General features: G+C 50.7%; 218 protein-coding genes, 6 tRNA genes and 15 pseudogenes (2 of these 239 cut by a window edge). 116 read left to right on the top strand and 123 right to left on the bottom strand.

All coding sequences use genetic code 11. From position 1 onward, the window contains the following. Together clpA and clpS are read right to left on the bottom strand one after the other, a co-directional pair. Positions 1 to 164: the beginning of an ATP-dependent Clp protease ATP-binding subunit ClpA gene (gene clpA / locus DAQ1742_RS09355; RefSeq protein ID WP_035342286.1), read on the bottom strand. Its footprint begins 2113 nt before the window's first position; only the first 164 of its 2277 coding nucleotides appear in the window; it begins with the start codon at positions 162 to 164; the stop codon falls past the left edge of the window. A gap of 30 nt (positions 165 to 194) precedes the next feature. Continuing rightward, complete coding sequence (gene clpS / locus DAQ1742_RS09350; protein WP_035342289.1) at positions 195 to 515, bottom strand: ATP-dependent Clp protease adapter ClpS; 321 nt, start codon at positions 513 to 515, stop codon at positions 195 to 197. 356 nt (positions 516 to 871) lie between these two features. Between clpS and cspD the strand changes: the two genes are divergently transcribed. Next, positions 872 to 1093 (top strand): cold shock-like protein CspD, encoded by a 222-nt coding sequence (cspD, locus tag DAQ1742_RS09345; RefSeq protein WP_035342293.1) that lies wholly within the window; start codon positions 872 to 874, stop codon positions 1091 to 1093. Positions 1094 to 1261: 168 nt separating this feature from the next. Here the strand turns inward: cspD and DAQ1742_RS09340 are convergent, their stop codons facing one another. Continuing rightward, positions 1262 to 2923, bottom strand: a complete 1662-nt coding sequence (locus DAQ1742_RS09340) for an ATP-dependent endonuclease (protein ID WP_035342295.1) — start codon at positions 2921 to 2923, stop codon at positions 1262 to 1264. 264 nt (positions 2924 to 3187) lie between these two features. Between DAQ1742_RS09340 and hcp the strand changes: the two genes are divergently transcribed. From hcp to DAQ1742_RS09325, 3 genes are all read left to right on the top strand, one after another. Beyond that, complete coding sequence (gene hcp / locus DAQ1742_RS09335; RefSeq protein WP_035342297.1) at positions 3188 to 4840, top strand: hydroxylamine reductase; 1653 nt, start codon at positions 3188 to 3190, stop codon at positions 4838 to 4840. Positions 4841 to 4903: 63 nt separating this feature from the next. Next, positions 4904 to 5926 (top strand): NADH oxidoreductase, encoded by a 1023-nt coding sequence (gene hcr / locus DAQ1742_RS09330; RefSeq protein ID WP_035342299.1) that lies wholly within the window; start codon positions 4904 to 4906, stop codon positions 5924 to 5926. 306 nt (positions 5927 to 6232) lie between these two features. Continuing rightward, positions 6233 to 7702, top strand: a complete 1470-nt coding sequence (locus DAQ1742_RS09325; RefSeq protein ID WP_083961045.1) for a DUF2867 domain-containing protein — start codon at positions 6233 to 6235, stop codon at positions 7700 to 7702. A 20-nt stretch (positions 7703 to 7722) separates the two neighbouring features. Here DAQ1742_RS09325 and DAQ1742_RS09320 read toward each other — a convergent pair whose 3' ends face one another. After that, complete coding sequence (locus tag DAQ1742_RS09320) at positions 7723 to 8571, bottom strand: N-acetylmuramoyl-L-alanine amidase (protein WP_035342302.1); 849 nt, start codon at positions 8569 to 8571, stop codon at positions 7723 to 7725. A 338-nt stretch (positions 8572 to 8909) separates the two neighbouring features. Here DAQ1742_RS09320 and artP point away from each other — a divergent pair, with 338 nt between their 5' ends. The 5 genes from artP (at position 8910) to DAQ1742_RS09295 (ending at position 12636) form a co-directional block, all read left to right on the top strand. Further along, a complete protein-coding gene (gene artP, locus DAQ1742_RS09315; RefSeq protein WP_180706325.1) occupies positions 8910 to 9638 on the top strand; it encodes an arginine ABC transporter ATP-binding protein ArtP in 729 nt (242 codons plus the stop codon). A 33-nt stretch (positions 9639 to 9671) separates the two neighbouring features. After that, positions 9672 to 10403: an arginine ABC transporter substrate-binding protein gene (gene artJ / locus DAQ1742_RS09310; RefSeq protein ID WP_035342308.1), complete on the top strand. Its 732-nt coding sequence runs from the start codon at positions 9672 to 9674 to the stop codon at positions 10401 to 10403. 15 nt (positions 10404 to 10418) lie between these two features. After that, on the top strand, positions 10419 to 11135 hold the full coding sequence (artQ, locus tag DAQ1742_RS09305; RefSeq protein ID WP_035342309.1) for an arginine ABC transporter permease ArtQ: 717 nt from the start codon (positions 10419 to 10421) through the stop codon (positions 11133 to 11135). Then, a complete protein-coding gene (gene artM / locus DAQ1742_RS09300) occupies positions 11135 to 11806 on the top strand; it encodes an arginine ABC transporter permease ArtM (RefSeq protein WP_035342312.1) in 672 nt (223 codons plus the stop codon). The genes artQ and artM overlap by 1 nt, the downstream gene beginning before the upstream one ends. Positions 11807 to 11901: 95 nt before the next feature. Continuing rightward, positions 11902 to 12636, top strand: coding sequence for an arginine ABC transporter substrate-binding protein (locus DAQ1742_RS09295; protein WP_035342315.1), 735 nt, complete (start codon positions 11902 to 11904; stop codon positions 12634 to 12636). Positions 12637 to 12692: 56 nt separating this feature from the next. On the opposite strand, the gene rlmC is transcribed toward DAQ1742_RS09295, so the two are convergent. The 9 genes from rlmC to nfsA all read right to left on the bottom strand — a co-directional run bounded on the left by rlmC (position 12693) and on the right by nfsA (position 21233). Then, a complete protein-coding gene (gene rlmC, locus DAQ1742_RS09290) occupies positions 12693 to 13829 on the bottom strand; it encodes a 23S rRNA (uracil(747)-C(5))-methyltransferase RlmC (RefSeq protein WP_035346041.1) in 1137 nt (378 codons plus the stop codon). A 66-nt stretch (positions 13830 to 13895) separates the two neighbouring features. Further along, on the bottom strand, positions 13896 to 14369 hold the full coding sequence (locus tag DAQ1742_RS09285; RefSeq protein WP_035342323.1) for a YbjO family protein: 474 nt from the start codon (positions 14367 to 14369) through the stop codon (positions 13896 to 13898). A 96-nt stretch (positions 14370 to 14465) separates the two neighbouring features. Then, positions 14466 to 15311, bottom strand: a complete 846-nt coding sequence (gene potI, locus DAQ1742_RS09280) for a putrescine ABC transporter permease PotI (RefSeq protein ID WP_035342326.1) — start codon at positions 15309 to 15311, stop codon at positions 14466 to 14468. Beyond that, complete coding sequence (gene potH / locus DAQ1742_RS09275) at positions 15308 to 16267, bottom strand: putrescine ABC transporter permease PotH (RefSeq protein ID WP_035342329.1); 960 nt, start codon at positions 16265 to 16267, stop codon at positions 15308 to 15310. The genes potI and potH overlap by 4 nt, the downstream gene beginning before the upstream one ends. Before the next feature lie 14 nt (positions 16268 to 16281). After that, positions 16282 to 17421: a putrescine ABC transporter ATP-binding subunit PotG gene (potG, locus tag DAQ1742_RS09270; RefSeq protein ID WP_180706324.1), complete on the bottom strand. Its 1140-nt coding sequence runs from the start codon at positions 17419 to 17421 to the stop codon at positions 16282 to 16284. A gap of 111 nt (positions 17422 to 17532) precedes the next feature. Further along, positions 17533 to 18642: a spermidine/putrescine ABC transporter substrate-binding protein PotF gene (gene potF / locus DAQ1742_RS09265; protein ID WP_035342334.1), complete on the bottom strand. Its 1110-nt coding sequence runs from the start codon at positions 18640 to 18642 to the stop codon at positions 17533 to 17535. A 380-nt stretch (positions 18643 to 19022) separates the two neighbouring features. Continuing rightward, on the bottom strand, positions 19023 to 19502 hold the full coding sequence (locus tag DAQ1742_RS09260; protein WP_180706294.1) for a YbjN domain-containing protein: 480 nt from the start codon (positions 19500 to 19502) through the stop codon (positions 19023 to 19025). Between the two features lie 93 nt (positions 19503 to 19595). After that, positions 19596 to 20498 (bottom strand): 30S ribosomal protein S6--L-glutamate ligase, encoded by a 903-nt coding sequence (gene rimK / locus DAQ1742_RS09255; protein ID WP_035342336.1) that lies wholly within the window; start codon positions 20496 to 20498, stop codon positions 19596 to 19598. A gap of 12 nt (positions 20499 to 20510) precedes the next feature. Beyond that, positions 20511 to 21233, bottom strand: coding sequence for an oxygen-insensitive NADPH nitroreductase (gene nfsA / locus DAQ1742_RS09250; protein ID WP_035342339.1), 723 nt, complete (start codon positions 21231 to 21233; stop codon positions 20511 to 20513). 325 nt (positions 21234 to 21558) lie between these two features. On the opposite strand from nfsA, the gene DAQ1742_RS09245 reads away from it, so the two are divergent. Beyond that, positions 21559 to 21816 carry a GrxA family glutaredoxin gene (locus DAQ1742_RS09245; protein ID WP_035342341.1) on the top strand — a complete coding sequence of 86 codons (258 nt, stop codon included), beginning with the start codon at positions 21559 to 21561 and terminating at the stop codon, positions 21814 to 21816. Between the two features lie 85 nt (positions 21817 to 21901). On the opposite strand, the gene DAQ1742_RS09240 is transcribed toward DAQ1742_RS09245, so the two are convergent. Beyond that, positions 21902 to 22273, bottom strand: coding sequence for an inner membrane protein YbjM (locus DAQ1742_RS09240; protein ID WP_035342342.1), 372 nt, complete (start codon positions 22271 to 22273; stop codon positions 21902 to 21904). A 371-nt stretch (positions 22274 to 22644) separates the two neighbouring features. Between DAQ1742_RS09240 and DAQ1742_RS09235 the strand changes: the two genes are divergently transcribed. Both DAQ1742_RS09235 and deoR read left to right on the top strand, forming a co-directional pair. Next, a complete protein-coding gene (locus tag DAQ1742_RS09235) occupies positions 22645 to 24333 on the top strand; it encodes an aspartate:alanine antiporter (protein WP_035342344.1) in 1689 nt (562 codons plus the stop codon). Between the two features lie 460 nt (positions 24334 to 24793). Next, entirely contained in the window at positions 24794 to 25567 is a 774-nt protein-coding gene (gene deoR / locus DAQ1742_RS09230; protein WP_035342346.1) for a DNA-binding transcriptional repressor DeoR, read from the top strand. Positions 25568 to 25636: 69 nt separating this feature from the next. Here deoR and DAQ1742_RS09225 read toward each other — a convergent pair whose 3' ends face one another. Further along, entirely contained in the window at positions 25637 to 26845 is a 1209-nt protein-coding gene (locus DAQ1742_RS09225; RefSeq protein WP_067487485.1) for a serine hydrolase, read from the bottom strand. Between the two features lie 569 nt (positions 26846 to 27414). On the opposite strand from DAQ1742_RS09225, the gene DAQ1742_RS09220 reads away from it, so the two are divergent. Beyond that, the gene (locus DAQ1742_RS09220) at positions 27415 to 28233 is read left to right on the top strand and encodes an alpha/beta fold hydrolase (protein ID WP_035342348.1); all 819 of its coding nucleotides are present in this window, start codon (positions 27415 to 27417) and stop codon (positions 28231 to 28233) included. Between the two features lie 79 nt (positions 28234 to 28312). Here DAQ1742_RS09220 and DAQ1742_RS09215 read toward each other — a convergent pair whose 3' ends face one another. From DAQ1742_RS09215 to DAQ1742_RS09205, 3 genes are all read right to left on the bottom strand, one after another. Further along, positions 28313 to 28975, bottom strand: a complete 663-nt coding sequence (locus tag DAQ1742_RS09215) for a methionine ABC transporter permease (RefSeq protein ID WP_035342350.1) — start codon at positions 28973 to 28975, stop codon at positions 28313 to 28315. Continuing rightward, entirely contained in the window at positions 28968 to 29984 is a 1017-nt protein-coding gene (locus DAQ1742_RS09210) for a methionine ABC transporter ATP-binding protein (protein ID WP_035342351.1), read from the bottom strand. The genes DAQ1742_RS09215 and DAQ1742_RS09210 overlap by 8 nt, the downstream gene beginning before the upstream one ends. A gap of 141 nt (positions 29985 to 30125) precedes the next feature. Beyond that, positions 30126 to 30971, bottom strand: coding sequence for a MetQ/NlpA family ABC transporter substrate-binding protein (locus tag DAQ1742_RS09205; RefSeq protein WP_035342353.1), 846 nt, complete (start codon positions 30969 to 30971; stop codon positions 30126 to 30128). A 272-nt stretch (positions 30972 to 31243) separates the two neighbouring features. Between DAQ1742_RS09205 and DAQ1742_RS09200 the strand changes: the two genes are divergently transcribed. The 3 genes from DAQ1742_RS09200 to sanA all read left to right on the top strand — a co-directional run bounded on the left by DAQ1742_RS09200 (position 31244) and on the right by sanA (position 34366). Next, positions 31244 to 31861, top strand: coding sequence for a glutathione S-transferase family protein (locus DAQ1742_RS09200; RefSeq protein WP_035342355.1), 618 nt, complete (start codon positions 31244 to 31246; stop codon positions 31859 to 31861). A 133-nt stretch (positions 31862 to 31994) separates the two neighbouring features. Continuing rightward, entirely contained in the window at positions 31995 to 33401 is a 1407-nt protein-coding gene (rimO, locus tag DAQ1742_RS09195) for a 30S ribosomal protein S12 methylthiotransferase RimO (protein WP_180706293.1), read from the top strand. Between the two features lie 197 nt (positions 33402 to 33598). Next, on the top strand, positions 33599 to 34366 hold the full coding sequence (gene sanA / locus DAQ1742_RS09190) for an outer membrane permeability protein SanA (protein WP_035342358.1): 768 nt from the start codon (positions 33599 to 33601) through the stop codon (positions 34364 to 34366). Here sanA and yeiB read toward each other — a convergent pair. The 4 genes from yeiB to DAQ1742_RS09170 all read right to left on the bottom strand — a co-directional run bounded on the left by yeiB (position 34355) and on the right by DAQ1742_RS09170 (position 40423). Then, complete coding sequence (yeiB, locus tag DAQ1742_RS09185) at positions 34355 to 35500, bottom strand: DUF418 domain-containing protein YeiB (protein WP_083961152.1); 1146 nt, start codon at positions 35498 to 35500, stop codon at positions 34355 to 34357. The two genes, sanA and yeiB, sit on opposite strands and share 12 nt — an antisense overlap. Positions 35501 to 35658: 158 nt before the next feature. After that, on the bottom strand, positions 35659 to 36330 hold the full coding sequence (gene folE / locus DAQ1742_RS09180; RefSeq protein WP_035342360.1) for a GTP cyclohydrolase I FolE: 672 nt from the start codon (positions 36328 to 36330) through the stop codon (positions 35659 to 35661). Positions 36331 to 36572: 242 nt separating this feature from the next. Further along, positions 36573 to 38261 (bottom strand): methyl-accepting chemotaxis protein, encoded by a 1689-nt coding sequence (locus tag DAQ1742_RS09175; protein ID WP_035342362.1) that lies wholly within the window; start codon positions 38259 to 38261, stop codon positions 36573 to 36575. Between the two features lie 491 nt (positions 38262 to 38752). Then, positions 38753 to 40423 (bottom strand): methyl-accepting chemotaxis protein, encoded by a 1671-nt coding sequence (locus DAQ1742_RS09170; protein ID WP_067486994.1) that lies wholly within the window; start codon positions 40421 to 40423, stop codon positions 38753 to 38755. A gap of 944 nt (positions 40424 to 41367) precedes the next feature. Between DAQ1742_RS09170 and DAQ1742_RS09165 the strand changes: the two genes are divergently transcribed. From DAQ1742_RS09165 to DAQ1742_RS09150, 4 genes are all read left to right on the top strand, one after another. After that, positions 41368 to 42231, top strand: coding sequence for a LysR substrate-binding domain-containing protein (locus DAQ1742_RS09165; protein ID WP_035342364.1), 864 nt, complete (start codon positions 41368 to 41370; stop codon positions 42229 to 42231). A gap of 139 nt (positions 42232 to 42370) precedes the next feature. Further along, the gene (locus tag DAQ1742_RS09160) at positions 42371 to 43495 is read left to right on the top strand and encodes an S-(hydroxymethyl)glutathione dehydrogenase/class III alcohol dehydrogenase (protein ID WP_035342365.1); all 1125 of its coding nucleotides are present in this window, start codon (positions 42371 to 42373) and stop codon (positions 43493 to 43495) included. A gap of 17 nt (positions 43496 to 43512) precedes the next feature. Then, positions 43513 to 44358: an S-formylglutathione hydrolase gene (gene fghA / locus DAQ1742_RS09155; protein WP_035342367.1), complete on the top strand. Its 846-nt coding sequence runs from the start codon at positions 43513 to 43515 to the stop codon at positions 44356 to 44358. A gap of 353 nt (positions 44359 to 44711) precedes the next feature. Continuing rightward, positions 44712 to 44924, top strand: a complete 213-nt coding sequence (locus DAQ1742_RS09150) for a KTSC domain-containing protein (protein ID WP_035342369.1) — start codon at positions 44712 to 44714, stop codon at positions 44922 to 44924. A gap of 118 nt (positions 44925 to 45042) precedes the next feature. Here DAQ1742_RS09150 and DAQ1742_RS09145 read toward each other — a convergent pair whose 3' ends face one another. Further along, the gene (locus DAQ1742_RS09145) at positions 45043 to 46134 is read right to left on the bottom strand and encodes an oxidoreductase (protein ID WP_035342372.1); all 1092 of its coding nucleotides are present in this window, start codon (positions 46132 to 46134) and stop codon (positions 45043 to 45045) included. A gap of 251 nt (positions 46135 to 46385) precedes the next feature. Here DAQ1742_RS09145 and DAQ1742_RS09140 point away from each other — a divergent pair, with 251 nt between their 5' ends. The 3 genes from DAQ1742_RS09140 (at position 46386) to DAQ1742_RS09130 (ending at position 50320) form a co-directional block, all read left to right on the top strand. Next, on the top strand, positions 46386 to 47897 hold the full coding sequence (locus DAQ1742_RS09140; RefSeq protein ID WP_035346049.1) for a sugar ABC transporter ATP-binding protein: 1512 nt from the start codon (positions 46386 to 46388) through the stop codon (positions 47895 to 47897). A gap of 83 nt (positions 47898 to 47980) precedes the next feature. Then, a complete protein-coding gene (locus tag DAQ1742_RS09135) occupies positions 47981 to 48904 on the top strand; it encodes an ABC transporter permease (protein WP_232046665.1) in 924 nt (307 codons plus the stop codon). A gap of 228 nt (positions 48905 to 49132) precedes the next feature. Further along, on the top strand, positions 49133 to 50320 hold the full coding sequence (locus DAQ1742_RS09130; protein WP_035342376.1) for a sugar transporter: 1188 nt from the start codon (positions 49133 to 49135) through the stop codon (positions 50318 to 50320). A 69-nt stretch (positions 50321 to 50389) separates the two neighbouring features. On the opposite strand, the gene DAQ1742_RS09125 is transcribed toward DAQ1742_RS09130, so the two are convergent. Together DAQ1742_RS09125 and yieE are read right to left on the bottom strand one after the other, a co-directional pair. Beyond that, a complete protein-coding gene (locus DAQ1742_RS09125) occupies positions 50390 to 51862 on the bottom strand; it encodes an amino acid permease (RefSeq protein WP_035342378.1) in 1473 nt (490 codons plus the stop codon). 219 nt (positions 51863 to 52081) lie between these two features. Then, entirely contained in the window at positions 52082 to 52966 is an 885-nt protein-coding gene (yieE, locus tag DAQ1742_RS09120; RefSeq protein ID WP_035342382.1) for a DNA-binding transcriptional regulator YeiE, read from the bottom strand. 114 nt (positions 52967 to 53080) lie between these two features. Here yieE and DAQ1742_RS09115 point away from each other — a divergent pair, with 114 nt between their 5' ends. After that, entirely contained in the window at positions 53081 to 54160 is a 1080-nt protein-coding gene (locus DAQ1742_RS09115; protein ID WP_145916189.1) for a YeiH family protein, read from the top strand. 117 nt (positions 54161 to 54277) lie between these two features. Further along, the gene (gene nfo, locus DAQ1742_RS09110) at positions 54278 to 55120 is read left to right on the top strand and encodes a deoxyribonuclease IV (RefSeq protein WP_035342386.1); all 843 of its coding nucleotides are present in this window, start codon (positions 54278 to 54280) and stop codon (positions 55118 to 55120) included. 16 nt (positions 55121 to 55136) lie between these two features. Here the strand turns inward: nfo and DAQ1742_RS09105 are convergent, their stop codons facing one another. The 4 genes from DAQ1742_RS09105 to fruB all read right to left on the bottom strand — a co-directional run bounded on the left by DAQ1742_RS09105 (position 55137) and on the right by fruB (position 59851). Next, positions 55137 to 55847: a hypothetical protein gene (locus tag DAQ1742_RS09105; protein ID WP_035342388.1), complete on the bottom strand. Its 711-nt coding sequence runs from the start codon at positions 55845 to 55847 to the stop codon at positions 55137 to 55139. A gap of 203 nt (positions 55848 to 56050) precedes the next feature. Continuing rightward, on the bottom strand, positions 56051 to 57757 hold the full coding sequence (gene fruA, locus DAQ1742_RS09100; protein WP_035342389.1) for a PTS fructose transporter subunit IIBC: 1707 nt from the start codon (positions 57755 to 57757) through the stop codon (positions 56051 to 56053). A gap of 19 nt (positions 57758 to 57776) precedes the next feature. Beyond that, on the bottom strand, positions 57777 to 58715 hold the full coding sequence (fruK, locus tag DAQ1742_RS09095; RefSeq protein WP_035342391.1) for a 1-phosphofructokinase: 939 nt from the start codon (positions 58713 to 58715) through the stop codon (positions 57777 to 57779). Beyond that, positions 58712 to 59851 (bottom strand): fused PTS fructose transporter subunit IIA/HPr protein, encoded by a 1140-nt coding sequence (fruB, locus tag DAQ1742_RS09090; RefSeq protein WP_035342393.1) that lies wholly within the window; start codon positions 59849 to 59851, stop codon positions 58712 to 58714. The genes fruK and fruB overlap by 4 nt, the downstream gene beginning before the upstream one ends. Before the next feature lie 333 nt (positions 59852 to 60184). Between fruB and DAQ1742_RS09085 the strand changes: the two genes are divergently transcribed. Beyond that, entirely contained in the window at positions 60185 to 61366 is a 1182-nt protein-coding gene (locus DAQ1742_RS09085) for a sugar efflux transporter (protein WP_035346051.1), read from the top strand. Between the two features lie 5 nt (positions 61367 to 61371). Here the strand turns inward: DAQ1742_RS09085 and DAQ1742_RS09080 are convergent, their stop codons facing one another. Beyond that, complete coding sequence (locus DAQ1742_RS09080) at positions 61372 to 61626, bottom strand: YkgJ family cysteine cluster protein (protein ID WP_067486998.1); 255 nt, start codon at positions 61624 to 61626, stop codon at positions 61372 to 61374. Between the two features lie 225 nt (positions 61627 to 61851). Here DAQ1742_RS09080 and yeiP point away from each other — a divergent pair, with 225 nt between their 5' ends. The 7 genes from yeiP to yejF all read left to right on the top strand — a co-directional run bounded on the left by yeiP (position 61852) and on the right by yejF (position 70315). After that, entirely contained in the window at positions 61852 to 62424 is a 573-nt protein-coding gene (gene yeiP, locus DAQ1742_RS09075) for an elongation factor P-like protein YeiP (RefSeq protein WP_035342395.1), read from the top strand. 78 nt (positions 62425 to 62502) lie between these two features. Next, positions 62503 to 63480 carry a CobW family GTP-binding protein gene (locus DAQ1742_RS09070; protein WP_035342399.1) on the top strand — a complete coding sequence of 326 codons (978 nt, stop codon included), beginning with the start codon at positions 62503 to 62505 and terminating at the stop codon, positions 63478 to 63480. Between the two features lie 405 nt (positions 63481 to 63885). Continuing rightward, on the top strand, positions 63886 to 64461 hold the full coding sequence (gene mepS / locus DAQ1742_RS09065; protein WP_035342402.1) for a bifunctional murein DD-endopeptidase/murein LD-carboxypeptidase: 576 nt from the start codon (positions 63886 to 63888) through the stop codon (positions 64459 to 64461). Positions 64462 to 64739: 278 nt separating this feature from the next. Then, the gene (locus DAQ1742_RS09060; protein ID WP_035342405.1) at positions 64740 to 66551 is read left to right on the top strand and encodes an extracellular solute-binding protein; all 1812 of its coding nucleotides are present in this window, start codon (positions 64740 to 64742) and stop codon (positions 66549 to 66551) included. Between the two features lie 9 nt (positions 66552 to 66560). Beyond that, positions 66561 to 67655, top strand: a complete 1095-nt coding sequence (locus tag DAQ1742_RS09055; protein ID WP_180706291.1) for a microcin C ABC transporter permease YejB — start codon at positions 66561 to 66563, stop codon at positions 67653 to 67655. Then, positions 67652 to 68677, top strand: coding sequence for an ABC transporter permease (locus tag DAQ1742_RS09050; RefSeq protein ID WP_035342411.1), 1026 nt, complete (start codon positions 67652 to 67654; stop codon positions 68675 to 68677). Before DAQ1742_RS09055 ends, DAQ1742_RS09050 begins: the two co-directional genes overlap by 4 nt. Before the next feature lie 12 nt (positions 68678 to 68689). Beyond that, on the top strand, positions 68690 to 70315 hold the full coding sequence (gene yejF, locus DAQ1742_RS09045) for a microcin C ABC transporter ATP-binding protein YejF (RefSeq protein WP_035346052.1): 1626 nt from the start codon (positions 68690 to 68692) through the stop codon (positions 70313 to 70315). Between the two features lie 120 nt (positions 70316 to 70435). Here yejF and DAQ1742_RS09040 read toward each other — a convergent pair whose 3' ends face one another. From DAQ1742_RS09040 to rsuA, 3 genes are all read right to left on the bottom strand, one after another. Next, positions 70436 to 70780: a YejG family protein gene (locus DAQ1742_RS09040; RefSeq protein ID WP_035342414.1), complete on the bottom strand. Its 345-nt coding sequence runs from the start codon at positions 70778 to 70780 to the stop codon at positions 70436 to 70438. 323 nt (positions 70781 to 71103) lie between these two features. Then, positions 71104 to 72303: a Bcr/CflA family multidrug efflux MFS transporter gene (locus tag DAQ1742_RS09035; RefSeq protein ID WP_180706290.1), complete on the bottom strand. Its 1200-nt coding sequence runs from the start codon at positions 72301 to 72303 to the stop codon at positions 71104 to 71106. 105 nt (positions 72304 to 72408) lie between these two features. Next, positions 72409 to 73107, bottom strand: a complete 699-nt coding sequence (rsuA, locus tag DAQ1742_RS09030) for a 16S rRNA pseudouridine(516) synthase RsuA (RefSeq protein ID WP_035342417.1) — start codon at positions 73105 to 73107, stop codon at positions 72409 to 72411. 210 nt (positions 73108 to 73317) lie between these two features. Here rsuA and DAQ1742_RS09025 point away from each other — a divergent pair, with 210 nt between their 5' ends. The 3 genes from DAQ1742_RS09025 to rplY all read left to right on the top strand — a co-directional run bounded on the left by DAQ1742_RS09025 (position 73318) and on the right by rplY (position 75798). Next, positions 73318 to 73557 (top strand): YecH family metal-binding protein, encoded by a 240-nt coding sequence (locus DAQ1742_RS09025; RefSeq protein ID WP_035342420.1) that lies wholly within the window; start codon positions 73318 to 73320, stop codon positions 73555 to 73557. Next, on the top strand, positions 73557 to 75317 hold the full coding sequence (locus DAQ1742_RS09020; RefSeq protein WP_035342422.1) for a DEAD/DEAH box helicase: 1761 nt from the start codon (positions 73557 to 73559) through the stop codon (positions 75315 to 75317). The genes DAQ1742_RS09025 and DAQ1742_RS09020 overlap by 1 nt, the downstream gene beginning before the upstream one ends. A gap of 193 nt (positions 75318 to 75510) precedes the next feature. Continuing rightward, positions 75511 to 75798 carry a 50S ribosomal protein L25 gene (rplY, locus tag DAQ1742_RS09015; RefSeq protein WP_035342424.1) on the top strand — a complete coding sequence of 96 codons (288 nt, stop codon included), beginning with the start codon at positions 75511 to 75513 and terminating at the stop codon, positions 75796 to 75798. Between the two features lie 190 nt (positions 75799 to 75988). Here rplY and DAQ1742_RS09010 read toward each other — a convergent pair whose 3' ends face one another. The 4 genes from DAQ1742_RS09010 to yejK form a co-directional block, all read right to left on the bottom strand. Continuing rightward, entirely contained in the window at positions 75989 to 77206 is a 1218-nt protein-coding gene (locus DAQ1742_RS09010) for an L-lactate MFS transporter (RefSeq protein WP_035342427.1), read from the bottom strand. A gap of 242 nt (positions 77207 to 77448) precedes the next feature. Then, on the bottom strand, positions 77449 to 78177 hold the full coding sequence (locus DAQ1742_RS09005; protein WP_035342430.1) for a LytR/AlgR family response regulator transcription factor: 729 nt from the start codon (positions 78175 to 78177) through the stop codon (positions 77449 to 77451). Between the two features lie 36 nt (positions 78178 to 78213). Continuing rightward, positions 78214 to 79914 carry a sensor histidine kinase gene (locus DAQ1742_RS09000; protein WP_035342432.1) on the bottom strand — a complete coding sequence of 567 codons (1701 nt, stop codon included), beginning with the start codon at positions 79912 to 79914 and terminating at the stop codon, positions 78214 to 78216. A 138-nt stretch (positions 79915 to 80052) separates the two neighbouring features. After that, positions 80053 to 81063, bottom strand: coding sequence for a nucleoid-associated protein YejK (gene yejK / locus DAQ1742_RS08995; RefSeq protein ID WP_067487002.1), 1011 nt, complete (start codon positions 81061 to 81063; stop codon positions 80053 to 80055). Positions 81064 to 81218: 155 nt separating this feature from the next. Between yejK and DAQ1742_RS08990 the strand changes: the two genes are divergently transcribed. The 6 genes from DAQ1742_RS08990 to DAQ1742_RS08965 all read left to right on the top strand — a co-directional run bounded on the left by DAQ1742_RS08990 (position 81219) and on the right by DAQ1742_RS08965 (position 86009). Continuing rightward, positions 81219 to 81449 (top strand): DUF1414 domain-containing protein, encoded by a 231-nt coding sequence (locus tag DAQ1742_RS08990; RefSeq protein WP_035342438.1) that lies wholly within the window; start codon positions 81219 to 81221, stop codon positions 81447 to 81449. Positions 81450 to 81462: 13 nt separating this feature from the next. Next, positions 81463 to 83211, top strand: a complete 1749-nt coding sequence (gene yejM / locus DAQ1742_RS08985; RefSeq protein WP_035342440.1) for an LPS biosynthesis-modulating metalloenzyme YejM — start codon at positions 81463 to 81465, stop codon at positions 83209 to 83211. Positions 83212 to 83289: 78 nt separating this feature from the next. After that, positions 83290 to 83366 (top strand) — tRNA-Pro (locus DAQ1742_RS08980). Positions 83367 to 83544: 178 nt separating this feature from the next. Then, positions 83545 to 84795, top strand: coding sequence for an integrase domain-containing protein (locus tag DAQ1742_RS08975; protein WP_035342443.1), 1251 nt, complete (start codon positions 83545 to 83547; stop codon positions 84793 to 84795). A gap of 145 nt (positions 84796 to 84940) precedes the next feature. Continuing rightward, positions 84941 to 85609 (top strand): hypothetical protein, encoded by a 669-nt coding sequence (locus DAQ1742_RS08970; protein ID WP_035342444.1) that lies wholly within the window; start codon positions 84941 to 84943, stop codon positions 85607 to 85609. Positions 85610 to 85796: 187 nt separating this feature from the next. After that, positions 85797 to 86009 carry a helix-turn-helix transcriptional regulator gene (locus DAQ1742_RS08965; protein WP_015854054.1) on the top strand — a complete coding sequence of 71 codons (213 nt, stop codon included), beginning with the start codon at positions 85797 to 85799 and terminating at the stop codon, positions 86007 to 86009. 190 nt (positions 86010 to 86199) lie between these two features. Here the strand turns inward: DAQ1742_RS08965 and DAQ1742_RS08960 are convergent, their stop codons facing one another. Then, a complete protein-coding gene (locus DAQ1742_RS08960; protein ID WP_024105604.1) occupies positions 86200 to 86391 on the bottom strand; it encodes a YlcI/YnfO family protein in 192 nt (63 codons plus the stop codon). 213 nt (positions 86392 to 86604) lie between these two features. Here DAQ1742_RS08960 and DAQ1742_RS08955 point away from each other — a divergent pair, with 213 nt between their 5' ends. The 4 genes from DAQ1742_RS08955 to DAQ1742_RS08940 all read left to right on the top strand — a co-directional run bounded on the left by DAQ1742_RS08955 (position 86605) and on the right by DAQ1742_RS08940 (position 90369). Further along, the gene (locus tag DAQ1742_RS08955; RefSeq protein WP_035342446.1) at positions 86605 to 86805 is read left to right on the top strand and encodes a host cell division inhibitor Icd-like protein; all 201 of its coding nucleotides are present in this window, start codon (positions 86605 to 86607) and stop codon (positions 86803 to 86805) included. Continuing rightward, the gene (locus DAQ1742_RS08950) at positions 86798 to 86998 is read left to right on the top strand and encodes a hypothetical protein (RefSeq protein WP_024109874.1); all 201 of its coding nucleotides are present in this window, start codon (positions 86798 to 86800) and stop codon (positions 86996 to 86998) included. Before DAQ1742_RS08955 ends, DAQ1742_RS08950 begins: the two co-directional genes overlap by 8 nt. Next, positions 86991 to 89627, top strand: coding sequence for a TOPRIM and DUF927 domain-containing protein (locus DAQ1742_RS08945; protein ID WP_180706289.1), 2637 nt, complete (start codon positions 86991 to 86993; stop codon positions 89625 to 89627). Before DAQ1742_RS08950 ends, DAQ1742_RS08945 begins: the two co-directional genes overlap by 8 nt. Positions 89628 to 90039: 412 nt before the next feature. Next, positions 90040 to 90369 (top strand): HGGxSTG domain-containing protein, encoded by a 330-nt coding sequence (locus tag DAQ1742_RS08940; protein WP_035342454.1) that lies wholly within the window; start codon positions 90040 to 90042, stop codon positions 90367 to 90369. 1053 nt (positions 90370 to 91422) lie between these two features. On the opposite strand, the gene DAQ1742_RS08935 is transcribed toward DAQ1742_RS08940, so the two are convergent. Beyond that, positions 91423 to 91923 (bottom strand): DUF4411 family protein, encoded by a 501-nt coding sequence (locus DAQ1742_RS08935; RefSeq protein WP_051124052.1) that lies wholly within the window; start codon positions 91921 to 91923, stop codon positions 91423 to 91425. Beyond that, positions 91923 to 93062 (bottom strand): ImmA/IrrE family metallo-endopeptidase, encoded by a 1140-nt coding sequence (locus tag DAQ1742_RS08930; RefSeq protein ID WP_035342458.1) that lies wholly within the window; start codon positions 93060 to 93062, stop codon positions 91923 to 91925. The genes DAQ1742_RS08935 and DAQ1742_RS08930 overlap by 1 nt, the downstream gene beginning before the upstream one ends. A 593-nt stretch (positions 93063 to 93655) precedes the next feature. Here DAQ1742_RS08930 and DAQ1742_RS08925 point away from each other — a divergent pair. Both DAQ1742_RS08925 and DAQ1742_RS20550 read left to right on the top strand, forming a co-directional pair. Further along, a pseudogene (locus DAQ1742_RS08925) lies at positions 93656 to 94588 on the top strand (phage integrase central domain-containing protein); the annotation flags it as partial. Positions 94589 to 94687: 99 nt separating this feature from the next. Beyond that, positions 94688 to 94764, top strand: a pseudogene (locus tag DAQ1742_RS20550) (hypothetical protein); the annotation flags it as partial. Positions 94765 to 95120: 356 nt separating this feature from the next. On the opposite strand, the gene DAQ1742_RS08920 reads toward DAQ1742_RS20550, so the two are convergent. The 4 genes from DAQ1742_RS08920 to recC form a co-directional block, all read right to left on the bottom strand. Beyond that, positions 95121 to 95459, bottom strand: a complete 339-nt coding sequence (locus tag DAQ1742_RS08920) for a YebY family protein (protein ID WP_035342460.1) — start codon at positions 95457 to 95459, stop codon at positions 95121 to 95123. Between the two features lie 179 nt (positions 95460 to 95638). Further along, complete coding sequence (recD, locus tag DAQ1742_RS08915; RefSeq protein ID WP_035342463.1) at positions 95639 to 97693, bottom strand: exodeoxyribonuclease V subunit alpha; 2055 nt, start codon at positions 97691 to 97693, stop codon at positions 95639 to 95641. After that, a complete protein-coding gene (gene recB, locus DAQ1742_RS08910) occupies positions 97690 to 101367 on the bottom strand; it encodes an exodeoxyribonuclease V subunit beta (protein ID WP_180706288.1) in 3678 nt (1225 codons plus the stop codon). Before recB ends, recD begins: the two co-directional genes overlap by 4 nt. Continuing rightward, on the bottom strand, positions 101364 to 104852 hold the full coding sequence (gene recC, locus DAQ1742_RS08905) for an exodeoxyribonuclease V subunit gamma (protein WP_035346055.1): 3489 nt from the start codon (positions 104850 to 104852) through the stop codon (positions 101364 to 101366). Before recC ends, recB begins: the two co-directional genes overlap by 4 nt. A 170-nt stretch (positions 104853 to 105022) precedes the next feature. On the opposite strand from recC, the gene DAQ1742_RS08900 reads away from it, so the two are divergent. Then, positions 105023 to 105574, top strand: a complete 552-nt coding sequence (locus DAQ1742_RS08900; RefSeq protein ID WP_035342470.1) for an isochorismatase family protein — start codon at positions 105023 to 105025, stop codon at positions 105572 to 105574. A gap of 11 nt (positions 105575 to 105585) precedes the next feature. Here the strand turns inward: DAQ1742_RS08900 and DAQ1742_RS08895 are convergent, their stop codons facing one another. Together DAQ1742_RS08895 and DAQ1742_RS08890 are read right to left on the bottom strand one after the other, a co-directional pair. After that, positions 105586 to 106008 carry a type III secretion system chaperone gene (locus DAQ1742_RS08895; protein ID WP_035342473.1) on the bottom strand — a complete coding sequence of 141 codons (423 nt, stop codon included), beginning with the start codon at positions 106006 to 106008 and terminating at the stop codon, positions 105586 to 105588. A gap of 26 nt (positions 106009 to 106034) precedes the next feature. Further along, complete coding sequence (locus tag DAQ1742_RS08890; protein WP_067487007.1) at positions 106035 to 111029, bottom strand: AvrE-family type 3 secretion system effector; 4995 nt, start codon at positions 111027 to 111029, stop codon at positions 106035 to 106037. A 237-nt stretch (positions 111030 to 111266) separates the two neighbouring features. On the opposite strand from DAQ1742_RS08890, the gene DAQ1742_RS08885 reads away from it, so the two are divergent. The 6 genes from DAQ1742_RS08885 (at position 111267) to DAQ1742_RS08860 (ending at position 117951) form a co-directional block, all read left to right on the top strand. Then, on the top strand, positions 111267 to 112313 hold the full coding sequence (locus DAQ1742_RS08885; RefSeq protein WP_035342479.1) for a hypothetical protein: 1047 nt from the start codon (positions 111267 to 111269) through the stop codon (positions 112311 to 112313). Between the two features lie 153 nt (positions 112314 to 112466). Further along, positions 112467 to 114047 (top strand): pectate lyase, encoded by a 1581-nt coding sequence (locus DAQ1742_RS08880; protein WP_180706287.1) that lies wholly within the window; start codon positions 112467 to 112469, stop codon positions 114045 to 114047. 12 nt (positions 114048 to 114059) lie between these two features. After that, positions 114060 to 114386: a hypothetical protein gene (locus DAQ1742_RS08875; protein WP_035342485.1), complete on the top strand. Its 327-nt coding sequence runs from the start codon at positions 114060 to 114062 to the stop codon at positions 114384 to 114386. Between the two features lie 218 nt (positions 114387 to 114604). Beyond that, entirely contained in the window at positions 114605 to 115279 is a 675-nt protein-coding gene (locus tag DAQ1742_RS08870; RefSeq protein ID WP_035342490.1) for an SDR family oxidoreductase, read from the top strand. A 535-nt stretch (positions 115280 to 115814) separates the two neighbouring features. Further along, positions 115815 to 116420, top strand: coding sequence for a hemagglutinin (locus DAQ1742_RS08865; RefSeq protein WP_071604082.1), 606 nt, complete (start codon positions 115815 to 115817; stop codon positions 116418 to 116420). A 409-nt stretch (positions 116421 to 116829) separates the two neighbouring features. Beyond that, entirely contained in the window at positions 116830 to 117951 is a 1122-nt protein-coding gene (locus tag DAQ1742_RS08860) for an ABC transporter substrate-binding protein (protein WP_035342496.1), read from the top strand. A gap of 144 nt (positions 117952 to 118095) precedes the next feature. On the opposite strand, the pseudogene DAQ1742_RS08855 reads toward DAQ1742_RS08860, so the two are convergent. Further along, a pseudogene (locus DAQ1742_RS08855) lies at positions 118096 to 118506 on the bottom strand (integrase core domain-containing protein); the annotation flags it as partial. An 89-nt stretch (positions 118507 to 118595) separates the two neighbouring features. On the opposite strand from DAQ1742_RS08855, the pseudogene DAQ1742_RS20950 reads away from it, so the two are divergent. Continuing rightward, positions 118596 to 119528: pseudogene (locus DAQ1742_RS20950) on the top strand (IS110 family RNA-guided transposase); the annotation flags it as partial. Positions 119529 to 119913: 385 nt separating this feature from the next. Continuing rightward, complete coding sequence (locus DAQ1742_RS08845) at positions 119914 to 121020, top strand: acyltransferase family protein (protein WP_035342502.1); 1107 nt, start codon at positions 119914 to 119916, stop codon at positions 121018 to 121020. A 60-nt stretch (positions 121021 to 121080) separates the two neighbouring features. Here the strand turns inward: DAQ1742_RS08845 and DAQ1742_RS08840 are convergent. Both DAQ1742_RS08840 and DAQ1742_RS20540 read right to left on the bottom strand, forming a co-directional pair. Further along, a pseudogene (locus DAQ1742_RS08840) lies at positions 121081 to 121380 on the bottom strand (integrase core domain-containing protein); the annotation flags it as partial. Then, a pseudogene (locus DAQ1742_RS20540) lies at positions 121379 to 122018 on the bottom strand (transposase); the annotation flags it as partial. The pseudogenes DAQ1742_RS08840 and DAQ1742_RS20540, both read right to left, overlap by 2 nt. 74 nt (positions 122019 to 122092) lie before the next feature. Here DAQ1742_RS20540 and DAQ1742_RS08820 point away from each other — a divergent pair. The 4 genes and pseudogenes from DAQ1742_RS08820 to DAQ1742_RS08805 all read left to right on the top strand — a co-directional run. Then, positions 122093 to 122754, top strand: a pseudogene (locus DAQ1742_RS08820) (phosphoadenosine phosphosulfate reductase domain-containing protein); the annotation flags it as partial. Beyond that, positions 122754 to 125291: a replication endonuclease gene (locus DAQ1742_RS08815; protein WP_035342508.1), complete on the top strand. Its 2538-nt coding sequence runs from the start codon at positions 122754 to 122756 to the stop codon at positions 125289 to 125291. The pseudogene DAQ1742_RS08820 and the gene DAQ1742_RS08815, both read left to right, overlap by 1 nt. An 88-nt stretch (positions 125292 to 125379) precedes the next feature. Further along, a complete protein-coding gene (locus DAQ1742_RS08810; protein ID WP_035342511.1) occupies positions 125380 to 125640 on the top strand; it encodes a type II toxin-antitoxin system RelE family toxin in 261 nt (86 codons plus the stop codon). Positions 125641 to 125713: 73 nt separating this feature from the next. Next, positions 125714 to 126082 (top strand): helix-turn-helix domain-containing protein, encoded by a 369-nt coding sequence (locus DAQ1742_RS08805; RefSeq protein ID WP_019843868.1) that lies wholly within the window; start codon positions 125714 to 125716, stop codon positions 126080 to 126082. 453 nt (positions 126083 to 126535) lie between these two features. Here the strand turns inward: DAQ1742_RS08805 and DAQ1742_RS08800 are convergent, their stop codons facing one another. From DAQ1742_RS08800 to DAQ1742_RS08785, 4 genes and pseudogenes are all read right to left on the bottom strand, one after another. Further along, positions 126536 to 127588, bottom strand: coding sequence for a phage portal protein (locus DAQ1742_RS08800; protein WP_035342514.1), 1053 nt, complete (start codon positions 127586 to 127588; stop codon positions 126536 to 126538). After that, a pseudogene (locus DAQ1742_RS08795) lies at positions 127588 to 128538 on the bottom strand (phage terminase large subunit family protein); the annotation flags it as partial. The gene DAQ1742_RS08800 and the pseudogene DAQ1742_RS08795, both read right to left, overlap by 1 nt. Further along, positions 128447 to 128980: a phage major tail tube protein gene (locus DAQ1742_RS08790; RefSeq protein ID WP_035342518.1), complete on the bottom strand. Its 534-nt coding sequence runs from the start codon at positions 128978 to 128980 to the stop codon at positions 128447 to 128449. The gene DAQ1742_RS08790 and the pseudogene DAQ1742_RS08795, both read right to left, overlap by 92 nt. Beyond that, positions 128981 to 130159 (bottom strand): phage tail sheath subtilisin-like domain-containing protein, encoded by a 1179-nt coding sequence (locus DAQ1742_RS08785; RefSeq protein WP_035342521.1) that lies wholly within the window; start codon positions 130157 to 130159, stop codon positions 128981 to 128983. It abuts the gene before it with no gap. 153 nt (positions 130160 to 130312) lie between these two features. Here DAQ1742_RS08785 and DAQ1742_RS08780 point away from each other — a divergent pair, with 153 nt between their 5' ends. Beyond that, complete coding sequence (locus tag DAQ1742_RS08780; RefSeq protein WP_035342525.1) at positions 130313 to 131452, top strand: phage late control D family protein; 1140 nt, start codon at positions 130313 to 130315, stop codon at positions 131450 to 131452. A 37-nt stretch (positions 131453 to 131489) separates the two neighbouring features. After that, the gene (locus DAQ1742_RS08775) at positions 131490 to 131738 is read left to right on the top strand and encodes an ogr/Delta-like zinc finger family protein (RefSeq protein WP_035342528.1); all 249 of its coding nucleotides are present in this window, start codon (positions 131490 to 131492) and stop codon (positions 131736 to 131738) included. 408 nt (positions 131739 to 132146) lie between these two features. On the opposite strand, the gene DAQ1742_RS08770 is transcribed toward DAQ1742_RS08775, so the two are convergent. The 5 genes from DAQ1742_RS08770 to DAQ1742_RS08750 all read right to left on the bottom strand — a co-directional run bounded on the left by DAQ1742_RS08770 (position 132147) and on the right by DAQ1742_RS08750 (position 136494). Beyond that, on the bottom strand, positions 132147 to 133154 hold the full coding sequence (locus DAQ1742_RS08770; protein WP_067487012.1) for a phage integrase: 1008 nt from the start codon (positions 133152 to 133154) through the stop codon (positions 132147 to 132149). A 6-nt stretch (positions 133155 to 133160) separates the two neighbouring features. After that, entirely contained in the window at positions 133161 to 134045 is an 885-nt protein-coding gene (locus DAQ1742_RS08765; protein WP_067487015.1) for a BRCT domain-containing protein, read from the bottom strand. Between the two features lie 98 nt (positions 134046 to 134143). Next, positions 134144 to 135322 (bottom strand): BRCT domain-containing protein, encoded by a 1179-nt coding sequence (locus DAQ1742_RS08760; RefSeq protein WP_067487018.1) that lies wholly within the window; start codon positions 135320 to 135322, stop codon positions 134144 to 134146. 79 nt (positions 135323 to 135401) lie between these two features. Further along, positions 135402 to 136013: a hypothetical protein gene (locus DAQ1742_RS08755; protein ID WP_067487021.1), complete on the bottom strand. Its 612-nt coding sequence runs from the start codon at positions 136011 to 136013 to the stop codon at positions 135402 to 135404. 19 nt (positions 136014 to 136032) lie between these two features. Beyond that, the gene (locus tag DAQ1742_RS08750; RefSeq protein WP_331889694.1) at positions 136033 to 136494 is read right to left on the bottom strand and encodes a helix-turn-helix domain-containing protein; all 462 of its coding nucleotides are present in this window, start codon (positions 136492 to 136494) and stop codon (positions 136033 to 136035) included. A 211-nt stretch (positions 136495 to 136705) separates the two neighbouring features. Here DAQ1742_RS08750 and DAQ1742_RS08745 point away from each other — a divergent pair, with 211 nt between their 5' ends. The 16 genes and pseudogenes from DAQ1742_RS08745 (at position 136706) to DAQ1742_RS08675 (ending at position 145378) form a co-directional block, all read left to right on the top strand. After that, positions 136706 to 136918 (top strand): hypothetical protein, encoded by a 213-nt coding sequence (locus DAQ1742_RS08745; protein ID WP_016940947.1) that lies wholly within the window; start codon positions 136706 to 136708, stop codon positions 136916 to 136918. A gap of 9 nt (positions 136919 to 136927) precedes the next feature. After that, positions 136928 to 137143, top strand: a complete 216-nt coding sequence (locus tag DAQ1742_RS08740) for a hypothetical protein (protein WP_067487024.1) — start codon at positions 136928 to 136930, stop codon at positions 137141 to 137143. 2 nt (positions 137144 to 137145) lie between these two features. Then, positions 137146 to 137487 (top strand): hypothetical protein, encoded by a 342-nt coding sequence (locus tag DAQ1742_RS08735; RefSeq protein WP_067487026.1) that lies wholly within the window; start codon positions 137146 to 137148, stop codon positions 137485 to 137487. Between the two features lie 100 nt (positions 137488 to 137587). After that, positions 137588 to 137872, top strand: coding sequence for a hypothetical protein (locus DAQ1742_RS08730; protein WP_145916190.1), 285 nt, complete (start codon positions 137588 to 137590; stop codon positions 137870 to 137872). A 2-nt stretch (positions 137873 to 137874) separates the two neighbouring features. Next, positions 137875 to 138216: a DUF5347 family protein gene (locus DAQ1742_RS08725; RefSeq protein WP_067487032.1), complete on the top strand. Its 342-nt coding sequence runs from the start codon at positions 137875 to 137877 to the stop codon at positions 138214 to 138216. A 64-nt stretch (positions 138217 to 138280) separates the two neighbouring features. Next, a complete protein-coding gene (locus tag DAQ1742_RS08720; RefSeq protein ID WP_067487035.1) occupies positions 138281 to 138511 on the top strand; it encodes a DUF2732 family protein in 231 nt (76 codons plus the stop codon). After that, the gene (locus DAQ1742_RS08715; protein ID WP_067487038.1) at positions 138511 to 138744 is read left to right on the top strand and encodes a hypothetical protein; all 234 of its coding nucleotides are present in this window, start codon (positions 138511 to 138513) and stop codon (positions 138742 to 138744) included. Before DAQ1742_RS08720 ends, DAQ1742_RS08715 begins: the two co-directional genes overlap by 1 nt. Beyond that, positions 138731 to 138955 (top strand): TraR/DksA C4-type zinc finger protein, encoded by a 225-nt coding sequence (locus DAQ1742_RS08710; RefSeq protein ID WP_067487042.1) that lies wholly within the window; start codon positions 138731 to 138733, stop codon positions 138953 to 138955. The genes DAQ1742_RS08715 and DAQ1742_RS08710 overlap by 14 nt, the downstream gene beginning before the upstream one ends. Next, positions 138952 to 139518 (top strand): annotated as a pseudogene (locus DAQ1742_RS08705) (3'-5' exonuclease); the annotation flags it as partial. The gene DAQ1742_RS08710 and the pseudogene DAQ1742_RS08705, both read left to right, overlap by 4 nt. Next, positions 139492 to 139653: a DUF7415 domain-containing protein gene (locus tag DAQ1742_RS20945; RefSeq protein WP_456298325.1), complete on the top strand. Its 162-nt coding sequence runs from the start codon at positions 139492 to 139494 to the stop codon at positions 139651 to 139653. The pseudogene DAQ1742_RS08705 and the gene DAQ1742_RS20945, both read left to right, overlap by 27 nt. Before the next feature lie 31 nt (positions 139654 to 139684). Further along, complete coding sequence (locus DAQ1742_RS08700) at positions 139685 to 140620, top strand: DNA adenine methylase (protein ID WP_067487045.1); 936 nt, start codon at positions 139685 to 139687, stop codon at positions 140618 to 140620. Then, positions 140620 to 141644 (top strand): annotated as a pseudogene (locus DAQ1742_RS08695) (DNA cytosine methyltransferase). The gene DAQ1742_RS08700 and the pseudogene DAQ1742_RS08695 overlap by 1 nt, the downstream one beginning before the upstream one ends. Beyond that, positions 141637 to 144171 (top strand): replication endonuclease, encoded by a 2535-nt coding sequence (locus tag DAQ1742_RS08690; RefSeq protein ID WP_067487051.1) that lies wholly within the window; start codon positions 141637 to 141639, stop codon positions 144169 to 144171. Before DAQ1742_RS08695 ends, DAQ1742_RS08690 begins: the two are co-directional and overlap by 8 nt. A gap of 168 nt (positions 144172 to 144339) precedes the next feature. Then, entirely contained in the window at positions 144340 to 144510 is a 171-nt protein-coding gene (locus tag DAQ1742_RS08685) for a hypothetical protein (protein ID WP_180706284.1), read from the top strand. A gap of 174 nt (positions 144511 to 144684) precedes the next feature. Next, entirely contained in the window at positions 144685 to 144945 is a 261-nt protein-coding gene (locus DAQ1742_RS08680; RefSeq protein WP_067487054.1) for a type II toxin-antitoxin system RelE family toxin, read from the top strand. 64 nt (positions 144946 to 145009) lie between these two features. Further along, positions 145010 to 145378 carry a helix-turn-helix domain-containing protein gene (locus tag DAQ1742_RS08675; protein ID WP_067487057.1) on the top strand — a complete coding sequence of 123 codons (369 nt, stop codon included), beginning with the start codon at positions 145010 to 145012 and terminating at the stop codon, positions 145376 to 145378. Positions 145379 to 145809: 431 nt separating this feature from the next. Here the strand turns inward: DAQ1742_RS08675 and DAQ1742_RS08670 are convergent, their stop codons facing one another. Together DAQ1742_RS08670 and DAQ1742_RS08665 are read right to left on the bottom strand one after the other, a co-directional pair. Then, entirely contained in the window at positions 145810 to 146865 is a 1056-nt protein-coding gene (locus tag DAQ1742_RS08670) for a phage portal protein (RefSeq protein ID WP_083961061.1), read from the bottom strand. Further along, positions 146865 to 148571, bottom strand: a complete 1707-nt coding sequence (locus tag DAQ1742_RS08665; RefSeq protein ID WP_067487060.1) for a terminase large subunit domain-containing protein — start codon at positions 148569 to 148571, stop codon at positions 146865 to 146867. The genes DAQ1742_RS08670 and DAQ1742_RS08665 overlap by 1 nt, the downstream gene beginning before the upstream one ends. 143 nt (positions 148572 to 148714) lie before the next feature. Between DAQ1742_RS08665 and DAQ1742_RS08660 the strand changes: the two genes are divergently transcribed. The 16 genes and pseudogenes from DAQ1742_RS08660 to DAQ1742_RS08585 all read left to right on the top strand — a co-directional run bounded on the left by DAQ1742_RS08660 (position 148715) and on the right by DAQ1742_RS08585 (position 158701). After that, positions 148715 to 149566 (top strand): GPO family capsid scaffolding protein, encoded by an 852-nt coding sequence (locus DAQ1742_RS08660; protein ID WP_067487063.1) that lies wholly within the window; start codon positions 148715 to 148717, stop codon positions 149564 to 149566. Positions 149567 to 149594: 28 nt separating this feature from the next. After that, positions 149595 to 150638 carry a phage major capsid protein, P2 family gene (locus tag DAQ1742_RS08655; RefSeq protein ID WP_067487066.1) on the top strand — a complete coding sequence of 348 codons (1044 nt, stop codon included), beginning with the start codon at positions 149595 to 149597 and terminating at the stop codon, positions 150636 to 150638. A gap of 44 nt (positions 150639 to 150682) precedes the next feature. After that, positions 150683 to 151501: a phage terminase small subunit gene (gpM, locus tag DAQ1742_RS08650; RefSeq protein WP_067487068.1), complete on the top strand. Its 819-nt coding sequence runs from the start codon at positions 150683 to 150685 to the stop codon at positions 151499 to 151501. 100 nt (positions 151502 to 151601) lie between these two features. Next, a complete protein-coding gene (locus DAQ1742_RS08645) occupies positions 151602 to 152090 on the top strand; it encodes a head completion/stabilization protein (RefSeq protein WP_067487071.1) in 489 nt (162 codons plus the stop codon). Beyond that, complete coding sequence (locus tag DAQ1742_RS08640; RefSeq protein ID WP_067487074.1) at positions 152090 to 152293, top strand: tail protein X; 204 nt, start codon at positions 152090 to 152092, stop codon at positions 152291 to 152293. The genes DAQ1742_RS08645 and DAQ1742_RS08640 overlap by 1 nt, the downstream gene beginning before the upstream one ends. An 8-nt stretch (positions 152294 to 152301) precedes the next feature. Then, positions 152302 to 152592, top strand: a complete 291-nt coding sequence (locus DAQ1742_RS08635) for a phage holin family protein (RefSeq protein ID WP_067487077.1) — start codon at positions 152302 to 152304, stop codon at positions 152590 to 152592. Continuing rightward, complete coding sequence (locus DAQ1742_RS08630; RefSeq protein WP_067487080.1) at positions 152589 to 153083, top strand: glycoside hydrolase family 24 protein; 495 nt, start codon at positions 152589 to 152591, stop codon at positions 153081 to 153083. The genes DAQ1742_RS08635 and DAQ1742_RS08630 overlap by 4 nt, the downstream gene beginning before the upstream one ends. Positions 153084 to 153121: 38 nt before the next feature. After that, positions 153122 to 153295 carry a hypothetical protein gene (locus tag DAQ1742_RS08625; protein ID WP_180706283.1) on the top strand — a complete coding sequence of 58 codons (174 nt, stop codon included), beginning with the start codon at positions 153122 to 153124 and terminating at the stop codon, positions 153293 to 153295. A 40-nt stretch (positions 153296 to 153335) separates the two neighbouring features. After that, on the top strand, positions 153336 to 153821 hold the full coding sequence (locus tag DAQ1742_RS08620) for a phage tail protein (RefSeq protein WP_067487082.1): 486 nt from the start codon (positions 153336 to 153338) through the stop codon (positions 153819 to 153821). After that, positions 153818 to 154450 carry a phage virion morphogenesis protein gene (locus DAQ1742_RS08615; protein ID WP_067487083.1) on the top strand — a complete coding sequence of 211 codons (633 nt, stop codon included), beginning with the start codon at positions 153818 to 153820 and terminating at the stop codon, positions 154448 to 154450. The genes DAQ1742_RS08620 and DAQ1742_RS08615 overlap by 4 nt, the downstream gene beginning before the upstream one ends. 88 nt (positions 154451 to 154538) lie before the next feature. After that, a pseudogene (locus tag DAQ1742_RS08610) lies at positions 154539 to 155051 on the top strand (phage baseplate assembly protein V); the annotation flags it as partial. A 22-nt stretch (positions 155052 to 155073) separates the two neighbouring features. Further along, positions 155074 to 155397: a GPW/gp25 family protein gene (locus DAQ1742_RS08605; RefSeq protein ID WP_067487506.1), complete on the top strand. Its 324-nt coding sequence runs from the start codon at positions 155074 to 155076 to the stop codon at positions 155395 to 155397. Further along, positions 155394 to 156302, top strand: coding sequence for a baseplate J/gp47 family protein (locus DAQ1742_RS08600; protein ID WP_067487085.1), 909 nt, complete (start codon positions 155394 to 155396; stop codon positions 156300 to 156302). The genes DAQ1742_RS08605 and DAQ1742_RS08600 overlap by 4 nt, the downstream gene beginning before the upstream one ends. Continuing rightward, a complete protein-coding gene (locus tag DAQ1742_RS08595; protein WP_067487088.1) occupies positions 156295 to 156906 on the top strand; it encodes a phage tail protein I in 612 nt (203 codons plus the stop codon). Before DAQ1742_RS08600 ends, DAQ1742_RS08595 begins: the two co-directional genes overlap by 8 nt. Continuing rightward, the gene (locus DAQ1742_RS08590) at positions 156903 to 158093 is read left to right on the top strand and encodes a phage tail-collar fiber domain-containing protein (RefSeq protein ID WP_067487091.1); all 1191 of its coding nucleotides are present in this window, start codon (positions 156903 to 156905) and stop codon (positions 158091 to 158093) included. The genes DAQ1742_RS08595 and DAQ1742_RS08590 overlap by 4 nt, the downstream gene beginning before the upstream one ends. Further along, a complete protein-coding gene (locus tag DAQ1742_RS08585) occupies positions 158093 to 158701 on the top strand; it encodes a tail fiber assembly protein (protein WP_067487094.1) in 609 nt (202 codons plus the stop codon). The genes DAQ1742_RS08590 and DAQ1742_RS08585 overlap by 1 nt, the downstream gene beginning before the upstream one ends. Before the next feature lie 59 nt (positions 158702 to 158760). On the opposite strand, the gene DAQ1742_RS08580 is transcribed toward DAQ1742_RS08585, so the two are convergent. From DAQ1742_RS08580 to DAQ1742_RS08555, 6 genes are read right to left on the bottom strand one after another with little or no spacing between them, the layout of a single operon-like run. After that, positions 158761 to 159276, bottom strand: coding sequence for a phage tail protein (locus tag DAQ1742_RS08580; protein ID WP_067487097.1), 516 nt, complete (start codon positions 159274 to 159276; stop codon positions 158761 to 158763). A 10-nt stretch (positions 159277 to 159286) separates the two neighbouring features. Beyond that, entirely contained in the window at positions 159287 to 162922 is a 3636-nt protein-coding gene (locus DAQ1742_RS08575; protein WP_067487100.1) for a phage tail tape measure protein, read from the bottom strand. A gap of 4 nt (positions 162923 to 162926) precedes the next feature. Further along, positions 162927 to 163043, bottom strand: coding sequence for a GpE family phage tail protein (locus DAQ1742_RS08570; RefSeq protein WP_074384646.1), 117 nt, complete (start codon positions 163041 to 163043; stop codon positions 162927 to 162929). A 32-nt stretch (positions 163044 to 163075) separates the two neighbouring features. Continuing rightward, complete coding sequence (locus DAQ1742_RS08565; protein ID WP_067487103.1) at positions 163076 to 163378, bottom strand: phage tail assembly protein; 303 nt, start codon at positions 163376 to 163378, stop codon at positions 163076 to 163078. Between the two features lie 49 nt (positions 163379 to 163427). After that, positions 163428 to 163943 (bottom strand): phage major tail tube protein, encoded by a 516-nt coding sequence (locus DAQ1742_RS08560; RefSeq protein ID WP_067487107.1) that lies wholly within the window; start codon positions 163941 to 163943, stop codon positions 163428 to 163430. 2 nt (positions 163944 to 163945) lie between these two features. Beyond that, positions 163946 to 165139, bottom strand: coding sequence for a phage tail sheath subtilisin-like domain-containing protein (locus DAQ1742_RS08555; RefSeq protein WP_067487110.1), 1194 nt, complete (start codon positions 165137 to 165139; stop codon positions 163946 to 163948). A 191-nt stretch (positions 165140 to 165330) separates the two neighbouring features. Between DAQ1742_RS08555 and DAQ1742_RS08550 the strand changes: the two genes are divergently transcribed. Beyond that, positions 165331 to 166485, top strand: a complete 1155-nt coding sequence (locus tag DAQ1742_RS08550) for a phage late control D family protein (RefSeq protein WP_067487508.1) — start codon at positions 165331 to 165333, stop codon at positions 166483 to 166485. Positions 166486 to 166536: 51 nt separating this feature from the next. Continuing rightward, the gene (locus DAQ1742_RS08545) at positions 166537 to 166779 is read left to right on the top strand and encodes an ogr/Delta-like zinc finger family protein (RefSeq protein ID WP_074384647.1); all 243 of its coding nucleotides are present in this window, start codon (positions 166537 to 166539) and stop codon (positions 166777 to 166779) included. Positions 166780 to 166959: 180 nt separating this feature from the next. On the opposite strand, the gene DAQ1742_RS08540 is transcribed toward DAQ1742_RS08545, so the two are convergent. From DAQ1742_RS08540 to uvrY, 6 genes are all read right to left on the bottom strand, one after another. Next, positions 166960 to 167046: transfer RNA gene (locus DAQ1742_RS08540), tRNA-Leu, on the bottom strand. An 8-nt stretch (positions 167047 to 167054) separates the two neighbouring features. Then, positions 167055 to 167128: transfer RNA gene (locus DAQ1742_RS08535), tRNA-Cys, on the bottom strand. A gap of 23 nt (positions 167129 to 167151) precedes the next feature. Beyond that, positions 167152 to 167227: transfer RNA gene (locus DAQ1742_RS08530), tRNA-Gly, on the bottom strand. A gap of 141 nt (positions 167228 to 167368) precedes the next feature. Continuing rightward, a complete protein-coding gene (gene pgsA, locus DAQ1742_RS08525) occupies positions 167369 to 167917 on the bottom strand; it encodes a CDP-diacylglycerol--glycerol-3-phosphate 3-phosphatidyltransferase (protein WP_035342531.1) in 549 nt (182 codons plus the stop codon). Positions 167918 to 167974: 57 nt separating this feature from the next. Next, a complete protein-coding gene (gene uvrC / locus DAQ1742_RS08520; protein WP_035342534.1) occupies positions 167975 to 169807 on the bottom strand; it encodes an excinuclease ABC subunit UvrC in 1833 nt (610 codons plus the stop codon). Then, on the bottom strand, positions 169800 to 170456 hold the full coding sequence (gene uvrY / locus DAQ1742_RS08515) for a UvrY/SirA/GacA family response regulator transcription factor (protein ID WP_035342536.1): 657 nt from the start codon (positions 170454 to 170456) through the stop codon (positions 169800 to 169802). The genes uvrC and uvrY overlap by 8 nt, the downstream gene beginning before the upstream one ends. A gap of 640 nt (positions 170457 to 171096) precedes the next feature. On the opposite strand from uvrY, the gene DAQ1742_RS08510 reads away from it, so the two are divergent. Beyond that, the gene (locus DAQ1742_RS08510) at positions 171097 to 171321 is read left to right on the top strand and encodes a DUF2594 family protein (RefSeq protein ID WP_035342538.1); all 225 of its coding nucleotides are present in this window, start codon (positions 171097 to 171099) and stop codon (positions 171319 to 171321) included. A 280-nt stretch (positions 171322 to 171601) separates the two neighbouring features. On the opposite strand, the gene DAQ1742_RS08505 is transcribed toward DAQ1742_RS08510, so the two are convergent. After that, positions 171602 to 171677 (bottom strand) — tRNA-Lys (locus DAQ1742_RS08505). Positions 171678 to 172095: 418 nt separating this feature from the next. On the opposite strand from DAQ1742_RS08505, the gene cycA reads away from it, so the two are divergent. Continuing rightward, entirely contained in the window at positions 172096 to 173496 is a 1401-nt protein-coding gene (gene cycA / locus DAQ1742_RS08500; RefSeq protein ID WP_067487113.1) for a D-serine/D-alanine/glycine transporter, read from the top strand. Between the two features lie 99 nt (positions 173497 to 173595). Here cycA and DAQ1742_RS08495 read toward each other — a convergent pair. Next, positions 173596 to 173862, bottom strand: a pseudogene (locus tag DAQ1742_RS08495) (LysR family transcriptional regulator); the annotation flags it as partial. Between the two features lie 383 nt (positions 173863 to 174245). Here DAQ1742_RS08495 and DAQ1742_RS08490 point away from each other — a divergent pair. Both DAQ1742_RS08490 and DAQ1742_RS08485 read left to right on the top strand, forming a co-directional pair. Continuing rightward, a tRNA-Asn gene (locus DAQ1742_RS08490) sits at positions 174246 to 174321 on the top strand. Between the two features lie 179 nt (positions 174322 to 174500). Continuing rightward, the gene (locus tag DAQ1742_RS08485) at positions 174501 to 175751 is read left to right on the top strand and encodes a tyrosine-type recombinase/integrase (protein ID WP_067487116.1); all 1251 of its coding nucleotides are present in this window, start codon (positions 174501 to 174503) and stop codon (positions 175749 to 175751) included. A 278-nt stretch (positions 175752 to 176029) separates the two neighbouring features. On the opposite strand, the gene DAQ1742_RS08480 is transcribed toward DAQ1742_RS08485, so the two are convergent. Further along, the gene (locus DAQ1742_RS08480; protein WP_035342912.1) at positions 176030 to 176458 is read right to left on the bottom strand and encodes a hypothetical protein; all 429 of its coding nucleotides are present in this window, start codon (positions 176456 to 176458) and stop codon (positions 176030 to 176032) included. Positions 176459 to 176722: 264 nt separating this feature from the next. Between DAQ1742_RS08480 and DAQ1742_RS08475 the strand changes: the two genes are divergently transcribed. Further along, complete coding sequence (locus DAQ1742_RS08475; protein WP_180706282.1) at positions 176723 to 177073, top strand: hypothetical protein; 351 nt, start codon at positions 176723 to 176725, stop codon at positions 177071 to 177073. A gap of 111 nt (positions 177074 to 177184) precedes the next feature. Here DAQ1742_RS08475 and DAQ1742_RS08470 read toward each other — a convergent pair whose 3' ends face one another. The 4 genes from DAQ1742_RS08470 to DAQ1742_RS08455 form a co-directional block, all read right to left on the bottom strand. Continuing rightward, positions 177185 to 177397, bottom strand: coding sequence for a hypothetical protein (locus DAQ1742_RS08470; RefSeq protein ID WP_145916191.1), 213 nt, complete (start codon positions 177395 to 177397; stop codon positions 177185 to 177187). 254 nt (positions 177398 to 177651) lie between these two features. Further along, entirely contained in the window at positions 177652 to 177948 is a 297-nt protein-coding gene (locus DAQ1742_RS08465) for a hypothetical protein (protein WP_071604091.1), read from the bottom strand. A gap of 260 nt (positions 177949 to 178208) precedes the next feature. Next, positions 178209 to 179063, bottom strand: coding sequence for an NAD(P)-dependent oxidoreductase (locus tag DAQ1742_RS08460; RefSeq protein ID WP_067487121.1), 855 nt, complete (start codon positions 179061 to 179063; stop codon positions 178209 to 178211). A gap of 30 nt (positions 179064 to 179093) precedes the next feature. Further along, positions 179094 to 179648 carry a TetR/AcrR family transcriptional regulator gene (locus tag DAQ1742_RS08455; protein ID WP_035342918.1) on the bottom strand — a complete coding sequence of 185 codons (555 nt, stop codon included), beginning with the start codon at positions 179646 to 179648 and terminating at the stop codon, positions 179094 to 179096. Positions 179649 to 179976: 328 nt separating this feature from the next. On the opposite strand from DAQ1742_RS08455, the pseudogene DAQ1742_RS08445 reads away from it, so the two are divergent. Beyond that, a pseudogene (locus DAQ1742_RS08445) lies at positions 179977 to 180189 on the top strand (tyrosine-type recombinase/integrase); the annotation flags it as partial. 846 nt (positions 180190 to 181035) lie between these two features. Continuing rightward, on the top strand, positions 181036 to 181650 hold the full coding sequence (locus DAQ1742_RS08440; protein ID WP_035342922.1) for a hypothetical protein: 615 nt from the start codon (positions 181036 to 181038) through the stop codon (positions 181648 to 181650). On the opposite strand, the gene DAQ1742_RS08435 is transcribed toward DAQ1742_RS08440, so the two are convergent. Then, the gene (locus DAQ1742_RS08435) at positions 181645 to 181899 is read right to left on the bottom strand and encodes a hypothetical protein (protein ID WP_035342924.1); all 255 of its coding nucleotides are present in this window, start codon (positions 181897 to 181899) and stop codon (positions 181645 to 181647) included. The genes DAQ1742_RS08440 and DAQ1742_RS08435 overlap by 6 nt on opposite strands. Positions 181900 to 182360: 461 nt before the next feature. Here DAQ1742_RS08435 and DAQ1742_RS08430 point away from each other — a divergent pair, with 461 nt between their 5' ends. Further along, on the top strand, positions 182361 to 182555 hold the full coding sequence (locus tag DAQ1742_RS08430) for a hypothetical protein (RefSeq protein ID WP_035342926.1): 195 nt from the start codon (positions 182361 to 182363) through the stop codon (positions 182553 to 182555). 87 nt (positions 182556 to 182642) lie between these two features. Here DAQ1742_RS08430 and DAQ1742_RS08425 read toward each other — a convergent pair whose 3' ends face one another. From DAQ1742_RS08425 to DAQ1742_RS08405, 5 genes are all read right to left on the bottom strand, one after another. Next, entirely contained in the window at positions 182643 to 184256 is a 1614-nt protein-coding gene (locus DAQ1742_RS08425; protein WP_051124077.1) for a prepilin-type N-terminal cleavage/methylation domain-containing protein, read from the bottom strand. A 313-nt stretch (positions 184257 to 184569) separates the two neighbouring features. Beyond that, on the bottom strand, positions 184570 to 184959 hold the full coding sequence (locus tag DAQ1742_RS08420; RefSeq protein ID WP_035342928.1) for a hypothetical protein: 390 nt from the start codon (positions 184957 to 184959) through the stop codon (positions 184570 to 184572). Positions 184960 to 185467: 508 nt separating this feature from the next. After that, positions 185468 to 186010, bottom strand: coding sequence for a hypothetical protein (locus tag DAQ1742_RS08415; protein ID WP_035342930.1), 543 nt, complete (start codon positions 186008 to 186010; stop codon positions 185468 to 185470). A 185-nt stretch (positions 186011 to 186195) separates the two neighbouring features. Further along, on the bottom strand, positions 186196 to 186546 hold the full coding sequence (locus tag DAQ1742_RS08410) for a hypothetical protein (protein ID WP_035342932.1): 351 nt from the start codon (positions 186544 to 186546) through the stop codon (positions 186196 to 186198). A gap of 55 nt (positions 186547 to 186601) precedes the next feature. Then, positions 186602 to 186934, bottom strand: coding sequence for an STIV orfB116 family protein (locus tag DAQ1742_RS08405; protein ID WP_051124078.1), 333 nt, complete (start codon positions 186932 to 186934; stop codon positions 186602 to 186604). A gap of 325 nt (positions 186935 to 187259) precedes the next feature. Here DAQ1742_RS08405 and DAQ1742_RS08400 point away from each other — a divergent pair, with 325 nt between their 5' ends. Beyond that, the gene (locus DAQ1742_RS08400) at positions 187260 to 187661 is read left to right on the top strand and encodes an H-NS family histone-like protein (protein ID WP_035342934.1); all 402 of its coding nucleotides are present in this window, start codon (positions 187260 to 187262) and stop codon (positions 187659 to 187661) included. Between the two features lie 49 nt (positions 187662 to 187710). Here DAQ1742_RS08400 and DAQ1742_RS08395 read toward each other — a convergent pair whose 3' ends face one another. From DAQ1742_RS08395 to DAQ1742_RS08370, 6 genes are all read right to left on the bottom strand, one after another. Beyond that, a complete protein-coding gene (locus DAQ1742_RS08395) occupies positions 187711 to 188697 on the bottom strand; it encodes a hypothetical protein (protein WP_051124079.1) in 987 nt (328 codons plus the stop codon). Positions 188698 to 188728: 31 nt separating this feature from the next. After that, positions 188729 to 189091 carry a hypothetical protein gene (locus DAQ1742_RS08390; protein WP_232046618.1) on the bottom strand — a complete coding sequence of 121 codons (363 nt, stop codon included), beginning with the start codon at positions 189089 to 189091 and terminating at the stop codon, positions 188729 to 188731. Between the two features lie 147 nt (positions 189092 to 189238). Continuing rightward, positions 189239 to 189580, bottom strand: a complete 342-nt coding sequence (locus DAQ1742_RS08385) for a hypothetical protein (protein WP_067487124.1) — start codon at positions 189578 to 189580, stop codon at positions 189239 to 189241. Continuing rightward, on the bottom strand, positions 189573 to 190031 hold the full coding sequence (locus DAQ1742_RS08380; protein ID WP_067487127.1) for a conjugal transfer protein TraD: 459 nt from the start codon (positions 190029 to 190031) through the stop codon (positions 189573 to 189575). The genes DAQ1742_RS08385 and DAQ1742_RS08380 overlap by 8 nt, the downstream gene beginning before the upstream one ends. 57 nt (positions 190032 to 190088) lie before the next feature. Further along, positions 190089 to 190652, bottom strand: a complete 564-nt coding sequence (locus DAQ1742_RS08375; protein WP_067487129.1) for a hypothetical protein — start codon at positions 190650 to 190652, stop codon at positions 190089 to 190091. A 559-nt stretch (positions 190653 to 191211) separates the two neighbouring features. Further along, positions 191212 to 191757 carry a hypothetical protein gene (locus DAQ1742_RS08370; protein WP_035342940.1) on the bottom strand — a complete coding sequence of 182 codons (546 nt, stop codon included), beginning with the start codon at positions 191755 to 191757 and terminating at the stop codon, positions 191212 to 191214. 504 nt (positions 191758 to 192261) lie between these two features. Between DAQ1742_RS08370 and mobQ the strand changes: the two genes are divergently transcribed. Continuing rightward, positions 192262 to 193743 carry a MobQ family relaxase gene (gene mobQ, locus DAQ1742_RS08365; protein ID WP_067487132.1) on the top strand — a complete coding sequence of 494 codons (1482 nt, stop codon included), beginning with the start codon at positions 192262 to 192264 and terminating at the stop codon, positions 193741 to 193743. A gap of 10 nt (positions 193744 to 193753) precedes the next feature. Here mobQ and DAQ1742_RS08360 read toward each other — a convergent pair. Continuing rightward, positions 193754 to 194598 (bottom strand): IS5 family transposase gene (locus DAQ1742_RS08360; protein ID WP_145916141.1). Its coding sequence is split into 2 segments (ribosomal slippage): positions 193754 to 194253 and positions 194253 to 194598, totalling 846 coding nucleotides; the frame shifts between segments, so codons are not numbered across the junction. Between the two features lie 301 nt (positions 194599 to 194899). Here DAQ1742_RS08360 and DAQ1742_RS08355 point away from each other — a divergent pair. From DAQ1742_RS08355 to DAQ1742_RS08345, 3 genes are read left to right on the top strand one after another with little or no spacing between them, the layout of a single operon-like run. Then, positions 194900 to 196069, top strand: coding sequence for a TIR domain-containing protein (locus DAQ1742_RS08355; protein WP_067486406.1), 1170 nt, complete (start codon positions 194900 to 194902; stop codon positions 196067 to 196069). A 37-nt stretch (positions 196070 to 196106) separates the two neighbouring features. Continuing rightward, positions 196107 to 197555 carry an SIR2 family protein gene (locus DAQ1742_RS08350; protein WP_067486403.1) on the top strand — a complete coding sequence of 483 codons (1449 nt, stop codon included), beginning with the start codon at positions 196107 to 196109 and terminating at the stop codon, positions 197553 to 197555. Further along, positions 197548 to 198045, top strand: a complete 498-nt coding sequence (locus DAQ1742_RS08345) for a TIR domain-containing protein (RefSeq protein ID WP_035342946.1) — start codon at positions 197548 to 197550, stop codon at positions 198043 to 198045. Before DAQ1742_RS08350 ends, DAQ1742_RS08345 begins: the two co-directional genes overlap by 8 nt. Positions 198046 to 198233: 188 nt before the next feature. On the opposite strand, the gene DAQ1742_RS08340 is transcribed toward DAQ1742_RS08345, so the two are convergent. The 4 genes from DAQ1742_RS08340 to DAQ1742_RS08325 form a co-directional block, all read right to left on the bottom strand. Further along, on the bottom strand, positions 198234 to 198809 hold the full coding sequence (locus tag DAQ1742_RS08340; RefSeq protein WP_035342948.1) for a hypothetical protein: 576 nt from the start codon (positions 198807 to 198809) through the stop codon (positions 198234 to 198236). A gap of 155 nt (positions 198810 to 198964) precedes the next feature. Then, entirely contained in the window at positions 198965 to 199249 is a 285-nt protein-coding gene (locus tag DAQ1742_RS08335; RefSeq protein ID WP_145916136.1) for a hypothetical protein, read from the bottom strand. A 382-nt stretch (positions 199250 to 199631) separates the two neighbouring features. Then, the gene (locus DAQ1742_RS08330) at positions 199632 to 199808 is read right to left on the bottom strand and encodes a hypothetical protein (protein WP_158513795.1); all 177 of its coding nucleotides are present in this window, start codon (positions 199806 to 199808) and stop codon (positions 199632 to 199634) included. A 141-nt stretch (positions 199809 to 199949) separates the two neighbouring features. Further along, positions 199950 to 200561 (bottom strand): replication/maintenance protein RepL, encoded by a 612-nt coding sequence (locus DAQ1742_RS08325; protein ID WP_051124227.1) that lies wholly within the window; start codon positions 200559 to 200561, stop codon positions 199950 to 199952. A 1642-nt stretch (positions 200562 to 202203) separates the two neighbouring features. Between DAQ1742_RS08325 and DAQ1742_RS20535 the strand changes: the two genes are divergently transcribed. After that, positions 202204 to 202938 carry a DNA-binding protein gene (locus DAQ1742_RS20535; protein ID WP_232046616.1) on the top strand — a complete coding sequence of 245 codons (735 nt, stop codon included), beginning with the start codon at positions 202204 to 202206 and terminating at the stop codon, positions 202936 to 202938. Positions 202939 to 202955: 17 nt separating this feature from the next. Continuing rightward, on the top strand, positions 202956 to 203330 hold the full coding sequence (locus tag DAQ1742_RS08315; protein ID WP_035342950.1) for a hypothetical protein: 375 nt from the start codon (positions 202956 to 202958) through the stop codon (positions 203328 to 203330). A gap of 88 nt (positions 203331 to 203418) precedes the next feature. On the opposite strand, the gene DAQ1742_RS08310 is transcribed toward DAQ1742_RS08315, so the two are convergent. From DAQ1742_RS08310 to DAQ1742_RS08275, 8 genes are all read right to left on the bottom strand, one after another. After that, a complete protein-coding gene (locus tag DAQ1742_RS08310; protein ID WP_035342952.1) occupies positions 203419 to 203715 on the bottom strand; it encodes a 4-fold beta flower protein in 297 nt (98 codons plus the stop codon). Between the two features lie 218 nt (positions 203716 to 203933). Beyond that, positions 203934 to 204176 (bottom strand): H-NS family histone-like protein, encoded by a 243-nt coding sequence (locus DAQ1742_RS08305; protein WP_067486400.1) that lies wholly within the window; start codon positions 204174 to 204176, stop codon positions 203934 to 203936. Between the two features lie 150 nt (positions 204177 to 204326). Further along, positions 204327 to 204647, bottom strand: a complete 321-nt coding sequence (locus DAQ1742_RS08300; RefSeq protein WP_067486397.1) for a hypothetical protein — start codon at positions 204645 to 204647, stop codon at positions 204327 to 204329. A 142-nt stretch (positions 204648 to 204789) separates the two neighbouring features. Next, positions 204790 to 205053: a hypothetical protein gene (locus DAQ1742_RS08295; protein WP_035342956.1), complete on the bottom strand. Its 264-nt coding sequence runs from the start codon at positions 205051 to 205053 to the stop codon at positions 204790 to 204792. Positions 205054 to 205113: 60 nt separating this feature from the next. After that, a complete protein-coding gene (locus DAQ1742_RS08290) occupies positions 205114 to 205329 on the bottom strand; it encodes a hypothetical protein (protein ID WP_035342957.1) in 216 nt (71 codons plus the stop codon). An 18-nt stretch (positions 205330 to 205347) separates the two neighbouring features. Next, complete coding sequence (locus DAQ1742_RS08285; RefSeq protein WP_035342958.1) at positions 205348 to 205638, bottom strand: hypothetical protein; 291 nt, start codon at positions 205636 to 205638, stop codon at positions 205348 to 205350. A 27-nt stretch (positions 205639 to 205665) separates the two neighbouring features. Continuing rightward, positions 205666 to 205854, bottom strand: coding sequence for a helix-turn-helix transcriptional regulator (locus tag DAQ1742_RS08280; protein WP_035342960.1), 189 nt, complete (start codon positions 205852 to 205854; stop codon positions 205666 to 205668). Between the two features lie 149 nt (positions 205855 to 206003). Continuing rightward, positions 206004 to 206939, bottom strand: coding sequence for a DUF6387 family protein (locus DAQ1742_RS08275; RefSeq protein WP_051124083.1), 936 nt, complete (start codon positions 206937 to 206939; stop codon positions 206004 to 206006). A 434-nt stretch (positions 206940 to 207373) separates the two neighbouring features. Between DAQ1742_RS08275 and DAQ1742_RS08270 the strand changes: the two genes are divergently transcribed. Beyond that, positions 207374 to 208702 carry a tyrosine-type recombinase/integrase gene (locus DAQ1742_RS08270; protein WP_051124211.1) on the top strand — a complete coding sequence of 443 codons (1329 nt, stop codon included), beginning with the start codon at positions 207374 to 207376 and terminating at the stop codon, positions 208700 to 208702. A 63-nt stretch (positions 208703 to 208765) separates the two neighbouring features. Here the strand turns inward: DAQ1742_RS08270 and DAQ1742_RS08265 are convergent, their stop codons facing one another. The 13 genes from DAQ1742_RS08265 to DAQ1742_RS08205 all read right to left on the bottom strand — a co-directional run bounded on the left by DAQ1742_RS08265 (position 208766) and on the right by DAQ1742_RS08205 (position 221829). Next, positions 208766 to 209620: an NAD(P)-dependent oxidoreductase gene (locus tag DAQ1742_RS08265; RefSeq protein WP_035342544.1), complete on the bottom strand. Its 855-nt coding sequence runs from the start codon at positions 209618 to 209620 to the stop codon at positions 208766 to 208768. 24 nt (positions 209621 to 209644) lie between these two features. Next, entirely contained in the window at positions 209645 to 210202 is a 558-nt protein-coding gene (locus DAQ1742_RS08260; protein WP_158513794.1) for a TetR/AcrR family transcriptional regulator, read from the bottom strand. Positions 210203 to 211388: 1186 nt separating this feature from the next. After that, positions 211389 to 211556, bottom strand: a complete 168-nt coding sequence (locus DAQ1742_RS08255) for a GrpB family protein (protein ID WP_331889620.1) — start codon at positions 211554 to 211556, stop codon at positions 211389 to 211391. Positions 211557 to 211608: 52 nt separating this feature from the next. After that, complete coding sequence (locus DAQ1742_RS08250) at positions 211609 to 212259, bottom strand: energy-coupling factor ABC transporter ATP-binding protein (RefSeq protein WP_035342550.1); 651 nt, start codon at positions 212257 to 212259, stop codon at positions 211609 to 211611. Further along, positions 212256 to 212987 (bottom strand): cobalt ECF transporter T component CbiQ, encoded by a 732-nt coding sequence (cbiQ, locus tag DAQ1742_RS08245; protein WP_035342553.1) that lies wholly within the window; start codon positions 212985 to 212987, stop codon positions 212256 to 212258. Before cbiQ ends, DAQ1742_RS08250 begins: the two co-directional genes overlap by 4 nt. Further along, the gene (locus tag DAQ1742_RS08240) at positions 212963 to 213514 is read right to left on the bottom strand and encodes a hypothetical protein (RefSeq protein ID WP_035342556.1); all 552 of its coding nucleotides are present in this window, start codon (positions 213512 to 213514) and stop codon (positions 212963 to 212965) included. Before DAQ1742_RS08240 ends, cbiQ begins: the two co-directional genes overlap by 25 nt. 4 nt (positions 213515 to 213518) lie before the next feature. Further along, the gene (gene cbiM, locus DAQ1742_RS08235) at positions 213519 to 214142 is read right to left on the bottom strand and encodes a cobalt transporter CbiM (protein ID WP_035342559.1); all 624 of its coding nucleotides are present in this window, start codon (positions 214140 to 214142) and stop codon (positions 213519 to 213521) included. A 1-nt stretch (position 214143) separates the two neighbouring features. Continuing rightward, entirely contained in the window at positions 214144 to 214920 is a 777-nt protein-coding gene (locus tag DAQ1742_RS08230; RefSeq protein ID WP_051124056.1) for a DUF4198 domain-containing protein, read from the bottom strand. Between the two features lie 657 nt (positions 214921 to 215577). After that, entirely contained in the window at positions 215578 to 217362 is a 1785-nt protein-coding gene (locus tag DAQ1742_RS08225; RefSeq protein ID WP_035342562.1) for an ABC transporter permease subunit, read from the bottom strand. Positions 217363 to 217381: 19 nt separating this feature from the next. After that, positions 217382 to 218908, bottom strand: coding sequence for an ABC transporter substrate-binding protein (locus DAQ1742_RS08220; RefSeq protein WP_035342565.1), 1527 nt, complete (start codon positions 218906 to 218908; stop codon positions 217382 to 217384). Between the two features lie 39 nt (positions 218909 to 218947). Beyond that, positions 218948 to 220162: an MDR family MFS transporter gene (locus DAQ1742_RS08215; RefSeq protein WP_035342567.1), complete on the bottom strand. Its 1215-nt coding sequence runs from the start codon at positions 220160 to 220162 to the stop codon at positions 218948 to 218950. Between the two features lie 27 nt (positions 220163 to 220189). After that, positions 220190 to 221023: an ABC transporter ATP-binding protein gene (locus DAQ1742_RS08210; RefSeq protein WP_035342570.1), complete on the bottom strand. Its 834-nt coding sequence runs from the start codon at positions 221021 to 221023 to the stop codon at positions 220190 to 220192. Beyond that, a complete protein-coding gene (locus DAQ1742_RS08205; RefSeq protein WP_035342573.1) occupies positions 221020 to 221829 on the bottom strand; it encodes an ATP-binding cassette domain-containing protein in 810 nt (269 codons plus the stop codon). The genes DAQ1742_RS08210 and DAQ1742_RS08205 overlap by 4 nt, the downstream gene beginning before the upstream one ends. 369 nt (positions 221830 to 222198) lie before the next feature. Between DAQ1742_RS08205 and copC the strand changes: the two genes are divergently transcribed. Next, complete coding sequence (copC, locus tag DAQ1742_RS08200) at positions 222199 to 222567, top strand: copper homeostasis periplasmic binding protein CopC (protein ID WP_035342576.1); 369 nt, start codon at positions 222199 to 222201, stop codon at positions 222565 to 222567. Positions 222568 to 222697: 130 nt separating this feature from the next. Here the strand turns inward: copC and DAQ1742_RS08195 are convergent. Both DAQ1742_RS08195 and DAQ1742_RS08190 read right to left on the bottom strand, forming a co-directional pair. Further along, positions 222698 to 224190, bottom strand: a pseudogene (locus DAQ1742_RS08195) (PepSY-associated TM helix domain-containing protein). Positions 224191 to 224265: 75 nt separating this feature from the next. Continuing rightward, positions 224266 to 224733, bottom strand: coding sequence for a DUF2946 domain-containing protein (locus DAQ1742_RS08190; RefSeq protein WP_067486393.1), 468 nt, complete (start codon positions 224731 to 224733; stop codon positions 224266 to 224268). Positions 224734 to 225074: 341 nt separating this feature from the next. Between DAQ1742_RS08190 and DAQ1742_RS08185 the strand changes: the two are divergent. Together DAQ1742_RS08185 and DAQ1742_RS08180 are read left to right on the top strand one after the other, a co-directional pair. Further along, positions 225075 to 225482, top strand: a pseudogene (locus tag DAQ1742_RS08185) (transposase); the annotation flags it as partial. 66 nt (positions 225483 to 225548) lie between these two features. Beyond that, positions 225549 to 226393, top strand: a protein-coding gene (locus DAQ1742_RS08180) for an IS5 family transposase (protein ID WP_145916141.1) whose coding sequence is annotated in 2 segments (ribosomal slippage) — positions 225549 to 225894 and positions 225894 to 226393 — 846 coding nt in all. Because the reading frame shifts where the segments join, the coding sequence is not laid out codon by codon here. Positions 226394 to 226445: 52 nt separating this feature from the next. Here DAQ1742_RS08180 and DAQ1742_RS08175 read toward each other — a convergent pair. From DAQ1742_RS08175 to DAQ1742_RS08160, 4 genes are all read right to left on the bottom strand, one after another. Continuing rightward, positions 226446 to 228440, bottom strand: a complete 1995-nt coding sequence (locus DAQ1742_RS08175; RefSeq protein ID WP_035342584.1) for a formyltransferase family protein — start codon at positions 228438 to 228440, stop codon at positions 226446 to 226448. Positions 228441 to 228473: 33 nt separating this feature from the next. After that, positions 228474 to 229640 (bottom strand): 3-deoxy-7-phosphoheptulonate synthase, encoded by a 1167-nt coding sequence (locus DAQ1742_RS08170; RefSeq protein ID WP_083960945.1) that lies wholly within the window; start codon positions 229638 to 229640, stop codon positions 228474 to 228476. Positions 229641 to 229736: 96 nt separating this feature from the next. Further along, entirely contained in the window at positions 229737 to 230465 is a 729-nt protein-coding gene (locus tag DAQ1742_RS08165; RefSeq protein ID WP_035342586.1) for an SDR family NAD(P)-dependent oxidoreductase, read from the bottom strand. 18 nt (positions 230466 to 230483) lie between these two features. Further along, positions 230484 to 230686: the 3' end of an MATE family efflux transporter gene (locus DAQ1742_RS08160; RefSeq protein WP_051124060.1), read on the bottom strand. 1171 nt of this gene lie beyond the right edge of the window; only the last 203 of its 1374 coding nucleotides appear in the window; its start codon lies off the right edge, out of view — the gene reads right to left on this strand; the stop codon is at positions 230484 to 230486.

Below are 230686 nucleotides of genomic sequence, written 5' to 3'. Positions count from 1 at the left end.
CGCAACGCGGTCAGATCGACCGTACAGGCTTCAAGAGCCTCGCGTGCGGAAGGGTTGCTAAGTAGAGCCAGTAACAAATGCTCCACGGTCATAAACTCGTGTCGGTGCTCACGCGCTCTGGCGAAAGCCATGTTGAGACTGAGTTCCAGTTCTTGATTGAGCATAGCCACCTCCCCCAATAAATTGCCCTAATTTCAGGCTTTTTCCAGCGTACAGAGCAACGGATGCTCATTCTCCCTGGCATACCGGTTCACCTGTGCCACCTTGGTTTCCGCCACTTCGGCACTGTAAACACCGCAGATAGCCTTACCCTGATAGTGAACCGTCAGCATCAGTTGCGTTGCACGTTCAATATCATAAGAAAAGAACTTTTGCAGAACGTCAATAACAAATTCCATCGGTGTGTAATCATCGTTGTTCAATACGACGCTATACATCGAAGGTGGCCGCAAGGTTTCGATATGCTGCGCTGTCGTCTGCCCGTCGGTCTGCGTCCCGGTGCTATGATTTACCATCTTCAATCCAAATCCGTGCTGATACTTATTGTGATACATAATGCGCCAACTGCATTACGCAGCGGCTGTCTGTTTTTATTGTATCACCGCGCGGTCAAAATCGCGCTGCCCTCCCCTTGCTGTTACGCCCCAAATCCGCCCTATCTCCTTTTGATATTAACGGCAATAAAAACCATCAATAGCGTTATCTGTATCAAATTTTCACAAACCTGATACAAAGTGTCAGATTGCGATGCTTGACGCTTAAAACGATTTCAATAGAGTGTAGAAGTGAATTGATGGTGTTTTAATCAATTCATTCAGCCTTAAACCAATAACCTCACCTTAGAGCACACTCTAGCGAAGGATGAAGATGTATGGAGACAGGTACTGTTAAATGGTTCAATAACGCCAAGGGCTTTGGCTTTATTTGTCCCGAAAGCGGAGGGGAAGATATTTTCGCTCACTATTCCACCATCCAGATGGACGGTTACCGAACGCTAAAGGCGGGTCAGGTTGTGAAATTCACCGTGCATCAGGGGCCGAAAGGAAATCACGCCAGCCTGATAGTGCCGGTTATTGGCGAAGCGATCGCCTGAACGTCAGCCTCGTATTTTCCGGCCTCTCACCTGTCAATGCCTTGACCAGGGCACTCAATAAATTTAATGCCAACCGCGCCGCGGGCGGCATTTTTTAGTCATGGGTTAATCACTCTCGGCTCGGTTCAACTGCCACCGGCTGGCACACGCTGCCACGCCCTTCGCCAATCAGTCAGCACGCCCGCGCGCCAGCCATAACACCCGGGAAAACATGCTGCGAATCAGCGGTGGAATGGCCGATTCCCCATAAGACGCGGCCGCCAGAGCAACCTCAATGGCCAGGTCGGGTTTGGACGTGCGGTGAATCGCTTTTGCTATCACTTTCGCCGCCGATAAGGGCACCGGGTCGGGCAATTGAGCCACCCGATGGTAAACCTGACTAAATCCGTTGCGGTACATAAAATGTTCCATATCTGGCGCGGTCAGTACCGTCAGATGGTCGCGCTCCGCTTCCCCCTGTGATTGCAGCAAGCTACGCGCTGTTGCGGCATATTTCTTTCCGGCGTCATCGCCATCCACCAGTACATGCCATTCAATGCCCATACGATAAGCAAACCTCAGTAACGGCTTTAACCCGGCTTGTGCAAATTCAATCACGCGCACCCCTTCTGCCTCAAAATGGTGACCACACTGGCGGGCCAATTCATTGAGCATCCACACTTCCGTTTCACCCTCGACCAGCAACCAGCAACGGGCAAACAGTGACGATGGCCGATTAAAGCGAATATGAAACGTAATACGACGGCTGTCTTCCGCTGACAACCCCTGACGGCCAATGCGGTAGGTGGCAACCTTGGCCGACTCACGCACCAACCGGCACACCTGTTCAACAGGTACCAGCGACAGCAGCTCGCCGGAATTGGTAGTCGTCACTTTTTGTAACGGTAATTGGGTCAGCAAGCCCCAGGCCACCGACAGCATGATCGGGTGTAACCGGGTTTCTGGATCTTCAATCAACAGCAGGGGCCGCGCATGCGGGTCTAGCGCGACAGAGCCTTTCGCCTGTAGTAATGTCGAGAACAGTTCCAGCAAAATGATCCGGCGACTGCGGCTATTGGGCCCGGAAATCATTCGGTTAATCGAATCAAGCGACCGCCAGGCGCGCCCGTTACCGGTACGGGCATGGCGGTGATGCCGTTTCTCATTCGGCTCTGCGCTTTGTTCCGAGAAATAGTGTTCTACCAGTTGGCGCATCGCCACCAGGCCCTGACGCAGTTCCTGATTCGTTAATCGATTAGGGTTTTGCGCCAGCTCTCGCATCAGTGTTTCAAACTGATGCGAGAGCCGTTCATTGTTATCGATTTGCGGCATCAGGGTGCCGGGGCGAAAACGCCGAATAAACCGGGCATCACGCAAGCGTAACACCGGATGCAGCCGCACCACTTCACTGGCCAGCCAGTCGATATTCTCCAGCGCTAATGCGTGGCCGTTCGCATCCAGAAAACTGCGCCAGGTGAAAATTGCCTGACTGTCATCCACCTCGCCCTCCAGGCGGTAGAAGAGGCGGTGTAATCGCCCTTCCCCTTTTACCCAAACCGGTGACAGCGAACGATAGCGCGGTGCCAGATGATGGCCGGGTTCAGACTCGCAAAAGGTAAAAATGACCTGTAAATGCCGTTCACGACTGGATTCATCGCCGGGTGTAAAGTGAAAATCTTGTAAATCAAAATGATAGAGTGGCAGTGACGGAGCCAGCAGCAATGAGAGCGCATCCAGCAGGCTGGATTTTCCCCAGGCATTTTCACCAATCAGCACCGTATTGTCGTCAAGCGTCAGCGATAGGCGGTTAATCCCACGGAATCCAAGAATTTCGACTCTTTCCAGATACATCCGTGCCTCCCGTTCTGTGGTCTGAGTGCGAGCATGACGACAAACGCGCAGCAGGGTCAAGCCCTTGCCCCTGAATCTGCCTCGCAACGCATAAAAATGTGTAACAGCGGGGAAACGAAGCAATGCGAATGATTGCTATCCATGCACGAAAATTGCGCCAAATCAATCTTGCCTTAAGTTGCATTTAAAAAACCTTTTTCGTTTTTGTCTGGCGTTCTATCCTCATAACAGGCATTAAAAATGCAACTTTAAAAGGAAGCCATCATGTATTGTGTGCAATGTGAACAAACCATCCGAACTCCTGCCGGCAACGGTTGCGCCTACGCACAGGGCATGTGCGGCAAAACGGCTGAAACCTCTGACCTGCAAGACCTGCTGGTTGCGGTGCTTCAGGGGCTGTCAGCCTGGGCCCTACAGGCCCGCGCACTGGGGATTATCGACCATGACATCGACCAATTTGGTCCGCGCGCATTCTTCTCCACACTGACCAATGTCAACTTTGACTCACCGCGTATTATTGGCTATGCCCAAGAGGCTATTGCCATGCGCCAGACGCTGGCTGCGCGCTGCCGCCTGTTGGATGCCAGTGTCGTGGTTGACCACCCGATGGCTGAATTGCAACTGGCTGGTGACGACCTGCCTGCCCTGTTACAACAGGCCGCTGAATTTGCGCTAAATAAAGATAAAGCAGCGATTGGTGAAGATCTCCACGGCCTGCGCATGCTGTGCCTGTATGGCCTGAAAGGGGCAGCGGCGTATATGGAGCACGCCCATGTTTTAGGCCAGTATGACAACGCGTTGTATGCCGAATTTCACGCGTTCATGGCCTGGCTTGGTACTGCACCGACCGATGTGGATACCCTGCTCGGTAATGCGCTGGCAATAGGCAAGATGAATTTCGGCGTTATGGCGATTCTGGATAACGGTGAAACCACCGCCTATGGCCACCCGCAACCGACGCAAGTCAATGTTCGCGCGGTTGCCGGGAAAGCGATTCTTATCTCCGGTCATGACTTGAAAGACCTGCGTATGTTGCTTGAGCAGACAGAAGGCACTGGCATCAATATCTATACGCACGGCGAGATGTTGCCCGCTCACGGCTACCCGGAACTGAAGAAGTTTGCACATCTGGTCGGTAACTACGGCAGTGGCTGGCAGAATCAGCAAAGCGAGTTCGCCACATTCCCCGGCCCCATCGTGATGACATCAAACTGTATTATTGACCCTAACGTCGGGCAGTATACCGATAGAATCTGGACTCGCAGCATCGTCGGCTGGCCGGGTGCACAACATCTGGAAGGGGACGATTTCAGTGCCATCATCGCGCAGGCACAGCAGTTGCCGGGCTTCCCGTATAGCGAAATCGAGCACATGATTACCGTCGGTTTCGGCCGCCAGACATTACTTAACGCAGCAGATACCGTCATCGACCTGGTCGCCAGCAAAAAATTACGCCATGTGTTCCTGGTTGGCGGTTGCGATGGCAGCCGGGACGAGCGCAGTTATTACACCGACTTTGCGCGTAGCATCCCTCAGGATTGCCTGATAATGACGCTGGCCTGCGGCAAGTATCGCTTCAATAAGCTGGATTTCGGCACGCTGGAAGGTTTGCCGCGCCTGCTGGACGTCGGCCAGTGTAACGATGCTTATGCCGCCATCATGCTGGCGGTCAATCTGTCAGAGAAACTGGGATGCGGCGTTAACGATCTGCCGTTGAGCCTGATCCTCTCCTGGTTCGAACAAAAAGCTATCGTCATTTTGCTGACGTTACTGGCGCTGGGTGTGAAAAACATTTACACCGGCCCGACGGCACCGGCTTTCCTGACGCCGTCATTGCTGGCCATCCTGAATGAAAAATTTGGTATGCGTGCCATTACGACGGTCGAGCAAGATTTAAAAGACATTCTTGTTGCCTGATTGACATCTGTTAGTTTCGCCTTCCGCCTGCCCTCGGGTGGAAGGCTGTTATGGAGATCCCCGATGGCCATGCCTACCGCACAATGCCCTCATCGCATGCAAGTCCATTCTCTGCATCAGGAAACCCCGGATGTCTGGACTTTATCTCTGATTAGCCATGATTTTTATCCCTGGCAACCCGGTCAGTACGCGCTGGTGAGTATCGCTAACAGCGAGGAAACGCTGCGCGCCTATACCCTGTCATCCACACCGGGCATCAGCCGCTTTATTACGTTAACGGTGCGTCGGCTGGAGAACGGCATAGGTTCTCGCTGGCTGACAGAACACGTCAAACCCGGCACCGAGTTGTGGCTTTCTGATGCACAAGGTGAATTTACCTGTACCCATCTGGCAAGCGATCGCTACCTGATGCTGGCGGCGGGCTGTGGCGTGACGCCGATTATGTCGATGACGCGCTGGTTGCTAGCCAACCGGCCCGAGGTAGATATTCAGGTCATCTTCAATGTGCGCGACCCACAACACGTCATTTTTGCCGATGAGTGGCGTTCACTCTGCCAGCGCCATCCTGAACAATTGCACCTGACCCTGATGGCCGAGCAACAGGTGGAACCGCATCACCTCGACGCCGGTTTTCTCTGCGGTCGTCTGACTGAAGAGGTCCTGCACCAGCGTGTGCCGGATATTGCCAGCAGAACCGTGATGACATGTGGCCCGCACCCCTATATGCAGCAGGCAGAAACATTCTGCTTGCAGGCGGGTGTGGCGCGTGAACATTTCTTCAAAGAGCAATTTGGCGCGCCGCCTTCTGAACCGACAGAGGATGGCAATAGCCTGACCATGCGCATTCGCCACTCACTGCAAGCGGTGTCGGTGCCGGTGGGCACCAGCCTGCTGGCTGCACTCGAAAGCCATCATCTGCCGGTCAATGCCGCCTGCCGGGCAGGTGTCTGTGGCAGTTGTAAAACCCAAATACTCCGTGGCCACTACACCACATCGAGTACCATGACGTTAACGCAGGCTGAAATAGAGCAAGGCTATGTGCTGGCATGCAGTTGTCAATTACATGGCGACGTCGAATTAGCCTGAGCGGATGTCGGCTGCCCTGCCACAGGCTCCTGTCATTGGAATCTACCCCGCACTTTCGTTAAGATAACGTTAAGCCGGGGTTTTTCCTGTCACCGCTTATGGTTATAGTGTCTTCTGTAACTTACCCGGTTTATTGCCATACGGGGTAAACCCGGAATCAGCGCCGTTTCCCCAAAATAGCGTCACTCCGGACTATGCATGGCCTATGCGGTGTAGCCCGATATGGCTGGTTACACGTTCAGGTCGTATGAATTCGACAGGGACACCGGCGACCCGTCTCGCGCCGTTGTGGCAGGAGCAAATACCATGATGACCGTCAAACCCGCCCCGATACTGATTCTTGGTGCCAGTGGTTACATTGGTCGTCACCTCGTTACCCGCCTTAGCCGACAAGGGCAGCAAGTTATTGCTGCTTCACGTCATATTGACTCACTGGCCGCGCGCCACCTTCCCGATGTACGCTGCGAATATGTCGATTTGATGAAATCACATACCTTGCCCGAAGGGTTATGGCAGGCAGAAACGCTTTACTATCTGGTACATAGTATGGGAGACGGTGCCGACTTCCTTGAGCGGGAATATCAGTCGGCACAGAATTTGCGCCAGATCCTGCGCACCAGCAATGTCCGGCAGATTATCTATCTGGGATCAGCTCAAACATCCCATACCCGCTCAGTCCACATGCAGGCACGCAAACTCACCGGCGATGTGTTGCGCAGCAGTGGCATTCCCGTCACCGAGCTACGCGCCGGTATTATTATTGGTGCAGGCTCTGCCGCCTTCGAAATCATGCGCGACATGGTAAACAACCTGCCGGTACTGACTCCTCCTCGCTGGGTGCGCTCAAAGTCCTCTCCGGTTGCGCTGGAGAATTTGCTGACCTACCTGACAGACATTCGTCATCACCCGGACTCACAGCACCGGATTTTTGATGTGGCAGGCCCGGAGTACCTCAGTTATCAGGACTTGTTTGCACGCTTTATCCGCCTGACCGGCAAACGACGCCTGCTGGTCCCGCTGCCGCTGCCAACCGGTTTGGTATCAGCCTGGTTCCTTCATCTTGTCACCTCGGTATGCAGTTCAACGGCTCGGGCGCTGGTGCAAGGCCTCAGGCATGACCTGCCGATGGATGACCGCGCTCTGCGCCGCTTAATCCCACAACGGTTGATAGGGTTTGACGAGGCGGTACGCGCAACACTTGCTGATGAAAATGCCGCATCACACCACCCAGACTGGGGGCTTGACCCCGATGTTCAGGCTCGCTGGCAGCCCGAATATTCGTTTTATCCCAAGCAGGCGGGGTGCAGTTATAAAACCCAGGCCAGCAGCCAGACACTCTGGCAAGTCGTACAGCAGGTCGGGGGGCAAGAGGGGTATTTTTACGCCAACTGGCTTTGGCAGTTGCGTGCCAGAATCGATGACTGGTGCGGTAATCAGGTTATTTACTCTCGCCCGATGCGGGCTGAATTATTTGAAGGTGACGTGGTCAACGGCTGGAAAGTAATCCGGGCAAAGCCTTGTCAGCAGTTGGTGTTACTGTTCGGCATGAAAGCGCCTGGCCTTGGGCGTCTTGCCTTCACGATTGACGATCGCGGCACTTACCGGATGCTTGATGTGCGAGCGTGGTGGCACCCGGCGGGTGCCGCAGGCCTCGGCTACTGGTTTGCCATGATGCCCGCCCATCTGTTTATTTTTCGCGGTATGGCGCGCCGAATTGCAACACTGGCGCAGGATGCAGAACAGCGGGATGTCACTCGCATCTCATCGAGTGATTAACCGGCCTGAATTCACAAGGGTTAAGGGGCACTGGGGTATTTCTCCAGTAATGCCTCCGCAATAGCCTCTGTTTGCGCATCCGCTTCACCCTCATAGCGCTGGGGCCGAAAATGCATTTGGAACGCGGCCACCACCCGGCGCTGCTGAATGTCGCTCATATCCGGCCTGACCTCGTAGCCGTAGCGAGCCAGTTTTTCCAGCAACGCCGCCCTTTCAACCGGCGCATACTCATAGCGGTGACGCAGGTAAAAGCGAACGCGCTCGGCATCAGGCCAGGCTCCCACGCCCGCCTGCGCCAGTTGTTGCCAGGGAAAGTGCGGGCCGGGGTCAATTTTACGCTGTGGAGCAACATCGCTATGGCCCACCACGTTCTGCGCATCAATGTGATAACGTTGAATAATCTGCCGGGCCAGCGCTATCACCAGGGCAATTTGCTCAGAGGTATAAGGCTGCCAGTAGCGAGTGCCGGCAGCGGTATGCCGCCAGCCGGGGTTTTCCTGCTCAATGCCTATCGAGGACGTATTCAACTGTCTGACGCCACGCCAGTAGCTGCTGCCAGCATGCCAGGCAGCCAGCGTCTCTGGAAGGAGCTGCCACAGCACGGGTTTCCCCTCACGGTAAGGCGGAGCCGCAGGAACAAGATAATGCGCACTGACATTCCCGGCACTCAGCGTGTCCAGAGCACGATCAAAGTCCTCAGCCGTATAGTGCAACACTAAAAAACGCACCCTCGGGCTGTGACTCTGGGCAATGGCAGGTTGCGCCTGCCAATATTCACCGTTATCCACATAGCGATCCCGGTCACGACTCTGACACCCACCCAGCACCATGATCAGCAGCCATAACACGGCATATCGTCCACTTTTCATCGTTAATATCCGTCTTCATCTCACGACGCGACATGCACCGCATTCTCTGTTTTTTTCAGCCATTTTTACCATTAAATGACGCACCAGCAACATCATCGTCACCCACGACATATTTTTGCAACTTAACGCACTGACAGCCTGGCCTGCGGCAGGTGATGATTGTCCACCAGAGCAAGGTTATCCCCCTGACAAATCTACCTGTCTGGGTCGCAAGGCGCGATTTTGTGCTAAAAAATCGCCAATAAATCGTGTAATTGCAAATTTTAACCCATGACGATTGCATAACTATTCTGCCGAGGCTACCATTTGCGGCATCAATGTCTATTCAATTCTTGCGCATGAGTATTCAACTAAACAGCATTAACTGTTTCTATGGCGCACATCAGGCGCTGTTCGATGTCACCCTTGATTGCCCATCTGGAGAAACGTTGGTACTGCTTGGCCCAAGCGGTGCTGGCAAGAGCTCGTTATTACGGGTGCTTAATTTATTGGAAACACCCCGCTCAGGGACGCTCAGTATTGGCGGCAACACGTTTGACTTTAACCAGCCGCCATCGGAAACCGCCATTCGTGACCTGCGTCGCAATGTCGGCATGGTGTTTCAGCAATACAATTTATGGCCGCACCTGACCGTACAGCAAAATCTGGTCGAAGCGCCCTGTCGCGTACTGGGTCTCAACCGTCAGGATGCGCATAAGCGTGCAGAAAAATTGCTTACGCGCTTACGCCTGAATGATTTCGCCGATCGCTATCCGCTGCATCTCTCAGGCGGTCAGCAACAGCGCGTTGCCATTGCCCGCGCCCTGATGATGGAGCCACAGGTTCTGCTGTTTGATGAGCCGACTGCGGCCCTTGACCCGGAAATCACCGCTCAGGTGGTCAGTATCATTCAGGAACTGAGTGAAACCGGTATCACGCAGGTGATAGTCACCCATGAAGTGGATTTCGCCCGTAAAACAGCCAGTCGCGTGGTGTATATGGAAAATGGTCGCGTCGTGGAACAAGGCGATGCCTCGCACTTCACCGCACCCCAGACACCTGAATTCGCTGGCTATTTATCTCACTGATTGTTTATCCCCTTGCTAAATAAGGATAATAATATGAAATCATTATTTATCGCCGCACTGCTCGGCGGGTTGAGTTTGTCAGCCAGTGCGGCTGATACCCTGCGTTTTGCGACCGAAGCGTCCTACCCGCCGTTTGAGTCCGTCGATGCCGGTAATCAGATAGTCGGGTTTGATATTGATTTGGCCAATGCGCTGTGTAAGCAGATCCAGGCCAACTGTACTTTCAGCAATCAGGCGTTTGACAGCCTGATCCCCGGTCTGAAATTCCGTCGCTATGACGCCGTGATTGCCGGAATGGATATTACGCCGGAACGCCAGCAGCAGGTTTCGTTTACCCAGCCTTATTATGAAAATTCGGCGTTGTTTATCGCGCCTAAAGGCCAGGTCGCTGATGTCGCCGCACTCAAAGGCAAACGTGTCGGTGTACAAAACGGCACCACACACCAGAAATTCCTGCTGGATAAGCACAGTGATATTACGGTTGTACCGTATGACAGCTATCAGAATGCGGTTCTTGATCTGAAAAATGGCCGTCTGGATGCGGTATTCGGTGACACCGCCGTCGTCAATGAGTGGCTGAAACAGAACCCGAATCTGGCCTCTGTGGGAAACAAAGTCACTGATAAAGATTACTTTGGTATCGGCCTTGGTATCGCTGTTCGTCAGAATAATGATGAACTGGTGAAGAAATTCAATGAGGCCCTGAACAAAATCAAGCAGGATGGCACTTACCAGACCATCTACCAAAAATGGTTCCAGCAGTAATCTGACCGATAACCAATGACTGAACTTCATCCTCTCGCAAGTGCCGCCGGTATGACCGTCGGCCTTGCTCTTTGTGCGCTGGCGCTGGGCCTGTTACTGGCAATGCTGTTTGCATTGTGGGAAACCGCGCGCTGGAAAACCCTCAGCTTCACAGGCACGGCACTCGTCACGCTGCTGCGCGGCCTGCCGGAAATACTGGTCGTGCTGTTTATTTACTTCGGCTCTTCGCAGTTGCTGCTGGTCTTGTCAGACGGCTTCACCCTTAATCTCGGGGTGATGCAACTGCCTGTCAGGCTTGCGATGGATAACATCGAAGTCAGCCCGTTTCTGTGCGGTGTGATTGCACTGTCGTTGCTGTACGCCGCTTATGCCTCGCAAACGCTGCGCGGGGCACTCAAGGCAGTGCCGCGTGGTCAATGGGAGTCCGGTCAGGCGCTGGGCATGCGCAAAAGCGTTATCTTTCGCCGTTTAATCATGCCGCAAATGTGGCGTCACGCCCTGCCGGGGCTTGGCAACCAATGGCTGGTGCTGCTCAAGGATACCGCGCTGGTATCGCTTATTAGCGTCAATGATCTGATGTTACAGACCAAGAGTATCGCCACACGCACGCAAGAACCCTTCACCTGGTATATGGTAGCGGCGATGATTTATCTGGTCATCACGCTGATAAGTCAGGTTATTTTGCGGCGCATTGAAGCGCGAACGACGCGTTTTGAGCGGAGGCCGTGCTGATGTTGAGTTATATTCCAGAACTGCTCAAAGGGCTGCACACCAGCCTGCTGCTGACCGTACTGGCGTTACTGCTGGCGTTAGTGCTGTCACTGGCGCTGACGGTGGTACTGACGCTAAAAACCCCGTTGTTGTCTTCACTGGCACAGGGTTACATCACGTTATTCACCGGCACGCCGCTACTGGTGCAAATTTTCCTGATTTACTACGGCCCAGGCCAATTTGAGGCCATCCGCCAGATAACATGGTTGTGGAGCCTGCTGTCACAACCGTGGTTTTGTGCCGTCACGGCATTGGCACTCAATAGCGCCGCCTACACCACCCAGTTATTTTACGGTGCTGTGCGCGCCATTCCTGACGGGCAATGGCAGTCTTGTGCCGCATTGGGCATGGATAAGCGCCAGACATTACGCATTCTGCTGCCGTTTGCCTTCAAACGGGCGCTGTCGTCCTATTCCAACGAAGTGGTGCTGGTCTTCAAAGGCACTTCGCTGGCCTATACCATTACCCTGATGGAAGTGATGGGTTACGGGCAATTGTTGTATGGACGCACATATGATGTGTTGGTGTTCGGTGCCGCCGGGGTGGTTTACCTGTGTGTGAACGGCCTGCTGACACTGTTAATGCGCGTGGTTGAGCGCCGGGCACTGCGCTTTGAGCGCCACAACGGCTGATCTCACCAGACTGTTTTCGATGTATGCATGCCGACACTCTGTGTCGGCATTTTTATATCCTCACACGCTACCTATCCTATAAACCGGAGTATGCTATGAAAAAATTTGTTCTTGCTGCCTTACTGGCAGGTTGCGCCTTTGGCAGTCAGGCGGCTGACACCTTGCGTTTTGCCGCCTCCGCCACCTATCCACCGTTTGAGTCTCTGGACGCCAATAATCAGATGGTGGGGTTTGATATTGATCTGGCGAATGCCCTGTGCAAACAGCTTCAGACCACCTGTAGTTTTACCAATCAAGCCTTTGACAGCCTGATCCCGGCCCTGAAATTCCGCCGTTATGATGCCATTATTTCCGGTATGGACATCACGCCCGAGCGCAGCAAGCAAGTGGCGTTCACCCAGCCTTATTACGCAAACTCAGCCATCATCATTGCGCAAAAAGGCCAATACCACAGCTTCGCTGACTTAAAAGGCAAGCGTATCGGTATGGAAAATGGCACCACGCACCAGAAATACCTGCAAGAGAAACACCCGGAAGTACAAACAGTGCCGTATGACAGCTATCAAAACGCGCTGATCGACCTGAAAAATGGCCGTCTTGACGGTGTGTTTGGTGATACCGCCGTCGTCAACGAGTGGCTGAAAGCCAACCCTGAGCTGGCCACCGTGGGAGAAAAAGTCACCGACAACACCTACTTTGGCATCGGGCTGGGTATTGCCGTGCGCCCGGATAATCAGGCGCTACTGGAAAAACTGAACAACGCGCTGGCGGCTATCAAAGCCAATGGCACCTATAAAGCCCTCAATGACAAGTGGTTCCCGCAGCAATAAGCCGATTTTTCCTCTCATGACGCTAACGGTGCTCCGGTAGCGTCATCTCACTGCCGTCAGTCAGCCATGCGCCGTTGCAGCAACGCCAGCACTTCATAGTGAGCGGTATGCGGGAACATGTCGAATAGCTGTACCTGCTGTATCTGGTATGCCGGCAGACGGGCAATATCCTGCGCCATCGTCAGTGCATTACAGCTCGAATAGAGCAGGTACGGCGGAGCCATTCGGCTCAGATAGTCACACAATGCCTCGCCAATGCCACGCCGGGGTGGGTTGACTATCACCAAATCCGGCGTCTGAGCTTCGCCAACGGCAAACCGGGTAGAGTCAAGCGCGGCAAAACTAACATTCTCCAGCCCCAGTTGCGCCGCCGAATGCCGGGCGCAGGCAATCGCTTCCGGGCTGATTTCAATGCCGGTTAACGCCGTTTGCGGGCCTGCGCAGTGCAACCCAAAACCCCCAACACCACAAAATAGATCCCACATGCTCTGGACAGGTAATACCGATACCCACTGCTTTGCCGTAGCATATAACGTGGCCGCCACATGGGGGTTGGTCTGGAAAAAACTCTGCGGCCGAATAGACAACGGCACCTGATTAAAACGCTCTTCCAGCGCCTGTTCGGGAGTGAGCGCAATCTCCTCCTCCCCTTCCAGAATGGCTTGATGTATTGGCTGAATATTGGCAGAAATGACCGCCAGCTGTGGCAACTGCGCCATCAGCCACGGCAGAGCCGCTCGCAAAGACGGTAATTTGACATCCGAGCGCAGCACAAAACGCAGCATAAAATGCCCGCTGAGCTGGCTTTGTGTTAATAGCAGGTATTTCAGCTCCCCCCGGCGACGCGCTACGTTATAAGGCGTGAGCCCCGCACGGGCAATAAATGTCTTTAACACTGCAAACACCGGGGTGAAACTGTCAGGATAGAGCGGGCAATCACAGAGATCGACTGCCGTACCATCACGATGCAACATGCCAAACAGCGGGCGCTCCACGCTGCCGCTCACCACCATTTTGGCTTTATTGCGAAAAGCAGATACGGGCGACGGCACAGGGCTAAGCCATTGCCGTACCGGGTACTCACCCAGCAGCGTTGTCAGATGCGTTTGTTTGTCAATGAGCTGCCGGGGGTAGTCAATCTCCAGCCACTGGCAGGAACGGCAGGAGCCATCGTGATAACGGGCACATTGCATGGCGAGTTTACTGTCAATCATCAGGATAAAAACGGGGGCTGATTGTATCACCCCCATCAGGCAAAATTACGGGTGGGGCATAAAAAAACGCTGGCTGCGCCGGGGAATAAACAGAAGCAGGATGAGTAAAAAGTCCGGCAGGCGCTGCATAAACAGCTGATTTAACACCTCCCCCGCGCCATCCCCGCTGACATGAAAAACAGGTGGCAAGAACTCAAGCAACGACGCCAGCAACATATAAACGGTGACCAGACACTGCGTCAGCAAAAAACACCAACGCCCCCAGTTAACACCACTGAGTACCGCAAAACCGCATCGAATCTCAACGCACAACACCAGCAGCGCAGCCAGCAGCACCAATGTACTGTCCCATTGCCTGGCACTGCTACTCAGCCAGCCGCCAAATCCGCTGATCCCAAGTTCGCTGATGGTCAGCATCACACTCAAACAACGCGTGGCAATAATGGCAGAGCCTGCCACCATGACCGCGACTGGCGCAAACAGGCTGCGCCGCAGAACCTCTCGCTTGATGTGCTGCATATCTGCCCCCCCTGAAATAACAACGCCACCAGAAAGTATGGTGGCGTTGTGGGAATTGGCAAATACCGGCGCTATCGCGTTAGCCTGACACTGAGGTTAACCACGTCTGGCCTTCTGCACATCGCGCTGGCGCTGCTTTTCTGCGCGCGCCATAAACCACCAGGCAATCAACCCGATGATGCCAACGACCAAGAGGATCAGCGACGCCAGTGCGTTGATCTGTGGGTTAACCCCCATTCTGACACTGGAGAACACCAGCATTGGCAATGTCGTTGCGCCCGGCCCGGAAACGAAGCTGGCTATCACCAGATCATCGAGCGAGAGAGTGAACGCCAGCAACCAGCCAGAGACCAGTGCCGGGGCTATCATCGGCACCGTGATGATAAAGAACACCTTCAGCGGCGTCGCCCCGAGATCCATAGCGGCTTCTTCAATCGAGCGATCCAGCTCACGCAGGCGGGCGCTAATCACCACCGTGACATAAGCCGAGCAGAAGGTCACATGTGCCAGCCAGATGGTCAGCATACCGCGCTCGGCAGGCCAGCCGATCGCTTGTGCCAGCGACACAAACAGCAGCAGCAATGACAAGCCGGTAATCACATCCGGCATCACCAGCGGTGCCGTCAGCATAAAGGCAAAACCGTTGGAACCGCGGAAATTACCAAAACGCACCATCACCACGGCCGCCAGCGTGCCCAGTACCACCGCCATGGTGGCCGACGCCGCGGCAATGGTCAGACTAAGCGCGACGGCGCTTATCATGGCGGAGTCTTCAAACAGTGCGCTATACCACTGGGTAGACCATCCAGCCCATACCGTAACCAACCGCGAACTGTTGAAGGAATAGATAACCAACATCAGCATCGGGGCATACAAAAAGCTGTATCCCAACACCAGGATCAGGGTTCGCCACGGCGAACGCACAGCCGGTAAATTATTCATGCCTGATCCTCCGCAGCCTTGTTCTGGTGTTTATGGAACCAGATTATCGGCACAATCAGCAAAATCAGCATCACCATCGCCACCGCCGAAGCCACCGGCCAGTCGCGGTTGTTGAAAAATTCTTGCCACAGAATGCGACCTATCATGATGCTATCCGGCCCGCCTAACAGTTCAGGGATAACGTATTCCCCGACAGTCGGGATAAACACCAGCATCGAGCCTGCGATAATACCGCCACGCGTCAGCGGGACAATGACACTGAAAAAGGTTTTCACCGGGCGAGCACCCAAATCCAGCGAGGCTTCCACCAGTGAGTAATCCAGCCGCGTCAGCGCGGTATAAATCGGCAACACCATGAACGGCAGGTAGGAATAGACCACCCCGATATACACCGCCAGATTAGTATGCAAAATCACCAGAGGTTGATCGATAACACCCAGCCATATCAGGAAATTATTCAATATGCCGTTGTCTTTCAATATGCCCATCCAGGCATAGACACGGATAAGAAATGACGTCCACGACGGTAAAATCACCAGCAATAACAAAATATTGCGGGTAGATGCCTTGCTATGTGCCACCGCCCACGCCATCGGATATCCCACTGCCAGACAGCACAATGTGGATATTGCCGCGACTTTCAGCGATTGCAGGTAAGCATCGATGTACAGCGGGTCTGATAACAATTGCAGGTAATTGCCGATATTCAGGCTTATCTGTAAACGGTTATCCGCCCAGGCCAACAGATCCGTGTATGGTGGAATGGTGCGGGCCATTTCTGCAAAACTGATTTTGAACACAATCAAAAACGGCAGCATAAACAGGCACAACAGCCACAGATAGGGAAGCGCAATCACCCATTTGCGCCCATGTGCCAGGCGCAAACGCGCCAGCGCAGCACGCAACGGGCTCATGGATTGGCCCGGTGGTTCATGTTGTTCAGATAACATCGCCATCGCCTTTTCCTCCATCACACCGTCAGTACTACACAGCTGTCCGCATCCCAGCACAGGCGCACTTCATCACCCCAGGTGGGCGAGCCTTTACGAAAGCGGTCGGCATTTTGTAACTGTGCGCTGATTATCTGCCCGCTGTTCAGACGAACATGATAGATGGAGAGATCGCCAAGATAGGCAATATGCACCACCTCCCCTACTGCAAAGTTGAAGCCATCAGCCGGAACCTCATCACACAGCATGATTTTCTCCGGGCGCAACGCCACATGCACTGGCACGCCATCCACTACCGACACATCGGAATTCACTTTAAGTGGATGAATCAGCCCTGGGCTTTGCAGAATCAAGGCATCATCCTGACGCTCGGTCAGGATGCCTTCGAACATATTGACCGAGCCGATAAACTCGGCACTGAAACGGGAGGTCGGGTTTTCATAAATCTCTTCAGGCTCACCAATTTGCACGAATTTGCCGCGATTCATAATGGCAATACGCCCGGCCATGGTCATCGCCTCTTCCTGATCGTGCGTCACCATGACGCAGGTCACGCCGACACGTTCAAGAATGTCCACCACTTCCAGTTGCATACGGTCACGCAGTTTTTTATCCAGCGCGCCCATGGGCTCATCGAGCAACAGCAGCTTCGGACGTTTCGCCAGACTACGCGCCAGCGCCACGCGCTGACGCTGCCCACCAGAAAGCTGATGCGGCTTGCGCCCGGCAAACTCTTGCATGTGCACCAGCGTTAGCATTTCTTCGACGCGATCTTTAATCTCGCCACGCGAGAGTTTGTCTTGCTTCAAACCAAACGCGATGTTCTTTTCTACCGTCATATGCGGGAACAAGGCATAGGACTGAAACATCATATTGATCGGCCGCTGATACGGTGGAACCAGGGACAAATCCTGTCCATCCAATACAATTTGCCCCTGCGTCGGCTGTTCAAAACCAGCCAGCATGCGCAGCAGTGTGGATTTACCACAGCCGGAAGCGCCCAGTAGGGCAAAAATTTCGCCTTTGTAAATGGTCAGGCTGACATCATCAACCGCGAACTGACCCTCATACGATTTGGTCAGATTGCGCACTTCCAGCAGCGGTGTCGCCGCTTTCTGAGGTTTAGCCTGGGGACGGGGATCGCGTCGTTCACTTAATATTGCTCTCCGGCAAAAGCAGAACAAAGTCGCCGTCACCTGACGACGACACAAATAACACGAACAGGCGGGATTAAGCCGCCTGTTCGACAAAAGTGGCATGAAGGCTGACGGTTATTTCCCGCTTTTTACCTTAGTCCACGAACGGGTAATCACACGGTCAACCTTCGGTGATTGTACCTTGAGCGTAAACAGTTTGGCGCGAATATCTGCTGGCGGATAGATATTCGGATTGCTACGCACCTCGTCTTTTACCAGCGCCGTTGCCTCTTTGTTTGGGTTGGCGTAGTAGACATGGTTACTGACGTTGGCAATCACCTCAGGCTTCAGCAGGTAGTTGAGGAACTGATAAGCAGAGTCCAGGTTTTTCGCATCTTTGGGAATGGCAAACACATCGAAAAAGGCCAGTGCCCCTTCTTTTGGAATGCTGTAGCTGATATTCACACCATTTTTCGCCTCTTTGGCGCGGTTAGACGCTTGCAGCACGTCCCCGGCCCAGCCTATCGCCACACAGATATCACCATTGGCCAGGTCATTAATGTATTGAGAGGAATGGAAATAGCGAATATTAGGCCGCAGTTTCAGCAACAGGTCGGTTGCCTCTTTGGTGTAGTCCGACTCGTTGGCGCTGTTCGGATTTTTGCCAAGATAATTGAGCACCGTGGCATAGACTTCTGCCGGTGCATCCAGGAACGAAACCCCACAGCTTTTCAGTTTTTCCAGATTTTCCGGTTTCAGTACCAAATCCCAGCTATTGACCGGCGCATCTTTGCCCAGTACGGCTTTAACTTTCTCGACGTTATAGCCGATACCGGTGGTTGCCCACAGATAAGGCACCGCATATTTATGACCTGGATCGTGCTCTTCAATCAGCTTCATCAGCTCAGGATCAAGGTTTTTATAATTGGGTAGCTTGCTCTTATCCAGCGGCTGAAAAACACCTGCACCGATCTGGCGACCCAGGAAACTGGCAGAAGGGACAACCAAATCAAACCCTGTGCTGCCAGCCATTAATTTGCCTTCGAGCACTTCGTTGGAGTCAAACACGTCATACACGACTTTGATACCGCTCTCTTTCTGGAAATTCTCCAGTGTGTCCGGGGCGATATAGTCAGACCAGTTATAGACGTGCAGCGTTTTCTCTTCCGCAGATGCGGTGACGGACGCGGCGATCATCAAGCCGGCAAAAACACCCGAAAACCATTTTTTACGTTGGGTGAACATCCGTTCCTTCCTCCATACCAGGGGGTGAATACAGGTGGGTTAAGGCACAAACCGTGAGCACGGCGTGCGTGTATTTTTAGATAACCGGCAGGACAACAGATGAATGGCTATGCATCTACCCTGCGTTGTCAATGCGTAACCCGACACAACGTTACGACCGGCACCCTATAGAAATAAAGCATAACCGCACTGTTACGCCCGTACCAGACCGGAATAAAAAAAACGGGTTTTATCGATTATTTATTCACATTTTATCTATGTGATGCGTTCCTACGCCACAAAGCCAGTAAAATATATCGATTAAAACAAAATAAACCGCATTAAATGCGGTTTATTAAAAATAAGAAAAGCTGATGGTCAGTCATTGATCCACAACGTAATCAATGCAAACTCGGGCTACCCAGCAGCCCAGCAGGGCTCTCTTCCTCTTCCCCTAAAAACAGCAGATTATTGGCGCTGGCTTCCATGATGACCATGGAAATTTGTTGCTCTGCCTGCTCCATAAAATGACGGAATTGCTCAAGCGTGATACCCCGCCCCGCGCTAAAAGTCTGGCAGACAATCAGCTTTGGCAGGTTATCATCCTGAATATCCAGAAACGCTTTTGCTGTCAGCGAGCTGGCATTAATTTGGCTCAGATTGCCTGAGAGAGGAATTAATGCCGTCGGTTTAACTTCCGCCAGCGCAGAAAACAGAATAACGCTATCGGCCATGTCTATTTTGGCATCAAATACGCCATCAAAATTTTGCATATGGGGAAGGTGCAATGCCTGACAGGAATCACATTCGAAATAAATAATGCCCAATTGATCCAGCCACCGCCGTAGCACATTCAAATCAGGGACGATGATTGAATCCATCTTGACCGCCTCATATTCATCAATGATAAAAACTCTGACGCATGGCGACCTGTTGCCACCCCGCACAGAAATAACAGCGTCAACGCCTCTGGCTCATCGGTTGATGCCAGCACGCGAAGATACCCGGGGATGCTGCTCAATGTATTCAATCATCATCCCTGCAATATCAAGCCCTGTCGTGGTTTCAATGCCTTCAAGGCCTGGCGAGGCATTGACCTCCATCACCAACGGGCCACGCGCAGAGCGCAGTATATCAACACCCGCAACGTTGAGTCCCAATGTTTTTGCGGCCTTGACCGCAATTGCGCGCTCCTGCGGCGTTATACGAACCCGGCTGGCCGACCCACCCCGATGCAAGTTGGAGCGAAAATCACCCGGTTTGGCCTGCCGCTCTATCGCCGCGACCACCCGTTCACCGATAACCAGGCAGCGTAAATCTTTGCCATGCGCTTCACCGATATACTCCTGCACCAAAATATGGGCATTCAACCCGCGAAACGCATCAATCACACTCTCGGCAGCCTGATGCGTTTCTGCCAGCACCACGCCAATGCCCTGGGTGCCTTCCACCAGTTTAACCACCAGCGGCGCACCCCCCACCATTTTAATAAGATCAGCGGTATCATCTGGCGAGTGGGCAAAACCGGTAATAGGCAGGTCAATCCCCTGGCGCGCCAGCAGTTGCAGTGAATGCAATTTATCGCGCGCGCGGATAACCGATATCGCATTGTTGAGCACAAAACTGCCCAGCATTTCAAACTGACGCAGCACGGCGGTACCATAAAACGTTATCGCCGAGCCAATCCGAGGGATAACGGCATCATACTGTTCCAGTTGCCGCCCCCGATAATGCACCGACGGAGCCGCTGAATTGATATTCATATAGCAAGACAGCGGGTTGATAACGTCAATGCTATGCTGGCGTGCCTGTGCGGCTTCACACAATCGTTTACAGGAATAGAGCAAGCTATCCTGTGACAAAATAGCGATTTTCATAACGCTCCGGTGCTATCGGGTGACCCACCCCTGCTGATGCAGGTAATCGAGCATAAATGGACGACGTTCCTTGCTTAGCATACGTCGAATCTGCTCACTCCAGCTCTCCATGCGTTGGTTGCTGTCACGATGACCATAATAATCAATAATATGCTGGTCATAGGCGGCCAGTAACGCCCGATCAAGCGGCTGATACCGATTCTCATGCACCACCAGACCCGCAGGCAGGCGTGGCTTGAGATCAGGACAAGCATCAGGATAGCCCAGGCACAACCCAAATAGCGGCAACACCTGCTGTGGCAATGCCAGCAGGGTTGTTACCTGCGCGATGTGATTACGAATACCGCCAATAAACACGCCGCCAAGCCCCATTGATTCTGCGGCGATCAGCGCATTTTGCCCCATCAGAGCCGTGTCCACACAGCCAAGCAGCAATTGTTCCGCCAGCCCCACTTCCGCTTGCGGGTAAATCTGTTGATGACGGTGAAAATCCGCACAAAACACCCAAAACTCCGCCGCCTGGCCCACCCAGGGCTGATCGCCCGTTAATTGCACCAGTTGCTGACGCAAATCGCCATCCGTGATTCGAATAATCGAACTGCACTGCAAAAAACTGGAGGTAGAGGCACTTTGTGCAGCCACAATAATCGCCTCACGTTGTTCATCACTTAGCGGCTGGTCGGTGAAAGCACGAATGGAACGGTGCTGGCGTAATAGTGCAATAGTTGGTGTCACGTTGGTTTTTCCTAAAAGCAATCTGAGAGATGACATTGCCCCAGTATCGTAACACCGAGGCGTATTACCGGCAGGTCAAGACTTCGGCTGTTTATCTGGCACACTGGCAATTATATGTCAGCGATAGAGTGGCACCAATGCTATCGGCTGCTTTTGGCACCCGGTGGTGAGGATAGAGACAACAAATCGCTCTAACAGGTAATCACGACTTTCGATCGATTATCATTACAGGCATAGTAATGCAGTTGGCAAAATTTCTTATACTCTAAGAAGAGGTTCGATATCACGGATATCTTCTTAATGCTTTAAAAATAAAGGAGTAAGTATGTACGCAGTCATTTTCGGACGCCCGGGTTGCCCTTATTGTGTCAGAGCCAAAGAGCTGGCAGAAAAACTCTCTGCCGAGCGTGATGACTTCAGCTACCGCTATGTTGATATCCATGCCGAAGGGATCAGCAAAGATGACCTGTCAAAAACCGTTGGCAAGCCGGTAGAAACCGTGCCCCAGATCTTTCTGGACGAAAAACACATCGGCGGTTGTACCGACTTTGAAGCCTATGCGCGCGAACATCTGTTCCAGTAATCAAGCAACCCGGTAGACAAAAGGCGCTTAATGCGCCTTTTGTCGTTTGCTTTAACAGCGTAAGTCACGCGGTGTGTGAGGTATGTCAATAAAAATAGTGTCGGCTGACGGCACGTAAAAACAAGAACAGCAATACGCCGAGCAGACACCAAAAGACAGCGCTGCTGACATAAGCCAGTTCCTGCCAGAATGATAGCCGGGAAAATTGCCACAGCGATAACATCAGCAGACACACAGGCATCGCGACCAGCGCGCCCGCCAACGGATAGCGTAAACGTCGGTTACGGGACAGGTAACTTGACACCATACCTGGCAATAAAAACAATAACATACCAGGGTCTCCACGAAACCCTTCATCCAGCGACGCGCTGACAATACGCATTTTCTGGCTTAAAAACACCAGCATAAACAAGACAAAACAGCTAACAATACCCAACCACCCTCTGCTACCTGCCATGTTCGTCTCCCCGAATTACCCCTAAGTCGCTGCACTGGGCGATACACTTTTCGTATCTTTCGCCGTTATTAAACGTGATACGGCATGCATCCCTGATGGCGCGAAAAACCAGCATTGATACGATTTATCCGTATCCGCGGCTGGTTGTCCGCCGGAGAAATCTCTAAAATGGCCCCATCAAACCAGATGATGTTGCCAATAAACCGCCGCACTCGCCGAGTCATCACAGCAGTGTCACTCATTGTTGTTATTACACTGCTCTGGTTCTTCGCCATTCAGACAAACATGGCACAAGCCCCTGCGATGGGGTAAATTTAGTTCAAAATATTTTTTATATCAATAATTTACCAGTAAACAACAAGTTACATTCCATGAATATAAACGTCGCTGATTTGTTAAACGGGAATTACATTCTGCTGTTGTTCGTTGTTCTCTGCCTGGGGCTCTGCCTTGGAAAATTGCGGCTTGGTTCGGTTCAACTCGGCAATTCCATTGGTGTTTTGGTCGTTTCACTGCTGCTGGGTCAACAGCATTTTGCCATCAATACAGAAGCGCTCAATCTTGGTTTCATGCTGTTTATTTTTTGTGTGGGCGTGGAAGCCGGCCCGAACTTTTTTTCCATTTTTTTTCGTGATGGCAAGAATTATCTGATGCTGGCGCTGGTGATGGTCAGCAGTGCTCTGTTTATTGCACTATTGCTGGGTAAATTGTTTGGCTGGGGAATCGGCCTGACCGCCGGGATGCTGGCAGGCTCCATGACATCCACCCCGGTATTGGTTGGTGCCGGTGACACGCTGCGCAATACGCTTTCCCTTGGCCCGTCGCTGTCGATGGCCCAAGAGCAACTGAGCCTGGGATACGCGTTAACCTATCTGGTCGGGCTGGTCAGCCTGATTTTCGGTGCCCGCTATCTGCCTAAATTACAGCATCAGGATTTGCCGACCAGCGCCCAGCAAATTGCCCGTGAACGCGGGCTGGATGCCGACAGTCAGCGCAAAATTTACCTGCCGATTATCCGCGCTTACCGGGTCGGCCCGGAACTGGTCGCCTGGGCAGGGAGTAAAAACCTGCGCGAGCTGGGTATCTATCGCCAGACCGGGTGTTATATCGAGCGCATTCGCCGTAACGGCATTCTGGCAACACCGGACGGTGATGCGGTGCTACAACTGGGTGATGAAATCGCACTGGTGGGCTACCCCGATGCACATGCCCGTCTTAACCCCAACTTCCGTGATGGCAAAGAGGTGTTTGAGCGCGATTTGCTTGATATGCGCATTGTGACGGAAGAAATTGTGGTGAAAAACCATAATGCCGTAGGCAAGCGGCTCAGCCAGCTCAAGCTGACCGACCACGGCTGTTTTCTCAACCGAATCGTTCGCAGCCAAATAGAAATGCCGATTGATGATGGCGTCGTACTGAACAAGGGGGATGTCCTTCAGGTCAGTGGTGATGCGCGACGGGTAAAAAGCGTCGCCGACCGAATAGGTTTTATCTCTATTCATAGCCAGGTCACTGATTTATTAGCATTTTGTGCCTTTTTTATCATCGGTATCATGGTCGGTCTGGTCACGTTCCAGTTTCGTAGTTTTTCCTTCGGCATTGGTAACGCCGCCGGTTTGTTATTTTCCGGCATCATGCTGGGTTTTCTGCGCGCCAACCACCCAACCTTCGGCTACATTCCACAAGGCGCGCTGAATATGGTGAAAGAATTTGGCCTGATGGTATTCATGGCGGGCGTAGGTTTAAGCGCAGGCAGCACCATTAATCACAGCTTTGGCGAAATCGGTGTGCAGATGGTGTTGTCAGGCCTGGTGGTTAGCCTGCTACCCGTCGTGGTGTGCTTTCTGTTTGGTGCTTATGTTCTGAGAATGAACCGGGCATTGCTGTTTGGTGCCATCATGGGAGCACGTACCTGCGCACCGGCCATGGAGATAATCAGCGATGCGGCACGCAGCAACATTCCGGCATTAGGCTACGCCGGGACTTATGCCATTGCCAACGTGTTACTTACCCTGGCCGGTTCCCTGATAGTCATCATCTGGCCACAGCTACCGGGGTAACGCATTTTGTAAATTAGCGTCAATTTTTTTCAGGCTGCGCAGAACTTTTTCCTCAAGGTGTAGTCTGAGTTAATGCCACTGCTTTTCTTTGATATCCCTAAATTGAGGAGCCCGTCGTTCACGCCAGTAAGGTTCAAGAACGACGGGCATTTTCTTTTTCAGCCTTAGAGATGCGCATCCCAACCCGGTTTGGTTCTGTCAGGTTTAATTAGCCCACCTAATAAACATTACTGCGTTATAACATTTGCTCGATGGATTTGCGCCTTGCTATTTATGAAGGTTATATTAATGCCCCATCTGCTGTTCACTCAGCACATTGCCTGCGGTTAACCATCCCTGGTGCATACCACTTTTCCCCATTACGCTATCTAATTCAGGCTGTTGCCATGAAACGCGGCGTAATACATCGTTAAAGTTTGCATCAGGAAACCGTCCGACCAGCCGTATTATGAGGAAAAACATGGAAACGCGTCGCGCAGCACGGCTCAACAAACTCGCCCAGGCTTTAAAAAAGGCCGACAAACTGCACCTCAAAGATGCGGCGCAATTGCTTGGCGTCTCTGAAATGACGGTACGGCGCGATCTGAGCGCACAGCCTGATGCCGCAGTGGTACTGCTTGGCGGGTACGTCGTCTCTGATTTAAAAGCCAACGCAGGTGCCACCAGCTACATTGTTTCCGACCAGCAAACCAAAAATGTGGTAGAAAAAACCGTTGTCGGCGAACTGGCTGCGGCCTGCATTGAACCTAACGACACCGTGTTCTTCGATTGCGGCACCACCACGACGTTTATTATCGCCGCCATTCACGATGACCTGCCGTTTACCGGTATCTGCTACTCCCTCAATACCTTTTTGGCACTTCAGGAAAAACCTAACGGGCGGGTGATATTGTGCGGTGGCGAATTTCATCCGGATAACGCCATTTTTACTCCTCTGGGATACCAGCACGAACTGGATCAAATCTGCCCGAATAAAGCGTTTATCTCGGCTGGCGGGATTGACCTGCAAGCCGGAGCGACCTGCTTTAATTTTGCCGAACTGGTGATGAAACACCGGGCAATGTCATTATCACAACAGGTCATTCTGGTGGCTGACAGCACCAAATTCGGCACACGCAAACCCGCCCGAATTGGCGCACTGACGCTGTTCGATACGCTAATAACGAGTGGCCAGCCCGACGCCAGCTACCTTCAGCACCTGAAAGCCAATAACATTCGCCTGATAACACCCTGACATTGGCGCAGGCACTCAACCACAATGCCCTGAACGAGGTGACTGCCGCTTTCAGGGCCTTGCGTTAGGTTAACCGAATATCCCACCAAACCAGCCTGATAGTGTCATTAATATGCGATCCCATAACTGGCTGAAGAAGCCGGCTTGCGGTATGTCTTCCATCACGACCAATGGGCGCTCATCAATCCGTTTTCCATCAAGCTGAAATTCGATACTCCCCACCACCTGGCCTTTGCTAAGCGGTGCCTGCAACTGGGGTTGATTAAGCGTAAAACTGGCCTTCAGATTTTTAGCCTGGCCTTTCGGTAAGGTTATCGCCGCATCATACGCCACACTCAGTTTGGCCTGATTGACCCGCCCCAGCCACACTCGCTGTGTAGTAAATGCCGTATCGCTACGCACAAGCGTAGCCGTTTCAAAAAAGCGCAGTCCCCAGGTCAGTAATTTTTCACTTTCACGAAAGCGGATGCTATCCGACGGGGCCCCCAGCACCACGGAGATCAGCCGCATATCATTTTCGATGGCCGAGGCAACCAGGCTGTGCCCTGCACCATCGGTATAGCCGGTTTTCACTCCATCCACACGCAGATTACTGCTCCATAACAGGCGGTTACGGTTAGGCTGGCGAATATTATTGAACGTGAACTCCTTTTCGCTGTGCAGTGCATATTCCTCCGGCACATCGCGAATCATCGCCCGCGTCAGCACCGCCATATCACGCGCGGTACTGTATTGGCCTGGCGTATCCAGCCCGTGTACGGTAAGAAAGTGGGTATTCTTCAGTCCAAGACGCTCAGCATACTGGTTCATCAGGCTGATAAAGGCATCCTGACTGCCCGCAACATAATCTGCCAGTGCAATACTGGCATCGTTGCCAGATTGGATAACCATCCCTTTATTCAGTGAGGAAACCGGGATTTGATCGCCGGGCTTGAGAAACATCAGCGATGACCCGCGCAGGGCCGGATTCCCGGTAGCCCAGGCATCTTTCCCTACCGTCACGGTATCTTCCGGCTTGATCTTGCCCACTTTGATAGCCTGGCCAATCACATAGCTGGTCATGATTTTAGTCAGGCTGGCGGGATCCAGCCTGACATCTGCATTTGATTCGGCCAGCACGCTACCGCTGGCCGAATCCATCAAAATAAACGCGTTGGCATCAATCTGGGGGGCGGGCGTCATCTGTTCTGCTCGCGGTGTCGAAGAGAGGGTCAGCAACACGACGGTGGCTGCCAATGCGTTACGTCCCCGGTAGAGGAAAGGTGTCACTGTCTTCATGTACGCCATCCAAGGGTATTAAAAATAGAAGGATATCCATCGGGTTAGCCGATGCCGCCGGTACAAGGTAGCCTGTGCCAGGTATGAATAACATCGTTCACTCCGTAAAGTTCGTCAAAGAAAATAAAAATCGGCGGATTCTGACAACCGTATCCGCGGTTAACGTCACTCAAGACAGGCCGTCGCGTCAGCGCTCATGCGCGTCACCAGTGATTTTATCTGCCCAAAGGCATCAATCTCCCTCATTTACTCCAGATTATTGCCGCATCCCCGATGACACCGGCTAAAAATATTAAAATTTCTTATAAAAAAAACTTTCCATCGTACTTAGTTCAACATTTTTAATACATTATTTATTTTTAGGAAGTTAAATGATGCGAATAATTTGAGTGGCATTTATCTCATCATAAATGATGTGTTAAATTAACTGTGTCAATATATTTATAACAAGGAAGAGATCATATTCCTTCTGGTTTTCAGAGGGGGTTCTATTAGTTCGGTTATTTCTCACCACTAACATGATCTAACAATAGTGCCATGCCTTGGCCGGGCAAAAAAAGGAATTTATCATGCCTATAGAAAAATGCATTATCACCTACGACTCATGGAAAGTTTATGTAGAAAAACACATCTCACATCCTGACCATGAAACGATTATTATGGTGAATGGAGCACTATCAACAACGGCTGCATTTAAAAATACAGTCAAGAATTTATCCAGCAGATTTAATATCATCTTATTTGACTTACCCTTTATTGGTGAGTCACTGCCATATAACACGCTGGACCGTGTCATTACCAAGCATGATGAAGTCAACATCCTGCTTCACCTGATTGACACCTTCGAGCCAGACCATATCCTGTCAATCTCATGGGGCGGCCTATCATCAATGCTGGCGCTATCTAACAAACCCAGGCAGATCAAGAAAGCGGTTATTGCCTCATTTTCTGCACATCTCAATGATAAAATGCGCGATTATATTGAACAGGCACGTTATTATATCCATTCGAAAGAATTTGAGAGCGCGGCAGAATTACTGAATAATGAAGTAGGTAAATTTCTCCCTCCGTTACTAAAACACATCAACCTGAAACATATTTCCTCAATGAGTGAATTTGCATTCCAGCAGGTTAATTTTCATATAGATCAGGTACTCACCCTGAAAGAAGAAAATTACATAGAGATATTCAGGGGCATTAATGCAGAAATACTTTTCCTGAATGGTGAAAATGACGAATACACCACATCTGATGATATTAAAAAGATGGAAAAATATATTAAATCGTGCAAGTTCAGTACAATTCCCGAAGCGGGACATTTTCTTGATCTGGAGAACAGAAAAGCCGCAAAACAGGTAGCAGAGAGAATTATTTCCTTTTTTGCCTAGCGAAGATCAGGACAGAAAAGCCGTCGGATATTATCCGGCGGCTTGATAGTTACGGGTTGAAATATTAAACAAAATTTACTTATCGACGGCGTTCGCGCTTATCCGCACGTTTTGCCAGCTGATCGCCCAGCACCTGAACAGCCTGAACCAGAATCACCAGTGCAATCACCGTGATGACCATCACCTGTGTTTCGTAACGGTAGTAACCAAAACGGATCGCCAAATCCCCGACGCCACCACCGCCCACAATGCCCGCCATAGCAGAGTAACCAATCAGGCTCACCAGGGTAATGGTAAGACCTCTTAGCAACCCGGCACGCGCTTCAGGCAAAAGCACGGTACAGATAATACGCATCGGACTTGCACCAAACGCTTGCGCCGCTTCTACAATACCGGGGTCAACCTCACGCAACGCGCTATCTGCCAGCCGGGCGTAAAACGCAATCGCCGCGACAGACATTGGCACGGAGGCCGCAATCGGCCCAATGGTATTGCCTAACAAAAACTGAGTTAACGGTAATAACAGCACCAGCAGGATGACAAAAGGTACGGAACGGATGATGTTCACCAGTAAGGTACTCAGCAGGTAAAGAAACCGGTTTTCCCAAAACAGATGGCGATCGGTCACATAAATTAAAAAACCGAGCGGTAAGCCCCCCAGTAATGCAAACAGGGTGGAGAGGCCTACCATCTGAAAGGTTTCACCAAACGCCGTGAGTAAATCGGCCATTAACTCAGCCATGCAACACCTCCACGCGAGCGGTTCTTTGCTGAATATGCGCGACGGCCTCATCCACCCGCTGGTTATCGTCCGGGTGAGTCAGTAACGCGACCAAAATGCCCAACGCCCGGTGCCCGATGTACTCAATCTTGCCATGTAAGATATTGACAGAAACCCCATAGCGCATGGCGACATCAGATAATACCGGCTGCTCTGCCGACTCACCGATAAACAGAATTTTCAACAGCCTACCGTTTAATTCCTGCTGCAAACGTGTCGGTAGCGCCAGATTAAGGGTATGTGCCACCAATTGCCGGGTGAATGCGTGCTGAGGTGTAGCAAAAATATCGAATACCTCCCCCTCTTCCACCACGCGTCCGTCGGTCATGACCGCGACGCGATCGCAAATCGCTTTGATGACATCCATCTCATGGGAGATGAGCACAATGGTTATCCCCAATGTCTGATTAATCTCTTTGAGCAGCGTCAGAATGGACGCGGAGGTTTCCAGATCCAGCGCTGAAGTCGGTTCATCACATAGCAATACCGTTGGGTAATTGGCGATAGCGCGGGCAATGCCTACTCGCTGTTTTTGCCCACCGCTGAGCTGTGACGGGTATATGTGCGCTTTATCCGCCAGCCCGACCAGAGTCAGAATATCCGGCACACGCTGGGCGATAACCGCGGCAGACTGGCCTGCCGCTTTCAGGCTGAAAGCGACGTTTTGTGCCACGGTACGCGTTTGCATCAAATTAAAATGCTGAAAGATCATGCCGATTTTTTGGCGTTCAGCGCGCAATGCTTCACCGTACAACGCACTCATTTGCACGCCGTTAACCCAAACTTGCCCGCTGTCAGGCCGCTGCAACAGATTAATGGTACGCAGCAGCGTGCTTTTCCCTGCACCACTGGCACCCACAATGCCATACACCTCACCTTGCCGAATATGTACAGTAACGTTGTCCACCGCACGCTCTGCGGTGCTTTTGGCTCCAGGAAAGGCGACGCTGATATTTTCCAACTGAATCATGGTGTTGATGACTCCTGATGGTGCATAAAAAACAACAAGCCGGTCAACGACCGGCTTGCCTGGAACAGAGGGAAGAGAACGGGATCCAGCAGGTTTTCGCTTTCTCTGATACCCCTCCGATCACTGCATGAATAAATGCGTTTACTGCGCAGGTACCAGGGTACTCGCGCCCATCCAGTCCGGGCGCTGAAACTGGCTGAACATGGTGGCCGGGTCATTAATCACCGCGGCATAAGATGCCGATGTCACGGCGGCCTTGATGTCTTTGACAAACGCTTTATCAACGTCGTCCGTACGCACGGCAATCACGTTTTTCAGATTTTCATCCAGCGTTTCCAGTTTCAATGCCGAAGCCAGTTTGATGCCGGCTGCAATGGCAAAATTACCGTTAACCAGTGAAGCCGTCACGCTATCAAGCGTGCGCGGCAATTGCGCGGCTTCCAGTGGTTTGAATACCAGGCCTCGTGGGTTGTCCTGAATATCTTTTTCTGACGCTTTGGTCGCATCAATGTCCGGTTTAATGGTAATTAACCCCAGCGACTGCAAAAAGCGCAGACCGCGAGCCAGGTTAGTCGGATCATTGGACAACGTGATGACATCACCTTTTTTCAGTTGATCAAGCGAGGTGATTTTACGCGAATAGACCCCCATGCTGGCCGTTGGTACGGTGATAAGGCGCGTGAGTTTAAGCCCTTTGTCCGCGGAAAATTTCTCCAGATAGAGCGAGTGCTGGAACAGGTTGGCATCAATGCTGCCGTTCGACAGCGCCAGATTCGGCTGAACATAGTCGCTAAATTCGCGCACCACCACGTTATAGCCCTTTTTCACCAGCTCCGGCTTGATAGCCTGATTAACCATGTCACCGTAAGGGCCCGGTGCAACACCAAACACGATTGTCCTGGGGTCACTCTGAGCCAATGCAACCGAGATCCCTGAGGCGAGCAGCGCAACCGTCAATGCGGCACGAAATGAAGGGGAGAATGTCATCTATTATTATCCTGTCTGCTAATAATTAGCGGTTATTATTGGAAATATCAGACAGATTGGTAAATAGAAAAAAGCTATATCAATATTTCTGTTTGCCCTGACCACCCTGATGAACATGATGCACCAGGCGATTGTCGGCGTTCTCCGCAGACTATCGGCCAATAATACTCGAGCGTCATGAACACGCGCGCTATGCTGTGCTGGCCTGCTATTAATCAGGGCAAGCACAGAAATCACACTGAAAATGAAACAGAGATAACAGGAGTAAGGCCATGCTGAAAATTTGGGGCCGGGATAATTCAACCAACGTGAAAAAAGTGCGTTGGTGCGCTCAGGAACTGGGGCTTGCGTATGAGCTTATCCCAACCGGTGGGCAGTTTGGCGGCAACCGTGAACCGCACTATTTGGCGCTAAACCCAAATGGTCTGATACCCTGCCTGCAAGATGGTGAGCTGATATTGTGGGAATCTCATGCCATTGTCCGCTATTTGTCAGCCCGGTATGGCAAGGGCCGTTTTTATCACGCGGAACCGCAGGTACAGGCGGCCATCGACAAGTGGCTGGACTGGGCGATGTCATTTAATGAGCCTTACAAAAAAGTTTTCATCAATCTGGTACGCACCCCGGCAGACAAACGGGACATGCAAGCCGTGGCAGAAGGGATAGCCGGGTGTGAGGCACTCTTCGCTATCGCCAATGATGTGCTGGCCAACCAACCGTGGCTCTCTGGCGCAACCTTTGGTATAGGAGATATTCCGCTGGGTTGTCTGGCATATGGGTGGTTTAATCTGCCGATTGAACGCCAATCGCATCCGCATCTGGCACGTTGGTATCAACAGTTAACCGAGCGTGATGCCTTCCGCCACACAGTGATGCTGCCACTAAGCTAACCACAGCGTCATATGCGGCGGTCAGGCACTCACGTATTGCTGAACATTTTCTCAGCAACCGGGACTGTTTCCTGATGATGATTCAGGTATAATCCGCCGCATTTTTCCGCCCCAAACCGATGTATGAGACACTATGACTGTTAACACCTTCGATCCAACCCAAACCACCACCTTGTCTGCACCGCAAAAGGCCCTTGGCGAACAGCCCGGCAGCCATAGCGGCAAAGACGCCTCTCGCAAAATAGGCTTCGTCAGCCTGGGTTGCCCGAAAAATCTGGTGGATTCGGAGCGAATCCTGACGGAATTACGCACCGAAGGGTATGAGGTGGTGCCGAGCTATAATAATGCCGACCTGGTGATTGTTAACACCTGCGGTTTTATCGACAGTGCGGTACAAGAGTCGCTGGAAGCCATTGGTGAGGCGCTAAATGAGAACGGTAAAGTGATTGTCACCGGATGTCTTGGTGCCAAAGAGAACCAGATTCGTGAAGTGCACCCAAAAGTGCTGGAAATTACCGGCCCACACAGTTACGAGCAGGTACTCAGCCACGTCCATCATTATGTGCCAAAGCCTGAGCACAACCCGTTCACCAGTCTGGTTCCGGCACAAGGCGTTAAACTCACCCCCCGCCACTACGCCTATCTGAAGATTTCCGAAGGGTGCGATCACCGTTGCACCTTCTGCATTATTCCGTCAATGCGTGGTGATTTGGACAGTCGCCCCATCGGTTCGGTGCTCGACGAGGCCAAACGGCTGGCCGAGGCCGGAGTCAAAGAGTTGCTGGTGATTTCTCAGGACACCTCCGCCTACGGTGCTGACGTCAAACACCGTACCGGCTTCTGGAACGGCCAGCCGGTAAAAACCAGCATGGTCAGCCTGTGTGAACAGCTCGCCACACTGGGGTTATGGGTACGTCTGCACTACGTTTATCCTTACCCGCATGTTGATGACGTGATTCCGCTGATGGCGCAAGGCAAAATCCTGCCTTATCTGGATATTCCACTACAGCATGCCAGCCCGAAAATCCTGAAGCTGATGAAGCGACCGGGAGCCGTTGAGCGCACGCTCGAGCGCATCAAACGCTGGCGGGAAATTTGCCCGGATCTGACCCTGCGTTCAACATTTATCGTCGGCTTCCCCGGTGAAACCGAAGAGGACTTCCAGATGTTGCTGGATTTTCTGCAAGAGGCCCGGTTAGATCGTGTCGGCTGCTTCCGCTATAGCCCGGTAGAGGGTGCCCGCGCCAATGAATTACCGGATCAAGTGCCGGAAGAGGTAAAAGAAGATCGTTACCACCGCTTTATGCAGGTACAGCAGCAGATCTCCAGCCAGCGTTTGCAGGCAAAAATTGGTCGCACGCTGACGGTGCTTATCGATGAAGTGGATGACGAAGGCGCGATTGGCCGCAGCATGGCTGATGCGCCAGAAATCGATGGCGCAGTTTACCTGAATGGTGAAACCGCTGTGAACGTGGGCGATTGGGTCACCGTGAAAATCGAACACGCTGACGAATACGACCTGTGGGGCTCACGGATCTAACCGGCGTCTCAAACCGGTCGGGCGTCACCTGGCCGGTTATCTCGCACACATCGCCGCGGCAGCCGTGATGAAAAAAACGACAACACTCCCCACTTACAGATACTTCACCTTGCGTCACTCCGACAGCTAAAGTAGCCTTGCCTGATGACACGGCATTTTGTGATGACTCTCATCCTCAGGTGGACGAAGGCAGCAGCATGTGGAAGCGCCTGACATTCGGTTTTTTCACCACCCTACTGGTGGTGGCCTGTAGTGCTTTTCTGCTCGATCGCTGCATCAGCTGGCGTACCGCGCCCTATATCTATGAAGAGGTACAGGATCTACCGCCACGGCAGGTCGGCGTGGTATTGGGAACGGCCAAATATTACCGCACCGGCGTTATCAACCAGTATTATCTGTTTCGTATTCAGGGGGCGCTGAATGCTTACAACAGCGGTAAGGTCAGCTATTTACTGTTAAGCGGCGACAATGCCCAGCAAAGCTATAACGAGCCGATGACAATGCGCCGGGACCTGATAGCCGCCGGTGTCCCCCCCGCCAGTATCGTGCTGGACTACGCCGGTTTTCGCACACTGGATTCGATTGTTCGTACCCGCAAAGTGTTTGATACCAACGATTTCACCATTATTACCCAACGTTTTCACTGTGAGCGTGCGCTGTTTATCGCACTGCATAAAGGCATTCAGGCCCAGTGCTTTGCCGTCCCTTCCCCGAAAGATATCTGGCCCGTGCGTACGCGTGAATTTGCCGCGCGGCTGGCAACGTTATTCGATTTGTACATCTTAAAACGCGAGCCCCGCTTCCTTGGCCCACAGGTGTCGATTCCTGCCGAATACAAAATTTCGGATGACGAACCGAGCTACCCGGCCGTTCCCGCCGAGTTCATGAGCGACTCGGCAACGCGAACCGATGCCTCACCACGACCGAAGGCTGATGCCAGCCCTGTGCGTGAATTAACGCGGTGACGGTGGTGGCATCAGCGGGCCGGCGATGCAGGATGTCAGCCAATGCCACAGCCACTCCAGCGGCCCTTGTCGGAAATAGCGCAACCATATTCCCGCCACCAGCATGTTGCAAACCCACACCAACGGCACCATGGCGAGTAACTGCCAGCGATCCAGATGCATAAACCATCCCAGCCGATTAAATACCGTGGTACAAATCACCGTTTGCAGCAAATAGCTGCTTAACGCCATACGCCCGACATTGGCTATCCAGCGGGTGGCTCGCCAGTTCACCAGCGTTGACCAGTAGCCGTAACACAAAGCCAGATACGCCATCGCCTGGAGAGGCGCACCGACCTCTCGTGGAATTTGCAACAACAGGCCACACCAGCGGTAATCCCACTGCAACAGCCATTGTGAAATGACGCCTGTCCCGTTGATCAATAAAGCTGGCACAAGGAGCGCCCACGCAACAAACCGATAGTGGGGTGCACTAAACTGCCCACGCAGCCAGCCGCTACGCATCAGCGCGGCACCGATAAGCATTGAGCCACAGAGTAACCAGCCATACTGGATCCCGAGGGATAACAAACTTTCATTCAACAGCGAGACCCGATTAAGCCAGGCTTCTGGCCCTCCTTGTGTCAGCCACCAGGTTTCATACATCACGTCGGCGGCATCGGGCTGCCAAAAGTGGCCGCCGTCCGGGCTGAGAATCAGGCTTAAAACAACCAGCATCACCAGCCCTATCAGGTAGAGCGCAATACCGGTACGCAACAGCATCCGGGTACTCTCGGCATGACGCAGCAAGCCATAACACACAAGCCCGGTCAGGCCATAATCCAGCAGAATATCGCCTTCCCAAAGAAAAATGCCATGCAGCAAACCAAACAGCATGAGCCAGAATAGCCGGGCATGAACCCAGCGTTTGCCGCGTTTTAGCAACAGTTGCAAGCCAGCACCAAACAATAAGGCGAACAGCGTCAAAAATTTACCCTGCGCAATCATATCGGTCAGCGCCCAGCTCAAGGCATCAGCCAGCGACGGCAAACCCTGCCATGCGGGGTTTAAATAAGCGGCACGAGGCAGGCCAAATGACACGATATTCATTAGTACAATGCCCAGCATGGCAAGGCCTCGGGCAAAATCGAGCATCGGAATACGCGGGGAAGATGGCGGTAGAGATGACATAAGCAATGGGCGTCGGCAGAGGGGTTGAACACCGTGTTCGTCACAGTGACATTCCATAACTTTCTGGCGGCGGTGTGGCACCGCCAGCAGCAGGCCAGCCAAAGGCTGACCACCACCATAACTCATCCGTGCGAATGATGGCGTACCGCGCGCAGGAATTCCTGGCGGGTATTCTGGCTGGATTTAAATAACCCACCCAGCGAGGTGGTAGTGGTGGCACTGGTCGCATCGCGGATACCGCGTGCTTTCACACAATAGTGCACAGCATCAATTGACACCGCCACGTTGTTGGTGCCGAGCAGGGTTTGCAACGCCACCAGAATTTGCTGTGTCAGCCGCTCTTGTACCTGTGGGCGCTGCGAGAAAAATTGCACGATACGGTTAATTTTTGATAACCCTATCACGCCCTCTTTCGGAATATAGGCCACGGTGGCCTTTCCATCAATGGTTACAAAATGGTGCTCACAGGTACTGGTCAGCGTAATATCACGCACTGTCACCATTTCATCTACCTTCATTTTGTTTTCAATGATGGTAATTTTGGGGAAATTGGCATAATCCAGACCAGAAAAAATCTCTTCCACATACATTTTGGCAATGCGGCGCGGTGTTTCCGCCAGACTGTCATCGTCCAGATCCAGATTCAGCAGGTTCATGATTTCCGTCATATGCTCTGCGATAAGGCGCTTACGGGTTTCACTATCCAGCATTTCACCACGCAACGGGGTTTCCAGCCCCCTGGCCAGCAGCGCCTCATGCACCAGCGCCGCCTCTTTACTTAATACAGCCGACATGTATGTTATTCTCCAGCAGGTGTCACTCACTCTGGCGCAGCCAGACGGCTCGCACCGGTCACAACTCTAAAGGAGTGGCTGACGATTATCCAGTGATTGTATGTCATGGCTGGTGAAAAGCCTTCAACTTGCCGTATCTTGCCCCACCCGGTATGGCAGCGAACCCTTCGCCGTTCAGGATTCGCTGCCGTCAAGGTTTACATCAACGGATTCCCCACACCAGCGGCATACACCGCCTGCTATCAGAATTTTTCCCAGTTACCCTGAGTGGCTGTTTTTTTCGCGGGTGGCAGCGCTGCCGTGGCCTGATTGTGTAGCGCCGGACGTTTTAGTGCCACGTTCACGCCCGACTTGGGCGCGGCAGAACGCGGTGTATGTTCATCACCAAGATGGAAGACTTCCACTGCCTGGGTAAGCTGACGTGCTTGCTCTTCCAGCGAAGAAATCGCCGCCAGCGCCTGCTCAACCAGCGTGGCGTTTTGCTGGGTCACGCCGTCCATTTCATTTACTGCCTGGCCGATTTGTGCAATACCGCGGCTTTGCTCATCCGATGCCGAGGCTATCTCACCGATAAGATCGCTAACATGAGCAACAGAGCTGATGATCGATTGCATCGCCTCACCGGCCTGTTTCACCTGCGAGGAGCCAACATCTACCCGTGAAACAGATTCCGCTATCAAGCCTTCTATCTCTTTGGCTGCCTGCGCGCTTCGCTGTGCCAGACTGCGAACCTCTCCAGCCACCACCGCAAACCCCCGCCCCTGTTCACCGGCCCGTGCCGCTTCCACCGCCGCATTCAGCGCCAGAATATTCGTCTGGAAAGCGATGCCATTAATGACTGAGGTAATATCAGCAATCTTGCGGGAGCTGGCGGTAATGCTATCCATGGTTTCCACCACATTACTGGTAATTTTACCCCCTTCAGTAGCGGCCTGAGAGGCCTCCTGCGCCAGCAGGGTAGCCTGGTGTACGTTTTCTGCATTGTGCTGCACGGTCGAGCTTAACTGCTCCATACTGGCGGCGGTTTCCTGCAACGCCGAAGCCTGCTGCTCGGTGCGGCCAGACAAATCATTATTACCCTGACGAATCTCGGTCGCGCCCTGATAAATGGTTTCGGCCGTATCGCGAATCAGCGATACCGTCTCCCTCAGGCTACGCTGCAATTGGTTGATATCAGGAATAATACGCCCGGCACAGTTGCGGCCAAACTCCGCCAAATGGCTGTCTAAACGGCCAGCAATCAGTTTACCCAGATGAGCCTGGATGGATGAAACCGGGTTGACCAGATATCGGGTCAGATAACGTTCACTTACCAGGAAAATAACGATGCTTATCAGCAGTGCCATCATCAACACATTTTGTGTCCAGCTATTATGTTGACTCACCGTTTCGATAAAATCGGAATTGGTCACCACTGCGGTGTATTTCTGTGCAGCATCACCAAATGCCCAGCTGGCTGGCGGGTAGACTTTACGAAAGACATTACGAAAACCCTCCAGATCATTTTTTTGCAATGCCGCATACATGGGGTCAATCGCAGTGGTGAGCAGCTCAGACCAGCTTGCTACCATGTCATTGGTGATTTTCTGATCCATACCCACATGCTGTGCCGACTTAAATTTCTCAAGCGCCCCTTTGGTGTTATTTATTGCTGTTAATGCCATGTCCAGCGTCTTCTTGGCATTTTCAGTATCATTGAATTGCAGGTAATCCATTACCCTCGCCATCCGAGTCACCGACCGGAAATATTGGTCGTTACCATAGGTCAGGTAGCTGTAGGTTTTCCCTTGCACCGAATTATCATGTAGCAAATATGTCGCTTGCTTTAAAGAATAAAGGCTGAAACCGGATACGCCTCCCCATAGCAGCACAAATACGCCCATAATAAGCAACATCATCACTCTTATACTGATATTTCTTAGAAAGGTCATAATCACTCCCGATCGTTATTAACAGATTTTCAGGGTTCATGAATATATAAAGGATTGATCACAGTTTTAGCCGGCAATAGTTCACCGAGCGGATATGGCGAATACCGGGATCGCCACGCGTACCTGGCTTTTACCCACAACAATGCAGCGGGTCACAGCAGTTCGCTTGCTCACGGAACGGTGTCGGCCTGCACTGTACCTCAAGACCTATTGCTCAACCTGTCGCACCACAGAAAATAATACGAATGATTCTCTCTTTAACCCATGGCGGATATCTGCCAGATTATCTTGTCGGGTCATTTGCAATTATAGGCAGGAATATAAAAAAAACAGGGTGATGCATCGGGATTGTAAAAAAATGATGAAAAAATGAAGGCCCGAAAATAACTATGCACCGCCTGTGCGGTGCATATAAGTGCGCTATCTGAACGTATTAACCCGGCTCCGGTTAACCGTGTTGCCCTGCGCCAGAGGCGCGGGCAACAACGGCGCTAAAAGGTTTCCCAGTCACCGTGTGAGGAGGCACCTTGTGAAGACTTCGGCGCACTCAGCACGGGACGTTTGAGCGCTGATGTCTGCGCCACACGCGGTGATGCCATTATCGGCTGGCTGCCACCCAAGTCAAACACCGAGACGGCGGTAGCCAGATTTTGTGTTTGCTCTTCCAGTGAAGCCGCTGCCGCGCTCGCCTGTTGAACCAGGGCGGCGTTTTGCTGGGTCACACCGTCCATTTCTGTTACCGCCTGGCCAATCTGGGAGATACCCCGGCTCTGTTCATCAGAGGCTGCCGAAATTTCGCCCATCAAGTCATGAACACGGGAAACCGAGGTAATGATCCCTCCCATTGCCCGGCCCGCTTCCTGAACCAGTTCAGAGCCGGTGCTCACCCGTCCGACGGACTCGTTGATCAGTGTTTCAATCTCTTTTGCCGCCTGCGCACTGCGCTGGGCGAGATTACGAACTTCACCGGCCACCACTGCGAAGCCACGGCCCTGCTCACCGGCGCGCGCCGCTTCCACCGCCGCATTCAGCGCCAGAATATTGGTCTGGAAAGCGATGCCGTTAATCACACTGGTAATATCAGCAATCTTGCGCGAACTCTCGGTAATACTCTGCATCGTCTCTACGACATTTTCCGTGACTTCACCGCCCTGGCGTGCCATTTGTTGTGCTTCTTCGGAGATCTGCCGTGCCTGACGCACGTTGTCAGCATTGTTTTTCACCGTCGAGGTCAACTCTTCCATGCTGGCAGCCGTTTGCTGCAATGCAGCAGCCTGCTGATCGGTACGGCGTGACAACTCATCATTGCCCTGGCGAATCTCGCTCGTGCCGGTATGAATCACCGATGCACTGCTGTAAATCGTCAGCACGGTATCACGCAGACTTTTTTGCATGTCTTTAATGTAAGGTATTAATTGCCCTGGGCAGTTGCGACCAAACTCTTCAATTTCGGCCGACAACTTACCACTGGTCAACAATGCCAGATGGTGTTTAATCTGGTCGATGGGTTTAACCAGATAATTGAGCAAGTAACGATCGCTCAGGAACAGCACGACAATACCCGCCAGCAGCGCCGCTATCAGAATGCTTTTGTTAACCGAAATACTCCGCCCCAGTTGGATAATGGTGTCGTCAGACTGGATAGCGGCAGAATATTTTTCAGCAACACTGCCGAACTCCACGCTCAATGACGGATATTGAGTGCGAAAAACCTGGCGGAAATCATCCATACGGTTGTTATTGATAGCGGCGAGCATGGGTGCAATACCGGTTTGCAGCAACCGGCTCCAGACGTCGGCCATCTGCTGCGATACCACTTTATCGACCCCGACATGCTCGTTACTTTTAAACTGCGCCAGTGCCTCTTCGCTATTTTTCAACGCGGCGGCAGCAGAACTGAGGGTTTTTTGTGCATTTTCAGCGTCCCCACTCTGCAAGTAATCAACGGCTCTGAGCATACGGGTGACCGCACGAAAATACTGATCATTACCTTTTACCAGAATGGAATAGCTTTTCTTCTGCGAGAGATTATCGTTGAGCAAGTCCCCCATACTGTTCAAAGAATTCAGTGTAAAGATTGAAGCCACCCCCCAGATGACGGTAAACAGTGTCAAAATGATTAATAACATTTTTCTGACAGTGATATTTTTTAAAAATTGCATAACAGGCTCCGAGTAATGAATCGTGCATAACGCACATCTGTAGTCATAGTCACCTGCGTCAGGTTAATTCCGCACGCAAGACAGAATCAGCCTTTACTGCCATTCACTCTCCTCGCATCGTGACAGGAATAGTTCCAATCGGGCCGAACCATTCATGGGTAGTCGCTGTGTTGTGTTTTTATCTGTCTGCCGGATACACCGCCTGCTCCCCAATCCGTCGCCATTGAAGCGGCCTGAAAATAGCGGTGGAAACACGCAACAACTTAGTACAGGAGATTATCTGGTGAAAATTAAGCAAGCCTTAACGCGATAACCTGTGTGTGCGATTTACATCACGCACAGGGCAATTCTTATTCAGAATGTCTGCCTATCTTTCGTTAAACGGCCAGGGCCATGACCAGGATGTCCCTAATAACGACCTCTGTAACACCGGGCTAACCACACAACGCCCCAATGATGATCCCGATCAAAACACCGGGAAAATGAGGGATGTCAGCACCGCGATAAGAAAATCGATGACAGGAATATCCGTTTTCATTCTTGCATCCTGACGCTAGATACTGTCAAGTTAAACAAATAAGAAACTGTGTTTAAAAACAGATGGCTGCTTCAAAAAAATAGCTTTATCACAAATAGCCCTGCACGCCCCGCCAGCGGTTGAATACTTCATACCCGTGAATATAAAAAATACCAAAACGAAATTATCAACCCCGTTCCCTAAATGACGAGGACGTTATTTATAATCAGCCGTTTTATTGGCGAATATATAACCAATTTTTCTTCAGGTTATATTTGCCTGTCGTAAACGCGGCACAATAGCGTTTCACACATTCGACAAACCGTGACCCTGACAACAAACTGCCGGGTTGCCAGTGACGCAGACTCCCGCTACACTCAATATAATTAAGCAACTTAACAAAAGTTATTCACAAAAAAAGAATACAATGGATCTCACCCAACTGCGTATGTTTTGCCTGGTGGCAGACACCGGATCGCTGGTTCGTGCCGCAGCCCAGCTTGGCCGTGTGCCGTCAAACCTCACTACGCGCTTGCGCCAGTTAGAGCTGGAACTGGGGGTTGATCTGTTTATTCGTGAACGTCAGCGCGTGCGCCTGTCTCCCGCTGGCCATAATTTTTTGTGTTATGCCCAGCGTATTCTGGCGCTTAGCGATGAGGCGCTGGCGATGGCACACACCAGCGAGCCAGCCGGTGTCTTCGCGCTGGGCGCGATAGAAAGCCTGCTGCTCACCGAATTACCGCCGTTACTGGCGGTTTTTCATCACCGTTATCCGCAAGTCCAGCTATCGTTACGCGGTGATAGCTGTCGCCCCCTGCTGGACGCCGTCAGTGCCGGTGAACTCGCAGCGGCACTCGTTACCGGGCCAGTAAGCCATGACGCCATTCACAGTTGCCAGACCTTCTCGCAGCAATTGGTATTAGTGACTGCAACCGGCGTTGCACCAGTCTCTCAGGCACAGCAGATTCGCCACCTGCCGTTGCTCTCATTGCCTGCCGGGTGCGGCTACCACCAGCGACTGGAAGGCTGGCTGCGTGCTCAGGGTGTCACGCCACCGGCCTGTGTGGAAATGCCGTCATATAGCACCCTGCTGGCGGCTGTGGCAGGCGGTGCCGGTGTGGCGCTGGTTCCACACTGCGTACTGGCGGCATTGCCCGCGGGGCAACAGTTACAACGTCACTTACTGCCAGCGGATGTTGCCACCGTCAACACCTGCCTTATCTGGCGGCGGGATGCCTTTGGCCCCAATGTGGAAGCGTTGAAAAAACTGATGATTGAACGCGGAACCTGACCAGCCAGCCCCGTAACATGAGCCGGCCTCAGGGCCGCCACTCATTGATGGCGCACTATCTGGCTGATGGTGTTGCCCACACCACCACCGCGTGGTTCACACAAAGCCATTCAAACAACACACCGAAAGGAGCTTCACCATGCCAATGATTAAAACCCGCGCTGCCGTTGCCTGGGGCCCGAACCAGCCCTTATCAATTGAAGAAGTGGAACTGATGCCACCGCAAAAAGGCGAAGTGCTGGTGCGTATTGTTGCCAGCGGCGTCTGCCATACCGATGCTTACACCCTGTCAGGCAAAGATCCCGAAGGCGTCTTTCCCGCAATTCTGGGCCATGAAGGAGCCGGAATTGTTGAAGCCGTTGGTGAGGGTGTGACCAGTGTTGCCGTCGGCGACCACGTCATCCCGCTCTACACACCGGAGTGCGGCGAATGTAAGTTCTGTCGTTCGGGTAAAACCAACCTGTGTCAGGCGATTCGGGCAACGCAGGGAAAAGGTCTGATGCCGGATGGCACAACGCGTTTCTTCAAAGATGGCCAGCCAATTTTCCATTACATGGGGACGTCAACATTTGCAGAGCGTACCGTGGTTGCCGAGATTTCACTGGCTAAAATCAGCAAAGACGCGCCCCTTGATGAAGTATGCCTGCTCGGTTGCGGCGTGACGACCGGGATGGGCGCGGTGGTAAATACCGCCAAAGTACAACCGGGGGATACAGTTGCGGTCTTCGGGCTTGGCGGGATTGGGTTATCGGCCATTATCGGCGCAAAAATGGCCGGGGCGGGTCGCATTATTGGTATCGACCTCAATACCAGCAAATTTGAACTGGCACGCAAGCTTGGCGCAACCGACCTGATTAACCCGAAAGACCACGACAAACCGATTCAGGACGTCATCGTCGAGCTGACCGATGGCGGGGTGGATTTTTCGTTCGAATGTATCGGCAATGTCAACGTGATGCGCGCCGCGCTGGAGTGCTGCCATAAAGGTTGGGGCGAGTCGGTGATTATTGGCGTCGCCGGTGCTGGTGAAGAGATTGCCACCCGCCCGTTTCAACTGGTTACGGGTCGTGTCTGGCGTGGCTCTGCCTTCGGTGGCGTAAAAGGTCGCTCGCAATTGCCGGGGATTGTGCAGCGCTATCTGGACGGCGAATTCCAGCTCAACGATTTTATTACCCACACCATGCCGCTTGAAGACATCAACGAGGCCTTTGCGCTCATGCATGAAGGTAAATCCATTCGTTCTGTCGTTCATTTCAACGCGTAGTGGAGAACCGGCATACCATGACAGTCCCTCTGGAATTACTGGATGAGCACCGCCTGTTTGGCGGCTGGCAGCGTCGTTATCGCCACGCTGCCGAAAGCCTGAAATGCGCGATGACATTCAGCGTTTTTTATCCGCCAGTCAGCGCAGACACAGTACCACCGGTGGTGTATTGGTTATCTGGGCTGACGTGTACCGATGAAAACTTCACGCTCAAGTCCGGTGCGCAACGCACCGCAGCCGAGCTAGGCCTGGTGCTGGTCATGCCCGATACCAGCCCGCGCGGTGAAGGGGTGCCAGATGACCCGCAGTATGATTTAGGCCAGGGCGCAGGGTTTTATCTCAACGCCACTCAGGCCCCCTGGCAGCAGCACTACCGCATGTTTGACTACCTGAGCGAGGAGTTACCGACACTGATTCGCCAGCATGTCAGCGCCAGCACCCGGCTTGCCATCAGCGGCCATTCGATGGGAGGACATGGTGCACTGATGCTGGCATTGCGCCATCCGGGCCGGTTTTGTTCTGTTTCGGCCTTCGCCCCGATTGTAAACCCAGGTCAGGTTCCCTGGGGGCGTAAAGCCTTCAGCGCCTATCTGGGAGAGGACGAGCAGCAATGGCAGCAGTATGACAGTTGTCATCTGCTGGCAGGCAGTGAGGTTTCGCTTCCCATTCTTATCGATCAAGGCGATAGCGACACCTTCCTGCCCTTGCAATTACAACCTGAACAACTGGCGAGCATCGCCCGGTCGCGCCAATGGCCGCTCACGCTGCGCATCCAGCCGGGTTACGACCACAGTTACTACTTTATCGCCAGTTTTATTGACGAACACCTGCGTTTTCATGCCAGATACCTGCACGCGGGCTGATCGCCGGGCGGGTATCTCTGCCAGCGGGCATCCGGGCATTTACCGGTTGCCCGCTTTCACCGGGCGTCAGTCAGTTTTCGCCAATGGCTCGCCGGGGTTGAGTCTCCCCGGTGAATATGCGTGACTGATGTCACAAACAGGCCTCTTTTCGCTAAAACGGCTCCGGCCTATGGGAAACAATAGTGCGGCCTGCCAATATGCTTATCCGGTATCGGCAGGAAATAACCGACACTGGCCGCAATTTCCCGTTTATTCCACGTCGTACTCCCACTGAGAGCGACAGCATTGACCGAAAAATAGACTGCAAGTAACATCAACGTTACATCGCAGCCATCAACAGGGAGCTCTTTGTTTTGCAACGCAAGCGTGTATCCTCCACTGAGCTGTTTTCCGTCGGTTACGATGCGCAAAACAGTACACTTGAGGTTGAGTTACTCAATGGTAGCCTGTATCGGTATAAAAACGTGGCACTGATGATTTATGAGGAACTGATGGCGTCGAATGCCAAAGCGCGCTACTACGCGCGTTACATCAGGAATTCCTTTCCATATGACAAAGTGCAATAGCGTTACAGCGAAAAAAACGGCGGAACGGTATCACACCGTTTCCGCCGTTTTCCTGTGCGCGGGAATGCCGCCAGTGTGGATGGTGAAACACCACTGATTCCCGCTACGGACAATCAGCCTATTCGCACGATACCTGCTCAACCAGCCGTAACGCCGCCAGCACATGCGCTGTTTCTATGTTACCGGGCAGATAATGGACAGATTCGCCAGCCTGTACCGTGCGGGTGGCGACCGCCAGCAGGGCCGCCTCATCATTGATATCCACATTCAGTTCCGCCAGCGACACCGGCAACCCCAGCTTCTGGAAGGCGGCTTTTAGCTGATGCAAGGTGTCCGAATCACCCAGCAGAGCCGATTGCACTAAAATACCGTAGGCTACCTTGGTTCCATGCAAAAATTCCGCTGTCTGTGGTAATACCGTCAGGCCATTGTGTATTGCATGGGCGGCGGCCACGCGGGTGTAACGCTCACCGAGCCCGCCGACCATGCCTCCCCCGGCGATAATCGCATCCACCACATCCAAAAAGTCTTGATTAAGCGTACCGCTGCGCGCGGCATCAAGCGCTGCGGCGCTCTGATGTAGCAACACATCACGAATATCCCGCGCGGTTTGTAGCCCAAGGCGCACCGTTAACGGCAGAGTGTGCGGCTGCGGACTGAGTACCACCGCCTCGTACCATTTCGCCAGCGTGTCGCCAATGCCTGCCAGCAGGTATGCCTGCGGCGCGGCCAGTATAATACGCGGCTCCACCAGCACCAGATGATTGGCATCATCGAACATTTCAAAACGCAACGCCTGCCCGGCATCGTTATACCAGACAGACAACGGCGTCCAGGCCGCACAGGTGGCCGCAATAGTCGCAATCGCCACCAGCGGCACGCCAAGGCGACGGGCCACGACTTTGGCCGTATCCAGCACCGCGCCGCCCCCCACACCTATCACCACCGTTGATTCTGTTCCGGCATGAGCCACGAGCCGGGCCACTTCGCGTTCGCTGCAATGGGCAGAAAAACGGGCATGGCGGGCCGTTGGCGCGGAAAAGACCTGCGGCAAATAGGGCTGTGCTGCGCCCAGCGCACGCTCGCCATAAATCCAGAATGCGTGTGCCAACACCTCGGGCGGGTAAATCTCGTTTAACCGGTCAATCGCCCCAGGGTGCGAATAGTAATTAGCAGGCCCCACCTGGACCCGGATATCGGTTGTGCTCATGTTTGGATTACGCCTTGTTGAATAATATTCCATCTTGCCAGGCAATTAAAAATCAGACACCTGTATGGGAAAAGCATTATCAGATGCCACATTTCCCGGTTTTAATAACATTTTGGCTTAAGTTATGCTTTTTCATTTCTTTCTCAGGCCGTTCACTGCGCGGCAATGGCATGCCATTCTCTGCTCAATATGATATTTTTCAAGCGGGTATCCCAGTCATTCTCTCTGTTACGAGCCTGTTGCTGTTAATTATGTCGATAAATCCGCGTTCGCGTCTGGAAATGCGCTACATTTCCCTCTCTTTTGGTGGTTTCCCCGCGCTCAGGCAGGTCAATTTCACACTGGAAGGCGGCTCCATTCATGCGCTGACGGGGGCGAACGGCGCAGGCAAATCCACCCTGATGGCGGTCTTGTCTGGCTGCCATGACCATTATCAGGGCGAGATTCTGCTTGATGGCCAGCCCATCAGCGTGCGCTCACCGCGCGATGCCAAACGTCAGGGTATTTATCTGGTCCAGCAGGAGGTGGACGCGGCACTGGTGCCAACACTCAGTGTGGCGGAAAACATCCTGCTGGACCAACTCGCAGAGCGCGGCCATTGGGTCAACTGGGCCGAACTGTACCAGCAAGCCACATCATTGCTGGCACAACTCGGCGTCGAGATGAATGTGCGCCAGCGGCTGGAGCGCTGCACCCTGGCGGAAAAACAGCAAATTCTGCTGGCGCGCGCACTCTCGCATCGCTGTCGGTTCCTGATCCTCGACGAGCCTACCGCCCCGCTCGATCAGGAAGAAAGCGCCCGATTGTTTGCCGTGGTACGCCGTCTGCAACAAGACGGCATCGGCATCGTTTTTATTTCCCACCGCATTCACGAGCTCAAAGCCATCTGCGATACCTTGACCGTCTTGCGTGACGGTCAGTTCGTCAGCAGCGGGCCGATGCAAGGCCTGAGCGGTGAAGATATTGTCGAGCGCATGCTGGGCCATCGTCTGGATGATATTTTTCCGCAAAGCCGCCCTCAGCGAGAGCCGGAACCGCTACTGCACGTTGAAGGGTTACACGACGATACCCTGCTGCACAATATTTCGCTCACCCTGCACAAGGGGGAGATTCTCGGCATCGCCGGATTAGCCGGGGCGGGCAAAACCGAGCTTTGTAAAGCCCTGTTTGGCGCAACCCCAAGCCAGATACGCCACGGACATTATCATGGCTCACCCTGGCAGCCCCGCTCACCGGCTGATTCGGTGCAACAAGGCATCGCCCTGGTGCCGGAAGAGCGGCGCAAAGAAGGGGTTTTTATTGATGAATCTGTCACCATGAACCTCAGCATCAGCGCCAGCGACAGCTTTTCCCGCCGTGGTATTTTTCGCTACAGTCAGGCGCTGACATGGGCAAAGCAATTAATCGAGCGGTTGGCTATCCGCGTCAGCGGGCCGCAGCAGCACTTGCGTCGCCTTTCTGGCGGCAACCAGCAAAAAGTGGCGATTGGTAAATGGCTGCGCAATGACGCCGAGGTACTGATCCTCGATGAACCCACCAAAGGGGTGGATATCAAAGCCAAGCAGGATTTGTTCACACTGATAGATGCACTGGCTCGCCAGGGTAAAGGCATTATTTACGCCTCTGGTGAGTTTTCCGAGCTGGTCGGGCTGTGTGATCGCATCTGCGTGCTGTGGGATGGCCGCATCGTTGCCGAACTCGACGCCGCACACACTGATGAAGAAACGTTATTACTTTATTCAACCGGAGGAACTCCCTCGTGAGTCAGCCACTTGTATCCAACGGCGCATCTAACGGGGCGCTTCCTTTTCACCATCGTCTGTTTGAGCTGTTCTACAAGTGGGGCATGCTGATTACCGTGGTGGCGCTGATAGCCCTGTTTGGGCTGGCGTCAGACAACTTTCTTGACCCGAACAACATCATCAACATCCTGCGTTCGATTGCGATTGTCACGGTGATTGCCATTGCCGTTTCCCTTTCATTGTCCGTCGGTGGCTTTGATTTGTCGGTGGGTTCGACCGCATCGCTGGCAAATGCGCTGGTTATCTCACTGTTTGTCTGGCACGGCATGGGGCCTGTCGGCGCAATCTCGTTAACGTTGTTACTCTGCCTGTTGGTCGGGCTGTTCAATGCGTTTTTAATTGTCGTCCTGCGTATCCCCGATATGCTCGCCACCCTTGCCAGCCTGTTTGTGATTCAGGGGGTGGCCATGACCTACAGTTACGGCGGGTCTATTACCCAAAATATGCTGCTGCCCAGCGGTGAAATGGCAGAAGGCGTGATCCCTGAGGTGTTCGCCACTCTCGGCCAGGTACCGGTGATTGTGGTTATCATGCTGGTGGTCACTCTCGTGGTGCAGCTTGCGATGTCTCTGACCCAGCATGGCCGTCGCATGTACGCCATCGGCGGCAATCCCGAAGCCGCCAGACTGGCCGGTATTCGCACCGCCCGTTACCGGGTACTGGCCTACCTGCTCTCCTCACTGCTGGCGGGGCTTGGGGGATTCCTGCTGGCCTCACGCATTGGCTCATCGCAAGTGAATGCGGGCAGCGGTTATCTGATGGATGCCGTCGCCGCCGCCTATATCGGTTTCTCACTCGCCGGTTCGGGTAAACCTAACGCACTCGGCACACTGATAGGCGCGGTTATCCTCGGCGTGTTACAAAATGGACTGGTGATGTTGTCAGTGCCCTATTACGCGATGGATATCATCAAAGGGCTGGTGCTCGCCCTTGCGCTGGCGATGACCTATTTCCATAAGCGCGGATAACCTGTACGGATAAGACCCGCTTTGCATGCCCCTTATAGCCCGTGGTGTCACCACCGCGGGCTGCGCCCTGCTTTTCGCTCCCTGATATCAGGGTTGCGCCACCTGCGGAGGGTTGCTTGTCTGCCGGGACAAAAAATACCGGCCTAAGTGTGATCTGCATCGCATTGTCATCCGCCATTGTCTACAATGAGTCGTTCGCTATTTGTCATACCTGACTGGAATCTGACCATGACTTCCGCTTCTCCCTCACGAGCAACGGCCTGGTTGCGCGTGGTGACGCTGGCTGTGGCCGCGTTTATTTTTAATACCACCGAATTTATCCCGGTGGGCCTGCTCAGTGATATCGCCGCCACCTTCACCATGAAAACCGAAGATGTCGGGCTGATGATTACTATTTATGCCTGGATAGTCACCGTAGCCTCACTCATCTGTATGTTACTGACCAGCGCAATTGAACGGCGCAAACTGTTAATCGGTTTATTTTGCCTGTTCATCGCCAGCCATTTGCTCTCTGCCGTGGCCTGGAACTTTAGCGTACTGGTCCTCTCCCGAGCCGGGGTCGCACTGGCGCATTCGGTGTTCTGGTCTATCACGGCTTCGCTGGCCATTCGCCTTGCCCCACCCGGCAAACGCGCGCAGGCGCTGGGACTCATCGCCACCGGCTCCTCGCTGGCAATGGTGTTGGGTTTACCACTGGGGCGCGTAATCGGCCAATATCTGGGCTGGCGTATGACGTTTTTGACCATTGCCGCAGGCGCAACCGTCGCCCTGGTGATGCTTGCCCGACTGTTACCACGCTTACCGAGCGAACATTCCGGTTCGCTGGCCAGTGTGCCGAAATTATTTCGCCGCCCGGCCCTGGTGGGGATTTATCTGCTCACCGTGGTGGTGGTCAGCGCCCATTTTACCGCCTACAGCTATATCGAGCCGTTTATTCAAACGGTGGCAAGGCTGCCGGAAAACTTTACCACGCTGATTTTGCTGCTATTTGGCTGTGCCGGGATCGTGGGCAGCATGCTGTATAGCCGCTATAGCGAGCGTTTTCCGCTCGGCTTTCTGGTTAGCGCCATGCTGTTATTGTTTATCTGCCTGACTCTGTTGATGCCGGTATCCGCTTATCCTTTCGGATTAACCGTGTTATGTCTGGTATGGGGTCTTGCCATGATGGCGATTGGGCTGGCGATGCAAGCCAAGGTGCTGTCACTGGCTCCTGACGCCAGTGATATCGCCATGTCGATTTTCTCCGGGTTGTTTAACCTCGGCATTGGTGCCGGTGCGCTGCTGGGCAGCCAGGTCAGCCTGCATTTGGGCATGGCCAATATCGGTTATGTCGGAGCCCCTTTGGTGTTACTGGCCCTGCTGACGGTGTTGCTCACGGTTTATCGCAACGCTCGTCTGGTGCACTCGCGTATCTAGCGCCCGCCTGCCGCCAGAGACAAAAAAGCCAGCGACATTGCGCTGGCTTTCTCTTACCGGCTTGTCAGACTATTTATGTTCAGGGAACGTCATCTGGGCATATGGCACGATGCGTGAGCCTTTTACCAGCCGGAAACCGAACCAGATAACCAGAAACAATGGAATACCGACGTAGGTCGCGGTGACGGCATACCAGTCAATTTTATCTGCCAGAAACGCCTGATAGTTCTGCCCGAGTGTAATCACCAGACACAGCACGAAAGCAAATATCGGCCCCAGCGGGAAAAAGCCGGAACGGTAAGGCAGTGCGTTCAGATCAAGCCCCTGTAACACATAGCCACGACGGAAGCGGTAATGGCTGATGGCAATCCCCAGCCAGGCGATGAAGCCCGTCATGCCGGACGTATTAAGCAGCCACATGTATACCGTCTGGTTGCCAAACATCGAGGTCAAAAAGCACAACCCCGCTACAACCGTGGTGGCATAAAGCGCATTACGCGGCACGCCACCTTTAGAGAGTATGCCGAAACAGGCCGGTGCTTTGCCTTCGCGCGCCAGGGTAAACAGCATACGCGTTGAGGCATACATCCCTGAGTTCCCCGCTGACAACACCGCCGTCAGAATAACCGCATTCATCAATGCCGCCGCAGACAGTAACCCGGCATTCTGGAACACCAGAGTAAACGGGCTAACGCTGATATCCTTGACTTCATTACGCAGCAGGTTCGGGTCGGTGTAAGGAATCAGCAGGCTGATAATGAGAATAGCGAAAATATAGAACAGCAGAATGCGCCAAAATACCTGACGCACCGCTCGCGGTATGGTGGTTTGCGGATCTTTAGACTCGCCCGCCGCCACACCTATCAGCTCGGTACCCTGAAACGAGAAGCCGACTATCATCGCCACGCCAATCATGGCGGAGAAGCCACCCGCAAACGGCGCATCACCAATCTGCCAGTTATGCCAGCCTGCGTGCTCGCCGCCGCGCAGAATGCCGGCAATCATCAGCACACCGATCGCAATAAACAAAATCACGGTCGTAACCTTGATGAGAGAAAACCAATACTCCGCCTCACCAAATCCTTTTACCGAGATATAGTTGAGCAGAAACATCAGCGACAGGAACAGGGCACTCCATATCCAGCCGGGTACATCAGGGAACCAATAACCCATTACCAGTTGTGCAGCCACCAGATCGACTGCGATCGTGACCGCCCAGTTGTACCAGTAATTCCAGCCAAGCGCGAAGCCAAAGCCCTCTTCGACATACCGTGCCCCGTAGGTGGCAAACGAGCCGGATACCGGCATAAACGCCGCCAGCTCGCCAAGGCTGGTCATCAGGAAATACACCATCAGGCCAATCAGTGCGTATGACAGCAACGCGCCACCCGGCCCGGCCTGAGAAACCGTTGCACCGGAGGCAACGAACAGTCCGGTGCCGATAGAGCCGCCAATTGCTATCATGGTCAAATGCCGTGCTTTTAATTCACGACGTAGTGTCGGTTCCCGCGTATCAGCGGGACGCATATCATGTTGAGCCATTACTATCCATGCCCTTAAAAATTTGAGGGCGGATTGTAGGCAATCCATCGGCGGCTGAATAGCGTACCGCACCGATTATAAGAGAGCTTCATAACTCACCGGGCATCATAAGTAATACCTCTGCCTCACAGCCGGTTTTATGCGCACTCTGTTTCCAGCTTGTTACACCTCGTTCCAATGTGCCCTGTCGCCAGACTGCACAAGCGCGAACGTCTGTACTTAAGATCCCCCGCCGAGCCGGGCCTGACAATACCCGAGAAAGCACTGCAAAACACCGGAGAGGTGCTTTTGCCTGTGGTGCACCAGATACAACGAGCGCGAGAGCGGCGCAAGTGGCACAGGCACTTCAACCAGCGACCCCGCCGCCAGTTGCTCGGCTATTACATGCCGTGACAGGCAACTGATCCCCATACCGTGTCGCACCGCGTGTTTAATCGCCTCAGAGTTACCCAGCTCCATCACCAGGTGAAAATGCGGCAGGCGCGCCAGCAGCAGATGATCGAGCACTTCACGGGTGCCCGACCCGTGCTCACGCAAAATCCAGGGCGCGTCAGCCAGCGTTTGCAACGAAACCCGGCTCGTAAGCAGCGGATTTCCCGGCGCGCAGAAGACCACCAGTTCATCCTTCTGCCACGGCTGAGTGATTAACTCCGGCTGATGACAGGGCCCTTCAATCAACCCCAGATCAACGCGAAACTCCGACACCGCATTCACCACATCCTGCGTGTTGCCGACATACAGCTCTAACGGAATGGCCGGGAAATCCTGCCGGTAACGGGCAATCATTTCAGGCATCAAGTAATTGCCAATGGTACTACTGGCATAAATGCGCAACGCCCCATTATCACGGCGAAACAGCTGCTCAATCTCTTCTGACTGCTCCAGTAACGCCAGCGCTTTAGGGTACAGTAAGCGGCCATGCTCATTGACTACCAGCCGTTTGCCAATCCGGTCAAACAACTGCACACCCAGTTGGCTTTCCAGATCAGACAGCGCTGCGCTCACCGCTGATTGCGATAACGACAACACCACCGAAGCCTGGGTAGTGGAACCGCTTTTAAGAACTTCGGCAAAGACTTCCAGTTGACGTAACGTAATATGCATAGCGGGCTCTTACCGTAAATATCTATAGGTTATAAATATATAATCAATTTCTATTTTAAACACATTGATCATAGGCTGTGCCCACACTTGTTATGATTCCACACGGGGATTGTTATGATCGCGCTTACTGCCAGACTGCGTCGCTTCCACCTGTCAGCACGACACTTACCCATGCTGCCCGGCGTACTGTTGACCGGAGTGCTGGCGGGCCTGACTCTGTTGCTGGCCGCTCATCCGGCCGTGGTCAGCCTGCGTCTTGGCTCGCTGACACTGGCCATTTTGCTGGGCATGATGCTTGGCAACTCGCTCTATGCCCCTTTACATCGTTACTGTGACGCTGGCGTGCAGTGGTCAAAACATCATTTGTTACGCTGGGGCATTATTCTGTACGGCTTTCGGCTCAACATTCAGCAAATCGCCTCCGTCGGGATGGCGGGTGTGGTGATTGACCTGCTGATGCTCAGCTCAACCTTTCTGTTGGCCTGCTGGCTTGGACGGCGCTGGTTTAAGCTCGATACACAAACCGTGATGCTGATTGGTGCAGGCAGCAGCATCTGCGGTGCCGCAGCCGTACTGGCCACCGCACCGGTGTTAAAAAGTCAGGCTGACCAGATTGCGGTTGCCATTGCCACCGTGGTGCTCTTTGGCACCCTCGCCATGTTCCTCTATCCGTGGATGTACCCGTACCTGATTGAGTATAGCGGCCAGAGTGTTACCCCACAGGCTTTCGGGCTGTATCTGGGCTCATCCATTCACGAAGTGGCACAGGTGGTAGCCGCAGGCCACGCCATCAGCCCGGAGACGCAGAGCATGGCCGTCATCGGTAAAATGCTGCGCGTAATGATGCTGGCTCCGTTCTTGTTTCTGCTGGGCGGCTGGGTAAAACGACATCAGGCCCCGCAATCATCGGAAGGTAAGCACACACCGGCCACTTTTCCGTGGTTTGCTCTCGGTTTTGTTATGATGTCGGGCGTCAATTCGCTCAACTGGCTACCGGCGCTCTGGGTGGAACGGTTGATGATGCTCGATAACCTCCTGCTGACTATGGCAATGATAGCCCTTGGCATCGCCACCCGCGTGAGTATGCTGCGTCAGGCGGGTATCAAACCACTGCTGCTGGCAGGTTTGCTGTTCCTGTGGCTGGTCGGCGGCGGCGCACTGATTAACCTTGCCGTTCAGTGCCTGCTGGGCTAGGTGATGCGCGATGGCCACCATGCTGACGGCCCCGCGTTGCCTTCGGGGTATGGGCACGGGAATACAACGCTTCGCGGCAGATATGACATAATGCATGGGTATGACAAGGAGAAACCCATGAAATATGTTGGAGCCCACGTCAGCGCCTCGGGTGGCGTTGATCAGGCGGTGATTCGCGCCCATGACATTGGGGCCAGCGCCTTTGCGCTGTTTACCAAAAATCAGCGCCAGTGGCAGGCCCCGGCGCTAAGCGCCGAGGTCATCGCACGGTTTCAGGCGGCCTGTGCGCGCTATCAGTTTAGTCCGGCGCAGATTCTGCCCCACGACAGCTATTTAATTAACCTCGGCCATCCACAGGATGAGGCGCTACAAAAATCCCGCGAGGCATTTATTGATGAAATGCAGCGTTGCCAGCAACTGGGGCTGACGCTGCTGAACTTTCACCCCGGCAGCCACTTACGCCAGATAGATGAAACGGCCTGTCTGCGCCGCATTGCTGACTCCATCAATCTGGCACTTGAGGCCACCGACGGTGTGACCGCCGTGATTGAAAATACTGCGGGACAGGGCAGTAATCTGGGATTTCGCTTTGAACATCTGGCTGAAATTATCGACCAGGTCGAGGATAAAAGCCGGGTGGGCGTCTGTATTGATACCTGCCATGCGTTTGCCGCAGGCTATGACCTGCGTACCCTCGCTGATTGTCAGCAAACCTTTGCCGAATTCGAGCGTATCGTCGGCTGGCGTTATCTGCGCGCCATGCATCTAAATGATGCCAAAAGCGAATTCAACAGCCGGGTTGACCGCCACCACAGCCTCGGCGAAGGCAACATCGGGAAAACCGTGTTCAGCTACATCATGCGCGACCCGCATTTTGACGGCATCCCGTTGATTCTTGAAACCATCAACCCGGAAATCTGGGCTGATGAAATCGCCTGGCTGACGTCACAGCAGGGCTAACACCCACCATCCGCCATTACGCCCATCCATGACGTCGCAATTCTGCGGCGCGCTGGAACAACATGTCAGAGACCGTGCGCGGCTGATGCCCCTGCCCGCTCGGTTGGATCACACACTGGAAAGCCTCGCGCAACGACATCGGTTTCCCCTTATTGTCACACCCAATGGCGTAATGACCATGAAACGGGGAAATCGCCAGCGCCAGATTGTCTATCAGGCTGTCACGGCTGGAAAACGCGCGCTTCTTGAGCGACAACATCTGATTGATGATCGCGCAATCAATCAGCGTCGCCGTCAGCCATTCCGTTTGCGCAGCATAGCCTGCGCACCAGCGTAATTGATTACCCCGGGTGAACGTTTCCATCAGGTCAGTGTGTGCGCCGACAAAACACGCCCCCAACAGCAACCCAGTAATCGAAAACTGCTGAGACAATTCGCCAACCGGTATAAGCACATCGCGCAGATGGGTGCCACCCAGTGTCTTGCCCTGGCCGTGTGCGGCAACATAGATAATGATGTTGTTAAACGGGATTTTGCACAGGCAATGCAGTGCGGTATGAAAGCTCGCCTTATCATAAAAGTTGGCGTGATACACCTCGGTATCTCCGGCCACTTTAGCAATCCCTTCGATAAACGGCAGCACAGACGAACGATTCGCATCATGTTCATCCAGCTCCCAGGGGGACTCCAGCACCAGTATTCCACGGCTGGCATGATGTCGCGCCATCGCCTGCTCCTTTCACTGTATGACGGTTTCACGCAGCCCGGCGCAGCACACGACGGCCGGGCACTTATGGATATCATAACCGTTGCTGCCCATCCGCAGGCAAAAAAAACGCCGGTCATCAGACCGGCGTTGCGTATTATCCATCACCCATTTTCAGCCATGCCCAGACAAGCACGATGGCTGATTACGACTTTGAATGCCTATCAGGCTTTAGCCAGTTGCTCTTCCGGGCGTTTGAGCACAGCGTACAGCACGCCAGCGACAACGGTTCCGGCAATGATAGAGAGCAGATAACCCACGACCGGCGTAATCGCACCCGGAATCAACAGCACGAACAGCCCGCCGTGCGGAGCCATCAGCTTGGCACCCACTGCCATTGACATCGCACCGGTCAGTGCACCACCCAGAATACAGCACGGCAGTACACGCATCGGGTCACGCGCCGCGTAAGGAATGGCACCTTCGGAGATAAAGCACAGGCCCAATACCACCGCCGCTTTACCCCCTTCACGCTCACCGGCGGTGAATTTTTTCGCCGCGATAAACGTGGCCAGCCCCATCGCCAGCGGCGGCACCATGCCCGCTGCCATGACTGCGGCCATCGGCGCATACACCTGGCTACTGAGCAGCGTAGTACCAAACACGTAAGCCACTTTGTTCACCGGCCCACCCATATCGGTACACATCATGGCACCCAGAATCGCTCCCAGGATAACGGCATTGGCGGTGCCCATCGATTGCAGCCAGCTGGTCAACCCGGTCAGGATTTTCGCGACAGGCGTACCGACGATGTAAATCATGATAAGACCGGTTATCAGCGTCGCGAACAGCGGAATAATCAAGATAGGCTTCAGCGCCGACATGCTCTGCGGCAAGCTGACATGATTACTGATGGCACGCGCCAGATACCCGGCAAGGAAACCGGCGATGATGCCGCCAAGGAAACCCGCACCCGTACTCACTGCCAGCATACCGCCGACTAAACCCGGTGTCAGACCGGGACGATCCGCAATCGAGAAGGCGATATACCCGGCCAATACCGGCACCATCAGTGCAAAGGCAGAGCCACCACCGATTTTCATCAGTGCCGCAGCCAGTGTGCCTTCTTCTTTAAACGCCGTGATACCGAACACGAATGACAACGCAATACACAGGCCGCCTGCTACCACCATCGGCAGCATGTAAGACACCCCGGTCAACAGGTGACGATACGGGCCGGCACCGCCTTTCTGGGGTGACGACTCACTGCTACTGCCTGCGTTGCCGCCCTGTGCCGCCGGTTGATAAACCGCCGCCTCAGACAGGGCTTTATCAAATTCCTGTGCCGTTTTCTTCAGCGCCAGACCTGTCGATGTACGGTACATCTTCTTGCCAGCAAACTTGCTGAGGTCCACTTCAATATCGGCTGCCACAATCACCAAATCGGCCTGAGCAACCTCTTCCGCGCTAATGGGATTACCGGCACCCACGGAGCCACGGGTTTCAACTTTTACCCACCAGCCGCGTTTTTTCGCTTCACTTTCAATGGCTTCTGCGGCCATAAAGGTGTGTGCCACGCCGGTCGGGCACGCAGTCACGGCGACAATGCGCTTCGCCGCACCGGATGAAGATGCGCCAGCGCTCGACTGCGCAACAGCCGGAGCCTGATAAACCTGAGCACCCGCCAGCGCTTTCGCGAAAAAGTCGGCGGATTGTGTCAGTGCCAGCTCAACATCACCCGCAAACACTTTTTTGCCATTGAGCGCGCTATCTGCCTGAACCGGCGCACCCAGCACGATAGCCAGTTCTGCGTCAGCCAGTTGCTCAGTGAGGGTAACGCCTGCGTGTGTAGCCGCAGCACCGAGTGCATTTTTCACCAGACGGCTCTTGGCCAGCCCCAGTGATTTATCAAGTATCAGCAGCGTTTTCATTGTTTATCTCCTGCTGTCATCAGTTAAAGGGTTGGAGGGAGACACGCGCCATCATCGCAGCCAGCTGCGGACGATCGCTAATGCCAACGTTGCTCTGGCTAACGGCCAACGCCGCCACCGCAGTGGCCAAACGCAACGTGTGTTCACTGGACTCACGCATCAACAAGCCATAGATCAATCCCCCCACCATGGAGTCACCCGCACCGACCGTGCTTACCACGTCACACGCCGGTGGTAACGCCCGCCAGGCCCCGGATGCATTGACCCATAACGCGCCTTCCGCACCGAGCGAAATCACGACATGGGCAATACCCTGTTCACGCAGCGCATGGGCTGCATCTACCACGTCTTCCAGCGTCGGCAGCTTACGCCCTGCCCAGATTTCCAGCTCACGGCGGTTGGGTTTAACCAACCAGGGCGAGGCTTTCAATCCGGCAACCAACGCTTCACGGCTACTGTCAAAAATAATGCAAGGGCACTGGCTGCGCAGGCGCGACATCCAATCGGTAAACGCGTCCGGGTCAACGCCGCTCGGCAGGCTGCCACTGACCGCCACCATGTCAAATTGCCCAAGCCAGCTTAAAGAGTCGTTAACAAAGCGATGCCAGTCTTGCTGGGTGACTTCAAAACCGGAAAAGTTAAGGTCAGTCACATCACCGCTCTGTTCAGTCAGCTTAACGTTGATGCGAGTACGACCCGGCACCACCTGAAAGCGGTTGGCGATGCCAAGCTCGCTGAACAGTTGCTGAAAGCCATCCTGATTGTCTTTGCCGAGAAAGCCACCAACCGTGACATCAATCCCGAGATCTTTGAGCACTTTGGCAACATTGATGCCCTTACCTGCGGCATGCAGGCCCGTGGTCTGCACCAGGTTAACCTCGCCCCGTTCAATTTCCGGGCAGTACCCTACCAGATCATAAGCAGGATTCAGGGTAATGGTGGCAACGCGTCTGCTCATGCTGCGCCCTCCCCAAGACCCGACTGGATAGCCTCACCAATAGCGGCCAGCGCAGCTTCAGCATCATCCCCTTTCGCGGTAAAACGCAGGCGATGGCCACTCTTCACGCCCAGCGCCACGACTTTCATCAGGCTGCGGCCATTAGCGGGTTTACCGGTGCCATCAAGGTTTGCCACCGTGATTTCACTGGAAAATTGTTTCACCACGTTGACCAGCATCGCACCCGGGCGGGCATGCAAGCCGTGCTCATTACGAACGGTAAACTCAGCCACCAGCGCTTCACTTTCCTGAGGTGCTTCTTCTTCACCGCTGAGCAGTGACAGCAGCGTCTCTTCGTCAGCGGATAACAGGCGTTCTGCTTTACCGCCAATCAACAGGGCGCTCAAGGCATCCAGCGGAGCAAACACCTGCTCATCCGCCGCTGACACCGTCAGCAGCAGCGCCACGTTGTCGTTCTCAACGGAAAAAACCTGTGCCGGGCGGCTGACAGCCAGCGCGCTCGACAGGTTGCCCTTCACGCTGTCACTCAGCCAAATACCCTGCCCCAAATGCAGCGGCTTATTCGCGACCACATGGCTGACGAAATCCGCATCTACCGCGCCAATCTGCTGCAAGCGACCGGCGTTCAGCGCCTGTAGCGTCATCAGATTATCGGTTGCGACATTCAGGTTCAGCAGCGAAGTGTCAAAACGCAGGGAGCCTGAGAGTTGTTCACCCATCAGCAAACTACGCAATTCGTCAGCAGAAGAGGTGCTGGCCAGGCGTGCCGCCACGCGATCGTCACTCAGTACGTGCGTCAGCTGACGCAACAGCGCCAAATGTTCGTCAGAGCGAGCGGCGATGCCCAATACCACATAGGCGGTCTGATCCTCTCCCCAGGCAATCCCTTGCGGGAACTGAAATACCTGCACGCCGGTTTTCTGCACCAGGCCGCGGGTATCGGTTGTGCCATGCGGGATGGCAATCCCACTGCCAAGATAGGTTGAGGTTTGCAGCTCACGCTGAAGCATACCGTCAACATATCCTTCGCTTACGCAACCGGCTTGCGCCAACGCCGCTGCAACCAGCCGAATCGCCTCTTCTTTATTGCTGGCGGTGGCACCTAAATGAATGTCGTGCTGTGACAACTGGAACATAACTCTCCTCTCCCGCTGAACTTGAATCGTTTCAGCTTTTGTGAGAAACAATTTGCTGACTCTTCTCAGGGGTTTCAGCAACACCTCGCTGAAACGTTTCAAAAATTCTGCGTTTTTCGCTATGTCGATGCAAGTACCGCACCATGAAAAAATCGCAGATCTTAGAGGTCACGCACATTTTCATCGTTTTATGTGGCTATTTTCTGCCTTTCAGCCCCGTTTGCTGAAGGCCTGCTGACGAAAAAAAACCGAAACGCCCTGTTGTTTCGACAGCATCAGCGTAAGATAGCGCGCTCGGTATTCTCCCCTGCTGACCATAACGTTAAATTCAGTATGACAACTTCTGCTTTTCGCGCCACCCGACGCCTGCCGGACATCACATCTTTGGCATTTTTATTCATCGCATTTTTAAGCGGTGTCGCCGGGGCATTGCAGTTGCCCACACTCAGTCTGTTTCTCTCCACCGAAGTCCATGCCCGCCCCGTTATGGTGGGGCTGTATTACACCGGCAGCGCCGTTATCGGCATTGTCGTCAGCCAACTGCTGGCCGCTTACTCAGACCGTCAGGGCGATCGCAAGACGCTTATTTTGCAGTGCTGCCTGTTAGGTGCGCTGGCGTGCCTGCTGTATGCCTGGAACCGGAATTACTTCGTGCTGCTGTGTGTGGGGGTTTTATTGTCGAGCTTTGGCTCAACCGCCAACCCGCAACTGTTTGCGCTGGCGCGGGAATATGCTGACCAGCAAGGTCGGCCGATCGCCATGTTCAGTTCGGTGATGCGGGCGCAAATTTCGTTGTCGTGGGTTATCGGGCCACCGGTGGCTTTTGCACTGGCGCTCGGTTTCGGTTTCCCGGTGATGTACCTGACGGCAGCGGCAGTGTTCCTGTTCTGTGGCGTACTGGTGTGGCGATTACTGCCATCGATGCCTAAATCACCCCTGCGCACCGCAAGCCATGCCGAGTCGCCAAGGCGACACCGCCGTGACACGCTGCTGCTGTTCATCGCCTGTACGTTAATGTGGACGTGTAACGGCATCTATCTTATCAACATGCCGTTATATTTGGTGCGCGAGCTACAGTTACCAGAAAAACTCGCAGGCGTGATGATGGGCACTGCCGCCGGGCTTGAGATCCCGGTTATGCTGCTGGCAGGCTGGCTGGCAAGTCGCATAGGTAAGCGTTTGCTGATGCGCATCGCGGTAGTGGCCGGGCTGCTGTTTTATGCCGGGCTGACGTGGCTGAACGCCTCGGTTGCCCTGCTGTTGCTGCAACTGCTTAACGCTATCTTCATCGGCATTCTCGCGGGTATGGGCATGTTGTATTTTCAGGATTTAATGCCCGGCCAGGCCGGGGCGGCGACCACGTTATTTACCAATACCACCCGGGTTGGCTGGATAATTTCCGGCTCGCTGGCGGGCATGGTGGCTGAAATCTGGAACTATCACACCGGGTTTATCATCGCCGTTGCCATGCTGGCAGGCGCAGTGCTCTGCCTGTGGCGCATCAACGATGCCTGAACGTCTCAGGGGGCGGTTGCCGCTTCCAGTTGCAGTAAATAGTACATGGCGTCATCACGGTGCTGGTGGCACATCTCCGCACTCGGCTGGAGCCGCCCACACACGGCTGGGCGCAGCGGCGAAGCAAACAGCTTACAGCGCTGCTGCGCATCAAGCTGCACACAAGGCGTGTTGGCCGGTTTGCCCTGAGGCATCCCTGGAATAGGGCTGGAGATAGACGGCGCAGTGCAGCAGGCACCACAAGCAGAACGGCACTCCATAAGCATGGCTCTCAGGGCGAAGGGGATGTCATGCCAGAGCCTAACAGGCAAAGCCCCACAACGCTATCTCTCCTTTTTCGATGGACGTTACTGGCGTTACTTCATCAGACAACAGGCCGTTGGGCGGCAAGCATAAGCAGACGGCAAATCCTGCTTGCCTGATGCCGCCCTGACGAGTAACGTGTCGCCACAAAAATTTCTCTTCTTATATAAAGGTATGTTTTCATGGCAAGAGCGAATGAGATCAAACGCGGCATGGCCGTTAACTACAATGGCAAGCTGCTGCTGGTAAAAGATATCGATATTCAAAGCCCCAGTGCTCGCGGGGCCAGCACCCTGTACAAAATGCGTTTTTCCGATGTGCGCACCGGCCTGAAAGTCGAAGAGCGCTTCAAAGGTGATGACATCCTCGATACCATCACCCTCACCCGCCGCTCTGTCACCTTTTCGTATATTGACGGCGACGAGTACATTTTCATGGATGAAGAAGACTACACGCCTTATACCTTCAAAAAAGAACAAATCGAAGATGAACTGCTGTTCGTTCCCGAAGGCGGTATGCCGGGCATTCAGGTGCTGACGATGGACGGGCAACTGCTGGCGCTGGAGTTGCCGCAAACCGTTGATTTGGAAATTGTCGAAACCGCACCCGGTATTAAAGGCGCATCGGCCAGCGCACGCAACAAACCGGCAACCCTGAGCACCGGGCTGGTTATTCAGGTACCGGAGTACCTGAGTGCGGGTGAAAAAATCCGTATTCACATCGCTGAGCGCCGCTATATGGGCCGTGCCGACTGATAGACCGCCCGCTTACGATACACCTGCCTGGCAGTCTTGCCAGGCAGTCACCCACCTCGCCGACTCAAGGAGCCACTTGTGTTAACAAAAGTCAACCTGATAACCGGTTTTCTCGGTAGCGGTAAAACCACCTCCATCAAACACCTGTTATCGCAAAAACCTGATGATGAAATCTGGGCGGTACTGGTCAACGAGTTTGGCGAGATAGGCATCGACGGGGCATTGTTAACGGACTCCGGTGCGCTTATCAAAGAGATCCCCGGTGGGTGCATGTGTTGTGTCAACGGGTTACCGATGCAAGTCGGCCTCAATATGCTGTTACAGAAAAAGCCCCACCGTCTGTTAATTGAACCGACGGGCCTTGGCCACCCGAAGCAAATTCTCTCACTGTTAACCGCACAGGCTTATCAGCCGTGGTTACAGTTGCAGGCGACACTGTGCCTGCTTGACCCGCGCCAGCTTCATGATAGCCGCTGCATGGAAAACGAAAATTTCCGTGACCAGCTAGCCGCTGCCGACGTCATCGTTGCCAACAAAGCAGACACCTGGCAGCAAGACGATCGTGATGCACTGCATCAGTGGTATCAGCAGCATGGCCGGGATCGCCATTTATTGCGCCTGACACAGGGCCAGCTTGACCTCTCGGTACTGGATTTAGCGCGTGAAAACCATACGGAACTGCCGGACGGTCAACACCACCATAGCACCAGCACGCCAAAAACCGGGCTGGCCGCGCTGAAATTGCTGGGCCAGGAGCGCTGGCGGCGGGCGCTTAATCAAGGGCAGGGTTATGCTGCCTGCGGCTGGGTTTTTGACAGTGATACCCAGTTTGATACCGTTAAACTGCTGGAGTGGGTCAGGCTCGCCCCCGTCAGCCGGGTAAAAGGGGTAATGCGCATTGCCGAAGGCACATTAGTGGTTAATCGCCAGGGGTTTGATTTACATATTGAAACACGCCAGACACCGCCCCCTGATAGCCGAATTGAAATCATTAATGAAGAACAGGCGCAGTGGAACACCTTACAAAAGCAGTTGCTGGATGCCCGCCTGCGCTAGTTTCAGGCATCAACACCCGGTTCACTGTCTCTTATCAGCAACCGAATTTTGCGTGCTCCGGTGAGGGATGGCAGCGTTTTATAGGGCCAGATTGAAAGATTTCATCACGAAATCGTATAAATGAACGGGACAAAAAAACTCGCAATCTGGTTTTTGTTAAGGTATGGTCGTCCCTGCCTGTCTTTTTGGTGAAGACATCCGGCCAGTTAGTTTGTTGTTGCACAAATAATAATGTGCGTTATTGCACAAATTGGCTGACCGGGAATTGTCCCATTAAGTCGGGTGTTTTAGTCTGACACTCGTTTTGGTTTGGTAGAGAAACTTCTTTGTTTGGCATAGAAACATTTGTCATCAATGCAACGATAGCGATTACATCGTTAAGGACATCAAGGGAACATAACAACAATGGTCAAATCTCAACCGATTCTGAGATATATCTGGCGGGCAGTGCCTGCCGTTGCGGTAGCGGTGATGCTCTCCGCCTGTACCAACAATACAGCAAATCTTAATAATCAGACTGATAGGCGTGTGGTTAACGGTGGTGACCCTTCACTACAAGCCTCTCAGGATGAATTCGAAGCGATGGTGCGCAACGTGGAAGTGAAATCCAAGTTGCTGGCACAGTATGCCAACTGGAAAGGCGTGCGTTATCGTCTCGGCGGCGACAGCCGTAAAGGTATTGATTGCTCTGGCTTTGTCCAGCGCACCTTCCGTGAGCAATTTGGTCTTGACTTGCCGCGTTCCAGCTATGAGCAGCAAGACATTGGGGTACAGATTCAGCGCGGTAAATTACGCCCCGGCGATCTCGTGGTGTTCCATGCCGGTTCTACCGGTCGTCATATGGGTATCTACATTGGTAATCAGCAATTTGTTCACGCCTCCACCAGCATTGGTGTGACGATTTCCAGCATGGACGACAACTACTGGAAACCGCGCTATCGCGAAGCACGCCGCGTGCTGCAACAGGAACCCCATAGCTGATTACCCAGTTCTTTTGATGTTCGCCAACCAAAACCAACACATGAAAACGCCGCTCGTCAGACAGCGGCGTTTTTTTCGCACATCTCTCAGTCCCCTCATTTTTAGATAGCGGAACGCATACCATTAACTATAGGTTCATGGCCCGGTTTTATGGTAAAACAACACCCTGTCTGCAACTGATGATTGCCTGTCATTTCAGAGACTTTCTCGTTACAGAACGGTCATGGCGCTGTGGGGTTATACTGCTAAATCGAGGTTATCAGGAGCTCATCATTTCGATGTTTATACGTGTTCTTATTGCCATCGCGCTGCTAGCGAGCGGCTGGCTGGCTCACGCCGCCCCGATAACGCATCAGGCCTATGCGTTTGCCACCCTTGGCACACCAAAGTACACCGAAGGATTTGAGCACTATGATTACGCCAATCCCACGGCTCCCAAAGGGGGAAAAATCACCCTGAGTGCGCTCGGGACGTTTGATAATTTCAACCGTTACGCGTTACGTGGACTGGCGGCCGCACGTTCAGAAAGCCTGTATGACGCGCTGTATGTCAGCTCCGAAGATGAGCCTGGCAGCTACTACCCGCTTATCGCACGCCACGCGCGCTATGCCAGTGACTACAGTTGGGTCGAAGTGGACATGAACCCTGATGCGCGTTTTCATGACGGCTCACCGATTACCGCAGCCGATGTGGCCTTCACCTTTAACCTGTTCATGACCCAAGGCGTACCGCAATTTCGCGTGTACTACAAAGGCTCTCAAGCCAGCGCAACCGCACCATTGACGGTACGCTTTAGTTTCGCCGAACCCGATAAAGAAAAAATGCTCGGCATTTTAACGCTGCCGGTGATGCCAGAAAAATTCTGGCGTGACCATAAACTGAGTGACCCGCTCAGTACCCCGCCATTGGCCAGTGGCCCATATCGCATCAGCGATTATCGTCTGGGGCAATATGTGGTTTATCGCCGTCAGCCCGATTATTGGGCCGCCGATTTACCGGTCAACCGCGGACGTTATAACTTTGACCAGATTCGTTACGATTACTACCTGGATGACAGCGTCGCGCTGGAAGCCTTCAAGGCCGGAGCCTTTGATATGCGCGCAGAAGGCTCACCCAAACAGTGGGCTACACAATACGAAGGCGGCAATATCGCCCGTGGCTATATCGTCAAACGCGATGAGCTCAATCAGGCGGCACAGGATACCCGCTGGCTGGTTTTTAACACCCAACGCCCGCTGTTTGGCGACCGCCGGGTGCGCCAGGCGATTGCGCTGGCCTTTGACTTTGACTGGATGAATAACGCGTTATTCTTTAATAGCTATCAGCGTCCTGCCAGCTTTTTTCAGAACACCGAATATGCCGCAAAAGGTGAGCCTTCTGGCGAAGAGTTGCGCTGGCTGATGCCGCTAAAAGATAAGCTCCCCGCCGACGTGTTTGGCCCGGCCTATCGCCCGGCCACCACCGATGGCAGCGGCTATGACCGAACCCACCGGCAACAGGCGCTGGCGCTGCTGCAACAGGCTGGCTGGGAGTTGAAAAATCAGGTGTTGGTTAATAAGCAAACCGGCCAGCCGTTTCGCTTCGAGTTATTGCTGCCGGGTGCGGCCAATGCCATCTATGTATTGCCATTTCAGCAAAGCCTGGCTCGGCTGGGCATTCGTATGGAGGTACGCAGTGTCGATAGCCCACAGTTCAATAACCGCTTTCGCAAACGCGATTTCGATATGATCCCCAAGCTCTACCCTGCCATGCCTTACCCCAGTGCTGACTTGGCCATTAGCTGGAGTTCAGCCTACCTCAACTCATCCTATAACTCGCCGGGAGTACAAGACCCGGCGATTGATACACTCATCGATGAAATTATCCGCCATCAGGGAGATAAGCCCGCGCTACTGGCGCTCGGCCCTGCACTTGACCGGGTATTGACCTGGCATCAGTTCGCCATACCCATGTGGTACTCCGGGCACGAACGCTTTGCCTACTGGAACAAATTTGCCATGCCCGCCGTGCGGCCCGCCTACTCGCTGGGTATGGACAGTTGGTGGTACGACACCGATAACGCTGCCCGCCTGCCTGCGGCACGTCGCTAAGGAGAGAATGTGGGAAGCTATCTGTTACGACGTTTACTGCTGGTGATCCCGACCCTGTGGGCTATCATCACCATCAACTTTTTCATTGTACAAATCGCCCCTGGCGGGCCGGTTGACCAGGCCATTGCCGCCATTGAAATGGGCCAGGGCAGTGGGTTTGGCGCGGGGGGGATGGCGGAGGCCTGGGCACATGGGCCAGGCGGTGGCAAACCTTCGGTAGAGAATACCTATCGGGGCGCGCGCGGGCTTGACCCGGAAGTGATTGCCGAGATAACCCAACGCTACGGTTTTGATAAACCGCTGCATGAGCGCTACCTCAAATTATTGTGGGACTATGCGCGCTTTGACTTCGGCAACAGCCTGTTTCGCGGTGCATCGGTTATCACACTTATCAAAGATAGCCTGCCAGTTTCCGCCTCGCTTGGGTTATGGAGTACGTTTATCATCTATCTGGTGTCGATTCCGCTCGGCATCAAAAAAGCCGTGCGCAGCGGCAGCGCATTCGATGTCTGGAGCAGTACATTCATCATCATCGGCTATGCCATTCCCGCGTTTCTGTTTGCCATCTTGTTGATTGTACTCTTCGCCGGTGGCAGTTATCTGGACTGGTTTCCGCTACGCGGGCTGGTGTCGGCCCACTTTGATAGCCTCTCGCTGACGGGCAAAATCACCGACTACCTGTGGCATATCGCTCTGCCAGTGCTGGCAACGGTGATCGGTGGCTTTGCCACCCTGACTATGCTGACTAAAAACGCCTTTTTGGACGAAATCCGCAAACAGTATGTCATCACCGCGCGCGCCAAAGGATTAAGCGAGAACCGCATTCTCTACCGCCATGTGTTTCGCAATGCCATGTTACTGGTCATCGCCGGGTTTCCCGCGACCTTCATCAGCATGTTCTTCACCGGCTCATTACTGATTGAGGTGATGTTCTCACTGAACGGACTTGGCCTGCTCGGGTATGACGCCACCTTGCAACGCGACTACCCGGTGATGTTCGGCACACTCTATATTTTCACCCTGATAGGCCTGCTGCTGAATATCATCAGTGATATTACCTACACGCTGGTCGATCCGCGTATTGATTTCGAGGAGCGCCAATGAGCCGTTTAAGCCCCATCAATCAGGCACGCTGGGCGCGTTTTCGCGCCAATCGCCGGGGTTACTGGTCACTGTGGTTTTTTTTAATCCTGTTCGTCACCTCGTTATGCGCGGAACTGATTGCCAATGACAAGCCGCTGCTGGTGCGTTATGACCAGCAGTGGTATACGCCATTTTTGGTCAATTACAGTGAAACTGACTTCGGTGGCGAGTTTGCCACCCAGGCCGACTACCGCGACCCGTGGCTTTCACAGCGTATCGCACAGCATGGCTGGGCATTATGGCCGCTGATTCGCTATCACTACGACACCATTAACTTCGCCACGCAGCAGGCCTTTCCCTCACCGCCGAGCGCACAAAACTGGCTGGGCACCGACAGCCAGGGGCGGGATGTGCTGGCCCAGGTACTGTATGGGTTTCGCGTGTCGATTCTGTTTGGCATGGCCTTAACGCTGTTCTCAAGCCTGATAGGCATTGTGGCCGGTGCAAGTCAGGGTTATTACGGCGGCCGTTTCGATTTATGGGGGCAGCGCTTTATCGAAGTGTGGGCCGGGATGCCCACCCTGTTTCTGATTATTCTGCTCTCAAGCGTCATCCAGCCCAATTTCTGGTGGTTACTCGGCATCACGGTACTGTTCGGCTGGATGACGCTGGTGAGTGTGGTACGCGCCGAATTTTTGCGTACCCGCAATTTTGACTACATTCGTGCCGCTCAGGCGATGGGCGTGAGTGATGCCGCCATCATGTTCCGCTGCATGCTACCTAACGCGATGGTCGCCACCCTCACCTATCTGCCGTTCATTCTCTGTGGTGCTATCACCACCCTCACGTCACTGGATTTCCTCGGTTTCGGCCTGCCAATGGGGTCAGCCTCGCTGGGCGCACTGTTGCTGGAGGGGAAAAATAATCTTCAGGCTCCGTGGCTCGGTATCACCGTCTTTGTGGTGCTGGCAATGGTGTTATCACTGCTTATTTTTATCGGCGAAGCGGTTCGCGACGCCTTTGACCCAGGCAAGGCACACTAAGGCACATGCATGATGAGTACACAGCCTCTACTTGAAATTCGGGATTTGAGCATTGCCTTTCGTCAGGGCTCGCAGCAACGGCAGGTGGTGGATAAGCTCTCGCTCACGGTGAATGCGGGAGAAACACTGGCGCTGGTGGGGGAGTCAGGCTCGGGCAAAAGCGTCACTGCACTGTCTGTGCTGCGCCTGCTGCCCACGCCACCGGTTATCTACCCGCAAGGGGATATTCTGTTTGCCGGGGAATCCCTGCTGCACGCCAGCGAATCACGTCTGCGTCAGGTGCGAGGCAACCGCATCGCCATGATTTTTCAGGAACCGATGATGTCGCTCAATCCACTGCATCACATCGAAAAGCAGCTTGCCGAAGTGTTGTCAGTGCACCGTGGCATGCTCCCTGAGGCCGCCCGCAGTGAGATTATCACCTGCCTTGAACGCGTCGGTATTCGCCAGGCAGCGAACCGGCTGGCTGACTTTCCTCACCAGTTATCGGGCGGTGAGCGCCAGCGTGTGATGATAGCGATGGCACTGTTAACCCAGCCAGACCTGTTAATTGCCGATGAACCGACCACCGCGCTGGATGTTACCGTTCAGGCCCAGATTTTATCCCTGCTCAACGAGCTCAAACACGAGTTCGGCATGAGCCTGCTGTTTATTACTCACAACCTGAATATTGTGCGGCAACTGGCCGACCGGGTCGCGGTGATGCAGGCGGGTTGTTGTGTTGAGCAAAACCAGCGGGAGGCGCTGTTTCTCGCCCCGCAACATCCTTACACCCGCCAGTTGCTGGATGCCGAGCCCACAGGCACCGCCCCCGCTCTCGATGAAAACGCCACACCGCTACTGGAGGTGCGTGAGCTGGCGGTCAGTTTTCCGGTAAGGCGTGGTCTGCTACGCCGGGTCGTGGCCGAAAAACCGGTGCTGCACAGCCTTAATTTCACACTGCGGCGCGGTGAAAGCCTTGGGCTGGTCGGTGAATCTGGATCTGGCAAGAGCACTGCCGCGCTGGCGTTGCTGCGCCTGATACGCAGCCGGGGGGAAATCTGGTTTGACGGCGAGCCACTGCACCAATTGAACCGCAAACAGTTGCTGCCGTTACGCCGGCGCATTCAGGTGGTCTTTCAAGACCCGAACGGGGCACTTAATCCTCGCCTGAATGTCGAACAGATTATCGCCGAGGGGTTACGGGTGCATCAGCGTTTATCTGTTGAGGAGCAAACCGCACGCGTCATCGCAGCAATGCAGGAAGTCGGCCTCGACCCGGATAGCCGCTGGCGTTACCCGGCAGAATTCTCCGGTGGCCAGCGCCAGCGTATCGCCATCGCCAGAGCGCTGATTTTGCAACCGGAATTGCTGATCCTCGACGAGCCCACCTCGTCGCTTGACCGCACCGTGCAGGCACAAATCCTGACCTTACTGCAAACCCTGCAACACACCCATCGCCTGACGTATGTGTTTATCAGCCACGATCTGGCGGTGGTGCGCGCGTTATGCCATCAGGTGGTCGTGCTGCGCAGCGGTGAAGTCGTCGAACAGGGAGAATGTCAGCAGGTATTTGAACACCCACAACAGGCGTACACACAGCAATTACTGCGCGGGTCAATCCCCCACCCGCCGGATACGGACACCGAGAGACAGTAGGAACACCGACAAAAAATAATAAAGGCGGCCTGACGGCTCGCCTTTACCGGGATGGTCACACCACAAACATGATACCTGCATACAGAAGCGCGGTGCCGTGGTGTGGACATCGCCCTGGCGTTAAAACGGATAGTGTGCGCGAACCGACTCGGCTATCGCCACGCCAACGTCTTTCAGGCGGCACATCGCCGCACTTTCATCCTGGCGATGTAAAAACAGGCAAGGCTCGCCTTCCCACTCCACAACCGCACACTGAAGCTGAATTTCATCCAGTGACTGATTTAAATGCCGCATAATCTGTCGTGCTTGTTCACCATCATGACTGAGAAGCTTAAAACCGATCAGATGGCTGTCATCATCGTGATTGCTTAGCGGAAGTGGTTCAACTTTTACGCCAGCAAACCCGGATAACCAGCGATAACTTTGCGGCAAGCGGTGAACTACCGAAAGTTGGAGATTATTCACAGTGGTCTTCCTCAGCTAAGCTGCCCATAAATTTCACAAAATTATAACATAAAACTACAAGATTTTTTCCAGTCATGTGATTTTTACTACTCCAAAATCACAGAAAAGCAACAACTTTTCACTATCAGGTAGTTTTCAGGCGACGTTCGCGTTTTATAAGCGTTCAAAATGTTAACAAGATCACGATTCTGAGCAATTTGGCGCTATATGTAACCTTTTATTCTCTATATCTCAACTTATTTCTGCAAACCATTCACTTTTAGTTCAAATATTTCACATCACGGCATAAGCATTACAGCCTCAACAGTGTGGGAGACGCGGCATCACGACGCCGTATTGCGTGGCGAACGGCTGGCAACCAGAAATAAAATCAGCGCGCCGGTAGAACACAACGCCATCGTTCCGACCATCGGCCAGGCACTCTGAAACGCCAGTTGCGACAACAAGGTCCCCACCAGTGACCCGAGCCCGAAACGCAGCGTCCCTGCCAGCGAGGATGCGGTTCCCGCCATGTGGGGGAAATCATCAAGGATCACCGCCATCGCGTTAGATGCCACCGTCGCAACACAGCCAACAAACGCCGCCACCCCAAACACCAGTGGAATGAACCCCAGGTGCAAACCGCTTACCACAAGCAGCCACAGCCCCATCACGAACTGAATAACCAAACCGAGCCGGAACATGAACATTGCCCCCATGCGCGACACAATTCGGCTATTTAGCAGCGTCATCAGGAACAAAAACACGATATTAAGCGCAAAATAGTAGCCAAAATGCTGAGGAGAAACGCCATTGAGATCGATATAGACAAACGGCCCGGCACTTAAAAAGGCAAACATGCCAGCAAACGACAGCCCGCTGGCAAACATATAGCCGAACGCACGACGATGGCGTAACAACTGGATAAAATTACCGACAGTAGTACGCAGATGAAAACGTTGACGCCGGGCAACCGGTAACGACTCGTGAAGAAACAGCCACACCAGCACGGTCGCCACCAGTGACGCGGCAGCTATCGTCCAGAAAATGGCATGCCAGCTCAGGCCAAAACAGCAGCGCCCCCCGATAATCGGAGCCAGTAAGGGCGCAACCGTCATCACTAAAATGACAAATGACATCATGCGTGAGAACTCGTCTTTCGAGAACATATCGCGCATCAGTGCGTTGATAACCACACTGGCCGAGGCAGCCGACAGGCCGTGTAAAAAACGCATGTTGATCAATTGTTCCACTGTCTGTGATAGCGCACAGGCCGCTGCCGCCAGCGTGAAAATCAACACACCGGCGAAAATAACCGGTTTTCGGCCGATGCTGTCTGACATCGGGCCATAAAAAACCTGCCCGACGGCAAACCCCAGCACATAGGAACTGAGCGTCATTTGCACCCGTCCCGGATCGACCGAAAACTCTTTGGCTATCACCGGTAACGCGGGTAAATACATATCGATGGCAATCGGCATTAGCATCGAAATCAGCCCAAGAATAAAAATCAGCCCGATGCGCGAAGGGGGATGTGGTAGCACGAAACAAATACTCCTGGTTAATGCCGCCGGTTAAGGCGGCGCATTCAGCGCCAGGCAATACGCCCGGCAAAAAACTGACGCTAAAACGTTCAATAAACCGCGTTGTTACTCAACAAGACTGGCAACTTCCTGCGGCGTCAGTGACCGGTATTCTCCGGGTTCCAGTGTTTCGTCCAGTACAACCGTACCAATACGCTCACGATGCAGTGCCACCACATGGTTGCCCACGGCGGCGAACATCCGTTTTACCTGATGGTAACGCCCTTCACTGATGGTCAGCCGTACCTGACAGGGTGAAATCACCTCAAGCGTGGCCGGGCGGGTCAGGGTTTTCTCACCATGTAATTGAACGCCCGTTGTAAATTGCGCGGCCGTATCAGTTGCCAGAGGTTGCTCCAGCGTGACCAGATAGGTCTTCTCACAATGATGGCGCGGCGAGGTAATACGGTGCGACCACTGCCCGTCATCGGTGAGCAATACCAGCCCGGTGGTATCAATATCTAACCGGCCTGCGGCGTGCAGTTTATGTGCGACCGGCTCGTCCATAAAATAGAGGATTGTCGGGTGATCCGGGTCTTCCGTCGAGCAGACATAGCCCTGCGGTTTATGTAGCATGAAATAGCGCGGGCCATTTTGCTGCACCAGGGCATTGCCATCAAACGCCACTTCGTGCTCAGGCAACAGTTTAAACGCGCCGCTTTTCACGACCTCGCCATCTACCGTGACCCGTTGAGCCCGCAGCTCGCGTACTATCAAAGAACGACTAATTCCCAACTGCTGAGAAAGAAACTTATCCAATCGCATGAGTGAATGACTGCCTATGAAGAAGAGGATTGCCACGACGCCAGAGCAATCCAATGAGGAAAAAAACAGGCGACAATATGAAAGCAACCACTATCTTGATTTCACGCCTGAAACACGCCGACAAAAACACACATAATAAAAGCAACTTTAACCCTCTGGCTGTCGGCACCCTGTGCGGCCGATTGCCGGATAATAATGAGGAGCCCTATTATGTCATCGATTCATGGTCATGAAGTATTACATATGATGATGAATGCCAACAGACCCTTTACCACCGAGACGCTCATTGCCGCGATTGACGCCCGCTTTGGTCAGGATGCCCGCTTTCACACCTGTTCAGCGCATGACATGAATGCCGCCGAACTGGTGCAATTTCTGGCTGACAAAGGCAAATTCATTGCGCAAGATAGCGGTTTTACCACTCACGAAAGCAAAGTCTGTCGCCATTAATGTCTTTTACTCTGCGCCCTTATCAGCAAGAAGCGGTTGATGCCACTCTCGCCTATTTTCGCCAGCACACCACACCGGCCGTCATTGTACTGCCGACCGGGGCAGGCAAAAGCCTGGTGATAGCCGAACTGGCAAGGCTGGCACGCGGCCGCGTGCTGGTATTGGCGCATGTCAAAGAGCTGGTCGAACAGAATCATGCCAAGTATTGTGCGCTCGGTGGGCAGGCCGATATTTTCGCCGCCGGGCTTAAACAACGCGACAGCGCCAGCAAAGTGGTGTTTGGCAGCGTGCAATCGGTGGCGCGGCATCTGGACGCCTTTGACGATGCCTTCTCGCTGCTGATAATTGATGAATGCCACCGTATCAGCGATGCCAAAGACAGCCAGTACCCGCTCATCATCCGCCACCTGCAACAACGCCAGCCCCGATTGCGGCTACTGGGTCTAACTGCCACCCCTTATCGGCTCGGTAAAGGGTGGATTTACCGCTACCACTATCACGGTATGGTGCGGGGTGAAGAAAACTGCCTGTTCCGTGACTGCATTTACGAGTTACCGCTGCGCTATATGATCCGCAACGGCTTTCTGGTGCCGCCGGAGCGACTGGACATGCCGGTGGTGCAGTATGATTTTAGCCAGTTGGACGCGCGCGCTAACGGGCTTTTCAGTGAGACAGAATTAAACCGCGAACTCAAACGCCAGCAGCGCGTCACACCGCTGATTGTGCGCCAGATAGTGGAATACGCCCTCTCTCGCCGGGGGGTGATGATTTTTGCCGCCACCGTAGAACACGCGCATGAAATTACCAGTCTGCTGCCCGCAGGAGAAGCGGCCCTGATCAGTGCTGAAACCCCCGCGCCCCAGCGCGATGCGCTGATTCAGGCGTTTAAGCAGCAACAGTTGCGCTATCTGGTGAATGTCTCGGTGCTGACCACCGGGTTTGATGCGCCGCATGTGGATGTGATTGCGATTTTACGCCCAACGGAGTCAGTCAGCCTGTATCAGCAAATTGTCGGGCGCGGGCTGCGCCTGTTTACGGGTAAAACCGACTGCCTGATCCTCGATTATGCGGGCAATCCGTTTGATCTCTACACCCCGGAGGTTGGCGAGCAAAAGCCCGGCCGGGACAACCAACCGGTACAGGTCTTTTGCCCGCAATGCGGGTTTGCCAACCTGTTTTGGGGGAAATGTACCGATGATGGCACCGTTATCGAGCATTATGGGCGGCGTTGTCAGGGGCTTCAGGAAGACGACCAGGGGCATCGCCAGCAATGTGATTACCGCTTTCGCTTTAAAAGTTGCCCACATTGCGGCGCGGAAAACGACATTGCGGCCCGCCGCTGTCAGCAATGCCAGAGCATACTGGTTGACCCGGATGACATGCTCAAAGCCGCCCTTAAACTCAAAGACGCTCTTGTACTGCGCTGTAGCGGTATGACATTAAGCGCAGGCACTGATGCCAAGGGTGAGTGGCTGAAAATCACCTATCACGATGAAGACGGGGCAGAGGTCAGCGAACGTTTTCGGCTGCACACCCCGGGACAGCGTTACGCCTTTACCCATCTGTTCCTGCGCGTACACCAGCGCGCACCGGGCACGCATTTTGACTGGCAATGCGCAGACGACGTCATCGCGCAACACGCCCGCCTGCGGGCACCGGATTTTGTCGTGGCTCGCCTGCAAGGCCAGTTCTGGCAGGTGCGCGAGAAAATCTTTGACTATCAAGGGCGTTATCGTCGAGCGTATGAGCTGCGAGGCTAGCCAATAGCCGAACCTGCAAACGCGACCACGGCCCAAACAGCCGCGCGCGCCAAGGGTTTTATTTGCCCGCGCCGCCATATTCCGCTAGAATCTCGCCCGCTTTTGTTTTCTGCCGGGCAGAATTCACAGGCACCGTTAATTCACCTGTTGCTGGGTCGCCTGTAACAGGTTCACTTATCAAAAAGAGAACGCAATGATTACTATCAACGCAGAAGTACGTAAAGAGCAGGGTAAGGGTGCGAGCCGCCGCCTGCGCACTACCGGTAAATTCCCCGCCATCGTTTACGGCGGCAGCGAAGCACCGGTTTCCATCGAACTGCATCACGACTCGGTGAAAAACCTCGAAGAGCGTAACAGCGAAGCGCTGTACGGCGAAATCGCTCTGGTTATCGACGGTAAAGAAACCAAAGTGAAAATTCAGGCCGTTCAGCGTCACCCGTTCAAGCCGAAACTGACTCACATCGACTTCGTGCGCGTTTAATCACGCGAGCGTTGCCGCGAGCCAGCAAAAACGCCGCACTTGTGCGGCGTTTTTGTTTTCTCTTCTTACTGGCTTCCCGCTATCGGGCCAGCCGACTCTTTTTTACCGTATTCTTTGCCTTATTTTTCCCAAAAAAATGCCACCGGCATGATGACGGTGGCATGGCGTTATATCGCAAGGTGCGTCTTTATCAGGCATGGCTGCCCTGTGCAACCAGCGCAACGTCCGGCGCTCGTGACGCTCTCGGTGGCTGGATGAACAGCGTGATGACCAGCGAGACAACCGACAACAGCGCAATCGCAATAAAGGTGCTGTGAAAACCACCTAATGCCGCGGCAATCAGCGAACCGACCAGCGGCCCCAGCCCAAAGCCCTGATAAATCAAACCGTAGTTTTTACTGTGGTGTTTAAGTCCAAAAAAATCAGCCACTATCGCCGGGTACACGGTGATATTACCGCCGAAACAGAAGGCAATCGCCCCTGTGCACAAAAAGAACGTCACGGCATTGAGCGGCAGGAACGCCATCACCGTTACCGCCAGGGCTGTCACCAGCAGGGTAAAATTCAGCACCCGCAAGCGCCCTATCTTGTCAGAGAGGTAACCAAGGATCAGGCGACCGGCCGTGTTACAGATAGCAATCGCCGATACCGCACTCGCCGCCGTCATGGCATCCAGCCCCGCCATTTTTACGCCAATATCTTTCACGATACCTATCAGGTACAACCCACTCATGCAGGCGGTAAAAAACACCACAAACAGCAGCCAGGCCTCTTTACGTCGCAGCATCTCACTGACAGTGAAGGTGGTATTGCTGCCCTGCGCTACGGTCTGGGCCGGTTGCACCGGTGCCTCTTTCAGCAACATCGCGCCGCCTGTTATCATCAACAGCGCCATGACACCCCACCAGAAAAAGGTCTGGGATACGCCAACCTGCACCAGCAAAGCACTGTTAATGTATTTGAACAACAGGCTGCCAGAGCCGTATGCACCGACCGAGATACCGGCAATCACCCCTTTACGATGAGGAAACCACTTCATCAGGTTCGAGAGTGTGGTGATGTACGCCGCCCCATCCGCCAGCCCGACCACAACCCCCACCAGCAACCACAGCATGGGCAGCGATGACACGCCAGAAGCGGCCATCAACGACAGCCCCAGTACAACCCCGGCGATGAGCGTTAGCTGACGAATGCCAATGCGTTCCTGAATGCGCCCGGCAAACAGCGTGGCAAAAGCCAGAAAAAAGCTGGTCAGCGAAAACGTCGTCGCAACCGAACTGAGCGGCCAGTGAAACTTATCCACCAGCGGTTGGTTGTAAAGACTCCAGGTATAGATGGTGCCCAATCCCATTTGGGCAAGGACGGTTCCTGCAATCACTGCACTGCGACTGACTGGTTTTCCGCTCATGACGGTAGCCTCGATTGTTCTGGTGTGAAGAGGATGTCGGCAAGATAGCCGACGAATGGCACCAGTATAAGAAGGGGCGACTATCAGGGAGTGGATAACGGCATGAACGGCATCAATCAGGGAATGAAATGCATCCAGAACGGTATCAATGGCATGAGCGATGTGTCATACCGGACCGCTGCACTAAGACGGTTGAACTACGACGGTTGCACCACCACAGTTGCATCACTACAGCGGTATCACTACAGCCGCATCAGTTGGCGAAACTCCCGCACTTTGCTGCGGCTGACCGGCACCTGAAACTCCAGATCGCTTAATTTGAGAATATAGGTGTTGTTAAACCAGGGCTCAATTTCACGGATTTTGCTGATATTCACACAGTACGAACGATGACAACGAAAAAAATAGGCCTGCGGCAAGCGGCTGCAAAACTCAGTGATGTTCATCGACATAACAAACTCATCGCGTCGGGTGTAGACGAAGGTCAACTTTTCATGCGACTCGGCGTAATAGATATCGTGAATGTTGGTGACAATAATCCGCTTATCTTTCATCAAATTAATCGTCATTGGTGACGTGCGGCTCTCGGGGGGCGCACTGTGTTGCTGCTGTAGCCAGGCGGCGTGTAGTTTTTGCAACATACTGACAATGCGGCTTTCGTGATAAGGCTTAAGAATATAATCAAACGCATCAAGCTCAAAGGCTTCAATGGCGTGGTTCTTATAGGCTGTAATAAACACAATCAATGGCTTATGAGCAAACTGGCTGATATTTTTGGCCAGCATCACGCCATCAAGTGACGGAATATTGATATCCAGAAAAATCACATCAACCCGATGGTCTTGCAGGTACTTCAGCACATCAAGCCCATCGTCAAAGACAGCCTCCACCGCTATCGGGCTGTGCTGTTTGATAAGCCAGCTTAACTCCTGCTGCGCCAGAAACTCATCTTCGACAATAATCGCCTTCACCGCTGTCTCCTGGTTTCACACCTGACGCACGCTCCGTCATGACGGAAACGCCACGCGGCTCTCTGTCTGTGACGGGTTATCCGGGGTAATAAAAAACGTAATTTCCGTACCTGGGTCTAATCGACGAATGTGCAACCCTTCGCCATACAACAACCGGATACGATGATGCACATTAAGCAGACCAATATGATTACCGGGCAGTGCGTTACGTTCAACGCGCGCTATCACCTCATCATCGATGCCGCGCCCGGTGTCTCGCACCGCAACCCGAATACGCTTGCCTTGCGGATGAATGCTCAATGTCACCACCCCGTTGCCTTTGCATGGACGAATGCCATGCACAATCGCATTTTCAATCAGCGGTTGAATCAGCAAACCGGGAATCTGACAACTGACCTCTTCATCGATGTCATAAATCACCGTCAGCTTATCGCCAAAACGCGCCTGCTCAATGGCAATGTAATCCTTGACTTGATAAAGTTCGCTTTTGATATCAATCAGTTCTTCTTCATTGCGCTCCAGATTATAGCGCAGATAACGCGACAGGTTGATAATCAACTGACGCGCGGTATCCGGGTTTAGCCGAATGGATGTTGCAATCGCATTGAGCGCATTAAACAGGAAGTGCGGGTTAATTTTACTCTGCAAGGCCCGCAACTCGGCACGGTTGGCCATCTCTCGTAACTGTTCGGCGCGCGACACCTCAAGCTGGGTAGAAATGATTTGTGACAACCCAATTGCCATCTCTTTGAGCGACCAGGTGATGCGGTGAGCGTGGCGGTAATAAATTTTCAGCGTCCCGGTCACATCACCTTTTTCCCGCAGTGGAATAACAATCATCGAATGAATCTCTGGGGTGCGGTAAGCCTCATCGTTGTTTTTGATGATGATCTTCCCGCTTTTCAGCGCAAGCTGGGTCGTCGGGCTCAGATAGCGCTCGCCGCCGTGGTAATTCGCCTCTCCGACCCCCACATACGCCAGCACCGCAGAGGTATTGGTAATGGCCACCGCATCGGCATTGATATCGCGGCGAATAATCTCGCACACCGCACGCAATGACTCGCTGTTAACATGACGAAATAACGGTAACGTTTTATTGGCAATATCCAGCGCCAGCTTGGCCTGCCGGGCGGCAATCGCCTCTTTTTCCCCTTCCACGCTACGCACCAGCAGCACAATCAACCCGATACTGACCGTGCCTAAAATCATCGGAATGGCAATATGAGCAACAATATCCAGCCCCAGTGACAAGGGCCTGGCCCACAGTACCACTAACAGCATCGTCAGCGACTCGCACAGCATGCCGCCAACGATACCCATGCTCCAGTGGCGCTCGCGCGCAATGCGCTGGTGTATCCAGGCCGACATCAGCCCGGCTACAATGCTGGTAATAAGACAAGGGACTGATGTAATCCCTTGCATGTCAATCAGATAACGATGTACACCGGCGATAACGCCTGTGGTGATCCCCACCCACGGCCCGAACAAAATACCACCAGACATCACCGCTACCACCCGCACATTGACCAGTGACCCGTCCACATTAATGCCAGACCAGGTACTAAACAGGGCAAATAGCGAGAAAATTGCGGTGACGACAGCCAAATCAAAACGGGAATGTTCATCTTGCTGAAGTAACTGGCGAAAATGGCGTGTCCGGGTGAGAAAAAACAGGCAAATCAGCATCAGTGCCGCGCGGTCATACACCGCCAGCAGCATGTTAAACGTCGATTGCATGGCAATATGCCTCTCTCTACAGCCCGTGGTTCGTCATCAACACAAACAGGGCCATTCTGCCGGTTCGACTAACAAAAAACCGAGGTGCAGGCAGGCAATGCCTTACCTGCATCGGGTAACGATGCCGTCAGTGAACGCTCAGCGCTCACCCCCACCTGAGCGACGCTGCAACTGGTCGCGTAAATTCGGCGGAGTGCCTTTGATGGTCAGGGTATCGGTGGCCGGGTCCCAGAAAATACGCTCACCGAGCAATTGTGCGTCAAAATTGATACTCACCCCGCCGCCGCTGCCGGAAAATTTGGTTAACTGACGCAACGTGCTGCGATCGGCCGGGAAACTCTCTTCCAGTTCATATCCTTGCTCGGCGGTAAATGCCTGGAAGGTTTTGTCGCCCAGCGGGGGCAGTTCTTTTGATAACGCGTCCAGCGCAATCTCTTCGCCGGCCTGCAACTGCTCGTTGCAGTAGCTGTACACCTGCTGACGGTATTGCTGGCGCTCGTTCTTGTCCAGTTGCGCATCAGCGCAATAATCGTCCACCGCTTTGAGCAGCCCTTTATTCTGCGCCTTGGTATCCAGCCCTTCGGCAGCCGCCAGGAAATCCATGAAGAAATCCGATACCTTACGCCCCACCCGGCCTTTGAGAAAGGTCAGATAACGGGTAGATTCCGGGCTGGTTTCCCATTCGGTCAAATCAATGCGCGCGACGATATCCGCATGGTGGATATCCAGATAATGGGTGTTGCTGATATCTAATTGTTCGTTCACCCGCAGGCTGTTGCAGCTATTCAGCACGGCAATTAGCAGGTATTCCACCGCCAGATAGCGGTACTGGGCAAACAGCACCACGCCGCCTTCCGCGAACGGGTATTTGGCCAGTTCATCACGTAACCGGCCGGTGGCGGCGCGGGAAAATGCCAGAAAATCATCCTCACCTTTACGGCAGGCACGCAGCGCAGCGGCGAGTTCACTGTCTTCATTGAACAGGCCATAGGCTTTAGTTTTGGCGCTATACACACGGTGCAATTCCGCCATCATCTCACCGACAGCCCCGTTGACGCCCAACAACGATTCGCGTAACACCATTTCCAGTGTCTGCTCATCGCGTTTGACCAACTGATGCAGGGCGATCTGGTCGATATCCAGACTCATGGTAAACTCTCCTTTTGATAAGGCGCGTATTCAAGCACCAGTCTGGCCTGCTTGCAACTCAAAGCCTCCAGGCGGCCCGCAATGATAAAAGAGCGGAAAACCCCGTCCCTATACGGTAATATATTTCCCTTTCATCATCTGAGATACACGATTTTATGCCACAATCATCCCGTTACAGTGACGAACAAATTGAGCACCTGTTGTCTTCTTTAGTCAATGTGCTGGAAAAAAACCACACGCCGACCGATCTGGCATTAATGGTGCTGGGTAATATGGTGACTAACCTGCTTAATACCAGTATTGCTAATCCCAAACAGCGTGAAGCTCTGGCCGCCTCCTTCGCAGCAGCGTTGCAGGCGTCGATAAAAACCCACGACATCCACTGATAACGACCTGTTTATGGTAACTAACCGTCCACGCTACCGGGAAAAAGTCTCCCAGATGATCAGTTGGGGGCACTGGTTTGCCCTGTTTAATATCCTGCTGGCTCTGGGGCTGGGTAGCCGCTACCTGTTTGTTGCCGACTGGTCATCGTCACTGGCCGGGCGTCTCTATTCCCTGGTCAGTTGGCTTGGACATTTCAGCTTTATCGGTTTCTCTGCCTATCTGCTGATTGTTTTCCCGCTTACGTTCATCGTGATGTCGCAGCGATTGCTGCGTTTTTTATCTGCTGCCATCGCCACTGCGGGCCAGACGTTGCTGATTGTCGATGCCTCGGTGTTCAGCCGTTTCCACCTGCACCTGAACATGACGGTCTGGGAGCTGGTCACCAACCCGGATCAAAGTGAAATGGTGCGTGACTGGCAATTGCTGTTTATCAGCGTGCCAGTGATTTTCATGGCTGAGATGTTATTTGGCACCTGGAGCTGGCAGAAGCTGCGCAGCCTGAACCGTCGTCAGTTTGCCAAACCGCTGGCTGGCGTGTTTATTACCGCCTTTTTTGCCTCTCACCTGATGTATATCTGGGCAGATGCCAACTTCTACCGCCCGATTACCATGCAACGCGCTAACCTGCCGCTCTCCTACCCGATGACGGCACGACGTTTCCTTGAGAAACACGGCCTCATCGACGCGCAGGAGTACGAGCGACGTCTGGCGCAGCAAGGCAACCCTGATGCCGTCTCGGTCGAGTATCCTCTTAGTGATATCACCTTCCGTGATAGCGGCAGCGGCTATAACTTATTGTTACTGGTCGTGGATAATCTCCCAGATGATTCACCGCCGCGTGAAATGCCGAACCTTGCCCGTTTTGCTGAAGAAAACGTGCGCTTTAGCAATCACTTCAGTGCCGGATCGCCCAAAGACGGCAGCCTGTTTAATCTGTTTTACGGTATTTCAACCAGTTACATGGAAGGGGTGCTGGCGGGCAGTAAACCCTCGGCGTTGATTAATGCGCTCAGTCGTCAGGGCTATCAATTTGGCCTGTTTTCAGCCAGCGGCTTTAGCAGCCCGCTCTACCGACAGGCATTGTTCTCTGATTTCTCGCTTCCCCCCATCCAGCCACAAAGCGATGAGGTGATTACGACACAATGGCGTAAATGGCTCGATACCCATACCGATACGCGCGCGCCCTGGTTCTCATTTATTGAACTTAACCGCAGTGAGCCCGGCGTCGGCGGGCAGCATCCCTACCGTGCAGGGAGCAGTAATCTGGATGAACAATTCGCCCAAATTATCACGACGCTGCGCGAGAAAAACGTGCTGGATAAAACCGTTGTGATTGTGACGGCTGCGAAAAGCCGTGCCGAGTGGTGGAAAAACGACGACACCGTACAGATGGCTCGGGCAAAGCGGCAGGTGCCGCTGGTCGTTCACTGGCCGGAAACCCCGGCGCAGACCATCAGCAAAATGACTGACCCGAAAGACGTGATGACGACGCTGATGCAACGGTTATTACACGTAAAAACTGCCGTGGATGATTACTCACAGGGTGAAGACTTGTTTAGCGCAGAACGCCGTGCCAACTGGCTTATCAATGGTGATAATTCAACGCTGAGTATCCTGACGCCTCAGCAGTTGATTTTGCTCGGTCGCAACGGCAATTACCGCGCCTATGATGCCAACGGCCAGATATTGCCCAATGAAAAACCGCAGTTAGGGTTGCTCTTGCAGGTGCTGACGACTGAACGGCGATTTATTGCTAACTAACTGCCTAAATCTAAAGCAGTCGTTTAGGGCGGCTATTGCAATCGGGTCAGGAAACGGTAGTATAGCGGCCCATAGCATCGGCACGTAGCGCAGCCTGGTAGCGCACCGTCATGGGGTGTCGGGGGTCGGAGGTTCAAATCCTCTCGTGCCGACCAAATACACCTTCCGTAAGTACCGGTTACTGACGGAAACCCCACAAAAAACCCGCATCCTCTCTGAGTTTGCGGGTTTTTTGTTGCCTGTTATCTGCCGGGATACCCCGTTTACAGCCGGAAAGTTTAGTTATACGCTTAGTTATACCGCTCCATATAACTACAAAAGCGTATAACTACGATGGCTCGTATAACTACCCCTCTGACCAATACCGAGATCAAAGCCGCCAAACCTGCCGAGAAGGAATACACGCTACAGGACGGGGATGGTTTGTATCTGTTGGTGAAACCAAGTGGCTCTAAAATCTGGCGCTTTAACTATTACCGTCCTGATACGAAGAAACGTGCATTAATCAGCTTTGGCGCATTCCCTGCGGTTTCTTTGGCCGAAGCCAGGCAACGCCGTGAATCAGCAAAAGCACTGATAAGCAAAGGCATCGATCCGCAATTCCACCAGCAACAGCAGCGCGAACAAGAACAAGCCATCAACCAGAACACGTTCGCCAAAGTTTCCTCTGACTGGTACGAAGTGAAAAAGTCTCAACCGCTGGCCGCGAACACCATTAAAGATATCTGGCGCTCCCTGGAAAAATACGTGTTCCCGTTCATCGCAAATCAGCCTATCAGCCAGCTTACCGCCCGCCATTTCATCACCGCATTGGAACCGATACAGGCCAGCGGCAAACTGGAAACCGTTAAACGGGTCAGTCAGCGCATTAACGAAGTGATGGACTATGCCGTTAACTCCGGCCTGATACCGGCTAACCCGGCAGCGAAGATCCGCAAAGCGTTTCAGACGCCGGTGAAAACCCATATGCCGACCATCCGGCCAGAGGCATTACCTGGCCTGATGAAAACGCTATCGGTCGCCAGCATCGAGCTACAAACCCGGTTATTGATTGAATGGCAATTGTTGACCGTTGCCCGCCCGGCTGAAGCCGCAGAAACCCGCTGGAGCGAGATAGACCTTACGGAGCACACCTGGACAATCCCGGCAGGCCGCATGAAGATGCGCCGCGAGCACGTCATTCCCCTGCCCCCACAAGCGTTAGCCATTCTGGACGCCATGAAGCCAATGAGCGGCCACCGGGAATATCTGTTCCCTTCCGCTAAAGACCCCAAACAGCCGATGAACAGCCAAACCGCTAACGCCGCATTGCGTCGCATGGGTTACAAAGGCCTGCTGGTGTCCCACGGCTTGCGCGCTATCTTCAGCACCGCCGCCAACGAAGCAGGCTTCCCGCCGGACGTCATCGAAACTGCGCTAGCTCACGTTGACACCAATGAAGTGCGCCGCGCTTACAACCGCTCCACCTATCTGGAGCAACGCAAGGTACTGATGTGCTGGTGGGGTGAGTTTGTTGAAACCGCCGCCACCGGTAAGGCGATGGCCGCAGACGGCGCAAAAGGGCTACGAGTGATTAACGCCTAGCACTGTTTATTTATACAGTTATTTGTTGATTCCTGTTACAGCACTTCCTAAAATGGCGCTATCCGGTGAAAACCGATAGAAACCAGTACATTGCACTGGCCCTATCACCACGGGCCTTTGCATTCGACACTCTAGCCGAGGGAATATGCTGAAAATACCCAGATACATGCGGGGACTGATCGAGGTCACAGCACAACAGGTTGCTAGCGTTATGGCATCGCAAGGTAACGAAGATGCGCCTGTCTCTTACTGCGTTGATGACTTCCTGCCTGACTCCGTTCCCTATTACCACCATGAAGCTGAAACCGAAAACTATCTACAAACCATTTTTCAGGCGGTCAGATTTGGCGTAATAAAACCGATCCGCGCCTCAGCGACGCACGCATGGGGCGACACCACCAACATTTGGACAACCAAGATTGACGTAGACACTATCAATCAACACACGGAAATTCACGATGCCACCTTCCTGGCTACCGAGATTTGGCCGTGGGCTAACCAATTACTTTCTGATGATTCACCCTGGTATGGCTTTTCCGATCCCAAAAAAGACACGCCATTACCAGAAAATTGGGGTGAATTCGCCAATCGTGATACCGCATTACTGCTTATCGCGGGTTTGGCAAAGGCGCTTGAAGGTAAAAGCGGTGGTGTTTATAAGTGGGGCAACAAGCTGAATCAGAAAAAACTGGCGGAAGATGCAGCGCTTGCGGTGAGTTGCGCACTTGGCACCGGTGAACCCGACAAAACAGAATCTTTTCGTAAGTTAATTGGCGAAGCGCTGGCAGCCATGTCGCTTAACTCAGACGCATAATTGACGATCACAGACAGAATAACGGCCAGATCAGATTCTGGCCGTTACCAAACCGGCACCACTCATTACCTAACTCTATTTCTGACCCAGCCAACTATTTCCCCCGACTTACCACACTTTGACCGGTAATCCCGGTTAACTATTCGTACCGAACGGATAGCATCGGTTTTACTGGAGATCCTTGTTTATGAGTCTGTTAGAAAGAAAAATTCTGCTGAAAAAAGAAGTGAAAGCTATTTTGCGCGTCAGCTCTGACAGCAGCTTTCAGGAAATGATCAACGCCGGGGAATTCCCGAAAGGCTTTCGTATTGGCCTGCGCCGCGTAGGTTGGTTTGAAGATGAGGTTAACACCTGGCTGTCACAACGGATTGCTGAACGCGATCAGCAATCCGGGAATTAACCCGTCAGGCATAGGCGCGGAGGCTGAATAACACCGCCGTCGCCACCTTTTTGATCTTATTTCGATTCAATTACCGACCAACCGGAGTTTGACCCATGATGTCATCGCCATTTATGGCCGTTCGCGGTCAGGGGCTGACTTACGCCCAAAACAAAGCAACGCCCTATTCTGCCAGCCACACCAGCGGTGCTTATTTTTTTGATTTCTCGCGCTTTTCAGCGTCCAGCTTACGCCCGCAGGCATCCAGCACCCAGGCGGAAAAATTAGCATTCGGGTTATCGGCTTTCTCCCGCTCTACGCTGGCGTCGATCTCGTCGATAAGTTCATGCGGAAAACGGATGCCCTTATATATTGATTTGTTGTTTTTGTGGCCTGTCGGCATATTTCCTATCCGCTCCATTCATTTTGATATTGATAACCATACGATACGACCTGGACACAATAAAGTGTTTAAACAAAAAACCGTTGACGTGTTTAAACACTTAGAGTTATGTTGTTTAAACACCTTGTATGAAGGTGTGCAACAAATAGCGAAGCCCGGCAGTGCTGCAACACATACCGGGCCTCTAACCGCAACGTTAAAAGGAGTAACGTCATGGCTGGTTCACAGTCTACCCAAACTCGCCCCAAATTTCAGTATCGCTTCCTGGCGCTGCGGCGTCACTCGCCAAATACAGCTCCCCGCCCGCTTGCCGTTGAAGCCCATAGCGAAGCCGAAGCCCGCCGCCATCTGGAACCGGATTTTATTCTGGTCTTTGCCGGTCGCCTGCCAGTTCAGGCGGTGCGCCATGTTTGATAACACCCCGCTGGAGCTGGAAGAAATTATCGACCAGTGCCGGGCGCTGGCGTATGCCATCGTCGAACTGGAGCAGCCAGAGGCCAAAGAGATCCTAATGTTTATCCTGTGGGAGCGCCTTGATTGCCTTTACCGCACCCATTTGCAGGAGCAACAAACCCCGCTGATGCTGGAGGAGCGGGCCGATGCGTAATATCGACCTTATCCGTGACACCGCCAGTGCGGCGCAAGGGCGTTGGCGGGTGGTACTGGCCCAATTGGGGATTACGGTTCCCGACAATGCTCGCCAGCACGCCCCCTGCCCGGCGTGCGGGGGTAAAGACCGCTTCCGTTTTGATGATGACGGGCGCGGGGCGCATTTCTGTAATCAGTGCGGGGCCGGTGACGGCCTTGAACTGGTGCAGAAAGTCAGGCAGTGCGATATCACCGCTGCCGCCCGGCTGGTGGCGGAGGTGGTCGGCACGCTGCCTGCGTCTTCTGTCGCTGCGCCAGCAGACACCCCCACCGCCAAACGCCAGCGCTTTCTGCAACGCTATCAGGCGCTGGCGCGTCAGGCGGTGCCCGGTGTATCGGCCTATCTGGCCGGGAAAGGTCTGGCAGCCACGTACCCGCTGCTGCCGGATGGCCGCCTGTTGCTGGCGTTACAAACAGCGGAGGGCACCATCACGGCAGCGCAAACCCTCGCCCCGGATGGCAAAAAGCGGTTGCTGACCGACTCGGCCAAAACCGGCGCGTATCACCCGGTCACTACGCCCACCCACCCCGACTCGGTTATTTTGGCGGAAGGGCTGGCAACCGCGCTGAGTGTCAGCCAGATGAACCCAACGGCCATGACGGTGGCCGCCATCGATGCCGGAAACCTGCTGCCGGTGGCCCGCGCCTTGCGCACGCGCTTTCCCGCTGCCCGGCTGATAGTGGCGGCGGATAACGACACCGCACCGGGCAAGGCCAACACCGGCAAACAGTGGGCGGAGAAAGCCGCCCGCGAAGTGAACGGCTGGGTGGCGCTGCCACCGACCGATGAAAAGACTGACTGGGACGATTACCGCCAGCAGGCCGGTATCAAGGCGGCAACCCGCGCCTTTCAGGCATCGCTGTATCAACCGACCGACGACACTCCACCGGCCAGACGCGAGCCGCTGGCCCCGTTTGTGGACAGCCGCGCCACCGGGGTTTACTGGGTGACGCCCAAAGCCGACCGGGACAGCGGCGACATCATCCAGCACGAGCAGTGGTTATGTTCCCCGCTGGCGGTGGCGGGGGTCGGGCGTGATGACGCCGAGCAATACCTTATCCTGCGCTGGCAGCCTGCCGGGGCGATACAGGCCGTGACCGCTGCCCTGCCGCTGGCAGACGTGGGCGAGCGCGAAGGCTGGCGCACGCTCAAGGCGGGCGGCGTAACCGTCACCACCCGGCCCTACCTGCGCGCCATTCTGGCCGACTGGCTCCAGCGCCAGCACAGCGGCGAGGTCTGGCATATCGCCCACAGCACCGGCTGGCAGTGCGGCGCGTACCTGATGCCGGATGGCGAAGTCATCGGCACCCCGTCGCGCCCGGTACTGTTCCGGGGCCGCAGCGCTACCGCGTCCGGTTACGGCATCAGTGGCACGGCGGAAAGCTGGCGCGAGTCGGTGGCGCGGCTGGCATCCGGCAACCCGTCGATGATGACCGCCATTGCCGCCGCGCTGGCCGCGCCGCTGATTGGCCTGTCCGGTTCGGACGGCTTTGGGCTGCATTTCTATGAACAGTCGAGCGCCGGGAAAACCACCACCGCCAACGTCGCCACCAGTCTGTACGGCGACCCGCAGGCGCTGAAGCTGACCTGGTACGGCACCGCGCTCGGTATCGCCAACGAAGCCGAAGCCCATAACGATGGCCTGCTGCCGCTGGATGAAGTCGGCCAGGGAAGTGATGCACGGTCGGTGTCCACCTCGGCCTACACGCTGTTTAACGGTGTCGGCAAATTGCAGGGGGCACGGGAAGGCGGCAACCGGGAGCTGAAACGCTGGCGCACGGTGGCGATTAGCACCGGGGAAATGGACATGGAAACCTTTCTCGCCAGCGCAGGCATTCCCCCAAAGCCGGGCAACCTGGTGCGCCTGCTCAATCTGCCGCTGGAGAAGGCCCAGCAATTCCACGGCTACCCGGACGGCAAGGCGCACGCCGATGCGCTGAAAGCGGCGTATCGTACCCATTACGGCGCAGCCGGTCGGGCATGGATACGCTATCTGGCCGAACATCGCGAGGATGCCATACAGGCGGTGAGCGAGGCGGAAACCCGCTGGCGCAGCCTCATTCCTGCTGATTACGGCGAGCAGGTTCACCGGGTGGCGGAGCGCTTCGCCATTCTGGAAGCGGCGCTACTGGTGAGCCGGGCCGTCACCGGCTGGGAGCCGCAGGCGTGCCGGGATGCGATACAGCACAGCTTCAATGCCTGGATTAAGGAATTCGGCACCGGCAACAAGGAGCACCAGCAAATCACCGCCCAGGCGGAAGCCTTTCTGAATACTTACGGCCTCAGCCGCTATGCGCCGGTGGGGTATGACCCGCGTGATTTACCGATTCGGGAGCTGGCGGGCTACCGCGACAAGGGCAAACACGACGATGAACCGATGGTGTTCTACACCTTCCCGGCCACCTTTGAAGCGGAAATCGCCAGGGGGTTTAACGTGCGCCACTTTGCCCGCGTGCTGGCACAAAGCGGGATGCTGAAGCCCGGCGGTGACGGCAAACACACCCGTAAATCCATACGGGTGGACGGTCGCCAGCCGCGTTTTTACGTGCTGATGTACCTGCCGGAAGAGGCGGAAGCGACCGGCTGACGCTAACGCGACGAACAACGGGGTTCACGTGGTTCAGGGGGTTCATGACAGGTAACGACCTGTTTTATCACTCAGTGAGTGAATTTTTTGAACCACCGGTGAACCCCGTTTTACCTGTTTTGAACCCCCATTCACTGAACCACCCTGTGAACCCCGTTTTACTGGCGGGAAGGGGTTCATTATCGGTGAATATTTCACCACCGTAAAAATACAACCTACTGATTTTACATCACTAAAATACGTAGCCTGCTAACGTGAACCACAAAACCACCTGAACCACCGGCGCATGGCGTGTTATACGGCTGGCGTAAAAAATCACGCCGACCGATGCCGCCTTACCCCATGCATCATAGAGAAATATAGAGGTTTTACGGTGAACGTTAGCGGGATGGCAGAAGACTGGAGTACCGCAATGAACGACCGCAAAAGATTACTGAAGCGCTATCAGGCGCACCATGACCGCAAGATGGCCGAACACCGGGCCTGGGCCGCCACCGGCTATGACCCGCAGCACAGACCGCCGCTAGAGCCATATCCCGACGAACTGCGCGGCCTGCAATGCTGCGCCACCACCCGCGCTGGCCCCCCCTGCAAACGCACGGACATTTACCGTAGTGGCCGCTGCAAATACCACGGCGGCAAAAGTACCGGAGCCAAAACGTCGGAAGGCAAAGCCCGCCAGTTAGCAGGCTACCGCCGCTGGCTGGAGAACAAACGCAAAAACGAAGCCGCTACGACATAACGTGCGCAGTGGTTCGCATCAGCGCTGGCGGGTGCGAACCAGTGGAAAAACGGCTAACGCCGCGTCATAGCTCAATTTTTTCAATTTGGCGGCGAATTGAAATCAATTTGGAAGGCGTGGGAACATGCTAAGAAATGCTAAGTTTTTTGCTCCCTAACTTACCCCATTCACACACAGAAATCACAATCCGTATGGTGGGCGTTTAGCCTGGCTGCTCACAAACCAGAGCCGGTACGCAATAAAGTGCGCAACACCATGCGTCATCCTCAGTGCGTACCACAAGTACAAGCATCCTACCCCTTGCACTGTTAGCTTTTGTTAGTGTATTTCCTGTCTCATCCTGCGCTAAACGTTCAACCTGCTGTCAAATAGGCAAATTGCGCAATGTCACCCTACCCTTTGGAGGCTATGGAAAACTTGAGTTTTATGGTCTATAAACGCGAGATTGCGCAATCTGAATTGCGCAGCACGCAAAACGAAACCGAACGGTAGCAATGCGCAAAAATGTGGAATTACGTCACTCATACTGACTTATGCTTGTTCTGACGTTATCTTTATTCAGTGGAATAGTCCGATTTGTTGGGTGTCTTAGTGCTAAATAGCTTCTCGCATTAATGCTCCACTTATCATTGCGCGGCTCTAGAGCTGGCGGGATGTCATCTCTCACAAGTGTAGCGCTATTATGAGAAGCTATTTAGTGCGACCGTTACAAAAAACACAGTGCATCAATTAATGAGGAGCAACTCACTGGCATTCAAGTGGATTAGGATCATTTACTGCTACTGGAAAAACAGAACCTGTTAAAACAAAGCAAAGTATTTACTAGCTCTCAAAGAACGAAGCTCGCCCTTACTGAAACCTTAAAAATCTTACTAAATGTCTCAGGGTGTGAAACGGGCATTGCCAACATTACAAGGGTAGCTCAACAAAACATATAGGCGATGACTCCCGGAACCTAAAATTACAATCATCCAGAATGGCAAACTCAGAAATGAACCGATATTTACTCATTCAACTTACGTAATGAACTACATATTTAAAACATGAAGTTCATTACGCCGCTAATATAAACGAAGCATTTAATTGATGAAGTAACGTGAAAGTATCCATATAACTAACATTGAAATTTTCACAAATATTAGGAATCAGAAATTTCCTTCGACATTGGAGATCGAGTCTCTCATGCGTAACAACTGTTGCACCAACCGCCATAGCCTTAGCAATTAGCCAAGTATCTGCCCCCCGCATAAATTCAGCCATAGCCCCTGCTGCCATGGAAGCCGCCACTTGTTGAGTAGCTACGAATGAGGCAACTAAAGATAAATTTTGCTGGGTTATCTGATCGCTCACAGGCAAGAAAAAATGTCGATTGTTATTTGCCCAAGTAGCAAGTTCATCGTTACCATTCGTTAGTTCAGTAAAAATGTTCTGGATACTAAAAATTTGATTTCCAGCACACTCCCGAAGCAACCAGTCCCAAAATGCTGGACAGAACGACATGTTATAATATCGATTTTTAGCTTCAATGAAGACGTTTGCATCAATTAAATACATTATGCACCAATTTCCAAAGCATATGTCTTAAGTTTTGCCGGAGCAACTCCAAGCAATCTACTTGCATCTCTGAGCAAAACCCGACCGGTTAAGGTTTCACCAAGCAACGCTTTACTAAATTTTGCACTATTCTTGTTTCGAGCAATAGCATAAAAGTCCCCACCACCGCCATCGGATTCGTTAAAACTTCTGACTAAAGCGCTATAATACTCTTGATAAGATTCTTGGGTTATTAACCTTAAATCTAACGCACGACGAATAATGACATATTTGCTCACATGAAAATTTCTTGCAAGATTTGTGACGTTATCCTGTAACTCTGCTCCCTCTCGCCACAAAACAAGCATCTCCCGCTCAGGAGCTAAAAACTCTCCAGCCACAGCATTACAAAATTGTTCCTCTCTGCGATGTTCATTAGGTTTCACTGAGGAAATTCCACTCTGACCTAGCCATAGATGGGCAATCTCATGAATGAGAGTAAATAACCTTGCGGCTGGCGCATCTCGTAAATTAATAAAAACAACGGGTGCCAATGGATCACTGATAGCAAATCCCCTAAATTCAGACACGCTAAGTGGGCGACGAGTATTATTCTCGACAATACCGCTACGCATTACAAGGATTCCTACATCCTCAGCAGCTACAACTATTTTACGTTGATATTCCTCCCAATTCAGGCCCTGTGGATTTAAGTTATCGAGTTCAAGAGTTCTTTTAATATCGCCAGCGACCAGAGAAGGACTAGAGTTTAAGGATGCAGACCCAATGAATCCTAATCGTTCTGCGCCTTGATCTTGCAAATATTCTTTATACCATTCCTGTCTACGCATCACAGAATCAATGATGTCTTTAAGATTGACGCTAGCACCTTCAATCCCTTGATTGGCAACAGTCCTTAGATCTGGAAGCGGTAATTCATCTGGCGGAGGGGCTGGCAAGAAGAAGAAGGCAAAAGGAATATGCAACTTTCCAGCTAATCTCTGGGCCTGATTGAAGGTAGGCTTCTTAGAACCCTCAGCCCACGCTACGACCTTATCTAACCTGACTCCTAAAGTTCTGGATAGATCTTCCTCAGACATTTGAGCCCGAGCTCTTGCCCAATTGAAAATATCAGGATTTATGTAAGCTAAATCAGCCATTTAGTCTATTTCTGGTTGGTTAGTGTCAACTCACTTCTTTGAATCTTAACCTACCTTGTTTTTTTTACAATAAAAACCCCTGCAAAAATGTTGTTTCGTAAAATCATAGATAGATCAGTTTTTCGTGTGACGACAATACCAGTCTTAATTTTTGCGCTTAATACTGAATCACTATGACTAATCAGACAATACCACGACAGCCATGCTGAGAGCACAATGCCTACTCTTAGCAAACTGTCAGATTAAGCAACAGCTAACCCACTTAGCGTAGGAGAAAACGGAAGACCACTACAACTCTTTTTCAGGGTGACTTTCCCTTTTAGGCATACATATAGGCATATAAATGAAAAAATTTAAATAAATAACATTAAGTATCAATATATTGAAATATAAATTCAGTTTCTCTCGTGCGACCAAATACACCTTCCGTAAGTACCGGTTACTGACGGAAACCCCACAGAAACCCGCATCCTCTCTGAGTTTGCGGGTTTTTTGTTGCCTGTTATCTGCCGGGATACCCCGTTTACAGCCGGAAAGTTTAGTTATACGCTTAGTTATACCGCCCCATATAACTACAAAAGCGTATAACTACGATGGCTCGTATAACTACCCCGCTGACCAATACCGAGATCAAAGCCGCCAAAGCTGCCAAGAAGGAATACACGCTACAAGACGGGGATGGGTTGTATCTGTTGGTGAAACCGAGCGGTTCTAAAATCTGGCGCTTTAACTATTACCGCCCTGATACAAAGAAACGAGCGTTAATCAGCTTTGGCGCATTCCCTGCGGTTTCTTTGGTCGAAGCCAGGCAACGGCGTGAATCAGCAAAAGCTCTGATAAGCAAAGGCATCGATCCGCAATTCCACCAGCAACAGCAGCGCGAACAAGAACAAGCCATCAACCAGAACACGTTCGCCAAAGTCGCCGCCGACTGGTATGAAGTGAAAAAATCGCAACAGTTGGCCGCGAACACCATTAAAGATATCTGGCGCTCCCTGGAAAAATACGTGTTCCCGTTCATCGGAAACCAGCCTATCAGCCAGCTTACCGCCCGCCATTTCATCACCGCGCTGGAACCGATACAGGCCAGTGGCAAACTGGAAACCGTTAAACGGGTTAGCCAGCGTATTAACGAAGTGATGGACTATGCCGTTAACTCCGGCCTGATACCGGCTAACCCGGCAGCGAAGATCCGCAAAGCGTTTCAGACGCCGGTGAAAACCCATATGCCGACCATCCGGCCAGAGGCATTACCTGGCCTGATGAAAACGCTATCAGTCGCCAGCATCGAGCGACAAACCCGGTTATTGATTGAATGGCAATTGCTGACCGTTGCCCGCCCGGCTGAAGCCGCAGAAACCCGCTGGAGCGAGATAGACCTTACGCAGAACACCTGGACAATCCCGGCTGGCCGCATGAAGATGCGCCGCGAGCACGTCATTCCCCTGCCCCCACAAGCGTTAGCCATTCTGGACGCCATGAAACCAATCAGCGGCCACCGGGAATATCTGTTCCCTTCCGCCAGACATCAATGAAGTACGCCACGCTTACACCCCTTCCACCTATTGCCAACCGGACTGAGCGATGCCGACATAGCAGCAATCCCTGATGAAGAACGACAACTGATGCGTAAAGAGGCCAACAGACTCATGAAAAAAACCATACCAGACGACTCATTGCCATACTGATGTTACATCGGGGGTATGAGAAGCTATTTAGCGCGTTGCGATTTACACCGGGTACGGATTTTCGGGCCGATTTCGGGCATTTTCGGGCTGAATAATATTTTTTATTTAAAAATCAATTAGATAAAAAAAGACCGAATACGATTCCTGTATCCGGTCTAGGGAAAGGGCTCTTGGGAGAGAGCCGTGCGCTAAAAGTTGGCATTTGTGCGTGCTGTATCACAGCTCGCTCTTTAAGAGTAGTCGACGCACCTGTGTTTTCCAGTTTGTCCCGGTATTTGCCAGCCATTCTTGCAACAATCTGTACACTTTGTGACAACACGCTCAAACCCGCTTATTTGTCTCCCGCATTCCTTTTCCAACAGCTAGCAGGTTACGGGCAAAGGGTCTGAGCGCGCTCAACAAACGGTTGCAGGCTCATTTTTTGCCCAGGGTTTGCCGGGTCATCCAGCAAAATCGTCTCCAGCGCATCGGCACTCACTTTACCGCTATTGACCTGATCTTTAGCCACTGCGTTAAGCGGGTATTGCATCAATGTACTGGGGTTGATGACGTACATGGCCTGACCGGGGCGGCAAATCAGTTGCACTTCTTCACGATTAAATGCCCAGCGCGGGCCGTATTCCAGTTTACTCAGGTTTGCCACCTGCGGCGCGGCCTGCACCGACAGCGATAACAAGCATCCAACGAATAGCGGCATGATTTTATTCATGATGTATTTCCTATAGCGCATTCATCCGAAGAGACATTCAGGCATCACATCGGGTTACGTCTGCAAGCAGACGATGACCTCGCTGCAATCTCACCGGGGCAGGATAATAGCGGGCCACCCAAATGAAGTCGAGCGAGCCTGCGGCAAAGGCTAAAACCGCAGGAATAGACGTGTGACTGTCAGCAAGCAGACTCCTCATCCATAAACCCACTGACACGCTGCACCCGGCGGCTGACTGCCTCGGCCAGCACCGCGCGATGACGACCGGCGCAGCCGAGGCTGAAGTAGTGTCTGGCGCGGGTAATGCCGGTGTAGATAAGCTCGCGGGTTAATACCGGGCTGAGGTTGTCCGGTAGCAGTAACGCAGTGTGCGTGAACTCGGAGCCCTGCGATTTATGCACCGTCATGGCAAACACGGTTTCCACCGCCGACAAACGCCCCGGTAACACCCAGCGCACACCTGCGCGGCCATCGCCGGCGGCAAAGGCCACCCGGTTAACCCAGATGTGCGAGCCATCTGCCTGCTGCTGGGCTACCGATAACGTGATGCCGATATCGCCGTTCATCAGTTGCAGGCTGTAATCGTTGCGCGTCACCATCACTGGCCGGCCCGGATACCACACTTGCCCGCAATCCAGCAACTGTTCACGGTGTAATAACCCGGCGATACGAGCGTTCATGCTCTCAACCCCACAGGGCCCGCTTCTTAACGCACACAGCAGTTGAAACTCGCCAAACGCGTTGAGAATCGACGCGGCCCACTCATCAAACGCCTGTGGGGAGGACGTTAGCGCCGGGCGGGTGTCATGCATCAATTGCAGATAGTGGCGATACCCCGCCGCAAAGCCACCCGATGCGCCAACATGGCCAACGGCACCATCAACCAGCCATGCTTTGAGCGCCGGGGTATCGTCAGGGGTTAACAGCAGGCAGGCCAAATCGGGATAGCCTTGCTGCAATATCGTCTCAAGCGACGTGACATCGCCGCGATTTACCGCTTGTGCCAGGCGGCCAATCCCGCTGTCAGCGCCAAACCGATAGCTGTGGCGCAGCATCACCACCGCCTGATCGTGCGCCAGCCCTTGCGCGTCCACCAGCGTCTCCTGCGGGGCCTGCCCGGTCACGGCCTGTAGCCAGTCACGGGTTTGCGGCAAATAGTGCCCTTGTTCGGCCCGCTGGCACCATGCGCCCATCAGCGCACCGGCTTCCACCGAGGCCAACTGGTCTTTATCGCCCAGCAGTACCAGCCTTGCCGCAGGCGGCATGGCGGCCAGCAGCGCCGACATCATCGCCAAATCGACCATGGAGGCTTCATCCACCACCAGCACATCCAGGCGCAATAGCTGCGTTTCATCATGACGAAACCGGCGGCTGTCTGGCCGACTGCCGAGCAAACGATGCAACGTCACGGCTTCGCTCATCAGGCTGGTGCGAATCTCTTGTGCCTGCGCCAGCCCCCCCAGCGCCAGCGTATCGATAGCTCCGGTTATCGATGCATTAAGGCGGGCCGCCGCCTTGCCGGTCGGGGCCGCCAGCCGGATGCGCAGCGGCTTGCCGTGCTGCTCCAGCGCCAGAGACTGCAACAGCGCCAGCAGTTTCAGCACCGTGGTGGTTTTGCCGGTGCCGGGCCCGCCGGTAATAATGCTAAATGCGCTTCCGGCCGCCAGCGCACAGGCGAGCTTCTGCCAGTCTGGCTGCAACGGGGACGTGGCAGGAAACAGCGCATCAAGCCGCTGGCGCAATGCGGCGACAGGCAGAGCCTGTTTCAGCGCCGCGTTATCCGCCAGCCGCCTGTCAATCGCCTGGCGCACTTGCTGCTCATACTGCCAGTAACGGCGCAGATAAAGCCGGGTGCCCGCCAGCACCAGCGGCGTGTTACCCGTACCGCAGGCAACCAGTTGCGGTTGTGCCAGTGCTGCCTGCCAGTCAGCCAGCGTCACGCCGTGCAGCGCCTGCGCCGGGCGCGGTGTGGCGTCACGGCTGTCATACCCATTCTCGGGCGGCAGTGCCAGCGAGAGATCGCTGTCCGTCACCAGCGCCGCTAAATCCAGGCAGACATGGCCGCGCCCTAACTGGTAACTGGTCAGGGCCGCGCCAAGCAATAACAGCGGGGCGGCATCCGGGCACTCTTGATAGAGAAAACGCGCCAGCGCCCGGTCAAGCTCACGCAGCCAGCCACTATCAACCCACTGGTCAAGCAGTGCCAGTACCTCATGATGATCGCTGTGTTTCATGCACTCTCCCTGATAGCACCACTGAACAGTTGCTCCAGTGCATCAATAACGGTTTTATCTGGCCGGACGTGACAAACGCCGCCCCCCGGAGCCTGGCTGCCGCGTAAAAACAGGTACACCGCACCACCAATATGGCGATCGTAGTCATAATCTGGCAGGCGGGATTGCAACAACCGGTGCAGCGCAAACAGGTACAGTACCAGTTGCACGTCGTAGCGATGGTGCAGCATGGCTTGCACCATTGGCGCAGGTTGGCCGGGCGTGAGCAGGGTTGACTGGTCATCCTCCGCCTGTGCCCCCAGCCAGTTCGATTTATAATCCAGCACGTAATAACGCCCCTGATGGACAAACACCAAATCGATAAACCCTTTCAACATGCCATTGAGCTGTTCTGCCAGCAACGAAGGGCCGGGGGCGGCATCAAAGGTCGCTACCCGTACCGTGTCATCGAGCGTGCGGGTGTCTACCTGATGCAGCGCAAACCAGAACTCCATCTCGACCTGATAGTGTTGCAGCTCTGCCAGCGAAAACGCGCCCTGCGGTAATGTCATTGGCTGGCTGAGTTGCTGCATTAACCACTCGGTCAGCAGCGGGATCCACACCGTCCAGCCCTGCCGGTTACAGCGACGAGCTACCTGGTCAGCCACCCGCTCACGATCGGCGGCCAGTGCGGCGAACCCTTCGCGCCCGGCCCACTCCAGCAGGCCATGTAAAAAGCTGCCCGGCGCAGCACCGCGCGGGAAACCGTGCAAGCCCAGCCCGGCAGGGGCCGTAACGGGAGACGGATGCACTGGCGGTGTCTGCGGTTCGATAAAGGTTTCCTGCTGCGCGGTTTGCACCTCCGCAGTATGGCGGTTGTCATCATCGCTGCCGACGGCGCGTTGCAGGCCGGAATAGCTGGTAATACGCCAGCGGTGGCGGCGTAAATCGGGCAGCGGCGGCTCTGCCGCCATCTGCCAGTGGTCGGCCCCGGCCTGATAGCGGGCATCATCAGTTTCAGGTAAGGCGCACTGCGTGCTGTACTCACCGCACCAGGCCGACAGGCTCGCCGCCAGAGTATCGGTTGTAAACGTGGCATCAAGCCCCAGCAGATAACCAGGCGCACTGCGCTCCAGCCCCTTAAGCGGCGCAATCCCCAGCCAGGTGGCGTAACGCGCCCGGGTCAGCGCGACATAAAACTTACGCAAATCCTCACCGAGACGCTCGTTATCGGCGCGTGCCGCCGCCTCATGACTGGCATCAAGCTCAATACAGCGCTGGCCGTTATCATCATGATAGATAAGCAGGCTGTCGGTTGCGCTCACCGCGCGATAGGCACAGGCGAAAGGCAAAAACACCAGAGGATACTCCAGCCCTTTCGATTTATGCACCGTAACCACTTTCACCCGGTCAGCATCACTCTCAAGGCGCAGCTTCAGGCTATCGGCACCGGGGTTTTCATCCTGACACTGCTGCGCCAGATAACGCAGCAGTGCATGTTCACCATCAAGTTGCACGGCGGCCTGTTGCAACAGTTCCGCAAGGTGTAGCACATCGGTCAGTGCCCGGGCATTGCCCGCACTCAGTAACCGGCGCGGCACGTCAAATTCCCACATCAGCCGCCGCAACATCGGCAGCACCCCTTGCTGACGCCAGATGCGCTGATAGCCGAAGAACTGCATCACCCGCCGCTCCCACTCCCGCTCATCATGATTCAGGCAGGCCAATGCCTGCCAGCTCAGCCCCAGCATCGGCGTGGCCAGCGCGGCACGCAGCAGACGGTCATTTTCCGGGTCGGCACAGGCGGCCAGCCAGGCCTGTAACTCCGCAGCCTGTGCGGTCTGGAATACCGATTCCCGATCGGACAAATAGACGCTGCGCACCCCACGCCGCGACAGTTGCTCACGCACGGCGGCGGCTTCACGGCCATTATTCACCAGTATCGCCATATCCCCCGGCGTCACCGGGTGTAACGGCTGGTCAGGCTGGACAAACCCGGCCTGCCCCTGAACGCCCTGCTGTAACAACCGCACCACTTCTCGTGCACAGCCTGCCGCCATACGCTGGCGATATTCACTGGCGGATAACGGCGCGTCTGCGGCTAACAGCCAGCAGGTCAGTGCAGCCCCCTCCCCTTGGGCATGCTGCCAGCGCGCCGTGCGCCCGTTGGCCTGCACCGGCAAGAATGGCAGCGGGTTCTCATCGGCCTGGCGAAACCGAAAGGCACCAAGGGTGTCCGGGCGCTGTTCGGCCTGCATAAATACCTGATTGACGGCGGCAACCATCGGTTCGGTCGAGCGGAAATTGGTCGCCAGCGTGTAATGCCGGGGAGCGGTGTCGCGCCGGGCTCGCAAATAGGTGTGGATATCCGCGCCGCGAAAGGCGTAGATGGCCTGCTTGGGGTCGCCAATCAAAATCAGCGCCTGCTGCGCGCTTGTCTGCGCCACCCGGTAGAGCGCATCAAAGATGCGGTATTGCAGCGGGTCGGTATCCTGAAACTCATCAATCATTGCCACCGGAAACTGCTCGCGGATACGCTGCGCCAGCCTTGCGCCATTGTCCCCCTGTAGCGCCTCATCCAGCCGGGTCAGCAAGTCCTGAAACCCCATCTGCGCACGCTGCATCTGCTCGCGCTGAAAGCGCTGATGCACCCAGCGGCAGGCGTGTTTTAACACCAGGCTGTGTGGCCGGGGCAGCGCCTCAAGCTGTGCGCGGAGTTGTTCGATAGCCGTCAATGCCGGATGTTCCGGTGCCTGTTCGGGCACTTTCCAGCAGGCGTGCAGCCCGGCAGGCGTCAGGCGCTCCCAGCCGGTTTTTAAATCCGGCCAGGTGTCATCACCGCTGGCCCATGTCCGCAGGGCATCCAGCCACGGATGAAGGTAGCGCGTTTGCAGTTTGCGGCCATCAACCCGTTTATTGGCAATGGCCTCATCCAGCAGCGCCTGAAGCTCGTCGCACCACACTGTCCACGGCGCTTTCAGCGCGGCCAGCAGGCGGGCTTTCTCTTCGCGGGTCGCGCGAAATACCTCGGCGGGCGGCGTGTCCTGCCCCAGCGTATCGGCGCTGTCCAGCAGTGGGGTCACACTGCCATAAAACGCCTGCGGCGAAGGCCACCGCTCGCGCAGCTCCACCACATCAGCCGGTGGCAGCGCAAAGAAAAAGGTGCGCCAGTAATCACGCACCACCTCCAGCAACAGCTCGCGCGGGTCGGTTTCAAGGGTTTGATTAAACAGGCTACCGCTGTCAAAAGCATGTTCACCCAGCATCCGGTAGCACCAGCTGTGGATGGTGGATACCGCCGCTTCGTCCATCCACTCTGCCGCCAGTTGTAATTTGCGCGCACAGGCGGGCCACTCATCCGGCGGGTAATCATCCCGCAGCGCGTGTAACAACGCGTCGGCAGGCGGGTCTTGCGGCTGTGCCGCCAGAAAAAACGCCGCCGCCTGCGCCAGTCTGGCACGAATACGGTCGCGCAGTTCACGGGTCGCTGCCTCGGTAAAGGTCACAACCAGGATCTCCGGCGGCGTCAGCGGGCGGCCAAACGCCTGCTCGCCACCGTGCCCCAGCACCAGGCGCACATACAGCATGGCGATGGTAAAGGTTTTCCCGGTACCGGCGCTGGCTTCAATCAGGCGACTGCCGGTAAGCGGAAAGCGCAACGCATCGAGCGTTGCCGGTAAAGATACAGGCGTCATGACTGACCTCGTGATGATGATTTTTTCGCCGACGCGGCTTTTAGCGTGTGGTAGAGCGGAGCCAGTAGCGGGTCAACCCAGCGGGCAAATGCCCCCTCGCTCCACAGCGCATCAAAATCCACAAAGGCGCGTGCCAGATAGGGATTCTGTACCGATTCCGCCCGGCGCGCCGGTGGGTCGTGCTCGTCATAACAGGCCCGTGCGGCCCGGCCGGCGTCGCTGTCTATTGCCAGCTCTGGCGTGCCGCCCGCCTCCAGCCAGGCAAACCCGGTTTTCACAGCCAGTGGCAGCGGCGCAGCCATGCCCGCGTGCCAGGCAGTCAGTAACGCCTGCCAGTATGTTTCCGCTTGCATCGGCGTCAGCGCATTCAGGTGTACGGTACCATTCTTGCTCACCACCGTGGTATGCAGCGGCTGCCCGTTGAGGTGCCCGGCCAAATGCATCACCCAGAACGGCAGCAGGCGCTCAAAACGGTAACTGCGGCGGCTGGCGTGCAGTAACCCGCTGCTCTCCAGCACCAGACGGCAACGGTTGCCCTGCGCATCGGCACGCAACTCCGTCAGCCAGTCATCCAGCCACAGTGTCCCGCCCAGCGGCACCTGAAGCGCTTCATCGGCCAACTCCTGCGGCCACTCAGCCTGCGCCTGCTCATAGCGGCTAAACAGGTCGGCCATCGGCTCGGCGAGGTCTTGTACCAGCACGTCGGTAAAACCGCCGGGCGCGAGCTCGCCGCGGCGAACCATGCTGTCAAGGCGCGAGCGTAACGCCTGCTCGCGTGGCTGATGGTGCTGGACGGCGTGTTTCTGCGCCATAATCAGCTCATGCTGTAAACGCCAGTTATCCAGTGCATCTATCACAAACGGTTCCTGATCCAGGCTTGCCGGATCGTCCCGCTCAAACCAGACGTTAAGGCGCAGGCGAAAGAACTGCCGCACCGGGTCACGCACAAAATCGGCCAACTGACGCAGCGTCAGCGCGCCATCATGCTCATATACCGGCAGCGGCACGCACGAGCCAGCCACCGGCGCGGGCGCTAACCCGCTGCGCCATTCGCGGGCATAACTAAACAGCGGACTGCCCGCACTGAAATACTCGGCGCTAAACGGTTGCAGGCGGTGTTCCACCGTCAGCGCCGCCAGCAGCGGCTGGCCATCGCCGCTGCGCCAGACAGAATCGAGATGATCGCGCAATTGCGCCACCAGCACCGAAGGCGGGCGCTCGCTGTTATCGTGAATACTGCGCCCGACCCAACTGATGTAGAGCCGCTCGCGCGCCGAGAGCAGCGCTTCGAGAAACAGATAGCGGTCATCTTCACGCCGGGAGCGGTCGCCGGGGCGGTAGTCCTGGCCCATCAGGTCAAAATCCAGCGGCACGCGGGTACGGGGGTAATCGCCGTCATTCATGCCCAGCAGGCAGACGTGGCGAAACGGAATGGCGCGCATCGGCATCAGGGTGGCGAAAATCACTGCTCCGGCGAAAAACGGCTGCGTCAGGCTGGTGTGCTCAAACATCGCCAGCCAGTGCTCACGCACCACCGACAGCGGCAGCGGCGTTTGCAGCCCGGCGGCCTCGCAGGTTTCGCCAACGCGTTGCAGGCTGTCGTCCAGTTGCAGCAACATGAAGCCTTCTTCGCCCTCCTGTGCCTCAAAAAACGTCGCCAGCAGGGTGCGCAGCCGTTCACACCATTGCGAGGCCAATGCGGGCTGGCTTAATTGTTGCCAGGTGGCATCCAGCCGGTCGAGCAACAGCGCCAGTTGCCCGGCCAGTACCGCATCCAGCCCGCCGATTTCATCGAGCGGTTCAATATCATGCCAGGCGTCGCCTGCCCCCACGGCATAGCCCAGCAACATCCGGCGCAGGCCGAAAAACCAGCTGTTTTGCTCAGCCCCTTCCGGTAAATCCAGGCTTTGCCGCTGCCGGGCGTGGAGCCCCCAGCGCACATTGGCCGCCCGCACCCAGCGCTGCAACAGCGGCAACTGGGCCTCGCTGATGGCAAAGCGTCGTCGCAGCGCAGGCACATCCAGTAAATCCAGCACGTCGCTGACCGCCACGCGTGATTGCGGCAAATGCAGCAAGCGCTCCAGCGCCGCCAGCAGCAGGTTATTCTGGCGCGGGCCGCTGTCGGCCACACTAAACGGGATATAGCGCGGGTCGCCGCGCTCAATCAACCCAAACACCGCCTGAATATGCGGCGCATAGGCGTTGATGTCCGGCACCATCACGATAACCTCGCCGGGGCGCAGCGTCGGGTCGGCGGCAAAGGCGGCGAGCAACTGGTCATGCAACACTTCGACTTCACGCTGCGGGCTGTGGGCGAGGTGAAAACAGAGCGAGCGGTCTTGCTGCGGGTCAATCGCGGGCCAGCGCTGGCGGCTCTCCTGCGCCGGGCGCAAATCAAGGATGTCATCCTGCAACTGGTTGAGCAGGCAGTCCGTTCCGGGGCTGATAAACAGATTGACGCGCTCCATCAGCCCCGGTGTGTGCGCCTGTTGCTCGTACTCATCCAGCAGCCCGATATAATCACGCCCCTGCTTGCCCCAGGCTGCCAGCAATGGGTGGGCGTGCTGGTGCAATGCCTCATCGGTGATGACCCGCGGCGTGCCGGGTTTGCGCGCCTGACGGCGCTCCCAGCTTCTCAGCAGGTCTTTATCGGCGATGATATCGCCCCAATAGTGCTCGCACGGGTTATGCACACACATCAATACCTGGCACCAGTGACTCAGTGCCGCCAGGAGTTCCAGCGCCTGTTGTGCCATAGACGAGATGCCAAACACCACCACGCGCGCAGGCAACCCAGACGGGGGTGGCAGCCCGGCTTTTATGCGTTGCGCCACGACATCAAGAAAACGGCGGTGCAACGCGGCACGGCTGGTGCCTGCACGTTCCGCGTCGGTATCGGCCAGCAGCGCCCGCCACAACCGCGGTTGCCAGCGCTGCGCCTCCGGCAGCGGCGTGGTGCCATGTCGGCTGGTGGTCAGCACATCGCGCCCGTCGGCCCAGTCAGCGAGCCAGTCAGCGCGGTAGACCTGATACTGGTCAAACAGATCCGCCAGCCGTGCGGCCAGTTGGTAAAGTTTGCGCAAGTCATTATCATCACGCAGAAAACCGGCCAGTGCAGCAAAATCGTCTTCGGCTAACCGCTCAGGCAGCAGGCGCATCAAACGCCAGATCAACTGCTCTTTATCAAACGGCGAGGTTTCCGGCACTTGCTCACGCCCGAGCACGCTGCGGTAAACCTGCCAGAAAAAACGGGCAGGCAGTTGAATATCGAGCGCGGCGGCAATACCGCAGCCGCCCTCTTGCCTGTCACGCGCCAGCGCCAGCTTCAGCCATTGGCCGATACCGTTGCTCTGTACCAAAATCAGCTCATTCTCAAGCCCTGCCAGCGGATGTGAGGCCATCCACGACACCAGCAGGTCGCGCAGGGTTTCCGGGTGATTGCTGTGAATGACCATCAGGCCGGGTTGCAGGGTCTGTTCGCTCATCGGAGTCTCTAAAAGGTTCGTTGGCTGAAATGACTGGCGCGGATGCATCACGCACCGGCAGGCCCGGTAATATCTTAGCATTCAATAGCATTTTATCGCACGGTACACGCCAGCGAACGGGTAAGATAGCGCGGCAGGTTAGGTCACCCCACCGGTACAAAGGAATAACCATGTCACAGGTATTATTGGTCATCGATATGCAGCAGTTTGTCAGCCAGCGCATCGCGCAAGGTATCGGTTACTACCCTACCGATAGTATTGCCCATATGCGGCAACTGCTGGCGCACTACCGGGCCAGCGGCGGGCCGGTTATCCATATCCACCATCACACGCCAGCGGCGGGAAGTGCGTTACAGGCCGGCTCCGTCGCCGCCCTACCGGTTGACGGCTTTGAGCCACAGGCGGGCGAGCCGGTATTTATCAAGCACACCTCGTCAGCGTTCAGCCAGCCCGATGTGCTGTCTTACCTGCGTACCCAGCGGTTGAATGCGATACAGGTCATCGGCGCGGTGGCCGGATTTTGTGTCAATTCGACGGTGCGCGCCGGGGCCGATGCCGGTTTTGACATGACTATCGTGTGCGACGCCGTCATCAGCTTTGACCTTGCTTCGCCACCGCTCACAGCCCAAACCCTTCACGAGGTCACGCTCGGGCTGTTGGGTGCCGATTTCGCGCGCGTCACCACCACCGAGGCATGGCTGGCCGCACACGAAACGGCATAACGCGCGCAGGCTCAGGCCGCGTTCATCTGGGCCAGCGTGTGCACCACAAAAGTACGCGTCTGTTCCACCTGGTGCAGATAGCCGTTTAACAACGCGGTGAAACCCGGCTCATCGAGTTTATCGAGCGGATACTGGGTACACAGGCGCAGATTGTCATACTCATCAAGTGCCAGCCAGCAACCGCGCATGGCTGCCATTTCAAAGTTCAGCAACAGCATCAGACGATAAGTGCTGTTGCGCGTGTCGCCTTTCAGGCTCGCCATCTGGCAGTGCAGCAGGAGATTGTCACTCTGGGCGGGCACTTCTATCACGGCGGCTTCCTGCCCGTCTGCGCCCTTGAGGACGCAGACGCCGTTATCAAGCGTCAGCCGGGTTTTGGTAAACTGGCTGAAGTGTTGCAGCAGACGCGCTGCATGGTGTTGTGCGGGTGTCATCACGGTGTTCTCCTTGATTAAGTGGGTTACGATTTCGCTATCGCCATGCCCTGCTGATGTAATTGGTTAATCGCCTGCGAAACCTCCGGCGTCGCTTTGGCTATCGCCCCTTCCAGGCTAAAGCTTGCCGGGCTGTCTTGATTCTGGCCGTAGCTGAAATTGATTTTGCCCAGCATCTTGGTCATGCTGACATCCGCGTTACTTCCGGCACTGACAATCGGCAGCGGGAAGGTCAGCCCCTCTTTGTTTTTCACCGTTTGGGTGAAATCTATCGATTTAATGCGCAGGTTATTGCTGTCACGAAAGAGTGCGACTATCTCGTCCTGACTTATCGGCGGGCGTTCAACCTGATTTTTCGCTGCGAATTTTGTCGGCTGACGATCTTGCCTGAGCCTATCTTCAATCATCGCTTTCACGTCATCTTTGAGCTCCAGGCTGACGCCTGCGGTGGCATTGGTCAGTGACTGCATCTGTTGCACCACGGCTTTCAGCGCCGGGTTCTCTGCCATAAAGCCGTGAATTCGTTCGGCGTTTGTCGGCGGTAAATTGTCGCTCACCAGCTTGCGTAGCGCATGAAAGACACCGTTACTGTCAAGTTTCGACAAGTTGGCATACGAGGTGCTGTAGCTGGCGCTGTCGAGCGTGACGCTCTGTTTTTGTGCCGCCTCCTGCTGGCGTATTTTGGCCTGTAGCCCCTGAATCGCACCATACTGCGCATCGCCTGCTGGCGTTTTCGCCTCAAAATGCTTGCCAAGAATCAACAGTTTTTCGGTGATGTTTTCCTGCGGGGTTTGTCGCTCGCCAACGCTCAACGCTTTCACGCCTTTTAGCACCTGCTGGGTTTGCGGGTCGGTGAAATTCTTCTCCAGCGATGAGATAAGGCTGTCCATATCAGCGGGCTGGAGTGCCTGAGCCGGTTTGAATTGCATACTGATGCTGTGGTTGGTTTTGGTATCGACCGTCATCGTGGCTGAGGCCCCAACCGATAGCGGAGCCGTCCAGCTGCCGTTGGGGTCAGGCTTGGTTATCCCGGCAAAGGCCGTCGCGTTCGCGCCGACATTCACCTGATTTAAAAACCGCACCCGGTTATTGGTGGTGGTATTCTGTTCGGTGAACTGACCGCGCACCGTGCTGTGCTCGTGGCTGGCAGACATCAGGTTTGCTCCGGCATTCATGCCGAGCGACAGGCGGGCGGCAGAGGTCGGCACCTTGCCTTTTTGCGCCGCTCCGGGTTTGTCGGCCAGATTCACTTCGGCGCGGGCATCCGCCGTCAGCGCGGCATCCACATCGAATTTTATCGAGAAACCTTCTTTAACCCGGTGATCGTTACCCTTCTGCACCAAATCGAGCGGATTGATTTTGCCCTCGATCAGGTTGTCGATAAAACCGGGCAGTTCCTTTTCACTGAGGGTGAATTTCAGCCCGTTTTGCTGCACCGTACCCACGCCGGCGGTAATACTGCCGCCAAAGCGTAAATCCAGCGCCAGCGTGTGTTTTTTATCATCAAAATCAAACCCTTTTTTAGCGTCATTCGGTGACTGGCCGGTGGCGACCCCGGCCTTGACGTTCAGCCCGCCATTACGGCCAAAATTCACATCAATACCGTTATCGCCCCGGCTAAAACTCAGGCTGTAGCTGCGATCGCCGGTTACGCCACCGCTGGGGACAATCTGAAACGGCGTGGTATTCAACATCACCTTGGCTTTGGATGGCACATACGCAGTGCTGATACCCGCGTTATAGTTACGGTTCACTGCCAGGCTTTCGCCGTTATCCAGCGATAAGAGGGTGTCTTTCAGTTTACCGGCCAGCTCAGCCTTGTTACCGGCTTCCAGCGAGGTACGCGAGGTGAGGCTGACGGCGCTGTTGTCATTACCAAATGCCTGGGTAAAGGTTTTCACCGCATCGTAATCGGCTTCCAGTTGGCCAAACCGGGTAAAGCCCATATCGGTGACTTTTTTCACCTCGTTACCGCCGTATTTTTGGTCACGCAGCTCGCCAAGCGCCGCCTGAGCGGCTTGCAGGTCTGCCGTCGTCGGCTGTTTACCCGATAAGCGCTCAAGGTTATCCACCATGCCGTGCAGGTCACTGGCGGTCATCACATCCAGCGCCAGCCGTGATTTGGTTAATGCCATAGCATCCCCCAAATCGCGGTGCGCCCCGTCTGCTACCTTGTCGCTCTGATAACTCATGTTCACATTCTTATGCACAAACGTGTTGAGCAGCGCCGCCGCTTTGCTGTCTTTGGATAACGGTGCGGCATTCATGACTGTCGAGAGCGCCACGCTCAAATCTTTGCCGGATCGCTTATCGTTAAACGCCTGTACCACCGCTTTCAATGTCGAGGGCGAGAATGTCTCATCCACCTCACCGCTGCTTTTAAGTACGCCCTGATGTTTACCCAGCATTGACGCTGACTTTGCGGCGCTTTGTTCCAGTCTCTGCTGGAAGGCGGTGATTTCATCCAGCAGCGGCTTACCGGCCTCGCCCAAATCCAGCTTTGCCAGCCGACTTTGCAAATCTTCACGCCTGGTGCTGCCAGTGTGTGATGTCACTGCGTTTTCCAGCCGTTTGAACATACCGGCCTGAGCGTCATACACCGCGGACAACCCCTCACGCCCTTTAACATGGTGTTGGGCAGCATCAATCGGTTTTCTGACCATCTCTTTGAGGGTTTCTTTGCCATATGCACTCAGCTTGTCAAGAAAACCGCTGTTGAGCTTGCGCCCTTCCATACCGGCATTGCCAAGCACCTGCGCCTCAAGCTTACCGGTATGATGCGTGAGCGGAATATGTACTGCTTTGGTGGCCTGCGCCAGCCGGTCATACATGGCAGCGGCGGCGCGGGGTTCACTGCCCGCAGGGTTCGCCGCCACCGGCGTGCTGGCTTGCCACTCGCCACCGGCAAGGTGATGAAGCTGATGGTCGCCGCCAGACACCGCAACCTCATGATTGAGGGTAGTGGTCAGGTGCTCAAGCTTGCCCGCTCCTGGTGGGCTGACTGGCTGCCATTGCTGATGCTGGCGCGCGTCGGCATTGCCCAGCAAGGCCTGACTGTCGAGCCTGAATAGCTGGCCTTCTTTGTTGAGGGCAAACAGGTTGTGGTCTTTATCCAGCGCCACATCCTGAATCTCCCCCTGCAAGCCAGCGGTGGGCAGCGGCTGAGGCGGCAGCGCCGGGCTGCGCATACCCGGTTCACTTACATGCAGGTGCAGCACATTTTTATCATTCGCGGTCACAAACCGATTGGCATTGATTACCGCCAGTGCCGTCGTGCCCGAGCCCTTTTGCGGCCCCGGCAACGGGTCGCCTGCCGAATGGGAATTGCGCCCCTGAGTCAGCGCAAAAACGTTGTTGTCACCGTGGTTAACGCTGTCTGCTTTTTGGTTGACAGACAGTTTCTTCACCTGGCCGTCGTCAAGTACGTAGGCTTGATTATCCAGCCCACGCTTCAGCTGGCTGGCCCCGACATCGGTCTTCGTCCAGCTCTGGGTGGTGTGGTCAAGGTAGTGAATTTTGCCGTCATGCAGCGCCATTGTGCCCAGGCGACCCATGTCCATCGCCTGATGCGCGGGCGGCGCTTGCTTTAACAGCCCGGTTTTATTATCCAGCACCAGCGCATCGCTGAGGTTCCAGCCGGGTTTAAAGCCTGCGCCCTCACCCGCATCGGCCCCCTGCGCCAGCACCGCCAAATGCTTTTGCCCACGGGCATCGTTCACCTGTGCCTGCATTTGCCCGCCTTCACCGGCAACAAAATGCTGTACTTTGTGTGTCTCGCCAAAGGCCGCGTGCAACGCCGGGCTGTGATAAGGCTCCAGCTTCACATCGTGGCTGCCATCCTGCGGTAATGTGCCGCTAAACACGTTGCCTTCATCATCGGCGATAAATAACTTGTCGCCCTGCAATCCAACCGCTTTGGCATTCACCTGTTCACTGCCACGCGCCAGAGCCTGCTCTCCCCCCAGTTTTAAATGCAGCGGCTGATGCTGCGAAGCCGGTACATCGAGTTTTGCCAGCAGGTGAAGCTGCGCAATGCCGTTTTCCTGCTCCGTCAGCACCGCAACCTTGCCTTCGGCATTGGCTGAAAACGATTTGATTTTGTCGGTAAACGCCGCGGAATCCTTCTCCTGAGAAAGGCCGCTGAGAGTGCGATCGTCTTTCACGGCATACAGTTTGCCATCAGCCTGTCTGGCAAGCTGGCTGTGCGGTGTATCGGTTTTTTTCTGCCAGCCGTTATCAGCACTCAGGCTGTAGAGCGCATTATCCTGCACGCGAAGTTTTTCATTGCCGTGGGCATGGTCGGTGTGCACACCGGTCAGTAACGACTCGACCGTCTGCCCCGGCGCAGGCAGCGAGAGGGAATGCTCCGTATGCGGCGCTTTCACCGAGGCACGCAGTTCTGCATGACCTGCCTCCAGCGTGTAGCTGGCAGGATGTTTGCCTGATAACGCCTGCGCCGCGGCCCCTGCCTGCGTCGGGGTACTGCTGTGCACCGCCACCAGCGTATCGCCGGATTGTTGCACACTGAACAGACGGCCACTTTTATCCATCAGCGCGTGCTGGCTGTTGTCCGCACTGGCCTGATGCGCCACAAACGGCAGGCTGTTTTTACCCAGCGTTTGTAACAGCAGCGTTTTGACCTGCTCACTGCCGCCCTCGCCCAGTTGCAGTTTTCCGGCCGCACTGAGTGACATTGTCACGTTGCGGTCAGCCTCTCTGGCGGGCACCTGTTCACCCGGCGACGCACTGCCTGATGATAGCGCCCGGGCTATCGCACCTTGCATGTCCCGCAAATTAGGTGAGCGCCCTATCTGTGAGCCTTCATTTTTGGTGAGCGCCGGTTGCTGGCTGAGCGGCGGCGTAGCGACCCGTACCCCGTCTTGTTGCAGTGACGGTAAACCAGACTGGCCGGATACCGATGAGGACGCGCCCTGAGTCAACGCATGGCTCTCTTTGGCAGCGGCACCGGGAAGATCCGTTACCGACGGCTGACGCTGAATATGATTGATATTGCCCAACATTGGCCTGCTCCCTGTCTTCAAGGTGAATGGGGGTGATGATGGCTAAGTGGCATACCCATCCCATCGGTTCCAGCCTGCGCCGATTTTTGCCCCACCCGCCAGACCTCCTGCGTGCACAGGCACAATCACAGGAACCGTCGCCCCATTTTGCCTACTCAGCAAACAGCGGCATTCGCCGTGCATCTGCCGGTTATTTGATAGCAGGCAGCCACAATGTAATGAAATCGAGGTGAAACCATGGCGGATATCAATATCACGCTCAGTATTCCCGGCGCGGGCCTGAACGGCGGTTTAGGCGGTGTGGGGGGCGCAGGCGGTACGGATAGCCTGAGCAACGGGCTGGGCGGTAATGGTGCGGGCGGCAAAAAATCGACGGCACAAGAAAACCAGTTGCTGGAAGCGCTGGCGGTTGTGCTAACCGCACTGTTGCCCAATTTGCTCAACGGCGCAGGTGGACAGGGTAACGGCGGCGCAGCGGGCAGCGGACTGGGCGGCGCAGGCGGTGTTGGCGGCGGCGCGGATAGCGGACTGGGCGCAGCCGGCGGGGCCGGCAACGGATTCGGCGCGGATACCGGTAATGGACTGGGGGGCGCGAGTGGCGCAGGCGGCGGGCTGGATAGCGGCCTTGGTGGTGGGTTGGGCAATAGTGCCAGCGGCAGTCAGGGGCAGAACGGGCTGACCGATATCCTGACCAAACTGCTGGATATGCTGATCCCCAAAAACGGCGCATCGGGTGCTCAGGGTACAGGGGGTACAGGGGGCGCAGGCGGTGGCGATGGTCTCTCCGGTGCACAGGGCGCGGGGGCAGCGGGCGGCACGCAGGGGCTGGAAGCATTAAGTAAATCCCTGCTGCAAGACACTGGCGCGAATGGACTGGGTAATGGCATCGCCCCAACACAGGACGGCGGCGGTCAAATCAGCGACAACCCGTTGTTAAAAATTCTGCTGGCGCTGGTGGCAATGCTGATGGAGAGCCAGAAAAACCAGTTTGGCCAGCCACAAGGCGGGGCCGGTGGCGGTGCTTCAGGCGGCAGCGGTGCAGGCTCCGCACCGGTTAGCGCGCCAGGGGGCAGTGCGGCGGGGAATTCTCCTGCCAGCTCAGGCACCACCGCACCTGTCGCCAATGGCACCGCCCCTCAAACAGGCGGCGTAAGTGCCGTCAACACGGACAATAACACCCAGCGCTCTGGCAGCAATACATCATCCCCTGGTGGTGATGCCCTGTCAGGCCAGGCTCCGTCACCGTTAGCATCCGGCGCAGGGGCCGCCATTCCGACGTTCTGATCCACGCGGTGCCCGCCCGTTTTGCGCCAGAGTGGAACCCGGCGGGCATTTTTTTCACTCACCTGATGGTGGAGCCGTTGTCTGTCAGGCATGACGGCATACCACCCTTTCGGGAACGGCATCTCAATTTCTGGGTTAATAAAGAGGCGAATTATGGCGGATATCAGCATCACCATCAGTATTCCCCGCACCGGGCTTAATGGCGGTGTGGGCGGCACAGACGCGTTAAACAACAGCGGTATCGGTAACAAGGGCGGAGCCGGCGCGCCGTCCCAGGGGCAGGATAAACTGTTACAGGCGTTAGCCGTGGTACTCAGCGCATTACTGCCGGGGATGGCAAATAACGGCAACGGACAGCCCCCCGGTAACGACCCGCTGGGGCGCAGCAGTGATGCGCTCGGCGGTCAGGGAAATGGCGGTGTGGGTGGCCTGCCGGGCAATAGTAACAGTAATGGCAGCAATGGCGGCCTGCCTCATAGTCAGGCAGGCGGTTCACCGGGGCAAAATGCACTTGGCGACCTGTTAACCCGACTGATGGATATCCTGATGCCCAAAGACGGCAGTCAATCCGGTCAGGGGCTACAAAATGGCGCTGGCGGTGGCCTTTCTGGCACACAAGGAAGCGGTGGAGCCTCCGGCTCTGGCGCAAGCTCCGGGCCGGAAGAGTTAAGTAAATCCCTGCTTCAGGATGCCGGTGAAAGCACGCTCGGTAACGGTATTTCGCCCACGCAAGACGGTGGCGGACAGATCAGTGACAATCCGCTGCTCAAAATTTTGCTGTCCCTGATAGCCATGATGATGGAAAACCAGAAAAACCAGTTTGGTCAGCCACAAGAGGGTGGCGGTAACGGCGGCGGCGCAGCACCGTCTGCCGCGGGCCCGGCCATTCCGTCCGTGGGTGGCGGTAGCGGCAGCAGCGCAGCACCGTCTGCCGCAGGCCAGGCCACTCCGTCCGTGGGTGGCGGTAGCGGCGGCGGCGCAGCACCGTCTGCCGCAGGCACGGCCACTCCGTCCGTGGGTGGCGGTAGCGGCGGCGCAGCACCGTCTGCCGCGGGCCCGGCCACTCCGTCCGTGGGCGGCGGTAGCAGCAGTGCGGACACGGGCAAAGCCGGAGCCGTCGCGTTTCCGGTGGCGGATAACGCTAACGCGATTGTGGTCAATAAACCCATCACAGTCGGCCCTGGTGAAGTGTTTGATGGCAAAGGAAAAACCTACGTTGCTGGGCCAGGCTTAGGTGACGGCAGCCAGAAAGAGGGCCAGAAGCCGCTGTTTGAAGTCGCTAATGGCGGCAGCGTGAAAAATGTGATTTTTGGTAATAACGCTGCCGATGGTATCCACCTGCATGGCGACGCCAAAATTGATAACGTGCACTGGACCAACGTTGGCGAAGACGCCCTGACGGTGAAAAGTAATACCGGCGGCAAACCGGCGAATGTGACCATCACCAACAGCAGTGCGCAGGGGGCATCCGATAAGGTGTTCCAGTTAAATGCGGATGCGAATTTCAAAGTCGATAACTTCAAAGTGAAAGATTTCGGCACCTTCGTGCGCACCAACGGCGGCCAGCAGGGTAACTGGAATCTCAACCTGAGTAATATCGATGCGCAAAACGGTAAATTCTCGTTTGTGAAAAGTGACAGTGAAGGATTAAACGTCAACGTCAAAAACGCCAATCTGGATAACGTCAACAATCACTATAAAGTGCCTAAATCCACCCATTTGCAGGTCAGCTAAGAGGACACGCCCATGAAGACACAAGACACCCCTGCCCGCTGGACGGATCTGGTTGAACACGGTGGCTATATTACCCCGGCACAACGTCAGGCGTTTGAGCGCGCCATTCACATGGTGACGCGTCGCCTGAGCCTGGTTTTAAACCAGAAAGATCTGCCACGCACGGGTCAGTTCGATTTCGATACCTTTGTCGATTCGCTGGAGGCTGATTTTTTAAACAGCGTGGACAGCACCCTTGACCCGGAGATCAACAGCGACGTCGGCCAAACTGCCTTCTGGGTTATCCGCCAGATTGCCGACCACCTGATTAGCCTGCAAAAACAACGCCACGCGTACTAAACCAATGCCTGGCCCCCTCGCGCCTGCAACTCGATGAGAGCAGGCGCAGGGGGGCACGGGTAAGGTTTCCCTTCAGCGACGCTATCACCCTGTTGCCAGAGGGCAACATAAATCAGGATAACGTCAAACAGTACCGTTATGCCGCCACCTGTTATACCCTCACCGCCATTATTCTGTTGCACACCTATCCCGCCTCGCATTGATCAGGAGTTCACCAAATGAGTACAGTACAGCGCGCCTTAATTATTGGCGCATCACGCGGATTGGGGCTCGGTATCGCCAGCGCATTGCATCAACAGGGCTGCCATGTCAGCGCAACGCGCCGCCATGTCTCGGCCAGCACCGATGCGCTGCCAGTACACTGGCTATCACTTGACATTACGGATAGCGCACAACGTGAAGCCTGCTGCCAGGCACTGGCACACGACAGGTTTGACCTTATCCTGATAAACGCTGGCATTTACGGCCCGGCACATCAGGAGCCTGCGGCCATCACACCGCAAGCCGCGCTGCCACTGTTTCTCACCAACACTCTGGCTCCTATTGCTATGGCCTCGGCGCTCTTAGCGCATCTGGCCCCGCAGGCAACACTCGCTTTTATGACCTCACGGCTGGGCAGCCTGACGGAAAACCCGCAGGCGGAGTTACCATTTTATGCCGCCAGCAAAGCGGCACTGAATATGCTGACTCGCAGCCTGCATGTTGCACTGGCAGACCGCGACGTGACATTGCTGTCACTTCATCCAGGGTGGGTACAGACCGATCTGGGCGGGCAGGATGCACCGTTGAGCATTGAAACCAGTGTTAACGGCCTGCTGGCACAAATTGCCCGTTATCAAGGCCAGGGCGGCCATCACTTTGTTGACTACGCAGGCACGCCACTGGCCTGGTGAAACCGGCTCGCCATCACACCGCACCGCCGATGGCCCAACCACCGCATAGCCGCTCAGAATAACGCTGACACATCACGTTATGACAAAGGGGAAGATTCGCCCCCTTGTTAAGAACCTGACGGGCTATTTCCCACCACCGATCAGATTTTTTTGCAAATATTATGGCTGGCGAATAATAAATTTACAGATCCCTTACTCTGCGGATTTTTTATTTCGACTGACTAACATTGTCATTTTTCGCTTTCGATTTCTTTACGAAAAAGAATCAAAAAAAAACCATTCCATTTTAATAAAATAATAAAAAACCGCCTTCATGGCGTTTTTAAAGATATTTTCACATCGGCAAAACCAAGGGAAACTTTAGCCGCAATGGTAAAATAAATTCAATTATTCTATATACATAGATGGAGCCATGTTTTTATTCATGGGATCTTTTGCATAAGGCAATTGGGTAAAGAACGCAGTAAGTCATACACATTTCAGTAAGCACCATGCAGTAGTCTATTTTCTGGCGAATATAATAAGGAGAAGTATTATGGTGATGTCTATTTCCTCCAGCTATTCAGGCTTATATAGCTCCATCATGCAGGTTTCGGGCACCAGTGCCACTTCCTCTTCCACGTCCTCCTCTGTGAGCGCAATTCCTTATCGCAAACAGGGAAATAATGAAGAAGGCGGGCTGTTTGCCGCATTGGCCAGTGCGTTATCCTCCATCGGTATCACGCTTGACAGCAGCACGGCGACCCGCGCCACCAGTTCCACCTCATCATCCACTGACTCAACCAGCAGCACCTCTGACACAACCTCTGCGAGTGCCAAAGAGGCCGTGGCAACGTTTTTGCATACGCTAATGGACACACTGCATAGCGTGGGTGCGTCATCCAACTCGTCATCGTTGTCAGACAACCCGATGAAGAATGATTTATCCTCGCTAATCAGCGCACTCTCCTCTGGCTCCAGTTCCAGCAGCAGTACGGTTTCCAGCAGCCAGTTGAACGCATTACAGAGTGCCTTCAGCTCGATGATCAGTGCACTGGGGGGTGACAGCAGCAATGCCTCTCTGTCCACGTTCCTGCAAAGCTTCTCGTCTTCACTGGCGTCATTCTCCTCTCAGGGTAACCTGGTGAATACGGCAGCCTGACATGTCATGATGAACGCCCTGCCCGTCAGGGCGTTTTCCTGCTGCGCTTTCCTTTTCGCTAAACAGTTTTGCGGCATTTTTCTGTGATATTCATCACACCATCATACGTTTAGATCATTGACTGCTCTAAAGTAAAAAATACAGTCAATACATACTAAAAAACCGAGTAACCAGCGGGAATCTTTTATTTTTAACGCTCTTGTCATGCAGTCAGGCCAGAGTCACCGCACCAAAATCATTCAATGTTTTTAATCAATTCGTTCATTTTTTCTTCCTGTTGCTTTCGGCTTAATACGCTTAGGCTGTCCGTCAGCACATCACCGCAGGGTGTGCCTGTTATCGCGTGGCCGATGGCACAGCAACACCATGAAACCTCGGCACGAATGCCCCATGAGTCAAGGAGACTACAATGCAATACACTGGGAAGTACCTGAAGAAAACCCTACTGGTGCTGGCCACCGTGGCGGGATTCAGTGCCTGGCAAAGCCAGGCCGCTCTCGCGCCGGATACCCGCTCACTGGATCAAATCTACCAAAATGCGCTCAAAGAAGGCGGCACCGTAACGGTATATGCTGGTGGTGATGTCCAGTCTCAACAAACAGGGTTCAAGCAGGCATTTGAGAACCGTTTTCCCGGCATGAAACTCAACATCATCGTCGATTACAGCAAATACCATGACGCCCGCATTGATAACCAACTGGCAACCAATACGCTGGTGGCGGATGTCGTGCAGTTACAAACCGTGCAGAATTTCCCACGCTGGAAAAAACAAGGCGTCTTGCTTAACTATAAGCCCGTCGGCTGGGACAGCGTCTACCCTGCTTTTCGTGATGCCGATGGTGCCTGGACCGGCGCTTACGTCATTGCTTTTAGTAATCTGGTCAACACCCAGTTACTCAACGAGAAATCCTGGCCGCGGGAAGCCAATGACTACCTGCGCCCTGACCTGAAAGGCAACCTGATTCTGGCCTACCCTAACGACGACGATGCCATACTGTTTTGGTACAAACAGGTGGTGGATAAATACGGCTGGGAATATGTTGAAAAACTGCAAGAACAAGACCCTGTCTATGTGCGCGGCACGAACGTACCAGGGGCACAAATTACCACCGGCAAATACAGCGCAACCGTTGCCAGCTCTGGCGCACTTGTGCCAGCCGCCAATGCCGTCACCCGCTTTGTATTACCGAAAACCGACCCCTTTGTCTCCTGGGCACAGCGTGCGGCCATCCTCAAACAGGCCAAACACCCTGAGGGCGCGAAACTGTACCTGAGCTGGCTGCTTGACCCGCAAACCCAGACGCAGGTTGCACGCATGTGGTCTGTTCGCACCGATGTCGCCCCTCCGGCAGGCTACAAACACATCTGGGAATACAGCAACACTAACCCGCAGGCATTCGCCGATTTTATGTCCGATCGCGGCGCAGTCGAACGTTTCCGGGCGCAAATGAGCTTGTATGTGGGTGAAGTCAAAGGCGACCCGACCCCCGGCTGGTTAGGCTTACACCCGGAAGCACCGCTGGCAAACTGATAAGCACTGTTTGCAATAACAGCCTGAATAGGCATTATCCATAACAGACTGCAACACCGGGAAAACCGATGCCGGATGGGGCTTCTCATCCGGCATGTTTTTGATGGTAAAATGATCTTTTCTCAATATCGGTACAAGGCTAAATCAGAGATCCGGGCCTTTTTTCAGGCTTCGGATAAATTCTTCCGGAGTCAGGTTATTTAACGAGGAATGGGGTCTTTGCTGGTTATATTCCTGTCGCCAGTGCTCGACTTTTTCCTGTGCATCGTCCAGTGACAGGAATCCGTGTACGTTCAGACACTCGTCCCGAAAACTGCCATTAAACGACTCGATCAGCACATTATCTGTTGGTTTGCCAGGCCGGGAGAAGTCCATTGTCACGCCATTCTCGTACGCCCAGTGATCCAACGTGTTAGAAATAAATTCACTGCCGTTGTAGGTCTGCAACTGTTCCTGTACACGCTTCGGTAACTGTTTCAAACGCGGCATCACAGCGACCACATCCTCACCGCATAGCCCCTGAGCGACCTGGATCGCCAGACATTTCCGACTAAAATACGAGCTTTGAGCATTCATCACCTCATGCTCACTATTTTTAACATTAACAGGTTTTGGAGGTGTTCTGAATTGCTGACCCACTACAGATCACCCGCGAAAAGCTGATGGCTTTTATTGCTCAGTAACCCTCGTCCAGAATTGTGATGGAAGCATGTGGTAGCGCAAATTACTGATCCCGTCAGTTTAAAACATTCGGGCATGATGTCAGATAAATCAGCCCATAATACGTATCGCCCTTTCGAATGGGAAATAAAAACGACAAAAATGACGCTACCGCTATCGTTGAGGCTGACAGTTGTCTGGGTATGCACTACGTACCGGGAAAAAGCATTGAGCAGCAGGATATTCAGTGTCTGCACCGGGTTCGTCAGCGGCTGGTGAAAAACAGAACGGTGCTGATTAATCAGATCAGGGGGCTGAGTCTGGAATACGGTATCGCTATACCGAAAGCTGCCTATAAAGTCATGGCCTGCCTACCCGACTATCTGGACGATGCGGAAAATGAACTCACTACGCTCAGTCGGGAACGCTTCCAGGAGATGTTGCTGGAGCTTCAGGACTGCCAGCAACGAATTAAAACTCTGGATGTACGCCTGAAGCAGATAAGTGCACAAAACGAGGATACACTCCTGTTGGAGAATATTCCGGGTATCGGGCCACTGGGCGCATCTGCACTGACGATAGATCTGGGTGACAGTAGGGATTTTATTAATGGTCGACATCTTGCCAGTTATCTGGGATTAGTGCCCGGTTAGCACAACAGCGGCGGTAAAACCAGACTTCTGGGAATAACCAAACGTGGTGATAGTTATCTGCGCGGCTTGCTTATTCATGGTGCCCGCTCCGTTGTTTATCGTACGGTGAATCTCTCAGATGAACGGTGTAGTGCAATCCAGAGGTGGCTGAGGGGTATTATTGTTCGGAGCGGAGTGAATGAAGCCGTAGTGGCGCTGGCGAACAAGAATGCCAGAGTGGCCTGGGCTCTGGTGAACCAGAGAACGGATTATGTTGCCAAGTAACAGTATGATTTATAAGAAGTCAAAAGTGTTGATGTACTGACAGGGAGAACCGACTCTCTGTAAATCTGACAAATAGCTGGGCCATAGCAGGTCATTGCGATAATGAGGCCAGAGAGTACGGATGTTCATCAGGGCTCACGAAGCCGGATATATGTGTGTGACTACGTTGTCAGAAAAAGATCTGCCCGTGCTTGCACTGGGTCGGTGTCCATATAGCTATTTAGATTTGTACCGATTATGCCAAAGATGAATTAATGGGATTTTTTTATAAGTGAATTTATCTCATTGAAAAAAAATAATTAACATGTTATATTGAAAAAGCCAATAAAAATAAAATATTATTGGTGATGTATTCGATACTATCTACTAATTCGTGGGAACATATATGTATAAAGAATGGAATAACACTAATTATATTGACATCCTTAAAGGGATTGGGATTCTATCAATAATAATAGGCCATTCGTGGTATTTTGCATCAAAATATGTGTATTCATATCATTTAGCTTTGTTTTTCTTTGTTTCGGGTTTTTTATATAATGAAGAACGTTATGGTCAAAATCCATTTTTGAACTTAGCCAGCAGAATAAAAAGCAATTATCCAAAATATCTATTTTACTCTGCATTAATAGGTGCTTTTCATAACTTTTTTATAGATGTTCACATATACAACGCATCGCAAGTGTATTGGACTTTCTATAATTTCAGAAATTATATTCTAAATAGCGCAGCGTTAACTAATTCTGAGCTTTTGTATGGCGCTACATGGTTTGTTTTACCTTTGGTTTTCTCCTCATCTATCTTTGGTGGAATAATTTATTTCGGTAATGTGATTAAAAATAGAACTCAGAGCCATTTGGCAAAAAACCTTGTCATTATAATTTTAGGATTGGTTTGTTGCGCATTAGGTTATGAAAGAATGGTTATAAAATTCATACTACCGATGCGGTTGGATGTCGCTCTGTTTGTGATCCCATTGTTTATTATGGCTTATTTTGTTAAGCTTTATGTTGATAATTATTACAAGTATCTGAAATGGTATATTGCTGCACTGCTGTTTCCATTAACCATATTTTTAACCTATAAAATGGGATGGTTTGTTTCCTTAGGTAGTCAAGATGTGATTTTTTATAGTTTTTATGTTTTGTCTGTTATCGGTATATATCAATGTATGTACTTGGCTAAATTAATAAAAGAAAAGCTGGGTGTGATTGCGAATATTTTTTCAATGATGGGGAAATATTCGTTTGAAATTATGGCTTTTCATTTCTTATGCTTTAAAATTTTTGATGTTCTATATAGTAAGGCTATAGGTGTAGAAGAACCATCAGTAATTGAAACACTGCCTCTTTCATATGAGTATTTGTGGCCTATCTACATATTAATTGGTTGCTTCGTTCCAACAGTATGTGCAGCATTCATTAAAAACAGTTTAAATATTCTTTTAAAAGTGAGTTCGAATACCGAATTTAAAAAGAACATACAGTCATAATATGTATTAGCTCAGACCTGATCTGACAGTTACCGGTTATTTATACAGGTGTCTGTCAGATTACATCTGGCTTAAATTTTTATCAGCCCAGATGCGTTTTCCATCAAGTAATGTTTCCATTGGCGTCCGCCCACAGCACATTTTTCCCTGATGGGTTCGCTCATTATTATAGTGAGTCAGCCATTCATCAAGGTCCGCTTGTAATGTGTCGAGATCGCCATATAACTTTTTACGGAACGTCACCTGATAAAACTCGTTCAGTATCGTTTTATGGAACCGCTCGCAGATACCGTTGGTTTGCGGCGACATCGCTTTGGTTTTCGTGTGGTCGATGTCATTTATCGCCAGATAAAGCTGGTAACAGGTTATTCGCCTGCATGATCCGGTAAATACGTTTGGGGTTAACCCGCCAGTTCTGTTCCTTCAGCACACGATTGAGGTGCGCCGTCACACGACGATAGCCGTTTGTCGCCCGCTCGCTGCATATCTGGCGGATAAGCGGTAACAGTCGGGCGTCATCATCTTTGCTGTAGCGTGCTGACCTGGGCTGGCGTTTCTTCAGCAGCCGTTCATAAAGATTCGAACGCGATACGCAGAGCACTTCGGCTATTCGGATGAGGGGGTATCGTCCGGTGGCAGCAATGGCATGCGCGATATCAACTTTTTTGCCTGGGCTATCTCAAGCGCGTCCCGAAGGATTTCGGCCTCCATCGTTTTGCGTCCCAGCATTTGTTCAAGCTGTTTGACTTTTTTCTCAAGAGCGTTGACCTCTGAGACGCTGACCACCTCGTCGCCTGCGGCGATTGCAGACTTCCCACCATCGTTCATGAGCCGTTTCCACTTAACTTAAAAAGAAGACTGGGTGTAATGCCATATTGCCGGGCAACGAGTGAGACGGTGTAGCCGGGCTGCATGGCGAGCGCAACAAAACGGGCTTTCTCTTCGGGAGTATAACGACGACGCTTTTGCTCGCCAGTGATCACTTCGATTCTTTGCACAGGACACTCCTTAAACATAGCTCAATGACTATGTCTTACTGGTGAAGTGTCCGGTTTAAACGGGGGCTACTACACCCACCGGTATCCCGTTCCTTGACCTGTGCATGTGGAAGGGAAGATTTCCATCCACTAAAGCCCGCTTTTGTACCTTTGAACTGAAGCACGCTCCGGTACGTGATCAGGTTGTTATTACAGCGCTGGCAGAATACGACGAGGTAATTTCATGGCAGGGCGTCAGGGCCGAAGAGTCACCGGCCCGAGCAAAGCTGCCGGAGTGGGAGGAGGATGCGGACAACACGCCGGGTCTGCATGTCTATCGGCCGATTTTGCGCTGGTTACATGCGGATGTATTCGCCATCGCCAAGCGGCACGGCATCAAACCGAATCCGCTTTATCAGCAGGATTGTAGCCGGGTTGGCTGTATGCCATGCATCCACGCCAACAAAGCCGAGCTGGCGGCGATATTTACGCGTTGGCCGGAGGAAATTGAACGTATCGCTGAATGGGAGCGGATTGTCGCTGCGTGTTCACGTCGCGGGAACTCCATGTTCTTCCCTGCTACGCAGGACTCGCACAAGGCGGAGCGCCGCATAGAGAGTATTACCGTCGAGTCACACGGCATCAAAACCTATCGCGATTGGGCTATGACGACTAGGGGGGGCGGCATTTCGATCTATTTGCGGGGTTAAACGACCAGTCGGTTTGCAGCAGTGTTTACGCCGGGGTTTGTGAGTGATGCCTGAACAGTGGGTCTATCACTGGAACGCTCCACGCCCGGCGATCTCCGCACCGTCGGGCGTGACTGCTATCCGCCCCTCTCTATTCGTTACCGATGCGGAACCGCATCCCGCCGTCACGCGGCATCTGAGCCGGATGGTTAAACGCGCTTTGGCCACAGGTGATGACCGGAATCTTAGTCAGGCCGTGGTGCAATTGGAACAGCGGGAGCCGAACGGCACCCAGTTGCGTATCCGTCGTGGTCTGGCGGAAATAGAGCGTCAGGGCCATCAGGAAACGATTAGCGGCTGGATGAAAACGCCGGAAGGCGTGGCCGCACGCTTACACGAGCAGCCGCCTTTTATCCGCGACGTTTACCGCCAAAAAATCGAATGGCTACGAGCGAACCGCGAGCCGCGACACATCAGCGCTTTTTTTATGGGAACCGTGAAAAAAGCGCTGTTGCGTTTGGATGCCGTGCGCGCACAGCAAGGTGTGCGTGATGGTTTTGCATCGGAACTGGCGGTCTATTGGGGGCCGCGTTGGTCACATCTGGCCGGGTTTACCAAGCATGAGGTGATCAATGCCGCGCATACCCTTGCGGCCGCCATCGTCGAAATGTTTGAAACCGAGTGCGGCCACACATCGCCGGAAGATATGACCTACGATGAAATTCAGTGGCTATATCGCCATCTTGGGCGCGAACTGCTGGCATTACGTGTGACGCCGCCGTGCTGGGGGTTGGTTATCGGTGATGAACAAGCCCGGCACCGCATCTATTCCGCCATTTTGCGCATCACCTCACCTGAATGGTGGGAGCGGAAGTTGTGGCGACTGCGTTGTGAATGGCGGGAAAATCAGTTTCGCGCCATCGGTGTGATCCACAAAAAACGAATGCCGTATGTCAGCCTTGATGCTCTCAACCAGTGGCAAGAGCAGCGCCGCAAGAATCGCGCTTTTTTCCAGACACATGAACTGGTTGATGAAGATGGCAACATCGCATCACTGGAAAACATGGTGTACGGCAGTATCAGTAATCCGGCTATCCGCCGTCATGAGCTGATGACCCGCATGGCCGGTGTTGAAATGGTGGCAATCGCGCGGGGTGATGAGGGTGTTTTCCTCACTATCACCTGCCCGTCGCGTTATCACGCTAACATCCAGAACGGTCACCAAAACCCTAAGTGGGATCATGCCTCTCCCCGCCAAGGGCAGCGCTACTTATGTCGTACCTGGGCTAAAGCGATGTCAAAACTAAATCGCCGAGGCCTGCGTCCCTATGGTTTCCGTGTTGCCGAGCCGCACCACGACGCTACCCCGCACTGGCATGTGTTGCTGTTTATGCCACCTGCCGACAGAAAGGCCATCACCGATATCTTGCGTGAATATTTTATTGCTGAAGACCGTGCGGAGCTGGGGCGCAACACCGGCGCACGATTCAAGGCTAAAAAGCTCGATCCAAGAAAAGGCAGCGCGACGGCTTACGTGGCGAAGTACATCAGTAAAAATATCGACGGTTACGCGCTGGATGGCGAGCTGGATAACGAAACCGGTAAGCCGTTACGTGAAACGGCAAAGTTTGCGATGGCCTGGGCGTCACAGCATAACATCCGACAGTTTCAGCCGTTCGGCCTGCCGCCAGTCACGGTATGGCGTGAACTGCGTCGCCTGGCAAACCAACTTACCGCAGCCCAGAAAGAAAACGGCACGTTCAAACGCGGGGCCGCACAGCTTGCTGACCCGGCAATGGATGCTGTATTGGCATCGGCTGACGCCGGTTGTTTTGCCACGTACATCGAAAAGCAAGGCGGCGTGCTGATCCCACGCGAGCGCTACACCGTGCGCATTGCCTATGAAGACGCTGACGAACAAAACACCTACGGCGAGACACCGGAAAAAATCTTCGGTGTGTTCTCCCCACGTCTGGGGGCTATCTCACGTATCTGCACCCGGTTAATCAAGTGGAAAATCCGCAAAAAACAGGCCATTGACGATGGTGCCAGCATTAGCACCAGGAGTGGTTTAGCCGTTACGTCGCCGACCGGCGACGCTTGGAGTTCTGTCAATAACTCTACGGGCGATGAAAAAACAGCCATTCCGGCAGATATAGACGGGGATGACTATGGGAGCTGTGAACCGCCAGATGGAGAAATTGACGATACATCCGCTCAAACCTTCACCGACTTTGAGCGCATGACCGCCCCGGAACGCCGGGCGCTGCTGTCCAGGTTGCGAACTCAACCGCCGGATCGGCGGAATAATCAACACTCGTCCACTACTCAACGGAACAAATCGGCTGAAAAACAGGCGGTTGGAAAACTGCCGGACGAGTGGCGCGCTAGTATTGCCGATTTCGCCCGCTCAATCGGCTGGGATGTCAGCATAGGAGAGGCAAGCAGGCTAGCAGCGGGTCATCCGATTGATTTTTGTGGACATCGTTATTACGCCAGAAGAAACGGGGAACTGTATCGTGAAGCAGAGAAGCAGCAGGTTGATAAGGCTGGTTTGATGCAGCGAGTAGCGGCGCTGCGTGAGTTGAGCCAGAGAAAAGATTAGATAATAAGTTAGTGTTGTTTTTCTCGTCTAAATGTCTTATTATTATCTTATCCCTAGCGGATATGCTCTTTAAAAACTGAGGAAACAGATGGTAAGGGTGATCTGGTCAAAGAAAGCACTGAAACAACGTCTGACTATCGACAAACGGTATCAGACCGCCATAAGTGAAAAGGTGACTGAGCTGGAAAATTTCCCTGCTGTCAGGCTGGATATTGTCCCATTGAAGGGGAAAGAAGGTGCGTTCAGGCTGAGGGTTGGCGACTATCGGATCATTTTCCAAATTACCAAAGGCGAACCGGTGATCTGCGAAATCAAAGAGGTTAAACGCAGAACGTCAACAACCTACTAATCAGGCGGGGAAACCCGCCCGTTTCCTCAATGACATAACGAAGGCCGCGACTCATAGATACCCGGATAAAAATATGTCAAAACTACAATATATCAACGATGTAAACGGCAATCCGCAATTCGTTGTGTTGCCGATAGATGTGTACGAAAGCCTGCTCTCCAATGATGATAGCGGGTATGAATCCATTCCCTATGCCGCCGACGAGCATGATGATGAAACCGTGCCAAATGAGGTGGTCAACATTATGTTTCGTGACGATATCAGCCTGTTGGCCGCATGGCGTGTTTACCGTGGACTATCTCAGTACGATGTCGCGGAACGGCTGGGGACGACGCAATCAGCGGTGTCTCAGTGGGAGGCGAAAGATTCTCGACCACAGAAGAAAACCCGCCAAAAACTGGCTGAACTGTATGGATGTCGTCCTGAACAGATGATTTTGTAAATTTATAACCTTCTCTGAAACCTGCTTCGGCAGGTTTTTTTTGCCACAAATGCGCCGCACAAACCCGCACAATTTTGCACAACTTTTTTGATGCTATTTTTCCGCTTTCCGCCCGGTACGCACGCGCGCCGGGCCGGTTTCTGCACTTGCACAAAAAATGAAGCGAGAGCAGCGCGCAGGTGACGGGGGAACAGCCCCCGCGATGGGGGGTAGGCAGGGCTCCCCGTCGATGTGCCAAATCCGGCCTATTTCCCGGCCTGCTGCGTGCGTATTTCCCTTCGGGAGACGCGGCGCGGCATCCGGTGTGAGCGCCCGATGGCGTGGCGCTGATGCGGTTTTATGTGGGTGGGAAATGGTGGCGTTAGCCGTTGATCTGAAAAGAGATTACGCGTGGGTGACGTGAAAGTTTTTGAATAAAAACCGCCGCGTGAGTACGGCGGCAGCGGCGGGGTATCACTCGGCTTTCAGCAGGGCGTAAGGGTTGAAGCGGATCACCTCCATACCAAGCCAGTCATTCACATGCTTCAGCGCTTCCATTACCGGCATTAATTCGTTGATGGCGAACACCCGCGCGGCCTTCTCCACATCGCCAAAAGAACCGTTGCCTTCCGGCATGGCCCCCATCAGTTGCGGCGGTACACGGTGCGCCGCGAGGATGTCGTCACGCGTCACCGATTTGATATTCAGGAATTCGTCCTTGGCGGATATCTGGCTGAAGGGAATAATCTGCACCCCTTTTTCACCGCCGCCCGGCGCATGTAACAGCAGGTTTTTAAACGCGCCTTTGCCGCGTGCTTCCTTGAGCGTTTTCTTCACGCTCTCCATACTCTCGTTATCCACCTGGGATGCACCGATGTAGATAATGCACCCGGCGTGCGAACCGTTGTCATAGTAGAGTTTGCGGAACATATCGGCGGAGTGTGACAGGCTGGCCGACAGCAGCGCGCCCATGTACTCCGGCATACCGTAGATCTCCTGATGAATATCCGGGTTGATGACGTGGCACACGCTGTCGGTATCAAACGTGTATTCATCTTTCCACTGGCGGATAAACCAATAGGTATTCAGGTCGCTGCCGCGCCGGGTGTACTTGGCCGGAACGTGGCGCAGGGCAAGCACGCCGCCCAATCGGTTGACCCGTCGTTCAAGATAACCGTTGCCGAAAACAAACCAGTCGAGCACGAAGGCAGAGAACGCCTGACGCGACAATAACGGGTGCGGGATAAAGCACCCGGTCAGCGCATTGCGTTTGAAGTACAGCGCCGACTGGTGCCATGACGCGCTGCCAAATGCGCGAGCCAGCCCATACCAGTCCACCGGGGTATCGTAATAACGGCCATTGTCGGCGCAATACATGTTATCCAGCAGGTCATGGCCGTCCATGACCGGATAGGGGCCGTCAAAGGTAAACGCACTCAGCCCCGGATCGCTTTTCAGGGCCGAGGCCATATCCGGCTGACTGGCGTTAGCCGCCTGATGTGTGCCGGATTTGTTTTTTCTTTTCATCAGAACTCCATCGCAAAGCCACCACCGCCCTGCTCCTGGCCAAGTGGTTCATTGATGACGGCCAGCATGGTTGCCCAGGCCAGATCGCCATGATTAGAGCCGCGTGCGCGGTCGGTGTCGTAAGTCATGATGCCACCCGGTGTCTTGACGCGCCGCACGGCGTTAAACGCATTAATCAGTGCGCGTTCGCTGTGGTCGTACTCCCAGCGACCGGCACGAATGACCTGAAGCATTTTCAGCACTAAGGCGCGTTTGGATGACACCGACATCAGGAAGCACACTGCCGCCGGGAAGAATTTCTTCACAATCTGGTAGACTGCTTCACCGATACCGGTGCCATCGATAGCGATGTGCTGCACGTTGTATTTGAAGGTCAGAGCCTCGATAACCTTCGCCTGCTCTTCGAACTCCAGGCCGCGTATCTGCTGGGTTTCGATAGTGCGGAACTTGCCGCCTGCCACCAGGGGGGGTACCACCACCGAGATGGCCCCGCTGTCGCCGTTACCGCTGCTGCCGTTGGCGTCATAACCAATCCAGACACCGCGATCGGCCATCGGGCGTGATGCGAACGGCTTCCAGTCCGGCCACTCGTCGTAACCGTCGGTACCGCAGCCGATCAGGGCGTTAAGATTAAACGCGGATTCGCCATCCCGGACGAACTCACACATATACAGGTTGAGAAAATCATCTCCGCTGTTTTCATCCTGAATTTCCTCCAGGTCGGTGTATTCCCAGCCGTGATCGATAACATCCTGTAACGTCACAATCTGACGCCAGGTTTTATCCGGGCATAGCAAACCGCTATTGAGCGCTTTCCAGGACACATCAAACTCAACTTTTTTCGCCTTGCTGCGCTTCTCATTCCAGCGTGCGCCCGTCCAGAACGGGTACGCCTGCCGACGAGATGCGATCCGGGTAGATGTTTTTGCCGTTTTTCTTGTAGATGAAATTCAGCAGGTCAATTTCAAGCACCGATTGATCGTCAATCGACAGCTTGTAGTAGGTATTTTTCAACGCATAGGTGACTGACGTGTCTTCACCTTGCTTGGATTCGCCGCCATCAATCTCGGTAATACGGCCGCGCATCTCGACTTCAACCAGCTGGCTGTCGCCGTCGGTGTAGTATTCCCCGGCAAAGCGCAGGCGAATTTCATCAATATCGCCGCCGTATTCCTGCAACAGTTTTTTCTCCATGCCGCCCACCACCATCTGGGCTTCCAGCGCACCGGAGTCCATACCGAGATCGACCGCCACCGAGCCCATCATGCCCGCACCCTGAAAATCCTCTGTCTTGCGGGTTAATTTTGGCAAGGTCACTGCTGTAACCTTGCCTATCTGGTTGTTGCCGTTCACAAAACAGGTGAACAGGCGCAATTTATGCGGTACAGCCATTTACACCCCTCCCAGCGATGAGAACGCGGAGTCAAAATAATCATCGGTGAACGTCTGGTATAACGTCAGGTCTTCCAGCGGCGGCACCGGTGTGTACTTGTAACGCACGCGCACTTGCCCCTGTCGCAGGCCGGTGGTGGGGTTGTCCTGAATATCGAACCAGCATTCCCCGCCGATAAGCCTGCCCGACGTAACCAGAGCACTCAGCTTGCCGTTGATGCCGTTCACCACGTCTTTGACATTGGCCGGGGTCAGTGGCTCGTCAACAACCTCAAACTGCGCTTCTGCGATACTGTCAGCGAGGATTTGTGCGGTACGGGTGTACACCTCAAACAGGTAATCATGGGTGTCTGCGGTACGGTTGCCCCAGAAGCGGAACCCATTGCGCTTAATCAGCGTGGTGATCTCCTGATTGTTGAGTTCATTCGCGTCGCTGTCTTCGGCCTGAAGCGACCAGAACACATCCCGCGAGATGCCTAATACATTATTCACGGCCACGTTCGACAGCGACTTATGCCAGCCCTGATCGTTATCAATCGCTGCGCGCAGGCCGCAGGCATAGGCCGCTGCCGGAAAGGTTTCATTGCTGCCGGTCAGCGGGTTATAGGCGATAAAATCCGGCCAGATCAGCATCAGCTCCCGATACGCAAACTGCGCACGGTAGGTGATGGCCTCGGCCATCGTGGTGCAACCGTGACACCCGGCATAGACAAACGCGCACAGGTTTTGCGCAATCACGCACAGCGCTGACGTCACTTCGGCGGTGTCATAGTCCGGTACTGCCAAAATCCGGGGCCGGTAATTAAGTTTTGCTTCTGCCGTCAGCAAGGCATACATGCCGGTATAACTGCCGTCAGCTGCCGTCCCGCCGATAATCAGCTGAGACTGGGTTTTGTCGCCGCCTTCGGTTGCTGCCGCCACCCGTACCACAATCACCTTCGTGCTGGCCTGGTCAGCAATTGCCTTCAGCGTCTTGTAGAGCGAGCCGGTTTTACCCGCCTTGCCCAGCAGGCTATTTACCCGTGTGATGAGCACCGGGGTATTCAGGGGAAAGGTGCCTGCATCCGCGTCTTCCGCCACGGCCACCACGCCAATCACACTGGAATCAATGTCATTGATTGCGGCCACCAGGTCGGTATTTTCACGAACACGCGCACCGTGGAAACGTGTCTCTGACATGTTCACCACCATTACGTTATTGAGTTCAGGGCGATAATCCCCGATATCCGCCGCGCACTCACGCGCTGGTGGGTCTGGCCGTCCGGCGACAACAAAAAGCCATTTTTCCCTACGCGCACGCGTGAAATCATGCGGCAAAAACAGGGGATGAAAATGGATATCAAAACACTCACTGACTCCGTTACCGATGCCGCGAAGCGCTACAACGACGCACTGACCGGGGCGGTAAAAATTCCGGCCTTCAGCATTACGCTGGGCGGGAAAGCGCTGAAGGAGTTGGGCGACCGGCTAATCTCGCTGTCGCTGACCGACAACCGTGGCTTTGAGGCTGACCAGCTCACACTGTCGATAGACGACAGCGACGGACGCCTGGAGCTGCCGCCGCGTGGCGCACAGATTGCGCTGTCCATTGGCTGGCAGGGTGAAGCGCTGACGTACAAAGGGCTGTATACCGTGGATGAAATTTCCCACGAAGGCCCGCCCGACGTGCTGGGCGTGACGGCCAGAAGTGCGGATTTCCGTGAAGAGTTCAACGTGAAGCGAGAGGTTTCATGGCATGACGTGACGGTAGAGCGTGTCGTGTCGGCGATTGCACACCGCTACGGCATGAAGGCGCAAATCAGTGACATGCTGATGAATATCGACATCGGCCACGCCGACCAGACCGAAGAGAGCGATATGTCATTCCTGACCCGGATGGCCGGGCAACTGGGGGCGATTGCCACCATCAAAAACGGCACGCTGCTGTTTATCCTGCCCGGTGGTGGTGTGACGGCATCCGGCAAGGCGCTGCCATCGGCCAGCCTCACACGAGACAGCGGTGATAAACACCGTTTCCGTATTGCCGATCGGGATGCCAACACCGGCGTGCGCGCCTACTGGATGGATCTGCAATTCGGTAAGAAGAAAAAGGTCAGCGTGAAGCGCCGCCGGACAAAACCCAAACCGAAAAAGGAGAAGAGCAGCAATCGTGAAGGCGATTACATCACAGGCACAGACGGTAATGTATTTGTGATGCGCAAAACCTATCCCAATGAAGAGGCGGCCAAACGGGCGGCGGCGGCTAAATGGCGGCAGTTACAACGTGGAGCGGCTGAATTTTCGATAACCCTGGCGCGCGGACGTGCCGAGCTGTATCCCGAAATGCACCTGACGGTAAGCGGCTTTAAACCCCCTATCGACAATCAGGACTGGATTATCGCCCGCGCGGAGCACGTTATTGATGGCAATGGCTTTACCACCCGTCTGGAGCTGGAAGCAAAAATCCCTGACTGGATAGCAGAAAGTGAATAAAATGGCGGCGAGTTCAACTCCCACAGGGGAGACCATTATGTTCAGATGTCCTTTCTGCGGGGCTACGGCCCGCACCCGTACCAGTCGCCGCCTGAGCGATATCACCATCCGGCAGTACCACCAGTGTCAGAACCTGGAATGCAGCGAGACATTTACCACCCTCAACACGGTAGAACGGCGCGTATCAAAGCGCACACGGGAAGACCCGCTACCGCCTGACTTTATCCCGCAAGACGCCTTTCCGGCATCGCATTACGGACGGGATCAGTTGAATCTGGCGTTGTAAAACAAAAGCCCCGCAGGATGAGTGCGGGGCTTCGGTTTGGGTATCGATTATTCAACCACGGTTAACAATGGCGGCTGATTGAAGGCCGCCTTTTTGTACCTGAAAAACGGGTGCTGCCACTCTGCCGCCATTTTGCTGTCACTAGCCAAATTACAGGCATAAAAAAACCGCCTTGAGGCGGTGAAGAGTTTTTATTTATTTCTATTTTTATCAATCATTTATTGCATGGTGCCCAGAGCGGGACTTGAACCCGCACAGCGCGTACGCCGAGGGATTTTAAAAAGTTAATGCCTGCTTTTTATATCATAGAGTTACGTTAATTCAATACGTTAGCAGTATTCAATTCAGGTTAATGCGAGCTAATACGGAAATCTGCTGCCATCGATTTAACGTGGCAGCGCCCCATGATTATTCATCTGTGGTTAAAGAATCAAACGGGTTGAGAGTTACCGCCGCATCCAGATGATCCGGCGCGAAATGCGCATACCGCATGGTCATAGTGATAGAGCTATGGCCCAATATCTGCTGCAACACCAGAATATTGCCGCCGCGCATCATGAAGTGGCTGGCAAAGCTGTGCCTGAGAACGTGGGTCAACTGTCCTTCTGGTAATTCAATGTGCGCTTTCTTTAAGGCGTGCTTAAATGCCTCATACGCTGGTTTGAAGAGTTGGCCGCGCCGCTTGGGCAACAAGGCGTGCATTCTTTCAGAAATAGGAATGGTTCGGTTTTTCTTCCCTTTGGTTTTAACGAATGTGATCCTGCCGGGAAGGATTTGCGATTGTTTCAGGGTCTGGGCCTCGCCCCAACGCGCCCCTGTAGCCAGGCACAAGCGAACGATGATACCGAGATCTTTATTCTCTGATTCATCACAGGCAGCAAGCAGGCGCTTAATTTCATCCGGGTACAAAAAAGCCAGTTCCTGATCGCCTTCCTTAAACTGGCGTATGCCATCCAGCGGGTTTTCTTTTTCCCACTCCCCCATGCGCTTTAGCTCAGAGAACACTGCCCGCAGGTAGGAGTATTCGCGGTTCACTGTGGCCTCTTTGATGGCCGTCTTCCCTTTTGGGTTCCATTCACCTTTTAACCGGCGTTCGCGGTAAACAGCGAACATATTTTTATCAACGTCTACCGCAAAGGGATTACCCAACCGATCACAGATCGCCATCAGTTTAGCGTAGCGGTCTTCACCTGACTCCAGCGTCTGGCCATGCATGTCATACCAGCGCTGGATCAGGTCTTGCAGCGTTGTACTGTTGGTTTCGGTCGATATCCCTTTTTTCTCCGCCATCAGGCGGCGCTCATACGCGAGTGCCTCACCTCTGGTGGCAAATTGTTTACGAACGCGCTGACCATCGCGCCCATAGGGGAAGCATTGGCAAAGCCATTTGCCGGATGGAAGTTTGCTTACAGCCATGTAATATTATCCAGTAAAGCTCTGCCACTGTTCTTCACTGATTATTTTCAGTGGAATGCCACGATTATCCCGGTAGTCTATTGCTTTTTCTATTTTCCGACCGTGAGCCTGATATCTCCAATGTTTACAACTCAATGTACCAATAATAAGAAAATCAAGTTTTGATGTTATATTATCAATCACCTTCCCGCCTGCATCCTCAATCAGTTTTTTACACACTGATCTTTTTCCATAAAGGAATTCACCTGTCAGACAAACTGTTGCATTGGAAAGAACTAAGCTCTCTATATCATCCACCGGTAAGCGAGTTGCCAGCCCATCCACTACACCGGAATCAACATCACTTCCGGTAAAAGCGATTAACGCTTTTTTCAATTCATCACGTTCTTCTGATGTAATGATCCCATCCGCAAGAATCCGGTTAACCAATGCGTATAACTCTTTTCCAGGGTAATTAACTTTGAGAGCAGCATTAGATGATAGCCACCAATTTAAGTATCTTATTTCTGAATCATTAAGTTCATGATTAGCCATCATTCCTTTACATAGGCCTTCCAATAAATGCTTGTCCGCTTCATCGGAGTACAAATCAAGCTCAGGTAAATCAGACAGCTCTTTTTGCACCTTGATCAAATCAGCTTTCAAATAATTCAATTCATACGGCTCAATAACGCCATCAGACAATATATCGGAAAGTCTATTTGAAATCATCCGCACACAATAGTTTTTGCTGATTAAATCAGCATCTTTTATCCATGTATCAAGAAACAAAACTTCTTTCTCATCTATATGACCATCACAGTTTATGCCCTCAATGATATTGATAAGGTTAATAAGTAATTTATCTTTATTCCTTTTATAGTTAAAAACATCTAGTTTTTCATCTGCCATGAGGTTTTCCTTTGGTATTAATTATAATTTCAAAGTCAACTTATAACTACATTTCCAACCGGGAAATCATTTACTAAAAACAATATTGACAAATATTTCTAATTATCACCAAATAAATTTATACGCACTGGTTTTTGTCCTTCATCCTTCTTCCAGTAGTAGCCTGACTGAAGTAATGAGATAAGTTCGTCCTGAGTTATTTTTATCGTATCAAACAAGTCAAGGTTACTTCTATCAAGACTAGGCTTAAATATATCCAGTGTTATTTTCCCAGGGTCATAACTTTCACTTCTTATCATAATTGGTAGATTGGTTAGTTTTTTAGGCGTTAGCTGGTTATCTGGAATGAAGTCCCCTGAGAAAAAACCATCAATAGTTGCAACTGGATCATAACCAGAAAAACACTCATATTTGACTTGTAGTACAACCGCGTCAGGTATTTTTAAAAACTCACTCCACTCACTATAACCCAATTTATCACTATAAAAGACATCACCTCTACCGAAAGAAAAAGAGCTACCTTGCGTCCAATCCTCATATTGATGCTTATTAAAAACAAATTTAGTTAATTTTATATCTAGTGCATTACGGTGAGATTCTCTTATTGCAAAGCGCCAACCAATAGCATAACCATCAACAAAACGAGCAATAAGCGCGGTACTCCTGCGCGGTTCTCTGATAGTTCGAAATGTTGAAGTTACTTCATTGTGCAAATTTTCTATTTTTTCATTTATATCTTTTTCGTCAGATTCATAAACCTCTGTCGATTCTATTGGGATCTCGCCTGTGTCAACAAATGAAAAAAATTGATCTTTGGAAAGGATGAAACAGTTTTTTTCATTTGCCTGTTTTATTTTCTTCCATCCGGCATTAGGGCCACAACATAGGAAATATAATTTTGCTGTAATACCTTTTCTGACTAATAATCCTTTTTTTTCAGCGAGTGATTCTAGTTCATCCTTTATGTCTTTATCAAAACCAGTAAAACAAATCTCCAAACCACGGGGAGTATCTTTCGCACGCCGATTTTCAATCTTGAGACCTGCGATAGTTAAAGGACCAGCGGCAGAAACCATTTCTTCATTTGAAGAGTAGACATCCAGTATTCTTTCAAGCTTGAAGGTTCTAAAACCTTTCTTGTTGATGCAATACCCTTGAAGATAATTATCTTTATATACTGCATCGGCAACGTGATTGTTAGATGCCTCATTATTAGCATTAATATAAGTAAAGAATATTTCTTTCTCGTTTTTTGAAATCCATTCTTCAAATGTCATAAAAAGCCCTTCTATAAATAGCTATTTGATTTATCTATCTTTAGAGTTGAGATATTTTTTATGTTACTTATCGATACGTCTAACGAAAAAAAATAGCGCCAAGAATTATTCCAGCAACAAACACAGCACTGAAAACCAATGGTTCTGCTTTAAGCACCTCCTGCCAGCTCTGGCGAGCGTTAGGCGCAGTTTGTTCAGGAACGGTCGAACACTGACGATCATCCAACCATGAAAGCGCCTGCTGGAGCTGCGATCGGGTCAGCTCAGTTAATCGTCCAGTACCGAAATGAATATGGCAGTAATGAATTAATTGCTGCCGCTGATCTACCTGCTGGGTATTCTTCAATAGCAGATGAACCAGCGCATTACTGGCATCCTTTTCCCGGTATCTGTCGCGCAATGCCTGAAGATAACTGACCGCCGTTTGATACTGGTTGACCGTCATATCGTCAATGCTTTTGACGCCAATTTCAGCATGGACGCGCTGCCACACTGAAAAACCCTCTTCATAGCCGCCGTCAGCAATTTCTTTTACCAGTTGGTTTAACTGCTTACGCTGCGCGGGAACCAGTGGGCGTTTTTCTTCATTGGCCGCCGGAATAGCGATATTGATCTTATCGACCGTGATACTGCTTTCGTAAAAATCCCGCCCGGCCAGCCGGTTTTCATTTCCATGAGACTCAACACTCATTCCTGGAGCGTTCCCTTATTTATTTTTTGTTTTCGTGATAGTCCCTGCCAGCAACACGCTGGCCGCTACCGGTTATGTTTATTGATCCTGCTGTTGCAGAACTACCCGCAGTCAATGCGCCCAGTGCAGCGGCTTTTACTGCTAAAGGGGCCACTCTAAAGCTTTTGACCAATTCAATTTCATCTCGAGAGAGAGCAAAGCCGCCAGACTCTTCACCAGTTAGGACAAATTGAATATTTGCTCCTGCCATAGCAAAAGAGAACAAAACATCTCCTCCTGGCACCATGGAGCCTCTCTCGTATTTGCCCCATGTTTCTCTTGATACCCCGCACAACTCAGCGACATCAGCCTGATTTAAGGACAATCGCTTCCGCTCGGACTTCAATCTTTCGGCACATTGAGATCTAAAGGTCACTTTCACACCTTGACAAAAGAGATCTATTGATCCCATAATGATTTTCACAGAATGATAGTGGATCACAACATACCATTATGACACAAGAAAATCATGATCAGCGGTCGCGTTTACCGCGAGGGATTGCATCACGCAGCCCTACTCCCATGAGGCTTTCCGACGATGAACGCGCCAGACTGGCAGCGTTGGCTGAAAAAGAAAGCCGTTCCCTCTCCAGCATGGCGAGACTGGTTTTTCTCCGGGGGCTGGAGTCATTTAGTGCTGAAGGATAGGTGATATGAGTAAAGGATTAACCATCAATATCAATGTCCCGACGCCGTATGTTTCTCTCAGGAAATACTCAGAATTAACCGGTATCCCCTTTGAAACCTGTCGGGGCATGGTAAAAAGCGGAAAAATCATTATCCGGCCAAAAGAAAAAGCAAACGAGAAAGTAGAAGTGAATCTCGTTGCCATGCTGCGCGATGCCATCGCCAGCAGTGAAATATAAAGGAGCCACATGGAGAATAAAAAATCAGACCGCCAATACGCCATTACACAATTAAGCAAACACACAAATGTATATCGTGGCTTATCAATTATTAAATGCCCGCGAACAACATTAAACCCGATTACCCGATATCGTGTTAGTCAGGCTGGGCAGTCTTATGGATTATTTGATGCGCTGGCATTAGCCACCGGTTATATCGATAACCTTTACACAGCGAGGCGATAATAATGAAAATAAATCACAATGCGGAAATATGGCTACAGGCCGCCAAGAGGGCGACTGCAACAATGGTTACAACCGGGTTAGCGTTTTATCGTCGCTGGAGTCATTGGCTGATGCTGTCTAAAAAGCTAACTCCGTTAAGTCATCAAGAAAAAAAACGGGAATCCGAATTACTGGAAGAGCTATACAACAACGTTAACGCTCAGATCAATGCCCAGATGGATATCGTCCGAGCCAGAACATACTGGCATAACCGCTTACCAGAAATTGAATTACGCATCCTGGCCGAGGCGCTGACCTATGCACTGCATCAAGCGGCCATAAGAACCGGCAATAAAAATTCATAACTTTGGGTGCGCTTAACATCAGGGAAAACACGCGCCGGGCGTGTCGAAACATCCCGGCTTCATTCGCAAGCGCCTGACAGCAGGCGGTTACTAATGGGGAATGTTTAGAGGTTTTATGCCAAATCACAATGCGGAAATATGGCTACAGGCCGCCGATGATGTTGCACAGAGTTTTTTATCTCAGCCTGCTGATGTGAGAGAGAGCGGAAGCGACAATGGTTTCAACCGGATTTCAGTTTTGTCGTCGCTGGAGTCATTGGCTGATGCTGTCTATTGGCTCGATCATTCTCTGTATCAGTTTATCAAGAGCCATTCGTATCAATGGTTTCTCGATGGAATGACGCAGGCACCGGAATTTGCCATTAATTGGGCAAAGAAAGGCTAATTATGGCTAACACCGAGTCCGCTCGCGCCATTCCGCTGAGTATCGCGGAAAGAACAGACGGGCTAAACCACATTGCAATGCTGCGAGGGAAGCACTTCAAGACAAACAGTGAGAAAGAAATGTGCCGCTTTATTGACGATATGCGGGACAAGATTGATGACGATTACCATAAGAATATGCGCGTGCTGTCAGCAATATTTGAGTTAGCAGATATTGATAAAGAACGGCATCACCTGAAATTTAATGAACTGACCACTGACGAGAAAGAACGGCTGATTAAAGCAATGAATAAGCTCCGAGCAGTTGTGAGTTTATTCCCCAAAAACTTAATTCTGCCACTGTAATAAAAAAACATTTTTAGGCGTAAACCCGCCGGGCTTTCTATTACCTGAAAAAAGGAAAACCGTAATGATTGCAACCAAATTAAAGCCTGTAAATACCGCCGCTGATGGCGCACTTGTCGAGCTGCTGAATAAAGCCCGTCTGGAAGAGCGTAAAGACCAGCATTTTTCCTTCTCACTGCGCCTTGCGGCACTGGCTGTACGCGCTCAAAAACGCGACCTTTCCGCTGCCGAAGTGGTGGAACTGATACGTCAGGAATCAGAGCGTTTTGAGCACTCCGCTCAGGAGTTGCACTGATGACCAACAGTATCAGGGAGAACGTCAGTGACGAGCTGCTGCGGGAAATTTGCAATGGCTCGCCGTTTATTGGGGCGCTCAGTCATGAGGTCGAATCGATGGCTCGTGAGCTGATTGAGTTCAGAGCTGAGGAAGCGCGAGTCGAGAAGAAAATGGCCGAAATCGGGCGGTCGCTGGATGCAGCTATCGGAACTGTCGGAATGGTGCGGAGGCGAAACAATGGACTCAATTGACGTTGCACAAGAGCGCGAGCAGTTCATCCGCGACAACCAAATCAAGAAGGCCCGGCAACAGTCGGGCTGTGCCGCTGCTGCATTCGTCTGTGAAAGCTGCGATGCGCCCATTCAAGCCGCGCGCCGCGCCGCCGTTCCGGGTGTGCGTCTGTGCGTGTACTGCCAGGGCGATGCAGAACTGAAAAACAAACACTATCGGGGTGCGTTATGAATCACGTAATGATTGATTTAGAGACATTGGGAAAAAATAAAAATGCACCACTCGCATCCATCGGGGCGGTATTTTTTGAGCCAGAAACCGGCGAATTAGGCGAGAAATTCTATTGCCGCGTCGATTTTGAAAATGACATGAAAAACGGTGCGATCCCCGATGGCGACACTATTAAATGGTGGCTGAAACAGTCGGCGGAAGCGCGCGCGGAATTGGTCAGTGATGATGCCATTCCGGTGTGGGATGCTGTAAATAAGTTTAGCGATTGGCTGACGGATAACGCTGATAACCTGAATGAAGTAAAAGTGTGGGCCAATTCACCATCATTTGACTGCGTTATTTTGTCTGCGGCGTTTGAGCGAGCGGAAACGGATGTTCCGTGGAAATACTGGAATGAGCGGGATGTCAGAACGATTAAGGAAGTTAGTCTAGCTGTAACCGGATTTTGCAGAACTATAGAAACCATAGGCGTTAAGCATAACGCGCTGGATGATGCGATCAGTCAGGTCGCGTTGGTTTCCGCTGTTATGTCTCGGTTGGTCGGTAATAGGCCGGAAAAATTAGCCGGATGCGACTGGGTTGATTGGAACGAATTAAGCCAGAGAGGACTATTAGTCCGCATTAATCAGGAAATTATGCATCCCCTTGGCCTCGCTATTTTCCGCGATCAAGAAACGGGGGGTCAGGTGGTGCATTAATTTCCCCTGGTGGTAAATGGGAGTACGGCAAATGATCCGTCCGTTCATCAAATGGGCGGGCGGGAAAACCCGCGTGATGCCCGACCTGTTACCACACCTGCCGGATGCTAATTGCCTCATAGAGCCGTTTGTCGGCGGTGCGTCGGTGTTCCTGAATACCGAATATCGTCGCTATGTGCTCGCTGATATCAACGCCGACCTGATTAACCTGTACCGCGTCGCCACTCGCCACACCGATGAATTGATTTCATATGCGCGCGGGCTGTTTGCCAACGGCAACAGTGCTGATGCATATGCAGATAATCGCAACCTGTTTAACTCCCTGACGCTCTCTGCGAGCGTTGAAAAAGCCGCGCTGTTTCTGTACCTGAATCGCCATGGCTTTAACGGCGTGTGCCGCTACAACAAGGCCGGGGCGTTTAACGTCCCGTACGGCAAATATTCAAAGCCGTATTTCCCGCGCGCCGAGATTCGGTTGTTTGCAGAAAAAGCCTGCGACACACAGGCTATTTTTGTCTGTGAGCCGTTTCAGATCACCCTCTCTTCGTTCGTCGCGCGCGGAGCGGCTATCTACTGCGACCCGCCGTACCTTCCCGCATCTGACACTGCTAATTTCACGCAATATCACACCGGTGGATTTACCGCCGCCGACCATCAGGCGCTGGCTGATGCGCTGCTGGACGCAAACCGGCAGCACGGCATTCAGTGCGTGATTTCAAACAGCGATACACCGGCCACACGCGAGATTTACCGGCATTTCGGGCTACATGAAATCAGCGTGCAGCGCTCGGCCGGTGCGAATGCAATAACCCGCACCGCTGCAAAAGAAGTGATTGGTGTGCTGCCTGTCTGCGATGGCTGCGGGCGTCATGGTGGCGGTTGTTGCCCTGACTGTGGGCCAGCTATGGGCGATGCCACCTATCAGGAAATGGTGGCATCCGGTGCGTTGAACGCGGAGCCGTTCTGATGCAGCCATTAGCCTACTACAACGAAATAGACCCTTTCGCGGCTCAGTGGCTGCGTAATCTGATTGATGCCGGCCATATCGCGCCCGGCATCGTTGACACTCGCTCAATTGAGGAGGTAACAGCAAATGACCTTAGAGGATTCACACAATGCCACTTCTTTGCAGGAGTTGGGGTCTGGTCTTATGCACTGCGCCGTGCAGGGTGGCCCGACAGTAAGCCCGTCTGGACAGGCTCATGCCCGTGCCAACCTTTCAGCTCGGCAGGCAAAAGAGGCGGGGTTGCTGACGAGCGGCACTTATGGCCTGCGTTCTTCCACCTCATCCACCAGCGCCGCCCTGATGTTGTCTTTGGAGAGCAGGTTGCGAGTAGTGACGGCCGAGCGTGGTTCGACACTGTACAAGCTGACATGGAAAACGTGGGTTACGCCTGCGCAGCGATCGATCTCTGCGCTGCGGGCTTCGGTGCGCCGAACGTCAGACAGCGGCTTTTTTGGGTGGCCAACGCCAACAGCGTGGGATGGGTCGGGAGGGGGGCGGCCGCTATTGCAATGAATCCCTCCAGTCAAACGCATTTGCGGGACGCTGTACATCTGGCCGGATGGCCCACGCCGACCGCTTCAATGATGACCGAGCAGGATTTGGCGCAGGCAATGACCAGCAACAGGAACCGGTCGCCTTATGCGGAAAGCAAGATATTGTCCGGATGGCCGACGCCGAGCGCTCAGGATGGGGATCATTCACCAACGAATCCGCAGCGCAGAATGAATGCGATGCACAAACGTCAGGTGATGCTTGCTCATGCGGCGGGACTGGTTCAGCCATTGAGGTTAACGGTTTTTGGCGTGATGCAGACTGGATCTTCTGCCGGGATGGAAAATGGCGGCCAGTTGAACCCGGCGCATTCCCGCTGGCTAATGGGGTTGCCAGCCGAGTGGGACGACTGCGCGCCTACGGGAACGCGATAAACGCAGAGGTCGCAACCGCTTTTGTGTCGGCGTATGTGGGGTGCGCTGACAATGCCTGAACAGTGGGCCTATCCCTGGAACGCTCCACGCCCGGCGATCTCCGCACCGTCGGGCGTGGCTGATCTTAGTCCGTCTCTATTCGTTGCCGGTGATGAATTGCATCCTGCCGTCACACGGCATCTGAGCCGGATGGTTAAGCGCGCTTTGGCCGCAGGCGATGACCGGAATCTTAGTCAGGCCGTGGCGAAGTTGGAACAGCAGGAGCCAAACGGCACGCAGTTGCGTATCCGGCGCGCTCTGGCGGAAACAGAGCGTCAGGGTTATCAGGAAACGATTAGCTGCTGGATGACAACGCCGGAGGGCGTGGCTGCCCGTTTGCACGAGCAGCCGCCTTTTATCCGTGATGTTTACCGCCAAAAAATTGAATGGTTACGTGCGAACCACGAGCCGCGACATATCAGTGCTTTTTTTATGGGAACCGTGAAAAAAGCACTGCTGCGTCTGGATGCCGTGCGCGCACAGCAAGGTGTGCGTGATGGTTTTGCATCGGAACTGGCGGCCTATTGGAGGCCGCGTTGGTCACATCTGGCCGGGTTTACCAAACATGAGGTGATTAATGCCGCGCACACTCTGGCGGCCGCCGTCACCGAAATGTTTGAAACTGAGTGCGGCAACACATCGCCGGAGGAGATGACCAATGATGAAATGCAGTGGCTATATCGCCATCTGGGACGCGAACTGCTGGCATTACGTGTAACGCCACCGTGCTGGGGGCTGGTCATCGGTGATGAACAAGCCCGGCACCGCATCTATTCCGCCATTTTACGCATTACTTCACCTGAATGGTGGGGGCGGAAACTGTGGCGACTGCGTTGTGAATGGCGGGAAAATCAGTTTCGCGCCATCGGCGTGATACACAAAAAACGAATGCCGTATGTCAGCCTTGATGCCCTCAACCAGTGGCAAGAGCAGCGCCGCAAAAACCGTGAGTATTTTAAAGCGCATGAGCTGGTTGATGAAGATGGTAACGTCGCCTCGTTAGAAAACATGGTGTATGCCAGCATCAGTAATCCCGTTATTCGCCGCCATGAACTGATGACCCGTATGGCCGGTGTTGAAATGGTGGCAATCGCGCGGGGTGATGAAGGTGTTTTCCTCACTATCACATGCCCATCGCGTTATCACGCTAATGTTCAGAACGGGCATCAAAACCCAAAATGGGATCACACCTCCCCTCGTCAGGGGCAGCGCTACTTATGTCGTACCTGGGCGCGTGCCATGTCTGCGTTAAACCGTCGCAGTTTGCGCCCTTATGGCTTTCGCGTTGCCGAGCCGCACCACGATGCAACACCGCACTGGCATGTGTTGCTGTTTATGCCACCTGCCGACAGAAAGGCCATCACTGATATCTTGCGTGAGTATTTTATTGCTGAAGACCGTGCGGAGCTGGGGCGCAACACCGGCGCACGATTCAAGGCTAAAAAGCTCGATCCAAGAAAAGGCAGCGCTACGGCTTACGTGGCGAAGTACATCAGTAAAAATATCGACGGTTACGCGCTGGATGGTGAGCTGGATAACGAAACCGGCAAGCCATTACGCGAAACGGCAAAGTTTGCGATGGCCTGGGCGTCACAACATAGCATCCGACAGTTTCAGCCGTTCGGTCTGCCGCCAGTCACGGTATGGCGTGAACTGCGTCGCCTGGCAAACCAGCTTACCGCAGCCCAGAAAGAAAACGGCACGTTTAAACGTGGGGCCGCGCAGCTTGCTGACCCGGCAATGGATGCCGTGTTGGCATCGGCTGACGCCGGTTGTTTTGCCACGTACATCGAAAAGCAAGGCGGCGTGTTGATCCCACGCGAGCGCTACACCGTGCGCATTGCCTATGAAGACGCTGACGAACAAAACACCTACGGCGAGACGCCGGAAAAAATCTTCGGTGTGTTCTCTCCACGTCTGGGGGCGATATCCCGTATCTGCACCCGGTTAATCAAGTGGAAAATCCGAAAGAAGCAGTCCGCTGACGATGGTGCCAGCATTGGCACCGGGAGTGGTTTGGCCGTTACGTCGCCAACCGGCGACGCTTGGAGTTCTGTCAATAACTCTACGGGCGATGAAAAAACAGCCATTTCAGCAGGTATAAACGGGGATGACGATGGTAGCTGTGAACTGCCAGATGGAGAGCCTGGCGATACATCCGCTCAAACCTTCACCGACTTCGATCGCATGACAGACCCGGAACGCCGGGCGCTGCTGTCCAGGTTGCGAACTCAACCGCCGGATCGGTGGAATAATCAACACTCGTCCACTACTCAACGGAACAAATCGGCTGAAAAACAGGTGGTTGGCAAACTGCCGGACGAGTGGCGTGCCAGTATTACCGATTTCGCCCGCTCAATCGGCTGGGATATCAGCATCGGAGAGGCAAGCAGGCTAGCAGCGGGTCATCCGATTGATTTTTCTGGACAACGGTATTACGCCAGAAGAAACGGGGAACTGTATCGTAAAGCAGAGAAAAAGCAGGTTGATGATGCGGGTTTGATGAAACGGGTTGCTGTGCTGCGTGAGTTGAGTCGTGAGTCATAACGGGTTGATGGGATTGTTAAGTATTTTTTAAGTTGCTTTTTGTAATCTTTTGGGTGATTAGTAATCACAGATAAAAACACTGTTTCATTTGCATATATTTTAAAATTGAAATTTATACTATGTAATCATTATTCTGTATTTATATACAGTTTTGTGGTGGGGTGAAATGTGTTGGGTTGCGTAGAAGTATCTGTTTTTATTGAGCGTGTAGGGTTGTTGGCAAAACTGACTGAGCGTGTTGGGGTTGATGAGCATGATAAAGATATTGCGCTGGCCTGGATTAATGAAATGGTTAATGAACTGGTAGAGTGTGAGGTAAATAGTTTCAAAGACAAATGATTAGGTGAGATATAATTAACATATTAAGAAACCCGCTGTAAGCGGGTTTCTGGTTTCAGTGATGAGTATAAGAAGGGGGTGATAAGATAATAAGTAATTGTTGTGTTTTATGCTGGTTTGTCTTATTATTATCTTATCCCTAGAGGATATGCTCTTTAAAAACTGAGGAAACAGATGGTAAGGGTGATCTGGTCGAAGAAAGCACTGAAACAACGTCTGACTATCGATAAACGGTATCAGACCGCCATAAGTGAGAAGGTGACTGAGCTGGAAAATTTCCCTGCTGTCAGGCTGGATATTGTCTCATTGAAGGGGCAAGAAGGTGCGTTCAGGCTGAGGGTTGGTGACTATCGGATCATTTTCCAAATTACCAAAGGCGAACCGGTGATCTGCGAAATAAAAGAGGTTAAACGCAGAACGTCAACAACCTACTAATCAGGCGGGGAAACCCGCCCGTTTCCTCAATGACATAACGAATCAGAGAAGCCCGGATAAAAATATGTCAAAACTACAATTTATCAACGATGTAAACGGCAATCCGCAATTCGTTGTGTTGCCGATAGATGTGTACGAAAGCCTGCTCTCCAATGATGATAGCGGGTATGAATCCATTCCCTATGCCGCCGACGAGCATGATGATGAAACCGTGCCAAATGAGGTGGTCAACATTATGTTTCGTGACGATATCAGCCTGTTGGCCGCCTGGCGTGTTTACCGTGGGCTATCTCAGTACGATGTTGCGGAACGGCTGGGGACGACACAATCAGCGGTGTCTCAGTGGGAAGCAAAAGACTCTCGACCACAAAAGAAAACCCGCGAAAAATTGGCTGAACTGTATGGGTGCCGGCCTGAACAGATGATTTTGTGATTTGCTGGTGTTGCTAATGAACCCCGCTCTGTGCGGGGTTTTTTATTGGTGAAAATCACTGCAAAATTTCCGCGCACAAATGCACAAAAAATCTGATGGTGTTTATACCTCGCCGGGCCAGTCGTGGCGCGGGTTTCCCTGAACTGCAAAGATGCACAAAAAAACACGATTTTCGCGTGCGGGCGCTGCGGGGAGCTCCTCGCGCGCTGAGGGGTGATATAGGGGTGGTGTTATTCACTCGTTTCTGTTGCGTCAGAACGCCGTGGTAATGCGATGTGTGGTGTGTCGTTGCGTGGACGCAGGTCGCGCGTGTGCTGCTCTGCGGGGCGCTGAGGCGGTATTGTGAGGTGTGGTGTGCATGGGGAATGAAACGGGCCGCTCAACTGGCGGCCCGTGGGGTGTGGCAATGTGAGTGTGAGTATTTTTGAATGTTAACCGGCGGCCAGTGCGTACGGGTTGAACCGGATCACGTCAATGCCCAGCCAGTCGTTCAGCTCTTTGAGTGTCTCCATGATCGGTGTCAGCTCGTTGATAGAGAACACCCGCGCGGCTTTTTCAATGTCGCCGAACCCCCCGGCGTTGCTCGGCATGATCCCCATTAGCACTGGCGGCACACGATGCGCAGCCAGCATGTCATCACGCGTCGCGTCTTTGATGCCGGTAAATTCGTCTTTCGCCGCGATCTGGCTGAACGGGAGGATCTGCAACCCGTCTTTCTTGCCGCCCGGCGCATGGACGAACAGGTTTTTAAATGCACCCTGGCCGCGCGCGTCTTTCAATGAGCGCTTTAGTTTGTCAACGTCAGTTGTGTTTGTGATGGGGTCAGTCAGGTAGACGATGACGCCAGCGTGAGAGCCGTTGATGTAGTAGTTACGCCTGAATAGTGTCGCTTCGCCGTTCAGTAACGCCGAATGCAATACAGCCATGTATTCCGGTGCGCCGTAAATTTCTTGATGGATGCTGGGATTACGCACATGAAATACACTGCCGGGTTGAAACTGATAGTCTGGGTTGTAATACGTGACGAACCAGTATTGACCCGGTTCGATGCCACGCCGCGTATACTTTGCGTGGGCGTGGTGCAGCGTCAGCGGCTGGTCAAACCGGTTGCGGCGCAACTCTAAGTACGCGTTACCGAATATCAGATAATCAAGCACAAATGCCTTGAATGCCTGCCGGGTTAGCAGCGGGTGAGGCTGGTAACAGCTCGCGATAACGTTGGCCTTGAATGCCAGCGGTGACTGATGATGCACAGCAACGTCGAACATTCTCGCGATGCCGTAGGGATTGATCGGCGGCTCATACCAGCGCCCGTTGTTTGCGCACTCCATGCAGTCCAGCAGGTCGCGCTGATCCATGACGGGGGTGGGGTCACCGAAAGAGAACGATTCAACCCCTGATACAGCCTGTTGTTGCACCAACTCCCCCTCGACGGCGTGCGATACGATAGCTGTGCCGCTGCTCTGCGGCTTTTTCTTGCGTGTCATCAAAAGTCCTCAACAAATCCATCAATCCCGCCGGTGTCACTGTTCAGCGGTTCGTTTTGTAGCGCGTGCATCGTTGCCCATGCTATGTCACCGTGACTGGCGTTTTTAGTACGATCTGATGCATACGTGGTTATGCCGCCTGGGGTTTGCAACTTGCGGACGGTCATGAATGACGTCACTAGCGACATGTTGCCCGCGTCGTACTCCAGACGGCCTGAGCGGATAACCAGCTGTGCCTTGAGTACTAGCATGCGTTTGACGGCTGGTGAGTATTGGAACTTGACCGCCGCCGGGAAGAATTTCAGTGTCAGCTGGTGCACTGCATCACCGATCCCGGTGCCATCAATGCCGATGTATTGCACGTTGTAGCGCTGTGTTAGCTCCTTGATGACCTCGGCTTGCTGCTCAAACGTCAGGCCGCGTAGTTGTCGTGTTTCGATTACGCGGAACTTACCGCCGGGAACAGACGGCGGCGCGACGACAGATATTCCGGCGCTGTCACCCTGCCCGCTGCCGCCGTTGGGGTCGTACCCCAGCCACACAGGTGTGTTGCCCAGCGGTCGCAAGGTGTATGGTCGCCAGTCAGACCACACGTGATCGTTATAGCCATCAACACCGCAACGTACTAATGCGCTGTAGTTGAACGCGCGTTCGCCTCGCTTCAGGAATATGCACTCGTACAAGTTGGCGAATTCGTCCGGGCTGTTTTCGCCCTGAATTTCGGCCAGGCTGATTTTGTCGAATCCCTGATTGATTACGTCATGAATGGTTACAACCTGACGCCAGATGTTATCCGGGCACAGCTTCCCGTTTTTCAGTGCCTTGTGTGAGGTGTCAATGCTGATGCGTTCAGATTGCGGTCGCGACTCGTTGTAGTGCTCGCCAGTCCAAAAGCCATACGCTTCGTGCTCTTCGCTGGACGGCGTAGAAAAATAAGTGCGGCGTAGCCCTTTATGTGTTGCCATCCCTGCCGCGACTTTCCGCAGATTGATGAAGTTGCTGATCCAGAAGACTTCATCTAAATACAAGTCACCGGTGTAGCTCTGCGCTGTTGCGGCACTGGTGCCGAGAAAATACAGAGTGGCACCGTTTGACAGCATGATGGCGTCGCCGCCTTTCAGCTCGACACCGACATCGCGGGCCAATAGCTGAATAAATCGCTTGAACTGGAACGCCTGTGCGCGGCTGGCCGATAAGAAAATCTGGTTGTTGCCGGTTTCAAGCGCGCGTAACAGCGCCTCACGTGCAAAGTACCAACTGGCACCAATCTGGCGTGATTTCAGAATGAACCGGTTACGCCGGTTGCGCTGTTTGTACCAGCGCCGCTGGTGTTCGTAGAGGCTATCCAGTACCAGCGCCCGCAGTTTTTCTATCTGCTCGTCTGTGAAGTGATTTTTCGGGGTTTTCTTGCGCTCCTGCCGCTCCTTTGCCTTGGTTTCATCACGTGAAAACCGCTCAAGCTGTCGCCCAAGTAGGTCAATCAGTTTGAAGTCATGCGGGGTCAGATCGTCTTTCTCGATCAGGCGCAGATAGCGCGCCTCTGTCACTTCCTTTGCTCTCTCAATCGGCGTGCTGTTGTCCCAGCTATCGCGGCGTCGCCAGGAATATAGCGTGTTAGCGCTGATGCCTAAGCGTTCTGCGATCTGGGGAACTGTGTACGCCTGCCAGTACAAGCGTTTTGCGTCGGTGCGGATGTCATTTTCCATGCCAGCAGGCTACCGCGCGCGGGCGTGGCACCGTAGCGGCGTTGATTGTCCGGGCGCGGTGACAAACGGCAGTAATAGCGCGGTGTGGCACTGGCGGGGATGATGGCTGTGCAGAACATGAGAGTCATTACACGAGGGTTACCATGCCGATTTCAAAACCGTTTATCGCCGCCGTTGAGGGCGTGGCTTGCGATGGCCGCCCGATCGAACGCATCTGGATCACGCAGATGGCGAAAAACTATAGCAGTCAGGTGCGCGGCGCTCGCGTCAATCTGGAGCACATCAAAGGGTATTCGCCCAGCAGCGACTTCCGCGCGTACGGTGATGTGGTCAGTGCTAAAGAAGTTACTGTCCCTGATGGCCCGCTGAAGGGAAAGGCCGCACTGGAGCTGGTGATCGATGCTACGCCCGATCTGGTTGCGTTGAGCAAGCAGCGTCAAAAAATCTATCCGAGCATCGAAGTCCACCCGTCATTTTCAAACACCGGCGAAGCGTATTTGATGGGACTGGCGATGACCGATGACCCGGCCAGTCTCGGTGTCGGCATCCTCGAATTTAACGCGGGCTGTGAAGGAAAAGGGCCGCTGGATAGCCGCAAAAGTGCCCCGGAGTGCCTGTTTACCGCGACAGCGCCCGACGCCGGGGTTGTGCTGGAGTTTGAGGACGCGCCGCCCGCTGGTGAAAGTGGTGCCAGTTTCTTTTCGCGCATCAAAGAGTTGCTGACCGGCAATCAGCAGCGATTCAGTCAGGAAAACGGCGAGATCCGTCAGGCTGTTGAGGCTATTGCCGAGAGTCAGCGCGGCGTGCTCGACAGCATCAGCCAATTCAGCGCGATGGCGCAGGAAAACACGGCGCTGAAACAGCAGGTCGGCGAGTTATCGCAGTCTGTGACGGACTTGAAGGGATTGCTGGAACGGCAGGACGGTCATTTCTCACAGCGTCCGCAGGCAACAGGCAATAACAGTCAGAGCGATACCATTCTGGCCGATTGCTAACCCATTTTACTGATTAACGGAATGCATTATGAAAAATGAAACCCGCGTCCTGTGGGACGGCTATGTCCGCCGACAGGCGGAGCTGAACGGCGTCAACGAGGCGCATGTCGCTGCGCAATTCTCAGTAGCCCCGTCGGTACAGCAGACGATGGAAAACAAGATCCAGGCCAGTGACGAGCTGCTGAAAAAAATCAATATCATGCCGGTGTCTGAAATGGAGGGCGAAAAACTGGGGCTGGGGATCAGCGGCCCGGTGGCGTCATCTAATTCGTCCAGCACGGAACGCCGCGAGCCGCGCAGCGTTCACACGCTGGACAGCGGTAAATATCGCTGCGAACAAACCAACAGTGACACATTCATCACGTATTCACAGTTGGATTCCTGGGCGAAATTCAAAGATTTTCAGGCGCGCATCAGTCAGCAAGTCATTCGCCGTAAGGCTCTGGACCGCATCATGATCGGGTTTAACGGCACGAGTCGTGCCGCCAAGTCTGATCTGACACAGAATCCGCTATTGCAGGATGTGAATATCGGCTGGTTGCAGCAGTACCGCAACAACGCACCGGCACGCGTGCTGAAAAACGTTACGCTGACCCATCGCGACGATGAAAACAAGGTTGTCGCAAAGGGCATGTACGGCAACTATGACGCGCTGGTTTTTGATGCTGTGAATTCACTGCTTGATGAGTGGTTCCGTGAATCCCCGGACTTGGCCGTCATTACCGGTCGTCAATTGCTGACCTCGCGCGACTTCCCGATCCTGAACGCCATCAGTACCACGAACCCAAATTCTGAGGCGATGGCCGGGCAATTGATTGTTTCCCGCAAATCGATCGCGAATCTTCCGACGTTCATTGCACCCTATTTTCCGGCGGGTTCGATTCTGGTCACACCGTTTAGCAATTTGTCTATCTACTACCAAGAGGGGGCGCAGCGCAGGTCGGTTAAAGATGAGTCGGAATACAACCGCGTCGCCACCTATGAATCGACAAATGATGCATACGCCGTCGAAGACTACGGCGCTGGCTGTCTGATTGAGGGTATTACATTCGCTGGGTCAGAAGCAGCGTAATCCATTGTTAGCAGGGCCGGTATTCCGGCCCAACAGGGGGCAACATGCTGACACCTGCACAACGGCATTTTCAGTCAGTCTCTGCGCGTCACCGTGGGCTGTCTGATGCCGTGCATCACAATACAGCGTATGAGCAACAGCTACATCGGCTCCGGCTCGATCAGTCGCGGTTGCATGAGATTCAGTCGAGTCAGTCTAAGGCGCTGATGAAACGTGAATTATTACCCAATTATCAGGGGTGGATTGACGGCGCGCTGGCAGCGGATACCGGCCAGGCGGATGAAGTGCTGGTCACAATGATGGTGTGGTCGATTGATGTCGGCGACATATCCGCCGCGCTGCGGATCGGTGAATACGTGATCCGCCACGGCCTGCCGATGCCCGACAGGTACAAACGTACGGCTGCCACGGCGCTGGTCGATGAGATTTGCGATCCGGTGCTCGCTGCGTTTAAAGCGGATGCAGCCCGCGCGCCGCTCGATGTCGCGCTGTTGTTGCAGCTCAATGCGCTGACGGCCGGGGCAGATATGCCAGACATGGTGCGCGCCAAGTTGTACAAGTCAATCGGCTACACCCTGCGACTCAGCTCACATGAATTGACCGCCGCGCGTGAGTGGTTACAGCGCGCGATTGCACTGTTTGACGGCATTGGCGTGAAACGCGATATCGAAATTCTGGGGCGGGCAATCAAGAAAGCGGCGCTGGCAGACGGAACTGATAACGGGGACGACGCGGGCGCTAATCAGAGCGCTGAACCCTTACCGGATCAAACACCGCCGCCGGAAAAGCCGGTGCGGCAATCACGTCAGCCTGCTCGCAAGACGAAAGTGAACAAGAGCACACGCGGTAAACGTGCTGTGTAACTGAATGTGCCCCCGCGCACCCAGGCGGCACGGTGCGGCAATGGCGGTTTGTCCGTTCGTTGTCGCGCCGTCCACCGCCTGACCCATCGGAGCTACGACTATGAACATGATGTTTCCTGAACCCGTTGATGATACTGCCCTGACGGATGTTGACGACGGCGGGGCGACGGTCAGCAGTTCGGCATTCTGGCCGGTGATCAATCTTGCTGCGCTACGAAAGGCGATGCGGCTGGATGGGGCTGTGACGACAGACAGGCTGATGGATAAAACCATAGAGGCCGTCGCCAGCGTCAATGAACAGTTGCGCGAATACCGCGCAGAACAGGAGCGGACGGGTGCGGCGGCGCTCGGTGATGTTGAAGCAGCTGCGATCAACGGTGAATCGGTGTTGGTCTGGCGTTACCGACGGGCAGTGTATTCAGCGGCGAAGGCGCTGCTGACGGAAGGCTACCGCGATATCGATACCACGAAAGAGGGCGAAAAACACGCGCAGGCGCTGACGTCCCAGATAGACACGCTGTGGCGTGACGCACAGTGGGCCATAAGGGATATTCAGGGCGTCGGTCGCGGTACGGCGGAACTGGTCTGATGCGAGTGATTGCAACGCAAAACGACACGGTAGACCTGCTGTGCTGGCGGTACTACGGCAAGACGGCCGGGGTGACGGAAGCGGTTTACGCCGCGAATCCGGGTCTGTGTGAAATCGGGCCGCTACTCCCTGCCGGAACGGTGGTCACGCTGCCGGATGACACCACGCCGCAGTTCGCGGAAACCGTGCAACTCTGGGATTAAGGATTTTTATGAACGAAAGTGAAAAAAGCATCATCACGCTATTCATCATCGGCGTGCTGATTGCGGTAGGAAGGATGCTGGCTGGCAGTGAGCCGATCACGCTGCGCCTGTTCGTTGGCCGTGTGCTGCTGGGCGGCTTTGTTTCAGTGATGGCGGGTGCCGCACTGGTGCAATTCCCTACGCTGTCGCCGCTCGCCATTAACGGCATCGGCGCGGCGCTCGGTATCGCGGGCTATCAAACTGTCGAACTGCTGATCCAGCGCCGCGCTGCACGGCAGGGGAAGGGAGAGGCGCAATGAGCACAGTGACTCACCCGAATGTGACGGCGTTTCTCGACATGCTGGCGTTTTCCGAAGGTACGGCAACGCACTCGCTGACGAAAAATCGTGGCTATGACGTGATTGTGACCGGTTCAGATGGCAAGCCAGAGATTTTCACTGACTACCGCGATCATCCGTTCGCCAATGGCCGACCGGCGAAAGTGTTTAACAGGCAGGGCCAGCGCTCTACCGCCGCCGGACGCTATCAGCAGTTGTACCGCTACTGGCCCACATACAAGAAGCTGTTACGCCTGCCGGATTTTAGCCCAGCATCACAAGATACGCTGGCAATTCAGCTTATCCGCGAGCGCCGGGCGCTGGATGACGTAATTGCTGGGCGTATTGCTTGCGCGATCGTCGCCTGCAATAACATCTGGGCATCGCTGCCCGGCGCGGGCTACGGTCAGCGTGAGCACAGCTTTGACCGGCTGGTAGCGGTTTATCGGCGGGCGGGCGGGGTTGTAGCCTGACTGCCTGTCACTGTAACGACAATAATAGGTAGGTAGTGATGAATTACATTCTGGAACGATTAAAAGAGCCGTCCACGTGGCGCGGGATCATCCTGTTCATGGCGGGCGTGTTTGGTGTACAGCTGGGTGTGGATACCCAGGCACTGGTGGTGTCGGCGGGCGTGACGGCGGCCGGGGTGGTCGGCGCGGCCCTGCCGGACAAATGGAAGTAAGCAATAAGGGCGGGCGCAGCCTGCCCATTGCGGGGTTATTATGCTGAAACCGAAGCTGCTGCGACAGGAAATAAGCCGCCTTGTGCCGTGGGTGCGCGCTAACCCTGACAGGCTGGTGTTATATGTGCCGCGCGGTCACGTCGTCGGGCGCGGCGGTGCCTCTGCGTCATTTGAATACCAGTACACGCTGGAGGTGCTGGTGATGGATTTCCCCGGCAGCACTGACGATATCATGCTGCCGATACAGATATGGGCGCGGCAGTATGAGCCGGAGTTGCTGTTTAATCCTGACAATCAGAAGAACGGCATCACGTTCGAAGTGGATATTCTCAGCAATGACGCGATCGACCTGCTGGTGAAAATTCAGGTAGCGGAAGCCGTGGCGGTGACGTCGGAGAGCGGAAAGCCGGTTGTCCACCACCGCGCCGACGCGCCGCCGGATCTGATGGAGGGGATGGACGGCTGGGCGATGGCTGTACGCGATATGGCCAGCACAGTCAGCGGTGATACTGCGGGTGACAAATGAGTGACGACGCACTGTTTCATGAACTGGATGCATATCTGCAAACGGTTAAGCAGCACCTGGCAGATAACCAGCGCCGACGACTGTCGCGGCAGCTCGCCGCAGGGCTGCGTCAGCGTCAGCAAAAGCGCATCAATCAACAGAAAAACCCGGATGGCACGCCCTACGCCGCGCGCCGCCGTGCCACTCGACGCACACAGGGCGGCATCCGGTTTCTCTGGAATAACGACGTGCGCGAGTTGCGGAACTGGCGTAACAGCCGGGGCCGGGGTGGTCGCATGATCACCGGATTTGATGTTGAGCGTGGCGCGCTGCGCAGCTTCTTTCGCGCCGACATCGAGCGTTACCTGTCTATCGATATCAACAAAACCACCAAAACCACACAGCGCAAAGACAAGATGTTTCGCCGCCTGCGCACGGCGCGATTTCTGCGCACGTCGGTACAGTCTGACGGCGTAGAAGTGGGTTTCTCCGGGCAGACTGCCGCCATTGCCAGCATTCATCAGTACGGCGAGACTGAGCAACTGGGTCGCTCGCGTGTGCAGTATCCGGCGCGTGAACTGCTGGGCCTGTCTGCACCGGATATCGACTGGATGGCCGATACTATCGTGAGTGCCATGCAGCCGTCATGATTGTCGCCATACGCTGACAATCGCAACACATTGCCCGCGCGCGCGTGGGATCTCACACTGGCACGGTGATAATAAAACGGTGCCAGCTATGAACGAATTACAGCGACTGATCCAAAACCTGATCCGCGTCGGCGTGGTGGCCGAAGTTGACCGCGCGCGCCCCGGGTGCAGAGTGAAAACGGGTGGACTGACGACTGACTGGTTGCCCTGGCTGACCTCGCGCGCGGGCGCGTCGCGGGAGTGGTCAGCGCCGTCAGTGGGAGAACAAGTGTTGCTGTTGTCCATTGGCGGCGAGCTGAGTACGGCATTTGTACTGCCCGCGATTTTCTCAAGCGCTCACCCAGCGCCGTCTGACTCCGCTGACGCGCAGGTGGCCGTGTTCCCCGACGGTGCGCGGTTTGAGTATGAACCGGCGTCCGGGCGGTTGCTGATCAATGGCATAAAAAACATGGTCATCAATGCCGACGCCATGATGATCAACTCAGCGGTAACAATCAACGGCCCTGTCACGCAACGCGGCGGCAATCTGACCTCTAACGGCGTTGTCGTGCATACCCACCAGCATTCCGGCGTCCTGCCGGGCGGTAGTAATACCGGGGGCCGGTGTGAATCGTTATACGGGCATGAATGCCCGCACCGGCTCCGCGATCGCAGACGTAGAGCATATTCGTCAGTCAATTATCGATATCCTGACCACGCCTGTCGGCTCGCGACTGATGCGGCGCGATTACGGCTCGATGCTGTTTTCATTGGTAGACCAGCCGTTTAATGAGGTGCTGCGGTTGCGGATGATATCTGCTGTATACAGCGCGCTGATGCGCTGGGAGCCGCGTATCATTCCGACGCAGATCGTGCTAGGGGTGCCTAAGGCGGGCCGTGCGACGATGACTATCGCCGGTCTTCGCACGGACAGTGACGCAGCCTTTAGCACAGAGGTGACGCTGTGAGCACTGTCGATTTGTCTCAACTGACAGCGCCGACGGTCGTTGAGGTGCTGGATTATGAAACACTACTGGAAACCCGCAAATCGGCATTTCTGTCGCTGTATCCCGCAGACGAGCGCCCGGCGGTGGCAGCGACACTGACGCTGGAGTCAGATCCGGTTGTGAAGTTGCTACAGGAAAGCGTGTACAGAGAAATCATGCTGCGTCAGCGTATCAATGAAGCGGCGCGGGCGGTCATGTTGGCCTACGCAGCGGGGGCAGACCTCGATCAACTGGCCGCGAATCTGAATGTCGAACGTCTGACCATTTCGGCGGCTGACGACACGGCTATCCCGGCAGTGGCGGCGGTGATGGAGTCCGACGCTGATCTGCGCTCGCGGGCGCAGTCGGCATTTGAAGGGTTGAGCGTGGCCGGGCCGATGGGCGCGTATGTGTATCACGCACGCAGCGCAGACGGACGTGTGGCAGATGCCACGGCGATCAGTCCCAGCCCGGCTACGGTCACGGTCACTGTACTATCGACGGACGGTGACGGCACGGCTCCCCCCGCGTTGTTAGCGGCAGTGGCCGCTGCGTTGAATGACGAGGATATCCGCCCGGTAGGCGACCGGGTAACGGTTAAGTCCGCGCTGGTCGTGCCGTATAGCGTCGCCGCGCGCCTGTATTGCTACCCCGGCCCCGCAGCTGGGCCAATTCGCGTCGCAGCAGAGGCCAGGTTAACGGCCTACATCAGTGCGCAACGTCGGCTCGGGCGTGATATTCGCCGCTCGGCGCTGTATGCCGCGTTGCACGTCGAGGGTGTGCAGCGGGTGGAGCTGGATGCACCGGCGGCGGATGTGGTGCTTGACGACACGCAGGCTGCGTACTGCACCGGCTATAAAATCACCATCGGTGGCAGTGATGAGTAACAGCAGCTTGTTACCGCCGTCCGCATCAGCGCTGGAACGCCGACTAGCGGCAGCCTGCGCTGATATCAGTGCGCTGTCGGTGCCTATCCGTCAGGTATGGAACCCCGATACCTGCCCGGTGTCGTTTCTACCGTATCTGGCGTGGGCATTTTCTGTCGATCGCTGGGATGAGCGCTGGTCGGAGGTCGTGAAACGCCAGGTGATTAAGGATGCGTTTTTTATTCACCGACACAAGGGCACCATTGGCGCGCTGCGCCGGGTGGTGGAGCCGTTCGGCTATCTGATTCGCATTACCGAGTGGTGGCAGACCGGCGATGCGCCCGGCACGTTCAGGTTGGATATCGGCGTGCAGGATAGCGGTATTACCGAGGCGACCTATCTCGAGCTGGAGCGATTAATTGCGGATGCTAAACCGGTGAGCCGTCACCTGCTGGGGCTGGCTATTCACCTCGACAGTCAGGGGACAACGCCAGTTTGCGCCGGGCAGTACAGCGGTGATGCCCTGACGGTTTATCCCTACTTTCCTGAAACCATTACCACCACCAGCGCGGACAGGCGCGCGGCGGCGGTGCATCTTTCTGACAACATGAGCGTGAACGCATGACAACAAAATATTTTGCCCTGCTGACGGCTACCGGCGCGGCGTTGCTGGCGAACGCTACCGCGCTTGGGCGGCAGCTGCAAATTACCCAGATGGCGCTGGGCGACGGCGGCGGCGCGCTGCCCACTCCCGACCCGGCACAAACCAAACTGGTCAATGAGCGTCGTCGGGCACCGCTCAATTCTCTGAGTGTTGACCCGGCAAACCCCAGTCAGATTATCGCCGAGCAGGTGATACCGGAGGATGAGGGCGGCTGGTGGATACGTGAAATCGGTCTGTATGACGCCAGCGGCAATCTGATTGCTGTCGCCAACTGCCCGGAAACCTACAAACCGCAGTTACAGGAAGGGTCGGGCCGGGTGCAGACGGTGCGCATGATATTGATTGTCAGCAGCACCGATGCGGTAACGTTGAAAATCGACCCGTCGGTGGTTTTGGCCACGCGGTCATATGCCGATGCGCAAACTATTGATGCAAAAGCCTATACAGACACTCGGGTGAATAACGCAAGGACTGACCTCAAAACCTACACCGACAACTCACTGGCCGCGCATAGTGCAGCGGTCAATCCACACAAACAATATGCGCCGCTGGCAAGCCCTGCGCTTACCGGCGTGCCGACCGCACCCACGGCGGCGGCGGGAACCAATAACAGCCAACTGGCGACCACGGCTTTTGTGACGGCAGCGGCTAATACGGTCTCTGCCAGCATATTGGCGACCACCGCCGCAAACCTGGCCAAAAAACTGGATATCGCAGATATCGCGGGTATCCCGCTGCCGTGGCCACAGGCCGCTGCGCCCACTGGCTGGCTGAAATGTAACGGCCAGGCCTTTGATAAAACGGTCTACCCTAAACTGGCACAGATTTACCCGTCTGGCGTATTGCCCGATTTGCGCGGCGAGTTTATTCGCGGCTGGGATGATGGGCGTGGGGTGGATGCGGGGCGTGCGCTGCTATCTGTTCAGACTGATGCGGTGCAAGACCACGGCCACGGTGACATGAGATATTCGGGGCAGGGCGCCGGGGGCGGGAATCTGCCGATTGTTGACGGCGGCGCGGCATTTAACGGCGGTGGAGATTTGATCGGCGCGATATCAAATCGGGCATTTAATGGGGGGGCTCCGCGCGTGGCGGCTGAAACCCGCCCCCGCAACGTCGCCTTTAACTACATCGTGAGGGCTGCATAATGCAAACCAATGACATCGCTGTATTAGGAGAGAATGGCCTGGCGTCCAATACCGGCTGGCTGACGGTTTATCATGCTGATACGCAAACCGGCGAGTATGGCGGCAGCAGTGAAGAGTACCTGATGACCGGTACCGGCGTGCCCGCACACAGCTACGCCGATGCACCACCGGCGGATGTGGCGAGCGGGCAGGCGGTACGGCGCACTGCCGACGGTGTAAGTTGGGAGGTAGTGGCGGACTTTCGCGGCCAAACGGCCTATGACACCCGCACCCGTCAGCCGCAGGTAATTGGCTCGCTGGGTGATTTGCCAAAGCACCTGACGCTGCTGCCACCAGCCAGCGAGTTCGACTGCTGGCAAGACGATGCATGGGTGACGGATACAGCGGCGCAGCATGCTGCAACGGTACTGGCAGCACAGCGCGACCTTGATGCCCGGCGGCAGGCCGCCCGTGAGCGCATCAGCGAGCTGACCTATGCCGAAGAACTGGCGATGGCGACAGAGACGGAAACGCGCTTACTGAAAGAGTGGAAACGCTATCTGGTGCAATTAGGTCGCATTGACACTGCCGCCGCACCGGATATCGACTGGCCTGCAACGCCGGCATGAGTGTATCGAGCATAGCCAGCGTTGACTATACTGCCTGGATAAACGGCCCTCGTGGGCCGTTAAAATAGCCCCTTTAGTGTGTCCATTCCGCTTTTCGCTGCTGATGTCGCGCTATCCATTGCCGAGCTGGCCGCGCTGGAAACCTTTTCAGTCAATCCATCAATCTGTTCGCTGATCTGTCCGAACATTTCGCGCATATCGCTGTTTACACGCTCCAGGTTGACCGTGAACGCGATGTGACGCGCCTTTCCATCGTCGAAAAACGCGCTGCGTGTTTCCGTTATTGCAGTAATGACGTACATGCCATAAATGCGACCCGTCCCGTCGATCAGCGGCCATGCCTTTCCCGACGCCGCCATTAAATTCAGCATCGTGAGTGACAGGTCGCCGCCTGTGATTTCGGGGTACAGGTCGCCTGATATCGTCAGTTTATCCTCGCCCGGCCCGATGTATTGATATCGTGCGTACTGCCCGACTCGCTCATTTTTGACGTGCCGCCACGTCATTTGATGCTCTAACGTCTGGTACGGCGTTGTGCGACGCAAAAAGGGGAATAACCCCAGTATCATCATCATATTGACCTGCCTATGTGTCTGCTCTGTCTGTGAGTTGAGCGCCGCGCCGCCGCTGCTTTGCTCGCTCGATAGCGTCTATCTCCTGACGGATTCGCGCCGCTAGTTTCGTTTCGTCAACGTTTCGTGCGTCTGAAATGCTGATGTTTATAACGTAGCTATCAGTCCCGCGATTGCTGCTCAATGCCGCCGCCATTGTCGCCGCAGGGGTAGCGATCGGTGCTGTTGTTGTCGATGCCGGCGGCTGAACCGACGGAATGGCCTGGGAGTTCGGGTTCTGATTGGTCTTTGCCAACTGCGTCGCAGGTGCTGCGGCAGCGGCGGCGGCAGAATACGTCGGTTCTGCGTATGCACTAGTCAACATAATGGCCGGCGGCACATTTTTAAATACGATATCACCCAGCTTGTTTGGGTCTCGTTGCTCTGCCGGCGGTTGCGCGGGCCCGGTGTGCTTTGGCTTTTTGTCTTTCTTCAGCGCATTGTGGCCGGTTAGATCGGGTGTGCCGACAGGGGGCGTGGTTTTTGTCTCTGTCGGTTTTGATTCCGGCTTGTTTACCTGTGCCGCCTCCCCGGATTTGACCAGTGCCGGGGTGTCTTTTGCCGGTGGAGGTGCGCTGTTTTTTGCCGGTTCTGTTTCTGGTTTTGATTCCGGCTTGTTTACCTGCGCCGCCTCCCCGGATTTAACCAGCGCCGGGGCGTCTTTTGCCGGTGACGGTGTCCACTCTTGTGCTACCGTTTTTTTCAGCTTTTCGTCCCAGACGTACATGACCGGTTTTTTTTGCTCGCCGGTGGCTTCTGGCATTGCACCGTTCATCTTGTTCGCCGCTGCGGCCGCTGCGCCGGCGGCTTCAGGTATAACGCCGAGTTTTTCCAGCAACCAGCCAACACCCGCCGCTACTTTCAGTATGACGCTAACCAGCCCATTCAGTGCCGCCCCGACCACGTTACCCAGTGCGACGCCGGCGTTTTTGCACGCCTCCAGATCTTGCGAGGTTTGCTGTACCGGCCCGAACAGCGACCTGAACCAGTCCCACACTCGCCCGATAGCCTGTCCGATGCCGTCAAAAACAGGGCTGAGTGCTGCAAATGACGCCTTGAGTGGCTCTAACTGCGTCATGATGCTGCCAAAATAGCCCTCAAAAAATGCCTTGAGCGGCTCCCAGTATTTGTATATCAGTAGTCCGGCAGCTATCAGCGCGACGCCAATCAGTCCGATTGGACTAAATAGCAGCATGACTGCCGTCCTGAGCGCGGTGAATACCCCTGTGCCGACACCGCCGAGTGACGCGAAATCTACGCCGAGGTCTGCACCCGCCGTTTTGCACGCATCAATAGCGGTTGTGACTGCCGGAAACGCCGCTTTTAATGGCTCCAGTTGTGATGTGATGTTCCCGCCGCTGCCGTTCCCGATGGATGATAGGCACTCATTTAGCGATGTGCCCGCCGTCTTGCACGCCTCCATCGCGTCTGAAACGGGCGGGAACGCCGCTTTTAACGGCTCCAGTTGTGATGTGATGTCACCGCTGCCAATGGCTGGCAGGCTCGGCAACAACGCCGCCCCTGCCTTTGCTCCGGCTTTTAAAATGGAATGTGAGAGCTTTTGCTTTTCGGGTTTTTCGGCCTTGTCGGCCTTGTCACCTTTTGCCTTATCATCCTTGTCTTTAGTGCTGTCGTTATTTCCCGACTCATCGCTGACGCTGCGCAGTTTACTGCCCAGCGCATCCAGTGCTGATCCGGGGTCGGCTAATGATGCAGTGAGTGCGCTGCCTGCCGCTGCTGCCGCAGAACGCCATGACAATAACGACGGCGGTATTTTTGATATTGACGGTAGCAGGCCAGATAGATTGCCGGACAGACGCCCGGTCAGCATGGTCATTAGCCCCATGCCGCCACCACCAACCAGACGCCCGAAACTGAATCGCATCAACGCCAGTGGGCCGAGCACGGTTGCTGATACCAGTGCCAGTGCGCCGAATGCGGCAACCAGTGCGCCAATGAGCACGGCGCCTTTTGCCAGCGCTGCTGCCAGTTCTGGGTTTGCTGCAACCCAACTTTTGACGCGCAATATTGCTGATTGCACGCTGGCCATCAGTTGCATCAGCTCGGGGCGCATCGACTGGCCGATATCACTGACCGTGTTTTTCGCCATCGCTTTGGTCAGTAGCCACTGCGATGATATTGAGTCAATATCAACCGTATTCTCTTTGCGCATAGACCCTTTGGCCTTTGCGCTGTTGACCAGCTCTAACTGTCGGTACAGCTCCGGGAGTCGGTTCGATAACTTTTCTGCATTTTTGCCAAATTCCTTGCCGAAAATGTCCGTCAGTACCGCTGTTCTGTCGGACTCAGGGAGTTTTTTCACCGCTTCCAGCACGGTGATGATCGTGCCCATCGCGTCCTTTGACATGTTCTGCTGGATTTTTTTTGCACTCAGGCCGAGTCGGTTTAGCCCCTCCATAAATCCATCGCCCTGTTTCGTCGCGATGGATAGCTCGCGCACCATGGCATTCGTCGCGCTCGCGGCAATTTCAGGGGCTTCGCCGAGCGTGAGGAACGTTGAGCCCAGCGCCGCCGCGTTTTTGTACCCCAGCTTGTCAGCGACGCCGCCAACGCGTTTCATTACATCAATGATTTCGCTACCTTTCGACATCGCATTGTCGTCAAGGTAATTGATGGCGTCGCCCAACTGCTCAATGTCTTTTGTCGGGATTTTGTAGAGCCCGGCGATTTTGCCGAGATCTTCCGCTAGCTGCTCGGCTGGCAGCTCGAACGCCTTTGCTGCCATCGCGGCGGTGTCTGCAAAGGCGAGCAGGTCGGCCTTGCGCTTCTCAAACGGATCGTCATCGTTTGCGACGCCCATTCGTGCGCCGCCTTCGACTAGCGCTGCATAGTCGATGGCACCGTTTTGCAGGGGCAACTTTTCAGAGTGCGCCTGTATTGCTGCCTGCATCTCACTGTAGCGTGCCGTGCGCTTGTTGTTCTCATCAAGCAGCCCGCTGACCTGCTTTGCGACCCCCTTCATCGCGTCTTCTGTTTTCGCGTACGTCGTCACTGCGGCGACCGCAGGGGCCAGCGTTGCTGCACCGACCGCCAGTGCTTTCCCGCCGGTATCCCGTAGTTTCTCCTGCGTGGCCTTGGCTTTGTCGTAGCGCTGCTGGGCCTGGCTGACGGTCGTCAGCCGGCGCTGTTGCTCGGTCAACTGCTGGTTATACCGCGCCGTGGCCTGGCTGATTTGATCGGTGGCGCTCTTGCTGCGGTCGAGCGCGACGCCATGCTGCCCGATGGCTGTCGTGATCTGCGTGAGTTTTTGTTGCTCGGCTGAGTGCGCGCGCGATAGCTGGGCGATAACCGAGCGCTGCTTCTCCAGCGCTGCCGTTTGTTCGTCCGTGCGGCCCTTCAGTGGGCCATATGCCGCGCGCATTGCTGCTGCCTGTGCTTTGGCGGCGTCCAGTTCGCGGGCGGTTTTGTTGCTGGCAGCGCTCAGGCGGTCAAAACTGGCGGCCTGCCTCTCCAGGTCTTTGAGTGTGGATTGCGTGGTTCTGATTTGTGCGGCCAGCGCCGCCGTGCTGTTCCGTGCTGTTCCGGCGGCGGCGCTGATGCCGTTAGTGGCGCTGAACGCCACTCGTATGCTGAGGTTGCGATCTGTCATTCTGTCATTCCGGGGTTCCGCTGCGCGCGGCCGCCCGGCTCCGCCATGCGATCAGTTCGCTAATCGTCATGTCGTACATCACCGACGGTGGCCAGTGGAAAATAGCGGCGATGTCAGCCATCGGTTCTTCAATGCACGCGAATGGGCACTGTATTATCCGGCGGTCGTCTCCGGCTCGGTCTTCTGTTCCGCACTCGGTTGCAAAAAAGTGGCCACCGAATTCGCCAGTTGGCAGAAGTCCCATACGTCCATACGGCGCAGTTCATCGGGTGATAGCGCGGGGCTGGTCACGCGCGGTAGCAACGTCATGAGCGCGTCAACGTCGGACGTCATCACGTCGTAGACTTTTAGCCCGCGCAGGCTGCCGGCCTGTTTCAGTGCGTCGGTGATGGTGACGGCGGTTACGTCGCCGCCGGAACGAGTGAGCGGGGTTTGCAGTGTAATGGTCTGTGGCATGGTTATCTCCGGTTAAAAATCGTTTTGTTCGGTTCGTATACGGGGTGGGTTACAGGCCCATGTTGGCGCGATGTTGTTCCATTCGGTCAACGCCGCCCGATTTAAATACGGCGTTGATGACGTCGATTTCAATGACGTCCTCACCATCAATGGTCAACTTGTAATACGTATTTTTCAGGGTGAACTTGTTGGTCGTGTCATCACCCATTTTTGCCGACCCTGTGTCAACCTCGGTGTAGCGCCCGCGCGTCTGCACTTCGACAGGGATTGACAGTCCGGTGTCCTCAGACTGATATGAGCCAGCGAAACGAAATTGGATAGCATCCGCAGACGGCGAGCCGTACTTTTTCAGCAGTCGCGCATCCACACCGCCCATTGTCAGTTCCATGTCCAGCGCGCCCGCTTCCAGGCCCAGGTCAATCGACACGCTGCCCGGCATCCCGCCGCCCTGATAGTCTTCCATTTTTCGGCTGAGTTTGGGCAATGTCAGTTCCGGGATCATGCCGAGGTAGCTGTCACCATCGATAAACATGTTGAAATATTTTAGTTTCTTAGGCAGAGCCATGATTAGCCCCCGAATGTGTTAGCAAACGTAGCGTAATACTCGTCCGTGAATTCCTGAACCAGATCCAGGTGCTCCAATGGCGGGACGGGCGAATAGTTGTATTTGATGGTCAACTTGCCGGTGCGCAGCGTTTCGCTGGTATTTGCATCGGTCTCATACCAGCAGCGCGCGCCCAGCAGACGCCCGGATGTCACCAGCGCGAGGAGTTTTTTGTTGATACCGTCAATGATGTCTTTCGCCAGTGATGGCGTTAACGGTTTATCGATGTACGGGAAATGCGCCTCTGCGATGGTATCGGCGAGGATTTGTGCGGTGCGCGTGTAACTTTCGAATACGAATGCATCAGTGTCACACGTCCGCGAGCCCCAGAACCGAAACCCGTTCTGTTTGATTAGCGTGGTCACGCCGTTGCCGTTCAGGAAATCGGCGTCACTGTCCGTGCTCTGCAACGCGAAATAGACGTCTTTGCTGATGCCCAGCACGTTATCCACCGCGACGTTAGACAAAACCTTGTGCCAGCCCTGTTCTTCGTCGATTTTGGCGCGCAGGCCGAGCGCGTACGCCACTGCCGGAACGGTTTCGGTTTTTGCCGACGTGGCGTTGTACGCAATCCAGTCAGGCCAGATGATCATCAGCTCGCGTTGCGAGAAGTTTTTACGGTACGCGACGGCCTCAGCCATGGTTGCGCAGTCGTGTGCGCTGACGTACGCGAATGCCCGCAGCTTTTCTGCGATAACGGCCAGTTGTGCGGATACTACCTGCGTATCCAGACCGGGAACGCCCAGCACGCGAGGCCGGTGGCCGACACGGGCTTCGGCAGACAGCAGTGCAAACAGGCCGGTATAGCGCCCGTTTGCGTCCGTGCCGCCGATGACCAGCTGATCCTGTGTCTGTACGGGTTCGTTTCCGACTGCTGCAATGTTGCTCGCATCGGCCACGCGAACAACGATGGTGTACGGACTAGTCTGGTCGGAAATCGCCTTCAGCGTTGTATACAGCGTGCCGGTTTTACCGGCTTTGCCCAGCACTTTTGATACGCGCGTCAGCAAAACAGGTTCATTCAGGGGAAATGTTATTGCATCGGCATCATCAGCGGTACAGACAACACCGATCACCGATGAATTGATATCAGTGATGATGGTGCTGAGGTCTGTTGATTCGCCGACGCTGACGCCGTGGTGATACGTGTCACTCATGTCATGGCCTCGATCTGTCAAATGTCGTCGCTATCATCTGTGTTGATGCCGAGCGGCGCACGTCGTTGTGATTGTCGCAACCTGCTGACAATCACAACGTGTCGGCACTACGCGCGCGTGTGACAAAATGGCCTATGTCACCCTCGCGGATGAGGGTGACATGGGCCAATGGGGAGGTGATTTTGGTCGATATGATAAGTGCGGCTATCGGTGATGTGTCAGACAGGCTGGGCGGCTATTCGCCGCGTCCGGCATTTATTGTTCGTATCGAGGGTGCGAATGACCAGATTACAGAGCTGAACACGCGAGTTATCTCGCTGACGGTAACGGATAATCGCGGTTTCGAGGCTGACACGCTGGAACTGGCCCTGGATGATACTGACAGGCGTCTGCTGCTGCCAGATAGGGGTGCCAGGCTGCTGGTTGCGCTGGGCTGGCAGGGCCAGCCGCTGGTTAGCAAGGGGCGTTTTGTTGTTGATGAAATTACACATCAGGGGCCGCCAGACCAACTGATCATCAGTGCAAAAAGCGCCGATTTTCGCAATACGTTTAATGTGCGTCGTGACTACAGCTGGCATAACGTGACCGTTGACTACGTTGTGTCAGCAATCGCGAGCCGCTACGGACTGCGGGCCGGGGTGTCCGCGCATCTGGCGAAACTGGAGCTTGACCACGCTGACCAGACGAATGAGTCAGACATCTCGTTTTTGACGCGAATGGCCGAAATGGTCGGCGCGGTAACGACGATAAAGGACGGCATGTTGCTGTTTTTTGTGCCCGGTCAGTCCGTTTCGCAAAGCGGGCGGCCGTTGCCATCTATCACTATCACACGCAGTAGCGGCGACAAACATCGGTTTCGCGTCGCAGACAGAGATGCCTATACCGGTGTCACGGCATATTGGCTTGATCTGGATTTCGGCAAGGCGAAGCCTGCCCGTATCACACGAAAGCGGTCAACGACGGCCAGAACGGCAAAAGCGAAGTCGAGCAAAAAAGAGGGGAATTATCTCGCGGGCTCTGATGGCAATGTTTTTGTTATGCGAAAAACGTTCAAAACGGAACGGGCAGCGCGAATTGCAGCGGATGCGCACTGGCGAAAACTACAGCGCGGTGCAGCCGAGTTTTCAGTCACGCTGGCGCGGGGCCGCGCTGAGTTATATCCAGAAATGCACGCGAGAATGTCGGGATTCAAGTTGCCAATCGACACGGCTGACTGGGTGATAACACGCTGCGTGCATGAAATTGGCAGCAGCGGATTTACTACATCGCTGGAATTCGAGGTGAAAATTACAGACTGGAATATTAAAGAAACGAAAATTGACGACGATACGGATGATGACGAATAACGCTGTAACCAGTGTATAATATCGCCACTGAAAACACCTTTGGGGGTTGTCATGGCGATCAAATGTCCAAAATGCCGCGCAACTGCTAAAACCAGAACCAGCGTAGAGATAACGCCGCTGACTCGCCGTAGTTACCACCAATGCCAAAATATGATGTGTGGTCATTGTTTTACCAGCATGACCTACATTGACGGCGCACTGAATGAAACCAAACCCGCCGCCGGTGCGTTTGTTCCATCAAACATATTTCCGCGTAGTCATAGTGGAGAGAATCAGCTGGATCTGGCTCTTTAATTATTCAACCACGGTGAACAATGGCGGCTGATTGGGAGTCGCCTTTTTTATACCCGAAAAACGGGTGCTGCCACTCTGCTGCCATTTTGCTGCCACTTGCTAAATTTCAGGCATAAAAAAACCGCCTTGAGGCGGTGAAGAGTTTTTATTTATTTCTATTTTTATCAGTCATTTATTGCATGGTGCCCAGAGCGGGACTTGAACCCGCACAGCGCGTACGCCGAGGGATTTTAAATCCCTTGTGTCTACCGATTCCACCATCTGGGCTCAGAATTTGGAGGCGCGTCCCGGAGTCGAACCGAGGTGGGCGGATTTGCAATCCGCTGCATGGCCACTCTGCCAACGCGCCTTATTTTAACGTCTTAACTAATTTGGAGCGGGAAACGAGACTCGAACTCGCGACCCCGACCTTGGCAAGGTCGTGCTCTACCAACTGAGCTATTCCCGCATTTGACAGAACATATTGTTTATTAAGCTTTTTCAATAAACCGTGCTGCTGTCGATGCGATGCATTCTACTTACCTGACGCAGTGAGTCAATAAAATTATCACTCTCACTGCGCCGTTTGTTGCTTTTTAAAGCTAGGTGATCAATGTTCAAGCAAATCACGCCATGCTGCGCTTAAATACTGGAACATTGACCAGAAAGTCAGCACGGCGGCGATGTACAAGGCAAATATCCCAGCCGCCTCCACCAGCTTTTCCGGCCGCCACAACAGCCCGATTAAAGCCACCATCTGTGCTGTCGTTTTTATTTTCCCCACCCAGGATACCGCGACGCTGCTGCGCTTACCGAGCTCAGCCATCCATTCCCGCAATGCTGAAATAATAATTTCCCGGGCAATCATGGTCGCTGCCGGTAATGTTATCCACCAGGAGTGATAGTATTCCGCCACTAGCACCAGCGCCACAGCCACCATAACCTTATCAGCAACGGGATCCAGAAACGCCCCAAAGCGCGTCGTCTGCTTCCAGAGGCGGGCAAGAAAACCATCAAACCAGTCAGTAATGGCTGCAAAAACAAAAATGCCTGCACAGACCGTCGGAGCCCAGTTGAACGGCAGATAAAATGCCAGAACAAAGAATGGGATTAAAACAACTCGAAACAGGGTAAGCCACGTAGGTATATTAAATCGCATAGCGTCTGAGTAACTGTCTGGCTCGAAAGAGAATAAGGATATGTTGCTACATTGCCTCTAGTGTTTCAATGCATGAAAGATTTTTTCTGCCAAAGCGTGCGAAATTCCAGGGACTCCGGCTATTTCCTCAATACTGGCGTTAATCAGGGGTTGCAGGCCCCCCATGAACTTAAGCAGTGCCTGACGACGTTTTGGTCCCACGCCTTCTATCATTTCAAGTGAACTGGTGCTTTTTACCTTAGCACGCTGTTTGCGATGCCCGCTAATCGCATGATGGTGCGATTCGTCACGTATATGCTGAATAACGTGCAAGGCTGGGGAATCAGCGGGTAATGCCACCCCCTCGCCGGTCGCTTCAAAAAACAAGGTTTCCAGGCCCGCCTTGCGATCGCTGCCTTTTGCCACACCTAGCAACAGCGGCTTGGTGGTATCCCATGCGACCTGTAGAGATGAAAATACCGTTTTCGCCTGCGCCAATTGGCCTTTTCCCCCATCAATCACAATCACATCAGGAATTTTACTTTCATCAATCGATTTGCCGTAACGGCGTTTGATCACCTGATTCATCGCCGCATAATCATCGCCAGGCGTGATGCCGGAAATATTATAGCGACGATATTCAGCACGCAGAGGCCCGTTGGTATCGAACACCACGCAAGATGCCACGGTTTGCTCGCCCATGGTATGGCTAATATCAAAACACTCCATACGGTGGATTTTATCAATACCGAGTACCGAAGACAGCGCCTCCAGACGCTGCCAGATTGTTGATTGCTCAGAGAGTTTTGTCGCGAGTGCTGTCTGGGCATTCGTGCGAGCCAGCTTGAGATAGCGGGCACGATCTCCCCGAGGACGACTTTGAATCTGAATTTTACGTCCTGCTTGCTCACTGAGTGAGTCGGCCAGCAAGGCGTGCTCTGGCAATGCAAAGTCGAGCAAAATTTCTGATGGTAAAGTGCGAGCGATACTACCCTGTAAGTAGAACTGTCCGACGAAGGTCTGCACCACTTCTGCAAGTTCAGTTCCTCCCGGCACTTTCGGAAAATAACTTCGGCTGCCTAACACCTTCCCTTGGCGAATAAAGAGCACATGGACACAGGCCATGCCGGCCTCAAACGCGACGCCAATCACATCAAGATCATCGCTATCGCCAGAAACAAACTGTTTCTCTGTGACCCGTCGCACTGCCTGAATTTGATCACGAATTCGGGCCGCATCTTCAAACCTCAGTTCGCGACTGGCTGACTCCATATCTGCCACCAGCCGGGTCAGCACCTGTTGATCTTTACCAGACAGGAACAACCGCACGTAATCAACCTGCTGCTGATAGTCCTCCTGGCTGACCAGCCCGCTCACACACGGCCCCAGACAACGCCCAATCTGATATTGCAGGCAAGGGCGCGAACGATTGCGATAAACACTATTTTCACACTGGCGAATCGGAAACAATTTTTGCAACAACATGAGTGTTTCACGCACCGCATTTCCATTAGGGAACGGGCCAAAATATTCGCCTTTGGCGTGCCTGGCTCCCCGGTGTATAGACAACCGGGGATGGCTATCAGCACTCAGAAAAATCAACGGGTAAGATTTATCATCACGTAATAATACGTTATAGCGCGGCTGATATTGCTTGATGAAATTGTGCTCAAGCAACAGCGCTTCAGTTTCAGTATGCGTGATCGTGACATCGATCTGCTGAATACTTTTCACCAAAGCTTCAGTTTTCCGACTGGCAACCTGCGCACGAAAATAACTGGAAAGGCGTTTCTTTAGATCCTTCGCTTTACCAACATAGATGACCGTATTGCTGGCATCATACATGCGATAAACGCCAGGCTGACTGGTTACTGTCTTCAGAAAAGCCTGGGCATCAAAACGTTCAGTCACTACTGATCAAAGTCTCCGCGTTAAAAAGTCCGTGACGAATTGCAAGATGCGTTAACTCGACGTCGCCATTAATGTTCAGTTTGTTGAACATACGATAACGATAGCTATTGACCGTCTTCGGGCTGAGGTTGAGCTTATCTGAAATCTCGGTCACTTTCTGACCTTTAGTGATCATCATCATAATTTGCAATTCACGCTCAGAGAGACACTCAAGTGGCGTTTCCGTCTGAGGTTCGAGCTGACTTAACGCCATTTGCTGGGCAATATCAGAGGCAATATAACGCTTGCCTGCATGTACAGAGCGAATGGCACAAATAACCTCTTCTGGCGTAGCACCCTTACTCAGGTAACCTGCCGCACCAGCCTGCATCACTTTAGCAGGTAACGGATTCTCGGTGTGAATAGTTAGCATTATAACCTTCACTTCAGGGGAAAATCGCACAATTTTACGAGTCGCCTCGAGACCACCAATGCCGGGCATGTTCATATCCATCAGCACAACGTCCGCACTATTGCTACGGCACCATCTGACCGCATCTTCGCCGCATTGCGCCTCCCCTACAACCTTGAGGCCTTTGATATCGTCAAGAATGCGCCGTATCCCTGCCCGCACCAGTTCATGGTCATCAACAAGAAAAACGCTAATCAAAGAACAATTCTCCAAAAAGAGTAACACTTACAGACGAATTTGTTGCAGGTGGTACTATGTGGTTTAGAAAAAAATGAATACACTTTTTAATTAAAAGTGTATTTTTATTCTACCGTGTGGTATTATTCTTCAGGCTCGCGGATGGTAGCCTCTGCTCGTCATCCACGAAACTTTCTTCCATCACAGTATTCATATTTCCAACCTGGCTTTTTTAGAGAAAGAGACACGAAGTAGCGTCTAAAAATTATAAAAAATATCTATAATCAAAACATTATCAAGTTTTTCCAGCGCAAGCAATCACCGCCCTGCTGTACTGTTATGCCATTATAACCTTCCAAGTGCACTATCACACTGCCCGTTTACTACAAATAATACACAGGCCTCAAAATATCCATATAAAAATTGCGATGTTTCTCTGCAAGCGCATTTAAAGACCACGATTTTCGTTAACAAAATATAAGCAATTTGTGGCGAAAACAGATAGAAAAAATACAACTTCCCTTGGCAAGGCTTATTTTCAGCGATCAGCAACATTGACAAATATGGTACAATGACACCAATTTTGGTTATGTTGCCGGATTATCAGGCATTTTTTCACTTTGTCGATAGCATCGGCTTTATATTCATTACAGGAGATACTATGAACACCAACGACTTCCCGACAGCGGCCACACCTGAAACGCTGGCTTATGAAGTTAGCTGCATGAAGGCGCTGATGACGCTGATGCTGAAGTCTATCGGGCAGGCCGATGCGGGCAAAATTATCGTCAATATGGAAAAGCACGTAGCCCAGCTTGATGATCCAACCCAGGCTGAAATATTCAGCACAACAATTAAACAAATTAAAACTGTTTATCGCCGTTAATCTTATTTCCCATCAGACCACCCTCACTCACTCAACGAGTCTGATGGGATTAATTCTCTTTTACCCTACCAGCAGCAATACTGAACAAAGAAAACAACAAAAATATTGACACGTTGAGTTATATTTCGTTAACAAATAGCCTTAGCGAAAATAAAGCTTTTACGCAAAGAAATTTTTTAATCCTGTATATTTCTATACCAGAAAGAAGTAAAAAAGATAATTTTTTAACTAAATTATGCCGATGAGGTTTATTTAAAGATATATAAGCAGGCGGGGTTGTTGGTGGGTCGTATAGGGTTCGAACCTATGACCAATTGATTAAGAGTCAACTGCTCTACCGACTGAGCTAACGACCCAACGGGGAGGCATTATTCTCCTCTCTTCAGCTGCTGTCAAATAGTTCACTCTATTTTTTCTGAAGACCGCCTGATTTATGTACACACTTCACCCCTTCCCTCCTGCCCGTAAACATGGTTTTGTTTCACGCGTATGTACAACAACAAACGATTTTCCTGTGTTTTCTATTCAGCCTGAGCGACATAGATTCATTCGCCCCCGAATGACGTGTTAGTATTGACCATTCTTATTTATTCAGTTGATTGCCTGTTGCAATAATGATGTAGGTTGTATCCGCCTGGCTTACCAATCGTCTCGCTCTGAAAGCGCTGCAAAATACCTGCGTGCACTCGCATTCGTTAGGGGAATCATTCGGGAAACGGGCTTTTTATATATGCCGGTTTCTCCCTGGCTGACTCGTTCTGGAAATCACATTTTATGACAGATCAAACACAACATAATACAGTGGCTAATAGTCATAATGACCTACGCCGTAACCTGACCAATAGGCATATTCAATTGATTGCCATCGGTGGAGCAATAGGTACGGGCTTGTTTATGGGATCAGGAAAGACCATCAGCCTTGCCGGTCCATCGATTATTTTTGTTTATATGATAATCGGTTTTATGCTGTTTTTCGTGATGCGGGCAATGGGTGAATTGCTACTCTCTGACCTGAATTACAAATCATTCAGCGACTTTTCTGCCGATTTGCTTGGGCCGTGGGCCGGTTTTTTTACCGGCTGGACATACTGGTTCTGTTGGGTGGTGACAGGCATTGCCGATGTCGTGGCCATCAGTGCCTATGCCCAATTCTGGTTTCCTGATTTGTCACAATGGATAAGTTCACTGCTTTGCGTACTCGTGTTACTCACATTAAACCTGGCAACGGTCAAACTGTTTGGTGAGATGGAGTTTTGGTTTGCAATGATAAAGATAGTGGCTATTGTGGCTTTAATTGCGATTGGTGCCGTGCTGGTTGCCATGCAATTTGTTTCACCATCAGGAACTGCCGCTTCATTAAGTAACTTATGGCGCGATGGCGGATTATTTCCCAAAGGCCTCAGCGGCTTCTTCGCTGGCTTTCAAATAGCCATCTTCGCTTTTGTTGGTATCGAGCTAGTGGGTACGACCGCCGCAGAAACCAAAAATCCAAACGTGGTTTTACCCCGGGCAATCAACGCTATCCCGATACGTATTATCATGTTTTATGTCTTCGCCTTGATAATGATTATGTCGGTGACGCCCTGGAGCCATATCGCGGCAGACAAAAGTCCGTTTGTCGAAATGTTTGTTTTGGTCGGGCTACCGGCTGCTGCCAGTGTGATAAATTTTGTGGTATTGACTTCTGCGGCATCGTCAGCAAATAGCGGGGTATTTTCTACCAGCCGTATGTTGTTTGGCCTGGCCAGACAAGGATATGCACCAGCCAGCTTTGGCCGCCTGTCAAAACGAGCCGTTCCCTCTGGTGGATTGCTGTTTTCCTGTATATGCCTGTTATGTGGGGTTGTACTTATCTACCTGATTCCTAATGTCATGACCGTTTTTACACTCGTCACCACCGTATCAGCGATTTTGTTCATGTTCGTCTGGAGCATCATTCTGTGCTCTTATCTGGTTTACCGCAGGCAACGGCCACAACGGCATCAGTCATCGGCATATAAAATGCCTTGCGGCATTATTATGTGTTGGGTCTGTCTGGCATTTTTTGCGTTTGTGCTGGTACTGCTGACACTGCAACCAGATACCTTACAGGCACTAACCGTAACGCCATTATGGTTTGTGGTATTAGCTGTCGCTTATCAGATTCTTCGCCATCGCCGCCAGCGTCACGGATAACCTGCGATTATTTTGATGAATTGAGTCAGTGAAAGGTGAGACATTCAATGCGGTCAGCTACGTCCTGACATGTAGCTGACCGCATCTGATTTAGGCACTGATCGTTTGTCGGACACCGTTTACTGCATTCTTGGCTTGTTCACACTGACTCAGAATCGTTTGGGCGTGCGAATACAAAATCTTACCGGCTTCAGTCGGCGTCACACCACGGCGACTACGAACCAGCAGTTGCTTTTCCATTTCACTTTCAAGCGTCGCAACTTGCTGACTCAATGCTGGTTGCGCAATATGCAACATTTCAGCGGCTTGGGTCAGGCTACCGATATCAACGATTTTCACAAAATATTTGAGCCGTCTCAGATTCATGTGTACCTCCTGAATAGTTACGGCTTAGTAGAAGCAAAAAGCGCGCCAAATTCATCAACCAGTAAAAAAAAGTATGCAGCCATCGCTTAACCGACTTAAAAATAAGTAAAAGCAATGGTTATTGCCATCATAGTAACGTTCCTAATCTCCTGTCAGACCTCTATGATACTAGTGACACCATAACGTCTCGCACCAAAAAGGTGCACCTGATGCTGTCTGAGGGTGCAATTGTCTGACCATATTGCCAATCTCCAACGCCTGAACGACCGACTACCACAACAATTTCAATAATTTGATTATAAGTTCAGCAAACAGTTAATCTTCACGTCATGATACTTTGACAACCCCACCGCCTCCCGTTATCATCCACACCACTCACCGATTCCTCTGTAGTTCAGTCGGTAGAACGGCGGACTGTTAATCCGTATGTCACTGGTTCGAGTCCAGTCAGAGGAGCCAATTTAAAGAAACCAGACGTCTACCGACGTCTGGTTTTTTGCTTTCTATCAATTGGTTATCCCTTCTTGTTTGTCTATCAACGTCTACTAGAAAGTACCCAAAGCCACGGCTCATTGCTGGTATATTCGTTGGTACAACGGGTTCGATTTGTTTTATGCCATCATGTGGAGGGCTGAAACATGGCATTAACTGACGTAAAGATAAAAAAATCAAAGCACACCGATAAGAACGTTAAGCTCACAGACGGTTTCGGTATGTACCTACTTCTGCACCCTAACGGCTCAAAATACTGGCGTATGCAATTTCGTTTTGCAGGTAAACAGAAAACCTATGCGTTAGGCGTCTATCCCACCATTTCTTTAGCAGAAGCCAGAACTCGTCGAGATGAAGCCCGTAAGTTGCTCGCCAATGGTATTGACCCATCAGCGAAGAAGCAGGAAGACAAGCTGGAAAACAGTGGTGCATTTTCTTTTGAAACGCTTGCCCGTCAATGGCACAACACCAATAAAAAATGGTCAGCAGACTATGGCGCGAAAATTCTCCGTACCTTTGAAACCTATATCTTCCCGGTGATAGGTCATCGTCATGTTGCAGAACTCAAAACGCGCGACTTACTGGTGCCGATAAAAGCAGTTGAGGACAAGGGTTACAACGAAGTCGCCATGCGCCTGAAACAACGCACGACCGCTATCATGCGTTACGCTGTTCAACAGGGCATTATTGATTACAATCCAGCACAAGAGATGTCAGGTGCCGTTAACATGGGTAAGCGCAAACATCGCCCCGCCTTGCCATTTGAACGCTACCATGAGTTTTTAGACCACATTGATAACTATAAAGGCAGACTGCTCACTAGGCTTGCAGTTAAGCTCACTTTATTGATTTTTATCCGATCCAGTGAGTTACGTTTTGCCCGCTGGTCAGAAATTGATTTTAAAAAATCGTTATGGACGATACCGGAAGAACGTGAAGCGATTAAAGGGGTGAAGAACTCACACCGTGGTGCCAAAATGAAAACCCTGCATTTTGTCCCACTCAGCAAACAAGCCATTGCTATTCTGAAAGAGATACAGGAAATCAGTGGCGATCATGATTTCATTTTCATTGGTGATCATTACGCCGATAAGCCAATGAGTGAAAATACGATCAACAAGGCACTTCGTACAATGGGCTACGATACACAGAAGGAAGTCTGCGGTCATGGCTTCCGTACAATGGCATGCAGCTCTTTGATCGAGTCGGGTTTATGGTCCAAAGATGCCGTTGAACGGCAAATGGGTCACCAGGAGCGTAATAATGTACGCGCAGCCTATATTCATCAGGCAGAACATTTGGACGAACGCCGCCTAATGTTGCAGTGGTGGGCTGATTTTCTGGACGCTAACCGCAACGGTATGGTCAGGCCGTTTGAGTTTGCGCAGAAGGGATAAATAACCGCCACGGATGGCTGATATTTCACTCAACTATTTCGTTAATGATGCGCTATAATCATCGTCTAAATAACACATAGTATGAGGCCAAATCATGGATGAAAGATATATCATTATCCCGCATAAAACCAATCTATCATATAGATTTGACGGCAATGAAGAGACTACTATTGAATTAGAAATGCACCTGATATTCGATATTGTCAACCAACGAGTCATTACTGTTTGCAACTCATTGGAAGAAGCGCAGATAAAGATTGAAGAGCTAAAAAAACAAGTTAGCTCAAGACCTCGTATGAAATAAAAGGCATTACGTTATATATTCTATGATGCTCTTTAATCATTGGGGCATCAAAATACGCATACATATTGCCACCATCAGGAAACACATACCAACAGCAACCATTGGATTTATGTCCCCATTGCGCACGAATAAATCCTTTTCTAATATTAACACCTTCAGGCCAATCAGTGATTTCTTCTATCAAAAAAGAGTTGTCATCTTTCGTTGTTAACGAGAATAAAGAAAGCTCATCAACATCAACGATAAAAGGCATCTTCACATATCTCTGATAAACCCTTCCATCTTCATGCAAAAAGAACAGTTCTTTACCACACCAAGGGATTTTATTTTGATCATATTTAGCTGAATCGAGTTCTTTTACATTATCAGGCCAGTTGTTTTGTACGTTAATTAATATTTTCATTTAAAACACCTATGTTATTTGTGATTTATTATTTATTATCAATAGCAAGTTTTTTTGTCAAATTTCACTCTCATCAGACAACACCACAACACCACAACACAAGAGTTAAATTCAATATCAAATCATAGGTCAATTAATTTCATCTCTAGCACCAATAAAATAAATTTGACACACCTTAATTTTCACTATAATAAACATTACCAATAAGTTAATTACCATAAAATTTATTATATATACGATAATTTAAAAAGAGGAATATTCAATATGAAATACAAACTAAAAATAATAGATGAATGGCGTGAAATAGCAGAAAAAAAAGGCGACTTTACTTATATAAACTTGTTTGACTGGGAAGTTGCTCCAATACCTACACCTCTAGAAAGAAAAAAAGTAAGAACACATTTTTTCCTTGATGAAGGGATAGTTTATGAGTGTATAATCATGTGTCCGATTCTTGCGGATTACCCGGACAATACACTATTTAAGATTGATGCTATAGATTCCAGCACATTTATATTAGATACAGATTGTGAGTGGCCTGATGGTGTTTCACCAACATCGGGGTTGTTCCTAAATCAAAATCTAACAGTTCTGATTTTTTCTATACTTTCATGATGCCAAATGAGCGAGAGGTAGTACCCGCTCATTTGGAAATAAATATAATGAGAAGGTATTGTAAAGAACATAAGAAAAAATCTGCAAATCCTATGATAACAATAGAAGAGATTAGCGAATATCAAGACCAATATTCAACTGGCGGCAGTCTTCCATAGCGATATCAAGCTCTGCCTCTGAATACTCTTTTACAGGCTCCCGCAATTTATCGGTTCCTTTATGGAAAATATAATAATAAGTAATTCCGTTTTTTATTATTGGCTTTACCTCAAATTGCGGACGTGAACCTTTAAATTTACCAGCACTTGAGCTTCCTATTTTCATTGTTAACACCTATCTTATGTAAAGAGGATCGTACTTATAGTACAGAAAAACCTCCGTTGTCAATTAGACACTTAATAGACTTATCGAATAGCACCATTGTTCGTCGCAATAACCTTTCCAGCCAGAGTCAAAAAACCTGCTTTGTATTTTAGATAGTATTAAATATAAATGTATACGTAGTGATACGATCCGGGTTATAGCTTCAGTTATGGATATAAAAATGGCGCTAGGTCGAAAACGCCATTTTCAGGAAATCAGTGTGTTGCTTTTTTGGTCCCATATGTATTTGTATATGGATTGTAATTACCTTTAGTGCTGAAATTATTATATTGCGTTGTGTCTTTTGAAGTCCGCTGATATGGGGAAACATACGTTCCATTGTTTTTGATATAGCCATTTACCTTTTCATGACTTGAACTACTACCTGTCCCATAGCCATATGTTTTCGGTGCGCTATAACCACTTCCAGCGTATGAATGGTGCCCACCACCTTTTGCAAAAGCACCAGTTGCAATCAATAAAACAGAACAAGCAATAATTAGTTTTTTCATAATACCATCCCGTAATTAATTAACACCATATAGCAGACATTTAAATATAGACATAAATTGAGAAAAGTAGCTTACCATCAGCTTTGATGGTCTTTTTTTAATCAGTCCTAACCTGCTGGATACTAAGTCGGAGGTATTACTCGATGTTATTCGCATGCATCATCTCTTTGACTCAAACACTCACGAATAGTAAATAGGATTTATACTAACTATAAAATCAAGGAGAGCGCTCTCTCCTTGTTATAATATAAATGATATTTTTATTTACCCCGAAATAGCTGACTGACAGCACCGCCATCAAGTTTACCTAAGCCTTTGGACAAAGCCACTCCATAAAGGGTATCTATCGCATCAACAATTTCGGCTGGCATCCCCAGAGAGTGAACATAGCGCTTTGCTGTTTCACTTACCTGTTTATAAGATTCAACAGAGGCCATCACATTTGTATAGTCATGCTCAAGGATGCTTGGAAGTATCCATTCCGCGCCCGGTATACCTGCTGCATCAATACTTTTTTTAATAATCTCTTTGGGTAACCCAAGCTTTTCTGTCGCCACTGCAGAGTAAGCAAGCAAAATACTATTAAAAAGAGAAGAAAATAACATCGGAACTTCTGCTTTGGATGCATCTCCCGTATCTCCTGCTCTGAACATTACAACGCCAACACTACTCAGTATCTCTGACCAAAATTCTTCAGCCGTCTCCGGGCATGCCAGAATAAAAGCACCTTCCTTATTTTGGAGAGATTCGCCACCAACCATTATTGACGTTTCAGACAATTCCCCACCATGTAAACTGACAGCAGAAGATATTTCACTGATCTCAAAAGACGTTGTTGTAGATGCGTTGAGTATCCTTGCTCCTTTTAATACTGGAAGAACATCGTCGCTCAATATTACATTTTTCACACTTTCAGCATTTGCCAGTACAAGAATTGAAGCATCAGCACATTTAATAGCATCCGCAGGTGTTTCAGCCAATATAGCGCCTTTACTCACGAGAAGCGCTGCTTTCTCTTTCGTTCTGTTATACACATACACTTCGTGGCCGCTATTCATTAGTGCAATAGCCAACCCGCTGCCCATAATACCAGTACCAATCACAGCTATTTTCATGCCGCATTCCTTCTTAAATTAAAATTCTGACTATATTTTCAAGTTATTTATGGAGCCATGAAAGAAGAAGAGTCTGATTATTTCCTCAACTTTAACTTCCGCTACACGTTTTTGACAGACTGACTCAATCATTCCGTAAACAATGGAAATAAATAACTCAGTTAACTCAGTACAACTGATATCTACTCTAAAAAAATTATTCTTTTGCCACTTATGGAAAAAATCATTAAGAGACTGTGTGTATAAATTAAGATACGCCTTACCAGCATCAGACTGATTATGGCAGTAAAGCATTAAAAACTCTTTATTGTTGAAGTGTTCTCGCACAATCGCATTAAAAACAATCCCAACTTCCAAAGAAGAATCGGCCACGTATTTTTCTATATCTTGAATGATATTTTTCACAGCATCTTCTGCTACCGTTATCACGGCTAAGACAAGCTCTTCTCTGGTACCAAAATTACGATACAGCGTTGCCTTACTGACACTGACAAGTTCCGCTAACTCCTGCAATGTTGCTCTTGGATGGGAGCTAATCACCGCAGCAAGCTCTTTTAACAGTTTTTCATTAGAACGAGGTGGCATTGTCAACCCCCTAAAAGAAATAAAAATGATTCATTTGAGATAATAGTGAATCAACAATCTTTAACTGTCAATAGCCAGCATTACAATGGCTGAAAATTGTCAGATGGCGTGGACAGCATTCTGATATGCTTTTACTGGTAAAAATGAACATACAGGTTTAACCCAACACGGCTTCCGTTCCACTTTTCGTGACTGGGCTGGTGAAACGACAGACCATCAACGCGAAGTTATTGAACATGCGCTGTCACATCAACTGGCTGACAAAACAGAGGCTGCTTATCAGCGTGGAACGTTATGGTCTAAACGGGTGGCTCTGATGGATTATTGGGCGTGTAGTGCGTTGATTGAATCAGGTATCTGGCCGGAAGATGTGGTTGAGCTTCAAATGAGCCATATGGAAAAGAACAACGTTCGTGCAGCTTATACTCACAAGGCCAAACATCTTGAGCAACGCCGACTGATGCTGCAATGGTGGGCTGATTTTCTGGATGCTAACCGGAATGGGATGGTCAGGCCGTTTGAGTTTGCACAGAAGGAATGACACATTAAACGCAGGGAGCATAAATAGAGAAGCTTTTTAGTCGCCATATGACCTGAGACTGTTTGACTTTTCATTCAAAGCAGAGTAATAAAAGGTAGTACCTTTTATTACCTAACATAACTCAGGGAGGTTAACAGGCTACGTCATTAACGACGTTTAAGCGCACCATCGCTGATAGTCTGGACAATCTTGAAAAAGGGCTGTGCACTGGTTTCTTCTCCGATGAAGAAGGCGAAGATGACTTTTTATATGAAGTGATTATCCCTTATGGTGATTCGGGCTATGAATATTGCTATTTTATTGATGCTCAGGGAAAATATATCGTCGTTGGTTTTAAGCATCAAAAGGAAAATGATTATTACTAAAATCTCTTCTATATACATGCAAGAAGAAACATTTCATCTGTTCTTTATGAACCTGCCAATATTTAAGAATTGACCTCTTCGCTGATCAAAGAGATACGTCAGAATGGTTCCCTTGGTGAAACCAAACGCACTGTAAAACGCTATGTCGCCTAATCTATAGGGGCATCATAAGGACTTCCCATAGATCTTTCGAGTTAAATTTTCCCTATCCATTTTATTCATTTAATTTCCTGAAAAAATAATTAAAAAAGAGAGTTTTTTAACGCCTTCGCTTAAATCGTGTTGAGATTGTATTGTCTAAGGGAAAGCTGGAATAGTTTTCATCACTCACAGTGTGATGTCAATTATCCGCATAACTGTATTTGTTTACACAGAAACTGGTTGACGTTTTACCCCCCCCATTTACAAAACAGGTGGTCAGCCTTATTGAGGCATGGTATTTTTAGCATCAGATATTATCATATAGCATAAGGATATCATCATGCATTTCCTAGACAGAATAAAAAAAGAGATGTCAGAGGGGATCGTTAAAGCGATTCTGGAACATCATGGTTATCGGGTTATTGATACGGGTATTGAAAAAGTTATAAGAGAAGTATCCTGCCTCCCGCAGGATTTATATAACACTCTCGGTTTTCCAGATGCAATGAGGCGTCTCCCCGATTTTGTCATCATGAATGTGGAGCAGACGAATAAAATATTGGTAGATGTGAAATATCGTTCAACATGGAACAACAGTTTACTATTTGATGAAAAAATTCTGACTCAGTTAAGTTATTATAAAAATATTACACTGGTAGTGGTTAATAGTAATCCGCCACCACCTCCACCTACAATGAAAAATCACAAACCCACAGGGGCTTATATACGGTGTATTTGTCTTAAACATGAGAATGGTAAAAATTTTGTCAGATGGCGTGGACATTCCTATGAATGGGTAGAAATTACCGCCGAAAAAGTGAAGAACTATCAATGGTTCTCAACGTGTTATCTGTGGGAGGTTTTCGACGGCGTATCTTCAACAGATGACGGGAATATCATTAAATCCTCTGTCATGGCATTGTCTGGAATTATTACTGGTTTATCAAAATCATAATTTTATCGATGGGCGTTTCTTTCTTTGCTGAAACTCCCATTGTGAGAATTTCTTTTGAAGTTCATTGCTCATATAAATTTCGTTCCAGTCAACATCATATACAGGGAAACACATAACCCTGTACACGGTATTGTTCCATTCCTGTTCAGGGATTTTTCCTGCATAGAAAAGATCGCCATGTTCCTTTTCTGCTTCAATAATCCCTTTATATATCTGAATGGCCTCTTTTAGCGTTTTTATTTCTTTCATTATTCATTTCCTCTGATATGTCATATTTATATAATTAACACATTCATTACATATATCAACAGATGAGAGGAATTTATTTTCAGATTTTATTATTTTACATCGATTATCAGAAGTGTTTATTTTTAAATAAAAAAGACAAAATAAATTTTCACATACAATGTTCCTAAATTGATTAAAGGTTGCAAAAAATTTCTTCAACGGCAGTCTGTCGAGACACGTTTAGCAATTGACTAGCACCAATCCTAGCCTTACATTGCAGCCGATCAGGTACGAAACCCTATTAAACTCACCTGAACACCCGTTTCGCCCCTGAAAGGTACTCTCAATACCAGACAGGGGCTAACCACACCGTTATGGAGCTAACGCTATGGCTGTTTTTCAGTTTACCCATTCCCCACCTGAAAATCTGCATCTGGATACGGGGTTTTTTACTTCGGGCCAGTCTGTTCTGGAGGTGTGTTATGTTCGATAACACGCCGCTGGAACTGGAAGAAATTATCGATCAGTGTCGGGCATTGATTTACGCTGTTGTTGAAATTGATAATCCCCAAGTCAAAGAGATCCTGAGCTTTGTGCTGTGGGAGCGCATTGATTTCCTGTATCGGGCATTTCATTCCGAAAGCACCGACGACACAGAGGGTGAATTTCAGGCATAACAGATAGAAAAAAGTCAGATTGGCCTTGCGGTGGATCTGACTTTTAAACGATGTTATGGATAATACAGCATGAGAACAGATCCTTTGTTAGTTTGATGAACAGAATACAGGCTCATTCCAGTTTGATGCATAACCTCCGCTACACCCTTCACCTAATGTACGCCATGAACTCCAGTCGCCATTATGCTCAACACGTCCCACTTCGAGAGGCCATTGCCCACCACAATAATTTGCACAAACCTTAATGGAATTACCGTCAGCCGCTTTCCAGAGACCATTAACACAGGAAAGAATCGCGCCATTCGCTGCTCTTCCCTGCAAGCCATTCGGTGAACATCCCCACCCAGCATTAGCCTGACCATTTATATAGACAAACTCACCTGAATTAATTCGCCCGTTGGCATCGATATTCCCATTGGAATGCACATAGTTAGAGTTTATATTTCCGCTAGCCCAGACATAAGAAGCACTAACCGTACCATTTGCATTAATATTTCCATCTAACTGAGCATTTCCAGAACCATAAACGTTACCCTCCTTGTTCATATAGGCTTTGGTTGAAGCCTCACTTCCGGTGTAAATACTGTTTCTGGCGTAAAGGCTATCCCCCGTACTGATACTTCCATTGGCTGTAATCGTTTGGCCTGAAAAAATATTTGCATAAGCATCAATATTGCCATTGGAATGAACATAACCACCATATAAGCCACCACTGGTCTGAACATTCTTGCCGCCATAAGCGTTAATGGTTGCCGTATCTGCCATATTCCAGCCACCGCCGTATTTCTGGAAATAAAGCCCACCATCACCTAATGTTCTGAACCAATTTTGCGTATAGGTTTCACCACGAGACACTACGGTTGTGCCTGAAACAGTATTATTGGTATTGATGTTCCCGTTAACCTGAGTGTTCCCCGCCACGGTTAGATCCGCTCCTACTGTCGCCTCGCCAACAGTTCTAAGCACCCCCGTTGTCGTTGTCCCGGCTGCTGTGATGTTCTGCGCGTTATATATGTTCTGACCACCCATATTCAGATCGCCCGTCATAGGGAGTGTTCCATCACGACGCAGATAAACAGAATACATTGCAGAATCGTATCCCACACGATAGGCCAGAAGCCCCGTTGCGGTGATATTGCTAAAACCCGTTGTCGTTTCTTTCCATGCTCCCTGATATCCTGATGCGGTTGTTGTGGATTGCGTCATCCCGCTGTCCACACCTGCGGTCTGCATTGCCTTGCCCAGCAGGTCATAGCGAATATCGCCGCCTTCCTTCCAGGGTAAGGCTGTGGTAATCAGTCCATTAACAACATAATTCGGTGATGACCCCGACCTTTTTAACTGAATGGCATAAGTGGATTTGTTGATGTTCACGCCGGAATACGAGGCAGGTAATAAGCCCTCATTAATCAGCGTCTGGTATGTGATGGTACATGTCGAGGTTGAAACTGAGCAACTTCTCGGCCCCGGATCGGTTCCCGTTCCACTCGCGTCTGTCAGTGTTGATAATCTGTCATAGCGGATACTGATATAACCATTTACCGCCTCACCGACCTGTTTAAGTTGTTCGCCAGCGGCACTGGCCTGAATGTCTTCCTGTTGGTGTTTCAAATCCTGAAACTTTATAAAAGAAACAGCAGATGCAACGCTAAGCACAAGTATCAGTTCAAGTAAAGAAAACCCTTTTTTATTTATTATCATTGTTATATCCCTTTGTTATTTTCTGTCTATATATGTGGTAATACATCAAAAATAAATGTCAATAAAAAGCCCTGTAAAAACAGGGCAAATAACAGAAATAAAACTTACGGATAGTTTAATGACTTCATATTAATAGATACCAGATAAAATAACACTGTCAACATACTATAGGGTATTTATGAAGAATTAAATCACCATATCTTTATTTATCATTGTCTTTTTTATTAAATAGGGGGTTGTGAAAACATATAAAGAAGAACATGGTATCATTCCAGAGCGGAAAGGTACTCTCGCTCCCTTTATGCAATCAAGATTAAGGTATATTATTATCACGTTTCAAAAAAATACGATGGGTAGCATTTTTACTATTAATCCCGGCATATGATACTGGCAATAACCCTTCATTAATCAGTGTCTGGTAGGTAATTTCACATCCAGTGCTATTACAAACACGAGGCCCCGGATCGCCTGACTGCCCACTGCTTGAAGTCAGAGTGGAAAGTTTTTCGTATCTGGTGTTAACATATTTATCTACCGCCTCACCTATTTCTTTCATTTGTTGAGTCACGGACTTAGCTATCTCCGCCTCCTGTTCAGTTTTCATCTTCTGATGACTCATAGAGACAATACATGGCCCAAAGCTCATTATCAAAATAGCCACTAATAATAGAAATGAATCCATATTTATATTTTTTTCTTTCATTTTAACATCCTCTTTTTGTTTTAACGCACTATTCAATAGTGCATAGCCATCTAAAATATGACAACACCTCTTTTCAACACAAACACAATCTTTTTTATGTTATTTTATTGTGACAAACAGAAATAAATATCTAGTAGTAAATGCCATTTATACCAAAAAAATGGAGGTGTAATTATATCTTTAGGAATAAATGGCATTTATATTACTCGTACAACCTGTAATGGTCTACACCCTATCAATTGGGGTTTGTTATTATACCAGCATGCTTTCTTATAGCCGATAGATTGTGCCGCTACACGGACTTTAACTGGTTCAGGTCGGATGAAAGCAAATACCACCAGCATCAGAAGGAAAATAAACAAAAAATTTTTCATTAATACCTCTCTGCGACTTTTTAATCGCAATACTGTTCTCTCTTATCTCCATTTTTTAGAGAGCAATATTACATTATTTTTATAACACATATGTACTCATTCTTTACGGGGCTACTATTAAAAAACGGATATAACTATAAATATTTTCTCTGTATACGCTCATGCATATCATTTAGTGCCTGATAACGGTTCAAGGCCATTTGTGTGTATTCAAGACGAGTAAATTCCTGACCAAGATCGGTAATCTCAATACCGGCATCGTCCAGATGTTTACCAATCAGAAAAGGCGAGACAGGTCTTGTTTCATGACCCGAACCATAACCAAGACGCCAGCATATACGATGTGGATATATTATTACCCTTTCCCAGTTTTCAGGGGCATGGATAATACCAGACAGAACAATCTCCAGTGTCGTTATTTTTCTCTTACCAACGCCCTGTTCCCAATAAAATAAAGATTCCGGTATATGCAGAGCTTCAAAACTGGCATCTTCTATTATTGTTGTGTTAACAAGATTCCATTTTGAAAGATTAGGATGTTTTTTATCAGAGCAAAGAAAATCAACCGTTCCTTTTTTGACATGAACAAGATTGATCTCCGGGATAAACTCACGGACATGACTTAGTGCCTGACGAATTTCTTTGGGAGCCTGATTTATTGACAGATATTTTATCATTATGTTTTATCCTTTTAGTTGGGTTAATTTCTCTGACATGTTATAGCCATCTTAGTTTATTTTCATCATGATCAACATAGAACAATGTTTTTCCTTTATTATCAAATTAACCAATATTGATATTCAGTACAAAATGATTTAAGAAATCATTCAGAATAAAATCGAAAACATATTATTCTTTTGCATTAATCATTTACATTCAATTTATTAAAAAAAGTTTTAATCATAGCAAACAGCTTTTCAGGATCTTTTTCTGTTGAATTGGTAATCCCTTCAATAAACACCCAACTGATGTCATACAAAACAGCATCATTGAAAATATAGTCACCATTCCTTTCAATAAGGTCATTTATTCGTTCAGCAGAATCCAGATCAATCACTGGATTATTTTTATAGCGTTTAATTTTCTCTATAAGAACATGCAAATAAACTCTAATAACCCAACCATTCACGTCGTTTATTAGCCTAAAAAAAGACTTCCTGAAGGTTATTATATGTCCTGTTCGGCTTTTATTTTTCCTCACTGTATAAAGCATTACACCTCCATTTTAAAATAATGTTTTTATCGGAGGGCATAGTGGTTATTAAAACTTAAATATGCTCAACAATTGCTAAAAAATATTCAAATTTAGCACCATCAGGAAGCTGCGTACTGCCTTCTGGTAAGCGTGGCCCGATATATTGTGTTACCAGCACTTCATCACCTTTTTCTATCAAAAGAGTTTGTCTGTTAAACGGAATAGTGACACCCAATTCTTTTGAGGCGATAGCTGCCGTATCTTCATGCCCCACGACAGAATGCCACTCGCCATTCTGCGCCCAATAAGCTGCATCTTTCTTTGACAAGTGTACAAACCTGACGCAATAGGCATCAGCAGGATTCTTTAACATGCCCAATGTAAATACGTTATTGATATAATCCATACTCTCTCCTAGGTTTTATTTTAAAATAAATAGAATTGGGACAGTAATCTTAAAAAAATCACTGTCATTCACTACATCACACGTTTCAAAAACAATAAGAATAAACGGTATTCTTTATTTATAGATATTCTATAACTGATGCGTTATCAAATTCAAATTTAATTTACCTTAAATTCTATTATTTAATCCACATTGGAGATATTCATTAATTAACGGAAAAGGCATTTAAGTTATGCTGCATTAATGTAATGATTAACACTCGTTTTATTGACGCATTTTCTGTATGCTAACTGCGATTTTAAACACCATCAGGATATAAATGATAATGAGTGAAGCCCTAAAAATATTAAATAACATTCGCACTCTTCGTGCTCAGGCTCGTGAAACCGATCTGGCCACACTGGAAGAAATGCTGGAAAAGCTGACCGCCATTGTTGAAGACCGGCGTGAAGAAGAATCCAGCGCACAGCAACAAAACGCAGAGCGTCAGGCTAAAATCGAAGCCTTACGCGCCAGACTGTTAGAGGATGGTATTGATCCGTCTGAACTGCTCGACGCAGGTGTTACCAGCAAAACAGAAAAAACCAAACGCACTCCACGTCCCGCCAAGTACAAATATACCGACGAAAGCGGCAATGAACAGACGTGGACAGGTCAAGGACGGACTCCTAAAGCTATCGCCTCAGCATTGGAAAGTGGTAAAACTCTGGAAGACTTTGAGATCTAAAAACTACTCCCTATGCGCTGTACTCGTATAGGGAGTATTAAATTTCAAATTACTCTAATATTTTATTTATTTTTCCGATGTACCATGCAATTGGTGTGCTTAAGTTTACCTCGTGTTGTACAACGACCTTTAAAGGAAGTTGTATCTCCCATACGTATTTTTTACTCAACCCTGTTTGGTTCCAATAACCGTTATAATAAGTATTATTACTTGGCGTAGGCTCTAAAACAAAAAAACATTCTTGCTTTCTATATTTATTGACTGAGTATTTATCAATACATGTAAGTAATACATAAGGAATATAGTCATGTGGCATATATTCCAATGACCAAATATTTAATTTATCTGCTTCTTCAATTGTTTTTATCAAATCAGACCATGTAAATTTCAACAATGGGAATTGTGACTTTATCTTCTCATAAACATTAATCATATTATTTTTCAACCATCTTTTCGCATCAATAGCTAAAGAAGGATCTCTTGGGAAATTCTGGAAAAACTTATAGGGTTCATGATTTGGTAATATAGATGGACACAAAGATTTTGGGTAATGGCAAAAGTGAGTTTGCTTTTGTGATTTATCCCCTTTGACATAAATTGGTTCATTACATATACGACAACACCCATCTTGATTATGATGATTTACAACCCACTCCTCAATATGTACTAATTTCTTACTGACATCATTAGGATGATAAGCATATAAGTTCATAGATTCCTCCTCTTTTTCAGATAATAATGAACCTAATGGTATCATTTTTTCACCTGAACATGTGGATTCAGACATAATTTCTGATTCGCTATAAAAGAAGACATCAGGCAAGATATAACGATTCATTAAATCTGAGAAAAGATCATCATCCATATAATGGTCAAATATAAAATTTGCAAATATTGAATACTCATTGTAAGGCAGGCTACATATCTCAATGTAGAAATTATCTATTCCAATCTCTTTGAGATTTTTCTTTATCTCAGTGAGATTATTAATAAAATATCCCTTAAGATCATGGATGTTATTTTTTATTTTTATCATGATTTATATCCTTTTATATAATTTATCTTATTTAAAAATCAGAAGTATCTATCTTCAGAAAACGGAACGTGATGAACTCGTGTACAGGGTATTCATTTCCAACGGGGAGAAGACCGCTGATATATTCCTTCAAACTATCTCGGCAATGCTCTGGTATATCCGAATCGATTAAAGCCTTTAGATTTTTAAGTTCAATCAATCGGATTATTTTTCCATAATCAATGATAACGAACTTTGCTTCTCTCAAATAGACCAATATTTCTATGATAGTGAACAACAATCTACAACCTCTACCGTGCCAAATATAATCACGTTCAATTGATGGTAATCGTTCAAAAATCATCCCATATATATCTTCAGGTGTTCCTGTAGAGAATACTTTTTTAGAATACATATTTTCCTTATTTTTATTTTATCAAAATTTGCTACCGCGCCCTCTGGGGCTTACTCAACCCTTCACAGCCTGAAAGCGAGTTTCAGCCTGTTCAGCGTTAGGGTAAGTACAGATGAAATGCACCTTGATGCCTTATTCATGCAGACTTCATAATGATTGCAATACAAGGCTCCGGTTTACATAGTTTACGGCCTCGCCGGGTTTATCCTTTTGGTACTGATTCAATGCACGGGACAATTTTTCAAAAAATCGCTGACTTGCATAAGCCTGAGCCATGCTTTTTCCTGAAAGAGTCGCAACCTGTTGTCTGTAATTTTTAATAAAAGAGTTAATATCAATCCTGATCTCTTCATTAAAAATAGTCTCAAACTCCGATGTTGCAATCTCAGGATAACAGTCAGATAAAATAGCAAACAGAAAAAACGAGATATGCTCGATGGTGGATTCAATTACGCTGTTATTGTCCTCAGCAGTTTTTTTATCAGTCATTTTCTTCCTTCTTGTCAGTCAGACCTTTTTTCAGCATTCTGAAAAACTGTGTGTTGTATTCAACATCAGGTTTAGTCACTTTTTCACTTTCAGTATTAATGGTGTTGTCCATATCATTATTGTTTTGCGTAGATAGTTTCCCTGGACTTCGTTTTTTGCTATTCGACTTCCCAGACAGACCTTTCCTGATGCTATCCAGTCGTCTGGCTTCTGCTCCACGAATTTTAAGAACAGAGATATCTTTCTCAGTTAGCGCAGAAAATCTGATCAGATACCCCACCAGAACATCCTGATCTATATCCAGCCCCATGTGCTTAGCCACCTCACCACCTAACACAATTTTCCTGTGTGTGATCTGTTTTCTGCTGTGATTTTTTTGCGCTATTGTCAGACGGTTCAGTTCCTGCTGCGCAGAAGCCAGCAACTGTTTCAGCTTCTCATCTTTTTCCATTATTCCTCCCTGGTAAATAATCGGTTAAAAGCGGTGTTTCCTCTGCTTAATACCGACTTACATTTTCATTGTTTTTGCCCTGTCTTTTTTACTGGCTATCACATCAAAATCAAAATTTTCAACCTCTTCAGAAAACATAATCATGTTATTCATCGCATTAAGTTGAACGATATTTTCATCCAGTACTTTTCTTTCCCTATCCATTTTCTCTTTTTTTTCTGCTATCTTTTGCTTCTCTTTTTCTATTATTTTCATCAGAATTTCAGTAACCGTGAGTTCTTCAATGATTTTATCCCTCTCCTTTTTCCATATTTCACGCTCCGCAAGATACTGTTCTCTTTTATCCTCAGATTTCCATTTCCAGAAGGTCTTGTGTGTGAAGTCTGTTGGGGTTATTTTTCCGGCGAAATATTTTAAAAACTCCTTATACTCATTCTGGTTTTTCCTCCAGGGATTAATCTCATCCACTATTTTTCTTCTCTTCCTGTAAAGCTCATTTTCGGTTATACCGGGTTGCTCTTCGAGTCTGTCCAGACATTCAATTTTTTCACTTACCTGCTCCTGAGTCAGCCCCTCAGAAATGGCTTTTTGTAAATCTAAAAAATGCAATATACTCTTCATTTCATTCTCCTTTTTTATTATTGTAATTTATAACATAGCGCATTAAGATAATTACTCAATATTCTTTATTAAAAATATCACAATAAAAAAACAAAATAATAAAAGTTTTATAATCTCGTTATCTTACCAAAGGAAATTTAAAGCCTCTGCCGCTCGCTATTTTTTTCGCAAACTGATTAATTTATTAAAAATTAATTATGGCTGTGTAATTGCATTTTTAAAATAACTTCGGAACTGGCCCCGTTACTTAACTTACTATTAGTAACTATTCGACTTAACCCAGCACTTCGGAAAATAATTAATGCAGAGTATCCTTGTTAATTTTCTATTTATTTTTCAACTCCCACTCATAAAACTGAACCCAATCACCAGACACCATAGAACAACATTAGCCCCCAGTAAAAGCATTGCATTTTCATCTAATGTGCCTATCACAACATATGTTTTTAATCTCATCTTTCTATCCTCTTCTGTTAAATCGGTTTCTAACCGTGTAAAGAGATATATCTTTTTATCTTGTAACCGACACCTATTTTACGTGTAAAAAGACATATGTAATTTATCGTCTTGTGGCGGAAACCAACACATCAAGACGAGTTTTAATGCTCTCATAGAGTCTGTCTGCAACCATGACATGATTAAAGCTGTAAAACAGTAGCTGTTTTTCTTCTCGTTCAAGGCTAAACCACCTGCTTTTCCTGTTCGCTGATCTTCCTTCTGTTGAGAATGAAGAAAGGATGACTTCTCGCTTAACTGACAGACCAAATAATGCCCTGATGATTTCTTTTGCCGTGGCGTAGGTAGAATCAATCTCAAAGTAGTGCAGGAAAAGCCCTGTAACAACAATGACAAGCTCCCGCATGATGCTTCTTTTCAGGGAAGATATCGCGTTGCCGTACTTACCTGCGACTATCCGGAAGCTTCTTTCTTCATCACTTGCCTGTAAATCCGCTTCAAATATTGCCCTGATCTCTGAAAATTCCTTTTTTACCGTATCTTCTTTTATTTTAACTTCAATTTTCTGCCCCTCAGTGCAGTAATCTATCACAAACCATTTTGTTTCAAGAACGCTTTCATTACTCATTATCTCTATAATTTTACTCATTACTTTTCCCTTTTATTTATTTCGAATATCAACTTCCCAGACCATTTTGGTGACGTTAACGAAATGGTAGTAATACAGCACCCATGCAGGGTGCTAATCAGTGGGAGTTGGGTAGTTTCGTTTGTGCGCTTCTTCTTGAAGCGCTTAAAACAATAAATAACAGATATTTTTTATTTTACAAATTTTACACATCTCAATTTCCGAGTTATATTATTGATATATGCAAGAAAAACATCCCAAGATCGACCTATATCCCTTTACCCCAAAGTTTAAACGCCTCTTCATTCGGCGCTTAAAACCAGAGTAAACCTTTACCATTGTTTTATTTTGATTCGGCGTAAGCTGAATAAAAAATAAATACAATGCCCACTTATACATTGCTTCGCAACGTGTGGGCCTGGCAGGGGCCTTAAAGTCAACACCAGAGTTTTTCTTGCGAAAAACTAAAAGAAGCAAAGGTCAACACCTTTAAAAAATTAAACCAGCAAGGAGTATTTTTGTAGTATGGCAATATTTCATTTATCGTTTAGTATGCTAAAAAGATCCGCAGGAAAATCGTCCTGTTATCTTGCCGCATATAACGCAAGAGAAAGAATAGAAGACATGAGGACAGGAGACGTGTACGATTATTCATATCGTTCCGACCTGTTCCATCATTGCATTCTTGCGCCAGAACACACACCTTTTAATATTGTGGAAAACTCTGCTGTGTTGTGGAACGAAATTGAAAAAATAGAAAAGCGTAAAGACGCCCAGCTCTCACGTTATTTTGATATCGCTATTCCTGTTGAACTGGATAACGATGCCAAAATCGCGTTAGTGAAAAACTACTGCAAACGTAATTTCGTCAGCAAAGGCATGATTGCCGATATCTCTTTCCATGACCTTGACGGTCATAATCCCCATGCTCACGTTATGCTGACTCTACGCGAGATAACACCACAGGGTTTTGGCAACAAGAACAGAAGCTGGAACGAGCATGATTTAATGGATGAATGGCGTGCGTCATGGGCCAGAATGTCTAATCGTGCTCTTGAACGTACTGGTTCTGCAAATCGCATGGATCACCGTTCCCTTGCAGCACAGCGTGAAGAAGCGATTGCTCTGGCTAAGGCGGCAAAGGAAACGGGAAGACAGGATATCGCTAATGAACAACTGGCAAGAGCCGTTGAGCTTAACCGCCCCGCGCTTACCAGGATAGACCGCAAATCATGGCACACCAAAAGAGCCAAAGCGTTACGTGCCGCAGAACAGGTGCAGGCAGCACATACCAAACAAGCTGCTAACGATTTCAGGCAGTTGTTTAATAGTGATGTGGGCCATCTCATGATCGTTAACCTCAACACTTTCCGTATTGAACGTCTGAAAGCGAAACCAGCAAAACAACATCCTATACAGCGTTCGCCAGAATCTGCTCATCTACCTGAGCTGGTTGTTCCCGAAAGAAAACGTCGCTTCAAGCCTGTCCAAGCGAAGCAAAGGGATATGTCCCTTCACTATGGTGTTGCGTCAAAAACAGAAAAACCAACGTTATTAAGGCGCAAGCGTAAGATCAATCTACACAAGCTATATGATTTTATTAAAAGTTTTATGAGTGTGTTGGTTAAACGTCCTGTTCAGAAAGCAGAAAAACCTATTGGCAGCACAGCACCAAAACCTACTATGCCTACCGTAGCTGATCCTCTGCAAGACGCAAAAATCCTAACGGATATTTCGCTGGATGAGATCATGATTGACCCAGTTACTAAATTGAAGATCACCCGCAGGCAGTGGGATGCGATCGGGACTACCAGTAAATCAGCAGAAGTTTCCAAACCTTCGGAAGCTAACTACATTTATGGTCCAGAAGAGAAGCTAAGTACAGCACCTGCTGCATCAGCGATGTTTCCTCCTTTACCTGCGACCGAGAAAAACAAAAGGATCACTCAAGCGAACAAAATCCTGAAGCAGCATAGTAGGTCAAATAAACCAAAAAGAGACTACTAGGCCGTGTCCCTTAACTTAACAACCGTTTTAAAAATAACCTGATCGCTCCCAGTTTTAGCATACTCAGGTAGTTTCTGGCTGTTTTCTCCGAGCGGGTGGCAATACGGCGATTTTCTTTAAGTATCGCAAAGCAACGCTCCACGACATTGCGTTTTTTGTACAGGCGCGTGTCGAGGGGGCGACGTCCGTCCTGACTGGCCTTCTCATTCGATTTAAACGGAATAACCGCTTTTATTCCTTTCATTTTCAAATGAATGCGAAGGTTTTTACCTGAATAACCCTTATCCGCCAGCACCGCTTTCGGACGTGATTTCAGGTGCCCGCTTTTTCGGATAATCCCGACCCGGTTGAGCAACCTTTCCGCGTATCGGCTTTCGTGGGCCTGTCCACCGCTCAGGCAAAAACTCAGCGGTAATCCTGTGCCATCTGTCGCCAGATGGATTTTGGTGCCAAAGCCGCCGCGAGAGCGACCCAGCCCATGGTCCTCGCATTCATCGGGATGTTTTTTTTCGCACCCGCGGCCGCTTTCAGGGCGCGAACGTTACTGCCATCCAGCGCGATAACATCCCAGTCAATCAGCGCTTTTTCATCCAGAATCTGGAGTAATTTATTGAAAACGCTGTTCATTATTCCGGCTTTAGACCACCGATTGAAGCGGTTGTAAATGGTTTTCCATTGACCATAACGCTCAGGTAAATCCCGCCAGGGTGCGCCAGAGCAAAGCACCCAAAATATGCCATTCATGACATGTCTGTGCGCAAAGTAAGGACGCCCGCCTCGGGAAGAGCCTCTTTCAGGTGGCAGCATGGGAGAAATCAGCGCCCAGGCTTCATCGGGGAAATCGTAACGAGCCAAATTAAAGGACTTTTTGTGGTGAAATCATGTCCCTGATTGTACAAAAAATAGTTACGGGACACACCCTAGTTGCAACACAACACCATCCTACTCATCATGTAAAAATAAAATACCATACTTTTCATACGCTTAAATTAAAGCATAAAAGTCAATGCAAAAAGTGTATCAGCCTATTCCATACACTAAGAAATAGGAGTAATCTGCTATAAAATCAAGTTAGACTTGCTGAGCAATTGTTATTGCCAAAAAATTATTATACACCTAGATAATATTCACAAGATTACTATTGGGGTTTTTGTAGATGCCTGGAATGATGAAAAAAAAATACTACTCGGAGACTATAAACTACACAAAAAGCTTTACAAAACCACTAAACCTAATAGCTCAAATATTGCCATACAGTTATGGTAAAAAATCAATTCTAGATTTATTTGTTAAGTTTTATCCTTGTGAGTGGGACAAGTTAGTACAAAGATATAATTATTATCATGAAAAGGATATGTTCCTCGAAGGAGTCGAGAAAAAAATTAGATATAATCATCTACCACCTACTCAATTCTTTTATAACTTAGCCAAAGTCAAACACCTTGTTTCTTCCGGACAAATAAATAAACACAAAATAAATTTTGATAGTGAAAAACAAAGTCATTCTTATGAAATTTTTACTAAGACAAGAGTAAATAAGATAGCTGCTTATAATCATAAAATTGCAAGAGCAAAAGAAAACTTACAAAATATAGATCCTTTATATATCGATATATTTATCGCTGCATATCATGAAAAAAATCGCACGACACAAGATAAAATAGAAATATTCAAAGAACTAACAAAATTCTATAGCGATAAAACAATTACCTTCTTCCAAAAAATAAATGACAGTGAAAGTAATAACCAAGTTCGTCGAATGGCATTTGAACATTTACAAAATATAGGTATTTATGTAAGGTTAAGAAAAAACTTCAAAGGAAAGAAAAAAAGTTATATCCTTGAAAAGGATGATTTCAATGTATCGCCAAAAGATCTAGTTGAACGAATAGAATCAGACTCGTTTCAAAATAAAAAATCTTTTGACGTATTCATATCGCATAGTTATTTGGATTCAGAGCTTGTAAGAATAATCAAAGATGAATTAAACAAACATAGCATCGCAATATATTGTGATTGGACTAGTGATAATGATTTTTTAAGAAGAAATATTGCAAGCGAGTACACCAAGTTAGTATTAAAAAAAAGAATAGAACAATCAAAAATACTTTTATTTTTACAAACAAAAAACTCAATTTCTCATGAGAATCATTACTTATCAAAATGGGTAGAAATGGAGCTCAACCACGGAGTCGACTTATCAAAACCTATGATCTGTTTAAATTTCACTGACATGATACCAATATTTACCCCAGTGTATTTTGATACTATAAACAATTCATTTTCCATACAAGATGTTGAAAAAATAAAACATCATTTAATGTGATGTTTTTAATAAAATAAAAGGAAACGAAGAATAGATTATGAATAGAGTAAAAGAGTCTTTTATAAAACACATATGCAAGGAGCTACAAGATGAAAATGTGGCAATTTTTGCAGGAGCAGGAATGTCCGCTGGAGCGGGCTTTGTAAGTTGGGCTGAACTACTAAGGCCTATTGCAGATGAATTAGGCCTTGATGTTGACAAAGAACACGATTTGGTAGCGCTAGCTCAATTTCATTGTAATTCTAATGGCAACAATCGCAGTCAACTAAATCAGAGACTCATCGAAGAGTTTTCAAGAGATGCTGTTGAAACTGACACTCATCGAATTTTAGCAAGACTACCAATTACAACATACTGGACAACTAATTATGATAAGCTAATTGAAAACAGCTTAATAAAATCAGGAAAGAATCCTGATGTAAAATATACAAAAGAGCAATTGGCAGTTACTAAACTTAAAAGAAATGCGATCGTTTATAAAATGCATGGTGATATTGACCATGCTAATAGTGCCGTTTTGACAAAAGATGATTATGAAAGATACTACCTAAAAATGGATCAGTATCTATCTGCACTTAAAGGTGATCTTATATCAAAGACATTTATATTTATAGGATTTAGCTTTACGGACCCTAATCTTGACTATATTTTAAGTAGAGTACGTGTTGCTTATGATGGAAATCAAAGGAGACATTATTGCTTTATTAAAACTATTGATAAAAAAGATAATGAATCTGATGCTGATTATCAATATAAATGTAGAAAGCAGGAATTATTCATTTCTGACCTAGGTCGATTCAATATTAAAACCATCTTAGTGGAAAGTTATGATGAAATCAGAGAGTTATTAAGTTTAATTGAATTAAATCATAAGAAAAAAACAATATTTATCTCTGGAGCAGCACATGAATATGGAAAATGGAATGAAAATGAATCACATATTTTCATCTCAAAACTTAGTTCAAAGTTAATTCAAGATGGCTACAAAATTGTTTCAGGCTTTGGTCTTGGTGTAGGTAGTGCAGTAATTTCAGGAGTATTGGAAGAAGTATATATGAACCAAAATATTCCGATCAGTGATCAATTATTACTGAGGCCATTTCCACAATCTTCAACATCTCAATCCTTGAAGGAACTTTGGACACAGTATCGTGGAGATATGATCTCTCATGCTGGCTTTACATTGTTTCTATTTGGAAACAAAATAACTAATACTGGTGTTAAATTATCAAATGGCATGAGTGAAGAATATATAATTTCTAAAGAGAAAAAAAACATTACACTTCCAATCGGTTCAACCGGATATATGGCTAAAAAATTATGGGAAGATGAGTGTCGATTACTCGATAATGATCAAAATAAAGACAATGAATTTTATCAGCTTTTTTTAAAACTTGGTGATGAAAAAATCACTTTAGACGAAGTGTTGGAAAACACTCTAAATATCATAGCTTATTGTGTTAAAAAAGGAGACTTACATGGCTAGGCAATGTTTTTTTAGTTTTCATTACAAACCAGATAACTGGAGAGTATCCCAAGTACGAAATATTGGTTCAATTGAAGGAAACAAGCCCGCACGAGATAATGATTGGGAAACTGTTGTTGGAGGAGGCGAACAAAAAATCAAGGATTGGATCGCTGAACAAATGAAGGGAAGGTCCTGTACTGTAATTTTAGCAGGTACAAACACAGCAAATAGGAAATGGATTAACTATGAAATAGTTGAGTCATGGAATAAAGGAATGGGTGTATTAGTCATATACATACATAATTTAAAGGATGTAAATGGTAATCAATCAACCAAAGGAAACAACCCTCTTTCCTATATATCTCATGGCACAACAAACAAAAAGTTATCCGAAATAGCAAAAGCTTATGAACCACCATATTCTACTAGCAAAGATGTTTACGACTATATATCCGAAAATATAGAAAGTTGGATTGAAGATGCAATAAAAATACGTAAGAACAATTAGTATCATTTTCTTAAACCAATCAGGGCCTCTATACAAGAGGCCCTGATTGGTATTTCTAACAGAATACCACGTCCTATGAACGTGATTATCGGCGTTTTGGCTCTACCAGTAATGCTACTCTTGGAAAAGTCAAAACCTTTTATCCACATAACTGATAAATATCTGCTTTCAATACCGTATACAAATTCTTATCGAACAACACCATGATCCATTTTAATCACCTTCTCTGCCATATTGCCATTATTATGTGTGCCAAAAGTCCTGTCGCCAATGTCATACACAACACCAGTAATATTGACCTTCTGGCCTTTTTTGAATTTTAAAATATCTTCATCCTGCCCTGCATAATAAGATAACAGTACAGCCCCACCGCAATATTTCGTATCAGCCGTCTGAAAAATGATGGCGTAAGTTTTATGGTCTCGCTGCGCGCCCAAGTACTTCATTGTATCGTATGCTTCCTGCGCTTCCAGAACCGTGGCATTACTGATGCTGACCTTCTTACCAATCCAGCTCTTCTTTCCGGTCATAGCATTCGCCTCGTAATCACGACAAATAACGCCTAATCCGTTGACGGTGTTAATCGGAAGGTTGTCTGCTGCTGGTATGGTGGTTTTGCTACCCGAAGGGCTTAAAACGCCGTTTAAAGAAGATAGTGATGAATTGATTGAACTGTTTAACTTTCCCGTTGCTTCATTCAGTTGCTGACAGCCAGTTAAGCAACACATAACAGGAACACATAACGCTGCAATCATTCTTTTCATTTGAATACCTATGAGTTTTTTATTAAAAAACTCACTACCCGATGAGATAGTGAGTCATGTTGATTGTTGCTTTCCCTGAAAGACGAAAACACCTTGCATATATTTCACTGCAAGACGTTAAAGTTCTGGCGAAGATTTTACTGACGGCACCAGCTTTAACGTGCAGTAGGTCTTATCCAGGTAACCTTGTCTTTATTCTTCAATTTCAGAAAAACAATCGGGCCAAGCATCAGCAGCAGAATGGTCAAAACCATCAGGAATGTTGATTTCGTCGCAAAGGCAACGAAAAAACCAAGGGGAATACCCAGAACCGTACCTCCGACAGCAAGCCCCTTTATCGCTTGTTGACTCACATAGCCCCGCACCTTCTCTGCACCACAGCCGCGACAAACAGAAGCGTCATCCGGTACAGTCGCTCTGCAAAATGGACATTCAGACATGTTTCACACCTATAAATGAGCACGTAACCAATTGATATAATTGATCTCCATCCAGTGAGGTGTCATATCGTTTGTAACGATCAAAAAACCAAATTATGATAGCTTTCACCTATCATAAATAATTTATCGATCGTTTATATCAATTATTTTACCGATCAATTAATGCCAAATTGATTGTTTTAAACTATCAAAATGTCTATATAGATCGTTTTTACAGATCAATTTGTCGGAAAATTCCTAGCGGAAGAATTCTGGATTGGAAGAGATTGGATATGGTTGTTGCAGTAACTACGTGGCAATAAGTAGCAGAGCGGCCTGTTCATACAGCTCGCTACGTTCTTTCTATGGAGAAAGGGTTATGTGATGTCTTGATTCCGCAAACTTAATGATCATTCACTGATACATGCAAACTTTCATCTGCCACCTTCTGTTTAATAAACTCATTAGCCATACCCAACAGATCATGCTCAAGCAGACATGAAACATAAAACCACGGGTATTGACTTTTCATTTCCTCGATTAAAAAAGAAAGCGTTTCTTCTGCCGATTGTTCATTCATTTTCTTCCCCTCATCTTATTATTAAAAAATAATCACTGACTTGATAGAATAGTTTTTTATGATGTACACTATGATTAGCATCACTGTTTTATTAAAAATATAGTTTATTTTCATATTATTTTGTTGCATAGGAATATAAAGTTAATTCTGCTGTTTTAACCCTTCTATCGCGTTGCCTTTCCCTCTTATCTCTTTTTGTTTTGAACCGGTAAAAATATAAGATTTAACAAAAGACAATCGATCGCCATTAAAGATATAGTCAGGATTAATAAAATATGAATTCTGTACTGTTGTTTCAGCAATAAAACCTTTACTGACCAGTTCCTTCATTCCTCGGTAATATGTTGACTCCGAGATTTTCACTATGTCTTGATCTATAAGCTCATACGCAAGGAAAACTCTGTCCGTGTCCTTAAAATCTTGTACTGTTCTGTATAAAACTTCAAAAACCTTTGTTCCAGCACCAGTGAGTTCCGTTAACGCTTTTACTCCATTTATATAGAGTTTTAAAAACTGCGTTTTATCAACTTCCTGCCACTGAAAAAAACCAGCACCTGTCAACTGTTCTCCGGTGTCTTCATTAATAACCAATAAACGATCTTTTCCTGTTGTAATTCTTCGAGTTCCACTCTTTGTATTATTACTTGTTGTTTGCAGAAAAGGATTGGTTTTATATCGGGGTAATCCTCGCCTTGATTTTCTCAAGCTTAATTTTTCGTCACCCTTTACAAGAGCGATATCATAATCCTCCATGTTTATCTCCTTTATTATTTTTATTTGATTGATAAGTTTTGTTTTAACTTCATGGTAAAATATGTCAAGTGTCAAAAGCAAATTTATTTTTGACATTTCAAGTTTCCCTTGCCGATACTTAAAGTTCCAATGTGAATATTTTTTTGACAGCTTATATTTATACTGTCATAAACAGCGAGATAATGACAGATTACATTACCGATCCTGACAGTTTAATCTGCGACTCCTGACAGTAACGATCCTTATTTAATGCGACCTGATGGCAGTTTTCTTCTTCATTATTAATATAGAGTGAAGCGACAGAGGGAATTCATTATTTTTACTAGATAAATACGACATAATGTTTTTCACTTATTTTAGTCACCCTACAATAGCTCTTGCGACATGACATTATTTTTCATTCTTCTTATTTAAGAACCAGACGCAACTCGACAGTTGCGTCATAGGGTTCAATGTGTTTAATTTTAATTACCTTATGGATGAAATATCCATAATCCCTGGCCTAAGCTTCTTTGCCTTTCGAGAGGCAACGAGCTGGCCGGGACGTAGCTACTAACTTTCCTGTTAGTTTGCAGACCATATCGAGGGCCTGCTCGATATGGTTATGAATCTAAATTGGAATTAGCTTTTCTATGAAACTTATTCACCTGCCTATAGATCAGTTGGTAGGGCACTGGAATGAAAGGTTTTCTATGCAGCGCACTCGCCTGCTCATACGCTAATTTAAAGCCAAAACCCTTGAGGAAGGAAGCTGTCTTGCTTTTGCTTCCTGCCGTCAGCAAAACCGCTATGCGCTCATGCGCACTGATGATTTAATTCGTACTGTTTTAGTGATCAACTTGGTTTTCTTCATCACGCGAAGAATTTTCTTCATTTTTATCGCTGAAAATAACATAAAACGTTTCACCGTATGGAGAAAAACGTTGTCCGCTAAAATCCAAAGGGCGAGAGCCAGGGTTTTAGCGATTGAGCGCGTTAGCTCAATCAAGACCAGCCATTTATCCAAGGTTTTTAAATTTTGCGTAATGCGAGCAAGCGAGCATGTAGCTCAGTAAAACTATTATTTCACTCATACAGTCCATACAGGCATTGCTGGTTGCCCCTAAGAGGCAAAGAAGCAAATTCCCTTTTATAGTATTTGTTACTGAGTTAAAGAAAAAGATCTTAATTTTCCATGAACCGCAATGGCACAACATGAAAGTTGTGCAGGGTTCTGTACATAATAAAATTAAGAAAAGCATTGCCATAATTGTCAAAACTGGCGGAACGTCCAGTTTCAGTAAACTTATTCCAGTTTTAACCCTTTTGTGAGATTTTAAATCTCACATGGTTAAAATACCTTTTACTATATTAATCCTATTAAATATATTACCGGGCGTATTTCTTATTATATTCATGTAGTTACAGTAAAAAAGTTATGCTTAAACATAACTTGGGTTATGAAATTACATAACTTTGGTTATGTTTAAAGATAACCATAGTTATGCTTAAACATAACTTTAATAACGTTGCGTTATTAACTTATGCTCTGGACGAGCGTCCACTCTCATTAAACTTTTTCCATTTATTTTTGACTTTTTTATTGACAATAATGTTTAATGTATTAATAACAAGATAAATATAATAATAAAAGGATAAAAACATGCAGGATATAAACTTTAAAATAATTGAGAGAATGACACCGGAGCAGTTACAGGATTATATAGATAAAAACCAATTCTCTGATAAACAGGCGCTTAAGATCTACCAGCACCATAACAAAAACCATAAAAATGAAATGCGCTATATAGCCAGAAAAGAAGGAATAAGATCTATTGCAAAAGGTATTGACTATGTTCATATGTTTACTAAAAACTTTGAACAACTTGCTAATATGGATATATCCAGCAACGAGCTAAAAGTAATAGCGAAGATCCTTAATAAAATGGAGTTTGGCAACTGCTTTCATGTTTCACAGGCAAAGCTATGCAAAGAACTCAATATCAAGAAATCCAACATGTCTATTATTTTCAAAAAGCTCAAAAGCAAATCGATAATCATTGACAAAGACGGTGATCTTTTTATGAACTCAAATATTTTTCTAAAAGGCCAGTACCACACAATTAACGAAAAACAACGTCCTAACGTTCAGAAAGCGCAAGTATTCAATGTTGCCAACAATCCCATGTTCCAGAATGTTTACTCTTACCACTCAGAGAACGATGTTAATGAGAGCCAGTCAGAAACAGAAAAGATCGCTTCTCAGGATCAAGATGAATCAACCAAACCGGTTTTAAACCCTCCTCCAGAAAAACCAGAGGATAACGACACAGAAGAAGATAACGTGTTTTATATGGAAGACTGGGATCTTACAGATTTTCAATTGCCTTCTGCATAACTATAAGGAAAATCATAATGCTAAATAAAGAAATAACAACAATATTAGAACAGTACAACAATGAAGATGGTATAGCTCACGTAATAACTGAATCACTCATTCGCTACTATTCCGTTAATGGCTTCTACGGTGAAGACGTTGAAATCAGCTATCTTAACTACCTGAAAACGATCTTTGTTGACCGCCAATTTCATTTTCTGGATACCGAAAAATTATTGTCATATAAAGATCAGATTTTCACCACGGTCATGGTAGCGGTGCATGACAACTTTACAGATGTAACTCAACGAGAAGAACTATACTTATCATGGCAATGGCGACCAGAAGTCCTGAGAGCGATTCTGACAGTTCTTTTTGATAATAGGCAGCTTCTTACCATAATTAGCCACTAACGCACTACGCAGCAGCTATACCCCCTCAGACTCGCCGTTAGGTCCGCTGTGAGCAAGGAGCGGAAGTTCGCAGTTGTTCTCACAACTGTCAGCCGAACAGGTCAATCGATACATCAGGGAATCCGTAATTACGCGCCCCTCTATTGCCTGGATTTCCTGGGCTTCCCGGATTCCCTGGATTTCCCGGATTACCTATGTTTCCTAGATTCCCCATGTGCTTATTTAGGATCATACTTTCATGAAGTTCACCAATGTATTGGCCAGAAAGCCTATGCACATGCGTTCCACGAAGTTGACCGACAGCACTACCGTTCATGCTATGTATGTATTTTCCACGGATGAAGCCTACGGCATTTCCTTTTGAATTATAAATGTAATCTGTCATTTTGTTACCTTATGCGTTCTCAGTTAATACTAACCTTAGGGCCTGTCCCTTAACCTCCCTACACGCTAAAAAGTGCTGCAAGAATCACTTCCGAGATGTAATTTTTGGTTAAATACCCATCTCTTTTGGTCATTCTTTATCGCTTAAAAGCGTTTTTTGCACAGTTATAACAATGCTGAACTGTACAAAAAATAGCTACGGGACACAGCCCAACCTGCTTAATAAGGATTACGCAACAGATCCTCAAAACATACCCCATCCTTTCTCATCTGTTCAATGATTTTTTTCATTTTTACCTGCCGTGCAGCCTCTTCCCCAATCTCTGCATAGTACTTAGCACGCCGTTCAGCTACCACTTTTTTGAACTTAACTAAAACCTGTTCAAGGGTTTTGATATCCGTTGTGGCAGCGGCTTGCTGGATTTTTTTGTACTGATATAGCATATGAAATTCTTTAATCATTTTTAAAAACTCTTATATTAAACTGTGATAATCCTGTTAATTTTCAAAGGCTTATTTCATCCCTTGAGTTATTACTTTTTTCATTCTTCATTGCAAATCTATAATCTACATGTATTTTACACTCACTTCTGAAAGTATCAGAAAGATATTTTATCTCACCATCCCGTTTTTTGAGTTTATATATTCCTGGTATAAAAACCCCAACATATCTCTTGTCTTTTCTATATCTGCCTCTTCAAAAACATAATGCGTTCCTTTTAAAAATTCCCTGCCGATTTCAAGTTCTTCTCTGGTACGGTAGATGATTTCATTAACGAGACGCATCCTTAATTCCTCTGGCATAAAAACAATAGCAGCTCCCTGTACCTCATTTTCCTTTTCCTCAATAAAACTCATGAAGCGATTCATTGCATACAAAGAGAACACTTTGGTTGATATCTCGTTATCACTTTCATTTTTTGTAGTATTCATATTATTTTCCTTATATTTAACTTTCACACAATAAAAACCTATGCTTCTGCCATAAAATATGACAGTTCACTTGTCTTCTTTTATTTTTTACAGCATTTTTATCAAAGGCTGTTCCCAACCTCCAAAATTTTTTATCTTAATTTCACTCTTCATCTTCAAATTTATAAGTCACAAGCATTTTATCTCCTCTCGAAATCATTTCATGAAAATAATCCATTCCTTTTTCTTTACCATAATGATTCATTACTTCCTCGCAATACTGGCTACGTATTAGCGATTTCACATTGTCTTTGTTGGCATTTAAATCTGCAATGGTATATCCACGTTCTTTTTTCAGATTTTTTAAATAATCTGAAAGTAAACCAAAAGACTCTTTCAAAATTTTATTATATTCTTTTCTTCTCATATTACACCTCTTTGTTATTATGGAATTTTGATAATTCAATCTTACTTCTTATTTCGTTAATTAAATCGTCATACTATTAAACCTCTCTGTGGTCTCTTGCCCATACACTAATGTCAGGATCAGTTCTGCACCATCACGCAATGCGTCATAGGCTCCACCCACATTATTTGCTACATCATCATTTGTATAACCCAATTCCTCATGCACTTCTTTTAAAAACTCTGCGGTAAACTCTTCAACAACCTTAGTCATTTCTTTAACCAGTTTCTTATTCATTGTATTATCCTTATGTTTTTATTTAAATCTAACCAGAGCATCACCTTTGGAAATCATAGTTCCAATATGATTAGAAAGGCTTTCTGAAGTTTCCTTAGCGAATTCATTAAAAAAATAAGCTGCGTCCTCTTGACCATATTCCCTTATTACTTGCTCCATTATTAATGAACTTATTAGTGGGTTAAACTCCACCATAACTTCATTTGCATCTTCATTTTGCAATGAGAATGCTTCTATAATCCCCTTGTGTGCTTCCTGGATTACAGCACCCGTAAATGTGAGCATTTCATAATATTTATTTTTATTCATATTTTATTCCTCGGTTATTTTTTAAATTTAAGATCTTGCACTGTTAACTAAATTATCTATCCAACTATCGATTTCACTTTCTATAAAGGCAATCGCTCTTTCACCGATCTTTATTGGTTCAGGAAACCGTTTCTGTTTAATAAGCCGATAAATCCATGCCCTACAAAATCCTGTCCTGTTAAGGACTTCGTGCATTCGTATTAATTTTTTATTCATGTTGTTTTCTCCTGTTTGTTTCGACGAGGAGAATTATCGAAGATCGGGGTATTTGAAAAAATTGATGGAATTGACGGGATGTTTATGGGGATCTGTGAGGCAGTTGTTTACGGGGATAAGATTATTTACCTCATCCCTTGACTTTCATATTATTTTTCTTTTCTCTCATTCAGTTTGTACACTTCGCTTACTTTCACATCCATTAAGTGCCTGTTTTTATACAAAAACATCGTGAAGAGATTATCAAACTCCTTGGTAAGTGCTTTCTTAGCAAGTGGCCTGTCTGTTTCTTTGATTTGTACCTGATCTCGGCACTCCTCCATGCCCCAATGGTAGAGAAGCTGTTCCAGATCTTTGTCGCTGAGTTTGTAGTTGTTTGATTTGGCATGATATAGAAGGTCTAAAATGGGAATGACTCGAAAATCGACTATCTTTTGAACCATCACTGCACCGAAACCATAGCTCTGCTGGTTGGTTTTGGATTTGATTCCAGTTTGCTTACGCCAGCGGTTTAACAGATAGCGCATTGATTCAATGATTTGATCATCTGTTGATAAACTAATATCAACCTCAAGATTGATCACACTTCCGGCCCTTCGAACAAGGTTCTTTTTCTGCTCGTCAGTAAAGTTCCTAGATTCAATCAGTTGCTGAGCACGTATCTGTTTGTATCGCAGGATAGGTTGCTGCAACCTGTACCTGTTTTTTTCTGTGTGGAATGTTACCGTTTTTTCTCCGTAGTCAAGCAATCCTGTCTCTTTGATGTACCCTTCCAACTGATAAAGCTTACCAGCAGTCATAAGCCTGACATGTTGATCACTCTCATAGGACTCTGCATCGTCGTCTGTTGGCTTAGAGGCTAACAAGGGCTTCCCTGAGAAGATTAAATCCCTTTCTTTAAGATTAGCCTGACTCACACACCATTCAGGTTCATCGCTGGCAAGGGCTTCTTCCAGTTCAGCAAACATTGTCTTCCGTATACGGATCTCCTGACAAAGTTGCATAACAGTGATGTCTTTTAAAACATTATAATTTTCAGGCTTAAACCATTTTGTTAACTCAACTTTTTTTGCTGCGGTTGCCATCGGTAATCCCTCTTATAAACAGGCTGTTACTATACGATAGCGGTTTCCAAAAGTTGACAGGTTTGATTTTATGGAGTAGCAATTCACTCTGATGTCTACTGGTGTAAACTGACGTAATTAATTGAATATAATTGACATTTTTACCATTTTTAAATAAAAATGATGGTATAAATGATGTTATATAAAACAATGAAATAAAAATTAACCATATAAAACAGGAGATTAAAAATGTATTCGAGTCCAGTCAGAGAGCCAATTTAAAGAAACCAGATGTCTACTGACGTCTGGTTTTTTGATTTTTATCAATTGGTTATCCCCTTCTCCATGTCTACACACGTCTATTAAAAAACACTCGAAGCTACACCCCTTTGCTGGTAAAAATGCTGGTAAAGCTGGTTCGATTTCGTTTTTACCAGCAATCGGAGGGAACCGTCATGCCACTTACTGATAATAAAGTAAAAAATGCCAAACCATCCGAAAAGGTGGTGAAGCTCACCGACGGGTTCGGCCTCTACCTGCTGGTACATCCCAGCGGTTCAAAATACTGGCAGTTGGGTTATCGCTTCGAAGGGAAACAGAAGGTGTTTTCCATTGGCGTCTACCCGGCTGTTTCACTGGCGGATGCCAGACAACGACGCGACGACGCAAAAAAGCTGTTAGCGGCTGGTATTGACCCGAGCGCTAAAAAACAGGCTGACAACAAAATCGTTCAGGAAAAACGCAACAATACCCGCGCGTTCAAAACGGTAGCCAAAAGCTGGTTTGCCACCAAAACCACATGGTCAGAAGATTATCAGCGTTCTGTCTGGATCCGGCTGGAAACCTACCTGTTTCCTGACATCGGTAACAAGGATATTGCTGAACTGGATACAGGTGATCTGCTGGTTCCCATCAAAAAGATAGAGAAGCTGGGCTATCTGGAAATCGCTATGAGGGTGAAACAGTACGCTACTGCCATTATGCGTTATGCCGTCCAGCAAAAGATGATCCGCTTTAACCCTGCCTATGATTTGGAAGGTGCGGTTCAGAAACCACAGACAGAGCACCGCCCCGCTATCGAGCTGGAAGAGATACCTGCCCTACTGGAACGCATTGAAGGCTATCAGGGGCGTAGCAGGCTGACCCTGCTGGCGATGAAACTCACTCTGCTGATATTTATTCGCTCCAGTGAACTCCGCTTTGCCAGATGGTCAGAGATCGATTTTAACAGTGCCTTATGGGTTATCCCTGAACAGCGTGAAGCCATTGAAGGGATCAAGCATTCAGGACGTGGGGCTAAAATGCGCAGAAAGCATTATGTTCCTTTGTGCCGTCAGGCGCTGGACATTCTAAAAGAGCTAAAAAACCTCACCTATGACGTTAATGGTGATGACGGTTTTATCCTGACAGGCTGTTATGATGCGATGAAGCCAATGAGTGAAAACACCATCAACAAGGCGCTACGAAAAATGGGTTATGACACCAAAACCGATCTGTGCGGCCACGGCTTTCGAACGCTGGCGTGTAGTGCATTAATCGAATCGGGTATCTGGCCGGAAGATGTGGTTGAGCTTCAAATGAGCCATATGGAAAAGAACAACGTTCGCGCTGCCTACACCCATAAGGCCAAACACCTTGAACAGCGTCGCCTGATGCTGCAATGGTGGGCTGATTTTCTGGATGCTAACCATAACGGTATGATCAGGCCGTTTGAGTTTGCGCAGAAGCAATACAGCATGTATGAGAACTATATAATATCTAAGAGTAAAGAGGGTTTATACTAACCATAAAACCAAGGTGAGGTTACTCGCCTTGGTATAAGATAAAATATTGAGGTAAATTATATTTTAGTACCCGCGAAACAACTGACTAATAGCGCTACCATCAAGTTTACCCAAACCTTGAGACAAGGCTGAATCATAAAGGGTATCTATCGCATCAATAATTTCTGAAGGCATTCCCAACGAGTGAATATAGTGCTTGGTGGTTTCACTTACCTGCTTATAAGACTCAACAGATGCCATTACATTTGTATAGTCATGTTCAAGGATGCTGGGAAGTATCCATTCCGCACCCGATATACCTGCTGCATCAATACTTTTTTTAATAATTTCTTTGGATAACCCAAGTTTTTCGGCAGCCACAGCAGAATAAGCAAGCAAAACACTATTAAAAAGAGAAGAAAATAGCATCGGAACTTCTGCTTTGGATGCATTCCCCGTATCTCCGGCTCTAAACATTACAACGCCAATATTGCCCAGTATCTCTGACCAAAATTTTTCAGACTTATCCGGGCATGCTAAAATAAAAGCACCTTGCTTATTTTTAAGCTCCTCACCACCAACCATTATTGATGTTTCAGACAATTCCCCTCCATGCAAACTGACTTCAGAAGATATTTCATCAATCTCTGTAGAGGTTGTTGTGGATGCATTGAGGATCTTTGAGCCTTTTAATACTGAAAGAACATCTTCACTTAATATTACATTTTTTACACTCTCAGCATTTGCCAGTACCAGTACCGAAGCATCAGCACATTTAATAGCATCCGCAGGTGTTTCGCATAAAATAGCGCCTTCACTCACAAGGAAAGCTGTTTTTTCTTTTGTTCTATTGTACACATATACTTCGTAACCACTTTTCATTAATGCAATAGCTAATGCGCTACCCATTATACCAGTACCAATTACAGCGATCTTCATGATGTACTCCTTTTTAATTAAAAACTAACTATTTTTCAAATTATTTATGGATCCATAAAAGAAGAAGAGTCTGATTATCTCCTCAACTTTAACTTCTGCTACACGTTTCTGACAAACTGACTCAATCATCCCGTAAACAATAGAAATAAACAGCTCAGTTAATTCAGTACAACTGATATCCATTCTAAAGAATTTATTCTTTTGCCATTTATAGAAAAAATTGTTGAGTGAACGTGTGTATAAATTAAGATATTCCTTACCAGAATCGGATTGATTATGGCAATAAAGCATTAAAAACTCTTTATTGTTGAAGTGTTCTCGTACAATAGCATTAAAAGCCATATCAATTTCCGAGGAAGTATCATCAACATATCTTTCTATATCTTTAATAATATTTCTCACAGCCTCTTCCGCTGAAGCTGTTACGACTAAAATAAGATCTTCTCTGGTACCAAAATTACGATACAGCGTTGCCTTGCTTACACTGACAAGTTCTGCCAACTCCTGCAATGTTGATCTTGGATAGGAACTAATTGCAGCAGCTAGCTCTCTTAACAACCGTTCATTAGAACGAGGTGGCATGGTTACCCCCAAAAGAAACAAAAATGATTCATTTGATACAAAATAAATCACCACTCTCGAAGAGTCAATACCCAACATTACGATGGTAAAAATTATCAGTAGAAAAAATAGATCCAAATACGTTTATATTAGATAATCATTGTGAATGGCCTGTTGGTATTTCAGCAGAATCAGGTTTTGTTGCTAAAAAAATATATAATACTGGCGATTGTGTTTATCTTTATCTGCATAATGACCGTCAAGTAACACCTTCTCATTTAGAAATAAATGCAATGAGAAAGTATTATAGAGAGCGAGATGACAATGCTGAATCCTTCCCTCTTCTTACAATCGAGGTAACACATTAGATTGTTAAGTCATATTGCCAGCGTGGCAGGCGCGGGCGTCGGGTTGTATACAAGCTGGGGTGTCCCGGCACAGAACTCGATACTGGTAGCCAGCCTGTTCTACTGGCTGATCAAGATCAGTACCCGTTACACATTAAAAGCTGCTATACCAGAAACGCTTTGATAAATTACTCATATTTTCTCAAGTAATATTATCCACAGGGGGAACCTCTTGGGAGTAATCCCTCCTCTCTTTATTTATAATATCGTTATCATTCATTGCATCCCAGCTTACCATCATTAGGTTTAATACTATTCCTTCTTACAAAAATATCCGTTTGAAACTATGAGTGCTCTCTCGTATCAGGATAATTATTACCTTTACGAAAAATCAATCAGAGGTATGGATTAGCAGATGAAGCATACTTTACCAGAACAAAAAATAAATGAGCTGACAAAATGACTTCCACCTTGCAACATGATGGTTTCCGCTATTTTAAAACGGAAGGTGTAAAAAAAAAGCATCCTTCGCGGGATGCTTTTAGTATAGCACAATGATATTCTTTAGTCTGGGTCAGTTAGAACCACTTCGACCAGAATCCACTGGTAGTTGCTAAGGAGAGCAGAATGATGAAAAAATTATTCTCTCGCCAAAGAGTAAAAGCGCTTGTTATAGTGCTTTTATTTTTGTTGGTGATAATGCCTTTACCGGCATATTAAGCCAACAAGGCTATTACGGTCATCAGGCCGACTGATGACCGTATATTTTATATAACATCCAAAACAATAAAGTCAAATAAAAATATAGTTAGATTTTATCTAGCTACACTCCATTGTATTCGGGAAGAACATTCTCTCTATCATTCCACATCCATAAGCGCCAGCCGAAGATGATGTTTAATAAAATCCGTCTTAAGAGCACTATAGCGATGAGTATCGTTTTCACCTTCCCGAACTGCCGCATATTTTATTTCGGCATACTGTTCGGCTGCTTTCTTGTTTTTTATCAGATAATCACGGAAAGCCACATGCATTTATTAGCAATAAACCGCCCCACAGAGGAGAGCAAAATAACGTACGTCAGCCGGGAATCAAATGACCGGATGTTAAATGTAGGATGCGGGTACTGATTTCCTCCACAAAATGCTCGTCATGAGAAACAATCACTATTGAACCGTGAAATTCGGCCAGCGCGTTGCGCAGTTTCAGTCCATTTTCGGTATCTACGCCATTTGTTGGTTCATCCAGCAGCAATATTTCGGGCTGCATAGCGAGAATTCCAGCCAGACAAACCAGCCGTTTTTCTCCCCCAGACAGGCGATGCGTAAAACGCGACGCCAGGTGGGTGATCCCTAGTGCTTGCAATGTCTCCATTGCCCTGTGATGAGCTTGCTCTTGCGTAGCACCGATATTTAACGGGCCGAAAGCTACATCTTCAGCAACTGACGGGCAAAATAGTTGGTCTTCGCTGTTCTGAAATAAAAAACCGATTTTTGGTCGATGTGATCGGAAGTCTGCTTCATGTGTGCAGTGTTTGCCAAATAGGATGATATCGCCGCTGGTAGCCTGCTCCAGTCCCACCATTGTGCGCAGCAGTGTGGTTTTACCCGCGCCATTTGGTCCTGTAATCGCCACTCTTTCGTGGCTTTCCAGCACCAGATCCACACCGCGCAGCACGGGTTCACTATCTCGCACAACACTCAACTGGTGTAATTTAACCAAGGTCTTCATAATTTGTCCCACAGAGCTAAAAGCATTGCTCCGATTAATATTCCGCAGAGTGCAAGCCAGTCATGTAGGTAGGGAGTAGTTGCAGGAGATCTGGGATAGTGTCCACAGAAATTGCGCATACGCATCGCTTCTTCCACTCTTTCAGCACGCTCGATTGCTCGCACTAACACCATGCCAAACAGGTGACCATAGCAACGCCAGGTATAACGCGTTGAACGTGGCGTGAAAGCTCGCATCTTCATGGCATCATGAAGGCGACAATACTCTTCCTGGATAACGGCCAGATACCTCACCACCGCAATGAGTAGCTGCACTAGTTTTTCCGGTACATACAGACTACGCATTGCCATGCCTAGGTTCAACGGATCAGTGTTGGCAATAAAAAGGGTAGTTAGCATTATCGAACAGAGCACTTTGCAGCCCAGAACCAAGGTTCTTATTGTGCCCTCAACACTGGCTGTTAATGAGCCAACCTGAAAAAATGGTGTTCCAGGTACACTAAAAGGTAAGGTGATAAACAGTAGCAACAAAAAGATTTCCAAGTGAACCAGCCTCCGCCACGGAATAGGCTGGCGGAACAATGCAAATAGAACGAGTATGCAGAAAGCGCCAGCAATTGCTGGCCAGAGTTGGTTAATCAGCGTAATCGCGACAAGACTGCCGAGCACAGCCACCAACCGCAAACGAAGATCCTGCGGGTACATCAACGTTTGCGACCGAGTACCCATAACCCTATACCTGCCAGCCCAATAATAAGAAATATGCCAGACATGATGTCGGTGAAGCGCATCCGGGAATCCATCTGTTCAATGCGCTCAAGGAGCGGCCCTACCTGACGTTCAACGGCAGCTTCCACAAGCTGTGCTGGAACCTCTGCATTAGATGTATTGTTTGTTACTGAGGTCAATGGAGTTGAGGTTGACGTCGGCCCTGATGTGTCTTTGCCAAAACGCTCCGGCGCAAGCGTAGCCGTGGCAATATGTCCTTCTCCTGTATCTACCGTAATGGCAAGCGATGTGGTAACAGGCAACGTCACACTGAAGTTATAGCCCCCATTGGTATCCGTGGTGCCTGTGGCGACCGTTGTATCCTGCATTTTAGCCACCCAACGTACCCCATCTGGCCGTCCACCGCCGATGAAAAAAGCATACCCACTCACGGTTGTCCCGTCGACTTTAGCAAACACGCGCAGGCTATGCGCCGAAACAGGGCTTGCCAGCATGAAAGCCAGCAACATCAATAACCAACGGTACATTCTTTTACTCCGGGGAGGACAATTGAGGAATCAAGGCCTGAGGCTTTACACGAGTCAGAAAGCCGACGACAGCTGCGGTGAAAGCGGCATCCACCAGTGCCAATGGCAAATACGTAATTAGCAAGATCTTTGCAACTGGCGTGAATGCAGATGATGAAATCCAGAGTGAAATAGCGACTAAGCCGCCTGTTGCCATCACACTAAAAGCCGCGCCCAATGCAGCAAGACTACTGGCTTTAGCCGCCGATGAGGCATGGCGGACAACCGGTCCCAGCACCAGTCCCACAATGGCACCGGGTAGCGCAATGTTGACTGTGTTGACTCCAAGGGTGGTTAACCCGCCGAAACCAAAGAGGATAGCTTGTAAAAATAGTGCCACCATGACGGCAGGGAAAATACCCATTCCGAGGACTATCCCCATCAATCCTGATAACAACAGGTGAATACTGGAAGGGCCAACAGGCATTGACACCAGCGAGGCTGTAAAAAAGACAGCTGACAGAATAGCGATACGAGGAATCGCACGATCATTAATCCTACGTAACGCCAGCCCGACGCCAGTAATAGCGATAATACCGTCGCTGACCAGTATTGGAAGAGAAAGCAGACCATCCGGAATGTGTGCCATGTCATTTGCTCATAGCGTTGGTATGAACCCAAATTAACGCCCCTTCTTCGACAGGGACCGATTTGCCTTCCGGAGATTTCATTGGTGTATTACCTTCCATTAACGCCGCGAATCCCCACCAACCAGATGCAGGCATGGCGTAATTAAAAGTCCCGTTAGCATCAGCCTTAATTACTTGCGTGATGTAGGCATCATTCGGTGCTTTTATACCTTGATCGTTAACGTATTCCACTTCGATTTCTGCAAAAGGAACGGGGTTACCTGATTTTTTTACAACGCCGGAAAATAGATTCCCGGTCCACAATCCTGTTGGGCGAGTCAATGGCTCAATTTCGACAGGCAGGCCGACATTCGCATCCCAGCCTTCGCCAGAGGCGAAACTGTCTACCACCACTTTTGCATAATGGACAATATATTTATTCTCTGCAGGCTCCCAGTAAGGCTGTGGTTGTACGTAGAAAATAGCCGCTCCAGGTTCAGGTAAATTCCAAGAGACTGACCACGCCGATACCCCATTTTTTGGGGAGGCTTTTAGTTGGTCGGTGAGTTCTGTTTTTTTGCCATTTGCAAGCACACCAACCGAGACAGGCCGTTTCATGTCCATCACCGGGCCGCCCTCAAAAGGATGTGTGAAAACAAGATTGAGAGTAACGTTGCCACCTTGCGGCAGAACGTCGGTGGAAGGAATAATTTCCTGAAAGTGCGCAGAAGCAAAAGGGGAAAATATAATCCCGGTAATGATTAACGACAGAGGATTCATAACGGAACGGCCTGACATAACGCTCTCCATATTTTGTGTGATTATTTAATTTTTTATCATACTGACATGTCAGCAGATTTGATCTACGCCTAAAATCACACAAAAATCTGGGGTTATTTATTATCAATATAGTATGAGTTTACAACTGAAAAATAACCCATTATTTTAACTTTACAAGAACAAATGATTAAAATAATGTGGGTGATGTTATTAGAAAGTAAATTATCTCCGAAACCATACACAAATCCTGTGCCACCTTTTTTTTGTAGATTTGAGTGACGATATGTCTACTTTTCGCTGTGAGTTCTACTTCTGAAGACTGCGAAACAGCTGCGCCAAATAATAGGGCCTGTACCCTTAACCTTCTTACACGCTAAAGAGTGCTGCAATAATCATTTCCGAAAGGTGACTTTTGTTTAGATATTCATCTATTTTGGTCGCTCTTTATCGCTTAAAAGCGTTTTTTGCACAGTTATAACAATACTCAACTGTACAAAAAATAATTACAGGGCACACCCTAAGCGAATCCTGCCAGAGATCCAGAATCAGCATAGTTATGGTGAAAAAATGTGCACATTCGTTTCAAGCAGGCATGCAGTACTCTCACGACAGCGGAGCGTTGAGGGCGATGTCCTTGCTGCACCTCAACGTGGGCCGTGCTTAGACTGCTATTCATTACATACGTGTGTGTTTTTTACTTGTGAGGCTCGCCAGACTCACACCCATTACAGATAAAATGGCCAGGGCGCTCGCCGGAGCCAGTACGACCCAGTAGGCGCGTTCAAGGTATGGCATGCCTTCCGCGAGAACACTGCCCCATTCCGGTTCAGGTGGTGATGCTCCCAGCCCCAGAAACCCCAGTGACGCTAATGCCAGCGAGATCCCAGGTAATCGCAGCATGGCATGACGGAAAAGCGGGCCAATGAGGGCAGGAAAAACATAAAACAGATTCTGACGTAGCCAGCCAGCACCCAAAACGGGCAGGATGCTTATGTAAGATCTGGCACGGATCTCTGTTGCCAGCGCGGCTGTGTGTGTCGCCATCGGTGCCCAGCCGACAGACGCTATCGCAATGGCAGCGCCTGAACTGCCGGGGCCACTGACGGAAACCACAAGCAAACCTGCAATGACAGACGGCAGGGCATTAGCCATCTCGGTCGGTCCAACAAATACTCGCGGAAATAGACCAATCACTAGACCCAGAGCAAGACAAACGAGTGAGACAATCAGCGCCAGAATGCAGGTATGCACGGTACCGTGCGCAACCCTCGCCAGTAAATCGCGACCCATGGCGTCGGCACCGAAGGGCAGTGAAGACGAGGGTGGCGCCAGGCGCAGAAACTCAGACGCGTACGGATCACGTGACAAGCCAGCCAACATAAGCACGGCCAGCGCGACGGCACAGACAACCGGCAGTACGAACAACATCCGTCTGTTACTGTCGTCCGGTTCATTTGTCGTCGGCAGAGATGACGAGAGTAACGCCCGGCCAAGAATGAGGTATCTGATCCCCGCGGCCAGCATCCCGAACATAAATGCGATAATCAGCAGGAAGAGAATGCCGGTCTGCAGTGCCGGAAGATCCTGTGCGACGACGGCCCCAAGCGTTGCTCTGCCCAGTCCGGGGATAGCAAAAACTTTCTCAACCGCCACGGCGCTACCTGTCAGTGATACCAGAACAAGTCCGATTAACGGCATTACCGTAGATAAGGTCCGCTTAAGCACTGCACAAATAATGTGCCAGCGCGATATCCCTGACACCGTCCAGGTAATAACCCAGTTTTCGCTGAACGTCGCGGCTAAAGCATCAGAGAATATTCGCCCCAGATAGCCCCCTGCCGGGATCCCCATGGCCAGCGCTGGCAGCACGGCATAGTGCAGACCGTTCCAGCCATAAGGGGGAAACCACTTCAGCCAGACCGCGCCGACGACCAGTAAAAAGGATGCCAGAAGAAACTCGGGTAATGCGGTAAATATCGACGCGAAAAAACCTGTCGAACGGTATGAGCGGCCATGCAGTCCACGACGTAACGTCGGCAGACAAATCATTGCTGCCAGCACCAGCGCCACTGAGGAAGACATTAGCATCAGCGTCAGTGATACCTGCGCTGCCTGCACCATTCCGGGCAGTACCGGACGTCCTGAAATCCAGGAATTCCCGGCATCGCCTTGTAAAAGGCCTCTGAGCCAGTTAATCAGCAAGTGGACGGGGCCGTTATCAAGCCCCAGTGACTGACGGATTGCTGCCAGTGCTTCCGGCGTGGCTTCCTGTTCCGCGGAACGCGCACGCAGTAATGCCATTGCCGGATCCGAACCTGAAAGCCACGGTAGCATCCCTATCACTACAATGATGCCTGTCAACGTAATGAGTCGTGACACTAACGTCATCATTAAGCCATGAGGCAGGCAACTCGCCCGCTGAATCCTGGCACAGGTTCTGCAGTACAGAGGTTCACTCATCGATCAATAGCCTCTTGACTTACTGCGAAGCAGAATTCTGTTCGCTGGTGACCAACTGCGTCTGGTTGTTGATGAGCGTGCGTTCGCGAGGGTCACGTAGCGCATTTTTCAGAGCCGCGCTTTCTCCCTGAATAACACGTTCATGCAACATTGGAATGGCAGCATCACTGGCAAGGATTAGGTTCTCAGCGTCCATGATGGCCTGACGACGGGCTTCACCGGCAGGTATTTCACCGGCTTTTTTCAGCGCAGCATCAATTTCCGGGCGGCATAACTGAGAAATATTGAACGAACCTTCGCAGGAAAAATCGCTATACATATAAGCGACCGGGTCACCAGAATCCAGGACGGTTGCTCTGGAAAGAATAAACGCATCAAACTTCCCAGCTAGCGCATCTGCTTCAATCTGAGCATATTCACGAACCACTTGTTTCACGGTAAACCCGGCAGCGGTGAGCTGTTGTGCCAGGTAAACCGCGACTTCTGGTAATTCCGCGCGATCGCTGAACGTCGCCAGTGTAATTGTAGCTCCGCCTGGTCTACCCGGGACAACTGGGTTTGCAACCGGTTTACGTAATTGCGCTGCCCACGGTAAGGCCGGGCCAAGCAGTCCCTGCGCAACGTCTGCACGTTTCTCATAGACATTATCGACAAGTTGCTGACGGTTAATCGCGTCACGGACTGTGGCACGCATCGCAGGATCTTTCATGACACCCTTAGCTGTGTTGAGATAGAGCGTATTGGTTCTCGGCATGGGGACTTCATGAACCAGTGATTGTTCCAGAAGCGGGGCCTGAGACACGGGGATCGCCTCAATAATATCTGCCGTACCGGTACGTAATGCGGCAGCGCGAGCGGCACCATCTGGAACAAAACTTGCGTCAATACCGCTGGCTTTCGCTTTCTCACCCCAGTAGCCTTCAAAACGGTCAAGTGACGCACTGCTGGTGCCGTCCACGCTACGCAGGATAAATGGCCCTGTCCCCGCATTAACCGGATTCACCACACCATTTTCTTTGTAAGCACTCAGGGACAAAATTGCCAACTGAGGGCTGGAAAGTCGCTGAGGCAAAAGGGGATCGCTTTTTTCAGTTGTGACCAGAACAGCATTATCACCCTCTGCTTTTGCAGTGAGTTTTACACCATCAAGAATACGGGGTTTGGGCGTGGCGCTGGCGGCGACGGTCAGGGCATTCACAACCACCTGCGCAGTCAGCATGCTGTCATCATGAAACCTGACGTTCGGGCGTAGTTCAAAGCGCCAGGTCGTCTCATTGATTTGTTGCCATTTCGTCGACAGCGCTGGCTGCGCATCACCGGCACTATTGAGCACGACCAGCGTTTCCGCTGTGCTCCAGCGCGATAATTTGAACGCATCATCACTGAGCGGTGTCAGGCCGGAACGGGGCGGCAGAAGGTGCACCACTTTAATTCTGCCCTTGCTGGCACTAAGCGATTCACCCTGCGGTTCATTAAAACAGCCGGTGAGTAATAAGGTGGCAGACAGGAGCCCATAAACAGGCCAAAAGGTTTTACCCATATTCATCTATGTATCCTTATTGATTTGCAGAGGTGGTGTTAGCGTTCATAAAATAAACAACATGGCCACGGCGCTGCATAACGGAATGCAGCCCATCATCAGCCATGGCACAAAGGCTAGCGAAGAGGGGGTGAGTGCGAGATCCAGCAGCCCGCCCAGGACAAAATTTCCGGTCAGAACGGCTACGCCGCCCATGGATGACAGCGCCCCGTAATGTGCACCCAGATTTTTATCTCGGGCAAAGACGGGGATCATGTCCATGCCGACAGGAACAATAAGCATCTGGCCCAGTGTCAGTAGCGTGACCAGTAAAACAGCGGGAAGCAGCCGCCACAGGTTGTCTGGCGGTGTGGTACTGGCGAACAGCGCAACGCTAAAGAAAGACAATGCCAGCAGCAAAAAACCCGCAGGCAGTATTTGCGATGCGCCGCGTTTTCGGGCAAACCTCGCCAGAGGCAATTGCAGGAAAATGATCATAACGGAGGCCAGCATAAACAGTGGGCCAAGGTCCGCTTCACTTCCCCCAGAGCGACGCAGTTCAACGGGTAACGCCAGATAGAGCTGGTTATAGCTGAACAGGTAAGCGCTGTAGGCGACAATAAAGGCAACAAAGCGGCGTTGTTGAAACGCCGTCCACCAGGGCGCAATGGTAAGGTTACCGCGATGATGGCCACCTGTCGGCAACATGAAATAGAGGAAGATCAACGCAAACAGGAAAACGCCAGCACCGCCAAGCGCGACGTACTGGAAGCTATACCCGGTTAGCAATGCCCCCAACATTGGCCCTATGACTGCACCCAGTTCGCCACAAACAGAGAATAAGGCGAACCATTCTGAACGGTTGCGCTTACCTTCTTTTTCACTTTGTGTACCCGCCTGTGCCATCAGTGACTCTATTGCGGGCGAGAAGAGTGCGCCGCCAACACCTGTCAGGCAAGCTCCCAGGATGACTCCCCATAACGAGGCGCTGGTAGCGAGCAACAGGTATCCGCTGATTCGGATCAGGCAGCCACAGAGTATAATGGCTCGCCCGCCGAACCTGTCAGTAAGCGCACCACCGACCAGAAACATCCCCTGTTGTGAAAAGGTTCTGAGGCCGAGCACAAGGCCAATCGCTGCACCTGACAGCAGCATGTCATCGCGCAGAAAAAGGGCTAAGAAAGGAACAACCGCATAAAATCCGGTATTGAAGATAAACTGGCTGGCCAGCAGTAATGGGGGAGACGTGTGAGCTTTCTTACTTGAAGCTAATTCAGTCATGGTTACGGGCGTTCGTTAAAAGTGTATTCAACCATGTGCCCGGGAAGGGACATGAGAAAAAAGAGCCGGTACTGCGTCCAGAAGCTGGCGCGTATGCGGGTGATGAGGTAAATGCAGCATTTGCAGCGTTGGGCGATCTTCAATGATTTTCCCGGCCTCCATGACCAATGTTCTGTCGCATAATCCCGCCAGCATTGAGATGTCATGAGAGACGAGCAGTAGTCCCATCCGGTTTTCTTCTGTTATTCGCAAAAGTAGCGATTTGATTTGCTCACGCAGAGGCAGGTCAAGGCCACTGACCGGCTCATCAGCTAGCAGAAAATCGGGCTGAATGATCAGAGCCCTCGCCAGCGCAACGCGTTGAGCCTGGCCGCCTGAAAGCGAGCCTGCGCGTTGGTCGAGAACCTTCGGGCTGAGTTCAACCTGTTCAAGTGCTGCGGCAAGATTGGGTGAGGCGTTACGGTTGCAACCTAAATGTCTTAGTGGTTCGTTGAGGATATCACTGACACGCATTGCCGGAGGCAACGTGCTGGCAGGCTCCTGAGGAAGGTACTGAACCTGGCGGCGATACCAGCGTAATGTACGGGCAGAACCTGGCCTGACCACCTTTCCGTCGCAATACACCACTCCGTCATCCACAGCATCGAGCGCAAGGATAACTTTTAGTAACGTTGATTTTCCGCAGCCAGAACATCCGAGCAGGCCGACGCGTTCATGCTGGTGCAGTGTTAACGAAAAATCTTCAAGGATAGCGTTTCCAGGCGTGGCCTTTTTCCACGTGAACGCAGCCCGACTGCGGTAACGGGAAATCCTGTCGACCTGAATGAAATGATGGGATGCCGTTTGTAAAGTCGTACTCATCCGGCGAGTGCCTCACTGGAATGTGTTTTTAACGCCTGTTCTGCAGCCCGTGCTGCCTGTACCAGCTTGCGGGTATAAGGATGCTCCGGCGCATTCAGGAGTTGGACCATGGTGCCGCATTCCACAATCTGGCCTTTTTCCATCACGATACCTCGCTCGCACAGTTGAGTGGCAACGGCGATATCGTGAGTAATGAAGAGCAGAGCAGGGGGGGAACTCAATGTTGTACGATGACCTAATACCTGCATAACTTTCTGCTGGCTAATGACATCCAGCGCCGTCGTCGGTTCATCAGCAATCAGCAGACGGTTATTCGCCATCAGAGCCAGTGCGATACAGATGCGCTGACGCTGTCCGCCGGAGAGTTCATCAGGGTATCGTGAGAGTAACTGGGGAATACCGCTCAGCTGTAGCGCATCCAGTAAGGACGACAGTTTTGCGTTATTACCCGTTTTCAGCGCCAGAGCAAGCTGGCGACCCACCGGCATTAGCGGATTAAGCGCGGTGGACGAGTCCTGAAAGATGGCAGAAACCATGGCGTGTTCAGGTCGCCGGGATGGATGAACCCCGCCAACACACGCACCGTTAATGCATATACTTCCCTGCAATGTTAACTCGGCAGGAAGTATGCCGATGATAGCTTTTGCGGTCAGGGATTTACCTGAACCTGATGAGCCGATGATACAGACCCGTTCGCCTTCGAACAGACGAAAGCTACACTCGCTGACCAGCGTGTGATTATCGGTGGAGATACTCACGTTTTTTGCATCAAGAACGGGGATCGGATAAGGGTAATCGTTATTCATCAAACTGCACATGTTGCCGCGTGTTATGTGATAACATAACATTTAATTGTGCTTTATTGCAAATGGCGTTTTTTTGTAATTTTTTGTATGGATTCGCGCTGTTGCCACTGACTCGGATATCTTCGATACGTCTTAGCTAACCTTTGAGCAGTTGCAACAGAGACCTATCAATTTCTTTATCACTTGTGTGAATACTGGAGTATCGTCGGCTGCTTGAGCGACTCGGCTTCATAGCACTTGGCTCATTGCTCTGGTAGAAATATCCCGCCAATTATCTCATATTGAAGTTGATGAGGAAGTGATACATGCTTTTCCTACCCATTATTATCTCTGGCTGGTTATGGTTATATTCACCCCAAAGGAACAGATATGAAATTCTCCAGAATTGGCATTATGGCAGCCTTCATGGCAAGTATTTTCGTCGCACAACAGGCCCAGGCACACGCACACCTCAAGAGTACCGAACCAGCGGCCAAGAGTGAGGTGACGACATCACCTAAAAGTCTGACGCTTAGTTTTACAGAAGATCTGGAAGCCAATTTTAGCGGAGTCGAACTGAAAAACGGGAAAGGCGATGTGGTAAAAACGGGTAAAGCGACTTTGTCTCCGGCTAACAAATCCCAATTAGTCATTCCGCTGGATGCGCCGCTGGCATCAGGCAATTATGAAGTCGATTGGCACGCTTTATCTGTTGATGGGCATAAGACGCAAGGCACTTATAATTTCAGCGTAAAATGATATTGGGTTGTCATGGTATACCCCGGTGTAATACCGGGGTATTTAACATCGGTATTAATAATTAACTAGATTGAAAATCAGCGCCATATCTCACGCACCAGAACCTTCAATCCTCCAACATATAATTTTCTCACCTCTTCCTCAAATTTTTCACTGCCATACGGGACTGAATGCTATTCAGCGGTAATCGCTGAGACGAATGCGGTGCGCTGCCAGCGCGGGTTTGCCGCTGATGATGCTTCCAGCGCAGAATGTCAACCAGAAGGAAAATCAGCAGACTCACCCCCATCACCGGCAGGCAATACCCCAGCGCCAAGGCGATAAGCAATGTGCCAATGCGTCCGTAAAGGGTAAGCGCCAGCCAACTGGCAAAAAGCGTCTGTGCCGGATTTGCCTCCGCCCGTGACGGACGCCGCATCCACCACATGCGATAACCCAGTACGATCATGGCGCAGAGCCCCAGCCCGAAAGCAGCGAGGATCAATTGATTCGGCAGGCCAAACAGCACACCCATATGTGCATCGACGCCCCAGCGGGTCAGTTTTGCGACCAGTGGAAACTTATCGAACCAGACATGATCCACGATGGTGAAGTCGTCAGGATTGACGGAAACCGCGTCCACTTGGGTTGGCCAACGGCGATCGACTTCTGTTACCGTCCATGCCTTACCCGCCCCTTTAGGCTGACGCAGCTCGACTTTCGCCGCAGAGATACCGGCGGCGCGGGCGGCGTTGAGCACGTTACCCCAGTCGCTATCCGAACGATTCACCGCAACAGGTTTAGGCGTGGCGGGCTTCATGCTCATCCCCGGCATCGACATGTCGCCATGGTGCTCGGCATGTGCATCGGCTGGCGCGACAGGCTTTACGTTGTCCAAACTGGTATTGACCTGCGGAGTCAGCCAGTTCAACGCACTACGCATGCTGTCGATATTGTTTCCCGCCCATTGCGACCAAGTCAGGCCAGTGGTGGAAAAAAAGAGCAGACCGGCGAGCAGGCAAAGTCCGAGGGTAATATGCCAGTGGCGGGCTATCGCAAAGCCCCCTTTTACTTTCTTCGCCTTACGACGCGGGCGGGTACCCTGCCATAGTACGACGCCACCCAATGCGGCCACCCAGAGCCATGAGGCTGCCAGTTCACTGTAGTTACGCCCGATATCGCCCAGCAGCAGCCCCTGATGCAGATGATCCAACCACGTGCGCAACGGCAGTATGCCGGACGTCCCGTACACCGTCATATCACCTTTGATTTGCAAAGTATAGGGATCGACGAATACCGAGCGTGATTCAGAGGGACCAAGGCCCACCCCACAAACTGCACGCGCGTGGTGTCTGTGGCGGAAGGTGCCGGACGGACGGCATAAATTTTGGTGTTCTCGCCCGCATAATGGCGCGCAGCTGCAATCTGTTCGGACAGTGGCCTCTGTTGCCCCTGCTCCTGCGTATACAACGCGTCTTTATACAAATAGTTTTCGATTTGTGGCGTCAGCACATAGAAGGTGCCGGTCAGCGCTGCCACAAAGATAAAAGGCGCGATGAACAGGCCGATGTAGAAATGCAGACGTCGGATAAGGTTGAACATCGCTCCCTGTGGAGCTGATACGGCAGGTGTTGAATAAGACATGGCCTTTCCAATTTTTCAAAGAATATGCATACGAAACTGACCTGTGAACAGGTCGTTCAGCTGTTGCCGAAGCATCTAAATTTCAGTGAAAAAACCGAAATAAGGCGGGGCTCGGGGATGGTGGCTGCGCATAAAACGACGTGGTAAGCGCAGTATGACAGGTAGTGCAACTGGCTGATCGCAGAGCATCAGCAGCAGCCAGATGAGCGGGATAAATTCCCACAGCATCATGGGAACATGGATAAGCAGATCACAGTAACCGCAGGCGATGCCTTCTGGCATAAAGGCGCTTTGGCTTTGTGACTCCGACTGTGCTGTCAGGTCCATCTGCATGTGTGACATGCCTTCCATATCTGGCATGCTGTGCTGATGGGAGACAGCCTCCGACAGCCCCCCATCAACCCTTTTTTCGACCATCATTTCATGCACCATCATCTGATGGTGCATGAGATATTTTGACACGACTGGCGCAACAAACAGCAGCAGCACCGCCAAAATGGCGATGCTGGCTGTCAGTTGCTGCTTCAGACGTAAAGTCATCATGGTCAGGAAGTGAACCTGTGTTGCAAATGGGCCGATAGTTTACTGGGTTATTGCTGAAAGGATAACAAAATGTGCGTTGAATGATGAGAAGAAATGTCCCCTCGTAACATCATGCTCAGATACACACTTCATCCCGTCACGAAGGGTGTTTTCCTGGATTCTCCCGTCTTACCAGAAATCATAACAACGCCTTAGAGCCATGGCTGAGGTGAGGCACTGCGGAGTGAACACCGAACAGCCATGGTGCTAACGTGGAATATGCCGCAAAACGAGACTGTAATTAAAATTGTGTAATTGCCTGTTTTTGATATGTTCACTCCAACAACGGAGACAGGCAAACGATGGACGAAAAGAAACTCAAAACACTGGCTGCTGAACTGGCTAAAGGCCTTAAAACCGAAGCCGACCTCAATGCGTTTTCCCGCATGCTGACGAAGTTAACCGTCGAAACCGCGCTCAATACAGAACTGACTGAGCATCTCGGGCACGAGAAAAATGCCCCTAAATCAGGCTCTAATACCCGAAATGGTTACTCGTCTAAAACCGTGTTATGCGACGACGGTGAGATTGAACTCTGCACGCCACGTGACCGCGAAAACACCTTCGAGCCGCAACTGATAAAGAAAAATCAGACACGTATCACGCAGATGGATAGCCAGATTTTGTCCCTGTACGCCAAAGGGATGACGACCCGCGAAATCGTTTCTACATTCAAAGAGATGTACGATGCTGATGTGTCTCCCACGCTAGGGTGTGTCCCGTAACTATTTTTTGTACAATCAGGGACATGATTTCACCACAAAAAGTCCTTTAATTTGGCTCGTTACGATTTCCCCGATGAAGCCTGGGCGCTGATTTCTCCCATGCTGCCACCTGAAAGAGGCTCTTCCCGAGGCGGGCGTCCTTACTTTGCGCACAGACATGTCATGAATGGCATATTTTGGGTGCTTTGCTCTGGCGCACCCTGGCGGGATTTACCTGAGCGTTATGGTCAATGGAAAACCATTTACAACCGCTTCAATCGGTGGTCTAAAGCCGGAATAATGAACAGCGTTTTCAATAAATTACTCCAGATTCTGGATGAAAAAGCGCTGATTGACTGGGATGTTATCGCGCTGGATGGCAGTAACGTTCGCGCCCTGAAAGCGGCCGCGGGTGCGAAAAAAAACATCCCGATGAATGCGAGGACCATGGGCTGGGTCGCTCTCGCGGCGGCTTTGGCACCAAAATCCATCTGGCGACAGATGGCACAGGATTACCGCTGAGTTTTTGCCTGAGCGGTGGACAGGCCCACGAAAGCCGATACGCGGAAAGGTTGCTCAACCGGGTCGGGATTATCCGAAAAAGCGGGCACCTGAAATCACGTCCGAAAGCGGTGCTGGCGGATAAGGGTTATTCAGGTAAAAACCTTCGCATTCATTTGAAAATGAAAGGAATAAAAGCGGTTATTCCGTTTAAATCGAATGAGAAGGCCAGTCAGGACGGACGTCGCCCCCTCGACACGCGCCTGTACAAAAAACGCAATGTCGTGGAGCGTTGCTTTGCGATACTTAAAGAAAATCGCCGTATTGCCACCCGCTCGGAGAAAACAGCCAGAAACTACCTGAGTATGCTAAAACTGGGAGCGATCAGGTTATTTTTAAAACGGTTGTTAAGTTAAGGGACACGGCCTACTATTTGGAACAGCTATTTAGCTGGGATTTACAAAATCATTATATCAACTCAATCCAGTCAGAAAAATTCGGCTTTTTGTAGATATATGATAACGGTATGCTTCTTCCCGTTAAAAGATTAAAACGTTGTACAAACTGCATGGCAGTTATCGAGTCGCCTGAGTTGAAGAAATTTTGGTTATCTTCCACGGAACAAACACCTAAAGTTTCACACCAAATATCTGAAAGCAAACTTACATTATCTTTTTCACTCGAACCATTCGGTAATACTGCAGCAACATCTTGATAATTCTCGATGTTTGAGTATTGTTTCAAGTAATGTACAATTTCAAGCACAGACAGAGAAGATTCAGCCCATTTTTTAAGATTCTTGATGGCGAACGAAATGGCGTTACTGTATTGATTAGCCACTACAGAATTAAACCTAGCAGTGTCAACAATCAAATTAATATTTGAACATGATGTATCAGAATGCAGCTTCATACCAAATAAATAATCATGTTCGATACTCTCATGCTCCGAGAAAGCTGAAAAGCCAAAATCGTTATACTTTAACCATCCATGTTCTGAACGCAATTCTACGAAACGATGTAACAAATCATGGTGAAAGCCAGCCTTAAGCATGACCTCTTTCCATTCTCGATCAACATTTTCTATCAGATTGGTTAAAGATGCACCATAGTTAATTTCATAGATAGATGGAAAGTATAAAGAAAATAGCGCTGAGTATTTAGAAAATTTATTATACAGTTCTAACTGAGATGACCAGACAGCAACATTAGAATTATTATTTTTGGCTGAAATAACAATGACATAGAGGGCTAGCAATTGCACTTGGCTGTCCCATTCATTAAGAAATAGCCCCTTATTATCCGGAAGGTGTATTGAATAAATCTTATTTTTCGATTGTAACGAAACATCCGTACTTAACGAATTAGATTGTCGCGTCTTAGCGATCTTATCAGCCCAATAGCGTTCATTCCAGAGACATTGTTTATCGAGCTGATAAAGCTCTGTTTTGTCAGGAGCATCATATGCCAACTGAAACCCGACATTCAATCGCAAGACGTCATTCTCTTGATGTATATTATAAACCCTACCATCCAAAAACCTGAGGTTATAAATTGCCAGGTCTTTTGTCAAAGTCGATACGACGACTTTCCCATTTTGAATACTTACAATCGTACCTGCTGGTTTAGATGAACTATCAGGAGTGATTTCCGAATTCCCTACAAGAACATATTGCTTTGGAAATTTAACTTTAGCACTCAACATAGAATTGCGGTACTGCCCAAAGTTTAAGGATCGAATTAAAGCATCAATCGACTCTGCACTCTTTTGCCAGTCAATAATTCCATAATTCCACTCCAGATCAGGATCAGTGAATGGTTTGTAGCGAGAGTAGTAAGATCGCTTAGTCAGATCTTGCACTTTCGTTTCTATTTCGTTCGTCTCAATATTTCTAATTAATCTTGAAAACGACTGCACTCCGGCCTCAAAACACTTTCCATTTAGTGTAAAAGCCGTGTCGTCATTTTCAATAGGGAATAATTGTTGAAGTACAATTTCACCCTCGTCGATCTCATTGCTCATACTATGCCATGTAACAGCATGAACGGGTTCTTGTTTCATAATAGCCCAGCTAGTAGCATCAACTCCTGCATATTTTGGCAACTCAGAGTCATGGAAATTAATAGCCATCTTCCTAGGCAAATTGATGATGCTGGTAGGCAACTTCATCGCATTAACTATGCTGAAAAAATAGTCAAATTGTTGATTATGTAAAAAACGTTGGATTTTATCTGCACTCAGGTCATAACGAACCTTGTCAACGAGATGAAGCGTTTTAATTCCTTGTTTATTGGCCCACTGAATTGCATCTTCATCAGCCGAGATAAATCCCAACACGTCGAAACGGTTGTTCGCTAGTAGTTGTTGAGTACAAAGCTTCAACAAGGATCCTAATCCAAACACATAGCAACTAATAGGTTTAATTTTATTCTCATTTGATTGTTTAATTACAGCGGTATTCATAATTAAATTCCTTTAAAATTAAATCCTAATTATTTAGTCTGAATGTTTAGAATTTTGCAGTCTAAAGCGATTTAACAAACTAAACTGCAAACTATCTTTGAGTTTAAGCAACAAGTCTTCAGTCGTTTGCCAGTCTATGCATGCATCTGTTACGGACAAACCGGGAAGGATAGCAGACAGATCATCCCCAATGCACTGATTGCCCCATTGTAAATTACTTTCCAGCATGATTCCTTTAATGGATTTATTACCGGAGAGTATCTGCTGCTTAACGTCATTAACCACAACCAATTGGTTTGAAGGGTTCTTTGCTGAATTATCATGGCTGCAATCTACAACAATACAATCAGGTAGCATTTTCTTATATAGTGTCGCCTCCACGTTGATAATATGCTCTGCACTATAGTTTGGACCATTCGCACCACCACGAAGAATGATATGAGCGTGTGGGTTTCCCTGACTGGTAGTTACTACCAAATTACCGTTTTCATTAATATTGAGAAAATGCCCTCCCACTTTAGAGGCGATGATACTATTCACCGCTGCATCCACTGAGCCATCAGTACTGTTCTTGAAACCGACAGCACAGTCAAGAGAACTGGCAAATTTCCTGTGAGGTTGGGATTCGGTGGTGCGTGCCCCTACTGCTGTCCAGCTTACTAGGTCTTGAAGATATTTAGGTATTAGCGTGTCAAGCGCCTCAATGGCGGTTGGCAAACCGATGCTGGATAGCTCGCTCAACAATTTACGAGCTAATATCAAGCCATCTTCAATACAAAAACTGTTGTCCATATAAGGATCATTAATAAGGCCTTGCCAACCAACCGTAGTCCGGGGCTTTTCAAAATAATTTCTCATTACGATAAAAAAAGACTCACTCACTTTATCCGATAATAACTTAAGCTTCTCTCCGTATTCACGTGCTGCATCAAGATTGTGAATTGAGCAAGGTCCAACAATGACAAGTAAGCGGGGATCTCGTCCATTGAGTATGTCCACTATCGTTTTACGAGATTGACTTACAAAATTGTGTGATGATAAGGAAAGAGGAAATTTTCGTATCAATTCCTGAGGTGATATTATTTCTCTCTCATGCAAAATATTATTTGGACGACGATAAAAGTAATGCTGTTTGTAATAGGGAACTATAGCATCTTCATCTTCAAATGAAGATTGTGGGAGAATGTTAAGCGTTGACATAGACTATCCTCTACAATTAAATTGCTCGCGCAAAAAACATTATAAAAATTAATTTCATGTTATATGACATCATTAATGAACAAAACACTTACATTGCTAATTGAAAAAGCGGCCTCCATCAATAACAAGCGATTGTCCTGTGGTGGAAGTTGCCTCATCAAGAAAGTAATTAACTGCGCTGGCAATCTCGCTCGTAGTTACCATGCGTCTTAGCGGTGTCTCATCAATGATTTTCTTGAGTACCTCGGCAGGTAATGAATGGGTCATTTCGGTATCAACGGGACCTGGCGAGATAGCGTTTACGCGAATCCCATAAGGTCCGAGTTCCCTGGCAGCAGATCGAGTTAAGCCGAGAATCCCTGATTTCACTGAAGCATAATGGGGGCCAAATGCGCCTCCAGTGTAAGCGGCGACAGACGAGAAATTGATAACGCTGCCTTTCGCGCGTTCGAGCAAAGGTAATGCCAATTGTAGACAGTGAAAAGGTGCGGTCAGGTTGAGTGCCAGGGAAAAATCCCAGTCATCAAGATCGAGATCGCGAATGTTGCAAGGCCTGCCACCGCCGATAACATTAACCAAACCATGCAGTGTGGTTGTGATTTTTGAAACATTAGCCATGAGTTCTTTCCGCATATTTGCATTGGTTAAGTCAGCAGCAAAAACCACAAGATTATCTTTTGCGACGTTCAATTCAGCGCTAATGTTTACAAGCCGCTCAGAATGTTGAAAGCATTGAGCAATAACTCGATATTTGTTCTTAAGCAGTTCAGATACGATGCTGCTACCAATATCACCACTTGCGCCTAAAACGAGAACAGTTTTCATATCATTCACCTGTTTTAATTAAATTGTTCGTGTTGTTTGAGCCGATATCTGCGGGATGATTTTCATCCACAAGAAATAAGCAATTAACACCGTTTGCAATATTGCGCCAAAAATCATCGCATACCACACATAAACAACGTCGTGGTAATAATAAGGAAGCGTGATCGCGATTAGTGTTTGCAAGCCAATTCCGCAACACGTAACCAATGTTAATAAAGTTC

This window comes from Dickeya aquatica (assembly GCF_900095885.1).
Taxonomy (GTDB): Bacteria; Pseudomonadota; Gammaproteobacteria; order Enterobacterales; family Enterobacteriaceae; genus Dickeya; species Dickeya aquatica.
This window is presented reverse-complemented; position numbering and strand designations above follow the sequence as displayed.

Excerpts from the sequence above, each read along its gene's own strand:
- DAQ1742_RS09295 (WP_035342315.1), top strand. The coding sequence starts at position 11,902 with ATGAAAAAATTTGTTCTTGCTGCCTTACTGGCAGGTTGCGCCTTTGGC.
- recB (WP_180706288.1), bottom strand. The coding sequence starts at position 101,367 with ATGACGCCTGTATCTTTACCGGCAACGCTCGATGCGTTGCGCTTTCCG.
- DAQ1742_RS09205 (WP_035342353.1), bottom strand. The coding sequence starts at position 30,971 with ATGACATTCTCCCCTTCATTTCGTGCCGCATTGACGGTTGCGCTGCTC.
- DAQ1742_RS08660 (WP_067487063.1), top strand. The coding sequence starts at position 148,715 with ATGCCGATTTCAAAACCGTTTATCGCCGCCGTTGAGGGCGTGGCTTGC.
- DAQ1742_RS08575 (WP_067487100.1), bottom strand. The coding sequence starts at position 162,922 with ATGACAGATCGCAACCTCAGCATACGAGTGGCGTTCAGCGCCACTAAC.
- DAQ1742_RS08430 (WP_035342926.1), top strand. The coding sequence starts at position 182,361 with ATGTTCGATAACACGCCGCTGGAACTGGAAGAAATTATCGATCAGTGT.
- DAQ1742_RS08895 (WP_035342473.1), bottom strand. The coding sequence starts at position 106,008 with ATGACACCCGCACAACACCATGCAGCGCGTCTGCTGCAACACTTCAGC.
- DAQ1742_RS08250 (WP_035342550.1), bottom strand. The coding sequence starts at position 212,259 with ATGAAGACCTTGGTTAAATTACACCAGTTGAGTGTTGTGCGAGATAGT.
- cbiM (WP_035342559.1), bottom strand. The coding sequence starts at position 214,142 with ATGGCACACATTCCGGATGGTCTGCTTTCTCTTCCAATACTGGTCAGC.
- DAQ1742_RS08930 (WP_035342458.1), bottom strand. The coding sequence starts at position 93,062 with ATGGCTGATTTAGCTTACATAAATCCTGATATTTTCAATTGGGCAAGA.
- mepS (WP_035342402.1), top strand. The coding sequence starts at position 63,886 with ATGGTCAAATCTCAACCGATTCTGAGATATATCTGGCGGGCAGTGCCT.
- DAQ1742_RS09175 (WP_035342362.1), bottom strand. The coding sequence starts at position 38,261 with ATGACCTTTCTAAGAAATATCAGTATAAGAGTGATGATGTTGCTTATT.
- DAQ1742_RS08780 (WP_035342525.1), top strand. The coding sequence starts at position 130,313 with ATGGATATCAAAACACTCACTGACTCCGTTACCGATGCCGCGAAGCGC.
- DAQ1742_RS08885 (WP_035342479.1), top strand. The coding sequence starts at position 111,267 with ATGGCGGATATCAATATCACGCTCAGTATTCCCGGCGCGGGCCTGAAC.
- DAQ1742_RS08625 (WP_180706283.1), top strand. The coding sequence starts at position 153,122 with ATGAATTACATTCTGGAACGATTAAAAGAGCCGTCCACGTGGCGCGGG.
- DAQ1742_RS08460 (WP_067487121.1), bottom strand. The coding sequence starts at position 179,063 with ATGAAAATAGCTGTGATTGGTACTGGTATTATGGGCAGCGGGTTGGCT.
- DAQ1742_RS08280 (WP_035342960.1), bottom strand. The coding sequence starts at position 205,854 with ATGAATAAAAAATTAATACGAATGCACGAAGTCCTTAACAGGACAGGA.
- DAQ1742_RS09240 (WP_035342342.1), bottom strand. The coding sequence starts at position 22,273 with ATGGCAGGTAGCAGAGGGTGGTTGGGTATTGTTAGCTGTTTTGTCTTG.
- DAQ1742_RS08440 (WP_035342922.1), top strand. The coding sequence starts at position 181,036 with ATGCATTTCCTAGACAGAATAAAAAAAGAGATGTCAGAGGGGATCGTT.
- DAQ1742_RS08370 (WP_035342940.1), bottom strand. The coding sequence starts at position 191,757 with ATGAGTAAAATTATAGAGATAATGAGTAATGAAAGCGTTCTTGAAACA.
- DAQ1742_RS08465 (WP_071604091.1), bottom strand. The coding sequence starts at position 177,948 with ATGAAAAAACTAATTATTGCTTGTTCTGTTTTATTGATTGCAACTGGT.
- DAQ1742_RS09140 (WP_035346049.1), top strand. The coding sequence starts at position 46,386 with ATGTCGATAAATCCGCGTTCGCGTCTGGAAATGCGCTACATTTCCCTC.
- DAQ1742_RS08555 (WP_067487110.1), bottom strand. The coding sequence starts at position 165,139 with ATGAGTGACACGTATCACCACGGCGTCAGCGTCGGCGAATCAACAGAC.
- DAQ1742_RS08770 (WP_067487012.1), bottom strand. The coding sequence starts at position 133,154 with ATGGCTGTAAGCAAACTTCCATCCGGCAAATGGCTTTGCCAATGCTTC.
- yieE (WP_035342382.1), bottom strand. The coding sequence starts at position 52,966 with ATGCATATTACGTTACGTCAACTGGAAGTCTTTGCCGAAGTTCTTAAA.
- DAQ1742_RS08700 (WP_067487045.1), top strand. The coding sequence starts at position 139,685 with ATGATCCGTCCGTTCATCAAATGGGCGGGCGGGAAAACCCGCGTGATG.
- DAQ1742_RS08635 (WP_067487077.1), top strand. The coding sequence starts at position 152,302 with ATGAACGAAAGTGAAAAAAGCATCATCACGCTATTCATCATCGGCGTG.
- DAQ1742_RS08480 (WP_035342912.1), bottom strand. The coding sequence starts at position 176,458 with ATGAAAATATTAATTAACGTACAAAACAACTGGCCTGATAATGTAAAA.
- DAQ1742_RS08330 (WP_158513795.1), bottom strand. The coding sequence starts at position 199,808 with ATGAATGAACAATCGGCAGAAGAAACGCTTTCTTTTTTAATCGAGGAA.
- DAQ1742_RS08350 (WP_067486403.1), top strand. The coding sequence starts at position 196,107 with ATGAATAGAGTAAAAGAGTCTTTTATAAAACACATATGCAAGGAGCTA.
- mobQ (WP_067487132.1), top strand. The coding sequence starts at position 192,262 with ATGGCAATATTTCATTTATCGTTTAGTATGCTAAAAAGATCCGCAGGA.
- DAQ1742_RS09000 (WP_035342432.1), bottom strand. The coding sequence starts at position 79,914 with ATGCAATCGACGTTTAACATGCTGCTGGCGGTGTATGACCGCGCGGCA.
- pgsA (WP_035342531.1), bottom strand. The coding sequence starts at position 167,917 with ATGCGATTTAATATACCTACGTGGCTTACCCTGTTTCGAGTTGTTTTA.
- yeiB (WP_083961152.1), bottom strand. The coding sequence starts at position 35,500 with ATGCTCGATTTTGCCCGAGGCCTTGCCATGCTGGGCATTGTACTAATG.
- cspD (WP_035342293.1), top strand. The coding sequence starts at position 872 with ATGGAGACAGGTACTGTTAAATGGTTCAATAACGCCAAGGGCTTTGGC.
- DAQ1742_RS08860 (WP_035342496.1), top strand. The coding sequence starts at position 116,830 with ATGCAATACACTGGGAAGTACCTGAAGAAAACCCTACTGGTGCTGGCC.
- DAQ1742_RS08230 (WP_051124056.1), bottom strand. The coding sequence starts at position 214,920 with ATGTCAGGCCGTTCCGTTATGAATCCTCTGTCGTTAATCATTACCGGG.
- cycA (WP_067487113.1), top strand. The coding sequence starts at position 172,096 with ATGACAGATCAAACACAACATAATACAGTGGCTAATAGTCATAATGAC.
- DAQ1742_RS08405 (WP_051124078.1), bottom strand. The coding sequence starts at position 186,934 with ATGGATTATATCAATAACGTATTTACATTGGGCATGTTAAAGAATCCT.
- DAQ1742_RS09210 (WP_035342351.1), bottom strand. The coding sequence starts at position 29,984 with ATGATTCAGTTGGAAAATATCAGCGTCGCCTTTCCTGGAGCCAAAAGC.
- fghA (WP_035342367.1), top strand. The coding sequence starts at position 43,513 with ATGACAGTCCCTCTGGAATTACTGGATGAGCACCGCCTGTTTGGCGGC.
- DAQ1742_RS09245 (WP_035342341.1), top strand. The coding sequence starts at position 21,559 with ATGTACGCAGTCATTTTCGGACGCCCGGGTTGCCCTTATTGTGTCAGA.
- DAQ1742_RS09340 (WP_035342295.1), bottom strand. The coding sequence starts at position 2,923 with ATGTATCTGGAAAGAGTCGAAATTCTTGGATTCCGTGGGATTAACCGC.
- DAQ1742_RS08815 (WP_035342508.1), top strand. The coding sequence starts at position 122,754 with ATGCCTGAACAGTGGGTCTATCACTGGAACGCTCCACGCCCGGCGATC.
- DAQ1742_RS08265 (WP_035342544.1), bottom strand. The coding sequence starts at position 209,620 with ATGAAGATCGCTGTAATTGGTACTGGTATAATGGGTAGCGCATTAGCT.
- DAQ1742_RS08790 (WP_035342518.1), bottom strand. The coding sequence starts at position 128,980 with ATGGCTGTACCGCATAAATTGCGCCTGTTCACCTGTTTTGTGAACGGC.
- DAQ1742_RS20535 (WP_232046616.1), top strand. The coding sequence starts at position 202,204 with ATGCAGGATATAAACTTTAAAATAATTGAGAGAATGACACCGGAGCAG.
- DAQ1742_RS08675 (WP_067487057.1), top strand. The coding sequence starts at position 145,010 with ATGTCAAAACTACAATTTATCAACGATGTAAACGGCAATCCGCAATTC.
- DAQ1742_RS08800 (WP_035342514.1), bottom strand. The coding sequence starts at position 127,588 with ATGAAAAGAAAAAACAAATCCGGCACACATCAGGCGGCTAACGCCAGT.
- DAQ1742_RS09235 (WP_035342344.1), top strand. The coding sequence starts at position 22,645 with ATGAATATAAACGTCGCTGATTTGTTAAACGGGAATTACATTCTGCTG.
- DAQ1742_RS08475 (WP_180706282.1), top strand. The coding sequence starts at position 176,723 with ATGAAATACAAACTAAAAATAATAGATGAATGGCGTGAAATAGCAGAA.
- yeiP (WP_035342395.1), top strand. The coding sequence starts at position 61,852 with ATGGCAAGAGCGAATGAGATCAAACGCGGCATGGCCGTTAACTACAAT.
- yejK (WP_067487002.1), bottom strand. The coding sequence starts at position 81,063 with ATGAGTCTGGATATCGACCAGATCGCCCTGCATCAGTTGGTCAAACGC.
- DAQ1742_RS08410 (WP_035342932.1), bottom strand. The coding sequence starts at position 186,546 with ATGCTTTATACAGTGAGGAAAAATAAAAGCCGAACAGGACATATAATA.
- DAQ1742_RS08670 (WP_083961061.1), bottom strand. The coding sequence starts at position 146,865 with ATGACACGCAAGAAAAAGCCGCAGAGCAGCGGCACAGCTATCGTATCG.
- rsuA (WP_035342417.1), bottom strand. The coding sequence starts at position 73,107 with ATGCGATTGGATAAGTTTCTTTCTCAGCAGTTGGGAATTAGTCGTTCT.
- rimK (WP_035342336.1), bottom strand. The coding sequence starts at position 20,498 with ATGAAAATCGCTATTTTGTCACAGGATAGCTTGCTCTATTCCTGTAAA.
- DAQ1742_RS09320 (WP_035342302.1), bottom strand. The coding sequence starts at position 8,571 with ATGAAAAGTGGACGATATGCCGTGTTATGGCTGCTGATCATGGTGCTG.
- DAQ1742_RS08545 (WP_074384647.1), top strand. The coding sequence starts at position 166,537 with ATGGCGATCAAATGTCCAAAATGCCGCGCAACTGCTAAAACCAGAACC.
- DAQ1742_RS08585 (WP_067487094.1), top strand. The coding sequence starts at position 158,093 with ATGCAAACCAATGACATCGCTGTATTAGGAGAGAATGGCCTGGCGTCC.
- DAQ1742_RS08270 (WP_051124211.1), top strand. The coding sequence starts at position 207,374 with ATGCCACTTACTGATAATAAAGTAAAAAATGCCAAACCATCCGAAAAG.
- DAQ1742_RS08775 (WP_035342528.1), top strand. The coding sequence starts at position 131,490 with ATGTTCAGATGTCCTTTCTGCGGGGCTACGGCCCGCACCCGTACCAGT.
- DAQ1742_RS08420 (WP_035342928.1), bottom strand. The coding sequence starts at position 184,959 with ATGAAAGAAAAAAATATAAATATGGATTCATTTCTATTATTAGTGGCT.
- DAQ1742_RS09325 (WP_083961045.1), top strand. The coding sequence starts at position 6,233 with ATGATGACCGTCAAACCCGCCCCGATACTGATTCTTGGTGCCAGTGGT.
- potH (WP_035342329.1), bottom strand. The coding sequence starts at position 16,267 with ATGGCGATGTTATCTGAACAACATGAACCACCGGGCCAATCCATGAGC.
- DAQ1742_RS09145 (WP_035342372.1), bottom strand. The coding sequence starts at position 46,134 with ATGAGCACAACCGATATCCGGGTCCAGGTGGGGCCTGCTAATTACTAT.
- DAQ1742_RS09050 (WP_035342411.1), top strand. The coding sequence starts at position 67,652 with ATGAGCCGTTTAAGCCCCATCAATCAGGCACGCTGGGCGCGTTTTCGC.
- DAQ1742_RS08970 (WP_035342444.1), top strand. The coding sequence starts at position 84,941 with ATGCTGAAAATACCCAGATACATGCGGGGACTGATCGAGGTCACAGCA.
- DAQ1742_RS08665 (WP_067487060.1), bottom strand. The coding sequence starts at position 148,571 with ATGGAAAATGACATCCGCACCGACGCAAAACGCTTGTACTGGCAGGCG.
- DAQ1742_RS08680 (WP_067487054.1), top strand. The coding sequence starts at position 144,685 with ATGGTAAGGGTGATCTGGTCGAAGAAAGCACTGAAACAACGTCTGACT.
- DAQ1742_RS08960 (WP_024105604.1), bottom strand. The coding sequence starts at position 86,391 with ATGCCGACAGGCCACAAAAACAACAAATCAATATATAAGGGCATCCGT.
- DAQ1742_RS08940 (WP_035342454.1), top strand. The coding sequence starts at position 90,040 with ATGAACGACCGCAAAAGATTACTGAAGCGCTATCAGGCGCACCATGAC.
- DAQ1742_RS09215 (WP_035342350.1), bottom strand. The coding sequence starts at position 28,975 with ATGGCTGAGTTAATGGCCGATTTACTCACGGCGTTTGGTGAAACCTTT.
- DAQ1742_RS08640 (WP_067487074.1), top strand. The coding sequence starts at position 152,090 with ATGCGAGTGATTGCAACGCAAAACGACACGGTAGACCTGCTGTGCTGG.
- DAQ1742_RS08730 (WP_145916190.1), top strand. The coding sequence starts at position 137,588 with ATGTTTAGAGGTTTTATGCCAAATCACAATGCGGAAATATGGCTACAG.
- recC (WP_035346055.1), bottom strand. The coding sequence starts at position 104,852 with ATGAGCGAACAGACCCTGCAACCCGGCCTGATGGTCATTCACAGCAAT.
- gpM (WP_067487068.1), top strand. The coding sequence starts at position 150,683 with ATGCTGACACCTGCACAACGGCATTTTCAGTCAGTCTCTGCGCGTCAC.
- DAQ1742_RS08630 (WP_067487080.1), top strand. The coding sequence starts at position 152,589 with ATGAGCACAGTGACTCACCCGAATGTGACGGCGTTTCTCGACATGCTG.
- DAQ1742_RS09085 (WP_035346051.1), top strand. The coding sequence starts at position 60,185 with ATGACAACTTCTGCTTTTCGCGCCACCCGACGCCTGCCGGACATCACA.
- DAQ1742_RS08470 (WP_145916191.1), bottom strand. The coding sequence starts at position 177,397 with ATGAAAATAGGAAGCTCAAGTGCTGGTAAATTTAAAGGTTCACGTCCG.
- DAQ1742_RS08760 (WP_067487018.1), bottom strand. The coding sequence starts at position 135,322 with ATGACATTTGAAGAATGGATTTCAAAAAACGAGAAAGAAATATTCTTT.
- DAQ1742_RS08975 (WP_035342443.1), top strand. The coding sequence starts at position 83,545 with ATGGCTCGTATAACTACCCCTCTGACCAATACCGAGATCAAAGCCGCC.
- DAQ1742_RS08945 (WP_180706289.1), top strand. The coding sequence starts at position 86,991 with ATGCGTAATATCGACCTTATCCGTGACACCGCCAGTGCGGCGCAAGGG.
- DAQ1742_RS09135 (WP_232046665.1), top strand. The coding sequence starts at position 47,981 with ATGCTGATTACCGTGGTGGCGCTGATAGCCCTGTTTGGGCTGGCGTCA.
- DAQ1742_RS08175 (WP_035342584.1), bottom strand. The coding sequence starts at position 228,440 with ATGAATACCGCTGTAATTAAACAATCAAATGAGAATAAAATTAAACCT.
- DAQ1742_RS08570 (WP_074384646.1), bottom strand. The coding sequence starts at position 163,043 with ATGGCTGACATCGCCGCTATTTTCCACTGGCCACCGTCGGTGATGTAC.
- DAQ1742_RS08325 (WP_051124227.1), bottom strand. The coding sequence starts at position 200,561 with ATGGAGGATTATGATATCGCTCTTGTAAAGGGTGACGAAAAATTAAGC.
- DAQ1742_RS08310 (WP_035342952.1), bottom strand. The coding sequence starts at position 203,715 with ATGACAGATTACATTTATAATTCAAAAGGAAATGCCGTAGGCTTCATC.
- DAQ1742_RS08275 (WP_051124083.1), bottom strand. The coding sequence starts at position 206,939 with ATGGCAACCGCAGCAAAAAAAGTTGAGTTAACAAAATGGTTTAAGCCT.
- DAQ1742_RS09025 (WP_035342420.1), top strand. The coding sequence starts at position 73,318 with ATGTCATCGATTCATGGTCATGAAGTATTACATATGATGATGAATGCC.
- DAQ1742_RS08735 (WP_067487026.1), top strand. The coding sequence starts at position 137,146 with ATGAAAATAAATCACAATGCGGAAATATGGCTACAGGCCGCCAAGAGG.
- DAQ1742_RS08345 (WP_035342946.1), top strand. The coding sequence starts at position 197,548 with ATGGCTAGGCAATGTTTTTTTAGTTTTCATTACAAACCAGATAACTGG.
- DAQ1742_RS08740 (WP_067487024.1), top strand. The coding sequence starts at position 136,928 with ATGGAGAATAAAAAATCAGACCGCCAATACGCCATTACACAATTAAGC.
- DAQ1742_RS09080 (WP_067486998.1), bottom strand. The coding sequence starts at position 61,626 with ATGGAGTGCCGTTCTGCTTGTGGTGCCTGCTGCACTGCGCCGTCTATC.
- DAQ1742_RS08595 (WP_067487088.1), top strand. The coding sequence starts at position 156,295 with ATGAGTAACAGCAGCTTGTTACCGCCGTCCGCATCAGCGCTGGAACGC.
- DAQ1742_RS08565 (WP_067487103.1), bottom strand. The coding sequence starts at position 163,378 with ATGCCACAGACCATTACACTGCAAACCCCGCTCACTCGTTCCGGCGGC.
- DAQ1742_RS08765 (WP_067487015.1), bottom strand. The coding sequence starts at position 134,045 with ATGGCAGATGAAAAACTAGATGTTTTTAACTATAAAAGGAATAAAGAT.
- hcp (WP_035342297.1), top strand. The coding sequence starts at position 3,188 with ATGTATTGTGTGCAATGTGAACAAACCATCCGAACTCCTGCCGGCAAC.
- DAQ1742_RS08615 (WP_067487083.1), top strand. The coding sequence starts at position 153,818 with ATGAGTGACGACGCACTGTTTCATGAACTGGATGCATATCTGCAAACG.
- DAQ1742_RS08560 (WP_067487107.1), bottom strand. The coding sequence starts at position 163,943 with ATGGCTCTGCCTAAGAAACTAAAATATTTCAACATGTTTATCGATGGT.
- DAQ1742_RS08605 (WP_067487506.1), top strand. The coding sequence starts at position 155,074 with ATGAATGCCCGCACCGGCTCCGCGATCGCAGACGTAGAGCATATTCGT.
- DAQ1742_RS09060 (WP_035342405.1), top strand. The coding sequence starts at position 64,740 with ATGTTTATACGTGTTCTTATTGCCATCGCGCTGCTAGCGAGCGGCTGG.
- DAQ1742_RS08620 (WP_067487082.1), top strand. The coding sequence starts at position 153,336 with ATGCTGAAACCGAAGCTGCTGCGACAGGAAATAAGCCGCCTTGTGCCG.
- DAQ1742_RS08725 (WP_067487032.1), top strand. The coding sequence starts at position 137,875 with ATGGCTAACACCGAGTCCGCTCGCGCCATTCCGCTGAGTATCGCGGAA.
- artQ (WP_035342309.1), top strand. The coding sequence starts at position 10,419 with ATGACTGAACTTCATCCTCTCGCAAGTGCCGCCGGTATGACCGTCGGC.
- DAQ1742_RS08590 (WP_067487091.1), top strand. The coding sequence starts at position 156,903 with ATGACAACAAAATATTTTGCCCTGCTGACGGCTACCGGCGCGGCGTTG.
- fruB (WP_035342393.1), bottom strand. The coding sequence starts at position 59,851 with ATGTTCCAGTTGTCACAGCACGACATTCATTTAGGTGCCACCGCCAGC.
- hcr (WP_035342299.1), top strand. The coding sequence starts at position 4,904 with ATGGCCATGCCTACCGCACAATGCCCTCATCGCATGCAAGTCCATTCT.
- DAQ1742_RS09170 (WP_067486994.1), bottom strand. The coding sequence starts at position 40,423 with ATGCAATTTTTAAAAAATATCACTGTCAGAAAAATGTTATTAATCATT.
- DAQ1742_RS08920 (WP_035342460.1), bottom strand. The coding sequence starts at position 95,459 with ATGAATAAAATCATGCCGCTATTCGTTGGATGCTTGTTATCGCTGTCG.
- DAQ1742_RS08655 (WP_067487066.1), top strand. The coding sequence starts at position 149,595 with ATGAAAAATGAAACCCGCGTCCTGTGGGACGGCTATGTCCGCCGACAG.
- DAQ1742_RS08340 (WP_035342948.1), bottom strand. The coding sequence starts at position 198,809 with ATGAAAAGAATGATTGCAGCGTTATGTGTTCCTGTTATGTGTTGCTTA.
- DAQ1742_RS08375 (WP_067487129.1), bottom strand. The coding sequence starts at position 190,652 with ATGAAGAGTATATTGCATTTTTTAGATTTACAAAAAGCCATTTCTGAG.
- DAQ1742_RS08880 (WP_180706287.1), top strand. The coding sequence starts at position 112,467 with ATGGCGGATATCAGCATCACCATCAGTATTCCCCGCACCGGGCTTAAT.
- DAQ1742_RS09130 (WP_035342376.1), top strand. The coding sequence starts at position 49,133 with ATGACTTCCGCTTCTCCCTCACGAGCAACGGCCTGGTTGCGCGTGGTG.
- DAQ1742_RS08390 (WP_232046618.1), bottom strand. The coding sequence starts at position 189,091 with ATGTATTCTAAAAAAGTATTCTCTACAGGAACACCTGAAGATATATAT.
- DAQ1742_RS09125 (WP_035342378.1), bottom strand. The coding sequence starts at position 51,862 with ATGGCTCAACATGATATGCGTCCCGCTGATACGCGGGAACCGACACTA.
- DAQ1742_RS08165 (WP_035342586.1), bottom strand. The coding sequence starts at position 230,465 with ATGAAAACTGTTCTCGTTTTAGGCGCAAGTGGTGATATTGGTAGCAGC.
- DAQ1742_RS08220 (WP_035342565.1), bottom strand. The coding sequence starts at position 218,908 with ATGAATATGGGTAAAACCTTTTGGCCTGTTTATGGGCTCCTGTCTGCC.
- DAQ1742_RS09225 (WP_067487485.1), bottom strand. The coding sequence starts at position 26,845 with ATGAAGACAGTGACACCTTTCCTCTACCGGGGACGTAACGCATTGGCA.
- DAQ1742_RS08965 (WP_015854054.1), top strand. The coding sequence starts at position 85,797 with ATGAGTCTGTTAGAAAGAAAAATTCTGCTGAAAAAAGAAGTGAAAGCT.
- DAQ1742_RS08295 (WP_035342956.1), bottom strand. The coding sequence starts at position 205,053 with ATGAGAAGAAAAGAATATAATAAAATTTTGAAAGAGTCTTTTGGTTTA.
- DAQ1742_RS08190 (WP_067486393.1), bottom strand. The coding sequence starts at position 224,733 with ATGATGACTTTACGTCTGAAGCAGCAACTGACAGCCAGCATCGCCATT.
- DAQ1742_RS08580 (WP_067487097.1), bottom strand. The coding sequence starts at position 159,276 with ATGATGATGATACTGGGGTTATTCCCCTTTTTGCGTCGCACAACGCCG.
- DAQ1742_RS08550 (WP_067487508.1), top strand. The coding sequence starts at position 165,331 with ATGATAAGTGCGGCTATCGGTGATGTGTCAGACAGGCTGGGCGGCTAT.
- DAQ1742_RS08380 (WP_067487127.1), bottom strand. The coding sequence starts at position 190,031 with ATGGAAAAAGATGAGAAGCTGAAACAGTTGCTGGCTTCTGCGCAGCAG.
- DAQ1742_RS08510 (WP_035342538.1), top strand. The coding sequence starts at position 171,097 with ATGAACACCAACGACTTCCCGACAGCGGCCACACCTGAAACGCTGGCT.
- artP (WP_180706325.1), top strand. The coding sequence starts at position 8,910 with ATGAGTATTCAACTAAACAGCATTAACTGTTTCTATGGCGCACATCAG.
- DAQ1742_RS08805 (WP_019843868.1), top strand. The coding sequence starts at position 125,714 with ATGTCAAAACTACAATATATCAACGATGTAAACGGCAATCCGCAATTC.
- DAQ1742_RS08900 (WP_035342470.1), top strand. The coding sequence starts at position 105,023 with ATGTCACAGGTATTATTGGTCATCGATATGCAGCAGTTTGTCAGCCAG.
- DAQ1742_RS09020 (WP_035342422.1), top strand. The coding sequence starts at position 73,557 with ATGTCTTTTACTCTGCGCCCTTATCAGCAAGAAGCGGTTGATGCCACT.
- potI (WP_035342326.1), bottom strand. The coding sequence starts at position 15,311 with ATGAATAATTTACCGGCTGTGCGTTCGCCGTGGCGAACCCTGATCCTG.
- DAQ1742_RS08865 (WP_071604082.1), top strand. The coding sequence starts at position 115,815 with ATGGTGATGTCTATTTCCTCCAGCTATTCAGGCTTATATAGCTCCATC.
- DAQ1742_RS08225 (WP_035342562.1), bottom strand. The coding sequence starts at position 217,362 with ATGAGTGAACCTCTGTACTGCAGAACCTGTGCCAGGATTCAGCGGGCG.
- DAQ1742_RS08285 (WP_035342958.1), bottom strand. The coding sequence starts at position 205,638 with ATGAATAAAAATAAATATTATGAAATGCTCACATTTACGGGTGCTGTA.
- DAQ1742_RS08745 (WP_016940947.1), top strand. The coding sequence starts at position 136,706 with ATGAGTAAAGGATTAACCATCAATATCAATGTCCCGACGCCGTATGTT.
- rimO (WP_180706293.1), top strand. The coding sequence starts at position 31,995 with ATGACTGTTAACACCTTCGATCCAACCCAAACCACCACCTTGTCTGCA.
- DAQ1742_RS09165 (WP_035342364.1), top strand. The coding sequence starts at position 41,368 with ATGGATCTCACCCAACTGCGTATGTTTTGCCTGGTGGCAGACACCGGA.
- DAQ1742_RS08455 (WP_035342918.1), bottom strand. The coding sequence starts at position 179,648 with ATGCCACCTCGTTCTAATGAAAAACTGTTAAAAGAGCTTGCTGCGGTG.
- cbiQ (WP_035342553.1), bottom strand. The coding sequence starts at position 212,987 with ATGGGTACTCGGTCGCAAACGTTGATGTACCCGCAGGATCTTCGTTTG.
- recD (WP_035342463.1), bottom strand. The coding sequence starts at position 97,693 with ATGAAACACAGCGATCATCATGAGGTACTGGCACTGCTTGACCAGTGG.
- DAQ1742_RS08950 (WP_024109874.1), top strand. The coding sequence starts at position 86,798 with ATGTTTGATAACACCCCGCTGGAGCTGGAAGAAATTATCGACCAGTGC.
- DAQ1742_RS09010 (WP_035342427.1), bottom strand. The coding sequence starts at position 77,206 with ATGAGCGGAAAACCAGTCAGTCGCAGTGCAGTGATTGCAGGAACCGTC.
- DAQ1742_RS08645 (WP_067487071.1), top strand. The coding sequence starts at position 151,602 with ATGAACATGATGTTTCCTGAACCCGTTGATGATACTGCCCTGACGGAT.
- potF (WP_035342334.1), bottom strand. The coding sequence starts at position 18,642 with ATGTTCACCCAACGTAAAAAATGGTTTTCGGGTGTTTTTGCCGGCTTG.
- DAQ1742_RS09220 (WP_035342348.1), top strand. The coding sequence starts at position 27,415 with ATGCCTATAGAAAAATGCATTATCACCTACGACTCATGGAAAGTTTAT.
- DAQ1742_RS08720 (WP_067487035.1), top strand. The coding sequence starts at position 138,281 with ATGATTGCAACCAAATTAAAGCCTGTAAATACCGCCGCTGATGGCGCA.
- DAQ1742_RS08990 (WP_035342438.1), top strand. The coding sequence starts at position 81,219 with ATGCCACAATCATCCCGTTACAGTGACGAACAAATTGAGCACCTGTTG.
- DAQ1742_RS08215 (WP_035342567.1), bottom strand. The coding sequence starts at position 220,162 with ATGACTGAATTAGCTTCAAGTAAGAAAGCTCACACGTCTCCCCCATTA.
- DAQ1742_RS08400 (WP_035342934.1), top strand. The coding sequence starts at position 187,260 with ATGAGTGAAGCCCTAAAAATATTAAATAACATTCGCACTCTTCGTGCT.
- DAQ1742_RS08690 (WP_067487051.1), top strand. The coding sequence starts at position 141,637 with ATGCCTGAACAGTGGGCCTATCCCTGGAACGCTCCACGCCCGGCGATC.
- DAQ1742_RS08785 (WP_035342521.1), bottom strand. The coding sequence starts at position 130,159 with ATGTCAGAGACACGTTTCCACGGTGCGCGTGTTCGTGAAAATACCGAC.
- deoR (WP_035342346.1), top strand. The coding sequence starts at position 24,794 with ATGGAAACGCGTCGCGCAGCACGGCTCAACAAACTCGCCCAGGCTTTA.
- DAQ1742_RS08205 (WP_035342573.1), bottom strand. The coding sequence starts at position 221,829 with ATGAATAACGATTACCCTTATCCGATCCCCGTTCTTGATGCAAAAAAC.
- rplY (WP_035342424.1), top strand. The coding sequence starts at position 75,511 with ATGATTACTATCAACGCAGAAGTACGTAAAGAGCAGGGTAAGGGTGCG.
- DAQ1742_RS08395 (WP_051124079.1), bottom strand. The coding sequence starts at position 188,697 with ATGATAAAAATAAAAAATAACATCCATGATCTTAAGGGATATTTTATT.
- DAQ1742_RS08315 (WP_035342950.1), top strand. The coding sequence starts at position 202,956 with ATGCTAAATAAAGAAATAACAACAATATTAGAACAGTACAACAATGAA.
- DAQ1742_RS08890 (WP_067487007.1), bottom strand. The coding sequence starts at position 111,029 with ATGTTGGGCAATATCAATCATATTCAGCGTCAGCCGTCGGTAACGGAT.
- folE (WP_035342360.1), bottom strand. The coding sequence starts at position 36,330 with ATGTCGGCTGTATTAAGTAAAGAGGCGGCGCTGGTGCATGAGGCGCTG.
- clpS (WP_035342289.1), bottom strand. The coding sequence starts at position 515 with ATGGTAAATCATAGCACCGGGACGCAGACCGACGGGCAGACGACAGCG.
- DAQ1742_RS08485 (WP_067487116.1), top strand. The coding sequence starts at position 174,501 with ATGGCATTAACTGACGTAAAGATAAAAAAATCAAAGCACACCGATAAG.
- DAQ1742_RS08385 (WP_067487124.1), bottom strand. The coding sequence starts at position 189,580 with ATGACTGATAAAAAAACTGCTGAGGACAATAACAGCGTAATTGAATCC.
- DAQ1742_RS09285 (WP_035342323.1), bottom strand. The coding sequence starts at position 14,369 with ATGCAGCACATCAAGCGAGAGGTTCTGCGGCGCAGCCTGTTTGCGCCA.
- artJ (WP_035342308.1), top strand. The coding sequence starts at position 9,672 with ATGAAATCATTATTTATCGCCGCACTGCTCGGCGGGTTGAGTTTGTCA.
- DAQ1742_RS08710 (WP_067487042.1), top strand. The coding sequence starts at position 138,731 with ATGGACTCAATTGACGTTGCACAAGAGCGCGAGCAGTTCATCCGCGAC.
- DAQ1742_RS08425 (WP_051124077.1), bottom strand. The coding sequence starts at position 184,256 with ATGATAATAAATAAAAAAGGGTTTTCTTTACTTGAACTGATACTTGTG.
- DAQ1742_RS08955 (WP_035342446.1), top strand. The coding sequence starts at position 86,605 with ATGGCTGGTTCACAGTCTACCCAAACTCGCCCCAAATTTCAGTATCGC.
- DAQ1742_RS08300 (WP_067486397.1), bottom strand. The coding sequence starts at position 204,647 with ATGAATACTACAAAAAATGAAAGTGATAACGAGATATCAACCAAAGTG.
- rlmC (WP_035346041.1), bottom strand. The coding sequence starts at position 13,829 with ATGCAATGTGCCCGTTATCACGATGGCTCCTGCCGTTCCTGCCAGTGG.
- DAQ1742_RS08305 (WP_067486400.1), bottom strand. The coding sequence starts at position 204,176 with ATGATTAAAGAATTTCATATGCTATATCAGTACAAAAAAATCCAGCAA.
- DAQ1742_RS09260 (WP_180706294.1), bottom strand. The coding sequence starts at position 19,502 with ATGGATTCAATCATCGTCCCTGATTTGAATGTGCTACGGCGGTGGCTG.
- DAQ1742_RS08845 (WP_035342502.1), top strand. The coding sequence starts at position 119,914 with ATGTATAAAGAATGGAATAACACTAATTATATTGACATCCTTAAAGGG.
- DAQ1742_RS08290 (WP_035342957.1), bottom strand. The coding sequence starts at position 205,329 with ATGAATAAGAAACTGGTTAAAGAAATGACTAAGGTTGTTGAAGAGTTT.
- DAQ1742_RS09200 (WP_035342355.1), top strand. The coding sequence starts at position 31,244 with ATGCTGAAAATTTGGGGCCGGGATAATTCAACCAACGTGAAAAAAGTG.
- DAQ1742_RS08870 (WP_035342490.1), top strand. The coding sequence starts at position 114,605 with ATGAGTACAGTACAGCGCGCCTTAATTATTGGCGCATCACGCGGATTG.
- sanA (WP_035342358.1), top strand. The coding sequence starts at position 33,599 with ATGTGGAAGCGCCTGACATTCGGTTTTTTCACCACCCTACTGGTGGTG.
- fruA (WP_035342389.1), bottom strand. The coding sequence starts at position 57,757 with ATGAAAACGCTGCTGATACTTGATAAATCACTGGGGCTGGCCAAGAGC.
- DAQ1742_RS08715 (WP_067487038.1), top strand. The coding sequence starts at position 138,511 with ATGACCAACAGTATCAGGGAGAACGTCAGTGACGAGCTGCTGCGGGAA.
- DAQ1742_RS08260 (WP_158513794.1), bottom strand. The coding sequence starts at position 210,202 with ATGCCACCTCGTTCTAATGAACGGTTGTTAAGAGAGCTAGCTGCTGCA.
- DAQ1742_RS08810 (WP_035342511.1), top strand. The coding sequence starts at position 125,380 with ATGGTAAGGGTGATCTGGTCAAAGAAAGCACTGAAACAACGTCTGACT.
- DAQ1742_RS08170 (WP_083960945.1), bottom strand. The coding sequence starts at position 229,640 with ATGTCAACGCTTAACATTCTCCCACAATCTTCATTTGAAGATGAAGAT.
- DAQ1742_RS08435 (WP_035342924.1), bottom strand. The coding sequence starts at position 181,899 with ATGAAAGAAATAAAAACGCTAAAAGAGGCCATTCAGATATATAAAGGG.
- DAQ1742_RS08335 (WP_145916136.1), bottom strand. The coding sequence starts at position 199,249 with ATGTCTGAATGTCCATTTTGCAGAGCGACTGTACCGGATGACGCTTCT.
- yejM (WP_035342440.1), top strand. The coding sequence starts at position 81,463 with ATGGTAACTAACCGTCCACGCTACCGGGAAAAAGTCTCCCAGATGATC.
- nfo (WP_035342386.1), top strand. The coding sequence starts at position 54,278 with ATGAAATATGTTGGAGCCCACGTCAGCGCCTCGGGTGGCGTTGATCAG.
- DAQ1742_RS08240 (WP_035342556.1), bottom strand. The coding sequence starts at position 213,514 with ATGTACCGTTGGTTATTGATGTTGCTGGCTTTCATGCTGGCAAGCCCT.
- DAQ1742_RS09105 (WP_035342388.1), bottom strand. The coding sequence starts at position 55,847 with ATGGCGCGACATCATGCCAGCCGTGGAATACTGGTGCTGGAGTCCCCC.
- DAQ1742_RS08935 (WP_051124052.1), bottom strand. The coding sequence starts at position 91,923 with ATGTATTTAATTGATGCAAACGTCTTCATTGAAGCTAAAAATCGATAT.
- DAQ1742_RS08415 (WP_035342930.1), bottom strand. The coding sequence starts at position 186,010 with ATGATAAAATATCTGTCAATAAATCAGGCTCCCAAAGAAATTCGTCAG.
- copC (WP_035342576.1), top strand. The coding sequence starts at position 222,199 with ATGAAATTCTCCAGAATTGGCATTATGGCAGCCTTCATGGCAAGTATT.
- DAQ1742_RS08355 (WP_067486406.1), top strand. The coding sequence starts at position 194,900 with ATGCCTGGAATGATGAAAAAAAAATACTACTCGGAGACTATAAACTAC.
- DAQ1742_RS08875 (WP_035342485.1), top strand. The coding sequence starts at position 114,060 with ATGAAGACACAAGACACCCCTGCCCGCTGGACGGATCTGGTTGAACAC.
- DAQ1742_RS09115 (WP_145916189.1), top strand. The coding sequence starts at position 53,081 with ATGATCGCGCTTACTGCCAGACTGCGTCGCTTCCACCTGTCAGCACGA.
- fruK (WP_035342391.1), bottom strand. The coding sequence starts at position 58,715 with ATGAGCAGACGCGTTGCCACCATTACCCTGAATCCTGCTTATGATCTG.
- yejF (WP_035346052.1), top strand. The coding sequence starts at position 68,690 with ATGAGTACACAGCCTCTACTTGAAATTCGGGATTTGAGCATTGCCTTT.
- DAQ1742_RS09160 (WP_035342365.1), top strand. The coding sequence starts at position 42,371 with ATGCCAATGATTAAAACCCGCGCTGCCGTTGCCTGGGGCCCGAACCAG.
- artM (WP_035342312.1), top strand. The coding sequence starts at position 11,135 with ATGTTGAGTTATATTCCAGAACTGCTCAAAGGGCTGCACACCAGCCTG.
- DAQ1742_RS08210 (WP_035342570.1), bottom strand. The coding sequence starts at position 221,023 with ATGAGTACGACTTTACAAACGGCATCCCATCATTTCATTCAGGTCGAC.
- DAQ1742_RS08755 (WP_067487021.1), bottom strand. The coding sequence starts at position 136,013 with ATGAGTGTTGAGTCTCATGGAAATGAAAACCGGCTGGCCGGGCGGGAT.